Raw genomic sequence first — 230,686 nt, 5'->3', positions numbered from 1 at the left:
CCGTCGACGACGAGCCCCTGCACCGGTCCGAGATGCGTTTCGACGACGGCGCTCGGCTCGATGCGCTCGCCGTGAGGTCCGGTGAAGACGTAAGTGCCTGACATGTGCTGCTCCGATTCTTCGGGGTGGATGGAGGGGGTTGTGCGGACCGGGCAACGCGGATGCCGTCACGGGTCGATCGAGCGGCGCGTCAATCGTCGCGCCCCGGGACAGGAAGGAGGCGCGTGAAGCGCGCGAAGATCGCGGCGGCGAGGTGAGCGGCAGCGAGCGCGCCGAAGACGGCGAGGGCGGTCGACGTCGCGTTCCCTGGCGATGCGGCGCCCGCCGCCGTCTGACTCGAGGCGCCGACCGCCGCCATCATGCCGGCGGCGGCGGCGATGCCCGCCACCCCGGACAGCTGCCTCGTCGACTGCAACAGGCTCGACGCATCCCCGAGGTTGCGTTGCGGGATCGAGGAGAAGCCGACCGTCTGCGAGGTGAGGGTCGACACGAAACCGCCCGCACCGTAGACGGCCGTCGCGACGGCGACCAGCCACACCATCCCACCCGCGAACCCGGCGACGACGCCGGCGAGGCACACCACCATGGCCAGTTGCGAGCCGCAGAACATCGCGTTGGCGCCGACCCGCATCAGCAGGCGCTGCCCGATGCGTCCGCCGATCACCGGACCGGCCGCCTGGCACGTCGTGACGATCCCGGCGGCGAGGGCCGCAAGCCCGAGCTGGGTCTGCAGGAGGAGTGGCAGCGCGAAGCTGAAGCCCTGGAACGCGAGGAAGCTGAGGGCGAGGATCAGCACGCACCTCGCGTACACCGGCGAGCGAAGGAGCGAAACGTCGAGGAAGGCGCGCTCCCCCAGCCTGAGCTCGAGGGCAACGAGCGCGGCGATGACGAGGGCCGATCCGCCCAGCGTGCCGAGCGTCATGGCACTTGCATCGCCCCGCGAGAGGCTGTTGAGGGCGTATGCGAGGCCGCCGAAGCCGACGATCGTCATCGCGGCGCCCGCGAGATCGATGCGCCGCTCCTGCCGCTCGTCGGGCTCGCGGGCGAACCGCCAGGCGATGACCATCGCGAGCAGGCACATGGGCAGATTCAGCAGAAAAATGCCGCGCCAGTTGAAGAACTCGACGAACATCCCGCCGACGACGGGCCCGAGTGCGGGTGCGAAGGCGATGGGGATGCTCGTGAGGACGCCGATGCGAAGGCGTTCGGTTCGCGGGAAATTGCGATAGAGCAGCCCCATCGCGAGCGGCGCGAGACCACCACCGCCGATGCCCTGCACGACGCGGCCGGCCGTGAGCCACGTGAGATCCTGTGCCGTCGCGCTGACGACCGCGCCGCACACGAACACGGCAAGACTGAACTGGATGACGCGGATCGTTCCGTAGCGCTCCCCCAGCCATCCCGACATGGGGATCAGAACGGCGACCGTCACGAGATAGCCGAGGTTGATGACCGAGGTGTGCGAGGCCGGCACCTCGAACGAGCGGCCGATCGCCACCAGGGCGACGTTGATGCTCGACGTGTCGAGCAGGTTCAGGAACATGCAGAGCATGTACACGGCGACGGACGCCCGCTTCGGCGTGAACCAGCCCGCGCCGCGCCAGGCCGAACTGGAATCGCCCGTCACGCGTTCGCTTCACGCGCTGCGTCCGCGCCCTCGGTCTGCCCCTCCCCGCGCGCAGGCTCCTCCGCGTCGGCGCCGGTGCGCGAGCGAAGGGCCGCGCTCAGGTGCGAAAGCGTCGCTTCGTACCGTGCCGAGAACTCGGCGGACTGCGGCTCGGCGCCGGTCGCGGTCCGAGCGAGGCCGGGGAACGCGAGCGGCGCGCGCATGAGGGCGTGCAGCGCGAACGACAGCATCCGCGCGTCCAGGTCTGCGGGCAGCCGCCCCTCGGCCTGCGCCGAACGGATGAGCTCGGTGCGTTTCTCGGCGTGCTCGGCGCGGTAGGCCTCGTTAACGACCGGCTCACCGGTGCCGGCGGTCTCGAGCTCCTCCCACTGGATCAGCCGGAGAAAGTCCGAATCGACCCGGCGGCGCCCGAACAGTGCAGCCAACGGGTTCGCCGCGACGTCCGTTGCCGTCACCCCGTCGAGGTTCGCATCGCTGCCGCGGACGCCGTGCGTGCTCACGGCCTCGTGCAGGCCGCGCTTGCTGCCGAAGTAGTAGTAGATCATTCGCACGCTCACCCGCGCCCGATCGGCGATCGCCTGCACCCGCACCCCGGCGACGCCGCGCGCGGCGAACTCCTCGAGCGCGACGTCGAGAATGCGTTCTCGCGTGTCGGTGTTCCCGCGCCCGGCATCCGGTGCCTCGCCCATCGCTCCCCCCTCTGACATCACCGTTGATCGAATGGTCTGCGCGTGAAGGCGCCGGTGCGCGGGCCGAATGCCACGCGCACCGACGCCGACGCGCGGGCGCGCTAGTGACCGGCCGGCACCCACTCAAACACGGGCGGAAAGCCGACCGACGTTGCGGGCAGCGTGATCTTCGCCGGGTCGGAGAGGATCGACGGGTGGCCGTGACCCCATACGTTCGACCACGCCTGCTCAGTCATGTACGCGTTGAGCTCCTGCCCGATCGCCGGGCGGTCGGCCTCGTCGGCATACTGATACTCCGTCATCAGCTCCATCGCCGTCGCGTCCTCGACCGAGAAGGGGTTGTACGCCCCGTCCGGGTCGACCTGCTGCGTCATCGTCATCCAGCTCGACGACAGCCCGAACGACTGGAGCGCCGCTGCGTACTTGCCCGAGTTGATCGAGGGGCCGATCTCCTCCGGCGGCAGTTGGTCGTACTCGACGGTGATGCCGACCTCGGCAAGTTGCGTCTGGATCGCATCGGGAACCCCCGGACCCCATATCAGGACGTAGGGCATCGTGAGCGTGAACCCGTCCGGATACCCGGCCTCGGTGAGCAGCTCGCGTGCGCGCTGAGGGTCGAAGGGATAGGCGTCGTCGAGAGAAGCATCGAAGGCGTCTGAGGACGCCCCGAAGAGCTGTCGGCCCGGCGTGCCGACCTCGGTGCCCCCGAGGAAGGCGTTGATGAGCGCTTCGGCGTCGATCGCGTGATTGATCGCCTGCCGGACGCGGACGTCGGCGACTTCCGGCGCGATCGTCCCGTCGCGGTCAAAGAACGCGATGCCGAGGGAGCTCGGCGCGAACAGCGAGCGATCGTACCCGCTGTCTTCGGCCTCCTCGGCGGCCTGCAGGTCGAGCAGCATCGCGAGATCGGCCTGCCCGCCCTTCAGCGCGTTCAGCGCGGCGGTCGCGTCCATGATGGACGCGACGAGCGTCGCGTACGGCGGCTCCGTCCAGGTCTCGGGGTTCGCGTTGAAGGTCCACGTCGACCCGCTGGTCGAGTTCGCCGCGTCGAGCACGTACGGGCCCGAGCCGACCGGATCGGTCTCCAACGTGCCGGATTCGATCGCCGCTGGGGACGCGACGAAGCCGATGTACGACGAGAGGTCTTCGACGAATGACGGGTCGGGGGCTGTGAATCCGACCTCCACCGTGTCGCCGTCGACGGCTTCGATGCGCTCGACGAGCGCGAGCTCGGCCGTCCCCGGCCCGTTGGCGTCTCGGTAGTGTTCAAGATTGGCCACGATCGCGTCGGCATCCACGGGCGTGCCGTCGGTGAACGCCACGCCCTGCCGGAGCTCGAGCGTCAGCGTCGTCTGGTCGTCGTCGTAGGTCCACGACTCGGCAAGCCCAGGCTCGAGCTCTCCGGCGGCCGTGCGTGCGACCACGGTGTCGTACACGAGCCCGTAGTAGAAGGCGTTTCCCATGAAGTCCCCGATGGCCGGGTCCCACGACGACGGCTGGAACAGGGTCGCGAACGTGACCGTGCCGGTCGGGCCATCGCCCTCAGCGGCATCCGTCTCACCTCCCCCGCCGCAGGCGGTCAGCGTGAGCGTGACGGCGAGGCCGAGGCCGAGGGTTTTCGACGTGCGTCTCATCATTTCTCTCCATCGATCGGGGGGTTACGGAGTTCGTGCACGCATTCGCCGGCGACGTAGGTGCGCCACGCTCGCGTCGCCGCGATGTCGATCGGGTCGATCGCGAACGGGTCGCGGTCCAGCACCGCGAAGTTCGCCGCCTTGCCGACTTCGATCGAGCCCACGACGTCGTCCATCCGCGCCGCTTTGGCGCCGTTGATCGTGAAAATGCGGAGCGCTTCCTCGAGCGTCACCGCCTGCTCCGGCCACAGCGAGCCCTCGAACGCACCATTGGGGTCGCGGCGTGTGACGAGCCCTGCGATGCCCTCCCATGCGTTCGGCATCGGCACGACCGACCAGTCGGAGCCCCCGGCGACGAGCACACCGAGATCGAGAAGATCGCGATTCGGCTGCATGCGCGACGCGACGTCATCGGGAAGCACGGCGGCGATCGAATAGGGAATGGGACCCGGGTACCAGATGTACGGCGAGATCTCGGCGACGACGTCGAACTCAGCCATGCGCTTGCGATCCTCGGGCGCGACGAACTGGCCGTGCGCGATGTGGTAGCTCAGGTCCGAGCCCTCGGCGCGAAGCATGGCGAACGCGTCGATCGCCACGCGCACCGCCCAGTCGCCCGCGCAGTGGATCTTCGTCGAGCGGCCTGCAGCGCGATACCCCCGCAGCACGTCGGCGAGCTCGTCGGCGGTTCGATACACGATGCCGTGGTAGTCGTGGCCGTGCTCGTCATCGGGGAGATAGGGGCACAACATGCCCGCCGTCCGCGTTGTCGGCACGCCATCGAGCGCGAGCTTCGTGAAGTCGGTGCGGATGCGCTCAGCGGCGACCGTGCGCGCGAAATCGTCGAGCGCGGCGGGGTCGAAGTCGGGCCCGGCCATGATGCCCTCCATGCTGAGGCACGTCGAGACCCAGCCGGGCAGCCGCCCCTCGTCGGCGAGCTGCGCGTAGGCCTGGAGTTCGGGGAGACCCGTCATGGCATCTTGAATCGCCGTGATACCGAACGTGTGGAAGAGGCCCCACGCCGCGAGAAGGTACTCCTTGAGGTCGTCGACCGTGTCTGGCGACGCCGCGTTCGCCGCCTGCCGGACCGGGTCGAGCGCGCGCTCCATCAGCACGCCGGTCGGAGCGCCCGTGTCGGCATCGCGGCCGAATCCGGCGTCTGATTCGCTGCCGTCCACGGCATATCCGGCGGCCGCGAGGGCCGCGCTGTTCACCCAGCCGTTGTGGCCGCTCTCATCGCCGAGCATCACCGGGTGCCCGAAGGAGACGGCGTCAAGCCGTTCACGCGCCGCGGCCGTGAGCTGCGGCGTCAGCGTCGCGTTCCACTTCCCACCGGTTATCCACGCGCCGTCCGGCGCCTCGCGAGCCCGGGTCTCGACGGCCGCAAGGATCTCGTCGAGGCCGGCGACGGGTTGCAGCGCCAGGGATGGGCGGAGCATCTTCTTGCCACCGAAGAACGGATGCACGTGCGCATCGAAGAGGCCCGGGACGACGACGGCTCCGTCGAGGTCGAGCACGTCGGCCCCTGCCGACACCGTGGCGGGTTCATCGCCCGGCGACACCCAGACGTCGGTGAAGACGCCATTGCTGATGCGAAAGCCCGATGCCCACGCCGGCCCGTTCTCGTCGGCGGTGTAGACGCGCCCACCGCGAACGATGACCTCGTTTCCATTCTGATTTGCCATATGCGCTCCGCTCGAAAAAGCCCGCACGCGCAGACGGCGATGCACCCACCTGGAACGACGTCGTTCGCCAGAATGCTCGGGGTACCGATCGCGAATGCTGCGAGGAATTGTTGGCAGCATCCTGGCACTTCTTTCGAATGAAGTAAACCTTTACATTGCACGGTGCGCACCGCCGCGCGAGACCCGTGCACGCAGCGTCAACGCGCGGATGCCGAGCGCCGCCGTTCGAGAGCGAGCGGCGCTAAGGAGCGTCGGGCGCAGTCGCGAGATCGATGCGGGCGATCACGGTGGGCAGCTCGTTGGCCGCGGTCTCGACGGTCTCGACCGACGTGTCCTCGCCGCGGAGGCGCTTGATCGCCGCCCTGAACTGCGCGTCGAGCGCCCACCGCGCGGCAGGCTCGTCGCCGGCACGAAGGGCGGCCAGCAGGTCTCCGTAGCTCGACGAGACGGAGCGTCGCACCGAATAGCCACCGGGGAGGCTGAACGTCGCGATGCGCGTCTCGAGGGCGAGCGTGGCCATGGCGCGGCTCAGGCGATAGCTGCCCGAGGCATCCACCAGGGTCTGATGAAAGGCAAGGTCGGCGTCACCGATCTCGATGGCCGTCTCTCGCCGCATCGCCTGACGGAGGTCGTCGAGTGCGCGCTCGATCGCATCGACGGCCGACGTGCGGCCGTCACGGATGATGCGGGCGGCCGCATGACCCTCGACCGCGAGGCGGGCCTCGTAGACATCGACGACCTCGTCGGCGGTGATCTCACTCACCTTCATGCCGCGGCCTGGCACCGAGGTCAGCACCCCCTCCTGCACCAGCCGCTGCGCCGCCTCGCGCAGCGGACCCCGGCTGACCCCGAGCTGCGCGGCCAGCTCAACCTCCCCGAGCGGAGACCCGACGGGGAGCGCCCCGGTGAAGATCGCCGTGCGCAATTCGGTGGCGATGAGGTGCACCGTCGACGTGCGCGTGAGCCGCAGAACCGGCGGCGGCACACCGGGTCGCGGAACATCGCGTGCCATTCATGCCGCCTTTCCTGGGCCACTGCGTCCGTACCGCCACTGGACCCGCCAAGACCGCGGCTCCACGCCAGCGCCAACCTCGAGTCCCAGGCGTAACGATCAGGTATCGCTGTCAACAATCTGTTCGTGCAAATGTACTTGATTCGGCAGAGTCCGTAGGGTGACGACGGTCCACGCTCGAACCTGACCGTCCAGCCCCGCAGACTTGGGCGACGGAGAACTCACCCACGAAAGAGGACGACGATGACTTCGACACGCACTGCGACCCGCGCTGGAATCGCACTCATGGGAGCGGCGGTGCTCGCGCTCGTCGGCTGCGCTTCGGACGGCGACCCCGGCGGCGGCGATGACGCGTCCGGTGAGGGCTCGACGCTCCAGCAGGCGCAGGAAAGCGGCACGATCACGCTGGCGATCGCCTCCGAGCGGCCCTACTCGTGGGTCGACGAGTCGGGGCAGCCGACCGGCGCCACGATCGCGATGCACGAGCACATCTTCAGCGCCCTCGGCATCGACAACATCGAGGTCGAAGAGGTCGCCTGGGACTCGCTCATTCCGGGGCTCAACGCGGGGCGCTGGGACGTGATCAGCGCCGGCATGTCGATCCTCCCCGAGCGCTGCGCGGAGGCCGCATTCAGCGACCCCGAGATCATGTACACCACGACGCTCGCCGTGCCTGCCGGGAACCCCAACGGCCTCACCGACCTCGACTCCGTCGCCGCGACGGACGGCGAGGTCACGCTCGCCGTGCAGTCGGGCGCGATCGAGGCCGGCTACGCCCAGGAGCTCGGCATCGCCAACACGATCGAGGTCGACACGGCGCAGGCCGGCATCGAGGCCGTGCAGTCCGGACGAGCCGACGCCTTCGCCCTCACCGCGGTCTCGCTGAACTGGATGACGGAGGACCTCGACAACGTCGAAACCACGGAAGCCTTCGTTCAGGTCATCGACGGTGTCGAGCAGATCGGCGCAGGTGCCACGGTCTTCCGCCAGGGCGACACCGACCTGCTCGAGGCGTACAACGCCGAGCTCGCGAACATCACGAGCGACGAGCAGACCTACCTCGGCCTCGTCGAGCCCTTCGGTTTCACGGCCGAGAACTTGCCGCCCGAAGACCTCACGACCGAGCAGCTCTGCTCCGGTGAGCTCGAGTAGCACAACCGCCACTCGCTCGTGATCGAGAACTTCGAGGCGCTCGGGAGGGCGCTGCCGCGGATCCTCGAGGGCGTCCTGATGACCGTCCAGCTGACCGCGGGCGGCGCCCTCCTGGCATTCGCCATCGCCATCGCCCTCGGCCTGCTCGCGAGGGCGACCAATGTCGTCCCGCGCAGCATCGCACGCGTCATCATCGAGCTCTTCCGTGGCACCTCGCTGCTCGTGCAGCTGTTCTTCCTCTTCTTCGTGCTGCCACTGCCGCCCTTCAATGTGGAGCTCCCTCCCGTGCTCGTCGGCATCGTCGGGCTGGGCCTCAACTACGGCGCCTACGGCGCGGAGGTCGTGCGCGGATCGATCAACTCGGTGCCGCGCGGACAGTGGGAGGCCACGACCGCGCTCAGCATGTCGCCGATGGGCCGGATGGTTCGGGTCATCTTCCCGCAGGCGTGGGCGCTGATGCTCCCGTCGCTGTGCAATCTGCTCATCCACCTGCTCAAGGGCACGGCCGTCGTGTACCTCATCACGATCGTCGACCTGACGGCCGAGCTGAACCGCCTTCGCGTCGACACCGACGTGTTCTTCGCCTACACCTTCGGACTGCTCATCTACTTCGGGCTGGCGTACCTGTTGACGCTCGGCATGAACGCCCTCGAGGCCCGCGCGAAGCGACGGCTGGGGCAGGGGAAACCGTCGCTCACCGCCGCACCCGCCGCTGACACCGAGGGAGTGAGCCGATGAACGAAGAACAATCACTCTGGAGCTGGAGTCACGCGTGGGCCGCGCTGCCCCAGCTCATCGAGGGCTTCCTCACGGTCACGCTCATCGTCACGGTGCTCGGCAGCGCGATCGCCGCAGTGCTCGGCCTGGTCATCGCGCTCGTGCGGCGGACGGCGCCGAGGCCGGTTGCCGGCATCGTGACGTTCGTCATGAACTTCGTCCGCATGACGCCGATCGTCGTGCAGCTGCTCTTCGTGTACTACGCGTTCACGAGCGTGCCTCCGCTGACCCTCGGCATCATCATCTTCGGCATCCACTACGCCACGTACATGGCGGAGGTCTACCGCGCCGGCATCGAAGCGGTTCCGCGGGGGCAGTGGGAGGCGACGACCGCGCTCAGCATGTCGCGCCGACGCACGTGGACCGCCGTCGTCATCCCGCAGGCGATCCGATCGACGTTGCCCGCACTCGGCAACTACGTCGTCTCGATGTTCAAGGACACCCCGTTCCTCGCGGTCATCACCGTGACGGACATGGTGCGCGCCGCCCAGCTCTACGGCGGCAGCAACTTCCGCTACATCGAGGCGATCACGCTGGCCGGCATCTTCTTCCTCATCGCCAGCTACCCGACATCCCTGCTCATCCGGCGATTGGAGAAGCGCGTTGCCTACGCCTCCTGAACCCCACACCGGTGCGATCACCCTCGCAGACGGTGACGTGCCCGCGATCCAATTCGACAATGTCGAGAAGCGGTTCGGTGATCACGTCGTCCTGCAGGGCCTCAACATCACGGTGCGACGGGGCGACCGCGTCACGCTCATCGGTCCGAGCGGCTCGGGAAAGACCACGATCCTGCGCCTCATCATGACGCTCGAGGAGGCGAACGGCGGTTTCATCCTCATCGACGGAAGGCCCCTCACGCACGAGCTGCGGGACGGCAAGCGGGTCGCGTTGAAGGAGAAGCACCGCAACGAGATGCGCAAGCGCATCGGCATGGTGTTCCAGCAGTTCAACCTGTTCCCGAACATGACGGTGATGGAGAACATCATCGAGGCGCCCGTTCACGTGCTCGGAATGCGCAAGGACGACGCGATCGCCCGTGGCCGCGAGCTGCTCGAGAAGGTGGGGCTCCCCGAGAAGGCGAACGAGCATCCGGCCTCGCTCTCCGGCGGTCAGCAGCAGCGCGTCGCCATCGCGCGGGCGCTCGCCATGGAGCCCGAGATCCTCCTGCTCGACGAGGTCACGAGCGCGCTCGACCCCGAGGTGGTCGGCGAAGTGCTGAACATCCTGCGCAACGTCGCCGAAACCACGAACGTGACGATGTTGATCGTGACCCACGAGATGCAGTTCGCGCGCGACGTCTCGAACCGCGTGCTCATGTTCGACGGCGGTCGCATCGTCGAAGAGGGCCCGCCGGACGAGATCTTCAGCCACCCGAAGGAGCAGCGCACGAAGGACTTCCTCTCGGCCGTGCTGTAGGGAGCACTTCCGACGACGCGCAATAGGCAAGCATTCACTTGCCTATTGCGCGGGGGCCTACTCGACGAGCTTGCCCGTGGTCGACACCTCGCGCATGAGGGCCGCGATCTCGTCGGGGATCGGAGGGATCGACTCGCGCGTGACGCCCTCGGCCGGCGACCACACGAGGTTGACCTGCAGCGATGGATCGAGGTCGGGATAGTCGCTGCGGTTGTGGGAGCCGCGGGTCTCGCGTCGCTCGCGCGCCGACTCAAGCGTCGCCCGCGCCGCGAGCGCCGACGACTTCAGGTCGAAGGCGTGCGCAAGATCCTGGTACCCCGCGATATCGGGATGGATGCCGACATCGCCCATGCGACCCTCGATCGCCGAGAGTTCGTCGAGCCCGCGAGTGAGCCCCTGCTCGTCGCGCACGACGCCCGCGTGCTCGGACATCGTGTTCCGGATCGACCGCTGCAGGGCCCGCACGTTCTCCTGGCCGTCGGCCGCGAGGAGATCGTCGATCTCGGCGCGCGCCTCGGCCACCGCGTCGACCGACCGCGCGTGCGACTCGAGGCCGGCCGAGTGCGCCATGGCGGCCTGACCGACGATGCGGCCGAACACCAGCAACTCGATCAGCGAATTGCCGCCCAGCCGGTTGGCGCCGTGCAGACCGCTCGAGGCCTCGCCGATCGCGAAGAGCCCCTCGACGTCGGTCGCGTGGTCGTCGGGGCGCACCCAGACGCCGCCCATCGAGTAGTGCGCGGTGGGCGCGATCTCGATCGGCTCTGCCGTGATGTCGCGCATCTGCAGTTCGAGCAGCGTCTGGTACACGCGCGGCAGTCGCTCCATGATCTGCTGGCGAGGCAGGTGCGACACGTCGAGCCACACGCCGCCGCGCTCGGTGCCGCGCCCCTCACGGATCTCGGTGAACGCCGCGAGCGCCACGCGATCGCGGGTCGAGAGCTCCATGCGCTCCGGGTCGTACCGCTCCATGAACCGCTCGCCGAGCGCATTGCGCAGAATGCCGCCCTCACCCCTCGCGGCCTCCGAAACCAGCGTTCCGGCGGCGTCGGCCGGCTCGAGAATGCCCGATGGGTGGAACTGCACGAGCTCGGCGTCGCGCAGTCGCCCACCCGCTTCGACGGCGAGGCGGAACGAGTCGCCGGTGTTTTCGTCGCGCCGCGATGAGGTTCGCCGCCAGATGCGGTTGTGCCCGCCGGCGGCGAGGATCACGGCGTCGGCGTGGATGCGATAGCGCGTGCCGTCGTGGAGGTCGAACCCGTAGGCGCCGAACACCCGGTTGTCGTGGACGAGGAGTCGAGTGATGTAGACGCGATCGAGGATCGGCACCTCGAGCTGTTCGGCGCGCGCGACGAGCGTGCGCTGCATCTCGAGACCGGTGTAGTCGCCCGCGAACGCGGTGCGCCGGAACGTGTGGGCTCCGAAGTACCGCTGCGAGATGCGCCCGTCCGCCTCGCGCGCGAAGCTCATGCCGTACCGCTCGAGGTCACGGATGCCGTGCTCTGCCCCCTTGGCGACGATCTCGACCGTGTGCGGGTTGGCGAGCAAGTAGCTTTCGGTGATCGTGTCGGCGGCGTGCTGCTGCCAGGTGTCCTCCTCGTCCAAGGTGCCGAGGGCGGCGTTGATTCCGCCCGCGGCGAGCGAGGTGTGCGCGTCGTGGCGCGGCCGCTTGCCGACGGCCACGACGTCGACGCCGGCCTCGGCGACCTCGATCGCGGCGCGCAGGCCGGACCCGCCGGTGCCGATGACGAGCACGGTTGTTGAGCGCTGTCGTTCGTCGAGCTTCGGAATTGCCATGTCGTCCACGCTAACCGCCGTCCCGACATGCGGCTAATGCATAGTTTCTGTCAGCTTTATACGCATAGGCTATGCGAGTGAATCTCGAGCAGCTGCGCGGTTTCCTCGCGATCGTCGAGCATGGCACGTTCACGAACGCGGCCGACGCGCTCCATCTGACGCAGCCGTCGCTGAGCCGCCAGATCTCGGCGCTCGAGACCGACCTCACCGCGCGCCTCTTCGATCGCACGCGCGCGGGCACGTCCATCACGGCGGCGGGCACCGCGCTCCTCCCCCACGCCCGCCGTCTGCTCGCCGACGCCGACGCCGCCCGTCGCGAGCTCGCCGAGCTGGAGGGGCTTCGGCGCGGCCGGGTGCGGCTCGGAGCGACGCCGACGCTGTGCGTCAGCCTCGTCGCCGACGCCCTCACGGCGTACCGCGCCGAGCATCCCGGGATCGAACTGCACCTGTCGGCCCGAGGGTCGCGCGATCTCGTGGAGGAGCTCTCGCACGGCGGGCTCGACCTGGCGCTCGTCACGACCTCTGACGAGCGCCTCGTCTCGGCCGCCGGACTCGCCCGCACGCCGCTCCTCGACGAAGAACTCGTCGTCGTGACGTCGGCCGAGACGCCGCCGTCCGGTTCGGGGCTCGGCCCGCGCCGCACCTCCCTCACGCTCGACGAGCTGGCCTCGCTGCCACTCATCGTGCTCAGCGAGAGCTACGACCTGCGGGTCGCGACGGACGCGGCCTTCGCCGCCGCCGGCGTCACCCCGAGCGTGGCGCTCGAGGGCGCCGAGATGGATGCCGCCCTGCGGTTCGTCGAGCGAGGGCTCGGCGTCGCCGTCGTGCCGGCGATGGTCCTGGCCGGGCACGAGGGCCTCCGTGCACTTCGCCTCGCCGGGCCGCAGCTGCAGCGAACGGTGAGTCTCGCGCACCGACGCGGCACCACCCAGAGCCGGGCCGCGTTGGCCATGCGCCGCCGAATCATCGCCAGTGCGGACGCCCTCGCCACGGCGCTGCCGACCACGATTCGCCGCACCGATTCCGACGACGCCTGAGACCGACCGCCTGGAGGACTGGATCACCGTGCCCACCCATGCCGAAACGTCGCGCGACACCGCCACCGACCGGCCGAACGCCTGGCCGGGCGACGCCGTCACGGTGGAACGCTGGCTTCGCGGACGACTTCGCCGCGAGCCGGGCGTCTCCGCAGCCCTCGACGACGTGCACATCGACGTCGAGCTCGACGGCGACGACCTCGCGCGCTGCCACGTCGACGCAAGCGGGGTGGAAATTCCCCTCGCCGCCCTCATCGCGAGCGGCGCCGGTGACGCAGATGCGGCCGGTGACGCCGGTGCGGCCGGTGACGGGACGAGGGGCGAGACCGGGGGCGAGATCGGCGACCGGCATGAACCGCCGGTGCTCGAGGCTCGGCGGGGCGTGGCCAGAGACGTGCGCGTCGCCGCCGACCCGCTGCGCGTCGCCGGGCGGCCGGTGTGGTTCGACGCACGCGTGTCGGCGCTCCCCGTCGTGTGGCGGTTGCACGACGCGCCGGTCGACCCCGAGCATCCCGAATCCGACCGCGGCATCGACGTGGTCGACGACGGAGCGGGCGCCACCGTGACGGCGGAGGTTTCGGTGCAGCGCAGCGACCTCGAACCGCTCGTGCGATCGATCATCGAGGCGACGCTGGCCGAGGGTGACGGCTCGATACGGCTCGCACGGTTCTCGCTGGAGCTGCGCGGCTCCGATCAGCGCGACCTCGAGGCCGTCGTCCACCTCGGCGTGCGGTGGGGACTCGTGCGCGGCCGGCTGCCGCTCCTCGGCGTGACGGCGCGCGCGACGGCACGCTTCGGCGTCGACCCGGACGGCACGCTCCACGTGCGCGAGGTGCAGGTGCGCAGCCGGAACCCGCTCGTCGCGATCCCCCTCGCGATGCCACCTGTACGTCGCCGCCTCAACGAGGTCGCGCCACGCACGATCGTTCTCGGCGACGCGCTCGGACCCGACGAGGGGACGGGCTACAGGCTTCATGACGTGCGCCTGGAGCTCGGACCGCGCATCCGCGTCTCGGCCCGCCTCGAGTAAGCACCGCAGTGATCGACGAGCCGACGCCCGCCAGCCGCTCGGACCGGGAGCGTCGCAGCAACGGCCAAGCGCAACCTCAGTCTGCGGGCGTACCATGCCCGGCACAGAAGCCAGATTGACTGGCCGGCCTCCACGTTCCGCCGCGCGCCGACCACCGCTCAGTTCGCGCGCTGCGCGCGCGGGAGGAGGCATGATGAACGCCACGAAGCAGCGGACCACCCCGTGGATCATGCTGATCGTCATTCACGCGATCGGCGTCGCCGTCACGGCGATCCTGTTCACCCTCGCTGCCATCGTCGAGGGCGAGGGCGGTCGCGCGGCCATGGAGGCGGCAGCCGCCTGGGCGATGGCCGGCGTCGTGCTCGCCCCCCTCATCACGCTCGTGACGGCGCTCTGGTGGTACTGGGACGGAGGGCGCGAGCCGCTGCCCTCGCGGGAGCAGAAGCCCTACGGCGACCTGCCCGTGCGACTGTCGTCGCTGCAGCGCAGAGCAGCGTAGGGCAGCGATCGGCCGGATCGCCGACGAGCTGCCCGGAATCGAGCCGCCGACGGGCGATACCGAGGGGACGCGACGAGAGGAGAACATGTTCGAGCAACGGGAAGTCCCACGCGACGGACGGGTTTGGGCCGCATTCGAGGCCGTCCCCAGGCTCGGCTTCCTGCCGGAAGACGTGCGCCCGCAGGCCGAGATGGACGCCCCGCTCCCGATCGGGCACGGCCAGACCAACTCGCAGCCCTCGACGGTCGCGGGCATGCTCGAACTGCTCGATGTCCCGGCGGGAGCCCGCGTGCTCGATGTCGGCACCGGGAGCGGCTGGACGACGGCGCTGCTCGCGCACCTCGTCGGCCCCTCCGGCCGTGTGATTGGCACCGAGCTTGTCCAAGAGCTCCGCGACCGGGGCGCCGCCAACCTTGAGCGGGCACTGCAACGATCGGGCGAGTTCGCGAGCGCCGAGATCCGCCATGCGCAACCGGGCGTACTCGGCGCGCCCGAAGACGCGCCCTTCGACCGCATTCTCGTGTCGGCCGAACCGAACGTGCTGCCCGAGGAGCTCGTAACGCAGCTCGCCCCGGGCGGAATCATGGTGATCCCGGTCGCGGGCACGATGCTGCGCGTCGTACGCGACGCCGAGGGCGACGTCGCGACGACGCGACATGGGAACTACCGGTTCGTGCCGCTGCGCTGAGCGCTGCTCCGACCGCCTCGGCGCGAGCCCCGCCGACCCGAACCCGGCGTCGGTGCACCCTCGGTGCGGCCCGCGCCGTCGCGTCGTCCGGTCCCGCCGCCGGCTCGGGCGGCCCCGCCCTCGCCTCGCGCGGCTCCGCCGCCAGTGTGCGCGGCCCGCTTCCGGCGCGCGTTCGCGCCCTGCGAGGTGCCGCTGCCGCGCTGCTCGAGCGGGGCATTGCCGGCGCCCGGGCCGCCGGGCCGCGGCGCCACGCGCTCCGCGACGTCGCCGACCAGGGCGAGCACGGCATCCGACGTCGCCGTCACTACCTGCGGTGTCACACGGATCTTCGCCTGACGCAGCAGCTGCTGCGTGTCACGGCGCTGGCTCGGCAGCATGATCGTCGCCACGTCGCCCGCGCTGCCCGCGCGGGCCGTGCGCCCCGACCGGTGCAGGTACGCCTTGTGCTCGGCCGGCGGGTCGACGTGCACGACGAGCTCGATGTCGTCGACGTGCACACCGCGGGCCGCGACATCGGTCGCGACGAGCACGCGAACGCCGCCGCTCGAGAAGTCGGCGAGATTGCGATCCCGGGCGTTCTGCGAAAGGTTTCCATGCAGATCGACGGCGGGAATGCCCGTCGCCGTGAGCTGCTTGGCCAGTTTCTTCGCCTGGTGCTTCGTACGCGTGAACAGAAGGCGGCGCCCGACCCCGGAGGCGAGCGTGCGGATGACCTCGGTCTTCGCCTCGGCCGAGTCGACCTCGAACACGTGGTGGGTCATGGCGGCGACCGGCGACGACGCTTCGTCGACCGAGTGCCGAATCGGGTCGTTCAAGAAGCGGGTGACGAGCTTGTCGACGCCGTTATCCAGCGTCGCCGAGAAGAGCAGACGCTGCCCACGGCCTGGCGTTGCGCTCAGGATGCGCGTGACGATCGGGAGGAACCCCAGGTCTGCCATGTGATCGGCCTCGTCGAGCACACTGATCTCAACCGCGTCGAGGTTCACGATGCGCTGCTTCATGAGGTCGTCGAGGCGCCCGGGGCAGGCGACGACGATATCGACGCCGGCCTTGAACGCGCGCTCCTGCGGGCCCTGCTTGACCCCGCCGAAGACGGTCGTGACACGGAGGTTCGCGGCCTCGGCGAGCGGCGTCACAACCGCCGCGATCTGGGTCGCCAGCTCGCGCGTCGGCGCGAGGATGAGCCCGGAGGGGCGGCCCGCGCGGCTGCGGTGCCCGGCGAGGCGGGCCACGACGGGGATCGCGAACGCGAGCGTCTTGCCGGAGCCCGTCTTGCCGCGGCCGAGGACATCGCGGCCGTCGAGGGTCGATGGCAGCGTGGCCTGCTGAATCGGGAAGGCGTCGGTCTTGCCGGCCGCGGCGAGCACCGCGGTCAGCGCGCGGGGCACGCCGAGCTCGGCGAACGTGCTGGCGCCGCTGTTCGTGGGACGTGCGATGGATTCAGCGACCGCGGGGGTCGCTCGGACCGTGGTAGCGGTCTCCGCACTGGTGAACGAGATGGTGTTGGTCATGTTGGCCCCAATCGAGGCGTGGGCGCGACGCGGACGTCTGGCCGTGTTCGGCCTGCGTCAGGCGGTGGAGCGCCGCAGGCATGCGGTCGCTCGGGCATCGAGACGCGTCGTGCGAAGTGGCGAATTCGGCGGATGCCGAGATCGTTCGCCGCGGCAAGCGTCTTGCGGCCGAGTTCGCGGGCGGAGTTCGCCAGGAAACCGGGGCGCGCGTTCAAGACACGACGACGCGCGGGGTTCGATGCCCCCGCGCAGCATCCACCATAGCATCCGTCGTGGCGCCATGGCGGGCGGCCCGGGCAGTTGGTCTTCGCGAGCGTCCCAGAGGTCGGAGTACCGCGCTGGAACATCGAGGACATGGATCTCGAGGACATCGATCTCTTCAACGACGGCCTCCGCGCGTACACCGGGCGGGCATCATCCGCGCGGGCCAATCACACCGGCCTACACTTCCCGCGTGCCCGACAGCAGCCTGTCCCCCCTGCCCGTGATCGTGATCGACGTCGCCAACGTCCTCGGCGCGCGGGGCGACGGATGGTGGAAGGACATTCCCGGCGCGTCCGCCCGACTGCTGCGCCTCGCGGCCGAGCTCGCCGATCGTGGTGTGCCCGGATCGCTGTTCGGGGGCGGTGACGAGCTCGTGCCCGTCGAGCTCGTCGCGGTGCTCGAAGGCAGGGCTCGGCGGGCCCGGCCACAGCCAGGCGCTTCCGACGGCGAGGCGGACGGCACTGCGGGACCACGGTCCAGGCTGACGACGCCGCACGCCCCGGGTCTCGGTGACGACGAGATCGTCGAACAGGCGCGGCGGCTCATCGAGGGGGATCCGAGCAGGCCGGTGCTGGTCGCCACGAGCGATCGCCAGCTGCGCAACCGCGTCGCCGAGCTCGGCGTCGGGGCGATCGGCGGCGGCAGGATGCGCGACCTACTCGAGCCCGCGGAGCACGGAAGGTAGGTTCCTGCGGGGCCCAGGAATACACCACGACCCCGCCCGCAGCTGGCCCCCGCCTTCCTGTGCCCCGAAGGGACGCCCCCTGACCGACGCGGCGGACGTTCGCAGGCCCTTCCGCGTAAACTTGCACCGGCGCGACGTGCCCCCGGGCGCGCTGCGCAACGACACCGAGACAGCACTGGAGCGCGGTATGGCGGCAGCATTGATCGACCGGGTCGGCGAAGGGTTTCGCGAGGCCTTCGGCCGCGATCCGAACGGAATCTGGTCGGCGCCAGGGCGGGTGAGCGTCGCGGGCGACCACACCGACACGCAGGACGGCCTGTCGTTCGGTTTCGCGACCGCCGAGCGCACGGCGGTCGCCGTCGCCCGCCGCGATGACGGCACGATCACCGTCGCGACCGACCTGACCGACGAGCGCGCAACCGCCGATCTCGCCACGCTGCGACCTGATGCCGAGCCGCGCAGCTGGAAGGCGTACCCGCTCGGAATGATCTGGGCCGTGGTCGAGTACGCGCGCCAACGCGACCGCGACGAGGCCGGCCACGACCCCAACCACGTCGCCACCGACGCGCTGGCCATCTGCACGGGGCTCGATGTCTTCATCTCGACCGACCTGCCCGTGGGGGGCGGGCTCGCGTCGTCGGCATCGGCGTGCGCCGCCGTCGGCATCGCACTGTCGGACATGTGGCACCTCGACTGCTCCGACGAGACCCTCGCCGATCTCGGCCTGCGCGCCGAAGTAGCCGCCGCCGGGGCCGCTGGTGGGGTCGCCGACCACTTCACCGTCCTCGCGGCGACGGCCGGGCACGACGTGTTCTTCGACGTGCGCGGCCGCGATGTCTCACTCATTGAGACGCCCGACCTCGCCGGCGCCGGGCTCGTCACGCTCACGGTCGGCACCAACGAGCTGCATCGCAACTGGTCCGACCCGTTCCGCGAGCGGCAGGAGGCGTGCCAGCGCGTCGCTGAAGCCCTGGGAGTGCAGTCGCTGCGAGAGGTGCGGCTCCAGCAACTCGAGGCGATCGAAGCGCAGCTCGATCCGACCGACCTGCGCCGCGCCCGCTACGTCATCACCGAGATTCAGCGCACCCTCGACCTCACGCGCATCCTCCGCACGGAAGGTCCAGAACACTCGGGGCCGACGCTTCGCGCCTCGCAGGCGTCGCTACGCGACGACTTCGAGGTGTCGACCGAGCGCATCGACGCAGTGTGCGAGCTCGCCGACCGTGCGGGCGCGATCGGCGCGCGCATGAGCGGCAGTGGTCTCGGCGGCTCGGTGTTCATCGTGATCCCGGCCGACGCCGTCGACCGGTTCACCGAGGCCTGCGTCGCCCACTTCGACGAGCGAGGCTGGGGAACGCCCGACGTGCGCGAGGTCACGCCGTGCGACGGCCCCCGCCGCGACGTGTAGCGACGTCACGGCCGCGGCGCGGCAAACGCACGACGCGGGCGAGCATCCGGGGAAACGGATGCTCGCCCGCGTGGCCGTGCAAGGCTGCGGAGGCGACCGCGCCGCCGATCGGAACCGCTACTCGGCGGCGCCTGCGGCGCGCTCGGCCGCCTCGATCACGTTCGTCATGAGCAGCGCCACGGTCATGGGGCCCACGCCGCCGGGGTTCGGCGAGAGGTAGCCGGCGACCTCGGCCGCGTCGGGGTGCACGTCACCGTAGATCTTGTCCTTGCCCGTCTCCGGGTCGGTCTCGCGGGTGACGCCCACGTCGAGGATCGCGGCGCCCGGCTTGACGTCCTCAGCCGTGATCAGGTGCTTCACGCCGGCGGATGCGACGATCACGTCGGCCTGACGAAGGTACTGGCCCATGTCGACCGTGCCCGTGTGCACCTGCGTGACGGTGGCATTGATCTCGCGGCGGGTCAGGATCAGGCCGATTGAACGGCCGATCGTGACGCCGCGGCCGACGACGACGACGTGCTTGCCCTTGAGGTCGTAGTCGTTGCGCAGCAGGAGCTCGATGACGCCGCGCGGAGTGCAGGGCAGCGGCGTGTCGATCGGGCCGTTGACGTTGAGGACGAGGCGACCGAGGTTGGTGGGGTGCAGGCCATCGGCGTCTTTGGCCGGGTCGATGCGCTCGAGCACGCGATCGGTGTCGAGGTGCTTCGGCAGCGGCAACTGCACGATGTAGCCGTGGCAGGCCGGGTCGGCGTTGAGTTCGTCGATGAGGGCCTCGACGTCCTCCTGCGTCGCGTCGGCCGGCAGCTCCCGTTGAATCGAGTTCATGCCGATCGCCTCGGACTGCTTGTGCTTCATGCCGACGTACAGCTGCGAGGCCGGGTCGGCGCCGACGAGCACGGTCGCGATGCCCGGCGTCACACCCTTTTCTCCGAGCGCCTTCACCCGCTCGCTCAGTTCGCGCTTGATCTCAGCCGACGCGGCCTTGCCGTCGAGCACCTTTGCTGTCATGTGTTGTCTCCTCGTCAAGCAACTCGTCGCGCGCGATCGGCGCGACACTCAAGAATATCTATCAGCATAGGGATGGTGAGTGTTCGCATCCCGCCCGCGACGCAGTCGGCCGTCGGGGCGACGCGACCGCTGCTGCGGCGAGGGTTGCGGCGGCCGGGAGCCGTCGGGGATGCTCAGGCGGAGACCCGCTCCGTCGTCGCTGCGCCGAGACCCGGGTACAGCGGGAACGCGTTCGTCAGCGTTCGCACCCGGCCGCGGAGCGAGTCCAGGTCGGGGTCGGGCTGCAGGGCGAGCGCGATGATGTCGGCGACCTCCGTGAACTCGGCGTCACCGAAGCCGCGCGTCGCGAGCGCAGGCGTGCCGATGCGCAGCCCCGACGTGACCATCGGCGGGCGGGGATCGCCCGGAACGGCGTTGCGGTTGACGGTGATGCCGACGTCGTGCAGCCGGTCCTCCGCCTCCTTGCCGTTGATCGCGGCGTCGCGCAGATCGACGAGCACGAGGTGCACGTCGGTACCGCCCGATCGCAGCGTGATGCCGGCGCCCGCCACGTCCGGCTGCAGGAGGCGCTCGGCGAGGAGCTTCGCGCCGCGCACCGTACGCTCTTGCCGGTCGCGGAACTCGGGGGTCGCCGCGAGCTTGAACGCCGTGGCCTTCGCCGCGATCACGTGCATGAGCGGGCCGCCCTGCTGGCCGGGGAAGACGCCCGTGTCGAGCTTCTTCGCGGTATCGGCGTCGTTCGTGAGGATGAACCCCGAGCGCGGGCCGCCGATCGTCTTGTGGACGGTCGAGCTCACGACGTGCGCATGCGGCACCGGGTTGGGGTGCAGGCCCGCGGCGACGAGGCCGGCGAAATGCGCCATGTCGACCCACAGCTTGGCGTCGACTTCGTCGGCGATCTCGCGCCAGGCGGCGAAGTCGAGCTGCCGCGGATACGCCGACCAGCCGGCGATGATGACCTTGGGCCGGTGCTCGCGCGCGAGCCGGCGCACCTCGTCGAGGTCGATGCGGCTCGTTTCGGGGTCGACCCCGTAGGCCACGATGTTGTACAGCCGGCCCGAGAAGTTGAGCTTCATGCCGTGCGTCAGATGGCCGCCGTGGTCGAGCGACAGGCCGAGCAGCGTGTCGCCGGGCCGCGCGATGGCGTGCAGGACGGCGGCGTTGGCACTCGCGCCAGAGTGCGGCTGCACGTTGGCGTACTCGGCGCCGAAGAGCGATTTGGCGCGTTCGATGGCGAGCGACTCGGCCACGTCGACGACCTCGCAGCCACCGTAGTAGCGGCGGCCGGGGTATCCCTCGGCGTACTTGTTGGTGAGCACCGAGCCGACCGCCTCGAGCACGGCGCGCGGCACGAAGTTCTCGCTCGCGATCATCTCGAGGAAGTCGCGCTGGCGCGCGAGCTCCCCGTCGAGCACCGCCTGGATCTCGGGGTCGATCTCAGCCAGCGGGGCGTTGAAGGCCAGGGGGGCGTTGAACGAATCAGTCACGGATGCTCCTTCGAGGCACGACGATCGAGCGGGTACGGCGAGCCCAGGCGAGCGGCTCGTGACCCTGAGTGTCGCTCCCCCGTGGTGGTCCACGCGAACGCCAGTTGCGACCCGTCACATTTTAGGGCAATCGCGCACCGCGTGGCGGCCAGGCGTTCACTTCTGCGGGGCATCACCCGGAAGCACGGACCAGGCGTCGGCGTTGCGCGTGCCGAAGCGGTGCGCCGTGATCGAGATCGACTGTTCGCGGAGGAACGGCAGCAGCTCGATCCGCCCCGCCTCGGTGACCGGCTGCCCGTAGACGGCGATGTCGCCTCGCGGCCCGATCGCGCGGGCGAGCGCGCCCGCATCACCGCCGACGAGCCGGATGCTCCCGCCCGGCAGGTGGGACGCGTTCGCCTCGAAGGCCTCTGCGAGATCAACCTGCACCGACACGCCCGAGGCGGCGATCGCCGCTCGCGCCGCCCGCGGGATGTGCGCTGCCACCGACACGCGCATCCGGCCTCCGGCGCGGACACCGGCGGCGACGACGCGCAGCAGGTCCGCAACCCGCCCGCCGGGCGCGAGCCTGATCAAGACGGGTGCGACAACGGGGACGTACCGGAAGACGTTGCGCTCGGCCGCGAGCGCCTGCACGTCCCGCGCAACACCGAACTCGTGCTCCCACGCGCGCTGATCGCTCGCGAGCGCTCGAGCCAGGAAGTCGGCTTCACCCGGCGTCACGGCCGCCGAACCGGGGCACGCGTCGTCGTCGGCGGTGGCCGCGAGCGCCCGAGCGGCAGACCGCAGTCCCCGCACGGCTGGGAGTTCGCCGGCGAACGCACCCGGGTCGCCGCTTGGGCCGCCGCCGGCCGGGCCGCCGCCGGCCGGCGCGTCACCGGGCGGTGCGACGGCCTCGCGGGCCACCGCACGGGTCCAGTCCACGAGCGGCACCAGGGTGTTCGGCCCGCCGACCTTGGTCGTCGGCCCGACCGCCGATCGCTTCCACCCGCCGAAGGGCTGCCGCTGCACGATGGCGCCCGTGATGCCGCGGTTGACGTAGAGGTTTCCCGCCTGAACTCGGTCGCACCACTGCGTGATCTCGTCGGGGTCGAGCGAGTGCAACCCGCTCGTAAGGCCGTACTCGACCTCATTGACCAGCTCGATCGCGGCATCCAGGGTCTCGGCCGTCATGATGCCGAGCACCGGCCCGAAGTACTCGGTGCGATGCATGGCGCTGCCCCTGCGCACCCCGACCCGGATGCCGGGGCGCCACAGCCTTCCCGCCTCGTCAAGCCGCCGGGGCTGCACGAACCAGCGTTCGTCGCCGTCGAGCTCGGTGAGCGCTCGCAGCAGCTTGCCCTCCGCGGGCGCGATGACGGGACCGATTTGGCTCGACGCGTCGGTCACCGGCCCGACCCGGAGCGACGAGACGGCATCACGCAGCTGATCGCGAAGCCGCCGCGATCGGGCCATCGAGCCGACCAGCACCACGAGCGACGCCGCCGAGCACTTCTGGCCGGCATGGCCGAAGGCGCTCGCCACGATGTCGCGCACTGCGAGGTCGAGGTCGGCGCTCGGCGTCACGATGATCGCGTTCTTGCCGCTCGTCTCGGCGAGCAACGGCAGATCGGGACGAACTCTGAGCATCGCCTCGGCGGTGTCGTACCCACCGGTCAGCACGACCCGCTCAACGGCCGGTGACGCGATCAACCGCTGCTGCAGGGACCGGTCGGCGAAGCGCACGAACTGCAGGGCCGCTCGCGGCACGCCCGCCTCCCACAGCGCCTCGACCACGACGGCCGCACACCTCGCCGTCGCGCGTGCGGGTTTCACGATGACGGCCGAGCCGGCGGCGAGGCTCGCGAGCGTCGAGCCGGCGGGGATGGCGACCGGGAAGTTCCAGGGCGGCGTCACCGCGATGAGCCGCGCGGGCCGTGCGATCGCGCCGTCGACGGTGCCGAGGTCGCTGGCGAGCTCGGCGTAGCGACGCGCGAAGTCGGCGGCCTCGCTCACCTCCGGGTCGGCCTGGTCGAAGGTCTTGCCGGCCTCGGCGATCATGATCTCGATCAGCTCGGCTCGGCGGCGCTCGATTGCGTCGCCAGCCCGGCGCAGCACGTCCGCCCGGTCGCCCCAGTCGAGCTCGCGCCACTCGCCGCCGGCGTCACGCGCGGTGCGGATGCGCTCCTCGAGTTCCTCGCGGGTGGTCACGGTGTTCGCCGCGACCGTCTCAGCGCCCGGCGCGACTCGACGCGGCGCTTCCCCGTCCGAGTCGAGCTCTCCGAGTTCTCGGGCCCGTTCGCGGATCGTCGCGGCCCATGCCTGGTTCGCGACGAGCGACGGGTCGGAGTCGGGAGCCGGCACGAACGTCGAGGCCGGGAGCGGGTCGGCCCCCTGGGCGCGGTCCTGCATGCGACCGGCACCCGCGGGTGCGTCGGCGAGGCTGTCGATCGAGGCCTCGAACCGCCGCAGCTCGCGCTCGAACAGCGACTCGTCGCGGCCGAGGTCGTCGGCGACGGACAGCACGTTGTCAGCGCCAGAGGCCTCATCGAGGCGACGCACAAGGTAGGCGATCGCCGCGTCGAACTCGTCGGGCGCCACGACGGGCGTGTAGAGCAGCAGGCCACCGACGTCTCGGCGCACGACCTCCGCCTGACGCTGCGCCATGCCGAGCAACATCTCGAACTCGACGGCGTCGTCGACGCCGCGTCGACGGGCGAGGTGCCAGGCGAGGGCCACGTCGAACAGATTGTGGCTCGCGACTCCGATGCGCACGTTGCGCGTCCGGTCCGGCGTCAGCGACCAGGCGAGGATCCGCCGGAAGCTCGCGTCGGTCTCGGCCTTGGTGCCGAACGTCGCGAGCGGCCACCCGTGCACCTCGGCGTCGACACGTTCCATTGGGAGATTCGCGCCTTTGACGAGGCGCACGCGAACGGGCGCGCCCCCGCGCTCGACGCGAGCGGCCGCCCAGGCCTGCAGGCGCGCCATGGCGCCCGCGGCATCCGGCACGTACGCCTGCAGCGCGATTCCCGCCGTCAGCTGCGCGAACTCGGGGCGGTCGAGCAGCCGAGTGAACACGGCGATCGTCAACTCGAGGTCCCGGTACGACTCCATGTCGAGGTTGACGAGTTTGGCCGGCGAGCTCGCGGCCGCGACCCGGTAGAGCGGCAGCAGCCGGTCGACGATGCGCTCCACGGCATCCTCGAATCCCCACGGCTGGTGCGGCGCGATGACGGCGGAGACCTTGATGGAGACGCAGTCGACGTCGTCGCGGCGCAGCAGCTCGATCGTGCCGTCGCGGCGGCGCTGCGCCCAGCGGTCGCCGAGCACGTCCTCGCCCAGCAGATGGAGGTTGAGGCGAGCGCCGTCGCGCGTGAGGCCGCCGATTGCGCGACCGAGCCGCCTCGGGGTCGCCTCGACGACGAGGTGGCCGACGAGGGCGCGCAGCACACGGCGCGCCGCGGGGACGACGACTCCCGGCGCCGCGGAGGACACGCGGCCGCCGACACCGGCGAGCCCGCGCACGACGCGCGGCAGGAACTGCGGTGTGCCCTTCACGAGCGCATGCAGGTTGCGGGCGGCGACCGCCTGGTCGTCGGGCCTGATGACGCCGTCGACGAAGCGCACGGCGAAGTCGAGGCCGCCGGGCTCCCGCAGCAGTTCACCGAGGCGCTGCGCGGCGGCCTCTGGCTGCTCGTCCTCGGCGCGCCGCAGCCAGTCACGCACCTGCTCGGCGACGTCGGGAATGAGGGCGTGCAGCTCGGCGGCGTCGACTGGCGCGGCGTTCGCTCGCTCATCGTGTCGCATCGACCCTCGCTCTCGTGATTCCGGCCCCGCGGCCCGGCGGTCCGAACTCGGCCGCGGTCGCGGTCGCCTGCAGCCAAGTCTGTCGTGTCACGCCGGGGTTCAACAGGAGGTCAACCCGAGCGTCCGCGGAAGCTGTGACCAATCAGGGTGACAGATACCCATCCGGCGCGCTCTGCGGACCGAGTCGGCGCATCTCGATCGGATCGCTCAGCCGATCGCGGTACCGCGCGCGACGGCCCGCCGACGGCGCACCATCACCGACGCCCACCCGGCGAAGCCGATCGCGATGACGACGAGGAAGAACGGCATGATGTAGCCGAGGCCGAGCCCCTCGAGGATCCAGCCGCCGACGAGCGCACCGCTGCCGATGCCGAGGTTGAAGCCCGACGTGTAGAGGGCCGACGACACGTCGCGGAGGCGTCGCGGCGCGACGAGCAGGAGGGTCGTCTGCAGGAGAGGCGGCATGAATCCCATGCCGATCCCCCACACCACGAGCGCCGCGATCGCGAGCCACGTCGGCGGCGCGAAGGCCAGGATCGCGACACCGCCGAACATGAGCGCGAAGGTGATGAGGAACCCGGTCGTGCGCCGCTCCTGAAACAGCATGCCCGTCAAGAGTGTGCCGAGAGCGCTCGCGATGCCGTAGCCGAACAGCACGAACGCGAGCACGCCTGCGCCGATGCCGATCTCGTCGATCACAAAGGGCGAGATGTATGAGTAGGCCGCGTACTGCGCGAGCATGATCGTGAACGTGAGCACGCAGATCATCGCGACGCGAGCCAGCGACTGGGCCGGTTCGGCACGGGCGCCGGATGCCGGCGACGGCTCGACAGTCCCGGTGCCGTACTCCGTCTGAATCGCGATGGGGCCCGTCGGCGCGGGCTGCAACTCGAGCTCGATCGCGGGTTGTTGCACCTGCTGCGGCGCGGTGCGGGCCTGCTGGAGCGCGAGGTGGTCGACGCGGGGCAGCAGCAGCCAGAGCGTCACGGCGACGAGCAGCGCGAGCACCGCGAGCCCGCCGAACGCCATGCGCCAGCCGAGCGCGTCGCCGAGGAACGTGCCGATCGGCACGCCGAGCACGTACGCGGCCGAGCCGCCGCCGAGGGTGATCGAGATGGCCTTCGTCAGCTGCTCCCGCGGCGCGATGAGCGACGTATAGCTCGCGACCACGGCCCAGAACACCCCGTGGGCCAGGCCCGTGAGGATGCGCGTCACCACGACGAGCTCGTAGGTCGGTGCGAGTGCGGTGCCGATCGAGCCGATCGCGAAGATCGTGAGCACGACGACGAGCACCGTGTGCCGCGGCAGGCGGCGTGTCAGATGGGTGATGGGCGTCGACGAGATGACGACAGTGAAGGCGAACACGGTCATGAGCATGCCGATGGCGGCGTTCGAGACGCCGAGGTCGGGTGCCATGCGGTGCATGAGGCCGGTCGGCAGCATCTCGATCGTCACGGAGATGAATGTCGAGCAGGCGAGCGCGACGAGCGCCGCCATTGGCAGGCGTCCGTGCGGAGCCGCGGCGCCGGCCGGGGCGAGGTGCGAGCGAGCGTTCATGGAGCGCGTTCCTGGAACGGCGCGCCGAGGTGGCCCGTGGCTCGTGGCGGCCCGCACACGCGAAACGGCGCCGTGGCGATATCCGTTCACGCGAGGCGGCCGCCGGCCGCGGGCGCCATGACCTGGCGCGACTTCGTGCGTACCGGCACGCCGGGGGCAGAGCGAGACGCCCGGCCGCCGCCCAGCGTACTCGCTGCCGGCCCGCACGCAAGCTCGGCGGCCGAGCAGTGCGGGTCCACCCGGCAACCGTCACCGGCTGCTCGGGAGGCGTCCCGCGGACTCGGCTCAGTCGGTGCGGCGGGTGCGGTGGTCGGTGCTGTTCCAGCGCGGCTTGCGTCCGTTCGGCCCGTCGCCGCCGCCCTGATCGCTGCGCGAGTCCCGGTCGCGGTCGCCGCCGCGGTCGCCCTCGTCACGGCGGGGGCCCCGATCATCGCGGTTGCGGTAGCCGCCGCGGTCGTCCCCGTCGCGACGCTGACCCTGGTGCTCGCGGTCGCGGTAGCCGCGGTTGTCCCGGTCGTCGCCACGTCCCCGGTAGCCGCCACGATCGTCGCGGTCACCGCCGCGCCCACCGCGATCGTCGCGGTAGCCGCCGCGATCGTCGCGGTAGCCGCCGCGGCCGCCGCGGTCGTCGCGAGCCCCGCCGCGGCCGCCGCGGTCGTCCTGCGATCCACTGCGGCCGCCGCGCCGATCGGGCTTCAGATCGATCTCGCGACCCGCGATGCGCGTGCTCGCGAGGCGGTCGGTGACCCCCCTCGGAAGGTCGGCCGGCAGCTCGACGATGGAGAACGCCGGGAACACGCGGATCGCCCCGAACTGCTCGCGCGTCAGCCCGCCCTCGTTCGCGAGCGCGCCGACGATCTGGCCCGGTCCGATGTGGTCGCGCTTGCCGACCTCGATGCGGTACGGGGCAAGGCCCTGCGGGGTGTCGCGCTGCCCGCGCTCACGACCGCCTCGAGCATCCCGAGCATCCCGGTCGCCACGGGCACCGTCGCGATCGCGCGACGGAGCGTTGCGGATCTCGTCTTCCGGCCCGAGCAGCAGCGGCTGGTCGCCCTGCGCCATGACGGCGATGGCCGCCGCCACGTCGCCCTCCGGCACGTCGTGGTGTCGCACGTAGTGGTTGATGATGTCGCGGAACTCGTCGATTCGGCCCTGCTGCGACAGCGCCGCCGTGATCGCGTCGTCGAAGCGCGTCAGGCGCGTCACATTGACGTCCTCGATCGTCGGCAGCTGCATCTGCGTCATCGATTGCTTCGTCGTGCGCTCGATCGTCGCGAGGTGGCGGCGCTCGCGCGGCGTCACGAAGCTGATCGAGTCGCCGCTGCGTCCCGCCCGGCCCGTGCGGCCGATGCGGTGCACGTACGACTCGGGGTCGCCGGGGATGTCGAAGTTGATGACGTGGCTGACGCGCTCGACGTCGAGACCGCGGGCGGCGACGTCCGTGGCGACGAGAATGTCGATGTCGCCCGACTTCAGCTGCCCGACCGTGCGCTCGCGCTGCGCCTGCTGCACGTCGCCGTTGATGGCCTGCGCGGCGAATCCACGGGCCCTCAGGCGCTCGGCGAGCTGCTCGGTCTCGTTCTTCGTGCGAACGAACACGATCATGCCGTCGAAGGTCTCGACCTCGAGGATGCGGGTGAGCGCGTCGACCTTCTGCGCGTACGACACGAGCAGGTAGCGCTGCGCGATGTTCGTGGCGGTCTTCGTTTTCGACTTGACGACGATCTCCGCCGGGTCGTTGAGGTACTGCTGCGACACGCGGCGGATGAACGACGGCATGGTCGCCGAGAAAAGGGCGACCTGTTTCGTGTCGGGCGTCGAGGCGAGGATCTGCTCGACATCCTCGGCGAAGCCCATCTTGAGCATCTCGTCGGCCTCGTCGAGCACGAGGTGCGTGATGCCCGACAGGTCGAGCGTGCCCTTCTCGATGTGGTCGATCACGCGGCCGGGCGTGCCGACGACGACGTGGACGCCGCGCCGGAGCGCCTGCAGCTGCGGGCCATAGCCCTGACCGCCGTAGACGGGCAGCACATGCACGCCGCCGAGGTGCGAGGCGTATCGCTCGAAGGCCTCGCACACCTGCAGCGCGAGCTCGCGGGTCGGCGAGAGCACGAGCGCCTGCGGCGTGGCTCCGCGCACGTCGATGCGATCGAGTACGGGCAGCGCGAACGCGGCGGTCTTGCCCGTTCCCGTCTGGGCGAGGCCGACGACATCTCGACCCGCGAGGAGCGTCGGGATCGTGGCGGCCTGGATCTGCGAAGGCGTCTCGTAGCCGATCTCGGTGAGGGCCGCCACGATGGGCGCCGAGAGGCCGAGGTCGGCGAACGTCGGCCCCGTCGGCGTCTCATCGAGCGCCTCCGCGGGGACCTCGTCCGGGCCGTCGCTCGGTGCTTCGGCGACCTCGTTCGTTCCGGTCGCGGCGGGTTCGGATGCGGTCAATGGGTTATCTGACCCGGCGGCCGGAGTCGCGGCCGAGTGGTCCTGGGCGTCGGCGTCGGCGGATTGCGCCTCGCTCGGACGGCCCTCTTCAGGAAGCGTCATAGACACCACCGTACGCGGTCTTGGACGGCCGCCAGAACCAGAGTCGGTGTTCGTTCGCTGATCGCTCCCTGAACGAACGCTCCCGAGCACTACCGCGGGAGGCGCTCGAGCACCGCCTCGATGATGCGCTTGCCCGCTGAATCCCGCAGCGTCATGAGGCTCTCGGGGTGGAACTGCACCGCGAAGATCGGCTTCGTGCGGTGCTGAATCGCCATGGGGATGCCGTCGTCATCGCTCGCGATGAGAACGAGGTCGTCGGGAAACTCCTGCGGGTCGATGTACAGCGAGTGATAGCGGCCGGTCACGAATTCCTCGGGCAATCCGTCGAGGAAGCCACGCTCGACGACGCGAACCGTGCGTTCCTGCCCGTGCAGGGGGTAGCCGAGCTGCCCGAGCGATCCGCCGAAGTACTCGCCGATCGCCTGGTGACCGAGGCAGACGCCGAAGACGGGAAGGTCGCGGCCGACGACCTCGTCGAGCAGGTCGCCCGACCGGAAGTCGGTCGGCGAGCCTGGCCCGGGCGACATGACCACGAGGGTCGGCGCGAAGTCGTCGAGCTCGGCCCGCAGTGCCTCTGGGGCGACGCCGCCGAGCGGCACGCGCACCGTGCGCACCTCGGCGCCCGTCTCCTGCATGTAGCCCGCGAGCGTGTGCACGAACGAGTCCTCGTGGTCGAGGAAGAGGATGCGGTGGCCCGACCCGGTCGGGGCGGGTTCCGCCTGCATCCCGGCAGGCTCGTGGCGGCGCGGGCCCGCGACATCGCGCCCCGGAGCCTCCGCCGCGGCTGCCCGGCCCGTCTCCTCGATCGCCTCGAGCAGCGCAGAGGCCTTCATCTCGGTCTCCCGCTCCTCGTCCTCTGGCACCGAGTCGATGAGCAGCGTGCCGCCCGCGCGGACCTCGGCGACCCCGTCGCGGATCATGGCGGTGCGGATCGTCAGCCCCGTGTTGACGTCGCCGTTCGCGAGCAGCACGCCGAGCGCGCCGCCGTACCAGGCGCGCGGCGAGCGCTCGTGCTCGTCGATGAAGCGCATGGCCCAGATCTTGGGCGCGCCCGTGACCGTCACCGCCCACATGTGCGTGGCGAACGCGTCGAGGCCGTCCATGTCGTGGCGCAACTCGCCCTCGACGTGGTCGACCGTGTGGATCACCTTCGAGTAGAGCTCGACCTGGCGGCGGCCGATGATGCGCACCGACCCCGGCACGCACACGCGCGACTTGTCGTTGCGGTCGACGTCGGTGCACATCGTGAGCTCCGAGGCGTCCTTCTTGCTGTTGAGCAGCTCGAGGATGCGGTCGGCGTCTTCGATCGCATCCTTGCCACGGGCGATCGTGCCGGAGATCGGCACGGTCTCGACGCGCTTCCCGTTGACGCGCACGAACATCTCGGGGCTGGCCGAGACGAGGAACTCGTTGCCGCCGAGATTCATGAACGCGCCGTACGGGGCGGGGTTGACGCGCTTGAGGTGTGCGAAGAGGGCGGCCGGTGTCGCACGGAGGGGCCGCCGGAACGCCTGGCCCGGCACGACCTCGAACAGATCGCCGCGGGCGAACGAGGCCTTGGCCGCGCGAACGAGCGCCGCGTACTCGCCCGGCTCGTGATCGCGCCACGGCGCGATGCCGGATGCCGGGGGTGCGTACGGCGCGCGCGTCTCGGTGCGCGCTGCACCCGTCGTCGTCGCCACCCCGCCGATGCCGTCGTCGACGCTGAAGTCGAAGTCGTACCTGCGGGCATCCCCACGCTGCCGGTCGACCGCCAGCACCGAATCGGGCAGGTACACGGTGAGGTCGCGCTGGCCGAGCGCCTGGGTCGCGGTGTCGTGCGCGTGCGTTGCGGCCTCCGGCTCGCGCAGGGCCTCGATCTGCCGCACGAGGTCGTAGCCGAACGCCCCGTACAGGCCGAGATGGGGCGCGTCGTCGGGCAGCACGTCGATGAGCGCGCGCAGCACCGAGAAGGTCGAGCGCCGGCGTGTGCGCTGCTCCTCTGGGAGCAGCTCGTCGCGCTGCGAGGCGACCTCGATGGCGACCTCCGGCAACTCCGCGCCGTCGATGTGCTCGGTCTCGGTGACCGTCACGCCCTCGAGCGCCTCGAGCGCACGCCGGAAGGCCACGAACGGCACCACGCCCCGAGGGGTGAGCGCGCGCATCCGCATGCGGAAACCGCGCCCCTCGAGCATGAGCGGCGGGTCGACGAAGCCAATGTCCCATCGCGTGTACCGCCCCGGGTACTCGACGCCCGATGCGAGCACGACACCGTGGCGCGCGTCGAGCGCGGCCTGGATGTCGTCCATCTCGGCGGGGTCGGCGTCACGGGCTGATGCGGCGATCGTGAGCACGGCGGCGGCCTTCCTGGTGTGCGGGTTGCCTGCGCGGCGCGCCCCGGCGGGCGTACCGGATGCGCGCGGATGCCGGGCGCATCCGATCAAGGCTACCCGCCTCGCCGCATCCGGGGCCGACGCCCGCCGTTTCCCTCCAGGCCCTGGGTCCCTACAGGCCCTGGGCGATGACGGCCGCCGCGTGCCGCCACGCATCGCGCGTCTCAGGGCGCAGTTGTTCGACGTGGAGCTCACCGCCGCCGACGAACTCCTCGTCATAGGGCACCTCGACGACGGCGCGGGTGAGCTGCGTGAAGTGGTCGCGCAGCCGCGCCTGCAGCTGCGGATCCTCCTTGCTCGATGGGCTCGAGAGGATCGTGACGGCGTCCGCGAGCTTGTCCGCGTAGCCGCGTTCGCGCAGGCCGTCAGCCAGCCAGGCGGCCGACGCAGCCGTGTCCTCGCGTGCGGTCGACACGATCACGAGCTGGTCGGCGAGCTCGAGGGCCGCCTCCCAGTTGCTCGCGCGCATGTTGTTCCCCGTGTCGATCACGACGACGCGATAGAAGCGGCTGAGCGTGCGGTGCAGGCGCCAGAATGCGTCGGCGTCGATGATCGCGGCGCTCGCGGCATCGTCGTCGGACGCGAGCACGTCGAACTTCGCGGTGCCCTGATTGCGCACGAAGCGGTCGATATCGGCGATCGTCGCGCCGCCCGAGATCTCGAAGTGCGAGAGCTGCCGGAGCAGGTCGACCGCCGTGCGCTGGTGATTCGCGCGGTGGGAGCGCCACCCGAGCGTGCCGCGCGTCTCGTTGTTGTCCCACGCGAGCGTGTAGCCGCCACGGTGCATGCCGAACATGGCCGCGATCATGAGCGTCGTCGTGGTCTTGTGCGCACCGCCCTTCGGATTGACCACCACGACCGTCTTCGGCCCGTCGAGCGGCTTCTGGATCGTCGCGATCTCTTCCCGTTCGGCCCGCTCGCGCGCACCGGGGCCGAGTTTCAGCAGTCCGCCGGTGCCGCGGCGCAGGCCGGCGCGCCAACCACGCGAGGCCAGCGGATCCTTGCGCGTGGTGTTCTCCGCGAGGAAGTCGCCGAGGGTCGGTCCAGCCTCCGTCGTCGAGGACGTGGCTGTTGACCCCGCCGGCGCCGCCGACACGCCTCGCGCGTCGGCGGCGTGGCCGGTTGGCGCCCGGTCAGCGCCCGCCTGGCCGTGCTGCTGCGGCCAACCCGCGCCGGGGGCCTGCACCGGCCCGGGTGCCTGCGGGCCTGCCGGTGCGAGCCACGGCCCCACGCCGGCCGGGGACTGATCGCCGGCGGAGGTCCGATCGGCGGGCGAAGTCTGATCGACGGGCGCCTGCGGTGCGGCAGCGGCGCGCGGAAATCGGGGCGTCCACTCGGGTGTCGAACGGCCCCCGTCACCGTAGGCGTCCTCTCCCGTGAGCGCGGCGGGCACCGGCGTTTCGTCGCCGGCGTCGGATGCCCGCTCGCCGGGAGCTTCCGCCTCCCCGGCGCCGGCCCAGGTGCGCGGCGTCGCGATCGCGCCGGTCACGATGTCGAGTCCGCCGGTGCCCCAGTCGGCGACGACCCTGTCGTCGCCCGCCGATTCGCCGGGTCCGGCTTCGTCGAAGGCGTCGTCGACGCCGTCTTCGGGAGTTCGACCGTCGGTTTCGGCATCGTCGTGGACGTCCTCGTCTTCGAGCTCGACCGCGAGGAGGTCATCGCCGTCGAGCCCGTCGCCGCCGTCGAGACCGTCGTCCCCGTCGTCGGCCCCGCCACCCGCGCCCGAGGGCGGCACGATCGGCTGCAGGCCCGTCACGGCCGGCGGCTCCTCACGCATCATTCCAGGGCGCGGCAGCTGGATCGTCTCGTGTACGTCGGCGGCGTTCGCAGCGGTGCCATCGCCATCGGTTCGGCCGAAGAGTGCCGAGTATCCGCCATCCGGCTCCGGCTCCGGCTCCGGCCATGCGGGCCGGCTGACGTCGGGCGACGCCCCGGATGCGGACGCCCCGGCGTGGCGTCCCCCGTGAGCCGCGGCCGGACGGTCGCTGACAGGGACCTCGAAGTCGCCGTCGACGGGCTCGTCCCCCAGCCCACCGAAGTCGCTATCGAGGCCCTCGTCGTGAAACCCCCCGTCGTCACCGGCGACGTCGTCAACGTCCGCCGCGGCACCGGTGTGTGCGCCCCCGCCGCCCGACCACAGCACGTCGTCACCCGGACCCAGCGGTTCGAAGCCGCCCTCCTCCGTGATCGCCCCGCCGGGGTGCACGACGAGCCGGTAGACGCCGTCGACGTCGGCGACGCGAAGATTCACCGGCGCGCCGACGTCGGTCGCGAACTCGATGATGCGCTGCATGACGACGGCGCGCAGCTCGTCGGCGTCGGCCGCCGTGACGGCCTCAGCGCCCTCGGCGTCGCGGACCTCTCCCCTGCCGTCGTGCCTGATGACGGCTTCGCGTGCATAGTGGACCGTCTCGTCGCTCATGACCGTCCTCGATCGGGCGCACGGGCGTGCGCGATGGTGGTGGTGGTGGTTGGATGCTTCGGGCTGGCCCGAGTAGACCGAGCGTAGCGAGCGTGCCGCACGCATGCTGCAGATCCCCCGCCGTGGCGCCGATCCCTCGGCGCGATTGACGCCCTGACCCGAGCATCCACTGCCCGTTCGTCGGGCGGGGACCGATGGCGACTCGTCACCCAATCTCTCTGGCGGGACCGCTACCCTGCACGCATGAGCGAGCTCCGAATCGAAGAACTCTCGGCGAGCAACGTGGTGGCCGCCAACAACCTCAGCATGCGGCCCGGACAGGAAGCGTTCGTGGCGCCCGTCTCGCACTCAATCGCCGAGGCCTTCGTGAGCCAGCAGACGTCATGGCCGCGCGTCATCGTCATGGATGATGCGGTCGTTGCCTTCGTCCTAGCCAACTTCGACGAAGAGACCGACAGCGACCTGTACCGCTCCGCGATCCTCCGCATCAACGTCGACGCCGGCTATCAGCGCCAGGGCGTCGGATCGTTCGCGGTGCGCGCCGTGCTCGACGAGGCCCGCAACCGCGGTTTCGAGACCGTGACCGCCGTCTGGGAGGAGGGCGAGCTCGGCCCCGGCAAGTTCTTTCGGGCGATGGGCTTCGTCGCCGTCGGCGAGACCGAGTACGGCGAGGTCATCGGCCACTGCCCGCTGTCATCCAACGGCCTCACCGGCTGACGCCTGACCCGCGGCGCCCGACTCCGGCGAGAGCTCGACGCGACGGCGCTACCCGAACGATCGAGCCGACAGGCAGGTCACGCCACCCTCGAGCTTCTCGAACTCCGAGATGTCGAGCCGCTCGACCGTGTAGCCGAGCCGCTCGATGAGCCTCGCCGTCTTGGGCGCCGCCTTCGAAACGAGCACGGTGTCACCGTCGAGCGGCAGCACCGACGCCCCGAGCCGTTCGGGCGCCGCGACGATCCGGCCGAGCAGCTCGGGCCGCTCGAACGCGTCGAGCCAGGCGACGATCGTCCCATCGGGAAGCGCCGTCGCGACGCTCCGCAGGTGGAGCGCGTCGCGGATCGGCACGGCGACGACGCGATAGCCGAGGCCCGTCGCGATGTCGCGAAGGGCACGGATGCCCGCCGCGTTCGTGCGTCGCGAGGCACCGACGTAGACGGTGTCGCCATTCACGAGCACGTCGCCGCCGTCGAGCGTCGCCGGCTTCTCGAGCTCCTCGAGCACGAAACCGGCCTGCTCTATCGCGGCGCGGACGCCCGGCAGCTCGGGCCGGCGAGAAGGGGCGCCAGGCCGAGCGATGATGGCGACGTCGTCAATGATCACGACCGGATCCTCTGTGAACACCGAGTCGGGAAGCGTCTCGGCCGCGGCGACCTCCCGCGTCTCCCAGCCGTACTCCTCGAGCAGCTCGACGTAGGCCTCCCACTGCTCCGCGGCCAGGTCGGCCTCGACGGTCGCACGCTCGGCTCCGGACACCTCGGCCTCGTCGAGGTTGCCTGCCGGCACCCGCACGAAGGCGAGCTTCTCGGCCGCCTCGCTGAATCGCCTGGGGTCGCCGAGCCCGCCACCCTGCGCGAGCCGGGCATCCTGCGCCTCGCGTCGCTCGACGGCGCGAACCATGAGGGGCGCCGCGACGCCGGCCACGAGCGTCGCGATCGCGACGAACGGGAAGTTGTTGCCGAAGAACTCGAGGAAGATCGCCGACCACGCCTCCCCGTCGAGCGGAAGGCCTACCGCGAGGATCTGCTGCACGTACCCGACCACGCCGCCGACGATCGCACCGAGGAGCCCAGCGAGGCCCGCGAAGAACCAGTGTCGGAACGCGCCGAGCATGCCTCCGACGATGAGCAGCAGCATGAGCACCGTCGCGGGCAGCACGTAGATGCCGAGCGCCTGCATGAACGTGTCGACGGGCGAGAGCGTGAACGTGAGATCGCGCTCGTTCATGCGGATCATGGTGATCGCGAGCGTCAGCAGCGCGGTCGCGACCGAGGCGGTGAGCACGCTGTTGAGGCGGTCGCGCCACTCGCCCGGCTGCGCGGGTACCGTCGTGGCGTTGCCGTGGCGTGTGTCGCTCGTCATGGCGTGCGGGGTCTCGTTTCGTTCGTTGTGGACAGGCCGGACCCGCCATCAGCGGGGATGACGGGCCCGCGGATCAGTGGAAGAAGTGACGCTCGCCCGTGAAGTACATCGTGACGCCCGCCGTCGATGCCGCCTCGATGACATCGTCGTCACGCATCGAACCGCCCGGCTGCACGATCGCCCGCACGTCGGCGTCGATGAGCAACTGGGGGCCGTCGGCGAAGGGGAAGAAGGCGTCCGACGCGGCGACCGAGCCCTCGGCGCGGTCACCGGCGCGGCGGATCGCGAGGTCGCACGAGTCGACGCGATTGACCTGCCCCATGCCGACGCCGACGGCCGCGCCGTCGCGGGCGAGCAGGATGGCGTTCGACTTGACCGATCGGCAGGCGACCCACGCGAACTCGAGGTCGCGCAGCGTCTGCTCGTCGGCCGGTTCGCCCGCCGCGAGGGTCCAGCCGTCGCTGATGCGGCCGTCGCGCGAGAAGGCATCGGTCGACTGCAGCAACGCCCCTCCGGAGATCTGCCGCAGCTCGTTCTGCTCGCGCTCGTAGCCGGCCGGCAGCTCGAGGAGGCGCACGTTCTTCTTCGCGGTCAGGATCTCGATGGCGGCGGGCTCGAAGCCGGGCGCGACGATGACCTCCGTGAAGATCTCGGCCACGGTCTCGGCCATATCGGCTGACACGGTGCGGTTGGCGGCGATGACGCCGCCGAAGGCGCTGAGCGGGTCGGTCGCATGAGCACGACGGTGGGCCTCGGCGATCGCGGCGGCTTCGTCGTCGAGCAGGTCTGCGGGCGCGATGGCGACGCCGCACGGGTTGGCGTGCTTGATGACGGCCACGGCCGGCACGTCGAAGTCGTAGGCGGCGCGCAGTGCCGCGTCGGCGTCGACGTAGTTGTTGTACGACATGGCCTTGCCGTGCAGCTGGGTCGCCTGCGCGATGCCGACGCCGCCCGGCGTGGCGTAGAGCGCGGCCCGCTGGTGGCTGTTCTCGCCGTAGCGCAGGGTCGCGACGCGGTCGAAGTCGAGCACCAGATCGTCGGCGAAGTCCTCTTCGTCGCTCTCGGCCGCCTCGACGACCTCGGCGAGCTCGTCCGTCAGCAGCTGCTCGCGGAACCACGCCGACACGGCGGCGTCATAGTCCGCCGTGTGCGTGAAGGCGGCTGCGGCGAGCTCCCGCCGCTGCGCGAGCGTCGTGCCGCCTTCGGCGATCGCGGCGGCGAGGTCGCCGTACTTCGCCGGGTCGACGACGATGGCCACGTTCGCGTGGTTCTTCGCCGACGCGCGCACGAGTGCGGGACCCCCGATGTCGATCTGCTCGATCACGTCTGGGGCGTCAGCGCCCGACGCGACCGTCTGCATGAACGGGTAGAGGTTGACGACGACGAGCTCGAACGGCCTGATGCCGAGGTCGTCGAGCTGCTTCGCATGGTCGTCGAAGCGCAGGTCGGCGAGCACGCCGGCGTGCACGCCGGGGTGGAGCGTCTTGACGCGGCCGTCGAGGGATTCGGGAAAGCCCGTGACCGACGAGACGTCGGTGACCTCGTAGCCGGCGTCGCGCATCCGTGCGGCGGTCGACCCGGTCGAGACGATCTCGACCCCGGCAGTCGCGAGCGCCTCGGCGAGCTCGAGTAGGCCCGTCTTGTCGCTCACCGAGACGAGCGCTCGGCGAATCGCGACGCGGTCGCGCTCGTGGTCGGGGATTCGTGCGGCGGGTGCGCTCATGACGGTGGGGACTCCTTCTTGGCGTGCGCGGTCTGGTGGTCTTCGGGCCTGGATGCCATCGCGTCACTGTGGGCAGCGGCCGTGAGCGACACGAGGTCGACCCGGCCGTGCGCGATTCCTCGAACGGTCTCGATGAGGAGGCGCCGCTCGGCGGTCTTGATGCGCTCGTGCAGCGCCGAAACGGTGTCGCCCGGCTCGATGGCGATGCGCACCTGATCGATCACGGGGCCGGTGTCGACGCCGTCGTCGACGATCATGATCGTCGCCCCCGTGCGGGTCGCGCCGGCCGTGAGGGCATCTCGGACGGCGTTGGCGCCCGGGAACTCGGGCAGGTACGACGGGTGGGTGTTGAGCAGGGCCGGCGCGAGACCTCGCACGACGGACGGCGGCACGAGGCGCATGAATCCGGAGAGCACCGTGAGATCGGGCCCGTACTCGCGGATGCGCGCGAGGAGCGCGTCGCCCCACGTCGTCCGATCGGGGTACTCGGCCGGCGGCACGACGAACGTGGGGATGCCGAACTCGTCACCGAGCGCGAGGTTCGCGGCCTCGGTGTCGGCGCCGATCGCGACGACGCGCGCCCCGAGGTCGTCGGGCGTTCCCGCCGCGTCGTCGATGGCGCGCAGGAGGGCACGAAGGTTCGAGCCCGTCCCCGAGATCAAGACGACGAGTTTGCGCACCGGACAAGCGTACTCGGCCGCGCTGATGCCCCGGATCCGCTCCCCGAGTCCCTCGTCGGCGCCGCCGTACCGGTCCGAGCGGTGGCGGTCGCCGGCGGGCGGCGGCGAGCGCCGCTACTCGTCGGCGAGGGGGTCGATGCCCGCGTAGATGTCCGGCTCGGTGTCATCGCGCGGTGTGCGCGGGGTCGTCGCGGCCGAGGCTCGCCGCGGGGTCGTCGGCCCGTCGTCGCCGCGCCCGTCGCGGGCCGGGGCGAGACGTGAGCGGGCGGCCCGGGCCTTCTCGACGAGGCGGCCACGGCTCTTCGGACCGTCGTCGTCCGGCCCGTCTTGGCCGTCCTCGTCCTCGTCCCCGTCGATGTCGTCGTCCCAGTCGTCGTCCTCGTCGTCCTCGTCCCAGTCGTCGTCGTCCCAATCGCCCTCGTCGTCGTCCCAGTCTTCCTCGTCGCGCGAGTCGTCGTCGAGGGCGGAGGTGTCGGCCGCGCGGCCGCCCGCGGCGGCACGGCTCGTACTCGTGCCGGCGCGATCGGCGCGGCCGGCCGCCGGCTCCACGGCGTCGGCGAGGGGCACGTAGGCACCCGTCAGCGCGCCGACGGCGAGCGTCGCGATCGCGGCCAAGAGCATCCACCCCACCTCGGGCCCGGTCGTCGCGAGCCGCCCCGGGCCGACGGCACCGCCGGAGAAGAGGCCGAGCAGGGCGATTGCGAGCGACGCGACGACGGCGGCAACGATCGGCGTGGCGAGGCGGCGCCACCCGACGTTCCAGTCGTCGGCGCCCGGGGCGAGGCGCATCGCCAGACCCGCGAGCACCCCGATCGCGACGGGGAGCACGACGAGCACGATCGCGAACGGCGGGATGCCCTCCGGCACGGCGCCGAGGAGCGGCACGAGCGGCAGCGGGCCCACGTTCGTCGCGATCGGCGCGATCGACGAACCGTCGCCGATGGCGAACCCGGGCCCGAGCATCCATGAAACGGCCCAGAGGATGGCATTGGGCAGGATCGCCAGCTGGCCGAGCCCGAACGCGACGGCTCCGACGACGTCGAGGTGCAGCGCCTCGAAGGCGGCGAGAATGCGTCCGAAGCCGAGCAGCATGCCGACGGTCACGAGCAGCGCGCCGCCGGCGACGAGCCCCGCGAGCATGATGCCGACGCCGCGGACCATCGCGCCGATGCCCCCGCGGCCCCACCCCGCCGTACGGAGCTCCACGACCTCGTCGGGAACGCGCTCCCAGACGCGGGCGCCCACGGCAAGGGCGGCGAGGTAGATCACTCCGCCGAGGAGGGCCGTGCCGAGGGAGTCGATCGCGACGTTGGCGTGCGACGCGGCGGCGCCGAGGCCCCAGGCCGCCGCCGCAAAGGCGATGGGCCCGAGCGCGGCGAGCGCGAGCGGGCTCTCGTCGAGCCTGAACCGTGCGCCGCTCCGAAGCGCGGGGATGACGGTCGCGAGGGTGAGCGCGAGGGGGGCGAATCCGATCTCGAAGGCGACGGGTTCGCTGAGACCGAGCGGCGCGAGCATCGTGTCGTCGTGGGTGACGACGAGGTCGCCGCCGAGCGAAAGCGCCCAGGCGCCGACGGCCGCGGCGAACGACAGGGTCCAGTCGCCGGACATGCCGGCAGCGACCCAGATCGCCGTCGTGCACAGCAGCGGAATGACGACGCCGAGCACCACCGCCAACAGGGCGTCGGCGACGGTGATCACGGGAACGAGAAGGCGCTGGGACATGCGCCTCCGAGCGTAACCCCGGCGCGAGACGAGCGACTCTCGCCGCTCCGTGCGTTGACCACTCGCGGGCGCGGCGCATCGCGACAGATTCGAGTGGCTATTGCACAGCCGAGCCGCATGGCGAGTCGGCTGTGCAATAGCCACTGAGAGCGGTCACCCGGCATCGCACGAGGCGGGCGGGCGGCCGGGTGCGGAAATGGCCGCGGCGGGCTAGAGCCCCGCGACGATCTCCTTCATGATGTTGGCCGTCTCGGTCGGCGTCGTGCCCACGCGAACGCCGGCGGCCTCGAGGGCCTCCTTCTTTGCGGCGGCGGTGCCGGCCGAGCCGGTGACGATGGCGCCCGCGTGCCCCATCGTCTTCCCCTCGGGCGCCGTGAAGCCGGCGACATAGCCGACGACGGGCTTCGTCACGTTGGCCTTGATGAACTCGGCCGCACGCTCCTCGGCGTCGCCGCCGATCTCGCCGATCATGACGATCGCCTTGGTCGCAGGGTCGGCCTCGAACGCCTCGAGCGCGTCGATGTGGGTCGTGCCGATGACCGGGTCGCCGCCGATGCCGATCGCCGTCGAGATGCCGATCTCGCGCAGCTCGTACATCATCTGGTAGGTCAGCGTGCCCGACTTCGACACGAGGCCGATGGGCCCGGAGCCCGTGATGTTGGCGGGCGTGATACCGGCGAGCGAAACGTCGGGCGTGATGATGCCGGGGCAGTTCGGGCCGATGATGCGGGTGCCGCCGATCTTCTGGGCATGCGCCCACGCCTCGGAGCTGTCCTTGACCGGGATGCCCTCGGTGATGACGACGGCGAGCTCGATGCCCGCGTCGACGGCCTCGATGATCGCGCCCTTCGCGAATGCCGGAGGCACGAAGATGACCGTGACGTTGGCGCTAGTGGCCTCCATGGCCTCGGCGACGGTGCCGAAGATCGGCAGCTCGGTGTCGTTCAGCGTGACGGTCTGGCCGGCCTTGCGCGGGTTGGTGCCACCGACGACGTTGGCGCCCGCCGCGAGCATGCGCGTCGCGTGCTTCGAACCCTCGGAGCCCGTGATGCCCTGAACGATGATCGTGGAATTCTCGTCGAGGAAGATCGACATGGTTTCGTCCTGTGCTTTCTCTTGTCGTTCCGGGCTGACTACTCGGCGGCCGCGAGCTCGGCGGCCTTGTCGGCGGCCTCGTCCATCGTCGGCACGACCGTCACGAGGGGATGGTTGTACTCGGCGAGGATGCGGCGGCCCTCGTCGACGTTGTTGCCGTCGATGCGCACCACGAGCGGCTTGGTCGCCGTGTCGCCGAGCGTCGTGAGTGCGCCGACGATGCCGTTGGCGACGGCGTCGCACGCCGTGATGCCGCCGAAGACGTTGACGAAGACGCTCTTGACCTGCTCGTCGCCCAGGATGACGTCGAGGCCGGCGGCCATGACCTCCGCCGAGGCGCCGCCGCCGATGTCGAGGAAGTTGGCGGGCTTCTGGCCGCCGTGCTTCTCGCCCGCCCCGGCGACGACGTCAAGCGTCGACATAACGAGGCCGGCGCCGTTGCCGATGATGCCGACCGAGCCGTCGAGCTTCACGTAGTTGAGGTCGTTCTCCTTGGCCTTGACCTCGAGAGGGTCGAGGCCACCAGCCGCCTCGGCGAGGGCCTGGCGATTCTCGTGACGGAACTCCGCGTTGTCGTCGAGCGTGACCTTGCCGTCGAGCGCGATGATGTCGCCCTGCTCGGTCAGGACGAGCGGGTTCACCTCGACGAGCGTGGCGTCTTCGTCGCGGTACACGTCGAAGAGCTTCTGCAGCACGGGCACGACCTTCTCGCCGATCTCGGCGGGGAAGTTCGCCGCGGCGACGATCTCGCTCGCCGCGGCCTCGTCGATGCCAATGAGGGGGTCGACCTCGACCCGAGCGAGCGCCTCCGGCTTCTCGACGGCGAGCTGCTCGATCTCGACGCCGCCCTCGACCGAGCACATGGCCAGGTACGAGCGGTTCGCGCGGTCGAGCAGCACCGAGAAGTAGTACTCCTGGGCGATGCTCGCACCCTGCGCGATCATCACCTTCTCGACAGTGTGGCCCTTGATGTCCATGCCGAGGATCGCCGACGCCGCCTCGAAGGCCTCATCCGGCGACTTGACGACCTTCACGCCGCCGGCCTTGCCGCGGCCGCCAACCTTCACCTGCGCCTTGACGACCGTCACGCCGCCGATCTTCTCGGCGGCCGCGCGGGCCTCCTCGGGCGTCGTTGCGACGAGTCCCTGCAGGACCGGAACACCGTGCGCTTCGAACATGTCGCGCGCCTGGTACTCAAAGAGATCCACGTTTCATCCCATCCACGGCCCGACAGGCCGCGTTCGTTTGCCCGGTCGATGCAACGCCGACCGAACACTGCTGTTGTTCGGGCACGGAGCATCGGCACCTGCGCGCGAGCGCGCACGTGGGCAGCGCGACGCATCCAATCGCAAAGCCTAGCCCGCCGCGGTAGCCCGCTCGCGTCGGGTCAATCCTGGCGCGGATCGACGCCGGGAATGTCGTTCAACGGCGAGGGCTCCGGGGGCGACGCCTCGTCGTCGGGGTCGACCTCCACGGTTTCCGCGGAGCTAGCGTCGGCGCCCGCGCCACCGGCCGGGACCTCTTCGACCTGCTCGTCGTCGGCGCGATGCTCAGCGTCGTCCTGGCCAGTGCTTCTGCGGTCGGCAGCCCTCATCAACGCGGTCCCGGGCTGAGGGAGCGGCTCCGGGTACGGCGACAAGCGCGTTCTCAGCGTCACCCCCCGGAAGAGTGGCATTCTGAGTGCATCAGACGCGCGACGCGCCGTGGAAATTTCCCGGCCGCGGCACCAGCCGCACTCCGTCTGCCGCGCCCGTGCTGGGGGCGGGTCGGAGACGACGCTCGACGATGAAGTGAGGGCACCGTCATGACCGTCAACGCCCCCGAGCAGACATCACTCACGCGCGAGGTCGCGGCCGTGCCGGCCAAACGAGGAGTGACGACGTGACGTCGCTCTGGCTCGCGGATCGGGCGCCGATCGAGACCGATCCCCTCCCCCTCGGCTCGCACGTGGACACGGTCGTGGTCGGGGCGGGCGTCACGGGGATCGCGACCGCGGCGCGCCTCGTCGAGGCCGGCCAGCGCGTCGTCCTCATCGACGCCGGCCGGCCCGGTGGTCTCACGACGGGGCTGTCGACGGCGAAAGTCACCGTGCTGCAGCAGACCGCCGTCTCACGCATCGAGGGCAGCTGCTCAGCCGAGGTCGCCGACGCCTATCTCGCCGCCAACGTGGCCGGCATGACGTGGCTCCTCGATCGTTGCCGCCGCCTCGGCGTCCCGTTCGACGAGCGACCCGCGTGCACCTACGCGACGACCTCGGCCGGCGCCGAGCGGCTCGGCGCGGAGCTCGCCGCGTTGCGCCGCTCCGGGCTCACGGTGGTCGACGGCGAATCGACCGACCTCCCGTTCCCGACCTCTCGCGTCATTCGTCTCGACCGGCAGGCGCAACTCGATCCGACGGCATTCTGCGACGCGGCCGTGGCGGCGCTGCGCCGGGATGGCGCCACGGTGGTCGCCGACTGTCGCGTGCGCGATGTTCGCAACGCGGCCGGTGACGACCCGCTCGAGGTGGTGACGGACGCCGGATCGGTCTGGGCGGGGCACGTGGTGCTGGCGACGGGTGCGCCGATTCTCGACCGCGGTCTGCACTTCAGTCGGATCGAGCCGAGTCGTTCGCACGCGGCGGCGTACGCCATGCGCACGCCCCCGCAGACGCTCTCGATTTCCGTCGAACACCCCGTGCGCTCGTCTCGCGCCGCTCGCGTGGGCGACGAGGAGCTTCTTGTGGTGAGTGGATTCGGTCACGTGACCGGTCGGGGCCGCCCGCCGCACGAGTACGCAGATCGCCTGGATGCCTGGGTTCGACGCACCTTCGACGTGACGCGCCGTGTACACCGATGGGCGGCGCAGGACTACCGCTCCACCGACGGGGCACCCATCGTCGGGCCGATCCGACCCGACCTGCCGCGTCTGCTCGTCGCAACGGGATTCAACAAGTGGGGGCTCACCAATGGGCCCGCTGCGGCGATGGCGCTGAGCGCCGCAGTGCTCGGCAGCGAGCCGCCGTCGTGGGCGCCTCCGCTGTACGACCGCCGGACGACGACGAGTGCGGTCGCGGGATTGACGCGACTCGCCGCCTCGACCGGCGGCCATACGATCGGTGGTTACTCACGGGCACTCTCGCGCCCCGCCCCGGAGCCACGCGACGAGGGAGCGGGCGATGTCGGTCGTCGCGGCGGCGCGATCGTCGGCGTCTGTCGTGTCGACGGCGAGCTCCATCGTGTTTCTGCCGTCTGTCCTCACCTCGGCGGTGCCCTCGCGTGGAACGACGCAGAGCGGAGCTGGGATTGCCCGCTGCACGGGTCGCGTTTCCGCTTCGACGGACGGCGCATCGAAGGGCCGGCGGTCAACGACCTTCGCAGTCAGGAGTGACGGGCCGCGTCAGCGCGCCCCTCGCGTCGGCCACCGCGGTGTGCGTCGCTCAGCCGTTCAGCATCGCCGCCATGACCGCGTCGGGGTCGATCGGGTACGCAGAGTCGACCGTCAGGTGCGGCGTCGTGAACGGTTCGTAGCGCCGGTTCACGACGTCGAGCCACGTCGGCTCGCGGTACCCCTCGAGGTCGCGCACCCGCGTCTCGAGGCGGTAGCGATGGAGCTCGGGATCGGAGCAGATGACCTCGATGAAGCGCAGCGCCACGCCCTTGCGCGCCGCGAGGTCGACCCATTGCTGGCGGGCGACATTCGAGTCGTTGACGGCGTCGACGATGACCCCGATCCCGAGGCGCAGCACGTCGCTCGCGATCGCCTCCGCGATGACGAAGCTCGAGACCCCCGTCGGCACGTCGGCTCGTCCGGGGCCGCCGACGCCCGAACGCCACATGGCGGCCTCGATCGAGTCGACGGCGACGACCGGATACTTGAGCCGATCCGAGAGGGCGTACGCAAGCGAGCTCTTCCCCGTAGCTGGCAGCCCGGCCATCGCGATCAGCATGCTCGACATCTAAGCAGAGGCCGGCTGGAGCCCGCGGCGGGCGCGTCAGACCTTCTCGATCGGCGCGAGCTTGATCAGGAGCTTCTTACGCCCGGCCGAGTCGAAGTCGACCTCGGCGATGCGCTTTGCCTCGCTGCCGAGGATGGCCCGAACCGTGCCCTCACCGAAGTCGGTGTGGCGGATGCGGTCGCCGCGCTCGAGCACGAGGCCCGAGTTGTCGCGCACCGCCCCGGTGATGGCGTTGCCCCACGACCGCTTCGGCGCACCCCTCGCCGCGCCCGAGGTCGGGGTGGCGGATGCCGCACCGCCGGACGCCTCCGACGGTCGCATCGTCACGCGCGAGTAGCCCCCGGCGGTTCCGTAGCCCTCCGAGCCGACCGGCCGGCGGCCACCGCCGTCACCCCCCTGCCAAGCGCCAGTCGCGTTCAGCGCCCGTGGCCGCGAGCCTCCGCGCGACGTGACATCGCCGGGCGACTGCCGCCACTCGATCAGCTCGCCGGGGATCTCTTGCAGGAACCGGCTCGGCATGGCGACGGCCGTCTCGCCGAATTGCGCACGCGACATGGCGAGCGTGAGGTAGAGGCGCTTGCGCGCCCGAGTGATGCCGACGTAAAACAGCCGGCGTTCCTCGGCCGGCCCGCCGGGCTCGCCCGCAGAGATGCGGTGCGGCAGCAGGTCCTCTTCGACGCCCGTGATGAACACGGCGTCGTATTCGAGGCCCTTCGCGGTGTGGAGCGTCATGAGTGAAACGGCGCCCGACTCGTCGTCGATCTCGTCGGCGGCGGCCACGAGCGCGACCTCGGTGAGAAACTCGACGAGCGAGCCATCGGGATGCGTCTTGTCGTACTCCTTCGCGACGTTCACGAACTCCTCGACGTTCTCTGCCCGCGCTTCGTCTTGCGGGTTGCCCGTCTTCATGAGCGCCTCGAGGTACGCGGAGCCCTGCACGAGCCGCTGCACGGTCTCGCCGACCGTCGCGCCGGGCCCGCCACCCGGCTGCGGCTGCAGCGCAGCCGAAGCCTCGTCGAGCAGTTTCGCCAGCTCGGTGATCGACCGCGTCGCCTTCGGACCGAACCCGAGCTCGGAGGCACGGCGCATCGCCTCACGAAAGGTCACGTCGTGCTTCTGCGCGTAGTCCCACAGCGCCGTTTCGGTCGCCGGCCCCAGGCCGCGCTTCGGCGAGTTGAGGATGCGCCGCGTCGAGAGCTCGTCTGCGGGATTCGCGGTGGTCATGAGGTACGCGAGCAGGTCTTTGATCTCGGCGCGCTCGTAGAACTTCGTGCCGCCGATGAGCCGGTACGGAACGGCCGAGCGGATCAGGATCTCTTCGAGCGCGCGCGTCTGCGCGTTCGTGCGGTAGAACACGGCCATGTCGCGGAAGCTCACGCCGCTGTCGTGCAGGGCGTGGATCTCGTCGGCGACGAACTGCGCCTCGTCGTGGCCCGAGTACCCCGTGAAGCCCGTGATCTTCGTGCCAGGCCCGTCGGCCGACCAGAGCTTCTTGTCGTGCCGGTCGAAGTTGTTGCGGATGACCGCGTTCGCGGCATCGAGGATGTTGCCGGTCGAGCGGTAGTTCTGCTCGAGCATGATCACCCTCGCGCTCGGGAAATCGCGCTCGAACTCGGTGATATTCCGGATGTCGGCGCCGCGGAAGGCATAGATCGACTGATCAGAGTCGCCGACGACCGTCAGGGATGCCCCGGGAATGCCTCCGGTCGCATCGACCTCCATACGCGTGTCGGCTGGGACGTGCTGGGGCTCGACCCCGCGCGTCAGCTCGCGGATGAGCGCGTATTGCGCGTGGTTCGTGTCTTGATACTCGTCGACCAGGACGTGCCGGAACCGCCGCTGGTACTTCGCCGCGATGTCGGGGAAAGCTCGGAAGAGCCACACCGTCTGCCCAATGAGGTCGTCGAAGTCGAACGCGTTGGCGCGCTGCAGCTCGCGCACATAGCGCCGGTACATCTCGAGGAACATGGCGTCGCGCGGATCTGACGCGTTCGACTGACGCGCGAAGCCGTCAGGGTCGATGAGCTCGTTCTTGAGCTTCGAGATGCGCGACTGCACGCCCCCGACCGTGAACCCGAGCACATCGGCCTCGGACTGCTTGACGATGCGCCTGACGAGGGCCTTCGAGTCGGCCGAGTCGTAGATCGTGAAGCTCGAGGTGAAGCCGAACGCCTCGGCCTCGCGGCGGAGGATGCGCACGCACGCGGAGTGGAAGGTCGACACCCACATGCCGTCGGAGGCCTGGCCCACGATGCCGGCGATGCGTTCGCGCATCTCGGCCGCCGCCTTGTTCGTGAAGGTGATCGCGAGGATCTGGCTCGGCCACGCCTCGCGTGCCGCCAGCAGCCCGGCGATGCGGTGCGTGAGCACGCGGGTTTTGCCCGAACCGGCACCGGCGAGGATCAGCAGCGCAGGCCCCCGGTAGGTCACCGCCTCGCGCTGCTGGGGGTTGAGCCCGTCGAGCAGGCTCGAGCGCTCCCCGAACGGTTCGGCCGACGGGTCGCCCATCGGGCGCGTCGCGCCGATCGGCGGGCGGGCGGTGTCGGCATCGAATCCGGGGACAGGCGGCAGCAGCGTCATCGTCCGTCGATTGTAGGTGCGGCCTCCGACACGATGGACGGACCCGGACCAGCCCGACGCCCGCCACCGTCGTTGAGGAGCGTGGCAACGCGTGGCGTCTACACTTCCATGCGGCGCGCGTTCGCCGTGGCGCCGGTCGTGCATCCGTTGAAAGGCGCCTGATCGTATGAAGTCCTCGCTCGATACCTCTGCAACCGGCAACGGCCATCCGCGCCGTTCGCTCGGCGGCGCGCTCGACGTGTTCCCCGTCGCGCTCGGCACCAACCCGTTCGGGTGGACGAGCAGCGACGACGAGGCCGCCGAGGTGCTCGACGCCTACACCGCGGGCGGAGGCAACTTCATCGACACCGCAGACTCTTACCCGCACTGGGCAGAGGGACGATCGGGCGGCGAGTCGGAGCAGGCGATCGGCAGGTGGCTTGCCGGCGGCCGTGCGCCCGACGACCTCATCATCGCGACGAAGGTGGCACAGCACCCCGAATTCCTCGGGCTCTCCCCCGACAACGTTCGCGCCGCGGCAGACGCCTCGCTGCGCCGGCTCGGCGTCGAGCGGATCGACGTGTACTACGCGCACTTCGACGACGAGGCGACGCCGCTCACCGAGACCGTGCGCGTGTTCAGCTCCCTCGTCGACGAAGGCCTCGTGGGTCACGTCGCCATTTCGAACTACTCCCCGCAGCGACTTCGCGAGTGGATGGAGATCACCGAGCGCGAGGGATTCCACCGTCCGATCGCGCACCAGCCCCACTACAGCCTCATGGAGCGCGGCATCGAGGCCGACCTGCTGCCGCTCGACCGCGAGCTCGGGCTCAGCGTCGTGCCGTACTTCTCGCTCGCGAAGGGGTTCTTGACGGGCAAGTACCGTCCCGGCGTGCAGATCGACTCGCCCCGCGCCCCGCAGGCCTCCGCGTACCTCGAAACACCCCGCGGCGAGCGCGTGCTCGCCGCGCTCGACGGCATCTCGGGTCGCCTCAAGGTCGAGCCGGGCGCCGTTGCGCTCGCCTGGTTGCTCGCCCAGCCCGGCGTGGTCGCGCCGATCGCGTCGGCGCGGAACGCGTCGCAGGTGCCGATGCTGCTCGACGCGGCACGCATCTCGCTCGATCCGAGCGAGGTCGAAGAGCTCACGCGCGCGGCGGCCGCGTAACGCGGGCGCGGCGAGGCCGCCCGGACGTGCTGACCGGGCGGCCTCGCCGCTGTGTTCGGGCAGTGGCAATCAATTCGAGCGGCCGGCGCGCGCGGCGCGGTGGCGTAGCGCGAGCAGCGCGCCGCCCCCGGCGAGCGCGAGCAGCGCCACCGCCAGGGTGGGCCACACGATGCCGCCGTCGGTCGGCGTGAGACCGCCGGCCTCGCCGTCCCGGCCCCCGTCATTGCCGTTGCCGGGCAGTGGCACCTGTGTGGCGGTCGGCGCGGGGCTGGCCGTGTCGCTCGGCTCGGGCTCGCTCGTCGTCGGCGCCGGCTCGCCACTCATCGCGACGCGGATCGTCACCTCGACGGCCTCGCTTCGACGCTCGCCGAAGCCCTGCGTGAGCGCCAGCTGGTTGGCGCCCTCCGTGAGCAGCGTGGTCGGAACCTCGAGCGTCCACGTGCCGTCATCGGTGACCACGGCGCTGACGTCGAGGCCGTCGATCGTCACGTTCGCACGCGGCGTGCCCGTGCCGGCCAGCAGCGCAACGGCGTCGGCCGCGGGGAGCTCATCGGCGGGTGATGCGGTGACGCCGAAGGCCGAGAGATCGGGACGCGCCGTCAGCCACTCGCCGGGGCCGATCGGGTGGTCGACGATGCGCGTCTCGCCGACGCAACCGTGCCAGCCGTTCGTCGCCGCGTCATCCACCCAGTCGCTGCCGATGATCCACGGCATCCCCTCGTTGAACGACATGCCGATCGTGTCCTGCGCCGTGCGCAGAACGGGAGCGCCGTTCACGTACATCGTCGTCTCGGCGGTCTCCGGGTCGTTGACGATCGCGACGTGGCTCCACGTGTCGACCATGATTTCGCCCGACCAGTTCGTCTTGTCGCCCTTGGTCGCGTCGACGCCGACCTCGGTCCACTGGAACTCGCGCAGGTTCGAGATACCGAGCGCCGCGGGCGAGGCGGTGTAATCCCACTGCGACCACGGCATGCCCTCGATCTGCGAGCGGTTGCCCGAGCGCACGAGGGCCTTGCTCCACGAGTTCACGTCGACGTCCCAATCGGCGTCGAGCTTCACGAACGTCTCGATCGTGTAGCCGTTCGATAGATCGGCGTCGTTCACCGCCGCGTCCGGCGCCGTCGTGAGATACGAGAACCGCCCGGCCTGGTTGTCGCTGTTGTCAAAGCACACCGACTGAGCGCTCGGCGAGTACGGGTAGGCGTCATCCTCGATCGTGACGTCTTCCGGCTGCGCGGCAGCCGAGCCCGACTCGGCGATCGTCGCGCGTACGAGATCGCTGTCACCCGCGATGTCCTCGATGCGCCCGCCCTCGTCGAGCACGCCGGTCTCACCGGAGATCTGCCAGTGCGCGAGGGTGCCCTCGACATCGACGTAATCATCGGGGTTGCCCGCCGCGACGTCCTGCGCGGGCGGCACCCCGTCAAAGCCCTCAGAAACCAGATCGATCGCCCGCTCGCTGAGCGAGGGCAGCGCGCCGGTGCCCGGGCCGAAGTCAGGAGCGAAGCCGTCAAAGCGGCCCGCGAGGTCGAACGAGAAGCGCTGCGACGGGCCGTCGAGCACGGGCACGTCGTACGACGTGAGCCGGTCGGCGGGTTTGGCCGCGACCCAGGGCGAGACCGTCGCGACGTCGATGACCTCGTTCGTGAGGTCGAACTCGAAGATGCTCAGGTATCCGTTGCCGCCCTCGTAGGCCATCTGGTAGTCGATGAGCACCTGCGTGACGGTGTTGCCCGCCGAGTTGGTGCGCTGCAGCACGCTGGACCCGTGGAAGTGTCCGTTGAGCGTGAGGAAGATCTGGTCGTTGTCGGCGATCAGCCCGTTCCACAGCCGCTCGCCGTAGCCGCTGGTCACGGCGCTGACGCCGTCGCTCCCGGGGGCGACGATGTCGTGGCTCGTGAGGATCACCGGCAACGTCGGATGCTCCTCGATCACCTGGTTCGCCCACGCGAGCGTGGCATCCGACGCACGCCAGGAAAGCGCGAGCACGAGGAACTGCTGCCCCTCGGCCTCGAAGACGTGGTAGCGGTTCATGCCGGTGGGGTCGGCGCCGCCGAACGTCCCCTGCTGGCTGTCGCGCTCGGGGCCGAAGTACCGCAGGAAGGGTTCGTTCTCGAGGTCGTACTCGTCGTCGTAGCGCGTGGAGGTCGAATCGCGCACGTCGTGGTTGCCGGCGAGGATCGAGTACGACGAGCCCGCGTCCTCGAGCACCGACATCGCCTCATCGGCCACCTGCCACTGGCGGTCGACGCCGACCTGGTCCACGACATCGCCGAGGTGTGTCGTGAACGCGAGGTTGAGCTCATCGGCGTTCTCGGCGAGCCACTGCGTCTGCACCTTGAAGGGATTGGTGCCGTAGTCGGGCTCGAAGTTCGAATCGGCGTATCGCGAGTAAAACTGCGTGTCGGGCAGCACCGCGAGCGTGAATCGCGAGGCCGGCTCGTCGACCGTGGCGGCGCTCGCCGGGGCGGACGGCGCGCCGGTGAGCAGCGTGCCCGCGACCGCGGCGGCGAGCGCGAGGGCGATGGGCGCCGCATGGCGCGTTCCCGCGCGGCGAGTGGGAGTCTGTCGCATGTTCGGCTTTCTGTCGGTGTGGCTATCGGAGGCCTGCCCTCCGGTTCCTCGGCGTGTGGCGACCTGTTCGGCCTCACCCGGAGGACGCAGCAGATCCAACCGGGCGACCGTAGGACGATCAGGCGACGCCGCGACGCCGTGCGCGCGAACCGAGCGTGTCGGACAGGTGAACGACGGCCCGCGCACCCAGCGCTGCCCGCCCCGTCAGAACTCCGCGTCGATCAGCGCCCGCACCCGGTCGGGGGCGTCAGCGAAGACTGCGTCGACGCCGGTGCGAAGGATCCCGCGCCAGTGCTCCTCGGGCCGGCCCGCGAGTGCGTCCGGCAGGAACCGGTCTTCGGGACGCAGCGTGTAGGTCGCGACCTGCAAGCCACGCTCGTGCGCGGTCCCGACGAGTGCTCGCCCCTCCACGGGGTCGGCCGCGGTCGACGCATCGCGCACGCCGAGCAGCGGCGTCGAAACGCTGATGCCGTCTGCCCAACCCGCGAGCGCGTCGAGCCCCGCCGGTGTGAGCTCGTCGGCGTAGGTACTGCCCGGCACGTCGTGCGGCCCGCCCCGCTCGGCCATGAGTGCCACAACGGCGCCGGGCGCGGCGCCGGCGCGAAGCCGACGCAGCGCATCCCGTTCGAAGCTCTCCCAGACGACGCCTTCGAGCGCCGGGCTCTCCCACAGTCCGTCGAGCTCGCGCTCGAGCAGGTCGATGAGGTCGAGGCCGGCCGCGGCGAACACGTCGGTGTGCTTCAGCTCGATGACGAGTCGGCACACGCGGGCGCCGTCGCCCGCGGCTTCGCGGGCCTCTCCGACGAGCTCGACGAGATCGCGGAGGCGCAGGACGCCCTGTTGGCGGTCATGCGCCGCGCTCGCCGCGCGCAGGCCCGGCATCGGCTCGATGGCGCGCAACCGCCGCAGCTCGGCCCAGTCGAAGTCGGGTGTGAAGAGCCCCTCCGCGCGGAACCCGCCGAGGTCGACGGTTCGGCGACGACTCGCGAACTCGTCGAAGCGCAGCACGTCGGTCGTGTGGTCGAGGAGCGGCTCGTGCCGCACCATCAGCACGCCGTCGCGGGTGGGCACAATGTCGGGCTCGACGTAGTCCGCTCCCTGCGCGATCGCGAGCCGGTAGGCGGCTTCCGTGTGCTCCGGCCGGTAGGCGGGCGCCCCCCGGTGCCCGATCAGGGCCGGATGCTCCCCCGGGAATGCCGTGCGCCCGTGGGGATTCGCTGTCGGTTGCATCGCAGTGCTCACGGGCACACCCTGCAGTGATGACTCGACGCGTGGGTGAACGACCGCGGGTACCGTTGACGGCGTGACCCGGCTGTCCTCCACCTATTCCTCGAATCGCTGGTGGGCCATCGCCGTCGACGTCGTGCTGGTCGTCGTGTTCGCGACGACGGGCCGCGCCAGCCACGGCGAGACGCTCACGCCGTGGGGCATCGCCGACACGGCGTGGCCGTTCGTCGTCGCGTGCCTCGCCGCCTGGGTGCTCGTCACCGTGGCCCGGTGGCCGCATGCCCGTGTCTTCCCGAGCGGGCTCGTCGTGTGGGCCGCGACCCTCGCCGGCGGCATGGGCCTACGCGTGTTGGCCGGGGACACCGCGGCCACCGCGTTCATCGTCGTCGCGGCCATCACCCTCGCCGTGCTCCTGCTGCTGCCCCGCCTGCTCCTGGGCCGGCGCCGCTTCGAGCGGGGCGGCGCGGCGGCCGAGCGCACCGCCCCGGATCGTTCGCGTTCAGCGTGACACGCCCCCAACTTGGACTCACGGGGGCGCGATACCCTACACCCAGCGTCAATCGTGTGCACCTCCGCGCCGAACGCAGCTCGTGACTCGCAGAAACGGACCTCAACGCATGGCGAATTCCGCGCTCAAGCGCAACCCCTACTTCAACGGCTCGGCCGCCCCCCAGCAGCAGCCGCAGTATGCCGCGCCCGGCCAGCAGTTCGGCCGTGGCGCCCAGTTCCAGCCGGGCCAGCCCGGGAACAACCCCTACGCGCAGGGCAATAATGTCCAGCTCGGTTCCGGGCAGACGAGCGCTCCCCGGCAGCAGCCGATGCACCCGGGCATGCCGTCGCCCGAGGCGCTCGATCACCAGTACGACCGGCCCGCCGCGACGCCCGACCAGATGGATCGCATGTCGTACAACGACACGATCGCGAAGACGGCCGGCCTCTTCGTCATGGTGCTCGCCACGGCGGCCGTCGCGTGGTTCCTGCCGTTCCTGGCGTTCGTCGGCATGATCGGCGCTCTCGTGCTCGGTATCGTGCTCGCGTTCAAGCGCGAGCCCGCGCCCGTGCTCGTGTGGCTCTTCGCCGCTGCAGAGGGCCTCCTCGTCGGCGGGCTGTCGAGCATCCTTGAGTCGATCTTCCCCGGCATCGCGATGCAGGCCCTGCTCGCGACGCTCGCCGTTGTCGCGACCGTGCTCGTGCTGTTCCGCTTCGGCAAGGTGCGCACCTCGCCGCGGCTCACGAAGATCGTCATGGTCGCGATGATCGGCTACGCGGTCTTCTCGCTCGTCAACCTGGGCGGGATGTTCCTGTCGCCCGACAGCGGCATGTTCGGCTGGCGCTCGGATGTCAACATCATGGGCATCCCCCTCGGCGTCATCCTCGGCGTCTTCGCCGTGCTCATGGGCTCGTACATGCTCGTGATGGACTTCGAGTTCATCGAGAACGGCGTCAAGGCCGGCGCACCCCGAGCCTACGGCTGGATCGCCGCCTACTCGCTCGTGTCGACCGTGGTGTTCATCTACATCGAGATCCTGCGAGTCATCGCGATCCTGCGCGGCAGCGACTAGTCCGCCGCACACGCGTGAGGGCCGCCACCCCGTTCGGGTGGCGGCCCTCATGCGTTTCCGCGGCCGTTGTTGTCGTGAGCGACGCTCGTTCCTGCGCCGCCCTCAGCGACGCTCCCCCGTCCCCTCGTTGCAGGCAGCACCGGACGACTCGGAGCCGGACGATTCGGCGGCCGACGATTCGGCGCCCGCCCCGTCGCCGAACGCCTGGCCCGCGATGACGGGGGCCTGCACGATGGGGATGAGCTGCACCACGGGATGCGGGTCGTCGCCGAACTCGACGTCGCGCACGCGCGGCAGGCTGAGGTCGTCGCCCGGCTCGCCGCCGGTCTCGGCCTGAGCGGTGCCGAAGAGCGCCTCGCCGACGGCGGCGAGGGCCTCGACGTGGCCGGCGATGAGGCTGCCCGTCGTGGTCGGGACCGCCTCGGCAGCCTCGTCGACCACCGGGGCCGCGTCGCCCGAGCGGGCACCGTGGATCGGCACCGGCTCGGCGCCCGGCTCCCCTCCGCCGTCGGCATCCGCGGCGGGGTCGTGCTCAGCCGGATCGTCGTCGAGCGCGGCGAGCTCGACCGGACCGGCCAGCGGATACGCCGCGATGAGCTGGGCGAGCGTCGGCACCTCGGAGGTCTCGATCTCGTCGTTCGACGCCGCGTCGGCGACGGCCGCCGCGTCCACGGTGGGCAGTGCGATGACGCCTGTCGCGATCGCGAGACCGTCGGCGCGCGTGGCCAGCTCGATGGTGCCCGTCGCGACGGCCACCTCCTCGCGCTGGCTCGGCACCGGGATGACGCCCGTGACCGGGCCGACGATGTCGGTGACGCCGCCCTCGACGGCCGGCTTGGCGTGGTCTGGCGCGAGGCGCACGGCGATGACCCCGCCGAGAATCAGCACGCCGCCGGTGATCTGCATGATGGTGGGGATCTCGCCGAGCATGACCGCGGCGACGGCGACCGTTGCGACGACCTCGAGCAGGGCGACGAACGACGCGAGGCGCGAACCCAGCAGCTTGGCCCCGATCGTGCCGAAGACGTATGCGGTGGCGGTGCCGACGAGCACGACGACCGCCATCGGCACCCACCACGGCACGGAGCTGCCGAGGAGCACGGCGGTTCCCGCGAGGTCGACCGCGATGGGGACGAGCCCGGCGACACCGAGCGCACCGGTCGCCACGGCGGCGACCGCGAACCCGCCGCCGATGAGGGCGACGGGCGGCAGGTCGGCCGGTGCGTTGGCGCCGATGAGGAAGTACGCGCACATGGTCAGTGCGGCAAGGCCCGCGAAGGCGACGCCGAGCGGATCGAGTGTCGCTCCGCCCGCGAGGTCGAGCACACACAGGAGACCCATGATGGCGAGACCGGTTCCGACGAGCGACAGCGTGGCCGGCCGCACGCGGGTGCGCAGCCACACGGTCAGGAGCAGAATGATCGGCGCCATGTACTGGATCAGCATCGACACCCCGATCGGCATGCGCTCGATCGAGTGGAAGGCAAGCAGCTGCACCCCGGCGACGCCGAGCAGCCCGTAGGCCACGATCCATCCCCAGCGACGCAGCAGGGCACCCGGATCTCTCCGCACCGCCAGCGCCACGAGCGGCGCCAGCACGAGCGTCGCGAGCGCGACGCGCATGAACACCGCGCCGCCGGGCGACCAGCCGGCCTCGAGCAGCGGTTTGACGAACGGCGCCGCCCCCGCGAACGCGATCGCGGCGCCGACGGCGGCGAAGAGCCCGATCGAGCCTGCGCGGCTCGAGACCTGTGTCGTCGACAATGCATGACCTTTCTCGGGCACACGCGGGCGCGCCCGAAAACCGGGGTGGAACGTTGAAAGAATGGGGTGGCTCGAAGGCCGTCACCGTGCGTGGGAAACCCGATCGCCGCATACTGGGATCCAGCATGAAGTGTCACGAGCCACGCCGGTGACGCTCGTGACACTACGACCCATGAAGTCAGGAGTCAAGATGCTCTTTACCAGTGACGTCGAGGCGTCGCTGCGGCAGGCGACGGTGCTCGTGAACACGCTGCCCGTGCATGACCCGGACGGGGTGGATTCGCTTTCGACGACGGACGACCTGGACGTGTTCCTCGCCGAGTTCCCGACGCAGGGATCTCGCGACGATCCCGACCGAGAACTGGTGCGGATGCGTTCGCTTCGCCGCCACCTCCGGCGGTTGTGGGAGGTTGAGAGCGAGGACGAAGCCGTCGAAATCGTCAACGAGATGCTCCGCCGCGGGCGGGCCCTGCCGCAGCTCCAGCGCCACGACGACTACGGCTGGCACATCCACGCGGCCTCGGACGACGATCCGCTGTGGTCACGCACCGAGGTCGACGTGGCGATGGCGTTCGTCGAGCTCTTGCGCGCCGACGAGTTCGAGCGCGTCAAGCGCTGCGTCGCCGAGGACTGCGAGGCCGTGCTGATCGACCTGTCTCGCAACCGATCGAAGCAGTACTGCGACACCGGCAACTGCGGCAATCGCACCAACGTGCGGGCGTACCGCGCCCGCCAGGCCGAGACTCAGGCGATCGACCTGCCCGGGTGACGGTCGCGCCCCTCGGGACGCCTCCTTCGTCAGCTCCTCGAGGAGCGCGAGGCGGTGCGGATCCGCGGGGAGCCCGAGGCGGCGCCCCGCTACTCCCACTCGATGGTGCCAGGGGGCTTCGAGGTCACATCGAGCACGACGCGGTTCACGCCGTCGACCTCGTTGGTGATGCGGTTCGAGATGCGTGCGAGCACCTCGTACGGCACGCGCGTCCAGTCGGCCGTCATCGCATCCTCGCTCGAAACGGGCCGGAGCACGATCGGGTGCCCGTACGTGCGGCCGTCGCCCTGCACGCCGACCGAACGCACGTCGGCGAGCAGCACGACCGGACACTGCCAGATCTCGTCGTCGAGGCCGGCGGCGGTGAGTTCGTCGCGCACGATGGCGTCGGCGCGGCGCAGCAGCTCGAGCCGCGCCTCGGTCACCTCGCCGACAATGCGGATGCCGAGGCCGGGACCGGGGAACGGCTGGCGGGCCACGATCACCTCTGGCACGCCCAGCTCGCGACCCACCTGCCGCACCTCGTCCTTGAAGAGGGTGCGCAGGGGCTCGACGAGCTCGAACTCGAGGTCTTCCGGCAGCCCACCGACGTTGTGGTGGCTCTTGATGTTCGCGGTTCCCGTGCCGCCGCCCGACTCGACCACGTCGGGATAGAGCGTGCCCTGCACGAGGAAGCCGATGCGCTCGCCCTCGCCCGCCTTCTCGGCGATGAGGTCGCGCTCGGCCTGCTCGAACGTGCGGATGAACTCGCGGCCGATGATCTTGCGCTTCTGCTCGGGGTCGCTCACCCCGGCGAGGGCGGTCAGGAACTGCTCGCGGGCATCGACTGTCACGAGCCGCACGCCCGTGGCCGAGACGAAATCTCGCTCGACCTGCGCCCGCTCGTCCTGCCGGAGCAGGCCGTGATCGACGAACACGCACGTGAGCTGGTCGCCGACCGCGCGCTGCACGAGGGCCGCGGCGACCGCCGAGTCGACGCCGCCCGAGAGACCGCAGATGACCTGCCCGTCGCCGACCTGCTCCCGGATGCGCGCGACCTGTTCGGCGATGATCTCGCCCGGCGTCCAGTCGCCCGGCAGACGGGCCGCGTCGTGCAGGAACGCCTCGAGTGCCGCCTGGCCGTGCTCCGAGTGCCGCACCTCCGGGTGCCACTGCAGGCCGTAGAGCCGGCGACGCTCGTCGGCGAACGCGGCGACCGGCGTGTCCTCGGTCGCCGCCAGGACGGAGAAGCCGTCGGGGGCTCGCACGACGGCGTCACCGTGGCTCATCCACACGACCTGCGACGACGGCTGGCCGTCGAGCAGCGATGAGTCGTCTCCCGTGAGCGTGACCTGCGTCGAGCCGTACTCGCGCCTGCCCGTGCGGGCGACCTCACCGCCGAGCTGCGAGGCCATGACCTGGAAGCCGTAGCAGATGCCGAGCGTCGGCACCCCGAGCTGCAGGATTCCCTCGTCGAGGGCGGGAGCCCCCGCGGTGTACACGCTCGATGGGCCGCCGGAGAGGATGATCGCGGCGGGCTGCTTCGTGCGCACCTCGTCCGCCGTGATCGAGTGGGGCACGATCTCGGAGTACACGTTTGCCTCGCGCACCCGGCGCGCAATGAGCTGGGCGTACTGCGCGCCGAAATCGACGACGAGCACGGGTCGATGCTCGGTGCCGGGGCCCTCGCCCGCGTCCGCGCTTACTGCGCCCGTCGCTGGCTCGGCCCCTGGGGCGCCGCTCATTGAGGTGGTCATGGTCGCCCTTCGCTCGCGTCTGCGGTCGGTGTTCCGGTGCGTCGTTCGGCGAGCTCACGCTCGACCTCGGCGTCGATGCGGGCGCGCTCCTCGTCGCTGAGGGTCGCCTCGAAGTCCGAGAGCTCGGCCCGTTCGCGCTCGCGCTCCGCGTCATGGCGTTGATAGCCCCGCAGCTCGGTGCGCACTTTGCGAGCCATGAACATCTCGGTGATGAACGACATGAACGGCACGACGCCGCCGGCCGCCATGGCGAGAAGCCACAGGAGCGGCCAGCGCATGAGCTGCCACAGCACGAAACAGGCGATGAGGTACACGACGTAGAACCAACCGTGCACGATGAGCACCCAGAGGCTCAGGTTGACGCCGGACGTCGTGCCCTCTGGAACGAGCGCGAGCACCCCGAACGCGCCGAAGGCGTCGAACTCGAGGTGGAAGCCGTACTTGAAGATCATCTCGACGACGAGCAGCAGCAGCAGCACGCCCGTGATGTACGACGTGATCTGGTAGCAGCGCAGGGCAAGGTTGATCCGGGGAAACGACTCGGGTCGCGGTCGGTCGATGTTCCGGATCAGCGCAGGCATGGCAGCCATTCTACGAGCCGTCGAGCGTGCCGCGTGCACGGCCTCGGCAGCACCGATCTCTGCTCGCGACCCGCCGCCATCCCGTCATCACTCGCTGCCCGTCTGAGTGCATCGAACGCGCGACACGCCGACAGGTCTACGCGCCGTGGCACCAGCCGCACTCAGACGGCCAGGCCCGTCACCGGCCGCTCCCGGCGCCCCCGGTACCCCCGGCTCGCTCGTCGCGCAGTCGCCGCAGCACACGCATCCGGACCTCCTCCTCGACGCGCTCATCTGGGTTTCGCATCGCCAGCGCGGTCTCGCGCTCCCGCTCGTACTCGGCCCGCACGAGGCGCCACCACACGTAGAAGGCGAACAGCGCGAAGACGACCCACTCGATGGCGTAGAACACGTTGAGCATGTTCAGGCTCGTGCCGTCCTGCGCCGCCGTCACGACCGTGATCGGCTCAAGGCCGGCGCGATCGGCCTCGCCGAGGTCGAGCACCACGTACGACCCGTACGCCAGCGGCCCCGGCTCGGCCCAGCGGTTGAGCAGGTACGCCGGCGCCATCTGACCGATGGTGTGCGGATCGTCGCCGGCCGCCGGCGGACTCGGCGCCTGCCCGTACTCGAGTCGCCCCTGGAACTCGGCCGGCTCGGCGTCGGCCGCCGGCGAGATCGACGCACGCAGCTCGTCGGCGGACCGCTGAGCCTCGTCGAGCGTCGCCGCCCATCCGAATGCCACGGCCAGGCTCGGTGCGTGCCCGGAGCGGGGCCGGCCGTCCCAATCGGTGACACCGTCGTCGGTGACGTAGACGTGGCCGATCACCCAGTACCCGAGGTCGGTGCCCTGCAGCCTGTCGGTCACGATGTCGATATCGCGGGGATCGACGACGCCCTCGAACGACACCGTGCGGCCGACCGAGGAGTCAAACAGCCCCTCCTGCGGCGTCGCCGCAACGCCGAGCGTGGTCGGTCCAAGCGCCGGCTGCGACGCCTGCTGGGCCGACCGCACGGCCTGGTCGATCTGCCACTGGGCAAGCCCGGCGAACGCCGCGGCGACCGCGAAGACCAGCACGAGCATCGCCAGCCATTTCGGCCGGGTCATGACGCGGATCATCGAGCAGAGTCCGCCGCTTCCGTGCTGTCGGCGGCGGATGCTGCGCTCGCGTCGACCGGGGCCGTCCCGATCGGCGTGTTGTCGCCCGCCCTTTCGAGCACCGAGCCAATGTCGGGCGCCTGCAACCGCACGCGATCGGCCGACTCGTCGTCCGGCTCCTGCTGGCTTGCGATCTCGGCCGCGACGCGCGAGCGATATGCCGAGGTCTCGCGCTCGCGACGCGCGGCATCCCAGCCGAGCACGTCGCCCATGAGCTCGGCCGCGACCGGTGCGGCCGACACACCCCGGTCCCACGCCTCGATCGAGATGCGGGTGCGCCGCGCCAGCACGTCGTCGAGGTGCAGCGCCCCCTCGTGCGACGCGGCGTACACGATCTCCGCGAGGATGTAGTCGTCGGCGCCCGGCACCGGCTCCACGAGCTCGGGGCGCGCCCGGATGAGGTCGAGCAGCTCGTCGGTCAGCGTGCCGTAGCGGCGAAGCAGATGCTCGATGCGCACCCGGTGCACGCCGAACGCGCGGGCGATCTTCGCGCGGCGGTTCCAAGCGGCTCGGAAACCCGTGGCTCCGAGCAGGGGCACGTCCTCCGTCGTCGACGGCGGTACCCGCACATCGAACGCGTCGACGGCGGCATCGATCGCATCCTTCGCCATCACCCGGTACGTCGTGAACTTTCCGCCGGCGACGAGGACGAGCCCGGGGGCTGAATGCGCCACGAGATGCTCGCGAGACAGCTTCGAGGTCTCGTCGCTCTCACCGGCGAGCAGCGGACGAAGCCCCGCGAACACGCCCTCGACGTCGTCGCGCGTGAGCTTGACCGCGAGCACCTCGTTGACGTGCGTGAGCAGGTAGTCGATGTCGGCGGCCGTCGCGGCTGGATGCGCCTTGTCGAGGGTCCAGTCGGTGTCGGTGGTGCCGATGATCCAGTGCCGTCCCCAGGGGATCACGAACAGGACGCTCTTCTCGGTGCGCAGCAGCAACCCGACGCGCGACTGGAAGCGGTCGCGTGGCACCACGAGGTGAATGCCCTTCGACGCCCGCACCCGGAAGCTCGCGCGCTCGCCGACCATCGTGTTGGTGTCGTCGGTCCACACGCCCGTCGCGTTGACGACCTGCTTGGCGCGGATCTCGAAGCGCTCGCCGCTCTCGACGTCCACCGCCTGTGCACCGACGACGCGCTCGCCGACCTTGAGGAACCCCTCGACGCGCACGCGCGGGGCGACGTGGGCGCCGTAGAAGGAGGCGGTGCGCGCGAGCATCGCGACGTAGCGGGCGTCGTCCATCTGCGCATCCGAGTACACGATGCCGCCGAGGTAGGCGCGGCGCGAGAGGCCGGGTGCGAGCCGGGCGATCTGTCCGCGGGTGAGGTGCCGGTGCATGGGCACGCCGGGGCTGCCCACGCCGGTGCGACTGAACAGGTCGTACAGCAGCATGCCTGCGCCGATGTAGGCGCGCTCGATGAGGGGCTTCCGCAGCGGATACAGGAACCGAACCGGCGACACGAGGTGCGGCGCGATGCGCTGCATCAGGAGGCCGCGCTCGACGAGCGCCTCGCGCACGAGGCCGAAGTCGAGCTGCTCGAGGTACCGGATGCCACCGTGGATGAGTTTCGACGACCGCGACGACGTGCCAGAGCCGAAGTCGCGCGCCTCGACGAGGCCGACGCTCAAGCCGCGCGTGACCGCGTCGAGGGCTGCGCCGGTGCCGACGACGCCGCCGCCGATGACGAGCACGTCGAGATCTTTCGCGCGCAGCGCTTCGATCGCTTGGCGACGCTCGGCCGGCCCGAGGCGCTCGGAACGCTTCGTCGTCGAGTTGGTCGAGGGCGAGTTGCTGGGGATCGAGTTCACGGCTGCGCGGCCTGCCCGTCTACGCGTGCGTCGTGGGCGAGACGATCATCTCGGCCCGCTGGAATTCTTTCAGGTCAACATAGCCGGTCGTCGCCATCGCGTGACGGAGCGCGCCGATGAGGTTCGACGTGCCGTCGGCGTGACGGGCCGGCCCGAAGAGGATCTCCTCCATCGACCCGACCGTTCCCACCTCGACCCGGTTGCCGCGGGGCAGGCGGTCATGTCGCGCCTCGGCGCCCCAGTGCCGGCCCCGACCGGGCGCGTCGGTCGCGCGCGCGAGCGCCGCGCCGAGCATGACGGCGTCTGCCCCCGAGGCGATCGCCTTGACGATCTCGCCCGAGTTGCCGAGGCCGCCGTCGGCGATGACGTGCACGTAGCGGCCCCCCGACTCGTCGAGGTAGTCGCGACGGGCACCGGCCACGTCGGCGACCGCGGTCGCCATGGGGGCATGAATGCCGAGTACGCGGCGCGTCGTCGAGGCGGCGCCGCCGCCGAAGCCGACGAGTACCCCGGCGGCGCCCGTGCGCATGAGGTGGAGCGCGGCCGTGTACGTCGCGGCGCCCCCCACGATGACCGGCACGTCGAGCTCGTAGATGAACTGCTTGAGGTTGAGCGGCTCAGCGGTGCGGGAGACGTGTTCGGCCGAGACGGTCGTGCCCCGAATCACGAACAGGTCGACGCCCGCCGTGATGACGTCGTTGTAGAACTCCTGCGTGCGCTGGGGCGAGAGCGCGCCGGCGACCGGTACTCCGGCCGCGCGGATCTCGCCGAGGCGGGCCGCGATCAGCTCGCTTCGGATCGGCGCCTCATAGATCGCCTGCATGCGCGCGGTCGCCTCGTGCGGCGGCAGGTCGACGATCTCGTCGATCAGGCTTGCCGGATCGTCGTACCGCGTCCACAGCCCCTCCAGGTCGAGGACGCCGAGCCCGCCGAACCTGCCGAACGCGATGGCCGTCGCGGGCGACATGACCGAGTCCATGGGCGCCGCGAGGAACGGCAGTTCGAACGTGAACGCGTCGATCCGCCACTGCGTCGACACGTCCTCCCGGTCTCGCGTGCGCCGCGAGGGCACGATCGCGACGTCGTCGAAGCTGTACACGCGGCGGGCCCGTTTGGCCCGGCCGATCTCGAGATGTTCCACCGGGCCAGCCTACTGCCGAGCGCCGACGCCGTCAGCGGTGGTAGTTCGGCGCTTCGACCACCATCTGCACGTCATGCGGGTGCGACTCCTTGAGGCCGGCCGGCGTGATGCGCACGAACTTGCCCCGCTCGACGAGCTGGGGCACCGTGCGGGCGCCCACGTAGAACATCGACTGTCGCAGGCCGCCGGTAAGCTGGAAGACCGTCTGCTTCACCGTGCCGCGGTAGGCGACACGCCCCTCGATGCCCTCGGCGATGAGCTCGTCGTCGCTCGGCACGTCGGACTGGAAGTAGCGGTCCTTCGAGTACGACGTGTTCTTGCCCCGCGACTGCAGCGCGCCGAGCGAGCCCATGCCGCGATAGGTCTTGTACTGCTTTCCGTTCACGAAAACGAGGTCGCCTGGCGACTCGTCGGTGCCGGCGAGCAGCGAGCCCAGCATGACGCTCGAGGCTCCGGCGACGAGGGCCTTGGCGATGTCACCCGAGTGCTGCAGGCCGCCGTCGGCAATGACCGGCACGCCGGCGGGCTTCGCGGCGAGCGATGCCTGGTGCACGGCCGTGATCTGCGGAACCCCGACCCCCGCAACGATACGTGTGGTGCAGATGGAACCGGGGCCCACCCCGACCTTGATGGCGTCCGCGCCCGCGTCGACGAGCGCCTGCGCGCCCTCGCGCGTCGCGACATTGCCGCCGACGATGTCGACGTTCTTCGCGAGCGGCTCCGACTTGAGCCGGCGGATCATGTCGAGCACGCCCTTCGACTGCCCGTTCGCGGTGTCGACCACGAGCACGTCGGCCCCCGCCTCGACGAGTCCCATCGCGCGCTCCCACCCGTCACCGAAGAAACCGATGGCGGCGCCGACGCGGAGGCGGCCGTCGGCATCCTTGGTCGCGAGCGGGTACTTGTCGCTCTTCTCGAAGTCTTTGACCGTGATCAAGCCCGTGAGCTTGCCCGCGTCGTCCACGAGCGGCAGCTTCTCGATGCGGTGCCGCCCCAGGAGCGCGAAGGCCTCGTCACCCGAGATGCCGACGTGGCCCGTGACGAGCCCCTCGCTCGTCATGATGTCGCGCACCCTGGTCGTGGCGTATTCGCGCTCGTCGACGAAACGCATGTCGCGGTTGGAGACGATGCCGATGAGCGTACCGTCGGCCTCGACGACCGGCAGGCCGGAGATGCGGAAGCGGGCGCAGACCGCCTCGACCTCGGCGAGCGTCGCGTCGGGGCCCGTCGTGACCGGGTTCGTGACCATGCCCGATTCGCTGCGCTTGACGCGGTCGACCATCGAGACCTGGTCTTCGATCGAGAGGTTGCGGTGCAGGACTCCGAGCCCGCCCTGGCGGGCCATCGCAATCGCCATGCGCGATTCCGTGACGGTGTCCATCGCCGCCGAGATGAGCGGGACGTTGATGGCCACGTTGCGTGTGAGCCGAGTCGCCGTATCGGCCTCGGAGGGGATCACGTCGGTGTGCCCTGGCAGCAGCAGCACGTCGTCGTAGGTCAGCCCGGTGAGGGCAAACGGGTCGTGGTCGGTCATGGTGCCCCACTTCGCTTCTCGGTCATCCGGCCATCGGCCGACGCCACGAGTGCAACGCTCCACGCGGCTCACGTGTTCCGAACGGCTGCGGGCTCGATCGGGTGAGCAGTGCGGCGCTCACCATCGGGCCGACCTCGCTGACACCCGGTCCGCCTCACCCGCACCGGCGGAGCCGGATGCTCGGTGGCGGATGCCGTGCGCCACGTGGGTGTCATGGTAACGCCGTGCGGCGCTCGCGCGAAACACGCCCGAGACGCGCGGCGCGCCGAACGATTCCGCGAGGCGTCGACAACCGCTTACGCGGGTCCGGCCGGGCCGCGCCCTCCGGGGCGGCCGGGAGCATCCGCCGGGGATCGCGGCATGGGCGCTCCCGTGGCGGCTGAGCGCCTGCGCCCCGCGATGACGAGGTCGATCGCGAAGCACGCCAGCGCGACCCACACGATCGCGAACCCCGCCCAGCGCTCGGGCGGCATCGACTCGCCGAACACGAAGACGCCGATGAGGAACTGGGTGATGGGGGCGATGAACTGCATCATGCCCACTTCGACGAGCGTGAGCCGCTTGGCGGCCGCGGCGAACGCCAGGAGGGGCAGCGAGGTCACAACACCGGCCAGCAGCAGCGCCGCCGTGTGGTCGGTCGAGACGCTGCCGAGCGTGATGCCGCCGCCGGCCAGGAGCGCCCACGCGAGGCAGCCGAGACCGATCGGGGCGATGAGCGTCGTTTCGACGAAGAACCCGGGAATCGCCCCGGCGCGCGCGCCCACGCGCTTCTTGATGAGGCCGTAGAACCCGAACGAGCACGCGAGCACGAGCGCGATCCAGGGAAACGAGCCGTACCCGATCGCGAGCACCAGCACGGCGACGACCGCGACGCCGGCGGCAGCCCACTGGAGGGGCCGGAGCCGCTCCTTCAGCACCACGAGTCCAAGCACGACCGACACGATCGGGTTGAGGAAGTACCCGAGCGACGCCTCGACCGTGTGCCCCGACATCACGGCGAACACGTAGACGAACCAGTTCACGGCGACGACGGTGCCGGCGAGCGCGAGCGTGCCGACCACCCGCCGATCGCGAAACAGTCGCCCGGTCGCGCGCCACCCGCGCATGACGGCAAGCAGGATGGCGCAGAATAGGGCACTGAGGAGGATGCGCCAGCCGATGAACTCGACGCTCGACGTTGGTGTCGTCAACGCGATGTACAGCGGCAGGAACCCCCACAGTCCGTAAGCGAGTGCCGCGTAGGCGACGCCGGCGCGGGACGAGGTGTTCACGTCGAGGATCGTACGCCCACGGGGGCGAAGCCGAAGACCGTCGCACGAAACGACGGCGGCGACCCGGCCTGAGCCGAGTCGCCGCCGCTTCTCGCGGGCTGATGCCTAGGAGATCTTCGCGAGCACGTCGCGGGCCGAGAGCACGAGGTACTCGCCGCCGCCGTACTTGACCTCCGTGCCGCCGTACTTCGAGTAGATGACCTTGTCACCGACCGCGACGTCGAGCGGAATGCGGTTGCCGTTGTCGTCGATACGACCGGGCCCGACGGCCACGACCTCGCCTTCCTGGGGCTTCTCCTTCGCGGTGTCCGGGATCACGAGACCCGACGCCGTGGTCTGCTCCGCCTCGAGCTGCTGAACGACGATTCGATCCTCGAGCGGCTGAATGTTCACCGACACGGTTGACCTCTTTCTCGGTAATGCAAGTGTGGAAGTTTGCGGGATTAGCACCCGACAGGTGCGAGTGCTAATGGCAGTGTATGGCCCCGCGGTGCCGGATGCCAACGCGAGGTCGTGCCGCGCGTCCGCCGCTAGCGTAGAGGGATGCACCGAGACGAGTTGCTGGCCCTGCTGACCCCCGAGGCGATGCGCCTGCTCGACGGGGTCGGCGAGGTGGACGACCGCTCGGACGTGCTCGGGCTCGTGAGCCGGATGCGCGGTGATGGCCACGATCCTCGCACGGTCGCCGCGGTGCTCACCCAGGCGAAACTGCGGCGGCGGGCCACCGCGAAATTCGGTCGGTTCGCCGACCGAATGCTCTTCACGGAGGACGGCCTGCAGCAGGCCACACGCTTGAGCGTCGCAGCGCACCACGCCGCGCGGTTCCGCGCGGCCGGGTGCGAGCGCGTCGCCGACCTCGGCTGCGGCATCGGCGCCGACGCGATGGCGTTGGCCAGCCTCGGGTTCCAGCTCACAGCGGTCGACGCCGATGAGGTCACGGCCGCCGTGGCGACGCACAACCTGGCGATGTTCGACAACGTGACGGTGCGACACGCGCGCGCCGAGTCCATCGACCTGTCGGCGTTCGACGGCCTCTGGTTCGATCCGGCGCGCCGGGAACATCGGGATGCTCCGGCACAGGGCAACGAAGCGGTCGGCAGCGGCGCAACCGGCGGGGCGACGAAGCCCGGCCGCGGTGCTCGGCGGCTCGGCGACCCGGCGGACTGGTCGCCCGCGCTCGACCTGGTCTTCGGAACGGCCGCGACGCATCGCCTCGGCGTCAAACTGGCCCCGGGCATCGACCACGATCTGCTGCCGGCGGGCGTCGAGACGCAGTGGGTCTCGGTCGGCGGCGAGCTCGTCGAGGCCACCGTGTGGGCGGGCGGCCTCGAGCGCGACGGCGTCGGCCGGTCGGCGCTCGTGCTCGGCGAGCGCGCCGCTGAGCGCACGGCGGCGGGCCCCGCCGAGGACGAGCCCGTCGGCGAGCTCGGCGAGTTCGTGTTCGAACCGGATCCCGCGATCATCCGCGCCCGGCTGATCGGCGACGTGGCTCGCGAGCTCGGTGGCAGGATGCTCGCCCGCGACATCGCCTGGATCACGGGCGACGAGGCGGTCGGCACCCCCTTCGCGACCGCGTTTCGCGTACGCGAGGTGTTGCCCCTGCAGACCGCGAAGCTCAAGCGGGAGCTTCGCGCGCGCGGCATCGGCCGCCTCGAGATCAAGAAGCGCGGGGTCGATCTCGACCCCGCGGCGCTCCGTGCCCAGCTGTCGCTCAAGGGCTCCGAATCGGCAACGCTCATCTGCACCCGCGTGGGTGGCGCGCGGAAGGCGCTCTTGGCCGACCGCGTGTGAGACGCCGGAACGGCCTCGCGCCGGCACCGGCCACGACTCCCGCGACCGCGGGGTACGGGGCCGGCCCGGCGCGAATGCCAGAGCCGGGGTCGCTCGTTAGACGACCAGCACGACGATGAGTGTGATGATCGCGAGCAGCAGCACGATGCCGCCGAGCGCGAGGCCGACGATGCTGAGCATCTTGCCGAGCCCCTGCTTGCGCATGCCCGGAATACCGACGCCGATCGCCGCGATGCCGAGAATGGCGGAGATGATCCAACCCGGAGCGGGAACCAGCATCAGGATGAGGGCGATGACGCCGAGCGCGGCAGAAATGACGCCCATGATGGGTGACGGCTTCGCCCCCTGGGCGCCGAGGCCCGTCTGGCCGTACGGCTGCTGACCGAACTGCTGGCCCGGCGCGGGCTGCCCGGGATACGGCTGACCCGGCATCGGCTGGCCGAAGCCCTGCTGACCAGGTCCCGGGTGACCGGGCGCCTGCTGGCCCGGTGCCTGCTGGCCGTAGCTCGGCTGGGCGGTGGGCTGCTGGCCGTAGGGCTGCTGCTGTGCGGGCGCGCCGAACGACGACTGGTCCGGCTGGCCGAAGCCGCCGTGACCGGTGCCACCCGGCTGGGGCGGCTGCCCGTAGACGCCCGGCTGCTCGGGCTGCGCCGGCTGCCCGTAACTGCTCTGACCGTAGGCGCCGGACTGCCCCGGCTGGCCGTAGGCGCTCTGCCCGTAGCCACCTGGCTGCCCGGACTCCTGCGATGCCGGCTGACCGTAGCTGCTCTGCCCGTAACTCCCTGGCTGCCCGGACTCCCGCGACGCCGGCTGCCCAGAGCTGCTCTGCCCGTAGCCGCCGGGCTGCCCCGGCTGGCCGTAGCTGCTCTGACCGTACCCACCTGGCTGCTCACGCTGCTGCGACGCCGGCTGCCCGAAACTGCTCTGCCCGTAGCCCCCGGGCTGTCCGGAGTCTTGCTGCGACGCCCGCCCGTAGTCGCCCTCGACGTACGAGCCGGACTGCTCAGGCTGCTGCTGCGGCGCTGGCTGCCCGAAGCTGCTCTGCCCGAACCCACCGGGTCGTCCGGAGTCCTGCTGCGACGCCGTTCCGTAGTCACCCTCGACGTACGTGTCGGGCTGTCCAGGCGTCGACGGGTTGCCGCTGGGCTGGCCGAAGGACCCGCCCGGCTGCTGACCGGCTTCCTGCCCCCCACCAGGCTGCGCCTGCCCGCCCTGGCCCCAGGCGGGAGCCGGATCGGACTGGCGAGCCGCGGGAGCTTCCGCGCCGGTGCCAGGTGCCTGGTCAAACGAGCCGTACGACGTTTGCCCCGACGCGGAACCGCCGCCGGACGAATCGGCGGCATCCGACGACCCGGACGGCGGTGCGCCGAAGGAGCCGTACGACGACTGGCCAGGCGCCGGGGCGCCGGGGGCGCCGAAGTCGGTCTGCGGTGCCGGCGCGCCCGCGCTCGTCTGCTCGCCCCAGGGGGACGAGCTCGTCGCCCCGCCGTCGGCCTGCTGCCCGGCAGGGGGCCGGCCGAACGACGACTGATACCCGCCGGGAGCTCCCTCACCGGCCTGGCCGCTCCACGGCGACGGCTCGGCCTGCGGAGCCTGGCCGAACGGCGGCTGACCCGGCTGGCCCTGGCTCTGCTGCCCCTGCGGCGGCTGGCCGAACGGGTCGGACGGCTGCTGCGGGGCGCCGGAGCCCTGCGCCGGGAAGTTCGGGTTCTGCTGATCGCTCATGGAGTTCCTTTCCCTTGCGGCGCGGACGACGCCGGCCACTGGATCTCGGTCGGGCGCCGCACCACGTTTCGGGCTGAGCGGAACGCGAACGCCATCACTGCATCGTAGTGGTCGCCTCTCGGACAGCACATGCGGCTCGGGGTGGATCCGGGCGGCGGGGCTGCGGCGGCGCCGCGACGATCCACCGGTAGCCGCGTCATGGCCCGCGATGCTAGCGCTCGATGATGAACCCGAGAATCACCTGCACGAACGCGACGACGAGCCCGGCGAATCCAGCGACGAGCCCCGTGACGGCGAACCCCTTGGCCGTCGGCTCCTTCGCGATCGACGCGAACCCGAACACCACGCCGATCGCCGCGATCACCGCGCCGAGGATGGAGATGAGAGCGACGAACGTGAGCACGAACCCGACGAGCCCCAGGGCGATGGCGATCAGCCCGAAGAGCCGGTTCTCGTTCTCGGGCTCACCCGGCGCGCCCGGCCCGTACTGGCCGTATGGTGCGGGTTGCTGGCCGTGGTCATTGCCCTGCCCGCCGTAGCCCTGCCCGCCGTAGCCCTGCGCAAACGGCTGGCCGTTCCCGGGCGCGCCGTTGCCGGGGCCGACCCCGGCGAAGGGGTCGTTGCCGCCAGGGCCGTAACCGCCGTAGCTCATGCGTGGTCCCCTCGGTCGGTGCTGGGTTCGGTGCCCGGTGTCGCGGCATGCCGCGGCGCACCTGCGAACAGGCGTCGCTCCGATGGTACGGCGTGGGGACGAACGGCGGCGGTCGTGGGCGCGCTCAGCCGCCGAGGACGCCGAAGCCGCCGGCCAGGCCGAACCACGTCGCCGCCGCAGCGAGCACGACCGCGACGCCGAGGGTGATCCAGAGGGTACGGGCGCGGCGGCGGGTACCGGATGCTTCGGTCGGGTCGTCGCCCCCGTCGGCCGGTGCCGGCGGTGCGCCCTCGGCGCCCTGTGCTGCAGCATCCGCCTCGGGTGCTGCGTCACCCGCACCGGGCGCGGCGCGACCGGCTTGGGGTGCTTCGCCGCCGTCCTCGGGCGCTGGGCCGGCCGATCCCCCGGCGGGCGCCTCCCGGCCGGCCGGCGCGTCGGCGAACCCCGGCGTGGCTGCGAGGTAGCCCGCAGTCGTGCGATCGGCCGGCGCCCGGTTGATCGGCGGCAGCTCGACGTTCGGGAGCGCGGGAATCCCTGGGGTGGCCGGCGCGGTCTCGGCGCCGGCCTCGGGGTCACGGCCGTGGCGGTCGGTCACGCGGTCGTCTCCTTCGTCGTCAGATCGTGCTCGGGGCGTCGGTCGTGGTGGCCTGTGCGCTCGTGATGGGCAGCGTCGAGTCGGCGCCGAACGCGCGCGGCGACGGCGCTCGCCCCGCTTCCACCAGCAGTGCTCCGGCCGCCGCGATCATCGCGCCATTGTCGGTGCAGAGACGCAGCGGCGGCACGCGCAGTTCGATGCCGGCCTCTGCGCAGCGCTCCTCGGCGAGCTCGCGTACGCGTGCGTTCGCGGCGACGCCACCCCCCAGCACGAGGCGCGGCACGTCGCTGTCAACGCAGGCCGCGATCGCCTTGCGCGTGAGCACGTCGGCCACCGCCTCGCGAAAGCTGGCCGCGAGGTCGGCGACCGGCAGCGCCTCGCCGGCGTCGCCGAAGGCTTCGACCTGGCGCGCGACCGCGGTCTTGAGGCCGGAGAACGAGAAGTCGTAGCGATGCTTCGCAAGGTCTTTCGGCAGGGAAAGGCCGCGCGGGAATCGGAACGCGCCGGGGTCGCCCTCGGCGGCGGCCGCGTCGATCGCGGGCCCGCCCGGATAGCCGAGTCCGAGGAGACGCGCGACCTTGTCGAACGCCTCGCCGGCCGCGTCGTCGATGGTCTCGCCGAGCAGCGAGACATCGTCCACGAGGTCGCGCACGAGGATGAGCGACGTGTGCCCGCCTGACACGAGCAGGCCGATGCAGGGGGCCTCGAGCGGTCGGCGGCCGCTCGTGAGCAGCTCGGCCGCGATGTGCCCGACGAGGTGGTTGACGCCATAGAGCGGCAGACCGGTCGCCTCGGCCAGGCCCTTGGCGGCCCCGACGCCGACCATGAGCGCGCCGGCGAGGCCGGGCCCCGCCGTGACCGCGATCGCGTCGATGTCGTCGAGGGTCAGGCGCGCCTCGTCGAGCGCTGAGCGCAGCGTGGGTACGAACGCATCGACGTGCGCGCGCGCCGCCACCTCGGGCACGACGCCGCCGAAGATCGCGTGCTCGTCCATCGACGAGGCGACAGCGTTCGCGAGCAGCGTCCGCCCGCGCACGATACCGACACCGGTTTCGTCGCAGGAGGTCTCGATGCCGAGCACCGTGGCCTCGCGCGCCGCGCCGCCGGCCTCGGAGGCGCCCGCGGTCGCCGGTACGCCGGCAGGATCGGCGTCCCCGGCATCCGACCGCTCCCCCAGCACCTCGCGCGGATCGACCGCCGATCGCTCCGCCGTTGCCCGGGCGGTCGCCGCGACCGCCCGCGCGTCGCCCCGCATGACGACCGCCGCGACGCCTTCGCCACGGTAGTAGCCGGGGCGGTAGCCGATCTCGACGAACCCGAGGCCCTCGTAGAGCCTGCGCGCCGCCTCGCTCGTCTCGCGCACCTCGAGGAACAGCAGGTGCGCTCCGCGCTCGACCGCCCACTGCGCGAGGCCCCCGAGCATGCGGGTCGCCCAACCGCCGCGACGGACCGACGGCGCGACGGCGATGGTCTGCACATCGCCCTCGCCCGACCCGCGCGCCGCCATGACGCCGGCGAAGCCGACGACTTCACCGGCGCGCTCGAGCACGACATACCGCGTGTGCTCGCTGAGCAGCTCCGCCTTCATGGAGCCGGGCGACCAGGGGTCGAGGGGGAAGCTCTCCCGGTCGAGCCGAACGATGGCGTCGAGGTCGCTCGGCTCGGCGTCGCGGATGCTCAGTCGCTCGGTCATCGCGTCACCCGCTTCGGTGCCCCCGAGGGGACGGCGTCAGGCGCGCGCAGGTAGATGAGCCGGTCCTCGTCGGGCTCCAGGCCGAGCGCGGCCCGGTCGAGCCAGGCGAGCGCGAGGTGCGCCGCCGACACCTCGGTGCCGTCGACCCGGTGCGAGACGTCGGTGAAGTGGCCGTCGACCTCGTCGGGGCTCAGCAGCACTGGCCCCTCGGCGGCGATGACCCAGCCGGCCGGGTAGATGGAGCACGCGAGCTCGCGCCGCCGAGCATCGGTCGTGACGAGCAGGGTGCCCGCCGCTTCCAGGTGCTGCGAGCGCCACTCGTGCGCGATCGCGTCGTGGCTCGCGACGGGCACGACGCCGATCCCGCGGGCCGCCGCGAATGCCCGAGCGGCCGCCACCCCGACGCGCAAGCCGGTGAACGGGCCGGGCCCCATGCCTGCGACAACGGCCGTGATGTGCTGTGCGGCGAGGCCGGAGGCGTCGAGGGCGTCGCGGATCGCGCCGCCGATCGACTCGGCGTGGTGCCGACCGTCGGCGATGCGTGCCTGGCCCAGGATCCGGCCGTGCGCCGAAACCACCGCGGCGTCGGTTCCGACCGAGGTGTCGAGCGCGAGAAGCATGCCGCCGAGTTTACGCGCGAGGCTCGTCTGGTCGCGCGGCCGACCCATCGGCGGCCGCCCCGTCTCCGCGCGTGCCGCCGGTCTCCGCCTGCGCGCCGCCCCCGATGAGCGCGTCGAGCGCGGCCAGTGCCCCGCGCGTCGACCACCGCGGCCCGACCGGGGTCAAGCGGACCGTGCGCGGCACGTCGGGATCGCCTGAGGCATCCGGCACCTCGCCGCCACCGGCTGCTCCGCCGGCCGATTCCGTGGCGCGCGGCCGCTCGAGCTCGACGTCGAGCCACTCGTCGGCGATCGCGTCGACGAGGCCACGCCCCCACTCGACGACGGTCACCGAGGCGTCGAGGTCGAGGTCGAGGTCGTCGAGATCGAGGGCGTCGCGCAGGCGATACGCGTCGACGTGCACGAGCGGCGGGCCGTCCCCGAGCGAGGGATGCGTGCGCGCGAGCACGAAGGTCGGGCTCGAGACGGGTCCCCGCACGCCCAACCCCTCGCCGAGTCCACGGGTGAGGGTCGTCTTCCCCGCGCCGAGGGGCCCCGTCAGCACCACGACATCACCGGGGCCGAGGAGCGCCGCGAGCCTGCCGCCGAAGTCGGCCATGCCGTCGGCCGTAGCGATCGTGGTGACGAGACCGGCCGCCGCTCCCCGGCACGATGCCGCGGTCGTGTGCTCGCGCTCGGTCACGGCGTTCCCCCGATCACGACGCGCTCGACGCGGGGCCCGATGGCGGCGACGAAGGCCGCCGGCGACACTCCCGCCCACGCAGCGACCTCGGCCAGCGGCGGATCGGCGGCGTCGGTGCCGAACACGACGACGGGCGACCCGACCCACGCCTCGGTGTCGCCGAGGTCGACGACGACCTGGTCCATGGCCACGCGACCGACGATGGGAACGCGGTCGGACGGGCTTAGCTGACCTCGCCGAAACGGGGCTTCACCGATCACCCGCACGGAAGCCGCCCCCGCCACGCGCCGGGGCAGCGCGTCGGCGTAGCCGATCGGCACGAGGCCGAGCGCCGTGGGCGCGGCCGTGACGAACTCGTGGCCGTACGAGACGCCGGTCCCCGGCTCGACCCACTTCACGTGTACGAGCTCGCTCGTGAGGCGCAGACATCCGGATGCTCCCCCGCGAAAGCCGTAGGCGGCGCGCGCGACATCGGGAGCATCGGGGTCGTGACGGACCGCGTGCCCGCCGGCGGCTGCGCGCTCCGCGTCCGCGGCGGTACGGACAACGAGGTCGACCCCCTCGTCCGCCGCAATCGCGGCGATCGTCTCGAGGCCGATTCCGTAGGCGTCGGCGCTCACGTCGAGCGTGCGCACCCCCGCGTCCGCGAGCTCGGCGATGCTCGCCCGCAGCTGCACCGCGTCGATCGTGAGGGTGCGCCGGGGGGCGACGAGACCGCGGGTGGTTCGCCGTGGCTCGCAGGGCGCCGTCTCGAGCGTCCCCCCGGTCGCGGCGTCGCGGCGCTCGAGGCGCGGCGACAGGCGCGTGACGATCTCATAACCGATCGTGCCGGCCGCGAGCGCCCACTCATCGGCCGAGGTGGTGCGTCGCGATGCATCGGGCGCACCGAACAGGGTGATGGACCCGGCGGGCGCGATCTCCGCGTCCGCCCCCGGCACTGGCTCCACGCGGGTCGTCACGTCGCCGACCGACAGCAGTCGCCACGACCGCCCGTCACCGCCCTCCAGCCGCAGCGGCGCGGCCGCGCCGGCGTCGAGCGGCGGCAGTCCGTCGGCCGCGCCCACCTCGACGAACCAGCCCGCGGCATCGCGCGCGAGCGGTGCGACGAGGCGCAGACCAGGTCGCAGGCCGAGCCCGCTCGGTGTGTCAGGGGCATGCGGCGTCAGCCCGTACATCGAGATGCCGAGGCGCACGAGGTCGTACCTGGCCTCGGGCAGGTCGAGCCCGCCCGCGGTCGCGCCGAGGTGGTAGCGCTCGGGCTCGACACCCTGGGCGCGCGCGATCGCGCGGGCGCGCTCGAAGGCCTCGACCTGCCGCAGGTCGGCGTCGCGCGATGCACCGGAGAGGTGGCTGAAAAGGCCCGCGAACCGGGCGACGCCGGCTATCTCGAGCTCGCGGACGTGGGCGAGGATCGCACCCCAGTCGCGCTCGTTCGCCCCGTTGCGGCCGAGGCCGGTGTCGAGCTTCACCTGCACGCGCGCGGGGCGACCGGCTCGTTCGGCGACGGCGGCGAACAGCTGCAGCTGCTCGATCGACGACACCGCGACGTCGACGTCGGCCTCGATCGCGGCGAGCCAGTCGGTCGAGGGCCCGTGCAACCAGGCCAGCATCGGGGCGTCGATGCCGGCGTTTCGCAACGAGAGCGCCTCGGCGATGTCGGCGACACCGAGCGCCTCGGCGCCGCCGTCGAGCGCGGCCCGGGCGACCGCGAGTGCGCCGTGCCCGTAGCCGCCGGCTTTCACGACGGCCATGATGGGGGTCGCGACGGTGCGCTTCACCGTCGCCACGTTGTGCCGCACGGCGGCGAGGTCAACCTCGATACGAGGCACGGTCACGTCGGCTCCTCCGGGCGGTGTGGGTGGATGCTCGCGGTCAGGGAATCTGCGGCGGGGAGGGCGGGGCGACGGCGCCCTCGGCGACGACGAACGCCGTTGCGAGGCCGGCGTCGTGCGTGAGAGACAGGTGGAGCGTCGCGACGCCGAGCTGGGCGAGACGGGCCGTCGTGGCCGGGCTCAGGTCGAACTCGGGTGATCCACCGGCCTCACGCCGCACGGGGAAGTCCCGAAGGGCGAGTCCGTGCAGGCCGCCGAGGGCCTTCACGGCCGCCTCGCGGGCGGCGAACCTGGCCGCGAGCGAGGTGACGGAAAGGGCTCGCTCGTCACTCGTGAACAGCCGCTCCGCGAGCGCGGGTGCACGCTCGAGCGCCCGCACGAAACGGGCGTGGTCGACCGTATCGACGCCGATTCCGACGATCACGCGCCCGGCCTATTCGACGGTGACCGACTTCGCGAGGTTGCGGGGCTGATCGACGTCGAGCCCCTTGGCGGTCGCGAGCTCGATCGCGAACACCTGCAGCGGCACGACCGCGAGCAGGGGCTCGAAGAACGGCTCGGTCGGTGGCACGCCGATGACCTCGTCGGCGTAGGGGAGCACCGCGGCGTCGCCCGCCTCGCAGATCGCGAGCACCCGGGCGCCGCGCGCCCGGATCTCCTGGATGTTCGAGACGATCTTCGGGTGCAACGTGTCGTCGTGGCGCGGTGAGGGCACGATCACGAAAACCGGCTGGCCCGGTTCGATAAGCGCGATCGGCCCGTGCTTGAGCTCACCCGCCGCGAAGCCCTCCGCGTGGATGTAGGCGATCTCCTTGAGCTTCAGCGCGCCCTCGAGGGCGATGGGGTAGCCCACGTTGCGCCCGAGGTAGAGCACGGATCGGGTGTCGGCCATCCAGTTGGCGAGCTCCCGGATGCGCGGGCGTACGTCGAGCACGGTGCGCACCTTCTCGGGAATTGTCTGGAACTCCGTCAGCAGCTCGGCGCGACGCTCGGCGTCGAGCGTCCCGCGCACCTGCGCCGCGTAGAGGCCGAGGAGGTAGAGGGCCGTGATCTGCGCGAGGAACGCCTTCGTCGACGCGACGGCGACCTCGGGGCCCGCGTGCGTGTACACGACGGCATCGGACTCTCGCGGGATTGTGGCGCCCTGCGTATTGCAGATCGAGAGCGTCTTGGCCCCTCGCTCCTTCGCGTAGCGCACCGCCATGAGCGTGTCCATCGTCTCGCCCGACTGGCTCATCGAAACGACGAGCGTGCGCTCGGTCAGCACGGGGTTGCGGTACCGGAACTCGTGGGCGAGCTCGACGACGCTCGGGATGCGCGACCACTCCTCGATCGCGTAGACACCGACCTGGGCGGAGTAGGCGGCGGTGCCGCAGGCGACGATGACGACGCGGTCGATGCCCGTGAAGTAGTCGTCACCGAGCGCGTCGAGGTCGGGCAGCACGACCGTGTCGTGCTGCACGCGGCCGCGGAGCGTGTTGGCGACGGCTTCGGGGTCTTCGTCGATCTCTTTCGCCATGAACGACGGCCAACCGCCCTTCTCCGCTGCCGAAGCATCCCACGACACCTCGAACGGTTCGCCCTCGGCCGGGGCGCCGTCGAACGTCGTCACCTCGACGCCCTCGGGGCGCGCCACGACGACCTGCGCCTGCCCGACGGCGATGGCGTTGCGGGTGTGCTCGACGAAGGCGGCGACGTCGGAACCGAGGAACGTCTCGCCATCACCGAGTCCGATCACAAGCGGCGAGTTGAGGCGGGCGCCCACGATGACGCCGGGCTCGTCGGCGTGCACGGCCAGCAGCGTGAAGGCGCCGTCGAGACGCGAGACGACCGCACGGAAGGCGCGCTCGAGGCTGCCCGTCGCGGTGTACTCGCGGCCGATGAGCGCGGCTGCCACCTCGGTGTCGGTCTCCGACGTGAACTCGATGCCCTCCGCGATGAGCTCGCTCTTGAGCTCCGCGAAGTTCTCGATGATGCCGTTGTGAATGACGGCCAGTTTGCCGCCGTGCGAGAGGTGGGGATGCGCGTTGCCGTCGGTCGGTCCACCGTGCGTCGCCCAGCGGGTGTGTCCGATCCCCGTCGTGCCATCCGACATCGGCATGCGCTCCAGGTCGTCGCTGAGCACGGCGAGCTTGCCGGCGCGCTTGCGCGAGTGCAGCGTGCCCGCATCGTCGATCACGGCGATGCCCGCCGAGTCGTAGCCACGGTATTCGAGGCGGCGGAGGCCCCCGAGGAGGACCTCCTGGCTCGGGCGGGGCCCGACGTATCCAACGATTCCACACATGGCGTGCAGTCTACGGTTTCACCGGACGGTCTTCGTTGTCGCCCCCGGCCCGCCGCTCTCCAGCCCGTAGGCTTGGCTCCGCTGCCGAGAGAGAGCGAGGCCCCGTGCCCGGCGTCGTCGAACCCCGCCCCGCGCTCCTGCTCCGCGGCGAGGTGCTCGACCTCTCGCGGCGGGTGCTCGTCATGGCGATCGTGAACCGCACGCCCGACTCGTTCTACGACGGTGGCACCACGTTCGCGCTCGATGACGCCGTTGGTGCCGCCCTCGCGGCGGAGCGCGCGGGCGCCGACCTCGTCGACATCGGGGGGCAGCCGTTCGCGGCCGGCGACGAGCTCTCGGTTGCCGACGAGATCGAGCGGGTCGTGCCGGTCATCGAGGCGATCCGGCGCCGTTCGCAGCTTCCCGTCTCGGCCGAGACGTACCGGCCCGAGGTCGCGGCCGCCTGCCTCGACGCGGGCGCGGATGTCATCAACGACACGAGCGGCCTGCGCGACCGCCGACTGGCCGATATCGCGGCCGATCGCGGTGCGAGCCTCATCATCACGCACAGCCTGGCAACGCCCCGAACGGCGTTCCCGCATCCCACCTACGCCGACGTCGCGGGAGAGGTGCGCGATTTCCTCGCCGACCGCGCGGCCGCCGCGCTCGAGCACGGCCTCACGCGGGAACAGATCGTCGTCGACCCGGGCCACGACCTCAACAAGACGACCCTGCACACGCTCGAACTGTCGCGTCGACTCGGCATGATCACCGCGCTCGGCTACTCCACACTGGCGGCCGTCTCGAATAAGGACTTCATCGGCGAGTCGCTCGGCCGGCCCAAGCCGGAGCGCCTCGCTGGCTCGGTCGCCGCCGCCGTCGCGTCGATCATGCTCGGCGCCCGGATCGTGCGCATGCACAACGTGCGGGAAGCCGTCGACGCGACTCGGATGACCGAGGCGATTCTCGGATACCGTGAGCCGCACCATGCCCTTCACAACGTTTGACACCGCAGCCGACGACGACGTCGTCCGCGAGCCCGGCGGCAGGCGTGCGCTCTCCGACGACGAACTGATCGAGCGCTACTCGTGGCCCCAGCATCCCTCTGCCGACGGCGTCACCATCCGCGGCAACGTCGTCACGAGCATCGACGGCAGCGCGGTCGGGCCCGACGCGCGCGCCGGCTCGATCGGCACGGCCGGCGACCGCCGTCTCTTCGAGCTGCTGCGGCGCACGAGCGACGCCGTCATGGTGGGCGCGGGAACGCTGCTCGACGAGCAGTACGTGGGCCTGCGCGTCAGCGACGACTCCGTCGCGTGGCGCGTCTCACGGGGCCTCGCGCAGCATCCCACGCTCGTCGTGGTGTCGTCAGACCTGTCGATCCCCGCTGACCACGCCGTGTTCGCGGATGCTCCCGTACGGCCGGTCCTGGTGACCAACTCGGGCGATGACGGTCGCCTCGCCGCATATGAGCCAGTGGCGACGATCGTGCGGGTCGCCGACGCCCGGTTCGACGACGACGAGCGGGAGGAGGGGCTCGCCGGCGGCAGCGGCACCGACCCAGCAGAGCTGCGCCGAGCGCTCGCGAGGCTCGGCCTGCACCGGGTGCTGTGCGAGGGCGGGCCGACCCTGTTCAGCGCGCTCCTCGACCGGGGTGCGCTCGACGAGTGGTGCATCACCCTCTCCTCGGTCGTCGTGACCGGCGCCGGCCCCCGCCCGGCGCACTCGGCGGCCGGCGCGACGCATGGCTTCGCTCGCGCGAGCATGCTCGAGGGGTGTGGCGCGCTGTTCTTCCGCTGGGAGCGCGCAACGTAGACTCAGTGACCATGTCCGTCACGGGTGCCGTCACGATCCCGAGCGGCACCACCCCGTTCGTCGATATCGCGCGATCGGATTGGGCCGAGCTCGCACCGTCGGCATCGATGACGCTGGACGACTCCGACATCGCCCGCCTGCGCGGCCTCGGCACCGCACTCGACCTCGCAGAGGTGCGCGACGTGTACGTGCCGCTCAGCCGGCTGCTCAACCTGTACGCGACCAATTCTCGCCGCCTGCACGGCCAGGTCGCCGGCTTTCTTGGCGAGCGCTCCGTGACGACGCCGTTCGTGATCGGCGTCGCCGGGTCAGTCGCCGTCGGCAAGTCGACGGTCGCGCGCCTGCTTCGCGAGCTGCTCAGCCGCTGGGAGAATCTGCCGCGGGTCGAGCTCGTCACGACCGACGGGTTCCTCCTCCCGAACGCCGAGCTCGAACGCCGCGGCATCATGCGCCGCAAGGGGTTTCCCGAGTCGTACGACCAACGGGCCCTGCTCCGCTTCATCACGCAGGTGAAGTCTGGCGTCGAGGAGGTTCGAGCGCCCTTCTACTCGCACCTGAGCTACGACATCGTGCCCGACGCCGAGATCGTCGTGAACCGCCCTGACATCCTCATCGTCGAGGGCCTCAACGTGCTGCAGCCGCCGCGCCAGGGACGTTCGCTCGCGGTGAGCGACATGTTCGACTTTTCGATCTACGTCGATGCCCGCACCGCCGACATCGAGCGCTGGTACGTGGACCGGTTCCTCACGCTGCAGCGCGGTGCATTCACCAACCCCCGCTCCTACTTCCACCGCTACATCGACCTCAGCGAGCCCGAGGCCCGCGAGCGCGCCCGCAGCATCTGGAACGAGATCAACGGCCCCAACCTGCGCGAGAACGTGCTGCCGACGCGCTCACGTGCGCGGCTCGTGCTGAAGAAGGACGCCGATCACTCCGTGCACCACGTACTGCTGCGCAAGACCTGAGCTGCGGACGCCCCGCGCCCGGCGGTCGTGGGCGGCGCTCAGCCGCTGGACTCGGCCTGTCGGCGCTCGACCTCCCGGACGACGGCGGGGAACAACGGGTGCGACGCCTCGAGCCCCGTGACCTCGGTCGTGAAGGCCGCTGCGTCGAGCGTGCGCAGCTTTTGCCGCAGGTCGATCGCCTCAGGGTCGTCGGCGACGTCGAAGCGCAGCGCAGCGCCGATCGCGCGCACGAGCGCGTCGTGGGGCAGTCCTCGCTCCGCCGCCTCCGCGGCGGGCTGCACGAAGCGCTCGTGCCGACCCAGCTTGCGCAGCGGCTGGCGACCGACGCGCGTCGGAGTGTCGGGCAGCGCAGGATTGGCGAACCTCGCGATCGTCGTCGCGACGTAGCCCGCGTGCTCCTCGGCGTCGAACCCGAACTTCTCGACGAGCAGGCCGCTCGTCTCGGCGAGCACGGCATCCAGTTCTGTGCGGATGCTCGGGCTCGCGAGCGCGTCGGCCAGCGACGACGCATTCGCAACCGCCCCGTGGTACGCGATCGTGGCGTGGCCCGTGTTGACGGTGAACAGCTTTCGCTCGATGTACGGCGTGAGGTCGTCGACGAAGTGGGCGCCGGGGATCACCGGCTCGGAGCCCCCGAACGGGGTGCGGTCGATCGACCACTCCGAGAACGGCTCGACCTCGACATCGAGCCCCTCGCCCGACTGCGCCGGGATGATGCGGTCGACCGCGGTGTTGGCGAAGACGGCGCGTGACGCCAGACCGGCGGCCCCGTCCAGCACGTGGGCGGCGAGCGTGTCGGTGGCCCCGATCGCGTTCTCGCAGGCCATGACGCTCAGCCGGCCGGCGCCGTCGGGGCGCGAGCGCAGGCCTTCCCTGATGACGGGCGCGATGTGGCGCAGGATGCCGGGGCCGACCGCACAGGTGACCACGTCGGCCGCCGCGACGGCCCGCACGGCGGCGGCCTCGTCGGCCTTCGAGTCGATGCCGTCGATCCCGTCCACCGTGTGCGTTCGCGGCCGCTCGCCAACCTCATGCACCTGGTACGACTCCGCCGCGCGCAGTGCGCCGATGAGCTCGCCGTTCGTGTCGATGAACGTGACACGGTAGCCGGCCTGGTGCAGCACGAGTCCGATGAACCCCCGCCCGATGTTGCCGGCGCCGAAGTGCACGGCGCGAAGCGCGCTCCCGCCGCTCACCGCCGCTCCTGCCGCATCCGCCGTTCCGACCACGCCGTCCCCGCTTTCGTGTCCGCTCGTCATGCTCTCAGTCTCGCTCGTTGACCGATTCGAGCAGTGCCAGCAGCGCGACCTCATCGGGCGCGTCAAGCAGCTCCTGCACCTTCGACTCGTCGCTGAAGATGATCGCGATCCTCTGCAGGATCGCGAGGTGCCCGCCATCCTTCCCGGCGATGCCCACGACGAAGCGCACCTCGTCACCGGCCCAGTCGATCGGCTGGTCGTATCGCACGAAGCTCAACGCCGACGCGTGGATGCTGTCCTTCGCCTCGTTCGTGCCGTGCGGGATCGCGAGCAGGTTGCCCATGTAGGTGGAGACGCTCGCCTCGCGATCGCGCATCGCCTGCTCGTACGACGGGTCGACGGCACCGGCCTCGATGAGGAACTGAGCCGCCTCGCCGATGGCGTCGTCCATGCTGGCCGCCACGCCGTCGGCCCGGATCCGGTCGGGCGTGAGGATCGGTCCGCCGGCGGTGGCCTGCGACGGGCCGGCAGCGCCCGGCTCCACGGCAGCCCGGGCCTCCGCGGCCGCCTCGGGCTCCGCGGCCACTGGCACGGGGACCGCGCTCCTGCCTGACTCCGCGTCCTGGCCCGACTCCGCGTCTTGGCCGGACTCCGCGTCAAGGCCGGGCTCCGCTCCCCCGCCCTCGCGCCGGCGCCGTACGATCTCGACGACCTCGTCGTACACCGGGGCCGACATGAAGTTGTCGACCGAGACGTGAACGGGGCTGGAGGCCCGCTGGCGGGCCCTGTCGGTGAGGTCCTTGTGCGTGAAGACGATGTCGGGGGTCTCGTCGAGGTTCGCGATCGCGACGTTCGTCACGTCGATGTCGCCGAGCCCCGCCTTCCGGAACTTCGTGCGCAGCACGTTGGCGCCCATCGCGCTCGAACCCATGCCGGCATCACAGGCGAAGATCACGCTGCTGACGTCGCGGGAGCCGATGACCTCCTCGAGCGAGCCGCCGTCCGTGGCCACGTCGACGGCCCCGGCTCCCGCCGCGCCGCCCGCGAGCCCCGACAGCGCCTCCGACCTGCGGCCCTTGTTCGACTCGGTCTTCGCGATCGCCGCCGACAGCGCGTCGCCGTTCTCGGCTGCCAAGTCGGCCTTGCGCGTCGCCCGGAGGATGAGCGCGGCCACGGCGAATGTGACGGCGGCCGAGAGGACGACTGAGAGGATCACGCCGACGTACGAGTCGGAGGCGGTCTGAGCCAACACCGAGATGATCGAACCGGGTGCAGCCGGGGCGCGGAGGCCGGAGTCGAAGAGCATGTTCGTCGTGACCCCGGTGGCGCCGCCGAGGATCACCGCGATGAGCAGCGCGGGCTTCATGAGCACGTACGGGAAGTAGATCTCGTGGATGCCGCCGAAGAAGTGGATGATCGCGGCGCCTGGCGCCGTAGCCCGCGCCGCGCCGACGCCGAACACCGTAAAGGCCACGAGGATGCCGAGGCCCGGGCCCGGGTTCGCCTCGATGAGGAACAGGATCGACTTGCCCTGATCGGCGGCCATCTGCGTGCCGAGCGGCGTGAGCACGCCGTGGTTGATGGCATTGTTGAGGAAGAACACCTTCGCGGGTTCGACGAGGATGCTCACGAGCGGCAGCAGCCCCGTGTTGATGAGCCATTCGACCGCGGTGCCGAGCACGTCCATGAGCCAGTTCACGGCGGGTGCGAGAAGGAAGAAGCCCGCGACGGCGAGCCCGAAGCCGGCGATGCCCGCCGAGAACATGTTGACGAGCATCTCGAAGCCCGCGCGGATCTTGCCGTCCCAGAGCTTGTCGAGCTGCTTCATGATCCAGGCCGCGAGCGGGCCCATGATCATGGCGCCGATGAACATGTGCACCTGGCCGAGCTCGTCCTCGCCCGCAGGCAATGTCGCGTTGAACTGGTCGACGAGGAAGTCGGAGCCGGCGATGACGCCCATCGTGGCGATCGTGCCGACGACGCCGCCACGGACGCCGTGCACCATCCGCCCGCCCGTGTTGGCGATGAGCAGCGGGAGCAAGTAATGGATGGTCGGGTCGACGAGGGTCGCGAGCCCCTCGTTCGGCGTCCAGCCTTCCGGGATGAAGAAGGCCGTGATGATGCCCCACGCGATGAGCGCGGGGATGTTCGGCATGATCATCCCGCTGAGGAACGTACCGAACTTCTGGACGGCGACGCGCGCGCCGCTCCTCGGCTCTCTGGTCGCGGCGTCTGTGGTCACGGTCATGAGTCCTCCCGGTGCCGGGGCCGCGTGGTGGGGCGGCGGTCACGGACTGGACGTCGTCGTGCGTGACCGGGAGCGAACACCGTCGGCCGATGCGGAAGCCACCATGGCTTCATGGCATCAGCGTAGGCCCACGACGACGGTCGTGAACAGACCGCACTCTTCATCGTTGCGACGCGGGCGACGCGCTCGCGCGTCCGGCCCTCTACAGTGCGAGCCGCTCCCGCACGACGCCCGCGAGGTGCTCGGCATAGTCCTGCGCCAGCAGCTCGTCCGGGGCCTCGACCATGACGCGCACGACCGGCTCGGTTCCGCTCGGCCGCAGCAGAACCCGCCCGCGCTCGCCGAGCTTCCCCTCGACGTCGGCAACGGCGCGCTGCACGGCCTCGTCTTCCTTGCAGTCGTCTTTGCGCACGCCGCGCACGTTCACGAGCACCTGCGGATACACGCGCATGACCGTGGCGAGCTCGTGCAGCGGCTTTCCGGTCGCCGCGACGACCGAGGCCAGGTGCAGCCCGGTAAGGATGCCGTCGCCGGTGGTGCCGTGGCTCGTCATGATCACGTGGCCCGACTGCTCGCCGCCGAGGGCGAGGCCCCGCGTGTTGAGCTCTGCCAGCACGTACCGGTCGCCGACCGCGGTCTCGATCATCGAGATGCCGGCCTTGCGCATCGCGAGCTTCAGCCCCAGGTTGGACATGACCGTTGCGACGAGCTTGTTGTCGGTGAGCTGGCCGCGCCGCTGCATCGACAGCGCGAGGATCGCCATGATCTGGTCCCCGTCGACGGTCTGGCCGTTCGCGTCGACCGCGAGGCAGCGATCGGCATCGCCGTCATGGGCGATGCCGAGGTCGGCGCCTTCCGCCACGACGACGCTTCGGAGATGGTCGAGGTGGGTCGACCCGACGCCATCGTTGATGTTCAAGCCGTCGGGCGCGTTGCCGATGACCGTCACGCGAGCACCGGCATCCGTGAACACCTGGGGCGAGACACCGGCCGCCGCGCCGTGCGCGCAGTCGAGCACGATGCTGAGCCCCTCGAGCGGCGCTTTGCCGTCGGGGCGCTGCTGCAGGGTCTGGAGCAGGTGCAGCGCGTAGCGGTCCTCCGCGTCGGCGAACCGGGTGATGCGCCCGACGCATGAGCCGGTCGGACGCAGCATCTCACCGTCGAGCTCGGCGGTGATCTCGTCCTCGAGCTCGTCGCGCAGCTTGTGGCCGCCGCGCGCGAAGAACTTGATGCCGTTGTCCGGGGCCGCGTTGTGCGACGCCGAGATCATCACCCCGAAGTCGGCCTGGATGTCGGCCGTCAGGAAGGCCGCGGCGGGCGTGGGGATGACGCCAGCGTCGAGCACGTCGACGCCGGACGACGCCAGCCCCGCGGCCACCGCGGCGCTGAGGAACTCGCCGGAGACACGTGGATCGCGAGCGAGAACGGCTCGAGGCCGCAGCTTGCGCTCGCGCGTATCGCGCGCGAGCACTATCGCTGCGGCCTGAGCAAGACTCACCGCGAGCTCTACGCTGAGAAGCCCGTTGGCGAGACCTCGAACACCGTCCGTTCCGAACAGTCGAGCCATGCTGACCGGTTCCCCGATTAGCGCTTCGAGTACTGAGGTGCCTTGCGGGCCTTCTTGAGACCAGCCTTCTTGCGCTCCTTCACGCGGGCGTCGCGCGACAGGAACCCGGCCTTCTTGAGCTCGGGGCGGTTGTGCTCGCGGTCGATCTGATTGAGCGCACGCGCGATGCCGAGGCGCAGCGCGCCGGCCTGGCCCGAAGGGCCACCACCGTGGATCAGCGCGATGACGTCGTACGCGTCACCGAGCTCGAGGACCGTGAACGGGTCGTTGATGAGCTGCTGGTGCAGCTTGTTGGGGAAGTACTCCTCGAGCGTGCGGCCGTTCACCGTGTAGGTGCCGGTGCCGGGCACGAGGCGAACGCGCGCGATTGCCTGCTTGCGCCGGCCGACGGCCGCGCCGGGAACGTTGAGCGCGGGCCGAGGGGTCTCGGTCTCGCCCTGTTCGGCGGCACCCGCGGGCGTCGCAGTGGAGTAGCTCGTAAGCTGCTCGTCGGTCTCAGTGGTCTGGGTTTCTGCCATGTCGATGCTCCTTCGTCGCTGCCGCTACTGGGCGACCTGGTCGAAGACGTAGGCCTTGGGCTGCTGCGCGGCGTGCGGATGCTCGGCGCCGGCGTACACCTTCAGCTTCTTGAACTGGGCGCGGCCGAGCGAGTTCTTCGGCAGCATGCCGCGGATCGCCTTTTCGACGGCGCGGGTGGGGTGCTTCTCGAGCATTTCGGAGTAGTTCTCCGAGCGCAGACCGCCCGGATACCCCGAGTGACGGTAAGCGAGCTTCTGCACGAGCTTCTGCCCCGTGAGCGCGACCTTGTCGGCGTTGACGACGATGACGAAGTCGCCCATGTCGAGGTGCTGCGCGAACGTGGGCTTGTGCTTGCCTCGCAGGATGGCGGCGGCGTGGGTGGCCAGGCGGCCGAGCACGACGTCGGTGGCGTCGATGACGACCCAGTCGCGCGTGATCTCGCCCTTGGGCGTGTAGGTACGCATGCGTGTACTGCTTTCGATCGGAGTGAGAGGTTCGTGAATCCCGCTCGGTCGCACGATTCGTTCCAACGTGTCGAGGTCGGAATCGCGCAGTCGAGGGCTCAACTTCGCGGTCGCACGCACGGATGCATGCAGACAACCCCGCGAGTCTAGCTCAGCCGCCCACGACGCGCAACGCCGGGCGTTTTGCGCGCGTCGCCTCCTGTCGCGCCGCGAGATCCGGGTCATCGGGATAGCCCACCGCAGTCAGCGTGAGACCCCGGGCGGGCAGGACCGCGAAGGCGTTCGATCGCTCGCTGACCTCCAGCAACTCAGACACGCGGTCGACCGCGAGCCTGCCCTGCCCGACTGCCGCGCACATCCCGACGAGCGAGCGCACCATCGAGTGACAGAACGCGTCGGCCTGGACGTCGGCAATGAACGTTCCGCGCTCGCTGCGCCGCCACTCGAACCGCTGCAGGGTGCGCACGGTGGTCGCTCCCGCGCGGGGGCGGCAGAAGCCCGCGAAGTCGTGGAGCCCGACGAGCATGCGTGCCGCCTCGTTCATGCGGTCGACGTCGAGGTGCCCGCGGACCAACGCGGTGCGGTGGCGCTCCAGGGGGTTCGGCGGCGTCGCGAGGTCGGCGAGGCGGTATTCGTAACGCCGCCAGGTCGCCGAGAACCGCGCATCGAAGCCGGCCGGAGCGATCGCGGCCTTCGTCACTACGACATCCGCGTCATTGCCGATGATGCCGGCCATACGTCGCACGAACGCGTCCGGAGGCTCGGTCTTCGCCGCGCGCCTCGTGGTCGCAGCCCACTGATCGGCGCGCAGGTCGAGGTGCGCGACCTGGCCGAGCGCGTGCACGCCCGCGTCAGTGCGGCCCGCCACCGTGAGCAGGGCGCCGTCCTCCGGCAGATCGCGATACAGGATGCGCAAGGCGTCTTCGAGCGTTCCCTGCACCGTCCGCAAGCCCGGTTGCACCGCCCAACCGCTGAACGCCGTGCCGTCGTAGGCGATGTCGAGTCGGATGCGAACCGGCGAATCCATGCGGCCATCTTCCTCTCGTTCGCGTTCGGTGTCGCACCGTGATGTCCCAGTGTGGACACATCGCCATCGCACGCGGAAGGGGCCCGCACGAATGCGAGCCCCTTCACGGCGTTGTCGACCGGTCGGGTCTACTTGTCCTCGGCCTCGGCGTCGGCTTCGGCGTCCTCAGCCTCGTCGTCCTCGGCGGCGTCGGCCTCGTCCTCTGCGCTCTCAGCCGACTCGGCGCTCTCAGCCGACTCTGCGCTCTCAGCCGAATCGGCACTCTCAGCCGATTCCGCGCTCTCGGCAGACTCGGCGCTCTCGAGGTCCTCGTCCTCGTCTTCCGCGGTGGCGGGAGCCGGGACGGACGACTTCGGCGCGACCGGTTCGAGCACGAGCTCGATCACGGCCATCGGCGCGTTGTCGCCCTTGCGGAAGCCAGTCTTGACGATACGGGTGTACCCGCCCTCGCGGCCTTCCATGAGCGGCGCGATCTCGGTGAAGAGCTCGTGCACGATGCCCTTGTCGCCGATCTGCTGCAGCACGCGACGGCGAGCGTGCAGGTCGCCGCGCTTCGCGAACGTGATGAAGCGCTCGGCGAGCGGCTGCACGCGCTTCGCCTTTGTCTCGGTGGTCTGGATCCGCTTGTGCTCGAAGAGCTGAGCAGCGAGGTTCGCGAGGATCTTCCGCTGGTGGGCGGGGCTGCCACCGATGCGGGGTCCCTTGGTGGGCTGAGGCATGACTACTGTTCTCTCTCGGGTGGATTCGGGCTGCGCGGCCCGGGTTTAGATGTACTCGCCGCTATCGTCGCCGGCGCCGTAGAAGTGCGCGCCCTCGAACCCGGGCACGCTGTCCTTCAGCGACAGGCCCATTTCGGTGAGCTTGTCCCGCACCTCGTCGACCGACTTCTGGCCGAAGTTGCGGATGTTCATGAGCTGCGTCTCGCTCAGCGCGACCAGCTCGGCCACCGTGTCGATGCCCTCGCGCTTGAGGCAGTTGTACGAGCGAACCGACAGGTCGAGATCCTCGATCGGCATCGCGAGCTCGGTCGAGTCGCCGGTTTCGATCGGGGTCGGGCCGAGCTCGATGCCCTCCGACTCCTCGTTCAGCTCGCGCGCGAGGCTGAAGAGCTCGACGAGCGTGCGGCCCGCCGAGGCGATGGCATCGCGGGGCGAGATGGCCGGCTTCGTCTCGACGTCGACCACGAGGCGGTCGAAGTCGGTGCGCTCACCGGCACGCGTGGCCTCGACGCGGTACGTGACCTTCAGCACGGGCGAGTAGATCGAGTCGACCGGAATCTGCCCGGCCTCCGAGTACTCGTTCCGGTTCTGCACGGCAGAGACGTAGCCCCGGCCGCGCTCGATCGTGAGCTCGAGCTCGAACTTCGCATCTTCACCGAGCGTGGCGATCACGAGTTCCGGGTTGTGCACCTCGACGCCGGCGGGCACCGAGATGTCGGCGGCCGTGGCCTCGCCCGCGCCCGTCTTGCGCAGGTACGCCGTGATCGGCTCGTCGTGCTCCGACGAGACAACCAGCTGCTTGATAGCCAGGATGATCTCGGTCACGTCCTCCTTGATCTCGGGGATCGTGGAGAACTCGTGCAGCACGCCGTCAACGCGGATCGACGTGACTGCGGCACCGGGGATCGAGCTCAGGAGGGTACGGCGAAGCGAGTTGCCGAGGGTGTAGCCGAAGCCGGGCTCGAGGGGCTCGATGATGAATCGCGAGCGATTCTCTGCGATGTTCTCTTCGGTGAGGGTGGGGCGCTGTGCGATAAGCACGATTGGTTCCTTTCGGCGAGTCGTCCGCTATATGACGATTCACGAGGGCGCGGTGCGGGAGACGAGGCGCGGCGGGGCAGAGGACGACGGGAGGTCCGGGAACCACCGCAGGGCTCCCCCGAAAGGAAGCCCGTGGTGGAAGGTGTTAGACGCGGCGGCGCTTCGGCGGACGGCAGCCGTTGTGCGCCTGCGGCGTCACGTCATTGATCGAACCGACCTCGAGGCCGGTGGCCTGCAGCGACCGGATGGCGGTCTCTCGGCCCGAACCAGGACCCTTCACGAAAACGTCCACCTTCTTCATGCCGTGCTCCTGCGCCTGGCGCGCGGCCGACTCGGCGGCGAGCTGCGCGGCGAACGGCGTCGACTTGCGCGAGCCCTTGAACCCGACCCCGCCCGAGGAGGCCCAGGTCACGACGGCACCAGTCGGGTCGGTGATCGAGATGATCGTGTTGTTGAACGTCGACTTGATGTGGGCCTGGCCCACGGCGATGTTCTTCTTGTCCTTGCGGCGCGGCTTGCGTGCGGCCGACTTTGGGGTAGCCAATGTGTTCTCCTACAGATCGTTCGGCGATGCGCAGCCCGTCGGCTAGCGCGCCTTCTTCTTGCCGGCGACGGTACGCTTCGGACCCTTGCGGGTGCGGGCGTTCGTCTTGGTGCGCTGACCGCGGACGGGAAGGCCGCGACGGTGGCGCAGGCCCTCGTAGCTACCGATCTCGACCTTGCGGCGGATGTCGGCGGCGACCTCACGGCGGAGGTCACCCTCGACCTTGAAGCTGCCCTCGATGTAGTCACGGAGGGCGACGAGCTGCTCGTCGCTGAGGTCCTTCACGCGGGTGTTGCCGTTGATCTCGGTGTCGGCGAGGGTCTTGAGCGCGCGCGTACGGCCGACGCCGTAGATGTAGGTGAGTGCGATCTCCACGCGCTTTTCGCGCGGGAGGTCGACGCCTGCGAGACGTGCCATGGGATATCTCCTGGTGGTGCGGGGTGTGGGGCAGCGTCTGGGCCTCGGCCCCGGTCCGAGGGTGTCCCCGCCACGTGACGCGGCATCCGTGAATCCCTTCGATGGATGCTGCGGCCGGCGGTTCTCGACGCTGCTGTTCGATATTGAGTTGTCCCGTGCCGCCAGCGACAGACGCGGCGGCGCGGGGTGCGGGCGGACCCGCTGCGAGCTAACCCTGGCGCTGCTTGTGGCGCGGGTTCTCGCAAATGACCATGACGCGGCCGTGGCGACGAATCACCTTGCACTTGTCACAGATTTTCTTGACGCTGGGCTTGACCTTCATCGTCGTGGATTCCTTTTGATCGCTGGCCTCGTGCCAGGCATCGCCTGGCCGTTCCTTACAGCGAGCGGTTACTTGTAGCGGTAAACGATGCGGCCGCGGGTCAGGTCGTACGGGCTCAGCTCGACGATCACGCGGTCCTCCGGGAGGATGCGGATGTAGTGCTGTCGCATCTTGCCCGAGATGTGGGCAAGAACCTTGTGTCCGTTGGAGAGCTCGACACGGAACATCGCGTTTGGCAATGCTTCGATGACCGAGCCCTCGATCTCGATGACGCCGTCCTTTTTCGCCATAGCCTCACTGTCGCTTGCTACTGAACCGCACGCTGGTCGTGCGGATGAGAGCGGTGGGGCTGGGCACGCAAAGAAGCGCGCACGAAGCGCACACCGACTGTCAACTTTAGACCGCAGATGGGATTCAGGCAAGACGGCGTGTCGAGTTGATGCGGGCGCCTCAGCCGGCCGGGCGCACCGGACCTCACCTCACCGCACCTCACCAGCCGACGAAGCACACCGCTACCGCAGCGGACCGCACCGCCGACGAGCACACCGCTACCGCACCGGACATCCACGACCCGAGGTCCGGTAGCGAATGTCCGATCGGGGAGCGATTCCCTCGCAGCCGCCAGTCTGTGCACTCGCCGGCGACGTTTCGGCCTCAGCCGGCCGGACGCGTCGGCACGATGCCGTGCGGCGCGAGGCCGGCCGCTCCCCCATCCGGCGCCGTCGACGCCCACACACCGCCTGCGTGCACGAGCACCGTGTGCTCCCAGTGCGCGGCGAGCGAACCGTCGGCCGTTCGCACCGTCCATCCGTCGTCGTCGATCGTCACCTCGCTGCCGCCCGCCGTGATCATCGGCTCGACGCACACCGCCAGCCCCGGCTTGATCACCGGCCCCCGGGAGCGGGTCGCGATGTTGAACAGTGTCGGTTCCTCGTGCATGCTGCGGCCGATGCCGTGGCCCGTGTAGTCCTCGAGGATGCCGTAGTCGCCTTCCGCGTTGATCGCCGCCTCGATGTCGGCGCCGACCTCCCCGAGGTGGCGCCTCCTCGCGAGGCTTGCGATCCCCGCCCACATGGCGATGCGGCAGGCCTCGCTCATGCGCCGCGCGATCGCCGTTCCGGCCGGCTCGTCGCCGACATCACCCGGGACGATGAGCGTGCGCGCGCTGTCGCCGTTCCAGCCGTCGAGCAGCGCGCCGCAGTCGACCGAGACGACATCGCCCGCCCGCAGCGGCCTGTCGTTCGGGATGCCGTGCACGACCGCGTCGCCCACCGACGCGCAGATGGTGTGCCGATAGCCGGGCACGAGCGCGAAGTTGGGCTCGCCACCCCCTTCACGGATCGTACGCTCGGCGACGGCGTCGAGCTCGAGCGTCGTGACGCCGGGGCGGATCGCGGCCTCGACGGCGTCCAGCGCCGTGCACGTGAGCTCCCCGGCCGGCAACATCGCGGCGATCTCAGCCGCCCGCTTGTAGATGGATCGGCGCATCCCACCAGCCTAGAACGAGGAGCGCCGCCACCGGCTCACACGAAGGCGCGGCGCCAGACGTTGGCGTCGGCGAGGTCGAGCAACTCGTCCCCAAGCCCCGACATGACCGCGCGAAGCGCCGAGCGCCCTGCGCATGGCGTTCGCCATCGAGCCGTGGTTGAACGAGCGGATGACGCGCCGTCCCCGCGTCGCCCGTACCTACCTGACCGCCCAGACGACGGGCGATCCGACGTCGACCGTGGACTCCGCGTCGCTACTCGCGAGCGCTCAGAGAGCCGGACTCAGGGAGCGGTGCTGCCCGCACCGACCGAGGTCATGAGAACGCCGTGGCGACCTCGTCGATACCGGCGTCGTCGTAGTCTCGCGACTCGGCCGTTACGAGCCGATTGCCGTTCGACGCAAGTTTCACGACGATCTGGTCACCGTCCTTGACGGCGATGACCCAGATGCTCTCGCCGCCCCCGAACACGCGGTCCTCGACCTCGCAGCCGGCGGCGGCGAGCGCGGCGTGGGCCTCGGCGGCCTGTGCCATGACACGGTCGGCGCCGGGCTCGCACCGGCACGAGCGCGAGAGGGAGAAGTGGTAACCGCGGCCGCTCGGGTCGGCCCGCGGCGCGGCCGTTCCCCCATGCGCACCGGCGAGCCACGCCTCAGCGCCGAGCGCCGCCTGCGCCGCCTCGGCGAGCACCTCGAGCGCCCTCGCGCGACCGTGCAGCGTCTCGCGATCGATCACGTTGCCCACCCTCCGCATCCGGATGCCGTGCGTGCGTCTCGGCCGCGCGCGGCGACGGTCATCGGCCCGGGTCGACGGCGCCGTACTGGCCGGTCAAGATCTGGCCGATGTTGTAGAGGCTATTAGATCCGGGCCCCAGGTAGCCGACGTCGCTGCCGCTGCTGCCGTGCCCGTGTCCGGTCGTGCCGGGGCGACCGTCGGCGGCGTCCGCCGAGAACTCGGTGAACCCGTGGTCGCGAGGGTCGAGGCGACCGGAGACGAAGCGGCCGATATCGGCCGTGTGATCGGGCGACGCCTCGGTGACGTAGACCTCGGTCGAGCCGAAGTCGGAGCGCGAGATCTCCTTGCCTCCCGGCCACCAGCCGTTCGTGTCCCGCGCCTCGACGAAGCCCGCCGATCCCATCGAGACGAAGCGGTCGACGCCGTGCTGCGAGCCATCGGAGAGCGCGAGGCCGGCGGCGGTCGAGCCGTACGAGTGCCCGACCACGCCGAGGTCGACCGTGTCATCGGGGCGGGCGGCAGTGAACCCGTCGAGCGTTGCGCTGAGTCGCTCAGCGCCCGCGACGGCGAGGCCGTCGGACCGCACCGAGAGCATGCCGCCCGAGTCGTAGCCCATCCACGCCACGGTCGCGACGTCGCGCACGTCGCCCGTCCCCGCGAGCGCGATCTGGTCGCGAAGGTTCATCGCCGACTCCACCTGGGCCGGCAGTTGCCCCTCGACCGAGTTGTTGATGCCGTGCACGAGGTAGGTGACGTTCCCGGCCGCGTCAAGATCGCCGACGCCGACGGCCGCGTACACCCTGCCTCGATCGGTGAGGTCGAGGTGCGGCAGTGTCGCGTCCGGAGTGGTGTCGAGGACGCGGCGCACCTGCTCGAGGCCGTCGAGCTGACCGCCACCATGCTCGCGAGCGGACTGCAGCGCCTCGTCGAGACGCTCCTGGTTGGCGAGATCGCGCGCCCAGTACGGGGCGCCTTCGAGCGGGCCGAGCAGGTCCGGCCTCGTGAACGCGAGGCGCTCGAGCGCCTGGTCGCTCACGCCGTCGAGAAAGTTGGCGACGGCGTCGGGATCTCCCGCGATCCGCTGCAGGTGGTCGACGTCGATGCTCTCGCTCGGCACAGGCCCCTCCGTGCCCGGCGCGGCGGCCGAGTCGCCGTGGCCGTCGATCGGGAGCGCGGTGCCCGGCCCACGCGCCGAGCTGGCCTCGTCTTGGGCTGCGGCCTGGCGCACGAGCTCTGCGTCGCGATCGCGCAGCAGGGCGCCGAGGTGGTCAAGGCCGGCTCGCACGGCTTCGACGGGGCCCGAGCGGAAGTCGTCGGCGTCGCGGCCGACCCATTCGACCCGCGCGACCTGCCCAGTGGTGAGTAGGCTCGCCCGCTCGACGGCGTCGGCGGTGATGCCGAATCGGCGTGCGACCCGGCGCAGACCGTCGGTCTCGGCCCCGTGCATCCCCGCCATGATCACGCCCTCCACGCCGGTCGTGTCACACCCGAACGCCGCTGCCTCACAGTGGCGAGGCTAGCCAACCCGGCGGGCGCGCCGACATGGGGAGTCATGCCCATCCCGGCGCGCCGCGGGGCCGGCGGAATCTCAGCCGCGCGTGCGCCGGACGAGCTTCTTGTTGGCGAACTCGTCGATGCCGAATCGGCCGAGCTCACGGCCGATGCCCGACATCTTCACGCCGCCGAACGGCAGGTCCGGCGCGGTGCCGCCTGTGCCGTTGATGGCGATCATGCCGGCATCGAGGCGGTCTGCGACATCGTCGGCGAGCTGCTCGTCGCCCGTGAACACGGCAGCGCCGAGGCCGAAGGGCGAATCATTGGCGAGCTCGACTGCGGCGTCGACGTCGGGGACGCGGTAGACGGTGGCGACCGGCCCGAACGCTTCCTCGCGGTAGAGGCGCATGTCGGGCGTGATGTCGGTGACGACCGTGGGCTGCATCCACGAGCCCTCACGGTCGTAGCGCTCCCCGCCGGCTCGGATGGTCGCCCCCTTCTCACGCGCGTCGTCGATGAGCTCGAGGAGATCGCTGACGGCGCGCTCCGAAGAGAGCGGGCCGAAGCGCGTGTTCGCGTCGATGGGGTCACCCGGCTCGACGCGCTGGAACTTCGCCGTGACCTTCTCGACGAACTCGTCGTAGAGCTCGTCGACCACGATGAAGCGCTTCGGCGAGTTGCAGGCCTGACCGGCGTTCGACAGGCGGCCGGCGACCGACTGCGACACGACCCCGTCGAGGTTGTCGGTGTCAAGCACGAGCAGGGGGTCGGAGCCGCCGAGCTCGAGAACGGCCTTCTTCAGGTGGCGGCCCGCGATCTCGCCGACGGAGCGGCCGGCGCGCTCCGAGCCCGTGAGCGAGACGCCTTGCACGCGCGGATCGGCGATGATGTCTGCCACCTGCGGAACCGAGGCGAAGATGTTGATGTAGGCGTCGGCCGGCAGGCCCGCGTCACGGAAGATCCCCTCGATGGCCAGCGCCGACTCGGGGCAGTTCGGGGCGTGCTTGAGGAGGATCGTGTTGCCGAGCGCCAGGTTCGGTGCCGCGAAGCGCGCGACCTGGTAGTAGGGGTAGTTCCACGGCATGATGCCGAGCAGCGCGCCGAGCGGCGCCGTTCGCACGACGGCCGAGCCGCCCGACGCCACCGAGAGCTCCTCGTCCTTCAGGAACTCGGCGGCGTTGTCGGCGTAGTAGGTGTAGATGTCGGCCGAAAGGGCGATCTCGCCGAGTCCCTGCCGCACGGGCTTGCCCATCTCGCGAGCGATGATCTCGGCGAGCCGGTCCGCACGGTCGCGGTAGAGCTCGCCGACCCGTGCGAGCGCGGCGACACGCTCGTCGAGGGGCGTGGTCCGCCACGATCGGTAGGCCGAGTCGGCGCGCCCGATGGCGTCGATGATCTGCTCGTCGGTGAACGCGTCGTAGGTGGCTTCGGTCTGCCCCGTCGCGGGGTTGCGGAGCTGGTACTCACTCATGGCGAAAGGGTATCGGTGGGCACGGACGCAGGCCATGGCGACGGCGGCGTCCGTGCCATGACTGTGCAGCGGTCGCGATCGAGCCGGGGCGGCGGTGCGTCCGCCTAGTCGCCGACGGCATCGATGCCGCGCTTGACGATCGACGGGTCGGGCAGGCCGACGATCTCGTCGTCCTTGTCGTCGTAATCGACCGTTGAGAGGAAGTGGCGCATGGCGTTCAGGCGTGCGCGCTTCTTGTCATTGCTCTTCACGGTCGTCCAGGGCGCGAACTCCGTGTCGGTGCCACGGAACATGGCCTCCTTGGCGGCCGTGTAGGCGTCCCACTTGTCGAGCGACTCCAGGTCCATGGGCGACAGCTTCCATTGCCGCACCGGATCGACCTGGCGGATGATGAAGCGCGTGCGCTGCTCGGACTGGGTGACCGAGAACCAGAACTTCGTGAGGCGAATGCCCGACGACACCAGCATCCGCTCGAACAGGGGCACATCGGTCATGAACTCCCGGTACTGCGCGTCGGTGCAGAAGCCCATGACCCGCTCGACGCCGGCCCGGTTGTACCAGCTGCGGTCGAACATGACCGTCTCGCCGGCCGCGGGCAGGTGGGCGACGTAGCGCTGGAAGTACCACTGCGTCGACTCGCGCTCCGTGGGCTTCACGAGGGCGACCACCTTCGCGTGGCGCGGGTTGAGGTGCTCCATGAAGCGCTTGATCGTGCCGCCTTTCCCCGCGGCATCTCGCCCCTCGAAGATGAGCAGGTGGCGCTCGCCCGTGCGCTGCTGCCACCGTTGGAACTTCAGCAGTTCGACTTGCAGGCGGTATTTCTCAGCCTCGTAGACGTCGCGGTCGATGCGCTCGTCGAAGGGATAGTTCTCGCGCCACGTGTCGACGGCCCGGCCCGCCGGGTCGATCAGGACGGGGTCGTCGTCGTGGTCCTCGCCGACGGTGTGGCCATCGGCCTGGAGGCGATCGATGTACTCGCGGATCTGCGTCGTCACGCGGGCAACGCTATGCGCGACCGGTGAACGGTCGAGGAACGAGGGATGCTCCCCGACATCGTGGGCCTGGAAATGCATCCGTTTTCTTATCGCCTGCTCACGCGTTCACCGATGCGTCGGAGACCGACCCGCAGAATACGGTCTGCAGTGGAGCACTAGACACGGGCCTCAGGGTCACCTACCGTGAAGATGGCTCACCTATCCCCCGTGGGCTTTCGCCCCTCGGGAAACGGTGAGCAATGAAGAATGTTGGACGACAACAGGCCATGCGCGCTGTCACCGATAAGTCGGAAGCGCTCGGATCGGGCATAGCATGGCGACGATTCCGCACTCCGGCCGCTGCGGTCGGCGTGATCGGTCTGACACTTGCGACCATCAACATGTGGATGCCGAGTGCTCAGGCCGCCACCGCGATCGATCTCGGCACCGCGGAGTCGTACGTCGTTCTGGGTGGCTCGACGGTCACGAACACCGGCCCCACCGTGCTCCACGGCGACCTCGGCGTCGCGCCGGGATCGGCGATCACGGGGTTTCCGCCCGGGATCGTGGTGGGAGGGACCATCAGCGAGAACGACGCAGTCGCGCTGCAGGCGCAGGACGACCTCACCACGGCCTATAACGCTGCAGCGGGTCAAGCAAGTGACTTCGGCATCACTGCTGACCTCGGCGGGCAAACACTGGTTCCGGGGGTGTACACGGCCGACACTGCCGCCGAGCTCACGGGAGAGCTCACCCTCGATGCGCAGAACGACCCCTCCGCCGTATGGATCTTCCAGGTCGGATCCACTCTCACGACGGCGACGGACAGCTCCGTGACGCTGATCGGCGGGGCGCAGGCCTGCAACGTGTTCTGGCAGGTGGGCACCTCGGCGACGCTCGGCACGAGTACCGACTTTGTCGGGACGATCATGGCGCTGACGTCCGTCACGCTCGTCACCGGGACCACCATCGAAGGTCGAGCGCTCGCCCGCAACGGAGCGGTAACGCTTGACAGCAATGTCATCACCAATCCGGAATGTGACGACGACGACACGGATTCCGACGCGGACTCAACCGCAGATGTTGATTCCACGGCGGATGTGGATTCCACGGCAGATGTCGATTCGACCGCCGATGTGGATTCCACGGCCGACGTCGAGGGCACCCCCGATGCGGACTCAACCGCCGACGTCGAGGGCACCCCCGACACGGACTCAACCACCGACGACGAAGCCACCACCGACGCGGACTCCACCGCCGACGCCGAGGCCACCCCCGACGCGGACTCCACCGCAGACGTGGACTCCACCACCGACGACGAGGCCACCACCGACGCGGACTCCACCGCCGACGCCGAGGCCACCCCTGACGCGGACTCAACGACCGACGACGAAGCCACCACTGACGCGGACTCAACGACCGACGACGAAGCCACCACCGACGCGGACTCAACGACCGACGACGAAGCCACCACCGACGCAGACTCCACCACCGACGACGAAGCCACCACCGACGCAGACTCCACCGCAGACGTCACGGCGAACGCCAGTGCCGCCGTCGACGTGGACGCCACCACCGACGCGGAAGCTGCCGCCCGGGTGGAGGCGAACGCCGATGCGAATGCGGGGGTGGAGGCCGCCGCCAACACGAATGGGACCCCTTACAAGCCGGGCGATCTGTCCCCCACCGGCTCGGATAACTTCTGGGGAGTTCCCATCGCAGCTGCGCTGTTGCTCGCCGGAGGTGCCCTGCTGATGGCACGCCGACTGCGCTCGCGGGGCTGACCGTCCCCGAAGGTGCCCCACGCCAGGCCTGAACGTCAGACGAACGTCGACGGCTCGGTCGGCGTGGGGCAACGGTCGTCCGACGCCCGCCAGTGGTCGGGATCGGTGCTTTACCCCACGCTCACGCGGATCTCGCCGTAACCGAGGTCGCGCCTCTCACGTTGGACCGGCGCCTGACCGCGTCATCGCGATCGCTGGCAGCGCGGGCAAAAGTGACTCGAGCGGTTCTGGAACGGCTCGCGGCGCATCGGCGTCTCGCACCGCGGGCACGGCAGTCCGTCGCGTCCGTAGGCATTGAGCGAGTGCGCGAAGTACCCGGCCTGACCGTTCACGTTGACGTACTGCGCGTCGAACGAGGTGCCGCCCTCGAGCAGCGCCTGCGCGAACACATCGCGCACGTGGCCGAGCAGCTCGCGCGCCCGCCGCGCCGTGAGCGTCGCGGTCGGCCGTGCCGGGTGGATGCGCGCCCGCCACAGCGCCTCATCGGCGTAGATGTTGCCGATCCCGGCGACAAGCGTCTGGTCGAGCAGCGCCGACTTGATCGGCGACCGGCGTCGCCGGAGCCGCGCCACGAAGGCCTCGTCGTCGAACGCCGGGTCGAGCGGGTCGCGAGCGATGTGGGCGACCTGGGAGGGAAGCAGCTCGGAATGGGATGCCCCGATCGCGTCGTCCGCGCCGGCGCCCGGTCCGTGCCCAACGCCGCGTATGGGGGCTGTCGACGCACAGGCGGTCGGCACGAGGGCGTCGAGGGCGAGCGACCCGAACGTGCGCTGATCGACGAACACGATGTCGTATCGTCCCCGCGGACCGTCGAGCCGCATCCGGATCCGCGCGTGGCGATCATCACCCGCTGCGGCGTCGCGGACGAGGAGCTGGCCGCTCATCCCCAGGTGGGCGAGGAGCGCCGACGAAGGCTCGGACTCACACCGACCGCCCGGCCCGGCATGCCGAGGCACGGGCGGGCGCGAGATGGGCGCCCAGAGGAACTTGCCGCGTCGGCGCGGTTCGGCGAGCGTTGCACCCTCGAGCCGCGCGACGAAATCGGCCGCGTCGCCCGGATGCCGCGTGAGCGCGCGTTCGTCGAGCACGTCAACGCCGAGGACAACCGCTGCTGACACCACGGGGGCAAGCCCGAGGCGCACGACCTCGACCTCAGGCAGCTCGGGCACGCCTACGCGTCGGCGTCGGCGTCGGCGTCGGCGTCGGCTTCGGCTTCGGCTTCGGCGTCCGCGCCCTGCGCGGCCGCGTCCCCCGGCGCATCTCGCGCGCTCGACAGTTCGTTCCAGGCGGCGAGGGCGGCGGCCATCTCGGCCTGCCGCTTGCTGCGCCCCTCACCCTCGGCCCGAATGAGCGGCGCGGCGGCGCGGCCCGTGCCGCTGGCCGAGGCGACCGTCACCTGGGCGCGGTAGACGCGGTCGTGCTGCGGCCCCTCCCCCTCGACGCGGTAGGCGGGCGCCTCTCCGCCGAGCGTGTCGACGAGCTCCTGCAGGGCCGTCTTCGGGTCCATGGCGACGCCGAAGCGCTCGGTTTGCCCGCGCAGCGGCTCAACGAGTCGCCGGACGAGGTCGCTCGCGACCTCGTGGCCGCACGAGAGATAGGCGGCGCCGATGACGGCCTCCATCGTGTCGGCGAGGATCGAGTCCTTGTCGCGTCCGCCGGTCAGCTGCTCGCCTCGCCCGAGGTGGATGTACGCGCCGAGTCCGATGCCGCGGGCGATCTCGGCGAGGGACACCGTCGAGACGAGGGCGATGCGCCGTCGCCCGAGCTGCCCCTCGTTGAGCTCGGGGTGCGCCAGATAGAGCATGACCGTCACGGCCTCGCCGAGGATCGCGTCGCCGAGCCATTCGAGGCGCTCGTTATGCGGCAGGCCGCCCTGCTCGAAGGCGTACGAGCGGTGCGTGAGGGCGAGTTCGAGGAGGTCCGGCACGACGTCGACCCCGAGCGCCTGCGCCAGCTGGGCTGACGGCGCGGCGTCGGGGTCGATCGTGTGCGCGTCGGGATCGACGGGCACGTGGTTACGCGTCGGCGACCTTGCGGCCCTTGTACTCGTAGTACAGGGGCGTGCCGGCCTGGTCTTCGACGAGCTTCGCGCGGTGCGGAAGGCTGTAGGTGACCTTGCCGTTCTCAACGGTCTTGACGAGCGTGGGAACCTGAGCCTTCCACTGCGAACGACGCGAACGCGTGTTCGAGCGGCTCATCTTGCGCTTGGGGAGAGCCATTCTCTCGTACCTCTCTTGTCATGAATGCTTGCGGTGCGGCCGCATCGCGGCGCACGCCGTCACGGCCCGGGTTACTCGCTGGCTGGAGTCTGACCCGGCTCAGAAGCGTCGAAATCGAGCAGGGACGCCCAGCGAGGATCAACCTCGCTCGCCCGCTCAGGGCGAGGCTGGGTGAGCTTCTCACCAGTCTCGGGGTCGAGGCCCAGGCAGTCCGGCTGACACACCGGTTGAAACGGCAGTGCGAGCACTACCGCGTCGCGAATCGGGGGTTCCAAGTCGACGCAATCGTCGCTTACCTCGTATTCGAGCGCTTCGTCTCGAGCATACGCGAAGAGTTCCGTGAATTCGACTTGGAGGTCTTCGTCGATCGTGGTGAGGCACCTGCTGCACTCTCCGGCGGTGGGCACCACGACATTCGCGGTGGCCAGGATGCCGTCGTGCAGGCTCTCAAGACGCACGTCGAGGTCGAGCGCTGAGCCGGCTGGAACCTTCAGCAAGCCCTCACCGATTTGCTCGGGCGTCATGACCTCGCGCTCGAGCTCGCGCATCTCGCCCGGCTTCCCGATCAGGGTGCGGACATTGAATTGGAATGGCGACACAGACACCCTGTGAGTCTACGGGCGGCGGGCTGGCGAGACCTTCTCCGGCGGTGCATCCGGATGCGCGCAGCGCGAACGCCGCGGGCTCAGCTCGTGATCGTGGTGTCCATGCCACCCTGCAAGAACGTCTTCACGTTCGCAGGCACGTAGGGCGAGACGTCGCCGCCGAGCCCCGCCACCTGCCGAACGAGGGAACTCGACACATGCGCGTTGCGCGGGTCGGGGAGCATGAAGATGGTCTCGATGTTCGCGAGGTCGCGATTGACGATCGCCATGGGCGTCTCATACGCCACGTCGTTCTGGCCGCGCAGCCCCTTGATGATGAGGTTGGCCCGCACATCGGTGCAGTAGTCGACGAGGAGCCCCATGCTCCAACTGGCGACGCGCACGTCGCCACGCACCCTGGCGTCGGCGAGGGCCTCCTCGATGAGCTCGACCCGACGCGAGATCGGGATGAGCGCCGTCTTTCCCGGGTTGTGCACGACGAGCACGTGCACCTCGTCGAACAGGTTCGCGGCGCGAACGATCACGTCGAGGTGGCCAAGGGTAATCGGGTCGAACGACCCCGGTACGACGGCGACTGTGCTCATGCGGTTAAGCCTAGAGCCGGGCGCGCGCACGCCTGGACGACGAGCGGCGAGCGTGTCGCACGTCGCACGGAAACGCCGCGGTTCGCAGATTCCATGCGCTAGTCGGCACGGCGGCCAGTGCCGTCGGCGCCAGGACCGCCTCCGTGATCGCCGGGCTCGGCAACCCCGCGCTGCGGGGGCACGTCGTCGCCTGGCACCTCGTCGCGAGGAGGAAGGGGATCGCCGGGCGCGTTCGCGGCATCACCCGGCACGTTGGCGTCCTGGTGACCCCCGCGCTCCTGGATGATGGGGCCGGGCAGGGGCGCCTCCGCCACGCCGGGCGCCGGCCCGGCAACAGGGTCGGACGACCCGCTGTGCGGGCCCGCCACCCGATCGCGCATCTCGCGGTTGCGGCGAGCGACCGCCATGAAGGCGATGATGGCGGCGACGATCACGATGACGCCGACGAGTCCCACGACGATCATCAGCCAGGCGGGAGCGCCGCCGGCCGCCGCGGCCGAATCGTCCGGCTGCTGGGGCGCCTGCGTCGCGGTCCCACCCCCGAATCCGGCCGACGACGAGGGCCCCGCGGCTTCGGCCGGTGCCGCCGTCACGGCGGACGGCGCGGCGATGAACGCCAGCGCGAAGGCGAGCACGAACGCGGCCAACACGACCAGCGCGGCCAGCGCGGCGGGACGTTGGAGCGGCCCCGTGGTGGGGTGGGCGGGTACGACGGCGGCAGAACGGTTCGGCACAGTCAACCTCTCGTGATGGGTGGCGCGGCCATGCTAGCCGCCGCGCCTCACGCCGCCCTGGTGCCCGGGCGTGGCGCTACGACTTCTCCAGGAACGCGCGCTGCTCATCACGGATACGCGCCAGAGCGGCCAGCAGTGGCTCGTGCTCGACGCTCTCGAGCGCCGGGTCGGCCTCGAGCACCTCTCCCGCGGCCGATCGCGCGAGATCGATGAGGTCGCCGTCGCGCGCGACGCGCAGCAACCGCAGCGACGAGGTCGCGCCCGACTGCGCGGAGCCGAGCACGTCGCCCTCGCGTCGCAGTTCCAGGTCGCGCTGGGCGAGCTCGAACCCGTCGAGCGTCGACGCGACGGCCTCGACACGTTCCCGCCCCGTCGACTCCGCTTCGGCCTCGGTCACGAGCAGGCAGAGGCCGGCGTGCTCGCCGCGACCGACCCGTCCACGAAGCTGGTGCAGCTGCGAAACGCCGAAACGCTCGGCCCCCATCACCATCATGACGCTCGCGTTCGGCACGTTCACGCCGACCTCGATGACCGTCGTGGCGACGAGCACGTCGATCCCGCCCTCGGCGAATCGGCGCATGATCGCGTCCTTCTCATCGCTCGGCATGCGGCCGTGCAGCTCGGCGACCGTGCGGCCGGCGAGCTCGGGCCGCTCCCGCGCGAGCGCGGCGACGGCCTCGACCGAGACGGGCAATGCCGACGCCCCCGCCGCATCCCCCTCGTCCTCGTCGCCGAGAGGCTCGGTGCCGTCGTCACCGACCTCGATGGCCGGGCAGACGATGAACGCCTGACGCCCCCGTCCGAGTTCCTCGCCGGTGCGCGCCCAGGCCCGGTCGAGCCAGCCCGGGCGCTCGCCCGCCGGCACGACGTGGGTCGTGATGCCGGCGCGCCCGCCCGGCAACTCGGCGATCGTCGACACATCGAGGTCGCCGAAGACCGTCATCGCGACCGTGCGGGGAATCGGCGTCGCGGTGAGCACGAGCAGGTGCGGCGGGGCGTCGGACTTGGCGCGCAATCGCTCACGCTGCTCGACGCCGAAGCGGTGCTGCTCATCGACGACGACGAGGCCGAGGTCGAAGAACGACACGGCATCGCCGAGCAGCGCGTGCGTGCCGACAACGATGCGCGCATCGCCGGACGCGATGCGCAGCAGCGCGCGCCGACGCTCCGACTGCGGCATGCCTCCCGTCAGCAACGTCGGCTGCACCTCGCCCATGAGCTCGGGCCCGAGCTGCGCGGCGATCGAGCGCACGTGCTGCGTCGCGAGCACCTCGGTCGGCGCGAGCAGGGCCGACTGTCCCGCCGCATCGGCGACCTGAAGCATGGCCCGCACCGCGACGACGGTCTTGCCGGAGCCGACCTCGCCCTGCACGAGCCGCTGCATTGGCGCCGTGTCGCCGAGCTCGCGCGCGATCTCGTCGCCGACGGCCCGTTGGTCGCCCGTGAGCTCGAACGACAGCGCTGCGTCGAACCGCGCGAGCAGGCTGCCCTGCCCGGTCGTCCGGGGCGATGACGCGACCGCCCGCGCCGCGCGGCGCTGCTGCAGCAGCGCGGTCTGCAACACGAACGCCTCGGTGAGGCGAAGCGCACGACGCGCCGTGGAGACCTGCGACATCGTCGCGGGCGCATGCATTGCGCGAAGCGCGGCGTCGTAGCCCATGGATGCCGCTTCCGCGCGGACGAACTCGGGCACCGGGTCGGGCAGTGGACCGAGCGCCGTCAGCGCTTCCGCGATGAGCTGGGCGATGCGCCAGCTCGGCATCGCCGCGGACGCCGGGTAGATGGGCAGGAGCTCCGACGCCCACCTCTCGACGTCCGTCTCGCCGGCGATGCCGACCTGCTGATCCTCCTCCTCGAACAGCTCGAAATCGGGGTGCGCGAGCTGGATCCCGCCCCGATAGAGCGTCGCCTTACCCGAGAACGTGCCGCGGTCGCCGGGTCGGAGGTCCCTGACGCGCCACGGCTGGTTGAAGAACGTGAGCGTCGCCGTCGCGCGCCCGTCGAAGATCGTGACCTCCGTGATCGAGCCGCTCCGCTGCCGCATCTTGCGCTCCTGCACGCTTCGGACCTCGGCCACGAGCGTCACGTGCTCACCGATCGGGGTCTCGGCGATCGCCGTCAGTTGCCCGCGTGTCGCGTACCGCCGCGGATAGTGGTGCAGCAGATCGTCGACGCGCCGGATACCGAAGTCGCGATCGAGCGCCTTCGCGTTGGCGGCACCCATGAACTCGGCGAGCAGCGAATCGAGGTCGAACGGATCAGCGCCGACGAGCCGTAGGATCGGCGCGTCTCCCGTGGCGTCCGGCCGCTTGCGGGGACTCATCGGCCGCGCCCCGCGGGCATCCGGGCCCGGGCGCGTCGTGCTCGAGCGCCGCGCGTCAGCGAGGCGGGGGCGAGGACGGCGCGAGCCCTGCCGCGGCGCGTCGACCCGTCGCGGATGCCGCGCTCGACGCGCTCGACGTCCGACCAGTCCGGCCACTCGCCTCCCGCATCGGGCCGCGCGAACGCCGCCCGTTCGACCGCGACGCGCAGCCGTTCGAGCGCGGTTCGGATCTCGTCGGCGGCGGGGCTCCCCGCGGGCGCAGCCGCCGGCGCTGCCGTCGCGAGCTCTGCGAGGCGATCCTCCTGTGCGCGGACGTCAGCACCCATCGGCACGCCCGCGCGGTGGTCGCGGGCCTCCGCGAGCAGCTCCCGCCACGCGATGGCCGCGGCGCCCGGCGCTCCGCCGGTGACCAGGGCTCGTCGCCGCCGGCGCTGCAGCGTGCGCGCGAGCGCCGGGATCGCGAGCACGAACAGCAGCGCGAGCAGGACGAGTGCCGCGACGCCCACGGCGGGTCCGAGCCAGGCGAGAGCATCCCCCTCGGAGCCGATCGGGGCGGATTCCGGGTCGACGGTGTCGCTCGTCGGGCTCGCCTCCGGCAACGCCGTCTGCTCGACCTCCTCGTCCGCCTGCGGTGCCTCTTCGGTCGCTTCCGGGGACTCGGGCAGATCCAGACCGGTCTCCGTCACATCGGGCACGACCGTGTTCCCCACCCCGGCGGCCGGCGTCGCCTCGAATGGCACCCATCCGTAGCCCTCGACCCACAGTTCGGCCCAGGAGTGCAGGTCACGACTCGTGACCTGATAGACGAGCTGGTCCTGCGAGTTGATCGAGACGGGCGTGCCCGGCGTGAATCCGACCTGGACCCGAGACGGGATGCCGAGCATGCGAGCCATGATCGCCATGGCGCTCGAGAAGTGCACGCAGTATCCGGACTTGACGTCGAGGAACTGTGCGGTCACGTCGAGGTTGGTGCCGTCGTAGCCCTCGGCGACGGGCGAGACCTCCGAGTACGTGAACGCATCGCTCGTCAGGTAGGCCTGTACCTGCTGCGCCTGCACGTAGTGCGACGAGTTCGGGTCGACGATGCCCTCGAGCTCACTACGGATGCGCGCGGCCGCCGCCCCGTCGGGCACCGCGGTGAGGCCCGCCAGCTCATCGGGCACGAGGTACGGCGCCGAGGCGATGAGGTCGGGCGAGGCGTCGAGGCGCAGACCCGAGTACTCGAAATGCTGGCCGAGCGCCTCCCCGGCCAGTTCGCGCAGGTCACCCGTCGACGCCTGGAGCCCGTACTCCGTCGTGAGGTTCTGCACCTGGAGGGGTACCCCCGGATGCGGCAGATAGGGGCTCACGCCCTGTTCGACGACAATGTTCGCGCCGAACGAGGTGGTCGGTGCCTCGGCGGACACGCCCGCGGGTTCCGGCAGTCGCGCGCCGCCGTCCGTCGTCGCGTCGGCCGCGAACTCGCCAGGTGACCACTCGCTCGCGCCGTCGAGCTGGGTGAGCGTCACGAGCGCCAGATACGGCAGCGGGCCCGACGAAATCGAAGTGGCGTACTGCAGCACGTCGACCGGATCGCTCCGCCGCAGGTCGTCGCCGAGATCGAGGATGGGGTTCGCCCGGTTCGTCGATAGCGATGCGCCGGTCCCCTGCGTCAGCCAGGCCACGCCCGCGGGCGTCGGCACCACGATTGACGCGACCAACGCGATGACGAGCCCGGCCGCGGCCATCCCGACGGCACCGAACCAGCCGCTCACGCCGCGACTGTCGACGAGGTACCCCGCATCGGCGAGCCGCTCGTCGGCGATCCGCTGGTGCCACCAGGTGGTCGCGAAGAGGTAGATCACGAACGCGCCGGCGAGCCACATGGTCGGCCACAGGTCGATCTCGGGCACGCCGAGCGCGACGGGCAGGATCGGGAACACGATCAGCGGCAGCACCGCCGATACGCGGCCGCGCAGCCCGAACACGAAGAGATCGCAGAGCGCCGCGACGACGCCGACGACCGCGACGAGCGCGGTCACCGCCGCATGCGTCTCGCGCAGCGGCGGAGCATCCGACGCCAACTGCTCGATGAGCAGCATGCCTTCGCGCCCCCACACGGCGAAGAAGTCGACGACCGAGTCGGGTTGCAGGCGCAGCGAGAGCACGACGATGAACGCCGCGACCGACGCAAGGGCCGGCCACAGGACGCCGCCGGTGAATGTGCGCACGAGTGCCGCCCCGCCGATGACCGACACCGCCATCACGATGGCGTCGACGGCCCAGCCCGTCGTCGTGAACAGGGGAAGGGCGAGCAGCGATGCCGCTGAGATCACGAGAAGCAGCGACACCGAGACGAACCATGAGCCCGTCGAGCCGGGGTCGCGCACCGGAAGCCGGGTGCCGCTCGCGCGCGCAGCGGGGCGGTGGCCTGCCGAGCCGCCCCCTCGCGCACGTGCGCCAAGCCCGGTCGCGCGTTCTCGGGACGACGGCGCGGGAGGGCGACGGCCGCGCTGCGTCTGCGTCATGCGTGTGCCCCCTTCGCCGCCGGCCGCGCCCCGCCGCGCGGGGCGCCCACGCGCGATGCGCTCGCCCACGGGTCGGCGTGCGCGGTCGACATGACGACGACCTCCCAGCCCTCGCGCGCGAAGTCTCGCTGGACGCCGGCCACGCGCTTGCCGCTGGGCGTCGCGGGGCCCGCGTGATCGCCGACGATCACCGCGATGGCGGGGGTGCCGACCCGGCCGAGGTCGCGAATCGCAGCGAGATCGTCGCCCGCCAGCTCCCGATGCACGTACACGATCGGGGCGCGACCGATGCGCAGGGCCCGCTGCGCGATGTGACCCACCGTGCTCGGGCGCTCGGGGGTGTCGCCGAGGGCGTTCGGCTGCGTATGCATGAGGTGGCGCATGAGCGAGCTCATCGAGTCCTTGCTGGCGACGCGCAGCCCGCCGAGGCGGGGATCGTCTGCGCCGTCGAGGAACTCGTTGGTCTCGAACAGCTCGGTCTCGTAGCCGAGCTCGTGCAACCGGACCGCCACCGAGGCCGCAACCGAAACGCAGTGCTCGAACACCGGGTCGATACGGGCGCCCCTGGCCTGCTCCGGCGCATCCATCATGTCGAAGATCGTGACGGGCTCAGCGTCGGCGTCGTCGTCGATGGGAGACCGCGTGGTGTCGAGGATGATGAGCGACGAGACCTCGGCGTGATGCTCCTCCTGCCGCACCCGCAGGTCGTCGGCGCGGGCGGTCGCGCGCCAGTGCACCCGTCGCATGGCGTCTCCCCGCCGGTACTCGCGCGTCAGCACGTCGTCGCTGTCGCCCGCCGCGGCGATGCCCGCCTCTACCTCACCCCCATGACGCGTCGCCGGCACATCGAGCGAATCGATGTCGTGCACGTGCGGCCACACCTCGACGGACTCGGGGTCGCCGACCCGGATCACGCGGCGCGTGAGACCGAGCCCGTCGATGTTCTCGAGGAGCAGCGGACCGATGTCGTGCACCCCGCGGCGCATGGTCGTGAGCGTGTAGGCGACGCGACGACGACGGTGTCGCTCGCTCCGCCGAAGCCGCGAACCGACTTGCGGCATGACCCCACCGATGCTCGAGACGGCGGCGCCGGGGGTCAAGTCAACATAGGTCGCCGGCTCGAGCGCCACGATCGAGCGGTTTCGCACCTCCGCAATCACGCGAAGCCGGTCGCCGACCGCGATCGTGCTCGGAAAGATCTGCCGCTCGAGCTCGAGGCGCGGCTTGAACAGCGCCCGGAGGGCGTAGGTGCAGGCCGGCAGCGCCACGAGAAACGCGCCGAGCGCGATGAACTCCGCGCGGCCGAACAGAACGGCGGCGACCACGAAGAGCATGCCGACCACGAGCATCCCCACCGCACGCCGCGTCGGCCGCAGGCGCTTCGCGACGGCGACCTCTCCGCCGGTGCGATTCGACGCTGAGCGGCTCGGGGGCGCGAGGGGCGTTGTCATGCCCGTTGCCGCGCTCACACGCCCGTCGGTGCAACGACGCGCTGCTGGACCTGCTCGATCACTCGCGCCGCTTCGCCCGTGCCGATGCCGCCCCGGGCACCGCGCGTGTTCAGCATGAGGCGGTGCGCGAAGACGGGCGCGACGAGCGCCGCGACATCGGATGGCACCACGTAGTCGCGGCCGGAGATCGCCGCCGAGGCCCTCGCGGCGCGGATGAGGTGGAGCGTCGCGCGGGGGCTGACGCCGACGCGGACGTCCGCATGATCCCGCGTGGCGCGGGCGAGGTCGACCACGTAGCTCTTGATGGGCGGCGCCACGTAGACCTCGCTGCACGCATTGATCATGGCGCGCACCGTCTCGGCGGTGACGACAGGCCTGACGCGGGTGAGCGGGTCACCGCCCTCGCGCGCATCCACCATGCCGAGCTCGGCGTCGCGGTCGGGGTAGCCCATCGACATCCGCGCGAGGAAGCGATCGCGCTGCGCCTCCGGCAGGGCATAGGTGCCCTCCATCTCGCTCGGGTTCTGCGTGGCGAACACGGTAAACGGGTCGGGCAGCCGGTGCGTGTCGCCGTCGATCGACACCTGCCGCTCCTCCATGCACTCGAGCAGCGCCGACTGGGTCTTCGGCGAGGCGCGGTTGATCTCGTCGCCGATCAGGACGTTCGCGAACACGGGGCCCGGCTGGAACTCGAATCGGCGATCGGCCTGGTCGAAGACCGCGACGCCCGTGACGTCGCTCGGCAACAGGTCGGGCGTGAACTGGATGCGGTTGACGGTCGCGCTCATCGACGCCGCGAGCGTTTTCGCGAGCACAGTCTTGCCGACGCCAGGAACGTCCTCGACGAGGAGGTGCCCCTCGGCCAGCAGCACGACGAGGGCGAGCTCGATCTGCTCATCCTTGCCCGTGATGACCTGGCGCACGTTCTCGCGGATCCGCTCGATGGCGCCTCGGAGCTGCTCGGCCGTCAGCCGGGGCACCGACTGCCCTGCGATGGGGTCGGCAACGCGCCCCGCATCGGTCGATGGCGGGGTTGCGCTCGTCACGTCGGTCATCGTTCCTCCAAACCTCTATCTTCTCACAGGCGCGATGCAGGTCACATTCCTGTAACGGTGACTCAGGGGCATCCTGCCCCTTCCGCCGCCCCGTCAATCGCCGCACCACCCTGCCGCCCGTGGGTACCGTGGCACCATGACCCGCATCATCGCCGGCGACGCCAAGGGCGTTTCGCTCACCGTGCCGAAATCGGGCACGCGCCCCACGAGCGACCGCGTGCGCGAGGCGATGTTCTCGTCACTCGACGCAAGCGGCGTGCTCGACGGCGCGACCGTGCTCGACCTCTACGCGGGCACGGGCGCGCTCGGCCTCGAGGCACTCAGCCGAGGCGCTGCCGAGGCGCTGTTCGTGGAGCGCGGGGCCAAAGCCGCGAACCTGCTCAAGCGCAACGCACGACAGGTGCAGGATGCCATCGCCGCCCGGTCGCGGCGCGTGCGGACGCAGGTGGTCACCGGTTCGGCCCTCGGGTTCGCCGAACGCGATGGAGGGCGGTTCGACGTGGTGTTCGCCGACCCGCCCTACGAGGTGGCGGACACGGAACTCGAGGCCCTGCTCGCGGGGCTCGCGCCCAGACTGGCGGCGGGAGGCGTCATCGTCCTCGAGCGCGGGGCCCGCTCGGGCGAACCCGCGACGCCCGCCGCGCTCAAACGCACGCACGCCCGCCGCTACGGCGACACGGCCCTTCTGACGTACGAGCTGACCGTCTGACCGAGCGGTCCCGCAGCTCGGTCGCCGACGCGCCGGCCGCTCGCCGGCGTTCACCGGCCGGCGTACGGATCCCACCCGCGGGCCGCGCGCGGGACGCCATCGACCCGCACGGGCGACGTCGTGCCATCAGCGGCGGCGTCGGCGCCCGTCGCACCGCGGGCGACAGCGCCGATGCGCCGGAACGGCGGAGGGAGCGCGGCGCCGGGCGGAAACGTCGCGAGGAGCGCATGATCCTCGCCGCCCGCGAGGCATCGCTCAAGCGCCGCTGACGCCCCGATCGGCTCGCCGTCGGGCCCGGGCACCGCGGCGAGCCACTCGACGTCGCCCGCCAGCGCCGCCGACTCGAGTTCGACCGTCACGCCGCTCGCACGCGCGAGCCTCGTGGCGTCGAGGAGCAGGCCGTCCGAGACATCCATCATCGCGGTCGCGCCGGCCACGGCCGCGGTCGCCCCCGCAGCAATCGGCGGCGAGGGGGCGAACTGTGCGCGCAACACGGCCGCGAACCGTTCGGCAACGATCCGACCGGCGGCGCCCGTGCCGGCGGGCTCCGCCTGCCGCTGTCCGCCACCGATGGGGGGCGTCGCCTCGCGCACGCGCGGCCACGGGGCGCCGGCGCCCACGCGCTCGCCGTCCGCCGTCGAGCATCCGGCCACCTGTCCCGCGAACAGTGCCGCGAGCCCCGAAGCGCTGCGCCCCGCGTCACCCGCCAGCGCCACGACATCGCCCGGGCGCGCGCCGGAACGCAGCACTGCCGGGCGCCCCTCGAGGTCTCCGAACGCGGTCACCGACACGAGCACCTGCCCCGCGGTCGACAGGTCGCCGCCGACGACGCCGGCGTCGGGGGCAAGAGATTCGAGGCAGGCGCCGACCCCGGCCCCGAACGCCTCGATCCACGGCATGGGCGTCTCGTCGGGCAGCGCGAGGGCGACCACGAGCGCGGTCGGCCGGGCACCCATGGCGGCGATGTCGGCGAGATTCGACGCGCACGCCTTCCAACCGAGGTCGTGCGGCTCGTGCCATGCGCGGCGGAAGTCGGGGCCTTCGACCATGAGGTCGGTCGTGACGACGTAGCGGCCTTCGGGCGCCGCCAGGACGGCGGCGTCGTCACCCGTCGGCACGATCGCGGCGGCGGAGGGGCGGGCGCTCGGCAGGATGCGGGCGAGCACGCCAGCTTCGCCGGCCTCACCGGCCGTCTCGGCGGCGCGTCGGGCGTCGCCCGCGGGGCCCCAGGCGTGAGTGGCCGGATGCTGCGGTGACGCCTCGGGGTCCGTTGCCATCCCTCAACGCTAGAGCACGGGCTCGCTCGGTCACCGGCTCGTCAGAGGCACCGGATGCCCGGTCGAGCGGGACTAGTCTGGGCGACGATGTCTCGCTCGCTCCGTCGCCTCCCCCTCGTCACGATCGCCGCCGTGGCGCTCGCGCTCGCCGGCTGCAGCGGCCCCTCCGTGCCAATGCAGCCCGCGGCGAACGCGAACGCCCCCGAGTGCGCCGACGTGACGGTGCGGCTGCCCGAGACGGTCGATGGCCTGGAACTGCGAACCACGAACGCGCAGGCGACGGGAGCGTGGGGGTCGCCCGCGACGGTGCTGCTGCACTGCGGCGTCGCGACGCCCGAACCGACGACCGACCGCTGCATCAGTCTCAACGGCATCGACTGGGTCGAGGACGACGCGGACGCGCCCACCTACGTGTACACGACCTACGGGCGCTCGCCGGCCGCGCAGGTGACGATCGACGCGTCGGGCGGCACGGTTTCGGGGACCAACGTGCTCATGGATCTCGGTGGGGCGATCGGGTACCTGCCAGCCGTGGGCGGCTGCGTCGGCCCCGACGACGTGATCGACATGGACGACACGAAACCGCCGGCGACCACCCCGCTCCCCGAGGAACCGACGAAGGAGACGTCACGAGTGGCGCGAAACGACAGCGCCGTTCGCTAGCCGAGGCGGGCGCGACGGGAGCGACGGGCGTGCGCGCTCGCCAGCGCGACCTCCACGAGCTCCGTGATGAGCTGCGAGTACGTGAGCCCGCTGGCCTCCCAGCACTTGGGGAACATCGAGATCGGCGTGAATCCGGGCAGGGTGTTGACCTCGTTGATGACGAAGCCGTCGTCGCCGAGGAAGAAGTCGACGCGCGCGAGCCCCTCACAGCCGAGGGCTTCGAAGGCGCGCACGCTGATGGACTGCATCTCCGCGAGCTCTGCCTCGGTGAGGGGGGCAGGGCACACGAGTTCGACGCCGGGAGCATCGAGGTACTTCGCGGCGAAGTCGTAGAACGGAATGTCGGTCATGACGATCTCGCCCGCGACCGAGACGCGGGGAGGCTCCCCTGGTCGCGACTCGAGCACGGCGACCTCCACCTCGCGCCCGTCGATCCCGGCCTCGATGAGCACGTGGTCGTCTTCGGCGAAGGCGGTGCGCATGGCGTCGTCGAACGTTTCGGGCGACTCGACCTTCGAGACGCCGACGCTCGAGCCGGCGCGGGCCGGCTTCACGAACAGCGGGAAGCCGATATCGCTGGCGGCTCGATCGCGCACCCGCACGGCCGATGCATCGTCGCCGTCGCCCCAGTCGCGGTCGTACACGGTGAAGCCGCCTGCGACCCGCAGTCCCGCGTCGCGCAGCACGATCTTCGTGTAGTGCTTGTCCATCGCGACGGCCGACGCGAGCACCGACGAGCCGACGAACGGCAGGTCGAGCATCTCGAGCGTCCCCTGCAGAGTTCCGTCTTCGCCGAACGGGCCGTGCAAGAGCGGCAGCACCACGTCGATGACGCCGAGCGACCGCCGGGTCGACAGGTCGGCGCGCGCCTCGGTCGCCGTCGTCTCGGCAGATGACGGGCGCCGCGAGGTCGACTGCGCCGGCGCCCCCGAGAGGTACGAGACCGTGAGCTCATGGTGCAGGGCGGAGCTCGGCAGATGCACGCGCGTGCCGTTGTCGACGACCTCCGGAAGCTTGGCGCGGTTGAGCGCGAACTTGGCCGGGTCGTCCTCCTCGAGCACCCACGCTCCATCGCGCGTGATGCCGATCGGCACGACCTCGAACCGCTCCCGGTCGATGGCCGTCAGCACGCCACCGGCCGTCGCGCATGAGACGGTGTGCTCGCTCGAGCGCCCGCCAAACAGGACGGCGACCCGGGTGCGCTGTTCGTTCGTGGCCATGCCACGCTCCTCCCCCGCCGACGGCGGTCTTCGTACTGTTCAGTCCGCCGGCAGCTTGGCCTACTCGCCTGCCGGTTGCTCGGTCCCGTCCGTCGCGAGGTGGGGCGCAAGCTCAGCCGGGTCCATCTGCCCGTGAAGCACGGCCTGAATCTGCTGCGAGATCGGCATCTGGACGCCATGCTGCTCCGCGAGTGTCAGGATCGCCCCGACCGAGCGTAACCCCTCGGCCGTCTGCTCCATGCGCGCCACGACCTCGCTGAAATTGAACCCCTGCCCGAGCAGCCGGCCCGCGGTGAAGTTCCGCGAGAGCGTGGACTGGCACGTCGCGATGAGGTCGCCGAGCCCCGCCAGCCCCGTCATGGTGTCCGCGCGGGCGCCCATGGCGACCGCGAAGTCGGTGATCTCGCTGAGCCCCCGCGTCATGACCGACGCCTTCGTGTTCTCGCCGTATCCGACGCCGTCGACGATGCCGACGGCGATCGCGATGAGGTTCTTGAGCACGCCACCGAACTCGGTGCCGACGACGTCGAGGTTGACGAACGAGCGCAGATAGCGGTTGCGGGCGAGACGCGCGACGCGCACCGCGGTCGGCTGCGCGGTCGAGGCGACGACGATCGCCGTCGGCTGCTCGCGCGCGATCTCGAGCGAGATGTTGGGGCCGGATGCCACGGCGATTCGGGCGCGCTCGACGCGGCCGACCTCGTGGACGAGCTCCGACATGCGGGCGCCCGTCGCGCGCTCGACCCCCTTCATGAGCGAGACGACCGTCACCTCGTCGCCGAGCAGGGGCCCGAGCTCGGAGAGCGCGTCCCTCGCCGACTGCGCCGGTACCGAGAGGAACACGGTGGAAGCGCCGTCGACCGCCTGGCGCAGCTCACACGTGGCCCGCAACCCGAGCGGGAGGTTGATGCCGGGAAGATACGCCGTGTTGCGGTGGGTCTCGTTGATCTCGGCGGCCACCTCGGGCCGGCGCACGACGAGGGCCACGTCGTGACCGGCATCGGCCAGCACCTTCGCGAAGGTCGTGCCCCAGCTGCCGCCGCCGACGACCGTGAGCCGCTGCCGCGGGGGCGACGCATCGTCGCACGCCGTACCTCCCTCGACCGGGGCGACCAGGTTGATCGGCGTGGTCGAGGGGTACCACTCGCTCATGCCGTGCGCCCGTGCTCGCTTTGGCCGTGCTCGAGCGGGTTGTAGCTCGTGGCCGGCGGCGTCGCGCCGCGCAGCTCGCCGAGCAACCCGTTGATGCGCTGCATGAGCAGCTCGGTCGCCTCGGCGAGGGCGGACGCGCTCGTACGGCGATCCTGATACGGGGTGAGGTCGAGGGGCTCGCCGACGACCATGCGGATGCGCGCGCGGAACGTGGGGCGGATCCGGCCGTACCGCGGCATCACCTGCTGCGCGCCCCATTGGGCGCACGGATAGACGGGGATGCCGGTGGCGAGCGCGAGCCGGATCGCGCCGCTCTTCCCGCGCATGGCCCACAGGTCGGGCTCACGCGTGAGCGAGCCCTCGGGGTAGACGATGACGCCGCCGCCCGTTTTCGCGAGCACGTCAGCGGCATCGAGCGCAGATCGGTTGCCCTTGCCCGGACCCCGCGACACGGGGATCTGCCCGCTCGCGCGCAGGAGCCGGCCGAAGAGGGGAATGCGGAAAAGCGATTCCTTCGCCATGAACCGCGGAGCCCGCCCGAGCTTCCACGTGCCGATGCCCACGATGACGGGATCGACCTCGCTGTTGTGGTTCGGGGCCAGGATGAACGGGCCGTCCTTCGGGAGCTCGCCCTCGACCTCGATGTTCCACAGCACCCCGGCTGGCGGCAGGACCAACCCCGCCAAGATCCAGAAGATGCTCGGCGATCGCGTTTCGTCGGTCATCGGCGCTCAGTCCTCGACCGTGAAGTCGGCCCCCAGCTGCTGCAGCTTCGAGATGAAGTTCTCGTAGCCGCGCGAAATGATACCGACGTTGCTGACGACGCTTTCGCCGTCGGCCGCAAGAGCGGCGATGAGGTGGCTGAAGCCGCCCCGCAGGTCAGGCACCTCGATGTCGGCGGCGTGGAGCTTCGTCGGCCCCGAGATGACGGCCGAGTGCAGAAAGTTGCGCTGCCCGAAACGGCAGTACTGCCCGCCGAGGCACTCGCGGTGCAGTTGGATGTTGGCGCCCATCTGGTTGAGCGCATCCGTGAACCCGAACCGCTGCTCGTACACCGTCTCGTGCACGATCGAGACGCCCTCGGCCTGCGTGAGCGCTACCACGAGCGGCTGCTGCCAGTCGGTCATGAAACCGGGGTGCACGTCGGTCTCGATGACGACGGGGGAGAGCTCGCCGCCCGGGTGCCAGAACCGGATGCCGTCGTCGTGGATGTCAAAGGCGCCGCCCGCCTTGCGGAACACGTTGAGGAACGTCAGCATCTCGGGCTGGCTCGCTCCGCCGACGAAGATGTCGCCCTTGGTGACGAGCGCCGCGCTCGCCCAGCTCGCGGCCTCGTTGCGGTCGAAGAGCGAGCGGTGCCGGAAGCCGACGAGCCGGTCGACGCCCTCGATGCGGATGACGCGATCGGCGTCGACCGAGATGATGGCGCCCATCTTCTGCAGGATGTTGATGAGATCCATGATCTCGGGTTCGATCGCCGCGTTGCGCAGCTCGGTGCGGCCATTCGCGCGCACGGCCGTGAGCAGCACCTGCTCGGTCGCGCCGACCGATGGGTACGGCAGCGTGATCTTGGCGCCCACGAGCCCGCGGGGCGCGTGCATGCGGATGCCGTCTGGCAGCTTCTGCACATCGGCGCCGAAGTTGCGCAGCACTTCGAGGTGGAAGTCGATCGGCCGGTCGCCGATGCGGCACCCGCCGAGATCAGGGATGAACGCTTCGCCGAGACGGTGCAGGAGTGGGCCGCAGAAGAGGATCGGGATGCGGCTCGAGCCGGCGTGCGCGTTGATCTCTGCCATGTGCGCGCGTTCGACGTTCGACGGATCGAGGTGCAGGTCGCCCGACTCGTTGTCGCGCTCGATCTTGACCCCGTGGATCTCGAGCAGGCCTCGAACGACATTGACGTCGGAGATGTCGGGCACCTGGCGCAGGAGGCTCGGCGACTCGCCGAGGAGGGCGGCGACCATGGCCTTGGTCACGAGGTTCTTGGCACCCCGCACCTCGACGTGGCCGTTCAGGGGCTGGCCCCCGCGGAAGGTGATGCGATCTGCCGCGAGGCCGACGTACTGTCCGGCGCGCAGGGCGAAATCCGACGTTGTGCTCACGAGCTGCGGTTTCCCTTCGGTTGTCGGCGGGCGCAGGTCAGCGCGTGCCGTGTTGAATCGGCAGCGTTGTGGGCCGCCAGGATGCCCGCCGCTGTTCGAAGGCGGTGATGTCGCCTTCGTGCTGCAGGGTCAAACCGATGTCGTCGAGGCCCTCGAGCAGGCGCCAGCGGGTGTAGTCGTCGATCTCGAACGGTCGCGTGACATCGCCGACGGTGACGACGCGTTCGACGAGGTCGACCACGCCGGATGCCGGGTCGGCGTCTGCCTGGGCCCAGAGCTGCTCGATGTCCGCCTCGCTGACGACGCCGACGAGCAGGCCCTGCTTGCCCGCGTTGCCACGGAAGATCTCGCCGAAGCGGGGACCGATCACGGCGCGGAACCCGAAGTCGCGAAGCGCCCACACGGCGTGCTCGCGGCTCGATCCGGTCCCGAAGTCAGCGCCGGCGAGCAGGATGCGCGGGTTCGCGAACTGCGGCTGGTTGAGCTCGAAGTCCGGGCGCGTCCGCCAGGCGGCGAATAGGGCGTCGTCGTAGCCCGTCTTCGTGACGCGCTTGAGGTATTCGGCCGGGATGATCTGGTCGGTGTCGACGTTTGAGCGCCGCAAGGGAACGGCGACGCCCTCGACCCGCGTGAGCTTCTCCATCAGGCAACCGCCTCGGTGATCGTGTCGGCGACCGGTCCATCGACGACGGCCTCGTCGATGGGGTCGAGGTCGGACGGGCTCGAGAGCGTTCCGCGCACGGCCGTCGCCGCCGCGACGAGCGGCGAGACGAGGTGCGTGCGCCCGCCCTTCCCCTGGCGCCCCTCGAAGTTGCGGTTCGAGGTCGAGGCGCAGCGCTCGCCGGGCGAGAGCTGGTCGGGGTTCATGCCGAGGCACATCGAGCAGCCGGCGAACCGCCACTCGGCACCGAAGTCGGTGACGATCTTGTCGAGGCCCTCGGCCTCGGCCTCGAGGCGCACGCGCGCCGAGCCGGGCACGACCATGACGCGCACGTCGTCGGCCTTCGTGCGTCCCTTGATGATCGAGGTGAACGCGCGCAGATCTTCGATGCGTGAATTCGTGCAGGATCCCATGAACACCGTGTCGACCGCGATCTGCTTCATGGGCGTTCCAGCCTCGAGGTCCATGTACTGCAGGGCGCGCTCGGCGGCCGCCCGGTCGTTCGGGTCGGCGTAGTGGCCCGGGTCCGGAATGACGTCGTTCAGCGAGACGCCCTGGCCCGGGTTGGTGCCCCACGTGACGAAGGGCTCGAGCGTGTCGGCATCGAGGTCGACCTCGGCATCGAAGACCGCACCGTCGTCGGTGCGCAGCGTGCGCCAGTACTCGACCGCCGCATCCCAGTCATCGCCCTTCGGCGCGTGATCGCGACCCCGCAGGTACTCGAAGGTCTTGTCGTCGGGCGCGACCATCCCGGCGCGCGCACCGGCTTCGATCGACATGTTGCAGATCGTCATGCGGCCCTCCATCGAGAGCTGCTCGATCGCCGAACCGCGGTACTCGACCACGTAGCCCGCGCCACCGCCGGTGCCGATCTTCGCGATGATCGCCAGGATGATGTCCTTGGCCGTCACCCCTTCGCGCAACGTGCCGTTGACGTTGATCGCCATCGTCTTGAAGGGCTTCAACGGGAGAGTCTGCGTGGCCAGGACGTGCTCCACCTCGCTCGTGCCGATGCCGAAGGCCATGGCGCCGAACGCGCCGTGCGTCGACGTGTGGGAGTCGCCGCAGACGACGGTGATGCCCGGCTGCGTGAGGCCCAGCTGGGGACCGACGACGTGCACGATGCCCTGCTCTGCGTCGCCGAGGGAGTGCAGGCGGATGCCGAACTCCTCGACGTTCTTCCGCAGCGTCTCGATCTGCGTGCGGCTGATGGGGTCTTCGATGCGGTTCAGGATGTTGATGGTCGGCGTGTTGTGGTCTTCCGTCGCGATCGTGAGGTCGGGGCGGCGCACCATGCGCCCCGCCTGGCGCAGCCCGTCGAAGGCCTGCGGGCTCGTCACCTCGTGCATGATGTGCAGGTCGATGTAGAGGAGGTCGGGCGCGCCGTCGACGCCCTTCGTGACCAGGTGTGTCTCCCACACTTTCTCGGCCAGGGTCTTGGGAACGGCTGTCGCCTCGGTCTCAGCCGACTCGCGTGCAGTTGCAGTCATCAGTTACGTACTCCTTGGAAAGCGGATCGGGCACGGCTTCAGCCGCAGCAGGGCGTGCCTTGACGCTAGGACCCGCTGCGGCAGCCAAGAAGGAGACCCGCAAACATGGCGACAATGCTAACACCGGCCCCGCGAGCCCTATTCCCCGGCAAATCGGAGGCGACTCGTTTGCTGGGCCGTATCGGCTCGGGATCGAACGCGCGTCAGTTGCGACGCACCGTGATCTCGTACTCCCCCAGTTGCACGATGTCGCCCGAGCGCACCTCGGCGGGAGCCCCTGGTTCGACCGCCATGGCCCCCTGCGTGTTGCCACCGGGGAAAAGGGCGATGCCGTTCGTCGAGCCGAGGTCGTCGACCATGGGGACGCCATCATCGAGGTAGAAGCGCGCGTGGGTCTTCGACATCGTGCGCGTGTTGTCGGGGACGGCCGCGAGGGTGGCTCCGGGGAACCGATCCGCGGAGGGGTTGCGGCCGACGACCACGGGCCCGTACAGGGGTACGGCGACGCCGTCGGCGAGGACGAGGCTCCACTCGGGGAGTGACGCGTCGTGCGGCGCCCGAGCCGACGCGCCGGCGACCCCGTACCGGGGCGCGCCCGGTGCAGGAGGCGTCCCTTCGCTCCCTGTCGACGGGGCGTACGGGGAAGCGGGGGGCTGCTGCGGCGCGGGCGGGGCGGGGCGGGGCTGCGGCGGAGCGAGCCTGGGGAACGGCGGGAGCGGCTGCCCCGTGCCGTCGGGGACGCGCTTCGCGACCCACGATGGGCGGGCCTGCTGCGCGTCGCCCTGGGGTGCGATCGCCTGCTGCGTGGCGGGCTGCGGCGCCGCGGCCGCGTGCGGGGCGAGGCGAGGAACCTCGGGCACCGGTGGTTCACCGTCGGTGCGGATCGTGAATCGCGGAGCGGCCGGCGGGGTCTCCGACTGCTGCGCGGTCGGCTCCTGGTGCGATGCCGGAGGCTGCGGCTCGTCGGTCCGGCGACCGGTGCCGGAGGGCGTGGATGCCGGGGCGAAGGGCGAGCCACCGGTCCGCGCCGCCGAGTCCGAGCGGCGCCCGGACGATGCGCTGACACCGAGCAGGCCGGGTGGCGGCTCGATGAATCCTTGTGACCCCACCCGGCCATCCTAGAGCGAGCGCGGGTGGTGATGCACCGAGTCGAGCCGTCTGCGCCCTCGGCGCTCCAGCAACAACGCGAGAGGGGTGTGCCCGCGGACACACCCCTCTCGATGATTTGTCTCGTCGACCTCGTCAGGACGCGGACGTCATGCGCTGCTCTTCCGCGTTGCGGCCGAGCTCGTTGGCCGCCGTCTCCATGTCCTGGAGGACCGCCTCGAAGCGCGACACGACGTCGCCGTTGAATTCGGCCACGAACGCATCGGCGTCCGGGCCGTTCCAGATGTCGGGGATCAGCGAATCAACCTGCGCCTGGAGCGCACGCATCGCCTGCTCGACCTCGCCGCGCTCGGTCTCGATGACGGTCTTGACCCGCTCCATGTCTTCCGGGTTGCCACCCTGCATCATGCGGGGTTCCTCCTGTTCGCCTCAATTGGGCACCGCGCGGCGCCCAAGTGCTGGTGAGACCTGGTGCTGAATAGCCCTGGTGGGTGCCGGCCTGCCGGCGACGGTGGCCGGGCAGCGGCAAGGCCGCCCCCGAATGCGCGTGCGCGTTCCGGAGACGGCCTCGCTCGCATGCGACGAACTAGCTGGCCGAGGCGTCTTCCTGCTGCTGCGCCTGTGCCTGCGTGTCGATACCGAGCTGCTGGAGCATCTCGGCGAGCTGCGAGTAGAGCGGGTCGACCTCACCCATCCATGCGTCGAGGTACATGTCGGCGTCGGGGCCCCACCAGGAGTCCGCCACGAGGTTGTGGATCGTGTCGTTCGCGTCGCCGCGCGACTCGGTCGTCGCGTTCGACTCCTGGGACGTCAGGTCTGCCTGCTGGCGTACGTCTTCAACGTTCATTCCGTGCGTGAAAGCCATGATTTTCCACCTTTACTTTTTGTCGTCGTGACATGCGGCGCCGGGAGCTCGTTACCTCGGGGCCGGTGTGCCCGCGCCCATGTCGGATGGGGGCGTGCGCGAGAGTTCTTGGTGCGCGCCGTGGGGCGCGAGCGGCGGTGGCGTCCTGCCGTCGTCCGCCGAGGATCGCTCGTACCGAGCGGGCGATTAGGAGGACGAAGTGGCTTCCTGCTCCTGGATGTCCTTCTGGAGCTGAGCCTTCTTGCCCTCGAGCACCTGGATCAGCTGCTGGTCGAGCTGAACGGCCTGCTCGAGACGCTCGATCATCATCTGCGAGTCGGGGCCGTGCCACGAGGCCTGCAGCGCCGCGATGATCGCCTGGAGCGCCGTGATACGGGTCTCCTCCATGTTGATGCGGACACCGATCTGCTGGACGACGCGCTCGCCCTCTTCGATGACCATACCCTTCATGCCGTTACCAGCCATGAGTCGCTCCCCTGTTCTGTCGTTGTTGACGTCCCACTCCCTGTAGGAACGCCTCTACCGTACGAAGGGCCAGGTGGCCCCTCAATGGGGAGGACTCCCCATTGGACGCGTGTCGTTGCCGGCCAGAAACGGCGCACGGGCCGGGAACTCAGGGCACGGCGTACGGCGGTCCGGAAGGTTCAGTGCTCGACGCGGGCGGCTTGGAACTTCGTGGCCTTCGCGAACTCGACGAGGAAGCCGCGACCGACGGGGAGCGAGCCTCGCTTGATGCGCCCCAGCGGCGTCGAGAGCAGGTTGTCGGCCTCGCCCTCTGCGGGCTGCATGATGATGCCCCGGCGCTTGGAGCGAATCACCCCGCTGAGGCCGTGCACCTGGTTCCACGTGGCCAGGTCGTTCTCGGCGACGACGAACTGCTCCTGCTTGAGCAGCGCCTTCACGACCGCTTCGAGCGGGCGCTCGACGGGCGTGCCGCCGAAGTCCGAGAGGTACTCGACGACGAGCGTCACTTCGCCCGGTTCGAGCGCACCCGCTTCGAGGTCATCACGCAGGTCCTCGAGCAGTTCGACGATCTCGTCCTGGTCGTGCGTCGCCTGCGACCAGACCGGCTCGGCCGCGATCGCCGACCTGCGACCAGAGATGAGGTAGATCCGGGCACGGGGCTTGAGCTTGCGCAGCGACGTGGCGACCGTGACCAGCATCGTGGTTTTTCCGCTGCCGGGCGGGCCGGTCACGGCGAGGGCGCCGACGGGCTCGATGTCCAGCGGTCCCAGGTCTTCGTCGGCGATGCCGATGCGCACCCGGTCTGGCGATGCACCGATCGACGACAACACGATGTCGTCGGGCAGCGTGAGCACGGGCTGCGCGTCCGCGACGCCGAGCTTGCGCATCGACGCGGCGAGCCCCTCGACGCGCTTCGCCTGTACGGCGACATTGCTGTCGCCGCCGAGCACGGCGGCCTGCAGCTCGAGGCCGTCGAGCACGCCACGTCCCGGCGGCGAGGTGGGCTGGATCACGTCGCGCGGGACGCCGGCTGAGACGTAGTCGTCGCGCGACGTGAGCCGCAGGATGAGGCGGCGCTGAATCGACGAGTTCAGGGCCATCGGGATCGCGTTGAGGCGGTCGGCCGTGACGATCACGTGCACGCCGACCTGTCGCCCGTCGCTCGCGATCTGCATGAACAGGTCCCAGAACGGCATGCGCAGGTTGCCCTCGAAGGCGTCGCGGAACGCGCCGATCCCGTCGAGCATGAGCAGGATGCGCGGCTCGTTCGGCCGGTTCGCGAGGACGCGGTACTCGCTCACGGTCGACGCCCGAATCTCGGCGTAGGCCTGCGACCTGCGGTCGATCTCGGAGCGCAGCGTGCGCAGGAGCCTGCCGACGCGGTCTTCGTCCTCCGAGTTCACGATGCCGCCGACGTGGGGAAGCGGTTCGAGCATGGCGAGACCGCCGCCGGCGAAGTCGAGGCCGTACACGTGGACGGGGCCGCCTCGCACCGTGATCGCGGCGCTCGCGGCGATCGTCCGCAGGGTTCCCGTCTTGCCGGAACCACCCGTCCCGATCACCGCGAAATTGCCGTCCCGGTCGGGGAAGAACGACATCGTCGGCTGCGTCTGGTCCTGCGGCCGGTCGCACACGCCGAGGAGCAGCTCCGTGTCGGTCCGGGAGTTCGGCAGACGCGAGAGGTCGTAGGTGTCCTGCAGGTTCGGCAGCCACGGCTTGCGAAGCTCAGGGAGCTCGGCGAGGTCGGCGGCCGTGCGCACCGTGTCGACGACGCGGCGGATATCGCTCGGCCGGTTGGCTGCCTCCTCGCGCTTGCGGTCGCGCTCGGGATCGGGCAGCGAGTCCCAGGCCACCGGCGACCCGAAGCGCAGCTCCTCGAGTTCCACGCGGCTCGGCTCGGCCTCGTCGCTCGTCCAGCCGCCCGCGTAGCCCGATTGGAAGGGGCGTACGCGGCCGGGGCCCGTCTTGGCGGCGCCGCGCCCTGGCGTCGACGAGTCGAAGTGCGCCGCCATCTTGAGACCGAGGATGTCTTGCGAGTCGGCCTCATCGGCCATGCGCAGCGCGATGCGGAGGTTGGTGTTCGCGCGCAGGTTGTCGCGGATCACGCCTGCCGGACGCTGCGTCGCGAGCACCATGTGGAGGCCGAGCGAACGACCGCGCTGAGCGATGTCGACCATGCCGTCCACGAACTCCGGCACCTCGTTCACGAGCGCCGCGAACTCGTCGACGATGATGATGAGGCTCGGCGGCACCTCCGGGTCGCCCGTGCGCTCGAGCTCGATGAGGTCCTTGACCTTCTTGCGGTTGAAGAGGTGTTCGCGGTAGTGCAGCTCGGCGCGCAGCGACGTGAGCGCGCGGTACACCATGTGCTGGCTGAGGTCGGTGACGATGCCGATGCAGTGCGGCAGCTCGATGCAGTCGGCGAACGCCGAGCCGCCCTTGTAGTCGACGAAGAGGAAGGAGACGCGCTGCGGCGAGTGCGCCGTGGCCATGCCGAGCACCCACGCCTGCAGGAACTCCGACTTCCCCGAACCCGTCGTGCCGCCGACGAGGGCGTGCGGACCGTCGGCGCGCAGATCGATGGCGAAGGGCTCGGCGGCCGCCATGCCGAAGACCGCTCGGAGCGACGACTTCTGTTTGCCGACCTGGCCGGATGCTCGCGGTCCCGTGAGGATCGAGTGCGTCTCCCCCCAGCGTTCGAGGATCGCCTCCGGCTCCTTCGCGAGCTCCGTGCCGACGATGCTGAGGAAGTTGACCGAGCGCGGGAGGTCGCTCGCGTCGTCGAGCGCGACGGAAGCATCCTCGACGGGAGCGAGGGCGCGCGAGAACGCCTCCGCTCCGGCGCGGTCGACCATGTCGCAGACGACGGGCGTCACGCCGAGGCCGCCGGCCTTCACGAATCCGGCGACGGCGTCGCCCGTCGCGGGGCTCAGCTCGAGGTAGGTGCGGCATGCGGCGGGGATGCGAGCGAGGGAGTTCGCGACCCACACCGTGTGGATGCCGACCTCGGGGCCGTGCTCGAGGATGCGGATGAGACGGTGGCGCTCGATCGGCGTGTCGTCTTCGACGACGAAGACGACGATGGGCATCGTGCCGATGTCGTCCTCGCCCTGCGCCGTTGCCTCGGTCGCCGCGAGCCGCTTGTCGAGCAGATCGCCGACCTCGCTCACGAGCCGCGTGACGGGCTCGGTGCCGGCGGCCAGCGCCTCGGCGCCGATCGGCGAGTGCCCACCGCCGACGTGCGGCAACCACTTCAGCCACTCCCAGTCGCCCGCTGACTCGGTCGACGCGACGGCGTGCACGACGACCTCCGCGGGCGAATGCATGCCGACGACCTGCATCACGATGGCGCGCGCGACGCCCGCTGCGACGTTCCGCTGGCCTCCAACGCCGATGTTGCCCGACTCGCGGAAGCTCTCGACGACGGGCACGTCGCGCACGATCGACGTGTGCAACTCGAGGCGGCGCAGGTCCTTCCACATCTCCGGGACGCCCTGCTTGTTGCCCGGCATCTTGATCGTCACGCGGCTCGGCATGTCGCCGATGCCGAGCCGGACCTTGAGGAATTCGTGGTGCTCCGGCCGCCGCGTCCACAGCAGCGGGCCGTGGGTGAAGGCGTCGTCGATCACCTCCGCGACCGACGGCGCCTCGCGCAGTCGCCCAATTCGCTCGACCTTGTGCTCGTCGTCGATCTCGTCGGCGGTTGCGTCGACGGCGGCCGCGAACTCGATGCGCGCCTCTTTCCACATCTTCTTCGCGAAGCGGCGGTTGTCGATGAACATCGCCGTCATCATGAGCGGCATCATGAGCATGAACACCATGGAGTACGGGCTGCGGCCCATCGCGAGCATGAGCGGGCCCATGATGAACGGCACGAAGAACATGATCCACGGCAGCCGCTGGGGTCGCGGCTTCGACGGCGGATCGGGGGCGATGAGCTCGCGCCCCTCGTATTGCGGGTCGAGACGCGGTGAGCGGTTGAGCTTGACGACCCCGCCCGCGTCCGTGCCGGCCCCGAGCGCCGCGACCTCGACCATGAAGGTCGTCTGACCGACGGTGATCACGTCGTTGCGCGTGAAGTTGGCGCGCGTGATCGGCTCGCTGTTGACGCGGGTGCCGTTGGCCGAGCCGAGGTCGATGACTTCGGCGACATCGGTCACGTTCAGCCGCGCGTGCTGCTTCGACACGAGCGGGTCTTTCAGCACGACGTCGTTCGACGAGTCGCGTCCGATCGTCGACGAGCCCGCGGCGACGAGGTACTCGGCGCCCTCGTCGGGGCCCCGCAGCACGGTGATCTTGGCCGCCGCCTGCCGTTTCGCGCCGCCTTCGGCCGCGGCCTCGCTCGCGCCCGCGAGCGAGACGAACGCGCCGGAGGCGATCGATGTCTCCGCGATCGGGGTCTGGGCGTCGAGGATTTTCGACGTCGAGCGGCCCTGCGCGTCAGGAACGGAGTGCAGGCGCAGGCTGATGCGGTCGTGCGGGCCGAGCGGGTCGGTCTGCCGCTTGGGGTCGGTGTTGTAGATCTCGCGGGCGAGGTCGGCGATCGGGGTCGTCGGCTCGGCGGTCGCGGTCAGATCGACGGCCTGCCCACCCGGACGCACGAGCGTCAGTTTGAGCTTCACCGGCGGCGACCGTCCTCGCCGCCCGCGGGCGGCTTGGCGATCGCGATTCCGGTGCCGGATGCCGTGGGGGCGCCCGGCAGGTCCGATCCGTCGACCGCGTGACCGGTGGCCTCGATCTGCGCGATTGTCTCGGCGCTCGGAAGGGCCTCGCCGTGCGACCGCAGCGCCCGGTTGCGGAGGTCGGCGCGGGCGAGTGTCATCTCGCCACGCACGCGCGACGACGCATCCTTCGCCGTGCGGCGCCGATGCTGGCTCACGCGGAACCGTGCGGCAAGGCGACGGGCGAAGGTGGATTCGCGACGGGCGGCGCGCACGACCCGGTCGGCGTCGTCCCAGACGCCCTCGATAACGGCATCGCTGGGTTCGGCGATGCCGAAGACGGCCGCGTCGGCTCGCGACGCGATGGGCGCCAATTCGGGATGCATGGCCCTGGCCGTGCGGGGACGGGTCTCGCGGACGGGCACCGCGTAGCCGAGTTCGGCGAGGCGGTCGACGGCCTCGTCCCAGGCGCCCGCGAGCCGGGCATCCGGATCACCCCGTTGCCGTCGGCGGCGGCGAATCGCGCGGATGAGCACGAATACGAGGAGAGGGAGCAGATAGAGCACGAGGGGGATGGCGACGGCCGTGATGATGGCGATCACCCACCACGGCAAGCCGCTCTCGTCGACCTTGTCCTCGTCGTCCTCGGGCCGGTCGGCGGCCGTGATGAGGTCGTCGGGGCGCTCCTCCGTCTGCGGGGGCTGGCGCACCTGGGCGCGCGGCTTCGATTGCGGCTCGGAGACCGTGTTGACGGGCACGTCGGTCTGCTCGGGCGTCGGGTCGAACCGCACCCATCCGAATCCCTCGAACGCGACCTCGACCCACGCGGTGACATCGCTGCCGCGCACGTCGACGAGTCCGCCGCCCTGTGGCACCGACTCCGGCGCGTACCCCATGACGACGCGCGACGGGTACCCCAGCTCGCGCGCCATGAGCGCCATCGCCGACGCGTATTGCTCGGAGTCGCCGATCATGTACCGCAGGTCGAAGAGCTCCTGCATGCGATCGAGCCCGTGGCCGGCCCGAGACGGCGCCTGATCGCTTGCCGTGCCGTGACTGAGGTAGCCCTGCGACGTGAACGCCTGCTCGATCGCGCGCAGCTGCAGGTACGGCGAGGTCTCGCCCTGAATGAACGTCTGCATGCGCTCGACGAGCACCGCAGGAGCGGGGGCCGACGGCGGCAGCTCGATGTTCGCGACCGGAATGTTGTCGAGTTGCCCCTCGAGCGGGTAGTCCTGCAGGTCGGCGGTCACGGCGTAGACGTCGTTCGCGCCGAGTCCGCTCATCACGAGGCCCGTGCCCGTCTCGGCGTTGAAGCGCAGGTCGCTGCGGCGGTCGGTCACCGAGCCCGCGATGAGGTCGACGCGCGTCGGGGCGCCGATGGTCGGCAGCCAGATGTCGTCGTAGTTCTCGACGTGCACCTCGATCTGGCGCATGGTCGATGACGTGAGGAAGTCGGTCTGGGGCACATCGCGGCCGACGAGGTTGTACGTGCCGGCACCCTCGATGCCGAGGTCGGGGTCGACGATCTCCCATTTCTTGCCCGTGTACGAGTCGAGCACGGCGAGACGGAGCGAGTCGCCCGGCTCGAGGCCGGCGATCTTGAGCAGCACCGTGTCGCGCAGATCTTTCGTGTACATGCGGAACCCTGCGAGCGGGCTTTCGTAGAGGAACGGCTCGAACGGCGGCGTCACCTCGTCGCGCAGGACGAACCGCTCGCTGTCGACGACGGGCTGCACGATTGCGCCCGAGCCGCCCGCGACGACGCCCGCGGCGACCGCGATGACCGCCGTGCCCGCCAGACGGCGGCGCCACAATCCCTTGCGGGCCTCGTCGCCTGCCACGTTCGGCAGCCCGCGCCGCCAGCCGAGCCACACGACGGCGATGAGGCCGATGGCGAGCCCCCGCAGCACGCCGAGGAACGGTTCGGAGGTGCCCGTGATCGTCGTGAGGATGAAGAGGGCCAACGGGCCCACCAGCACGACCGCAGCCTTGCCGACCGACCGGTCGTGTCGCTGCAGCCACCGCAGCACGACGATCGAGCCGGCGAGTGTGACGGCGAAGGTCGCGATGTACGGGAGCACGAGCGTGTGGTCGGGGCCCTCGACCGGTGGCTGCAGCGTGATGATGTCGCGCCACGACTGCACGGCGCCGATCGCGAGTGCCGCGAGGGTCTGGAACGTCGGCAGCACCGCGAGGAATCCGGAGAACGGGAGGGCGAACGCGGTGCCGAGCAGGAAGTAGCCGGCGACGCCGACGAGCACCGTGTTGAGCACGTTCAGGCGCCACAGGCTGCCGAGGAGCGCGGCGCCAACGCCGACGATAAGGCCTCCGGCCGTTGCGAGCAGGAACCACCACCCGCTGTACGGCGACTGGAACCCGAGCATGGCGATGAGCACGAGCGCGGCGAACACGCCGAGGTCGATCCATCCGCGCGCGGTGAAGCGCCGTGCCGCGGCATTCGTCGTGTTCACACCAGGCCCTTTCCACGGAGCAGCCGAGGCAGATCGCCCAGCTTGGAGACGGTGCCGATCGTGAGCTGGCCGAGCTGCCGGCGACTGACGCGAGCCTCGGTGTCGCAGCGGAACGCGGTCACGCTGACCTCGTGGGGAAAGAGCGAGCGTGCCCGGTGCAGGTCGCTCGGGCTGAGCCCGCTGCCGCCCACGAAGATGACGACGGTCGGCGGCGAGAGCCGGCGGGTGGCCTCCGACACGTACGAACGGAACGACGGGTGTTCGGGCTCGACCACGTCGAAGCGGCTCGTCGCGTCGAGCATCGCCACGATGGAACGTGTGGGCAGCGCGCCGAGCTCATTCACCGCCTCGATGTCGAGGTCTTCGCGCAGCACCTGCTGCACGATCGACGCGAACACCGAGATGCTGAGCTCGAACTCCTCCTCGCTGCGGTAACGCGACCGGTCGAGCGTGTGCACGATGGTGATCTGCGAGCGGCGCGTCTCTTCGAACTGCCGCACCATGAGCGTGCCCGTGCGGGCCGTCGTCTTCCAGTGCACGTGGCGCAGGTCGTCGCCGGGCTCGTACGGTCGCAGTGCATGGAACGCGAGATCGTGGTCGGTGATCTTCGTCGTGGTGACGCCCTCGAGGTCGCGCAGGAGGCCGGCGGCGGACGATTCGAGACGCACCGTGCGCGGATGCACGAACAGATCGATGACACCGGTCCATTTGACCGTGCGGCGCAGGATGCCGAGCTCGTCGCCACGGATCGACCGAGCCGGACCCGCCGGAATGACGGCCCGGCGCGTCGTCGGCACGGAGAACAGCTCCTCGTGCGACTGCCCCGGACGCAGGAGCGGAATGCCGAACTCGGCGCGGCCCTTCCCGACTGGGAACTCCATGCGCGTCGGCAGCGCGCGGCGTTCGCCCGCGTTGCGCACGGTGAGGCGGCCGAGGGCACGGTCGCCCACCGTCACGCGGCGCGGGTTGAGCTCGATCTCGACCTCATAGACGGCGCGGCCGAAGGCGAAGGGCACGGCGACGAGCACCATGACGAGGGCGACCCCGCCGAGCACGAGCAGCTCGATCCAGCCGAGCCAGGCGCCCGCCACGAGCAGCACCGCTCCTGCGCCGATGAGGACCCATGCGAGGGTCGTGATGACGCGGATGACCGGCGAGATGCGCTCCCACAGGGTGCGGCCGTGCTCGCGCATCCACGCCCAGGCGACGCGTGCGACGGTGACGAGTCCCTCGAAACGATCACGTTCGACCCGAAGCGCCTCGGCGGCGCCGCCCGTCTCGGTCGCGCGGGCCGGGGCGTCGGCGCTCACCGGGGCGACGCCCGGCTCCGCCGCGGCGCGCGGGGCCTCCGCGTCGCTCGGCGTCTGCTGGGCGACCCGGTGTGGGGCTGGAGCTGGTGCGGTCATGGTGCGGCCGTGATTCTCGATGGAGCTGCGGTTCGGTGGGGCGCCCGCGCTAGGCGGTGCGGTACTGCGGCGGGGCGATGTCGATGAGAATGCGGCCGATGATGTCGCCGGCGCTCGTTCCGGCGAACTCCGACTCGGGGTCGACGATGAGCCGGTGAGCCAGTACGGGCTCGGCGAGCTCGCGCACGTCGTCGGGGGTGACATAGCCGCGGCCCTGCGAGATCGCCCAGGTGCGCGCGGCGCGGGTGAGCGCGAGCGCGCCGCGCATCGAGACCCCGAGGGTGACGTCGCGGTCGACGCGCGTCGCCGTGACGAGCTGGGAGACGTACTCGAGGATCGAGTCGTCGACGTGCACCTTGGCCGCGAGCTGCTGCATGGCGATGACGGTGTCTGGGCGCAGGATCGGGTCGACGGCGTCGGCGCGCGCGCGGTTCGCCGAGTCTTTCAGCAGGGCCACCGTCGTCTGGTGATCGGGGTAGCCGAGGCCGGTCTTCATGAGGAAGCGATCGAGCTGGGCCTCCGGCAGCTTGTACGTGCCGGCCTGCTCGACCGGGTTCTGCGTCGCGATCACGATGAAGGGCGACTCGACGTCGTGGCGCGTGCCGTCGACCGTGATGTGCTGCTCCTCCATCACTTCGAGCAGCGCGGACTGAGTCTTCGGGGAGGCGCGGTTGATCTCGTCGGCGAGCACGACCGAGGCGAAGATCGGGCCGGGGTGGAAGTCGAACTTGCCCGCGGCCTGGTCGAAGATCATCGTTCCGGTGACGTCGCTCGGCAGCAGGTCGGGCGTGAACTGGATGCGGGAGTTGCGGCCGTCGATCGTGCGCGCGAGCGCTTTCGCGAGCACGGTCTTCCCCGTGCCCGGAAAGTCCTCGAGCAGCACGTGCCCCTGGCTGAACAGCGTGGTGAGCACGAGCTTGATGACGTGCTGCTTGCCGACGATGGCCCGGTCGAGATTGCTGACGACCTGGCCGAACGCCTCGGCGAACCACGTCGCCTGTTCCTGATTAACGGTCACGTGTTTCCGATCGCTTTCGTGTGAGTTGGGCCATGAGGACGTGCGGTGCGCTAGTGCATGCGTTGATCGAAGGTGAAGAGCGTGGCGCCGTCGAGCGTGACCTCTGCCTTGATGCGCGCCCCGTGCTCGGCCTGGCAGTTCGGCGGTTCATGTCCGCCCGCGTTCAGCTGGGCGCCGCTCACCTGGCTCGTGCCGAGATCCACCCATTGTCCGGTGAGCCCCAGGAGCGCGGGCTCGTAGCGCGAGCATGAGATCACGTACGTGGCATTCCCGAGGAAGTCCTTGCCGTTGAACTTGAACGCGTGGACGAAGGTGCCCGTGGACTCGTCGTGCTCGCGCAATCCGCCCTTCTTCAGCTCCAGCTTCGGGTCGGGCTGGTAGATCAGCTGCCCGGTCGCGACGTTCGAGGTCTGCCGCCCCTCGCTGTTGATCGCCGTGACCGTGACGCCATAGTCCCGCGCGCTGCCCGGGCTCTTCGAAACCGTGAGGCCCGTGATGGTGAGACTTCGCGTGTCGGGACTGATGTTCGCGATCTGCTGCGCCGAGTCGGCCGGCGTCACGACGTTGACGACGTACTGCGTGATCTCTCCGCCGGTGTCGACCGGCGGCTGCCATGTAACGACGAGCTCGCCGACGGTCTTCCCCTTATCCGTGTACTGGGTCGACAGCGCCACGTTCTGCGGCGCGGTCGGCTTGTCGATCGGGGTCACCGAACTGCTCGGCGCCGAGAGGTTGCCCCAGCCCAGCACGTTCTTCGCCCGCACCTTGAGGGTGTACGCAACGCCGGCGACCACCCCGTCCGACCTCGAGAACGTATAGCTCGACCCGACACCGAGCGTCACGACGATCGGCTTCTGCCCGGTACCCGTCGGCTCGAGCACCGCTTCGTAGCCATCGATCGGCTCGCCGTTCGACTGGGCCAGCTCCCATGTCCCCGTGAGCTTTCCCGGACCGGTTCGTTCCAGCGTGACGGATGCGGGGGCACCTGGCACGTCGCGGACCCGCAGGGTCGCGTACCCGTAGGTCTCGCGCATGGGGTCTTTCGTGCCGTCGCCGATCTTGTAGCGCACAGTGATGCTGCCGATGAACGAGGCCGATGGCTCGATGCGCACCTGGTTGCCGACGACCGAGACCTTCGCTCCGGTCGTCGAGCTCGACTCCTCGACCGCCTCGATGAGGCGCAGCGGCGCCTCCGGGTACGGGTTGAAGTCGTTCGACGTCACGTCGATCATGACGGTCTCGCCGCGCAGGCTCGCGTGCTCATCGTTCGTGGCGCGCGGCGGCGGCAGCGACGACGAGACGACCGTCACGTTGATCACGCCCGTCTGCGTGAACTCGCCGAGGGAGTAGGTGACCTCCATCGGCACGACCGTTCCGACCTTCGTGTCGAGCGCCGCCGTCACCGAGAGGGTCGACCCTGAGAGCGATGAGCTGACGCCCGGTCCCGATCCCGTGAGACCGGAGTAGCGCACCTCGGGGATGAGTGCCTGGTTGGGATGCCCCGTCGCGGTCCGCAGGTCGAAGGTCTTCGTGGATCCGACCTCGACCGAGATCTGCGGGGTGACGAACGTGGGTGCGACGTCGCGGAATTCCGGGTCGCCGACTGTGAGCCGCACCCTGATGGTCGCGATGCCCGCGTTGGTGTCGTCGGGTCCCGTGGCATCCGACACCATGAAGGTGATCGACGCGGGCCCGCGGAAGCCGGGCTTCGGCACGAACTGCACCGAGCGCTCGTCCTTGACGACGGGTGTGCCATCGCCCTGCTCCGCCCAGGCGCTCGCCGCGTCGATGACCGTCACTGGGTTTCCGGAAGGGGCGATCACGAGGTCGTTCACGTTCCACGAGATCGGCTGGTCGACACGCGTGTTCTGCTCGGGCAGCTCGGGGTCGAGGTAGGGCGACTGCCGCTTCGACTCTTCCGTTACGACACCGGGAACCATGATGAACGCGGCGCCCTCGAGACCGGTATCGGGGTTCGTGAGCGTGTAGGCGATCACCTGGCGCCGGTCGGTCGGGGCGACGCGGATACTGCCGTCGGGGAGCACCTCCGCTGATCCCGCGTTCGTGCCGGCGAGGGCGACCTCGAGCTCGGCGAGGCGCCCTGTCGGGTTGTGCGCGCCGGCCCGGGGGTCGACGTCGTACCAGTCGTCCACCTCGAACGCATCGTTCGGCACGACCTGATCGACCGCGGTCGGCGGCACGTCGGGCGCCTCGTCCGTGAGGGTGATGTTGATCCAGGCGGTCGCGGTACCGCCCTGGTCGTTGGTGATCGTGTACGGCACCGTGAGGAAGTCGCCCTCGTCCGGCATGGTCAGCAGGATCGCCTCGCCATCGATCTCGGGCGCGAGCGCCGGGTCGACCTCGGAGAAGTCGTCGACGATCGAAACCGTGTAGCCGTTCGGGTCGGAGTCGTTCTTGAGCACCGGCACGGCGATCGTCGTGCCCGGCCGCGCGTACACGGGGTCGTCGACGGCCACGGGCGGCTGGGTCTGACCGCTGCGCGGGACGACGCCGATCTTGATCACGCCCTCCGCGCGCTGGCCGTAGGTGTCGACCACCTCGTACCGCACCGTGTCGGTTCCCGCCGCACCCGGGAAGGCCTCGTAGACGAACGAGGTCTGGTTGGTCTCGCGGATCGACCCGAGCGACGGCGAGCCGATGACGCCGTTGAAGGTCACCGAGTCGCCATCGGGGTCGACGCCGGTGATCGGCACCTCCACGCGGATGGACGCCCCCTCGAAGACGCGCGCCGTCTCCGTCGGCGGTGCCGGCGGCCGATTCGACGCCTCGTCGTCGGCGACGACCTGGAAGGTCACGCGTGCCCCGCCCTGCTCCCCGTAGTCGTCGGTGACCATGTACGTGAGGCTGTAGGTGCCCGGTTCGTTCGGCGCCTGGTAGCGAACCTGGTTGTTCGTCACGAACGCGACGCCGCCGCCGAGATCGAGGTCGCTGAGTTCCTGCGAAACCGTCATCGACGCGTCATCCGGATGATCATCGTTGGCGAGCACGTCCACCGACGTGAAGTCGCCGACCCGCACGCGCCTGGTGTCGTCGACGGCGATCGGCGGCTGGCGATTCACGATCGGCTCGACGGGAACCAGCACGATCACGCCGTCGGCCGTCTGTCGTCCGTCGGTGATGCGGTACGTGATCTCGATCGGCTCGAGCAACGCGACCTGCGAGGTCACGCGCACGACCGTGTTGTCGATGAGCTCGATGGCGAGGCCCGCCACCCGAGCCTCGTCGCTCGCGATGACCTCTTGCACCGACAGCACGGCGTCGCCCATCGACATGTCGTTCGTGAGCACGTCGATCGACGTCGGCACGCCGGGGCGGATGTAGCCGACATCGCGGACCGCGGTGATCTCGTCCGACACCTCTTCGGGGTCGAGCACGTCGAAGCGGATGAGACCGATCGAGTCGTGCGTGCCCGATGTCACCGTGTACTGCACGTAGTAGGTGCCGGGCTTCGAACTGCGATACGAGACGGTGCCGAGGTCGGGGTTGAAGGTGGCACCGCCGCCTGCACCGTCGAGCTCGGTGATTTCGACGACCGACAGCGGCGCCCCCGACGGCGAGAGATCGTTCACGAGCGGGGATGCCGTGACGGTCGTGCCTGCGACGCCGCGGGCATAGTCGGGGGTACCGACGGGAGAGAGCGATCCGGGCTGCGCGACTTCGACCGTGAGCTCGCCCGTCGCCGTCGCCGTGCCGTCCGATACCACGTACGAGACGGTACGGGTGCCGAGCTCCGCGCCGATGGCCGTGACCGTGATGGTGCCGTCCGGCGTCGACGAGGCCGACATGCCCCCTGGTGCGCTGGCCGACAGCAGATAGATCGGGTCGCCGTCCGGGTCGATCCAGTCGCTCAGCACGTTGTACGAGAGCGTCTGGCCGGCCTCGACGGTGACGGTGGGCTTGTGCTTCGACTCCGGCGCTCGGTTCTCGACCGTTCCCGGCACGACCTCGATCGTGAGGTTCGCCTCGGCGATGCCGCCCTCGCGACCGTCCGATCCGATGTAGCTGACCGTGTACTCGCCGGCGGCATCCGGGGCCGCATCGAACTGCAGTGCGCGCCCCTCGTCGATGATGCTCAGCGTGCCGAGCGACTCGGGCACCTCGCCCTTGATGCCGACGATCGTGATGAGGTCGCCGTCGGGATCGGTGTCATTGTCGAGCACGGGCATGTAGGCGACCGACCCCGGCCGGACCCCGAACACGTCGTCATTGAGCTCGGGCGGATGGTTCTCCTCCGTGCGCTCCGCGAGCGTGTCCTCGAACGACTCCTCCGTCGCCTCATTGTCGCCGTCGGCGCCCTCGACGTCTTCCGGGGGCACCGTGTCCTGCCAGTTCTCGACGAAGCGCATGTGGTCCTGCGGCAGCCAGATGTTGCCGCTGCGCAGATCGTTGAGCACGATCACGTTGCGGTTGACGCGGAACGTGACCTCGCCCTCGATCGTCTGCTCGATATCGTTCGAGACGGGCGCCTCGCCCTCGCACAGCGTCGTGAGCAGCTTGGGCGCCGCCCAGGCTCCGAACGAGCAGCCGCCGAGGCTTACCGGCTGGGCGATCGAGCTCGGATCGGAGCCGCCGGCGACGACCTGCGGCTCGAGGGCGATGGCCTCACCCGAGAATGGCACGCGGAAGAGACCGGTCGACGCGGCGACGAGCACGCCGTCCGCCTCGGCGCCGCGCTGCTGAATGCGCACGCCGAACTCGGGGAGGGCGACCGAGCCGCCGCCCTCGAACAGCACCAGATTGTTGGTCCGGTCGAGCACGGCCGCGCGCTCGCCGACGGCCGTGAGCTCGTAGTCGTCGAGCTCGCCGATCTCGGCCTTGACGGGTTCCTGCCCGCGCTCGGTGATGCGATAGATCGCGTTGTCGCTCGCCGATGCGGCGATGATCGTGCCCTGGTCGGTGACGACGATCTGCGCATCCGGCCCGAGCTCGAGAGTGGGGTCGGTCGATGAGGTGTCGAGGACGAGGGCCTGCTGCGTGTCGAGCGCCCACACCTCGCCCGTCTCCGGGTTGAGGACGGCCAGCACGTGGTCGCCGTAGGCCGACACGCTGCCCTTCGGCGTGACGATCGACTCGCGAAGGTCGGTGTATGCCGGGTCGACGCGCCCGAGCAGGCCCGAGTCGACGTCGTGCAGGAAGACGTCGTCGCCGTCCTGGTGCACCATGACGTTCTCACTGGTGAGGCTGACGCTGCCGTCGAGCTCGTGGATCTGCGCGTTGAGGCGCCCGGCCTTGACCTCGTCGGCGTTCGTCACCCAGACGTCGCGCGACTCCATCTCGACCTCGGCGCTCGGGAAGCCCTTGTGCAGGAGTGCGATGGCGACAGGAACCGCGACGATGATCACGAGGATGATCGACATGACGATCTGGCCCTTCGGCCACAGCCGCTTCGCGGTGTCTGCCACAGCGTCGCTCCCCCTGATCGTGTTGTTCCCCGCCACGCGCACGACGACGCGTTAACCGGACGGCGCGCACACCGTCCCATATTGTCTCGATTCAGTGACGGCGCGGTAAACGATCAGTCACGGCGGCAGTCAGATCCGCGGGAGGGGGGACACGACGATGAATCCGACGGTGGATGCGCCCGTCGCCGGACTTGTGACGCGGTACGGGATCACGAGTCGTTCGTCCCCCGCCTGCACGCGGACGACGCCGCCGTCGATCGTCGCCGGCGCGTCGGAGTCGACGAGCTCGACCATGAGGTCCGCGACCGCGCCGGCCGGGTTCTCGGCGCCGTCGCGGACGGCGACGTCGACGACCGTCGTCCCCCTGAGCGCATCCGGACCGATGACGTGATTCGCGGCGCTCGGAGCAGGGAGCGACGCGTCGTCGCGCACCGAGACGTGCACGCTGGCGGTCGACGTCGCGCCGGCGGCGTTCGTCACCGTGTAGCCGACGGAGAAGTCGGCGACGCCCTCCGGCGGAGCGATCACGAGTGCGTCGCCGTCGACGGTGACGGACGCCCCGACGTCGTTCTCCGGCACATCGGAAGCGAGTGAGAGCTCGAGCCCGGCCGGGTCGCTGTCGTTGTCGAGCACGGGCACCGAGAACGCCATGCCGGGCGGCACCGTGACGACGTCGTCGACGGCCACCGGCGCCGACGACGCCGCCGGGGCCGGCACGACGCCGATTCGTATCGGCAGCATCGACGACGCCCCGAACGCGTCGCTGACGGTGATCGGCAGCGTCTCGGTGCCGTGCGCGTCAGCATGGGGCACGAAGGTGAATCCCGTCGCGTCGACCTCGACGATCACCCCGAGATCGCTCGATTCCGGGATGCCGGTGACCGTGACGAAGTCGCCGTCTGGATCGGCGCCGGCAAGCGGCACGTCGATCCGCACCGGCGTTCCCTGCGACGCGCGCACGTCGGCGCCAACGGGCTCGGGCGGCCGGTTCGAGGCCGCGTCGACCTCGGTGACGGTCACCGTGATCTCGTCGGTCGCGCTGCCGCCGAGCGGATCGATGACGCGGTAGCCGAGCGTGTAGGTGCCCGGTTCGGTCGGCGCCTGGAGTCGCACGACGTCGCCGTCGACGTGGGCGATGCCATCGCCGAACGTCATCTCCCCGTCGGCCGTCTCGTCACCTGTTGCCGTGCCGTCGTCCGACGACGCGGTCGTGCCGGTCAGATCGTCGTCGAGTCGCAGGTCAAGTCGATCAGGATGCGTGTCATTGGCGAGGGGCGCCACCACCGCGATGTCCCCAGCTCGCACCGTGACGGCGTCAGGCTCCGTCACGGGAGGGCGCGGCTGCTCGATTGCCGAGCCCGGCGTCACGACGATCGTGCCGACATCGGTCGCTTGGCCGTCGGACAGCACGTACGACAGCTCAATCGGCCCGGAGAGCGCACGGGTCGGCGTGACGCGCAGGATCGCATGGTCGATGAGCTCAACCTGCAGACCGGCCGCCCGGGCCTCGACCGTGTCGTCGAGGCCGATGACGGCCAGCACCCGCGAGGGGTCGCCGCTGTCATTGTTCAGCAGGTCGACCGTGCCCGGCTGCATGCCCTGCAGGTGCACGGCGTCGGGCACGGCGATCGGCGCGAGCGTCCCGAGGGTGCTCGCGTCGGCGATATCCACCCGGAGGATGCCCTTGGCGGTGCGCTCCCCCACCTGCACGGTGTAGACGACCGAGTAGACGCCCGCGAGGGGCGCGTCGAGGGTGACGGTGCCGCGCTCCTCATCGAACGAGATACCGGGGCGCCCCTGCGTCTCGACGGCGTCGACGAGCACGGGCGGATCGCCCCCGACCCCGACGTCGTTGGCCGTCACCTCGACCGTCACCGGGGCATCCGTCGTCCCGGTCGCGAAGTTGGCGGCGGTGTCGGGATTCAGGGTGCCGGGCGCCGCGATCTCGAGCTCGAGCACCCCCGACGACTGGTCGGCGCCGTCCGATGCGACGAGGTTCACCGTGGAGTGGCCGGGCTCGGCTCCCGCGGCCACCGTGACCTCGCCGTCGGGGGTGAAGCGCACGTCGAGGTCGTCGTCTCCGCTCGCCGCCACGAGGTGCACGGGGTCGCCCTCGGCGTCGACCCAGCCCTCGAGCACGTCGAGACTGCCGGTCTTCCCCTGCTCGAGTCGCAGGCGTGCCGGCGCGAGTTGCTGCGGCGCCGAGTTCGAGCCGTCGTCGACGATGCGGATGCGCACGATCGCGTCGGCGGTGCCGCCGGAACGTCCGTCGCTCACGTGATAGGCGAAGGCGAGAGACCCGCTCACCCCCTCGTCGGCCGTGAAGCGGAGCGCGCGGCCATCGTCGATGAGGTCGACCTTGCCGGCGGCCGTCCCTACGGGCGCGCCGACCGGCTCGACACCGGTGATGCGCAGCACATCGCCGTCCGGGTCGGTGTCATTGGCGAGCACGGGGATCACCACGGTCGACCCGGGCCGGACACCCGCGAGATCGTCCTCGAGCACGGGGGGCCGGTTGACGTCCGTGCGCCCGTCGAGGGTCTCGCTCAGCGGCACGTCGATCTCGGGTTCGGCGAGCTGGTCCTCGGGGCGCCGGTCCTCCGGCAGCACCTCGTCCCAGTTGTCGACCGCGCGCATGTCGTGCATCGGCAGGTACGTGACGCCCGTGCGCGTGTTGTTGAGGGCGAGCTCGCCGCCGCCGACACGGAATTCGAGCGTGCCACCCTCGAGCGGATCGACGATCTCGACCTCGAGGTCGGCCTGGCCGGGGCAGCCGCCGACGACGACCGCGAGCGCGCCCCAGGCGCCGAAATGGCAGCCATTGAAGACGACGGGCCGCGCCACGGCATCCGGGTCGTTCGAGGCGTCCTGGGCTCCGCCGCCCGCGCCGATCGAGTCGGGGCGGCCGTCGGCCTCGAACGGGATGAGGGAGAGCCCGGTCGGCGTCGCGAGCGCGACGACGTCGCCCGCCTCGGAGACCTCCTGCACGTGCAGGGCGCTTTCCGCGAGCGGCAGCACGCGCCCGTTGTCGAAGTACAGCTCCTGACGGTTCACGTCGAAGAGGACCACCTCGTCGCCGACCGCAGTGATCTCGAAGTCCGTGAGCTCGAGTCCGAGGGGCACGCGCTGCGGGAACGTCCGGGTTCCGGAGACGCGGTAGATCGACTGATCGCCGACGGCCGCGGCGACGACCTCGCCGCGCACCGTGACCACGAGCTGCGCGGAGGGGCCGAGTTCGAGCACCGGCTGCGACGTGCGGGGGTCGAAGTCGAGCGGCCCGCGCGTGCTCGCGACCCACACGCTGCCCGTCGCGCGCTCGAGCACGGCGAGCATCCCCGCCCTGATCTCGACGTCGCTGCCGCCCGGCACCGAGACCGTCTCGGTGGCGACGCCCGTCGCGGGGTCGAGGCGCGAAAGCGTGCCGAGCGCACCGTCGTGCACGAACACCTCGTCACCGTCCTGCAGCACCTCGAAGTCGTCGGTCGCAGCGCCGAACGAGCCGGTCAGCTCCTGGATCTGCGTGTCGAGACGGCCCGCGAGACGCTGGTCGTGATTGACGACCCACACGTCGCGGCCGCTCGTCACGACATCGGTTCCGGCGTAGCCGCGGTGCATGACCGCGGCAACGACGGGCACGGCGATCGCGACGGCGAGCACGACGCTGAGCACCCACTGCCACCAGCGCCACCGCCGCCCATCACGCTTCGCCACGAGTCCCCCTCCGAACGCGGCGGTCAGTCTAAGGCGCGCGCGTGACGCCCGTGCGACTCGGCCCGTCCGCCCCCGGGCCGGTCAGGCGCCGCCGCGCGACGGGGCGCGATCGGCCGCCGGGGCCGCCGGGGCCGCCGCCCGCTGCTTCGTCCGCTCGGCATCGACATCGTCGAGCAACACGAGATCATCCGCCGAGACGAGCCTCGTCGAGATCGCGTACTCGACGAGGCGGGCGCGCCGGTTGGTGGCGAGCTTGCCGCGGCCCCCGCGCAGGCCCGTGACGCCCATCTTGTCGAGCTTCTCGCACACGTTGTCGAGCTTGCGGTTGAACGTGGTCATGCTCCAGCCGAGGCGCTCGGCGGCGTCGTTCGACGCGGGAATCTCGCCGCGGCCGGGCACGGCCTGCCGAAGCACGTCCTCGCACAGCGCCACGATCAGCTGCCGCTGGCTGGTCGTCAGATGCACTGCGTCGCGCGTCGTGTTGCCGTCGGGGCTCGTGTTGACGTGCGAGGTATTGAAGTAGTCGGTCTTGGCGTGGATCGTGAAGTCGTAGGTCGTCGACCCGGCGCTGAACATCACGTTGAGGTTCTGGAAGACGATCGGCAGCTTCGCGCCCGGTGCGAGCCACGACTGGACCTGCCCCGACTCGTCGGTCACGGTGGCGGACAGCACCGAACCGACGTTCATGAGCCACCACATGCCGAACTCGAACCGCAGCAGCAGGAACTTGCGGTGGAGGTAGGGGTTCTCGTCGATGATGAGATCGGCGTCGCGCCCGATCGTGAAGTCGTCGCCCGGCTCGATCTCGTAGAGCTCGCCGACGAACTCGACCTCGATGGGGGCGTCCGCGACGCCGGCGCCCTCGGCGCCCACAGTGCCCGCTTCGCCGTCGACCTCGTCCATTGCATCCACCGTGCCAGGTGCGGCATCCACGGCCGGCGGGGCGTCGACGACAGGCTCGAACGCGAGCGGTGCGGCCTCTTCGTTCATGCTCGGGGGTCCTTCGAGGTCGGGGGCGGCTCGGCCGGCGCTACTGCGGCCAGCAGGTCTGAAGTTTCTCGGGGCTGACGAGGCCGGCCCGGCGCGTCTCGACCTCGATGCACACGTTCGCCTCGTACGGGTAGGGCCCGATGGTCGCCTCGGGTTCCGTGGTCGTCTGTCCCGGCTGGTCGCTCCCGCTGATGCGCCAGAAGAACACGTCGCCGTCTTGCGGGTCCGGGTTCGTCCACGAGAACGTGATCATGCCGTTGTCCGATCGCACGACGTTGCCGCCCTGCGGTTTCGCCGGGTAGTCGCCCGGCAGGACCGGCTGTGCCGCCGATCCGCCGTCTCCTCCCGCCTCAGCGTCGCCGCGGGGAAACAGCACCCACCCGACGATCGAGAGGGCGACGAGGAGGAGGACCACCACGCCGGCGAGGATGCCGATGAGCAGGTTGTGGTTCTTCGGCTTCTTGGCCTCCGCATACGGGTCGTGCTGCTCGCCCCGCGCGCGGTCGCGCTTGGGCGCGGGGCTCTGTGCCACACCGTCGGCCGCGCGCTGGACGGGAACGTCGCCCGTGTCATCCGGCACCTCGATCCGGTCGCTGCGCTGCCGCTCGAAAACGGGCGCGAACGCCGAGCGCTGCTCACCGCCGAGCGGGGGCAGGCTCGGCTCCTCGAAGTCGGTCATCACCCGCGAGGCCATCGTGGCGCCACCCGTCGTGCCAACGGCCGCGGCGCGGTCGCCGGCCCCGACCCCGGCCGCTTTCCGCCCTCCCGGGTCGATCGGCTGCGGCCCCCGGCCACGCGAGGCGGTCTCGTCGCCGTGCTGGGCGGCGACGCGCTGGATTCCCCGGGTCTCGGTGCGCTCGGCGGAACCGGCGCGCGCGCCGGCGTGCACGGTCGCCGGGAACGCGCCGGCGTCCCTCGCCGAGACGCGCTGCGGCACCGCGGGCCCCTGGGCGTCGATGATCGGCACGCTGCGGAGGTTCGTCGACTCCTCGTCGGCGTCGCCTGCTGGTCGGACCGGGGCTTCGACGTTGAGATTGGGCACCACGATGTTCGTGGCCGAGTAGCCGAGCTCCAGCTCGACGCGCTGCAGCGCGCGGGCGAACTCGACGGCGGTCGCGTAGCGGTGCTCGGGGCGGCGCGACATCGCCTTGTGCAGCACGCTCACGAGGGCGCGTGGCGCGTCGCGGCGTGACACGGGCGTGACATCGCCGCGCTCGATGCGACGGATGAGGTCGATCGTGCCGTTCTTTCCGCCTGGAACCTCGAACGGGGTGTGCCCCGCCACGAGCGTGTAGACCGTGGCACCGAGCGAGAACACCTCGCTGCGCACGTCCGGCTGCGGGTTGTCGTCGAACATCTCGGGCGATGACCACGGCACCGACATGCCGGCGCCGGCGCCCGAGGTCATCCCCTCGGCCGCATCCGCGAGCTCGTCGCTGACCGCCGACGAGATGCCGAAGTCGGTGAGCGCGGGCGCGCCGTAGGCGTTCGTGAGCACGTTCGCGGGCTTGATGTCGCGGTGCAGCACACCGGCCGCGTGGGCGGTGGCGACGGCGCTCGCGATGTTGACGCCCGTGCGCAGCACCTCGTCGATGGGGATGCGCTCGGTTCGGTAGCGCGAGGAAAGGCTGCGCCCCGGCGCGTACTCCATCACGAAGAAGGGGCGGCCATCGCTCGCGACGTCGGCGTGGAAGATCGTGAGGATGTAGGGGTGCGAGCTCATCTGCGCCATCACGTTGGCCTCGCCGATGAAGGCCTTTCGTGAGCTCTCACCCAGGGCATCGCCGCCGAGGAGCACCTTGACGGCGACGTGGCGCCGCGGCAGATGCTGCTCGTAGAGGTAGACGTCGGAGAAGCCGCCGGAGCCCAGGTGGCGCTCGAAGGTGAAGCCGGGCAATTCCGGGGGCTCGGCGGGGGGACGCCTGGCATTCGCCACTGCTACCTCCTCACGGTGAACGCGATTCCGCTGCCGAGATCGATCACGGTCCCCGGTACCACGGCCGTCGGCTCGCCGGGCCGCAACCGTTGACGAGGCCGCCCCGGCATGACCACTTCGGTGCCATTGCGCGAGTGCAGGTCCGTCACGACCGTGACGCCGCCCGACAGCTCGATGCGGACGTGATTGCGCGATATGTCTTTGACGCCGTCGATGGTAACCAGTTGAGGTGACGTGTCGCCCGCCCGTTCGGCGGTCGCGCTCGGCGCCCGTCCGATCACGACGGGGCCGATCGCTGCGACCTCGCCGCTCGAGCCGAAATCGACCACGAAGGAGTCCTCAGCCGGCGGCGCGGCGAACGGCGGTGCGGCTGCGGCGGACGGGGACGCGGCGGCCGGCGGCTGGGGCGACGGCGCGGATGCCGCCTGGTGGTGGCGACCCGCGTTCTCCGCCCGCAACTGTTGCGCCGCGCCGCCGAACAGCGTGTCGCCGCCGTGGTCCCCCGGGTGCGCGTCCGGCACGTTCGCGACCGACGCGGGACGGAGGCCGGTTCGCGGTCCCTCATTCGGCTGGACCGTCTGCGCCTGCCGACGCAACTCGTGGGCCTGGCCCCCGATGACGGTGGAATCGATGTCGGGCTGGGCCGGCGCAGAGGGCGATCCGACCCGCGGCGAGTCCGGGGGCGTGTGCACGATGGCGGCGTCGTGGAGCGGCGGCCGGGCCGCCGCCTCGACCGCATTCACCGGCGCACCGGCCGCTGCTGCGGCGTCGCCCGCGTCATCCGGCTCATCACCGCGCGCCGCCTCGCGCGCCTCGGCGAGTTCGGCCAGCACCTCGTTGATCTGCTCGGTGCCACCGAAGAGGAAGTCGTAGCTGACGAGCTCGTCCTCGCCCTCCTCGTCTGCCGCCTCGGAGCCGGTCTCGGCTGTGGCAGGCCGATACTGGAACACGGACGGGGCCGCGCCCTCGCCGGCAGCGTGCAGTGTCGGCGCGTGTCCGCCATTCGGCGGAAGCACGGACACTGCCGCGTGGTCGACGGCCTGCGAGGGGGAAACGTACTGACCCGGTGCCGCCACGCCGGTGTGCGGCTGCGCCAGGGGCGGCTGCAGCGTGGGCGGCTGCTGCGCCGCGTAGCCGGGATACGAGTGATTCGCGGGAGCGCGCACGACGGGCTGCGCGTACGGCTGCGGCGGTGCCTGTTGGGATGGCGCCGCATACGGCGGGGCGACTGGCGGCGCGGGAGCCGGTGCCTCCTGGGCCGCGGCGGTCGCCCGGGCCGCGTTCGGCGCGGCGTCGCCCGCCGGGTCGGGCGCGCCGCCGGGCGCAGCGAAAGGGCGGGCGACGCTCTGCTCCGGGTGCCCGGCAGCCTGCGCAGGATGCATGCCGGCCGCGGGAGGCGAGGCCGACGTCGCCGGCGCCTGGGTGGCGTCTGTCTTGGCTCGGCGCGCCGCCCGGCGAGCCGAGAAGCGGGACCGCCGCGTCGGAGCGGCGCCCGCCGCTGGACCCCCGGGCGCCGACGCTTCGGGCGCGGCCGCTTCGGGCGTTGCCGCGTCCGGCGCCGACGCTTCGAGCGCCGACGGTGACGGGGTCGTCGTTTCCGGGCGCGCAGGTTCCCGGGGGGCGGCTGCCGGCGAGGGCGAGTGGGCCGCCGCGGGCGGCGGGGCGGTCGCGGCCCTGTCCGCCGAGGGGACATCCGCCGACGGGACATCCGGCGTGGCAGTCTCGCCCGCGGCGGCGGCCGCGAACGCCTCGGCGCGCGCCGCCTCCCGTGCTCGCCGCTCCGCCCGACGACGCTCGCGTTCGGCGCGCGCGTCGTCGTCGAGCGGTTCTTCCCTGGGCAACGGCCCGCCCGACCCGATCGGTCCGCCGCGATCGCGAAGCAGCGTCGCGAACCGTTCAGAGGTCGCGCTGTCGGTTGCGGCGAGCTTCTCGGCGGCCTCTTTTGCCCGGGCGGCGCTCTCGGCCTCGCGCTGCTTTCGCAGTTCCTCCTGCCGGTGCTTCGCCTCGGCCAGCGCCTTCTCGTGAGCGGCACGCCGCTCCGCGGCCGCTTTCTCGCGCTCCTGCAGCGCCTTCTCCATGCGCTGCAGTGCCGGCGATTTCAGCCCCGGCGGACGACCGGAGTAGGTCTTGTCGGGATCGATGCCCGCCGCAAGCGCGGCTTCACGGGCCTGCTCCTCCGCGGCCTTCCGCTTGGCCTCCGCATCGCTGTCGTCGCTCCCCCTCGGGTCGTCGTCCGCGGCTCCGTCCCCCGCGGAGTCCTCCTGGGAAGCCGTCTCGTCCGCACCCGCGTCGTCCGCATCCGCGTCCGCATCGTCAGCATCCCCGTCGTCGGCACGGTCTCTAACGCCGGGCTTGTCGTCGGCACCTTCGTCAATAACCCCCACGTCCGTCTCGGCGGAGTCGGGTTCGGCCTCGTCGCGCGTGCCGCCGTCGTCACCGTTCACCCGCGTGTCGGTCTCGGCGGCCGCCCCCGCGTCGGCGGCCACGGCGACCGACGCCACGTCGTCTCGATGTCCAGCATCCGGCCCCTGCGCGCCGCGACCGGAGACGGCGGCGCGCAGCGGCTCGACCACCACGTCGCCTCCGGCCACCACGAGCGCGATGCTGAGCTCGCCCGCGAGTGCTCCCTCGCGGACGACGACGGCATCGGCGCCGTCGATACGGCCGTGGGCATCCGTCGCATTTCCATCGCCCCCGAGCACGGACAACGGGCCCCGCACGACGACCCGGGCCTCGCCCCGATCGTCTTCGGACGTGCCGACTGCGGCGAACCGCGGAAGCTGCGGCAGCGGCGCCACCCCGAGAAGGGCCTCCAGGATCAACTCGAACGAGGCATCCGCAGCGACGCGGTCGACGGCCCGCTCGGCCGCCGCGGCCGCGATGCTCCCGTCGTCCTCGACGATGAGCTCGGCGCCGCCAATGGTCCACACCAGCCACGTGCCGTCACCGAGCGAACGCCGCCTCGCCGTCACGACGCGTCCTTGGACTCCTCGGCCGGCAGGTGCACCCGGTCGCCGGCGCGAGCGACCGCCTCGGAATCGTCATTGGCGAGCTCCGACTCAACGACGACGACCGTGATGTTGTCGCGGCCCCCGCGTTCGACGGCGTTCTGCACCAGATGCTCGGCGAGCGACAGGCCGGGCTCGGGGTCTGCCCCGTACGCCAGGATCAGCTCGGCGATCTGCGCGTCGTCGAGTTCCTTCGTGAGCCCGTCGGAGCAGACGAGGAACACCTGGTGACCCCGCGTCGGCATCAGCCAAATGTCGGCCTCAACCTGGGCCTCCGAGCCGACCGCGCGCGTGATGACGTTGCGATCAGGATGCACGAGGGCCTCTTCTGCGGTGATCAGGCCCATCGAGACCATCTCCTGCACCGCCGAGTGGTCGACCGTGATCTGCACGAGCGAACGACCGTTCCACCCGTACACCCGCGAATCGCCGATGTTGAAGATCATCCAGTGCAGCCCCTGCGGGCCCATCTCGTCGGCTTCGACGAGCGCGACCCCGGCGAGGGTGGTGCCTGCGACGGCGCCAGGACCATCGGCCGCCGACACGAGGTTCTGCACGCCCGCGTTCGAGCGGTCGATGACCTCGAGCACGACGTGCGGTGTCGTCGGCTCGAAGGTGCCGGCCTCGTAGGTCTCATTGAACTCGGCCGCGACCGTCTGGCTCGCGCGGTCGCCGTAGCTGTGCCCGCCCATGCCGTCGGCGACGAGGAACACTGGCGCATTCGCGAAGTAGCTGTCCTCGTTGACCTGCCTGATCGACCCGACATCGCTCGCGGCCGAGATGTGCACCGTGACCTGCTCATGCTCGCGCGCGAATGATGTCGAGAACTCAGCACTCACGAATGACTCTCCCGCACGGATATCGGCCAACTCGTGGCACTTTACGGCATCCGCGTGGCGCGGGAACCGACACGCGCCCTGGCGGGTTGCCGGGTCGCCCGTCGACGCTCACGCCACGTGGTCGGCGATGGCTCTGAACAGGCTCGTGACGTCAATGTCCATGTTGACGCTCGGGTCGGGCGACGAGCCGAACAGCCGGGTGGCCGAGTTCATGACGATCGTCGTCTGCGTACCCGGGTCGACGTACACGTACTGGTTGTAAACGCCGATTGCCGAGAAGTCACCGCGACCACCCGGATGAACCCACCACTGGTAGCCGTAGCCGACCGGCAACCTCGTCCCACCGACCGTGACCTCGCCCGGCTGCGTGTGCGGCTCGTTCGCGCGCGTACTCGCCCGCACCCAGTCCGCGGAGACCACCCGCGTGCCGTCGAACACGCCACCGTTGCGGTACAGCTCGCCGATTCGTGCGTAGTCGCGGGCGACCAGGTTGAGTCCCGCGAAGCCGGCGTCGACGCCCTCCGCGTCGATGATCCAAGCGCCCGGGCTCGTGAACCCGAGCGGCTCGCACACCTTTGCCTGCAGGTAATCGGCAAGGGTCTGTCCTGTCGCGGCACGGACGAGCGCGGCGAGCGCCTGCGTGTCGCACGAGTTGTAGCGGCACAGGGTGTCGGCGGGCAGGTCGCGCGGGAGCGTCGCGACGAGCCGGTCGAGCCCCCCGGGGGTGCCCGCGACCGCCTGTGCCGTGCGAAGGGGGTCGGCCTCGGGGTCGCTGTAGTCCTCGTTCCAGCGGGCGCCCGACGACATCTGCAGCACGCTTTGGATTGCCACGCCGTCGTACGCCGTTCCCGGCTCGACGGCGATGTACTCGCTGATGGCATCGTCGATCGAGGCGATGTGCCCCGCCTCGACGGCGATGCCGACGAGCAGCGAGACGAAGCTCTTGGCGACCGACATGGAGAGCCACGGCACGTCCGGTCCCGACGTGGGCCCGTACCACTCGTGCCGGATCTCGCCGTTCTTGAGCACAAGCAGGCCTGCAACATCCGCATCGACGAGGTACCGGCGGGTCGAACGCTGCTCACCGAGGAAGTCGTAGGTCTCGGGCAGATCCGTCGGCTCACCGACAGGCCACTCGAGGGGCGCGGACGACGGGGCCATCGTCCTCGTCGGCATGAGTTCGACGATTCGACCGAAGTTCTCGAGCTGCGGTGCTCCCGTAAAGAGGTGGAGGTCTGTGAACGTGCCCATAGCCAGGGAACCTACCGCTTCCGTGAACCACGGCCCGGGACTGAGCGCTGGGCTTCACGCGGCGCACAGCACTCGGCACGGGTTGTCAATCCGGCCGATTCCCCGGGGCGGACAGCACGGGGCTCAACGATCCCCGCAGACGCGACGCGCGGCACCGCGGGACCCCCGGTCGGGGCATCGCTCAGAAAATGAAGAACGGCCCGGGAAGCGTGGGCTTTCCGAGCCGTTTCGTTGGTGACCCCAGCGGGATTTGAACCCGCGCTACCGCCGTGAGAGGGCGGCGTCCTAGGCCGCTAAACGATGGGGCCGATCAGCAACCCGTAGATATAACCACAGCTCACCCCTCGATGCAAAATCGCACCGCTGCGACGCACCGGCCCGATGGACCAGGCCACACGCCACACCGCTCACAGGCATGCCCGTCAGTCTCGTCCCTCGAAAAGCCCACGCCCCGCCCGGGACCCACTCCCGCGCACGAACGCTCCCCTGCCCACCGCGCCCCACCTCGGCGCCACCTCGGCGCCACCTCGGCGCTGTCGTACCCAAGTACCCTGGCGGCATGTCGGTTTCGGAGCTCTCGGCGAGCAGCCAGAACTACCTGAAGTCGGTCTGGAGCCTGCAGGAGTGGTCCGACGAGCCCGTGACGCCCTCGCGGCTCGCGGCGAAGGTCGGCGTCAAGATGCCCACCGCGTCGGATGCGGTCCGCAAACTCACGGAACAGGGCTTGCTGGAGCATGCGCCGTACGGTGCGGTGACCCTGACGCCGACGGGACGAACGCACGCCGTTGCAATGATTCGGCGGCACCGGCTGATCGAGACCTTCCTCGTGCAGGTGCTCGGTTACCGGTGGGACCAGGTCCACGACGAGGCCGAGACCCTTGAGCACGCCGTGTCGGACTTCATGGTCGACCGCATCGACGCGCTGCTCGAGCACCCCGACCGCGACCCTCACGGCGACCCCATCCCGGCGGCGGACGGCGCCGTCGTGCGGCCCGATGCGGCTCGTCTCACCGACCTGGCGCCGGGCACGACCGCCGTCGTCGAGCGCATCGCCGACGACGACGCGGGCCTGCTGCAGTTCTTCACCGAGCGCGGAATCGGGGTCGGCTCATCGATCTCGGTGCGAGCCGGAGCCCCCTATTCCGGGGCCATCGACGTGCTCGTCGGCGAGGACGATGCGCCGGTGGCGCTCGGCGACGGCGCGACCGATGCCGTCTGGGTCCGGCCGGCGCCGGGGCTGACGATCGCGTCGCCGGAGGCCGATGGCGCGGCCCCCGCGCCCGCCGCCGCGGAGCCACCGGGCACCGAGCCCGCCGGGCCCGCCGGGCCCGGATCCACGGGCACGGCTCGCCGCCGGCGTCCGAGTCGCGACAGCCCGAGCGCGGCCGCGAAGACGAGGCCGTAGAACACGGCCATGCCCGCGCTCGTCGCGGCGTCGAGCCAGTAGGCGATCCAGAACCCGGCGACCGCGCCAGCGGATGCGACCAGCGCCGTGATGCCGATCGTCACGGGAAGCCTCGTGCTCAGCAGGTGCGCCGTCGCGGCGGGCACGATCACGAGGGCGACCACGAGGATCGCTCCGGCGGCGTTGAATGCGGCCGTGACGGTGACGGCGACGAGGAACATGAGCGTGGCGTTGACGGCCCCGGGGCGCATCCCGAGCGTGGCCGCGTAGTCGGGGTCGAACGTCGAGACTTTGAGGCGCGGATACAGCAGGGCGAGCACGGCCACGTTCACGCCGAGCACCGCGAGCATGAGCAGGAGGTACGCGGGACCGACGGCGGCGCCGCCGACCGTGAACTGCTCGAAGGCCGCGAGGTTGAGGTCGCCGACCAGAACGGTGTGCGTATCGAGGTGCACGTTGGCGAAGTTCATCGAGACGAGGATGACGCCGATGCTGAACAGGGCGGGGAAGATCAGCCCCTGGGGCGCGTCGCCAGTGAGGAGGCCCGTCTGCGAGAGCCACTCGCTGCCGAGCACGACCACGAGCCCCGCGATGGCGGCCCCGATGATGAGCCAGGGCGACTCGAAGTCGCGCGTGAAGAAGTAGCCGACGACGATGCCGGGCAGCACCGCGTGCCCGATCGCGTCGACGAGCATCGAATTGCGGCGGAGCACGACGAAGGCGCCCGGGAGCGCACAGGCGAGCGCCGTGACGATGGCGAGCAGCGTGGTGCCGAGGACGAAGCTCACGATGCCCCTCCCCGAGACGCGCCGGCGGCGGGCGCCCTGGCGACCTCGCGCAGGGAACGTCGGGCGTTGGCCCGCGCGAGCGCGTGCGTGATGATGCTGCGGCGGGGCGAGCACACGAGCGAGATGACGAGGATCGCGAACAGCGCAAGGACGATGAGCGGCCCCGTCGGCACGTTGCCGAGTGAGATCGAGAGGTATGCACCGACGCCGCTCCCGATCGCGCCGAAGGCGGCGGAGAGGGCGACGGTCGAGGGCAGCGTGCGCGTCCACTGCCGGGCGGCGGCCGGCGGCGTCACGACGAATGCGACCATCAGGACGAGGCCCACCGCCTTCAGCCCGATGACGGTAGCGATAACGATCGTCGTGAACATGAGGGTGTCGACGACGCGGCCGCCGACGCCGAGCACGGCCGCGTGGTCGGGGTCGAAGGTGCGGAGCGCGAACTCCTTCCAGCACGCGACCATGATCGCGATCGCGACGGCGCCCACCGTGACGCTCGTGACGAGGTCGGCGACCGTGATGACCGAGGCGTTGCCGAAGAGGGAGTCCTGAATGCCGCCCTTGCCCGGGAACGCGCCGTTCGCGATGACGCGCAGCAGGAGCATCCCGGCACCGAAGAAGATCGTGAGCACGACCGCCATGGCCGTGTCGATGCGGATCTTCGACGTCCGCGCGATGCCGTTCGCCGCGAGTGCCGCGAGCGTGCCCGTGACGGCCGCGCCGACGACGAGGCCCAGCATGCTGCGGCCGTCGGCGCCGAGGATCGCGACGCCCGCCAGAAACGCCACGAGCATGCCGGGAAGCGCGGCGTGCGACACGACGTCGCTGATGAGCGACTGCTTGCGCAGGTAGGCGAACGACCCGAGCGCCCCCGCGACCAGGCCGATCACGGCGGTGCCGAAGAACACCATGCGAAAGGTGTGGTCGGCGAAGAACTCGACCGGGTTCATCGCCCGCACCCGCCCGTGCGCGCGGACATCACGACAGCGCCGCCAGAAATCCGTCGGCCCCCTCGCCGACGTCGTACGCTTCGCGGATCGCGTCGAGCGTGAAGGCCTCGTCGACGGGGCCGGATGCGACGACGCGGCCGGCCAGGAGCGTCACGTGGTCGCAGTACTTGCGAACCGTCACCAGGTCGTGGTGAACGATGATGACGGTCGCGTCGTCGGCCCGCAGCCCGTGCAGCACGTCGACGATCGCCTGCTGGCTGCGCGCGTCGACGCCCTGGAACGGCTCGTCCATGATGTAGAGGTCGGGGGCCTGCGCCAGGGCTCGCGCGAGGAACACGCGCTGGCGCTGTCCACCCGAGAGCTCGCCGATCTGCCGATTCGCGAAGGCGGCCATGCCCGTCTGCTCGAGCGCCTCGTGCGCGCGCTGTCGTTCGGCGCGGCCCGCGCGGCGAAACCAGCCGAGTCGCCCGTACGTGCCCATCGTGACGACGTCGAGGGCGGTCGTCGGGAAATCCCAGTCGACGCTCGTTGACTGGGGCACGTAGCCGACGCGCTGACGGACGCGCGCGAGCGGCCGGCCGAAGAACTCGACGCGCCCGGCCAGCGGGGCGACGAGGCCGAGCGCCGCCTTGATGAGGGTCGACTTGCCGGCACCGTTCGGGCCGACCACGCCCATGACGACGCCCGTCGGCACGTCGAGGTCGACGCGACGGAGCACGGGTGCGTCGCGGTATGCGACCGTGAGGTCGCGGATGCTGCAGGCGGGCGGGCCTTCGGCGTCCGGTCGCCCGGGCGGTGTCGCGGGCGACGTCGCGGGTGACGTCGCCTCCGGCGACCGGGGCGGTTGCGGCGGTGGCGGCTGGCTCATGCGGGTTCCTCTCCGAGCGCGTCGGCGATTGCGGCGGCGTTGTGCGCGAGCACGCCGAGGTAGGTATCGACGCCCGGCTCGGCGCCGAGCGAGTCGGCGTACAGCTCTGCGTCGGCGACCGCGACCTGCCACCCCCGGGCCTGCACGGCTTCCTGCAGGCTCGTGATGGCCTGCGGATTCGCCTGGTTGTCCATGAAGATCACCGGCACCTGGTGCTCTGCGATGAGGCCGGCCAGGCCGCTGAGCTCCTGCGGGCTCAATGCCGCGTCGCTCGACACGAAGTCGGTCGCGTACACGTCGAGGTCGTAGGTCGCGCCGAAGTAGTTGAAGGCATCATGACCGGTGATCAGGATGCGCGGCTCGGGAACCGTCGCGAGCATCCGCTCGGCGTTTTCTGCGGCGCTCGCGATCTCGGCGACGTAGGCATCGGCGTTGGCGGCGTATGTTGCGGCGTCGGAGGGATCGAGCGCGCTGAGCTTGTCGGCGATGAGCCCGACGACGAGCGACCAGGCCGTCGGGCTATTCCAGACGTGGGGATCGTGCAGCGCGTTGCCATCGGCGTCGGTGTCGGGCCAGTCGAGCAGGACGCCGTCCGGCAGCCGGTCGCCCACGGCCAGCTGGCGGTCGCCGAGACTCGTGAGCTGGTCGACCATCTGCGCCTCGAGGTGCAGGCCGTTCCAAAAGACGACGTCGGCGTCGAGGATCGCCTCGATGTCGCGCGTCGACGGCTGGTGGGTGTGGGGATCGCCGCCCGGCCCGACCATGGTGGTGACGGTGGCCCCTGGCGCGATGTTGGCGATGGCGTCGGCGAGGTAGCCGGTCGTCGCGTAGACGTCGAGGCCGGCCCCGGCGCCGCCCGTGTCGGCCGCCGCGGTGCCGGGGGCGGCGTCCGCCCCGTCGGCAGCGCCCGCGCCGGCGGGGTTCGCGTGCGAACAGCCGGCGAGTGCGACCGCGAGCGCGACGAGGCACGCGATCGCAGGGCCGAGCCGGGTCATCCTCGATCCGACCGCGGGCCCTCCGCCATGAGCCCACCGGTGCCGCTTCACTGCCGAAGCACCCCCGAATTTCAAAGTTCGTCGTGCCTAACTTTTTTTAGCGTACCCCTTCCGGCCTCATCCCGCAGGCGAGGCGGTGCAGCATCCACTCCGACGCAACGGTGCCCTCGGCCGCGCCCGCCGTCACGACAGCAGCCGGCGCAGCGCCGTCTCGTCGCTCACCCCGTCTTCGACCACGCGCCCCCGGCGGAACCGCGCAAACACGCGCGGATCGATGTACGCGTCGCGCGCGACCGCCGGGGTGTTGCCGAGCGCGCCGGCGGCCGCTCGGACGGCGTCGCGCTCGGCGGCCGCGAGTTTGCGCCGGGAGGGCCGACGCCCGTCGAAGCCGCGCTTCGCATCGGCGAGCGCTCTCGCCGCGACGGTGGTGCCCCGCAGCGTGCGGAAGTCCTTGGCCGAGAATTCGCTTCCCGCGGTCTCGGTGATGTAGGCGTTGACGTCGCGCGGCCGCAACGGCACCCGACGGCGGCCTCGCCGGAATGCGAAGAGCCGGCGACGAGGCTCGCCGCGCGCGAGCTCGCCGATGACCTCGGCGAGCGCCGCGTCGTCGATGACCAGGCGCTGCCACTTCCCGCCCTTGCCGGGAAACGACAGCGTCACGCGGTCGCCCTCGACGGTCGCGTCGCCGCGCAGCAGCGTCGTGACCCCCCTGCCCGCGAGCGCGCGCGTCGAGCCCACCCGCGGCGCTGCACGATCGAGCAGACGGAAGGCGGCCGCGAGCACCCGCTCCCGGCCGATCCCGTCACCGCTCAGGGCCGCGGTGACCTTCGCGCGCGCCGCCGGAAGCGCCTCGGCCAGTCGCAGCGCGCGCGCGTACTTGCCGCGGCCCCGCCGCTCCGCCCAGGCCGGGTGGTACAGGTATTGCCGCCGCCCCATCTCGTCGGTGCCGACGGCCTGGATGTGGCCGCGCGGGTTGGCGCAGATCCACACGTCTCGCCAGGCCGGCGGGATCACGAGTGCCTCGATGCGCGCCCGCTCGCGCGGCGAGACGCGCGCGCCGCTCGGGCGCAGGTAGCTGAACCCGCTCCCCCGACGCACGCGCGTGCACCCCGGGTCGCGATCCGGGTTGACGCGCTTCAGCCTCGCCATGCTTCGCCCTCCGACCGTGGTGCCACTGTCAGGCCCCGTGCTCCGCGAGCCAATCGGTCGCGATCGTCGCTGCCGGCAGCTCCTCGTTCACGCTGCGGGCGTTGAGGGCGATGAGCTCGTCGGCCGTGAGCTGCGCGCTGAGGGCGTTGATCACTTCGGCCGCTTCATCGTCGACGCGTTCGCTCGCGAGCGGCACGATGTGCGATGCGAGAAACAGGCCCTCGGGATCCTCCAGCACGACGAGATCGTTCTCGGCGATCGACGGGTCGGAGGTATACACGATCGCGAGCTGGATGTCGCCATCCTCGAGCGCCTTCACGGTGAGCGGGCCGCCCCCGTCCTCGATCGGCGCGAAGCCGGCCTCGACCCCGTAGGCGGAGGCGAGCCCCTGCGGCCCGTTCGGCCGGCTCTCCGCCTCGCTGTTGGCGCCGAGCGTGAGGGGAACCGTCACGTTCGCGAGGTCGGCGATCGTGGTCAGGTTCCACTCCTCCGCGAACGCTCGCGTCACGGCGTACGCGTCTTGATCGGTCGCCGGGGCCTGGTCGAGCGGCCGCAGCCCCTCGGGCATGGCCCCGACGAGCGAGTGATAGACGTCATCCGGGAGCCGCGCCTCGGTGTCGGGCTCCCAGTACTGCAGCACGGGTCCCGAGTACTCGGGGAACAGGTCGATCGACCCGGCCTCGATCTCGGGCAGGTAGACCTCGCGCTGCCCGATGCGGAAGTCGCGCTGCACCTCGTAGCCGACTGCCTCGAGCGCCTGGGCGTAGATCTCGGCGACGATCTCGTTCGAGTAGTAGTCCTGCGAGCCGATGACGATGGCGCCACCGTCGTCGCCGTCGTCAGCGCCCTCACCGCCGGCGAGCGGGTCGGCGGAGGCGCAGCCGGCAAGCGCGAGCGCCGCGACGGCGATGCCAGCGATGGGAACGAGGGGGCTCCGGAGTTTCATGTCAGGGTCCTTTCGATGGCGGGACGATCGGCGATGGCGCCGATCCGGTCGTGACGACGGAATGCCGCTGCCGGGTTCGCGACGCGCGTGACGGCGAGGCGCTGCGCGAGCGCGAGGATGAGTTCGAGCGCGAGCGCGATCACGATGACAACGATCGCACCGCCGAGCATCCGGCCGTAGTCGGCGAGTTTGAGGCCGGCGAAGATGTACCGGCCGACACCGAGGTCCGAGATGTACGCGGCGAGGGTCGCCGTGGCGACCACCTGCAGGGTCGCGGCCCGCAGGCCGCCGATGATGACGGGAAGGGCGAGGGGCAGCTCGACGCGTGCGACAACCTGCAGCGGCGTCATGCCGATGGCGCTGGCCGCTGCGGGAATGTCGGGAGCGATCGCGTGCATCCCGGCGTACGTGCCCGCCAGCAGCGACGGGATCGCGAGCACGACGAGCGCGATCAGGGGCGCCCCGAGGCCGATGCCGAGCCACAGCCCGAACAGCGTCAGCAGGCCGAGCGTTGGGATCGCGCGGGCCGCGCCGGTGACGGCCGCGACCGCCGCGGCGCCACGGCGCGCGTGACCCACGAACGCGCCGAGGGGCCACGCGACGGCTCCCGCGAGCGCGATCGTGGCGAGCACGATCAGCAGGTGTTCGCCGACGCGGGCGGGAATACCCGATGCCCCGCTCCAGTTTGCGGGGTCCACCAGCCAGGCGAGGGCGTCGAGGAGGATGCTCATCGCGCCACCGCCCAGGGCGTCATCAGCCGGCCGGCGAGCAGCAACAGGCCGTCGAGGACGAGGGCAAGCACGACCACCGACACGACGCCCGTCACGACCTCGCCCGCGATGCCCCGCTGGAACCCGTCGGTGAGCATCGACCCGAGGCCGGGGACGCCGATCAGCGCGCCGATCGTGACGAGCCCGATCGTCGAGACCATCATGACCCGGATGCCGGAGAGCAGCACGGGGACCGCGAGCGGCAGGTCGACCCGCCAGAAGACCGTGCGGGGCGACTCGCCGGTGGCGAGGGCGGCGTCGCGGACGCGGGCGTCGACGGCGCCGAAGGCGTCGGCCGCCGTGCGGACGAGCAGCGCGACCCCGTAAGCGGTCAGGGCGATGATCAGCGTCGCGTTCGACCGCAGCGGCGTGCCGAAGACGACGGGCACGAGGATGAGCAGCGGCAGCGCCGGAATCGCGAACAGCAGGGTCGCGGCGCTCAGGATCGGGCCGCCGACCTTGGGCAGGCGGTAGGCGAGCCGCCCGATCGGCACGGCGATGACGACGCTGAGCAGCACGGCCGCGGCCGTGATGAACAGGTGTGCACCCGCGAGCTCGACCACCCACGGCCAGTTGAGCGTGAACCAGGTCATGGCTCAACGACCCCGACGGGCGCGCCGGCGCCGTCGACCGCGATGGTGCGCCCGTCGATCTCGCGGAGCGAGAGCCTGCGGTCGGCGCGGCCTGCCCCGATGAAGTCGCGTGTGAATTCGTCGGCTGGGTGCGCGAGCAGTTCGGCCGGCACCCCGCGCTGGGCGATGCGCGCGCCCTCGCGCAGCACGATGACCTCGTCGCCGATCCGAAACGCCTCGTCGACGTCGTGCGTGACGAAGACGATGGTCTTGCCAAGCTCGCCCTGCAGCCGCAGCAGCTCGTGCTGGAGCTCGAGCCGAACGATGGGGTCGACCGCTCCGAACGGCTCGTCCATGAGCAGAATGTTCGGGTCAGCGGCGAGCGCTCGCGCGACGCCGACGCGCTGCTGCTGGCCACCGGACAGCTGCACCGGATAGCGATTGCCGAATGACGCGTCGAGGCCGACCCGTTCGAGCAGCTCGAGCGCGGCGGCCCGGGCCGCGCGCTTCGGCCGGCCGTTGAGGATCGGCACGGTGGCCACGTTGTCGACGACCGTGCGGTGCGGCATCAGGCCGCCGTGCTGCAGGACGTATCCGATCGAGCGCCGCAGCTTCACGGCATCCATGCGCTGCACGTCGTCGCCGTCGATGAGCACGCGACCGCTCGTCGGCGAGGTCATGCGGTTGACCATGCGCAGCAGCGTGGTCTTGCCGCAGCCCGACGATCCGACGAGCACGACCGCGCGGTGCGACGGGATCACTGCGGAGAAGTCGTCGACGGCGAGCACGCCGCCGAAGTTCTTGGAAACGCGCTCGAACTCGATCACGCGACCACTTTATGCACGACCCCGCCGACGAAATCGGGAGGTTCGGGGGGCGGTGTGCGCGATCGTGCGGCCCGGACGCGGGTTATCGCGCCAGCCCGGCCGTTCCGAGTGACGATCGCGCAGCAGGCGCCCGATGCGGCCCACCGGGGCGATACGCAGTGTGAATGCTCATGCGCGGCCGAGCACCAACCAGCAGCAGCGCGACGATCCAGGCCGTGGCCCCGATCGCCCACGCCAGCAGCGAGCCCGAGCCCACCAGCACCGCGAGGGTGCCGGCAGCGGCGACGGCACCACCGAACCAGACCCGCCGCATCGAGGCGACTGCCGAGGCGGCCGACGCGCCGTTCGACGGCGGCCGCCGCCCCTTGGCCTCGAACCTGCCCGCAAGCGCGACGACGACCGTGACGACTGCGACCACGGCGACCAGCCACAGCGGCCGCGTGGCCCACCAGTCGGTGCTGAGCGGCGCCGGCAGCGGCCACCCGGTCACGAGTAGGCCGCCCGCGAGCCCGATGAGCACGAGCATGTGCCATGAGTAGATGGTCATGGCGCGCGCGTTGATCCAGCCCACGACCGCCGCGACGCCGCCCCGGGCGTGCACGGCCTGGAGCCACGGACGCGCCGCCTCGAACAGGAGCAGCTGACCGACGCCGAGCATGATGAGCACGGCCGACGGAGGGTTCAGCGCCTCGAGCAGGTCGAACGGCGCGACGCCGACCCCGCACAGCAGCGCGAGCCCCGCGAACGCCGCCGCCGCGAGGGGAACGAGCCACCGCCGAGGCAGCCGCGCCGAGGTGCCGTCGGCGACGAAGAAGCCGAGCTGCTGCACCGCCAGCCACACGAAGAGCAGGTTCGCGAAGCCGATCGCCTCGACGCCGGTGAGGTGACGAAGCGCGTCGACGCCGACGGCCGCGCCGATGAGCGCTCCGAGCGTCCATCCCGGCGCCCGACGGTGGGCGGTCGCGAGGAACGGCACCGCCGCGCTGCACAGCACGTAGACGCCGAGGAACCACAGGGGCTGGCTCATGCGGAACCCGGCCTCGGCGACGAGATCGCCCGGCACGCCCAGGAGCAGCAGCGCCGTCAGGGCCGCAACGACCGCGATACCCGCGACGAGCGCGGGCACGACGAGCCGCGGCACGCGCGTGGCCACGTACCGCGTCGCCGCTCCCGCGTCGACGCCGCCACCATCGCGCCCCGGAGCATCCTGCCCGCGCCGCAGCTTGCGCCAGTGCAGCATCGCCGATGCGCCGCCGAGCACGAAGAACAGCGGCATCACCTGCACGAACCACGTGGCCGCGGCAAAACCGCCCCAGCCTTCCATGGCGTTCTCGAGCAGGGGCGCGCCGCCGACGACGCTCACGCCGACCATCATCGCGTGCAGCGCGACGACCACGACGAGACACCAGGCGCGGGCGACGTCGATGGTCGAGTCGCGCCGCGATGGCGTGGACGCTGTGGCCGCGCTGCCGGAGCGTTCGGCTCGTAGGGCCTGCGCTGCGTGGGGCTCGCGAGAGACGAGGGTCATGTGCCGCTCCGTTCGGGTCACTGGGTCGTGCCGGCCTGGTGCGCCTCCTGGGGCACGGTGCCGGCCGATGTCGCAAGCGTCGCGGCGGCGGCCGCTCGCCCGCATCACGCGCGGGAGCCGCGCCCGCCCGACCCCGGTACGGCCCCCGACCCCCTACGCCCGTACTGGCCGCGCCGGAACCGGAGCGCGATGCCCGTCAGCCCCGTGACACCTACGCTGGCGACACGACGAGAAGGGACCCCCGCGTGACCCCCACGAATGCCGACCGGCCAGCGCAGCTACCGGGCGCCGGGCCGGAACGAGGCCGGCGGCGCGCACCCCGGACCGACGCCGACGGCGCGGACCGGCCCGGTCGCTTCGGACGCCTGATCGATGCCGTCATCGAGCGCGAGGCCGACCGGCCGCACTGGATCGTGTGGGTCGCGGCGTCGATCGCCGCGGTCGTGATCATCTGCGTCGGCGTACCGGTGCACCTCGTCGTCTACGAGATCACCGGGCCGGCGATCGCGATCGCGACGATCCTGTCGATCCTGCAGGGAGCGACGCTCGTGCTGCTGTTCGTGATGCCGCGTCTCGCGACGGCCCTGCACGTCGGGTCGACCCTCGGCATGGCCCTCGTCACCGTGCCCGCGTTCACCTGGGCGGGGGCCGCAGCGGGCCTCCCCTGGCCATTGAGCGTCGTGAGCCTAATCGCCTTCATGCTCCTGCTGGTCGGCCTCGCCGCCCGCCGTCGCCCGGTGCTCGCGATGTGGGCGTCGCTCGGCGTCCTGCTGCCGCTCTCGGCCTTCGCGATCGCGCTCGCCTTCGCCGGGATGGCCCCCGGATCCTCACTCCCCATGCTCGCGGTCGCGGCCGGCCTCGTCACGGTCGTCAACGTGCTCGCCACCGTGGTGGCACAGCTCGTCACGGCGCGAAAGGACGTGCGGACGGCTCGGTACGAGACCGAGCTCGCCGACGAGCGGCGCCGCGGGGCGCTCGAGCGCGCCCGTATCGCCCGCGAGATGCACGACGTGGTCGCGCACAGCATGTCCATCGTGCACATGCGCGCGACCTCGGCCCGCTACCGCTACGAGGGCATCCCCGACGACGTGGTCGTCGAGCTCGATGGCATCGCCGAGCAGGCAAGGGCCGCGCTGCGCGAGATGCGCGGGTTGCTGAGCGTGCTGCGCGACGAGGGCGAGCAGCTCGACGCGCCGCAGCCGGGCCTCGGCGACCTCCCAGCCCTGTTCGAGGCGACTCGCGCCGCGGGCGTCCACGTGAACGTGTCGGTCCCGGACTCCCTGCCGCAGCCGCCTGCCGCGGTGCAACTGGCGCTGTTTCGCGTCACACAGGAGTCGCTGAGCAACGTCGCCCGCCACGCGGGCGGGGCGGGCGCGCAAGTGCGGCTCGAGGCGGTCGGCGACACGCTCGTGCTCTCCGTGCGGAATGATCCGCCGCCCGGCCGTTCGGATCCCGGCCCCGCGCCCGCGCCCGGTGCGACGATCATTGCGGGCGGTGGCTACGGCATCCGGGGCATGATTGAGCGCATGACCTCAGTCGGCGGCACCCTCGAGCACGGCCCAACGGCCGATGGCGGCTACGCCGTGCTCGCGCGGGCGCCGTTCGTCGCGGAGCCGCGCGCATGAGCGTTCGCGTGCTGGTGGCGGACGACCAGGAGATGTTCCGCGTGGGGCTCGTCGCGATCCTCGGCGCGCAGCCCGACATCGAGGTCGTGGCGCAGGCGTCCGACGGCGCCGAGGCGCTCGCTCGCGTGCGCAGCCACACGCCCGACGTGGTGCTCATGGACGTGCGGATGCCGAACCTGAACGGCATCGAGGCGACCGCGGCGATCATGGCAGACGAGCGGTCGCAGCATCGGCCCCGCATCGTCATGCTCACGACCTTCGACGTGGACGACTACGTCTTCGCGGCGCTGCGGGCCGGCGCGAGCGGCTTTCTCGTGAAAGATGCGGCGCCCGACGAGCTGATCGCGGCCGTGCGCACCGCAGCGGCGGGCGACGCGATCCTCTCGCCCCGCGTGACCACCCGCCTCGTCGAGACGTTCGCGGGCGCCCCCGAGCCACGCATCCCCGCCGCCAAGGTGCTCGGCGAGCTCACCGATCGCGAGCGTGAGGTGTTCGTGCGCATGGCGGCCGGCCGCTCCAACAGCGAGATCGCCACCGAGCTCTTCATCGCTGAGCAGACGACGAAGTCGCACGTGAGCCGCATCCTCACGAAGCTCGGCCTGCGCGACCGCGTGCACGCCGTCGTGCTCGCCTACGAGGCGGGCATCGTGGTGCCGGGGCGCGGCTGAGCCGCGGGCCAGCGGCGATTCAGTTGTCGACTATCGCTGCGGCCGCACCCGCCGCTGCATCGACCTCCTCGAGAAACGCGCGCACCTCGGTCTCGAATCGCTCGGGTGACTCGAGCTGCGCCCAGTGGCCCGTTTCGGGCACGAGCACGAGACGACCGTTCGGCATCCGCTCGGCCGCTCGCCGCGAGCCGTCCGGACTGACGAGCGGATCCTCCGCCCCGTGGAAGAACAGCGCGGGCGCCGAAATGCGGTGCACGAAGGGGAGCAGGTTGTTCCGCATACCGACGCGACCGAGCGTCGCCTGGTTGTACCGGCCGTACCCCATGCCCGCACCGGGTGCCCGCGCCTCGCGAAGGAACTCGTCGGCGACCTCCCGCGGAAACGCGTCGGGGTCGTGCATCATGGCGCGCATCGCGGGGCCCGTGAAACGGTTCATCAGCCGGGCCAAGGCGCCGAGCAGCGGGTCGGGCAGCGCGGCGGCGGCCCCGTAGACAAACTGCCGCCCCGGCGGGCCCGCCCTGCCGGTCAGTCCCCCGGGGGCCACCAGGACCAACGCCTGGGCGACGTCGGGGTGCCTGAGCGCAACGTTGAGCGCGACGTCGCCGCCCATCGAGACACCAGCGACCACGGCCCGCTGCAGCCCGAGTTGCCGAGCGGCCCGCACGACGACGTCGGCCATGCGATCGGGACCGCCCACGGGTTCGACGCCGAGGCTGCCGCCGAACCCGGGTAGGTCGACGCCGACCACGCGCCGCTCGCCACCGAACGCCTCGAAGGCGGAGAACCACGAGATACCGGCGTTGTCGACCCCGCCGCCGTGCACGAGCACGAGCGGAGGGCGGTCACTCGCCGTGCCGCCGACCAAGACCCGAATCTCTCCTTCATCGAGGGTGACGTACTGCTCGGTTGCTCCAGCCGGAATCAGGCGCTTCATGCCTCCCGATTCTGGCGGGCGATGATGAACGCGGGCGAGCGGGCACGTTCAACGCCCTCACGTAGTCTCGGTGCGGTGATCCGGTGACGAATGTGGGGAGCGGCGATGACCTTCATTCTGGGGATCACGATCGGGCCCGCGGTAGTGGGCATGGCCATCGCGTTCGCCGTGTGGTTTCTGCGGAGGCGCACCTCGATCTGGCTCGAGGATGCCGCGGCCGGATTCAGCGTCGCCGCCGCCCTCACGTGTCTCCTGGGGGCCCTGGCACTGCGCCTCATCGACGTCATGCCGCTGTTCGGGGTGTCGGTCGCGCCGGTCGTGCAGCTCTGGGAGCCCTACGACCGATTCACGATTCCGCTCGTGCTCACCCTCGCCGCGCTCGTCTTCGCCATTTTCCCGGTGCGGCGCGGCGGCAGCATCGCGGGGATGTCCGGCTCGGCGCCCGGCGCAGCCGCGTCCGGGAGCGCTGGTCCCTCCCCCTTCCGCCGGGTGTTCGCAGACGCCTCGACGCGAGCGGTCGCGGCGCCGCTCGTCGTGCTCGTCATCGTCGTGGCGATCACGATCGCCGCGGGAGCCGCATCCGACCCCGAGACGGGTTTCACCCAGTTCACCGTCTCGGTCGGTGACGACATGTCGATTGGCGCACCGATCTATGGGTGGCGCTCCTCGCTCCCCGCACTCGCCGTGATCGCGCTCGTGCTCGCGACGGCATTCACGGCGCTCATCACGATGTCACGGCCGTCCCCGGGCCATGACTACCTTGCGGAGGCCCGGGTGCGCCGTCGCCGCACCGGCAACATCAGTCTCCTGGTGACCGGCGGCCTGCTGGCGCACCTCGCCATGGTGCTGTTCTCGTTGTCGCGGACGGCGTCGCTGGGGGGATCATTCACGACTCCTGAAGGCCTCGTGTCGGCACGGGCCGACTTCGCGGAGCTCGCCCCCGCGCTGCAGTGGATCGCGCTGGGGGTCGATGCGGCCGCGTTCGCGTGCTGGGCATCGGTGGCGCTCACGGCAGTTCCCGGTAGCTCGTCCACGACGACGTCGACACGGAACTCGTACTCGTGAACGGCTGCCTCGAGTCGCCGCCCAACCGCTGAACGACGATCAGCGGCGCCTCGCCTACGCCTCGACGCGCTCGGCCTCTTCGACCGGGAGTTCGGGCGGCTGTCGGCGGAACCCGCGCGTGACGATCGCGAGGATCACGACGCCCACCGCGAGCCAGATCGAGCCGAGCGTGATGGCGTGCATGTCGAGTTGCGTCAGCAGGAACGCGATGACGGCCACGCCGACGGTCGGGCACACGAGGTACAGCAGCGGGTTCAGCCGCTCCCCGTCGCGGCGGCGCTTCGCCCAGTAGACGATGACCGACACGTTCACCATGATGAAGGCGATGAAGGCGCCGAAGTTGATGAACGAGGTCGACGTCGCGACGTCCATGAACATGGCGATGAGGCCGACCGCCGCAATGACCAGGATGCTGAGCATCGGCGTGCGGAAGCGCGGGCTGAGTGCGCCGAAGACGCGGCGCGGCAGGACGCCGTCGCGCCCCATCGCGTAGAGCAAGCGGCTGCCGGCGGCCTGCGCCGCGATCCCCGAGGTGAACTGCGCCACGACGAGTGCGGCGAGGAAGACGGCGCCGAAGAACGCCCCACCGATTCGGGTCGCGATCTCGAACGCCGCAGCATCCGCGTTGTCGAACACCCCGCCCGGGTGCACGAGCTGCACCGCGTACGACACGACCACGAAGATGCCGCCGCCGATGAGCGCGACGAGCATGATCGCCTTCGGCACCGTCTTGCGGGGCTCAATGGTCTCCTCCGTGAGCGTCGTGACGGCGTCGAATCCGAGGAACGAGTAGGCCGCGATGGCGGCACCGCCCGCGATGCCCAGCAGCCCGACGTCGACCCCCGTGAACGGGGTCGCGCTCACGAGTGCGCCGGCGCCGTCCGCTCCCGCGACATCGGCGAGTGCGAGCACGACGAAGAAGACGATCACGAGGATCTGGAACGACATGAGCACGAGGTTCACGCGGTCGGCGACCTTGATGCCGACGAGGTTGAGCACGGTCGTGAGCACGATGAAGGCGAGGATCCACACGGCCATGGGCACGCCGGGGAACTGCGCCTGCAGATACGACCCGCCGATGAGCCAGATCACCATGGGCAGGAACAGGTAGTCGAGCAGCGTCGCCCACCCCACCAGGAACCCGACGCGGCCGTCGATCGTCCGACGCACGTACGTGTAGGCCGAGCCGGCGACCGGGTAGGCGGCGGCCATTCGCCCGTAGCTGTTCGCGGTGAACAGCATCGCTGCGAGCGCCAGCAGATAGGCGCTCGCGCTCGCGCCGCCGGTCTGCGACGCGATCACGCCGAAGATGCCGAGCACGATGAGGGGCGTGAGGTACGCGAGCCCGAAGATGACGAGCGACGGCAGCCGCAGGGTGCGGGTGAGCGTCGTGGTGGTGTCGGTCATGATGCTCCAGTCGTGTCGGCGTCGGCCCTCAGCCGCGCGCGGAAGTGTCGTTTCGGTGTCCGCGCGGCGCCCACGTTGCGGGGTCGATGCGGCCGTCGTACATGGGCAGAGGAATGGGGGCGTCGCCGGGGCCGAACTGCGACCAGACGCGGTTGCTGCCGGCCGTGCCGTCGCGGCGCACGTGCGCGACCCGTTGCGGGTCAACCGGCACGACGAGCGTCGTCTCGGCGAGCCCGGCCTCGCCGATGATGAGCCCCTCCGGATCGACGGCGATGCTCCGGCCCCGCCCGACGGGGGCGGCGCAGTTCACGCTCAGCACGTAGTTTTGGTTCGTGATCGCGTTGGCGCGGGCAAGCACGAGCTCCTGCTCGCGGTCGGGCGTCGTGGTCTTGACGATGTTCAGCACGACGTCGGCCCCGAGCCAGGCGAGCTGCCGCGAGTGCTCGGGGAACCAGGCGTCGTAGCAGATCGAGAGGCCCGCGCGCAGCGCGGCGGGATGCTCGGCCGCGTCGTCGGCGGCCGGTGCGTCGGCGGCCGGCGCTTCGGTCGCCGGCGCGTCGGCGGCATCCCCCTCGATCGGCGCGACGACGAATTCGGCGCCCGGCACGTGCGGCTCGAACGGCCGCCAGGGGAACATCTTCCGGTAGCGGGCACGCAGCCCGCCGTCGGGCGCGAACAGCAGCTGCGTGTTGAAGAACTCGCCGCCCGGCCCCCGCTCGCCGATGCTGCCCGGCACGAGCCAGATCCCGTGCTGCTTCGCGATCGCGCCGAGCGCGCGCACCTCATCGGCGTCGAGCGCGACGGCTGCCGCCTCGAGCGCGGCCGGCCGCTCTGCCTCGGGCAGGTGCTCGGTGCCGTGCAGGTGCAGCTCGGGGTACACGAGCACGTCCAGCTCCGCGTGCTCCTTCATCGTCGCGTCGACATCGTCCGCGAACATCTCAAGCGGGGCGTCGACCGCGAGCGGTATGCGCTGCGCGAGTCCGACGGCGAATGGTGCGCTGCGCATCCTTGCCTCTCGTCACCGAGTTAACTGATCACTTTGAGCACTATAGGTTGGCGCACGGCTACGATCAAGACATGGCGCAGCGAGGGATTCCGGCAGCCGCCGCCGCGACCGGCCCGACCTCGGCCGACGCGCTCTTCTCCCCGCCGGGAGCCGCCGCGCTGACGCGACTGTCGGCGGTCGAGACGGTGCGAGCACGCATCCTGCTCTCGATCGAGCACGGGCTGCTGCCGACGGGCAGCCGACTGCCGAAGCTCGCCACCATCGCCGAGGGCCTCGAGGTGAGTCAGATCAGCGCCAGGCGGGCTCTCGAGAGCCTCGTGGTCGACGGGGTGCTCGTGCGCCGGCGCGGCCGCGGCGGGGGCACGTTCGTCGCGGATGCTCCCCCGCGGCTCGAGGACACCTCCGTGGGCGCGTATCGCGCAGACGAACGGGCGATTCGCCGACTCATCGATCAGCGCCTGCTCATGGAGTGCGCGCTGAACTACGAGTCGGCGCTCGTCGCGACGCCCGAGCAGTGCGATGAGCTCGAGTCGCTCCTCGTGGAGTCGGAGTCAGCTGAGAACTGGCTCGAGCATCACGGGCCGGACAGCCGGTTCCATCGTCTGAGCGTCGAGATCAGCGGGCGGCCCGAGGCGGCGACGTATCTCGTGACGTACGAGGCGCTGCTGAAGTACTTCGTGCCGTATCCGATGCACGAGCTCGAGACGTCGTGGCGCGAGCATCGCGCGCTCATCGACGCGTTTCGGCGGCATGATGGCGCGGCCGCGATCGCGATCACGCGCACGCACGTCTCGGCGCTGCACCGCGAGATGTTCGTCGCCCTCCCCCGCTGAGGTCGCGGGTGGGCCCGAGGTGCCGCGCCGCGCTCACCCGGCGGACCCGCCGCGCTCCCGCTGGCGGCCCTACAGGGGCACGAGCCGCGTGAGCTGCGTGACGTGTCGCGGCTCGAGCTCCTCGATGCTCGACACCCCGAGCAGCGACATCGTGCGCACGAGTTCGCTGCGCAGGATCTCGATGGTCCGATCAACACCCGCCCGCCCGCCCGCCATGAGCCCGTACAGGTAGGCGCGGCCGATCAGCGTGAACTTCGCCCCGAGCGCCATCGAGGCGACGATGTCGGCGCCGTTCATGATGCCCGTGTCGATCATGACCGTCGCGTCGCGGCCGACTTCGCGCACGACCTTCGGTAACAGGTGGAAGGGGATCGGGGCCCGGTCGAGCTGCCGCCCGCCGTGGTTCGAGAGCACGATGCCGTCGACGCCGAGGTCGACGAGCTTCTTCGCGTCTTCCACCGTCTGCACACCCTTGACGACGACGTTGCCCGGCCAGATCCCACGGATCACGTCGAGGTCGTCGTAGCTGATCGTCGGGTCCATCGCGGCGGTCACGAGTTCGGGAATCGTCATGCCGCTCGTCGTGGTCAGCGACGCGAACTCGAGTTTCGGGGTCGTCAGCAGGTCGAACCACCACCACGGCCGCGGCAGGGCGTCGAGCACCGTGGCGAGCGTGAGCTGCGGCGGCAGCGAGAAGCCGTTCCGTGCATCCCGCAACCTCGCCCCCGAGATGGGCGTGTCGACCGTGAAGTGCAGCGTGTCGAACCCCGCTTCGGCAGCGCGCGTGGCGAGCTCGAACGACAGGTCGCGATTGCGCATCACATACAGCTGGAACCAGTTGCGGCCGTGCGGGTTGGCCTTCACGACATCTTCGATGGAGGTCGTACCGAGGGTCGAGAGGGTGAAGGGAATGCCGGCCGCGCCCGCCGCGCCCGCACCCGCGTGCTCGCCCTCGGTCTGCATGAGTCGCGTAAACCCGGTCGGCGCGATGCCGAACGGCAGGGCCGAGGTGCCGCCGAGGATCTCGGTGGTGGTGTCGACGTGCTCGGCGGGCTTCAGGATGTCGGGGTGGAACTCGATGTCCCGGAACGCGCGCCGCGCCCGCGCGAGCGACAGCTCGGCTTCGGCAGCGCCGTCGGTGTAGTCGAATGCCGCCTTGGGCGTGCGCCGCTTCGCGATGCGACGCAGGTCACCGATCGTCATGGCGGATGCGAGTCGCCGCTTCTTGGCGTTGAGCTCCGGTCTTTTGAGCTGCACGAGCTCGAAGAGCTCGGCGGGGCGCGGGAAGTGGCGCGTGACCATTGAACCCCCATTGGTAGTGGATGCGGCCAGCGTAGCGACGCGTTGATGCCCGCACGCCATGAAACCTTCGCCGGCTCGGGCATCCTCACGAGCGGGCGAGGCTCCTCCGGCTCCGGGGGAGCGAAGTGAGCGCCAGACGCCGCGCTACCCGCAGGTGTCGCAGACGCCGGTCGCGGGCAGCGCCATGAAGCAGCTGTCGCAGACCCCGTGGTCGCGGGGCTCCGCCGCTCGTGACGGGCGCGCCGAGGGTCCGGACGCTGCCGCGGGCGCCGACGCTCCGGCGCCTCGGCCGCGCGCGCCCGACGCTCCGGGCCCCGCCGCGCGCGGCGCGGGGCCAGAGCCCCGCGCCGGGTGCGTCACGCCCCAGAGGCCGCCCCGCTCGGACTGCCACCGCTCAGCGTCCTCGCCGATCGTGAGCAGGATCTCGATCTCGGCGCGGAAGCCCGTGGTGTAGCCGGGGTGAATCTGCAGCGCCGGGCCGTGCGACCTGCGCACGACCTTGATGTAGCCGCTTCGCTGGTAGAACCCGATGGCATCGATCGAGTCGAGGAACGAGTGGATGAACTCGTGGTTCTCCGCAGGGATGTTCGCGCCCGCGAGCGCCTCGTCGAGCGAGGCGTACCGGGTGCCGTCGGCGCTCGATGCCGTTCGCCCGCCTGGCGCGCTCACGACGGGTCCCCTGACGACGACTTCACTTCCCGCTCCACTCGTCCGAGTCTACGCGCGGCCAGCCTCAGGCGCGTCGCCAGGGCCGGGGGCATGGACGGCATCGGGCCCCCGCAGCCAATCGTCGATGGCGGCCATGGGAATCGGCTCGTACTCGTGCGCATCGACGCCGACGTGATACATGTGCTCGTGCGCCTTCGTCGCGGCGTCGTGGGTATGACCGTGGAGCAGCGGGATGCCCTCGTCGACGGGGCGAGCATCCACGTGCCGATCGTCACCGTGGGAATCGCCGTAGTACGGGTAGTGGGCCGCGATCAGGCGGCGCCCGCCCCGTGTGCCGCCGACGATCTCGGGCAGCACCGTCCATCCGCAGGCCTCGAGCAATTCGAGGGTGCGCTGCTTGTTCTTCGCCGAGGCGCGGTACACCGTCGAGATCGAGTCGTGATTGCCGGGCACGAGCAGTTTGCGCCCGTTGAGCGATTCGGTGAGCCGGATCATCTCCTCGCGCTTGCCGAGGGCGAGGTCCCCGAGGTGCAGCACGGTGTCGTCGGGCCCCACGACACCGTTCCAGGCGGCAACGAGCTCTGTGTCCATCTGCGCGACCGAGGCGAACGGCCGATCGCACAGCTCGATGATGCGCGCGTGACCGAAATGGTGGTCGCTCGTCACGAAGTCGACGGCGTCGAAGTCGATCTCCGGCAGTGCCGCAAAGACGCGCGGCTCGCCATCCATGTCGCGGTTTTCCATGCATGCCAGAGTACGGGCCCGCGCGCGATCGATCAGACTTGGGGCATGCCTTCGATCAGTGTCGTCCACGGAGACATCACCGAGCAGCGAGTCGACGCCATCGTCAACGCCGCGAGCAGGGCCATGCGTGGCGGGGGCGGCGTCGACGGCGCGATCCACCGCTCGGGCGGGCCGCGCGTGCTCCACGACTGCATCGCGCGCTTCCCGGACGGCCTCGCTCCGGGCGACGCCGGGTGGACGACCGCGGGCGACCTGCCCGCGACGTGGGTGATCCACACCGTCGGCCCCAACTTCGCGGCCGGAGAGCGCGACCGCGGGCTGCTGGTGAGCTGCTACCGACGCTCGCTCGAGGTCGCCGACGAGCTCGGTGCGGCATCGGTCGCCTTCCCGCTCATCAGCGCCGGTATCTACGGCTGGCCGCTCGACGACGCGATCGCGGCGGCCGTCGACACGATCTCGGGCGCGACGACGAGCGTCCGGGATGCCCGCATCGTCGCGTTCTCGGCGACAACCTCTGAGCACGTGCGGCGTGCCATCGAGGCGGCGACGCGTCGCCACTGACCGGCGGTCAGGGAGTTACGAACGGCTCCAGCAACATTCGGTCTGCGGCAGGGCATCGAGTGAGCGGATGCGCTGCCAGTTGCGCCCGCCGCGCGCGAAGATAGCCGTGACGGCGGCCGGCACACGGCGCGGGTCGATCGGCTCGCCGAGCCACTCGCAGTCGCGCACGTGCACAAGGTCAGCCTCGACCGCGCCCCAGCGGTCGTCGTACCGCCAGGGTCCCCTGATGCGACCGAGCCAGACATTCGCGTCGAGGTCCCGCGTCCACACGTAGGCGCCGTTCGGGGCGTCGGCGAACCGTGCGATGCGTCGGGCGAGGCGTTCGCCGTGCTCCGACGCCGCAGCCTCGACCGCAGCGTCGAGCGAGTCAGGTGCGACCGCCAGGCGACCGCCCAATCCGACGAGGCCAATGGCCAGCCCCCGCTCCACGCCGGAGCCCTCGGGCACGACGTCGTCCCGTGATCGCATCGGCGCCCGGAAGACGGGCGCATCGGCATCCGAAACCACGTGCATCCTCTCGCAGGTGTTTCCTCACGCGGCCGGCCCGGGTGGCGCGGCCGGCGCGTGTCGCTCGAGCGCCGCGACCGCGTGCCGCAGCGTCTCGACCGCGTCGGCGCGCGCGCCGTCGGGCCACACGATGCGCATGCGCTGCACGGTCCCGGCGTTGTAGAGCGACACCATGTAGTCGGCTTCGCTGAGGGCCTGCGGGTCGGCGCCGTCGGCCGGCACGGTCTCGGTCGCGAGCCGCGGCCCGTGCTCGCGCATCGCGGCGACCTCCATGGCCGTGGCGAGCGCGGGCTCCTTCGCCGCGACGACGCGGCGGTGCGCGAGGAGGTCGCCCGTCGCACGGCGGTCGACCTCGGCGTCGACGAGCATGGCGAGCAGCATCGCCCGCTTGCGCGAGAGCGGCGCGGCATCGAGGCCGGCGAGCGCGACGCGGACACCGTCACGGCCACCGGGGGCCGCGGCGGCGCCGAGGCTGGTCACGGCCGTGGCGGACCCGGCGCCCTCGGTGACGGCGGCGCTAGCCGACATGCGTGCGGAAGAACGCCAGCGATCGTGCGCTCGCGGCCTCGCAGGCATCCCGGTCGAACCTCGGCGCATCGGAGTTGCAGAAGCCGTGGTCGGCGTCGTACGTGTAGATGTCGACGTCGGGGTGCGCCTGCGCGAGTTCTTCGACCTGTTCCATCGGGATGCCCTGGTCGCGACTGCCGAAGTGCATCTCGGTGGGCACGCGCGGCGTCAGGCCGATGTAGTTGGGCACGCCGCCCCCGTAGTACCCCGAGGCGGCGGCGACGCCGTCGACCTGCGCGGCCGCGCGCCACGAATTGGCGCCGCCGAAGCAGTAGCCGGTCACGCCGACCCTGCCGCCCTCGCTCGCCGCCTCAACCGCAGCGGCCATGTCGAGCAGCGCGGTCTCTTGGCTGTAGGACGCGAAGAAGTCGAGGGGCATCCGCGAGTAGTCCTCGCTCTCGTAGCCGTACTCGACCCGGTCAAACATGGCGGGAGAGATCGCGAGGTAACCGTGCTCGGCCCAGCGATCGGTCACCGAACGCACCCAGGTGTTGAGGCCCCACACCTCGCCGAAGAGTACAACGCCGCCGCGCGGAGCTCCGTCGGGTTCGGCTCGGTAGGCGTTCAGCGTGAAGCCGTCGGATGCGGTCAGGGTGGTTCGTGTGCCCATTGCGGAGACTCCTTCGTCGGTGGATGCCGTCAGGCTAGTTCGCGTGGTGTTCGGGATGCTCACCGGCCGCCGGGTGCGCGATCACGGCAATACCGGCTCCTGCGCAATTCCACAGAGCGGGGGGCGGCCTATTGCGCCCGTTGGGCCGGAGTGTTTTGGTGGAGGTCCCACATGGAGAGGAGCGACCCATGGGTGTTGTCGAGGCGGACGTCGATGTCGATGTCCCGGCGCGAATCGCGTACGACCAATGGACGCAGTTCGAGAGCTTCCCCCGGTTCAGCTCCCTCGTGAAGAGGGTCGAGCAGGTGCAGCCCGCGGTCACGCGGTGGCTGGTCGGGATCGGGCCCGTGCGGCGCGAGTTCCACGTCGAGGTCCGCGAGCAGCATCCGCACTCGCTGGTGGCGTGGCGGAACCTGGGTCGACACCTCCGGCACGACGGCGAGGCGTCGTTCGTTCCCCGCTCCGAGGATCACGCGACCGTGCGCGTCACGGTGCGCCTCGAATCGAGTGAGCGGCTGCTCGGTCGGCTGGTCCACGCGGTCGCCCGCCGCGTGATTCGCGCGGAGCTCGCACGGTTCAAATCATTCGTTGAGGGCGTGGGGGGTGCCGTTGAGATGCCTCGCGGCACGATCCGGAACGGTCGCGTACTGAGCTCCGAGACGCAATCTTCGACCCATCCGGGATGGGTGCACGGCTGAGACTGACCGGAACAGACGGCGAGGCGAGAGGACGATCACATGCGAAACGCGCCGAACGAAGAGGACGCCAGCGACCTGTCGGTGAGCCCGCCCAAGGACTGGGCGACCGGCGTGCCCGCGGTCGCCCACGCGATCGGCTACTCCCTTGAGCAGACGTCCCCCAGGCGTACGGCGCTGACGCTGCTGAACATGAACCAAATCAGCGGGATCGATTGCCCGGGTTGCGCGTGGCCCGACCCCGCGCCGGGGCATCGAGCGAAAAACGAGTACTGCGAGAACGGCGCCAAGCACATCAATGATGAGGCGACGTCGAGGCGGATCACCCCCGACTTCTTCCGGCGTCACTCCGTCTCTGAGCTGGCCGAGCGTTCCGACCTTTGGCTGAACCAGCAGGGTCGATTGACCGAACCGATGGTGAAGCGCGCCGGGTCCGATTATTACGAGTCGATCAGCTGGCGCGACGCGCTCGAGCTGCTCGCGACGGAGTTGAATTCGCTCGATTCGCCCGACGAGGCGGCGTTTTACACCTCCGGCCGAGTCAGCAACGAGGCGGCCTTCACGCTGCAGCTGTTCGCTCGGGCGTTCGGCACCAACAACCTCCCCGACTGCAGCAATCTGTGCCACGAGTCCAGCGGGTTCGCGCTGCACGAGACCATCGGCACTGGGAAGGGCACGGTGAGTCTGCTCGACATCGAACACGCCGACCTGATCTTCGTCGTGGGCCAGAACCCCGGCAGCAACCATCCCCGCCAGCTGACCGCGTTGGAGCGGGCCAAGCTCAACGGTGCTCGTATCGTCGCGGTCAATCCGTTGCCGGAGGCGGGGCTGCGCAGGTTCAAGAACCCGCAGAAAGTCCGCGGCGTCCTCGGCCCGGGTGTCGAGATCGCCGACCGGCTCCTGCAGATCCGCCCGAGCGGCGACCTTGCGCTGTTCCGGGCGCTCAATCGGCTGCTCCTCGAATCGGAGGAATCGCGCCCCGGAACGGTCTTGGACTGGGACTTCATCCGTTCCAGCACGAGCGGGTTCGAAGCGTTCGCCGAGCACGTGGCCGCGACGGACTGGGATGAGGTCCTCGCTCAGACGGGGCTCACGCGCGAGGAGATCACCGCGGTCCGCGATGAGGTGCTCCACAGCGACCGGGTCATCGTCTGCTGGGCGATGGGGCTCACCCAGCACCGCTACGCCGTGCCGACGATCCGCGAGATCGTCAACTTCCTGCTGCTGCGGGGCAATCTCGGCCGCACCGGCACCGGGGCCTGTCCGGTGCGCGGGCACAGCAACGTGCAGGGAGACCGCACGATGGGGATCTGGGAGCAGATGCCCGACGAGTTCCTCGATGCCCTGCAACGCGAGTTCGGCTTCGACCCGCCGCGCGAACACGGTCTGGACTCGGTGAATACGATCCGCGCGATGCGCGAGGGCCGCATCAAGGTGTTCCTCGGGGTCGCGGGCAACTTCGTCCGCGCCACGCCGGACAGCGATGTGACCGAGGCTGCGCTTCGCAGGTGCCGGCTGACCGCCCAGATTTCGACGAAGCTGAACCGGTCACACGTCGTGTGCGGGGAGACCGCACTCATTCTGCCGACGCTCGGACGCACGGAGCGCGATATCCAGGACCGCGGTGAGCAGTTCGTGACGGTGGAGGACTCGATGAGCGAGGTCCATCGGTCTCGAGGTCGGCTGGAGCCGGCCTCCCCGCTGCTGTTGAGCGAGGTATCCATCCTGTCCCGGCTGGCCCGCAAGACCCTCGGCGACCGGGGTGAGATCCCGTGGGAGTCGTTCGAAGCCGACTATGGGACCATCCGCGACCGCGTCTCGCGCGTCGTCCCTGGCTTCCACGACTACAACCGTCGCGTCGAAGAGCCCGGGGGTTTCCGGCTGACCAATCCGGTGAACGAGGGCATCTTCCCGACCTCGACCGGCACCGCGCACTTCACCGTGAACCACGGTGCCGCCCCCGACGTGCCCAACGGCCACCTCATGCTGCAGACGCTGCGATCGCACGACCAGTGGAACACGATCCCGTACACCAACGACGACCGCTACCGGGGCATCCACGGCGACCGCCGAGTGGTCATGGTCAACCAGGACGACCTCACCGAGCTCGGACTGTCCGAGGGCGACCGCGTGGACCTCGTGGGCGTCTGGTCGGACGACATCGACCGCCGGGCCCCCGGCTTCCGGGTGGTTCCCTACCCGACGCCGAAGGGGTGCGCGGCGGCGTACTATCCCGAGACGAACGTGCTCGTGCCGCTCGACAGCGTCGCAGAGATCAGCAATCAACCGGCATTCAAGAGCGTCGTGATCCGGATGGAGAAGGCGCAGGTCGCACACCCTTCACGAACGTAATCCTCGCGCGGACGTGCCGTTCGGCCGGTTGCGGTCGCCGAGCGTGCCGCGGCTTTCAGGTCGTTCCGCGGCGAAACCCCGTATCGTGGCATGCATGTGGACAGTTCTTATTATTTTGCTCGTGGCATGGCTCATACTCTCAGTCGTCGGATTTGTTTTCGAGGGTCTGATGTGGCTGGCCATCATCGGAATCGTGCTCTTCGTCGGCACGCTCATCTTCGGGATGATCCGTCGACGGGCCGGGGGGCCGAAGGTCTAACGCCGGATTGAGGCGCGGGTGGCCCGGGTTGATTGACCCGGGCCACCTCAGGCCGGCGCCGGTCGCCTCAGGCCGGCGCCGCGCCACTTCTCGCCTGCGCTGCGTCACCTCTCGCCGGTAAACGTGTCGCGTCGTCGTGGACGCAGACGCGCAGCGCGCTCGGCCGGACGGTGATCCGTGCCCGCACCACCTGCCCGAACCCATCGCCATCGAGTTCGATGTGGTGCGGGATCTCGAAGCGGGCCTCGAAGCTGCGGCCCTGTGCGTAACTCAGCGCCCGGAACTCGGGTGCGAGCCGGAGCATGCTCCGGCCGAATCTCGAGCGGTTCGCGACCCCCTGTGCCGTAAGGCGGGTGCCGATCCTCGCCCACCCCCATCTGCCCTTCGGGCGCAGCATGACGACGTCGAGCATCCCGTCGTCGACGATCGCGGCGGGGATGAGGAGCATGTTCCCGGTGAGCGTGCCGCAGTTGCCCACGATGACCGTGTGGGCGTGAGCCGGCCGCGCGCGACCGCCGTCGATGCGGTAATCGAGGTGGAAGAGGCGGTTCGCGATGACCGACCGCGCAATCGGAGGCACGTAGGCGAGCCAACCGAGGCGCTTCTTCGCGAGGGCGCTCGTGTGCTGTGCCATCTCGGCATCCAGTCCGATGCCCGCCATCACCACGAACACTCGCGTGCGTCGATGCCCGTCGGGATCCTCGAGCTCGGCCACCGCGACATCGACCGCGCGCGCGGTGCCGGCGAACGCGGTCGCGACGGACCCCTCGACATTGGTCAGAGGCACGCCGAGGTTGCGCGCGAGCAGATTTCCAGTGCCGGCGGGCACGAGCGCCAGCGGTGTCTCGCTCTCGTACACCGCCTCGGTTACTGCCCGCACGGTCCCGTCGCCACCTGCGACGATGACGACGGCGGGATCGCCCGCGAGCGCCTCTTCGGCCGCACGCCGCCCCGAGTCGTCGCTGTCCGTCTCGAACCAGCTGGACTCGCCCCAGCCATGCTCGCGCTCCTGCTCGAGAACGGCGCGGCGTAGCCGGTCAAGCGGAACTTTGATCGGGTTGTAGACGATCGCCGCATGCCGTTTCTGCACCCTCCGAGCCTATGCGATCGGTGAGACCGCACGCACAGGACTCCCCCCGAGCGATCGGCGTTGGGGACCGCCGCAAGCGCCTCGCCCACGGGCCGAGGGCCTGGCGACCCCGAGATCGCGGTGGCATTTCACGCCGTGGTGACATGGGATGAACCCGACGGCCCCGTCGCCGACGATCACCGCACAACTTCGAGTTCGCAGCAACTAGTGCGAATCCGTAGCACCACGTAGAGTCCCGAGCATGGACACAGAACCGTCGATGACGCCCACGCAGCTGGGGGCGTATTCCGCGCTGATCGAGACCAGCAGCCTGCTGCGCCACTCGGTGGAGCAGCAGCTGCGCGAGGTCGGAAGTCTCAGCTACGTGCAATTCCAGCTCTTGGCCCGCCTGGGAGAAGCGACCTCGGGCAGTCATCGGATGACCGATCTGGCCGACGGGGTGGTCTACAGTCGCAGCGGTCTGACGTATCAGGCGCAGTTGCTCGAGCAACGCGGTTTGGTGGCTCGCTCCCCCGCCGAGGACGACGACCGGGGCGTGACGGTGTCGATCACTGCTGCCGGCCGCGAAGTCCTCGCGCAGGTGTTCCCGGGTCATGTCCAAGTGCTGAACGATCTGCTGTTCGCGTCCTTGTCGGAGACGGACGTAGCGCAGCTCGCCGATGTGCTCGGGCGCCTGCGCGACCACATGCGGGCGGCGCCGCCCCGCTCCGCCGCCCCCCGACGCCGCAAACCCGCGTCGACGACCGACTGAACGCATCCGGATCATCGTGCCGCGCCGACTCGTCGCCTTCCCCTGCGCTCAGCCCAGCAGTCGCGAACGGCGGGTTCGGAGCTGGTGACGGTTGATGTCGTCGGTGTTCTGGGACGACCTGGGCGCCCTATTCGACGCGCAGGTTCGCGGAAGCGGGTCGGGGCGCGCCTCCACTCACCACGAGAATGCTGGTGATCAGCGCGGTCAGGAGGGCGCAGACGAGCAAGGCCACCGGGAGCGCGGTCAGCGCGATCCACGGCAGGTCCGGCCATCCGGAGAGCAGCGAGAAGCCGGCGGTGACGGCTGCGGGGATCGCCGCGACCGTTCCAGCCGCCACGGCGAGCACGGTCGCGATGAGCGATTCGGTGACGACGGTGCGAACAAGTGTCGGTCGCGTGGCGCCGATCCGGATCAGCAGGACGAGCTCTTCGCGGCGCCCGCGGATGAGGGTGATCAGGGTGTTGATGGCCCCCAGCAGCGCGAACAGCAGCAGTGAGAACAGCAGCACGCTCGAGGTGGTGCTCTCCCCGCCCGCGGGCGCCCCGGCGGCATACACGTCGGGGGGCTGAAGCGGTATCCCCAGGGCGGCCGCGTGGTCGCGGACGGCGTCCGCGCGACCGTCGTCCGTGTCGACAAGCATGGTGCCGCCGCCGGGCGCCGTATCGGCGGTGACGAGGAGGTAGTCACCGAACCCGAGCGACGCCGCATAGATCGCCACGATCGTCCGGGCCTGCGTGACGCCGCCGATTCGCACGGTGAGCGTATCGCCCACCCCGGTGGTGGATCCGATCAGCGCATCCGCCGACACCGCAATCGTGCCGGCCGCGGCGAGCTCGCCCAGCGACCCCGCGGTGACATCGGGATCGACGGCGGCGTCGATGTTCCCGGTGGTCGTGAGGGTACCGGCCGTGCCGGGCTCCCAGACCTCGAACGGCAGGTCGTCGTCCTGATCGGCGAGCACCTCCATCGACTGGCTGGCGAGGACGGTCACCGCGTTCACCCCGTCGAGGCCCTCGATCGCGGCGAAGTCTCCGTCGGCGGGGCCGACGAGGTCGGTGAGGATGCCGGAGGCGAGCTGGTCGCGGGCGGCCGCGGCGACGATGGCGTTCGTGCTCAGCTGTACGGCGCCGAGCGCGGCCACGAGCGCGAACGGGACGATCACGGCGGTGAGCCGATGCGAGAACCCGCGGATGTTCGCGACCGCGAGTCGCGAGCTCGATCGTGCCGGCAGCAGTCGCTGCGCACGGCCAGCGGCCCAGGCGACCGCGATGGGGCCGATGAGCGCGATCGCGGTCATGAGCAAGAACGTCGACATCGTGCCGAACGCGACCCCCAGCATCCCGGGAAGCACCAGCGGCATCCCGGCGGCGACCACCCCGAGGGCGGCGACCACGACCGCCGTCGCGCGGCGGCCGGCGCCCACGCGCGCAGGTTCCACTCCGGAGGTGCGGAGCGCTTCGGCCGCGTTCACCCGAAACGTGCGCCGCGACGCCGTCCACGCCGAGATCAGGGCAACCGCTATCGTGACCGCGACGACCCCGATGACCGGGACGACCGTCAGCGGCAGCCCGTACCCACCGGGGGCCAGCCCGGCGTCTTGCAACAGTGGCACGGTCGCCGCCCCGAGCGCGAAACCGATCAATGCCCCCACGGGCGCGGCGACCACGAACAGCGACAGGGTTTCGGCGACGACCATCCGTCGCAGCCGGCTCGACGTCGCTCCTACGGCTGCCAGCAGCGCGAACTGCGGACGTCGCTCTCGCAGGCCGGTCGCGATCGTGGATGCCACCGTCAGGCCGGCGATGAGGGAGGCGACGCCGATGAACGAGGAGGCGACCGTGACGAGCTCCCCTGCCGTCGCCGACAGCGCCGGGTCCCTGAGCCCCGCGTCCAACCAGAACGCGGCCGCGGTGAGCATGCCGATCGCGGCGGTGAGAGCGATGGCGGCGCCAGCGACCGCGGACCGGTTGACGCGGGCGCTGCGGCGGATCAGCGTCCACATCAGCGTGCCTCGTTGATGATCGTCAGCTGTCTGGACACGGCCGCGGCCGTCGAGGACGGCAGGTCTGCCGTGACGACCCCGCCGTCCAGGAACAGCACCCGATCCGCGGCCGCGGCGACCGCCGGGTCGTGAGTGACCATGACGAGGGTCTGCTGCAACTGCGCGGCGGTGCGTTGCAGGACCTCGAGCACGTGGAGGGCGGTGTGCGGGTCGAGCGAGCCCGTGGGCTCGTCGGCGAACACCACCGCCGGGCGGGTAATAAGGGCGCGGGCGATCGCGACGCGCTGCGCCTGCCCGCCCGAGAGCTCGCCCGGCAGCCGGTCGGCCTTGTCTGCCAGCCCGATCAGGTCCAAGACGGTGCGCTGCCACTGCGGTTCGACGCTCGGGGCACCGAGCAACTCGGGGAGAGCGACGTTCTCGGCGACGGTCAGGTGCGGGAGGAGGTTATAGGACTGGAAGACGAACCCGATCCGGTCACGGCGGAACGTCGTGACCGCGTCACCGCGCAGCGTGGACAGATCCTGCCCGCCCACGACGACGCTCCCCGAGGTCGGGGAGTCCAGGCCCGCGGCGCAGTTCAGGAACGTCGACTTGCCCGACCCGGAGGACCCCATCACCGCGGTGAACGATCCCTCCGCGATGCTCACAGAGATGCCGCGGAGGACCTCCACCGTGTGCGCGCCGTCGCGGAAGCTCTTGCGCACGTTCGTGAACTGCACCGCGGCGAGCGGCGAGGTGGGGTACTGCACCGCGGCGGGCGGGGTGGGAAAAGACAACGGGACTCCGATCGTGGAAGAGGCGTGCTTCCACGGTAGGAATGGGGTCGCCGCCGACCTAGATGCGTCGGGATGCACTGGCGCGGTTGCATCCTTCGGTGCAGACCGCCCGATGGCGAGAGGGCGACTGACGGTGCGCGTGTCAGCGGGGCGCGTCGCCGACGGTCACGACGCGGTTCTGATATGCCCATACCGCGGCTTGCAGGCGCGACTGAACGCCGAGCTTCGGGAGCAGCCGCGCGAGGTGGGACTTCACGGTCGCGACCTCGACGAACAGCTGCGCGGCGATCTGTTCGTTCGACATCCCTTGCGCCAGCAACAAGAGGATGTCGCGTTCGCGGGCCGTAAGCGCCTCGATCGCGCGGGTCGCGGTCACCGGACGCAGCGCGCGACGTTGCACGTACTCGGTCACGATGCGACGGGTGAGGGTGTGATCGAGCATGCCGTGCCCGTCGGAGATGCGTGTGATGGCACGGATGATGTCGTCCGGCTCGGAGTCCTTCAGCAGGAACCCGGAAACTCCCACCTCGAGAGCACGGAAGACGTAGTCATCCAGGTCGAAAGTGGTCAGGATGAGCACCGGGATACCGAGTTCCGAGTCCGGACCGCACAGGACATCGGCGACCTCGATGCCGTCTCGGCCGGGCATCCGGATGTCGAGGCACGCAACATCGGGGCGCAGCTCTCGCGCCAACCGGATCGCTTCGTTCCCGTCGGCGGCGGCGGCGACCACGTCGATGTCGTCCTCGCCGTTGAGCAGCGCGGTGAGGCCGGCGCGGACGAGGTGCTGATCGTCGGCGATGAGGACACGGATCATGTGTGCTGCTCCGTGCGGTGCCGGCGCGATTCACGCGGGATGCTCATGCGAGTCTCCCATCCGTCGTCGCCACTGGGCCCGGCCGAGAACGACGCACCGATGAGGGCCGCACGTTCCCGCATCCCGATGATCCCGAACCCCGACCCGGACGGGCGCGTGAGGGAGCCAGCCGGGGGCGGGGCATTCCGCACGCTCACCCGGAACCGGGCGGGATCGGTGTCGTCGAGGACGACCGTGCAGGCCGCCCCCGGGGCGTGCCGGGACGCGTTGGCGAGCGACTCCTGCACCATGCGGTACACCGCGAGTTGTGCCAGGGGGCCGATGCCCTCCCCCACATCGTCGGACGCTGGACCGCGGACGTCGACGCGGACGTCGACACCGGTGGCAGCGACGTCGTCGACGAGTGCGGGAACCGTGTCGAGGGTCTTCACCGACTCGTCGCCACCGTCGGTGTCGCGCAGCATCCCCACCAGGCGGCGCAGGTCGTCCAGGGTGGCGCGGCTCTGCGCTCGCACCGCCGCCGCTCCGGCCCGGGCGGCCTCCGGATCAGTGTGCACCTGACGCTCCACCGCTCCGGCCATGAGGGAGATCCCTGACAGGTGGTGGGCGGCGATGTCGTGCAATTCGCGGGCCATCGCCGCGCGTTCCCCCGCGATGACTTCACCGATGTGCGCGTCGCGTTCGCGGGCCATCGCGTCAAGGGTCTCCTGTTGCGCGTGCCGGATGGCCCGCTGCCCGGCGATCACGGTCGCCGGCAGCAACGGCAGCCCGATCACGAGCGCGGCCTGCAGCGCCGATTCCACCGCCATGCCGGCGTAATCGGTGCGTCCGATGAAGGCCGCGTTCAGCAGCTGTCCGACCGCGACCAGCACGCCCGCGGCCGGCCCGGTCCACCGCACACGCCGCACCGGCTCCTGCAATCCGGTCAGGAACGCGAGTACCAGGATGGGGAACGCGCTAACGCTGAAGAGCGGTCCCGGCACCACCGACGCCAGCACCAGCGGCAGCGCCGCGGCGACCAGCAGGCCGGCGCTCCGAGGGCCCGGGATCAGCTGCGCCGCGGCCTGCAGCACGACGACGACACCCGTCACCCACCACGACCACGGCGTGGCCACACCGTGCTCGGCAGGGTCTGCGGCCGAAAGCGACCCGATGATGAACAGCAGCAGCACCGCCGCCACGGCGGTGCCGACCGCAGTCAGCACCGCCATCGCAGATCGCCCCGGGAGCACCTCACGATCGTACGCGCCGGTCATCGACGCACGTCTCGCTCCGCTCGGTCGACGGTGACGCCGGATGTGGTGGCCGACGAGGGGGCGTATCCGAGGCGTCCGCGGGTGGCGACCACGATCACCAGGGCGGCGACGGCGGCACCGGTGGCCATCGCCACGAGTGGCATCTCGCCGTCGAGCGTCGGGAACACCTCTACCCACAGCACCGATGCGAACGTATTCACCCCAACGTGCATCAGCATCGACAGTGGCAGCGACTGGCCGGTCCGGTTGAAGACCCACGACATCACGATGTTGAACGCGACGCAGAACGTCAGGAACACCAGCGGGCGCGTCCACGACGCCTCGGGAAACCCGCCCCAGTCCGTGAGGAAGAGCGGGAGATGCCAGGCTCCCCACAGCGGGCCGAGGACGAACGCGGCGCGCAGGGGCGAGAATCGCTCCTGCAGCCGCGGCAGGGCGAAATCCCGCCACCCCGGCTCCTCTGCCAGCCCCGTCGTGACCATCTGGAACAGCAGGATCGGCACGTACGCGATCAGCGCCGCGAGAGACGGGGCGGCGATCTCGCCGCCCGAGAATGCCAGCCCGGTGAGCAGCATCCCGGCCGGGACGCCCAGCAGCGTGATCGCGTACCAGCGGGGTGCGACCTTCCACCGCCACAGTCGCCGGCCCCACGCGCGCAACCCCGCCCGGCCCGACACGAGCGCCGTCACCAGGAACGCGGAGAAGATCGGCCCGAGATACGCCCCCGGGAGGACGCCGAGTATCTGGCCGCTGCCCAGCACATCCGGGAATCGGAACGCCCACACGCCGAGACCGTTTTGCGAGAACACGTACGGCAGCCACGCCGCCCAGCTGAGCAGGTTCGCCAGTGTGAAGAACGCGGTCAGTGGATGCGCGCGAACCGCCCGCACGATTCCATTGACGTTCGCGTCGCCGGCCGGAGCGGCAAGCGTCGACGCCGAGTTTTCTTGATTGATGACCATGCTTTGACGCTAGGAACGACCGGGCGGCGGCCGCTACGAACCAAAGCGGGCAAGCTCAGGACTCAACCGAAAGGTGCACCTCGCAGATCATGCTGCACCTGCCGCCGGCTCGCGTCGAGCGAAGTCGAGTACGGGGTCACCGAGTCAGGGCGTCCAGCACAGGCAGAACGGGTGACCGGCAGGGCTGCGGTAGACGTTGAACGGTTCTCCGCCGGGAGTGCGTTGAAGGAGGACGGCCCCGAGGTCGAGCACCTCCTGGTGCGCCGTGGCGATGTCGTCGACCACCACGTCGAGGTGCGCTCGCACCGATTCGCTCGGCCAGTCCAAGGGGGTGAGGCCGGGCGCGTGCTGCACACCGACCGGGCGGCTGCCGTCAGGCGCAGTGATCTCGCAATACTCGCCATACCTGACGATCTCGCCGCCGAAGACGGCGGCCCAGAAGGCGCTCTCCGCCGCGACGTCGTCGGCGTCGAAGGTCACGGTCGTGCTTTCGATCTTCATGCGTCCCACGGTAGGGGTCTCGAGTTGACGCCGACACTTCTCTGGACCAAGTCGTAGGCGCCGATCAGTTCGCGCACGTCGGGAGGAGGCGTGTCACTTCACCTGAAGTACCTGCGGGGTGCACGGCGCTGTGCTCTGCCGTGAAAACACAAGTGCCCCGAGCGCGACAATCGCTCGGGGCTTGATGGCTGGGGTACCTGGACTCGAACCAAGAACGACAGTACCAGAAACTGCTGTGTTGCCAATTACACCATACCCCAAGGAGCGCTGAGCGCCTGGGATAGCGTAGACGACGAGGGTCGGCGGAGCAAATCTTGGCGCGTCGTTGTACGACCACGTGACGCCCGTCGTGAAGGGCCTGGCGCCTCTCGGGGGCGTCGGCAGAGCATCCCCTCAGCGCAGCTGGGCGAACGCCTCGACCCGCTTCGTGGGCCCGACCACGAGCACCGTGTCGCCGGTACGGAGCACGGTCTCACGCTCGGCGTAGTGCCACGAGCCGTTGCCGCCCTTCCACGCGGCGACGGTCACCCCGTGCCGCCGGCGCACCTCGCTCTCGCCCAAGGTCACGCCGTGCAGCTCGGCCGGCACGGCCGCCTTCACGAGCGCGTACCCGGCGTCGATCTCGAGGTAGTCCTTCGCGGCACCGCGCACCAGGTGGGCGACGCGCCGCCCCATGTCCGACTCGGGATAGACGACGTGATGCACGCCGAGTTGTTCAAGGATGCGCCCATGCTGTTCGTCGGTCGCCTTGGCCCAGATGACCGGGTTGCCGAGCTGCAGCACGAGCGACGCGCAGAGGATCGACACCTTGATGTCGCCGGTGACCGCGATGACCACCCGGTCGAACTCGTGCACGGCGAGCTGCTTGAGCGACTCCTCCTTGGTGGCGTCGGCGCGCACCACCTGCGTGAGCTGACCGTTGAGGTCTTGCACGACATCCTCGCGCCCGTCGATGCCGAGCACCTCGGTGCCGGAAGCCATCAACTCCAGGGCAACGGCCCGGCCGAACCTGCCGAGCCCGATGACCGCGACCGAGTCGGCCTCGGCAATCCGCTTGGCGTTCTCACCGAACGAGAGAAACGATCCCATGATGTGCATCCTTTCCGCGCCGTCAACCGATGACGGGGCGTTCTTTCGGGAGTTCGTAGGCGATACGTCGCTCACGCAGCGCGAGGGCCGAACCGAGGGTGAGCGGGCCGAGGCGGCCCAAGAACATGAGCATCGCGAGGATGATCTGGCCCGCCTCGGGCACATCGGCGGTGATGCCGATCGACAGCCCGACCGTCGCGAACGCCGAAACGGACTCGAACAGCACCTGATCGAGCGTGAACTCGGTCATCGCCAGCAGGGCGAGGGTTGCGGCCGCGACGGCCGCGAACGAGAGCAGCACGACCGAGATCGCCTCGCGGTGCACCGAGCGGGAAAGCCGCTTGCCGAAGATGTTGACGGCCGCTCCCCCGCGCAGCTCGGTCCACACGATGAACCAGAGCACTGCGACCGTCGTGAGCTTGATCCCGCCAGCCGTACCGGCGGGCCCACCGCCGATGAACATCATGATGTCGGTGAACAGCAGCGTCTGGTCGTGCATCGCTCCGACGTCGACCGAGTTGAAGCCCGCCGTGCGCATCTGCACCGCCGAGAACACGCCGGCGAGCACGCGCGTCGCGGGATCGAGCTCACCGAGCGTGTCGGGGTTGTTCCACTCCGTCACGGTCACGACGGCGATGCTGAGCGCGAGGAGCGCGATCGTGCCGGGCAGCACGATGCGCGTGTTCATCGACCAGTGCAGCGGTCGGCGCCACTCGCGCGCGAGCTCACGCAGCACGGGGAAACCGATGCCGCCGAGCACGATCGCCGCACACATCGGCAGGCCTAGCCACGGGTCGTCGACGAACCCCATCATGCTGTCGGAGTACAGCGCGAAACCGGCGTTGTTGAAGGCCGAAACCGCATGAAACACGCCGTGCCAGATCGCTTGGCCCAGCTCGTACCCGTACCCGACCATGAAGCGCACGATGAGGATAAGCGCGACGACCGCCTCGATGCAGATCGAGGTGAAGAAGATGTTCCGAGCGAGCCGCCGAACATTCGGCTCCCCGAAGGCCTTCGCCTCTGCCGTCGCGTTGAGACGCGCGCGCACCGACATGCGCCGAGCCAGCGCGATGCCAACGAGCGCCGCGAACATCATGATGCCGAGCCCGCCGAGCTGAATGAGCGCAGCGATGACGGCGATGCCGAACGGGCTCCAGAACGCCGCGGTGTCGACGACGACGAGCCCGGTGACACACAGGGCCGACGTCGCCGTGAAGAGCGCCTCCACGGGCGTGGCCGGCGTGCCCGTCGCCGCGATCGGCAGGAGGAGGAGCGTCGTGCCGATCAACAGGACCACGCCGAATCCGGTGACGATCGACTGCGCGGGGGCGAGCCGGTGGTGCATGAAACGCTGCACCCACGTGAACCGCGCCCGAACGGGCGCTCGAAGCATCACGATCGCCGAGTGTACGCGGGCGCCGGCCGGACACAAGCGTGGGCACTCGGAGGCGGAATGGAGCGCGCGATCGGGCGGCGCAAACGCGAACAGGTGTGCGCATCTCGAACAGCCGTGGCCGTTGTGGTACCGCCAGGCATACCGTGAGACGGTGCCCCGAGAGGCCCCGGTGCACCGCCCGAGCCGCGCATTCGCGCGGTGCAGCCGGGCGCCGCAACGAATCCGTTGTTCGCAGGGCCATGTGAAGGAGTCACCATGACTGAGGCATTTCTCGTCGGAGGCGCACGCACCGCGGTCGGCCGCTACGGCGGCGCCCTCGCCACGGTCCGCCCCGACGACCTCGCCGCGATCGTCGTCAAGGCCGCGGTCAGGCGCGCAGGTATTGACCCCGCGCTCGTCGACGAGGTCATTCTCGGCAACGCCAACGGCGCGGGCGAAGAGAATCGCAACGTCGCCCGGATGTCGTGGCTGCTCGCCGGGTATCCCGACTCCGTGCCGGGCATCACCGTGAACCGACTCTGCGCGTCGGGCATGTCGGCCATCACCATCGCCTCGCAGATGATCCGCGCCGGCGACGCCGACGTCGTCGTCGCGGGCGGCGTCGAGTCGATGACGCGCGCACCCTGGGTCATGGAGAAGCCCGGCACCGCCTGGGCCAAGCCCGGCGCCGCCTTCGACACATCGATCGGCTGGCGCTTCCCCAACCCCACGTTCGTGTCGGGCGAGCTCTCGCGCGACGGCAAGACGACCTACTCGATGCCCGAGACGGGCGAAGAGGTCGCCGAGCGGTTCAACATCAGCCGCGAAGACGCCGACGCGTTCGCCGTTCGCTCGCAGACCCGCGCCATCGCGGCCATCGCCGACGGCAAGTTCGCCGACGAGATTGTTCCCGTCGAGGTCAAGGGGCGCAAGGGCGCCGTGACGGTGTTCGACACCGACGAGGGGCCGCGCGAGTCGACCCTCGAGACGCTCGCGAAGCTCCGCCCCGTCGTCAAGCCCGGCGGCGTCGTAACGGCCGGCAACTCCTCCTCGCTCAACGACGGCGCCTCGGCCATCATCGTCGCCTCGGACCGCTTCATCGAACAGCACGGCCTCACCCCCCGCGCGCGCGTCGTCGCCGGCGCCACGGCCGGCGTCGAACCCGAGATCATGGGCATCGGCCCCGTGCCCGCAACGCGCAAGGTGCTCGACCGCACCGGGTGGAGCATCGATGACCTGGGGGCCGTCGAGCTCAACGAGGCCTTCGCCACCCAGTCGATCGCGACGGTTCGCGAGCTCGGTCTCGACCCCGAGATCGTGAACAACGACGGCGGCGCCATCGCCCTCGGCCACCCCCTCGGCTCGTCGGGCTCGCGCATCACGATCACGCTGCTCGGCCGCATGGAACGCGAGGGCGTCACGCGCGGCCTCGCGACCATGTGCGTCGGCGTCGGTCAGGGCGCCGCCCTGCTGGTCGAGCGCGTCTAGGGGCCGCCCGTTGGACATGCCCGTCCCCGCACCGCTACTCGACGCGTCCGGTTTCGAGCGGCTCACGGTCGAGGTTCGTGACGACCGAGTCGTCGCGAGCCTCGACCACCCGCCCACCCGCAACGCGATCGACCAGACGATGGTCGACGAGTTCCACGCCATCTGCGCAGCCCTCGAGCGCGACCCGCGCATCCTCATCATCCGCGGCGAGGGCGGCATCTTCGCGTCGGGCGCCGACATCGCTCAGCTGCGCGAACGGCGCCGCGACGACGCCCTCGCCGGCATCAACTCGACGGTCTTCGACCGCATCGCCAAGCTGCCGATGCCCGTCATCGCCGCGATCGAGGGATACGCCCTCGGCGGCGGCGCCGAGCTCGCGTTCGCCGCCGACTTCCGCATCGCCACCCCCTCGCTGAAGATCGGCAACCCCGAGACCGGCCTCGGCATTCTCGCCGCGGCCGGCGCAACATGGCGGCTCAAGGAGCTCGTCGGCGAGCCGCTCGCGAAAGCGATCCTGCTCGCCGGGCGGGTGCTCTCAGCCGACGAGGCGCTCGCGGTGCACCTCGTCACCGAGCTGCACGAGCCCGGCGAACTCCTCGGCGCGGCGCACGCCCTCGCCGATCGCATCGCCCGGCACGACCCCCTCGCCACGCGCCTGACGAAAACGGTCTTCCACCTCCCGCGGGAGGCGCATCCCGCCATCGACAACATCGCGCAGAGCGTGCTGTTCGAGTCGCAGGCCAAGTTCGACCGGATGCAGGCGTTCCTCGACCGGCGCGAGGCGAAGGCGCAAGCGAAGGCCGACGCGGCCGACGCGGCCGAGGTCGCCCCCGCGCACGACAACCACGACACGAAGGAGAGCACCGCATGACCACTCCCCTACCGACACGCGTCGGCGTCATCGGCGGCGGCCGCATGGGCGGCGGCATCGCCCACGCATTCCTCCTGGGCGGCAGTGATGTCGTCGTGATCGAGCGCGACGACCAGTCGGCGGAAGCTGCCGGCGAGCGGATCATCTCGTCGGTCGAGAAATCGATCGCGCGCGGCGCGTCCGTCACGATCGAGGATGCGACCGACCGGCTCCGGGTCGTCACCGACCTGGCGGCGCTCGCCGACCGCGACCTCGTCGTCGAGGCCGTCTTCGAAGACCCGGAAGTGAAGCGTCGGGCGCTGCAGGGCGCCGAGGCCGAGATTCGGACCGACGCCGTGCTCGCCTCGAACACGTCGTCGATGAGCATCAACGGGCTCGCGACGCTCGTAACGCGCCCCGCGCAGTTCCTCGGCCTGCACTTCTTCAACCCCGTCCCAGCGTCGACGCTCATCGAGGTGGTCATCGGCACCGAGACCAACTCGCGGCTGGCATCCGACGCCGCCGACTGGGTGCGCGCGCTCGGCAAGACTCCGGTCGTCGTGAACGACTCCCCCGGCTTCGCGTCGAGTCGCCTCGGCGTGGCCATCGCGCTCGAGGCGATGCGCATGGTCGAAGAGGGCGTCGCCTCGCCGCAAGACATCGACTTCGCGATGGAGCTCGGGTACAAGCACCCGTCCGGGCCGCTCAAGACGACCGACATCGTGGGGCTCGACGTCCGCCTCGGCATCGCCGAATACCTGCACGAGCACCTCGGGGAACGCTTCGCGCCGCCGCAGATTCTGCGCGACAAGGTCGCCAGGGGCGAGCTCGGCCGCAAGTCGGGCAAGGGCTTCTACGACTGGAGCGAGACGGCCGGGTAGGCGCCCGGGTCGGGAGCGCCCGGGGCCGGCGGTGCCGGCGCCGCGCTTGCCCTACCCGATCCCGAGCAGGTCGCGGTTGACGGCGAGCGCCGCCTGCGCGCCCTTCCCGGCCGCGACCACCAGCATCTGCGGGCCAGGAGCCGTCAGCTCGCCCGTCGCGTAGACGCCCGGGACACTCGCCCGTCCGCACTCGTCCGAGACCACGAGGCCGCGCTCGTCCAGGTCGAGCGCCAGCTCCGAGGCGAAGGCGAGCGAGGGCTCGTAGGCGGGCTCGACGAACGCCCGCTCGCACGCGAACGAGGTCTCGTCGTCGAGCGCGAGCGCCGCGAGGCCGCCGCGATCGCCCAGCACGTCGACGACGGCGCGGCGATCGACGCGCACTCCGCGCTCGTGCAGCATGCCCACATCCGTTGGGCCGATGTCGCTCTCGGGGGCGAAGACGGTGACCTCGTCGCTAAACCGCGTGAGCATGAGCGCTCGGTCTCGCAGGTCGTGCGCGCCGGGCACGCCGAACACGGCCACTTTCGAGCCCGTCGCGTTCCAGCCGTCACACTCGACGCACGAGTGGATGCTCGTGCCGTAGAAGGCGCGGAGCATCGGCAGCTGCGGCAGGCGTTCCGCGACGCCCGTGGCGAGCACGACCGCGCGGGTGGCGACGTCGCGCGCCGGCGTGCCGCGCACGCCGCTCGCCTCGACGCGGAACCACCCGCCATCGCGCGTGATGCGCTCGATGGCCGCGAACTGCACCTCGGCATCCGGATACGCCTCGACGCTCTCACGCCCGAGCCGTCGCAGCTCATTCGGCGCGATGTTGTCGCGGGTGAGGAACCCGTGCGCCTCCAGCGTGGCGGCGTGCCTCGGGCGATTCGCATCGAGCACGAGCGTGCGCCAGCGGAACCGGGCGAGCGTCAGGGCGGCCTGCAGCCCCGCCGGCCCTCCCCCGGCCACGACCACGTCGTACTCGGCGCCGAGTGGGGCGGTCACCCTACGCCTCGAGCGAGGCCCGCAGCGACCGAAGTCGCGCGATCGACTCGTCGCGGCCGAGCAGCTCCATCGACTCGAAGAGCGGCGGCGACACCTTCCGGCCCGAGATCGCGACGCGGAGCGGCCCGAACGCCACCCGCGGTTTCAGGCCGAGCCCGTCGATCAGCGCGGCCCGCAGGTCGGCTTCGATGAAGGCGGCCTCGAAGTCGGGCGCGTCCGACGAGGGGTCGCCCTCGCCGGAACCGCCGAGCGCGGCGAGGGCCGCGTCGAGCACCTGCGTCGCGTCGTCCTTGAGGCTCGCCCGGGCCTCATCGTCGACGACGAGTTCGTCGCCCGTCGTGAACAGGAAGGCGAGCATGCCAGGCGCCTCGCCGAACAGGTTCATGCGCTCCTGCACGAGCGGGGCGGCCTGCCCGACGAGGTTCAGCTGCTCGGCCGACGGCTGCTCGGGCAGCACGCCACCGCGCTGGAGCGCGTCGACGAGGCGGCCCGCGAAGTCGAGAGGGGCGAGGCGTCGTAGGTGGTCACCGTTGATCGCCTCGGCCTTCTTCACGTCGAACCGCGCGGGGTTGGGGTTGACGTCGACCACGTCGAACGCGGCCGTGAACTCCTCGAGCGAGAAGATGTCGCGGTCGGGCCCAATCGACCAGCCGAGCAGGGCCAGGTAATTGAGCAGCCCCTCCGGGATGAAGCCGCGGTCGCGGTGGTGGAACAGGTTCGACTCTGGGTCGCGCTTCGAGAGCTTCTTGTTGCCGTCGCCCATCACGTAGGGCAGGTGGCCGAAGCGCGGAAGGAACTCGGCGACCCCCACGTCGATCAGCGCGTGGTACAGCGCGATCTGGCGCGGGGTCGAGCTCAGCAGGTCTTCACCGCGCAGCACGTGCGTGATGCCCATGAGCGCATCGTCGACCGGGTTCACGAGCGTGTAGAGCGGCTTGCCTCCGGGTCGCACGACCACGAAGTCCGGGAACGAGCCGGCCTTGAACGTGATCTCGCCGCGCACGAGGTCGTCGAACGACAGGTCTTCGTCCGGCACCCGCAGCCGCAACGCGGGCTCGCGCCCCTGGGCCCGGAAGGCGTCGCGCTCAGCGTCGGTCAGATCGCGCTCGAAATTGTCGTAGCCCATCTTGGGGTCCCGGCCGTTCGCCACGTTCCGGGCTTCGATCTCGTCGCCCGTCGCGTACGACTCGTAGAGGTGTCCCGCTGCGAGCAGGCGATCGATGACCTCCTGATAGATGTCGCTGCGCTGCGACTGCCGGTACGGCGCGTGCGGCCCGCCAGCGTCGACGCCCTCGTTCCAGTCGAGGCCGAGCCACCGCATGGCATCCAGGATCTGCGCATAGCTCTCCTCCGTGTCGCGCTGCGCGTCGGTGTCTTCGATGCGGAACACGAATGTGCCGCCCGTGTGCTTCGCATAGGCCCAGTTGAATAGGGCCGTGCGAATGAGGCCGACGTGCGGCGTGCCGGTCGGCGACGGGCAGAAGCGAACGCGTACGTCGCTCCCCGTCGCCCGGGTCACGGGGTGAGCGGTAGCAGTCATCAGCGCCGATTGTACCGACCCGGATGCTGCGCGCCCGCCGAGGGGGCGACCGAGGCATCCACCTCGGCTAGCGTTGGCCGCCAAGGCCGACGTTCCCGGGGAAAGGACACCGCCCATGTCGAACCCAACGCTCCTCTTCGTCCACGGCGCCTGGCACGGCTCGTGGTGCTGGGAGCCCGTCACGAGCCGGCTCACCGAGCGCGGCTGGCGAGTGCAGACCATCGACCTGCCGACCGTGCACGCCGACAACAAGGCCGACCTCGGGATGTTCGACGACGCGAACGCCGTGAGTGACGCCATCGAGGCGATCGAGGGACCCGTCGTGGTGGTCGCCCACTCCTACGGGGGTGTGCCGACGACGCAGGGTGCCGACCTGCCGAACGTGCAGCACATCGTCTACGTCGCCGCGTTCGCACTCGGCGAGGGCCAGTCGCTGTTCGGGGCCGTCGGCGGCGTCGAGCCCGACTGGTGGAACGTCGACGGCCCACTCGTCACGCCCGGTAACGACGAGCAGCCACCGAGGGCGCTGTTCTTCCACGACGCGCCGGACGATGTCGCGGCCGACGCGGAGAGCCGGCTCACATCGATGGCGACGCAGGCCGTGCACGACGAGCTCACGACCGCCGCGTGGCGGAACCGGCCGACGACCTTCGTCATCGCCGAGAACGACGCGATCTTCCCGCTCGCCGCGCAGCAGGGCCTCGCGTCAGCGATCGGAGCGAACCCGATCACCCTCACGACGAGCCATTCGCCGTTCCTGTCACAACCCAAGCGCCTGGCCGAGATCATTGTCGAGGCGGCGACCGGCGTGGATCGCTGAGCACCGTCGCTGCCGGCTGGGCCGCGCCGCAGACGACCACCGGACCCGGCGCCCTTGACGGACTCCGGCGGCCGCATCGACGACCATAGCGCCGAGTCCTCTCGGGGTCGAGAGGGAGCCGCCCCCATTCGCGGGCGAGTTATGCAACTGTTGCCCGCGGCCGCACCTGCACGGTAGGTGGCCGGATGATCGGGGCGCTTACAGCACGGTCGTCGTCTTCGGCGTCCGCAGTACCTCGAGCCCCATCCGCTCGCGAAGCGTGTCCCCGCGGTACTCGTGTTGCGCGTAGCCCCGCTCCTGCAATTCAGGGACGAGGAGGTCGAGCATCCGGTGCATGCCGACGGGAACGTCTGGCGGATTGAGGTTGAAGCCGTCGCATGCGCCCGATTCGAACCAGTCGATCATCCGGTCGGCGACCTGCGGCGCCGTGCCGACAACCCACTGGTGCCCCGCGGCCCGCGAGAGCTCGACCATGAGCTCGCGAATCGTCATCCGCTCGGCCATCGGTCGATGCAGGCTTCGCCAGCGCTCGTGGCGATCGGGGTGGTCGACGAGGCGCTCCGGCGGGATCATGTCGTCGAGGTCGAGGTCGCTCGTGTCGACATCGAGCACGCGCTCGACCTGCCACCGCCCCTGGGCCGGATTGATGAGGTCGGCGAGCTGCTGGGCGAGGTCGCGGGCCTCCGCCTCGGTCTCGCCGATGATCGGCATGATGCCCGGCAGGATCTTGATGAGGCGGGGATCGCGACCGAGCTTGGCCGCGCGCCGGTGAAAGTCTTCTCGAAATGCGATGGCCCGCGACAGCTCGGGCTGCGCGGTGTACACCACATCGGCAACCGAGCTGCCGAAGCTCACGCCGGTCTCTGACTGGCCGGCCTGCACCAGTGCCGGGTGCATCTGCGGCGGCGACGCCATGTTCAGCGCGCCCTGAACGTTGAAGAACTCGCCGACGTGATCGATGTCACGGATCTTGTCCGCGTCAACCCACCACCCCGCCTCGCGGTCGGCGATGACGGCGTCGCCATCCCAGCTCTCCCAGAGCTTCTTGACCACCTCGACGAACTCCGCGGCGCGCCGGTACCGCACATCCGGCGACGGCATCTTGCTCATGCCGAAGTTGTGGTTGCCCATGATCGAGGTGACGATGTTCCACCCGATCCGCCCGTCGCTGAGGGTGTCGAGCCCCGCGAGCTGGCGGGCCACGTTGTACGGTTCCGTGAACGTCGTGGAGATCGTGCCCATGAGGCCGATCTCTTGCGTCACCGGGATCATCGCCCCCATCGACGACACCGGCTCGTTGAGGCCCGTCGCTCGATTGCCGCCGTTGCGCACCGAGTCGACGTCGAGGCTGTCGGCGAAAAAGACGGCGTCGATCTTCGCTCGTTCGGCCGCCTGCACCATGTCACGCGTCAGCGAGAGATGGCCGACCTCCTCAGCCCGGCTCCCCGGCAGGCGCCACGCATCGGTGTGGTAGCCGAATTCGAGGATGAACAGCGTGAGCGCCATGCGGCGGTCGGGTCGAGTCACGGGTTTCCGTCCTTTCAGGCGCCAACGCGACGGTGCGTGGCGCGATGCGACTATCGAAGTCGTAACAAACGATACTACTTCTCGAGTGGCTCATCCTCGAGGGATTCGGCGTGGTCGATGAGCCGACCGAGCATCCCCCGCATGAACACCAGCTCATCGGGGGTCAGTACCTCGAACGTGCGCTGGATGTCGACGACCGCGACGGACTCGATGCGCGCGAAGATCTCGTGCCCGCGGTCGGTCAGCCACAGGTTGTTGCGGCGCGAGTCGTTGTCGTCCCGCTCGGCGCGCACGAGCTCCTTCTCTCGCAGCTCGGCGAGGGCGCGGCTGACGTTCATGGGCGTCATGCCCGTGCGCTGCGAGACCGTCTGTGCCGTCGTGCCCGGTTCGCGGTCGATCCAGGTCATGACGCGCCACTCGGCGAGCGAGATGCCGTACTTCGAGATGAATTTGCGGTGGAAGGGGCGGCTCAGCAGCAAGCCGATCTTGGTGACCATACCCATGACCTGCAGCTCGAGGGGTCGGTCCGGACCCGTCACCGCGGGGCGCGGCGCACCATGACGAAGCGCGTCGGCCCGCGACTGGTCGCCCGGGTTCTCGCGACCCTGCTTCACGTCATCCCGCGTGGTGTCGCCCTGCGTCGTGTTGCCCTGCGTCATGTCGCCCTGCGTCATGTGGGTCACCTTCCATTCGGTCGCCGAGCGCCGTCCGGGCGACCGATTCACTGCCGCGGCGCGCGGAGGACCGCCTCAGAACTGATCACAAATGCTACCGTTCCGCGCGCACGACTCCGCGCTGGTCTTTCGCCGACCGCGACGACGTCTCGGTGGCCCCGTTGCGACCGATCCGCGGCAGTGCGCGGCGGCGGACCTTCGGCGGCGCCGCCTGGCCGGCTTCGGACCAGCGGCGGGCGGGAAGCGCGGGGTGCACAGGTGCGACTCGAGGCCGTCACGGGAAACGAGCAGCCTCGGCGCCCGTTGCGCCCCTATCGCCGCACGATCACGGGGTTCGACAGCTCGCCGATGCCCTCGATCGAGCACGTGACCGTGTCGCCCTCGGCGAGGGGGCCGACGCCGGCCGGCGTGCCCGTGAGGATCACGTCGCCCGGCAGGAGGGTGAACACGGAAGAGGCGAACTCAACGAGGGTCTCGACCGACCGCTCCTGGTGGCTGAGGTCGCTCGACTGGCGCACCTCGCCGCCGACCGAGCACGAGATGGCACCCTTCGTCGCATCGAACTCGGTTTCGATCCACGGCCCGAGCGGGCAGAACGAGTCGAAGCCCTTCGCGCGGCTCCACTGGCCGTCCCGCTGCTGCAGATCGCGGGCCGAGACGTCATTGGCGACGGTGTAGCCGAAGATCACCTGCTTCGCCTCGTTCCTCGGCACGTTGCGGGCCACGTGTCCGATGACGACGGCGAGCTCGACCTCGTGGTCCACGCGCTCCGACTGCGGCGGCAACGTGATGGCGTGCCCCGGTCCCACGACGGAGGTGTTGGGCTTGAGGAACATGATCGGCTCGTCGGGCACCTCGTTGCCGAACTCGCGCGCGTGCTCACCGTAGTTGCGGCCGAACGCGACGACCTTCGACCTCGGGATGACCGGCGCGAGGAGCTCGACCTCGTCGAGCTTGAAGCGCTCGTCCTTCGTCTCGAGACCCGTGTAGAGGGGGTCGCCGAAGAGGACGACGAGCTCACTCGCCTCCTCGTCGAGGATGCCGAAGCGGAGCTGGCCCTGGTGCTCAAAGCGCGCGATCTTCATGGTGACGATCCTAGGCGCCGCCCGCTCCGGCTCTCCGGCATCCCCGCTCCCCCGCATCCCCGCTCCCCCACATCCCCGCTCCCCGCTCCCCGCATCCCCGCATCCCCGCATCCCCGCATCCTGAGTGCATCAACGTCGCGACACGCCGCGAGATCTTTCCGGTCGCGGCACCAGCTGCACGTCGTCTGCCACGCATTCACACCACCGCTGCCGCGGCCTCTGCGAGCCGTCGCGTCGACGATGTCCACAGGTGGACGCGCTCACACAGCAGCCGCTCAAAGGAGTTCCAGGTGCGCGGCCACAGGTCGACGACGTCGGCGTGCGTCAAGCGGACGGGATGGTACCCCCGCTCCGCCGCCGCGAGATCACGGTGGCGGTCTCTCACATACGCTGCGACGTCCGTGTGGTGCGCCCGAGAATCGCACTCGATGATGAGTCGATCACCGACGAGCAGATCGACGAACCCGATGCCGGGAATGAACGCCTGAGTGCGCACCCTGACGCCCCGGCGCTGAAACGCAGCGCGGACGATCGTCTCTGTGCCGGACTGGCTCCTCCCGTCGACGAGGCGCAAAGCTCGCCGGACGGCTCGCGGAGCCCCCTGAGACGCGACACAGACCTCTTCTTCGGTCGCGAGCCGCAGGTTCAGCATCGAATCCGCCACGACCAGCGCGTCGAGTGGCTCGAGACACTGCAGCGCGCACCGCAACGCCACGAGCGGGGCATCGACCGGTGAGTCACCGAGTGGACAGTCACGCAGCCGGTGGGTGATCGCGTGCATGAGCCGGGGAGTGAGCGCTCCAGCAGCGACGCGGATGTGCAACGGCGGCGTGACCCGTACCCACACCCCGTGCCGCTTCAGCGCGCCGGCACAGGTCACTCGGCCCCGCACGCGAAGCGCATTCGCCGCCTCCACGTCGTGCCCGGGCCAGGCATACCAGCCATGGCAGGGGCGGGTGAGCTGGCCGCTCGCGAGCAGGCGCCGACGCACCCGTCGGTCGATGCCGCGGTCATCGAGCTGTCGGGCAGTCTCAAGGCCGAAGCTTCGGCGATGAGCAGCGGCGCGGGTGGTCATCTGCGCTTCCAGGGCGCTCGTCAAGGCGTACATGCGGCGATTGGACCGGACGGTCGCCGACGACGCTCGATCAGCCGCCGCAGATGTGGAAGAGCGCCAGCTCGCCGGTTGCCCACATCCCGCCGGCGACGAGGTCATCCGTGACGAAACGAGTGCGGCTGGTGACGTGGCAGGGGAGATCAGGCGGCGCGTCGCGCATCCTGTGCACTCAGAATGCGCGCCGGAAGAGGGAGGAGGAGGCGCAGGAGGCCGGAGGAGGTGCAGGGCGGGCGCAGGAGGAGCCGCGGCGCGCAGGCGCAGGCGCAGCGCGCAGGCCGCGGCGGGCAGGCGCAGGCGCAGCGCGCAGGCCGCGGCGAGCAGGCGCAGGCGCGGCGCGCAGGCGGAGGCGCGCAGCGGGCCCGGAGGGCCTTGACGCCCCGGCGCGCGCGGAATTGCGCCGGGGCGTCAAGCGTGGGGGCGCGATCGTGTCGCGCCAGTCTTGGGCGAGGGCGGGATGCCGCGCCTCGTCAGACCTGCTTGCGAATCAGGTCGGCGAGGATGCCGAGGCCCTCGTCGAACAGCTCGTCGGGCATCGTGAGCGGCGGCAGCAGGCGGATGACGTTGCCGAACGTGCCGGCCGTGAGGAACACGGCGCCCTCTGCGATGGCGGCCGACGCGATCGCCTTGGCCGCGGCGGGATTGGGGGTCTTGGCACCCGAGCCCGTACCGGCCTCGATGAACTCGATCGCGAGCATGGCCCCGCGGCCGCGCACATCGCCGACGATGCCGTCGCCGAGCTCGTCGCGCAGCGCCTCGAAGGTCGCGAAGAAGCGGTCGCCGAAGGCACGCGCCGTGGCCTGCAGCCCCTCGTCCTCCATAACGGCGATGGTCGCGAGCGCCGAGGCGCAGGCCACCGGGTTGCCGGCGTACGTGCCGCCGACGCCCCCGGCGTGCACCTGGTCGAGCACCTCGGCGCGACCGACGACGGCCGAGATCGGCATGCCACCGCCGACGCCCTTCGCGACCGTGACCAGGTCGGGCACGACGCCCTCGTGGTCGACGCAGAACCACTCGCCCGTGCGGCTCATGCCCGCCTGGATCTCGTCGGAGACGAACAGGGCGCCGTTCTGCTTCGCGTAGTCGGCGAGGGCGCCGAGGTAGCCCTCGGCTGGAACGATGAACCCGCCCTCGCCCTGCAGGGGCTCGATGATGATGGCCGCGACGTTCTTGCCACCCACCTGCCCCTCGACCTGGGCGATCGCGCGCTCGGCTGCCTGCGCACCGGTGAAGCCCTCGGGATCGCGGTAGGGGTAGCTCGTCTGGATGCGGTAGATCTCGGGGGCGAACGGCCCGAAGCCGTCCTTGTACGGCATGTTCTTCGCCGTGAGCCCCATCGTGAGGTTGGTGCGGCCGTGGAAGGCGTGGTCGAACACGACGATCGCGTCGCGACCGGTGACGTACCGCGAGATCTTGATGGCGTTCTCGACGGCCTCCGCGCCGGAGTTGAAGAACACGGTCTTCTTCGCGTGGTCGCCCGGCGTGATCGCGTTGAGCTTCTCGGCGAGCGCGATGTACCCCTCGTAGGGCGTCACGTTGATGCTCGTGTGCGTGAAGTGCGACGCCGCCTCCTGGATCGCCGCGACGACCTTCGGGTGCGAGGCGCCGACGGTCGTCACGCCAATACCGGTGGCGAAGTCGAGGAACTGGTTGCCGTCGACGTCGCGGATGACGCCGCCGTCGGCGTCGGCAGCGTAGAACGGCGACGACGAGGCGACCCCGTTCGGCAGGGCGGTCGCCCGTCGGGCGGCGAGCTCCTGCGAACGCGGCCCGGGAATGGCGCCGTCGAGAATGCGGCGCTGTTCGAGGCGGTACTGGCTCATGTGCCCACCCTTCGGTGTCGAGCCCGACAAGTCTGGCGGCGCGGCAACGTGGCTGCGCGGCACCTCGCGGGCGATGCGGTCGGTGTGAAGTGCCCCAACGGTAACGCGTGACGGGCATCCATGGCATGGATGCTCGCACGACCAAAGCGGGTTCCAATTGTGCGCATGCACATCGAGGCAGCGCTAGGCTCATGGCGTGCACGCCACGATCACGTCTCTGCTCGATCAGCCGCAGCTCGGGCTGCGCCTCGTGTCGGGCTCCGGCGGGGCCCTCCGGCGCCCGATCGAGTGGGCGACGGCGACCGAGGTGCTCGATCCGACGCCGTTCCTCACGGGCGAGCAGCTCGTGCTCACGACCGGACTCCGGGCCAGGAGCGTCCGCGGGCAGCGGGCGTTCGTGGCGGCGATCGTCGAGGCGGGCTCGGTCGGCCTCGCCTTCGGCGTCGGCTTCACGCACGACCATGTGCCGGCCGCGCTCGTCTCGGCCGCACAGGCCGCCGACCTGCCCGTGCTCGAGGTGCCGTACGCGACGAGCTTCGAGGCGGTCACGAGGTTCGTGTCGGATGCCAGGGCCAGCGAGCGTTTCGCTCACCTCGAGACCCGCCAGCGCCAGCAGCAGCAACTCTTCGCGTCGATGATCGGCGGCGACGGGCAGCACGGGCTGCAGGGACTGACGGCCGAGCTGGCCAAGCTCACGGGCGCGCACGTCGCCGTCTCACGATACGGCGAGGTGCTCGCCGGGTCGCTCGACGTGGACGACGACGCCGTCGAGGGGTGGGACGTGCTCCCCGTCGCCGCGACCCCGACGACGCAGGCGACGCTCCACGTCTCGCAACCGCGCCGCAACGACGACCTGCTCATGGTCGCCCGGTCGCTCGTCGGCCTCTCGCTCTCGCAGGAGGCAAGGCGCATCCGCCAGTCCCGCACGATCGCGGGGCAGGTGGTCGACGACCTCATTCACGGGCGGCTCGAGGCCGAGGAGGCGGCGATCCGCCTCGGCTCGATCGGCCACCCGGAGGGCGGGCGCACGCGCGTGCTCGTGGTCGAGGGCGCCGGCGCGCGTGCCGGCGAGGTGCTCGACCTGCCGCTGCCGCCGCGCCTCGACCGCGTCGCCGGCGCCATCGTCGACGACCGGCTCGTGGTGCTGCTGCCCGCGCGGGAGTCGCCGCGCGATTCGGCCGAGGCGATTCTCGCGGTGGCTCGCGCAGCGGGCGTCGCGGTGCGCGTGGGCATCGGCGATGCCTATCCGGGCCCGCGCAATCTCCGCTGGAGCTACTTCGAGGCGCTCGACTCGATCGCCACCCTCGCCGAGGGCGCCGACATCGGCGAGCGTTCCCGCCTCTCGATGTCGGCGCTGATTCTCGCGAGCCGGGATGCGCCCGTGCACGAGCTCGCTGACGAGATCCTCGGGCCCCTCGACCGCAGCGATCGCGAATCCGGCACGTCGCTCGTCGCGACGCTCGACGCGTTCCTGCGCCGGTCGGGTGCCGTCGCCGAGGTGGCGGACGAGCTCGGCACGCACCGCAACACGGTGCGATACCGCATCGAGCAGATCGCTGCGCTCACGGGCTTCGACCCGCGCGTGACCGCCGACGCCGTGCAGCTGTGGCTGTCGCTGGCCGCGCGGCGCATCGGCCGGTAGCTCCAGTCGCGACCGGGCTGTGGCGGGCACCGGCCCCGGCCGGCAGCCCTGCCGACCCCTAGGCGACGCCCGCCCGGGCCGGCACGAGCTGGCGCAACCAGCCGTGCGCGTCGGGCTCGACGCCGTTCTGGATGCCGGTGAGCTGCGCGCGGATGCGCATGCTCAGCGACGCTTCGGTCACGGTGGGGTTCGTGAGCGTAAACGAGGGGGCCTTGAGCGTGCCGATCGGCGTGATGACGGCGGCGGTGCCGCAGGCGAACGCCTCGACGATCTCGCCCGAGGCTGCGCCGTCGCGCCACTCCTGCAGCGAGATACGGCGCTGCTCGACGCGGTGCCCGGCAGCCGTCATGAGCTCGAGCACGCTGTTGCGCGTCACGCCCGACAGGATCGAGTCGCTCTCGGGCGTCACGACCGTGCCGTCCTTGTAGACGAGCACGATGTTCATACCGCCGAGCTCCTCGAGGTACGTCTGTTCCTGCGCGTCGAGGAACAGCACCTGCTCGCAGCCGTTGGCGTAGGCCTCCTGTGTCGGCAGGAGCGAGGCCGCGTAGTTGCCGCCGCACTTCGCGGCGCCAGTCCCGCCGGCGCCGGCGCGCGAGTACTGCTCGCTGAGCCAGATGTCGACGGGCCGCGTCGGGTCGGCGAAGTACGAGCCGACCGGGCTCGCGATCACCATGTACCGCACCGTCTTCGCGGGCCGCACGCCGAGGAAGTTCTCGTGCGCGATCATGAACGGCCGCAGGTAGAGCGCCTTCCCTTCGCCTGCCGCGGGCACCCAGGCCTCGTCGATCTCGACGAGTTCCCGGATCGACGCGAGGAAGAGGTCTTCGGGCAGTTCGGGCAACGCGAGGCGACGCGCCGACGCCTGCATGCGGCGCGCATTCTGCTCGGGCCGGAAGGTGTGCACCGAGCCGTCGGCGTGGCGGTAGGCCTTCAGCCCCTCGAACACCTCCTGCGCGTAGTGCAGCACCGCGCTCGCCGGATCGAGCGTCAGCGGGCCGTACGGCTCGACGCGCGCGTCGTGCCACCCGCGCTCGACGGTCCAGTCGATGGTGACCATGTGGTCGGTGAAGTGCTGTCCGAACGTCGAGGCCGCGAGGACCTCGCGACGCACGGCGTCACTCGCCGGGGCGGGGTTGCGGGTGATGGTGAAGGCCGGTTCGGTCATGGTCGGTTCCTCGTGCGGTGTGGATGCGGCGGGCTTCGCCGGTGCGGAACTCTGGACGCCGTGCGGTGGCGTTCCGTCGTGGTGGTGTGGTGACGTCGTCGACGGTTGCAGCGACGATGTCGGACGCGCCCGCCCCGTGCTCGGCCCTTAGGTGCTGAGCCTCGCGATGATGGCATCGCCGATCTCGCTCGTCGAACGCGCGACGTCGCCGCGCGCGTCGAGATCGGCGCGCACGGCGGCGCGGACTCGGTCGGCGGCGTCGCGGTGGCCGGACTGCTCGAGGAGCAGCGCGACCGACCCGATCGCCGCCGTTGGATCGGCCTTGCCCTGACCCGCGATGTCGGGCGCAGAGCCGTGGACCGGTTCGAACATGCTGGGGAACTCGCCCGCGGGATTGATGTTGCCGGAGGCGGCCAGCCCGATGCCGCCAGCGATCGCTGCGGCCAGATCGGTGATGATGTCGCCGAACAGGTTATCAGTCACGATGACGTCGAATCGCGACGGGTCGGTGACCATGAAGATCGTGGCGGCGTCGACGTGCAGGTAGTCGACCACGACGTCCGGGTACTCGGCCGCGATCCGGTCGACGACGCGCTGCCACATGAACCCGGCGAAGACGAGCACGTTCTTCTTGTGCACGAGCGTGAGCTTCTTGCGCGGGCGCCGCTGCGCCAACTCGAATGCGAAGCGAACGACGCGTTCGACCCCGTACTCGGTGTTGACCGATACCTCGGTCGCGATCGCGTGGGGCGTTCCGTCGCGGAGCACGCCGCCGTTGCCCGCGTAGGGCCCCTCGGTGCCCTCACGCACGACGACGAAGTCGACGTCTCCCGGCTGCGCGAGCGGGCTCGCGACGCCCGGCACGATCTCGGCCGGGCGCAAGTTGACGTAGTGGTCGAGGGCGAAGCGGAGCTTGAGCAGCAGGCCGCGCTCGACGATGCCGCCCGCGAGCCGCGGATCGGCCGGGTCGCCCCCGACGGCGCCGAGCAGGATCGCGTCGTGCTGCTTGAGCGCGGCGAGCGACTCGTCGCTCAGCACCTCGCCGGTGGCGAGATAGTGCCCCGCGCCGAACGGGTACTCGGTCGAGGTGTAGTCCACGCCGCTCGGCAGCACCGCCTCGAGCACCCGAACCGCTTGCCCGATGACCTCCGGCCCGATCCCGTCTCCGGCGATGATGGCGAGATGCAGGCGGTCGGTCACAGGTGTTCCCCTTCGGTCGGCGGTCGCAACAGTCTACGCTCGCGCAGGCGCCGCATCCGGCCCGTCGCTTCGCGTCCGTCGACCATCGAGTGCTGGGAGATATGCGTTCTCGGGGCGGATTCCGGAGAGCTGCCAGCACTCGGCTGGTGACGATCGCCGTGCTCAGCCGTGACGTTCGTGGCCCACCATGATCTCGTCGACCTCCTCCGCCGTCGCCCGCAGCGTGGGGTCGTGCTGCAGGTAGTGCTTGGTCTCGCGCGCGATGAAGCCCGAAAGCACCAGCAGCCCGATGAGGTTCGGCACGGCCATGAGCCCGTTCATGACGTCGGAGAAGAGCCACACCACGTTGAGCGGCACCGTGCAACCGATGAAGATGACGAGCGTGAAGACGATGCGATAGACGAAGATGCCCCGCACCCCGAAGAGCCGCTCGCAGCACCGTTCACCGTAGTAGGCCCACCCGAGGATCGTCGAGAACGCGAAGAACGCGATCGAGAGCGCCACCACGATGCCGCCGAGGTTGCCCGGCAGGGCGGTCGAGAACGCGAGAGAGGTCATCGTGCCCGCCGCCGCTTCGCCCGCAGTCCAGGCGCCAGACGAGATGATGATGAGGCCGGTGAAGGTCACGACGATGATGGTGTCGATGAACGTCTGCGTCATCGACACGAGTCCCTGGCGAACAGGATGCGTCGTGCGGGCCGCGGCCGCGGCGATCGCGGCCGAGCCCATGCCCGACTCGTTCGAGAAGATGCCGCGGGCCACGCCCATCTGGAGCGCGATCATGAACACGGAGCCGGTGAAGCCGCCAGCCGCCGCCGTGCCGGTGAACGCCTCGCTGAAGACCATGCCGAGCGCTGCCGGCAGGCCCGGCCCGTTGGCGATGAGCACCCAGAGGCCGACGACGAGGTAGACGACGATCATGAACGGCACGAACGCCGCCGTCACGCGGCCGATCGACTTGATCCCGCCGATGAGCACGAGTCCCGCGAGGACCGTGAGCACGATGCCGGTGACGACCGGCAAGACCCCGAACGTGTCCTCGAGCTGCGTCGCGACCGCGTTCCCCTGGGTCATGTTGCCGATGCCGAATGACGCCAGCACGGCGAAGACCGCGAACCACAGCGCCAGGAATTTTCCGAGCGGCCCCTTGATCGCGCGCTCGAGGTAGTACTGGGGCCCGCCGCTCTTCTCGCCCCGAGCATCCGTCTTGCGGAACCGGACGCCGAGAAACGACTCGCTGTACTTCGATGCCATTCCGACGAGGCCGGTGATCCACATCCAGAACAGGGCGCCGGGGCCCCCGATCGCGATGGCCGTGGCGACGCCGACGATGTTGCCGACGCCGACGGTCGCCGCGAGGGCCGTCGTCAGTGCCTGAAAGTGGGTGATATCACCATCGACGGTGTCGTCTTTCCTCCGTATGAGCGCGAGATTCAGCGCCGGGCCGAGCGACCGGAATTGCAGAAACCGCAGGCGAATCGTCAAGAACAGGCCGGTGCCGAGCAGCAGCGGGATCAGGAACCATGGCCCCCAAACGGCCGAGCTGATGGCGCCGAGGACGGCTTCGATCGTCTCCATTCGGCGATGCTACTGTGGCGCGTCCTCAGCGGGGAAGGACGGATTCCGCCCGTCGGTGGACGGCGCCGTCGAGCTCGCCGATGTCGAGACGCGAGCGGTCGCGGCCGGTGAGCAACCCGACAAGGCTGATGAGCGCGAAGCCCATCCAAAGTAGCGCGACGAGCCAGAGCCGCCCGCCGCCGGCACTCGCGAGCGCGGTCGCAATCATGGGCGTGAACCCGGCTCCGGCCGTCGCGGCGAACTGGTAGGCGACCGAGGCGCCCGAGTTGCGCACCGCCGTGGGGAACTGCTCGCCGGCGTAGGCGCCGTACGGGCCGGCCGAGAAGCCCTGCACGACCGAGAGGCCGAGGAAGATCGCGAAGAAGAACAGCACGACGCTGTCGGTCTCGAGCATCCACATGATGGGGAAGGCGAGGGCGATGCCGAGCACGTTGCCGAACACGAGCACGCGGCGGCGGCCGATGCGGTCGGACAGGCGCGAGGCGATGATGATGAACAGGATCGTCGTCACGGCCGCCGACGACTTCAGCAGCAACACGAGACTCTGCTCGTGGGCAGCCTGCGCCACGACGTAGGCGACGGCCCACGCACCCATGAGGCCCTGGGCGGCCTGCCCCGAGATCCCGACGGTGAAGGCGCGCAGCAGCGGCCGCCAGTGGTGCACGACGAGCTCGCGCAGCGGCGTCTTCGGACGACTGGGGGCCTGCTCGACGGTCTCGAGGAACACCCTGGACTCGGTGACGCGGCGGCGGATGAAGACGACGATGAGCATGAAGAACGCCGACAGGATGAATGGCACGCGCCACCCCCACGAGAGGAAGTCCTCCTGTGGCATCGTCGCCATCCAGGCGAGGATCAGCGTGCCGACGAGCGTGCCGGTCGGCGCGCCCATGTAGGCGAAGGCCGCGGCGAACCCCCGCGAGCGCTTTTTCGCGTTCTCGAAACCGACGAGCGTCGCGCCGCCCCACTCGCCGCCAACGGCGATGCCCTGTACGACGCGCAGCGTGACGAGCAGGATCGGCGCCATCAGCCCGATCTGGTCGGTCGTCGGCAGCAGGCCGATGAGGGTGGAGGTGACGCCCATGATGAGCACCGTGAGCATGAGGATGGTCTTGCGGCCGATCCTGTCGCCGATGCTCCCGAAAATGATGCCGCCGAGCGGTCGGGCGACGTAGCCCGCGGCGAGGGTGCCGAACGAGACGACCAGCGCCGCCGTCGGGTCGAGCCCCGTGAAGAAGATGTGGTTGAAGACGATGCCGGCGGCCGTGGCGTAGAGGATGAAGTCGTAGTACTCGAGCGCCGTGCCGGCGAGGCTCGACAACAGGATTCGCCGCATGTCGCGGTCGGACGCCGCGTAGGCCGTGTCAGTGGCGGCGGTCGTCGTGGATTCGGTCATCGTTGACTCCTGGGATTGGGCGAATGCAATAGCCCGGACGCGGCGGGCGCGTCGCGGAGTGTGCGGGGCACGAGCGCGAGGACGCGCCGCGCACGGCAGCCGGTCAGCCCTCGATCGCGGACGCTGCGCTGCGCGAGAAGCTGATGGTGTCGAGGTCGTTTGGGATGAACAGCGGCCCGTCGAAGGTCGTGCGCGCGTCTTGCCAGACCTTCGGGTGCGTGTGCGTTGGCACGAGATGGTGGAACGCGAGTCGCTTCGCGCCCGCCCGGGCTGCGATGCGGCCGGCATCCGCCGGCGCCGTGTGCGAGCGGCGGTGGTGGTCCATCGTGGCGCGCAGCATTTCCGTGTCGGTGTACTGGCTCGCCAGGCGGTCGAGGTCGATCGCCTCGTGCAGCAGCAGATCGGTGTCGCGGGCGAGGCGCACCAGGTTGTCGCACGGCGCCGTGTCGCCGGAGATCGTGACGGAGCCATCTTCGGTGTCGAAGCGGTACGCGAACGCCGGTGCCATGGGGTGGTGCGACACGAGCGTCGCGGTGACGCTGACGAGGTCGTCGCTGAACACCTCGATCGGCTCCATGTCGGGAGACACCGTCGTGTCCGGATCGAAGCCGGTGACGCCGCCGAGGTCAATCTCGCGGGGTGAGAACATGTCGCGCGGGTCACTCGCGAGCGAATCGAAGATCCGGTCGTTGATGTCGGTCGCGTAGGCCGCGAGCAGGCCGTCGAGCAGGCCGTCGACGCCGGGGGTCGGACGCTGCGGCGCGACGGGCTCCGGAACGGACGTCGCCCTCGGCGACAGCGGCGTGAGCTTGCCACGGTCACCGGGCCCGACGAGCGCGATGGCCGGCAATGCGCGGCTCTTCATCTCGAACAGGCCGAAGAGGATGAGGCTCGGTAGGTCGACGACGTGATCCGAGTGCAGATGGGTCACGAAGATCCCACCGAGGTTCGCCATGTCGAGGCCGGCGGCCCTGGCTTGATGGCCTGCGCCGTCGCCGCAGTCGACGAGGTACCAGCGGTCGCCCACGACGATGGCCGTCGCGATGCCGAAGAGCGGGCGGCCCAGTTCATCCGCCCACCAGCGGGGACCGCCGGCCGTGCCGAGTGCGATGATGCGCGGCGAGCTCGCGTCGCTCGCGCCGTCGGTGGGCTGTTCGTGTGTGGGGGTGCTCACGTCGGTGTGATCCTTCCGTTCGTTGAGCAATGTTGCGCCGAGCGGCTTCCCAAGGCAAACGAAATGTCCTAGCGAGTGGTATGAATTGCGCTTATGAGCGAGATCACGCTGCGCCAGCTCGAGTACTTCGTGGCGATCGCCGACGCCGGGTCGATCACGGGCGCCGCCGAGGCGTGCCGGGTCACGCAGGCCGCAGTCAGCGTGGCCCTCGGGCAGCTCGAGCAGCGCGTCGGCACGCGGCTCGTCATCCGCCGCCCCGGCCACGGCGTGACGCTCACGAGCGAGGGGGTCGCCGTCGCCGCCCACTCCCGCACGGTGCTCGACGAGGTCGGCAAGGTGTCATCGATCGTCGCCGAGGTGAGGGGACGGCTGAGCGGCCCCCTGTCGATCGGCGTGTATCGGACGCTGGCGCAACACACGATCCCCGCGCTCATCGGGTGGTTCAGTGATCGCCACCCCGACGTGTCGCTGCAGTTCTCCGAGGGGTCCGGCGGCGACGTGCAGCACGACCTCCTCGCGGGGCGCGTGCAGCTCGCCGTCATCTACCGGGCGCAGCTCATCGCCGGATGCTCCCCGACCATCCTGCGCGAAGGGCGCCGCATGGCGGCGTTCAGCCCGGAACACCCCCTCGCGACGAGAGCGCGCTTGACCATGCGCGACCTGGCTGAGCATCCCGCGATCTTTCTCGACGAGGAGCCGGCGCTCCAGCGCACGCTCGCGGCCTTCGCGTCGGAGGGGGTCGAGCCGCTCGTGCCGTGGCGAGGCCGCAGCATCGAGGCGATCCTCAACGTGGTCGGGCGCGGACTCGCGTACTCGATCGTGATGCAGACGCGCTCGCACAGCCCCGAGGGCCGTCCGCTGCATTTCCGCCCGTTCGAGGGGCCGGACCTCGACAACCCCGTGGCCGCCGCGCTTCCGGACGGCGTGCGACCGAGCGCCCTCGTGAGCGAGGCGCTCACCGCGATCCGCGAGTACTGGGTCGCGACCGACGCGGCCCTCGCCGGGGCGTGACTCCCCGCCCCGCGAGCTACGCGCGTATGCCGATCTCGGTCAGCCGGGTGCGCGAGCCCGTGTGGCCCGCCGACCCCGATTCTTGCAGCGTGAGCAGCTCGTCGTAGAGGCCGCCCGAGATGGCGAGCTCGTCGGGGGCGCCGACCTCGTCAACGCGGCCATCGCGCAGCGTCACGATCCGGTCGACCGTTGCGATGGTCGACAGCCGATGCGCGACGATGAGGCTCGAGCGGCCGAGCATGAGCTCGTCGAGGCCGGCCTGCACGAGCCGCTCCGACTTCGTGTCGAGGGCGCTCGTGGCCTCGTCGAGCACGAGGATCGGGGCGTCCTTGAGCGCGGCGCGGGCGACGGCGACGCGCTGACGCTGCCCGCCCGAGAGCTTCAGGCCTCGCTCGCCGATGACGGTGTCGTACCCGTTGGGCAGACGTTCGACGAACTCGTCGACGTTGGCTCGGCGCGCTGCCTCGGCGACGGTCGCGTCGTCCGCGTCGGGCCGTGCGTACGCGATGTTCTCGCGAACCGTCCCGGAGAACAGCTCGGCGTCCTGGAAGACGACACCGACCGCGCCGCGCAAGGCCGCCCGCGACAGGCGTTCGACAGGGTGGCCGAAGACGCGGATGCTGCCCCCGCGCGGCGCAGAGAAGCCGAGCAGCAACGACAGGATCGTGGTCTTGCCCCCGCCCGACTCGCTCACGAGGGCGACCCGCTCCCCCGGCGCGACCGCGAAGCTGACGTCGTGAACGGCATCGCGGCGCGAGTCGTCACCGCCCGCACCGGCGTCGGCACCGGTCTCCGCGTCGGCGTAGGAGAAGGTCACGCCCTCGAACTCGATCGCGGGCGCACCGGGAACGGGCACGAGCTCATCGACGGGTCCCGCGGCACCCTGCTCGTCTCCCGCGGCTCGGATGTCGCGCTCCCGCGCCGGGTCGGGCGGGGTTTGCATGACCGTGAAGAAGTCGACCGACCCGGCGATGGCGCGCTGAGAGATGTCGATGAACCACGACATCATCGTGATCGGCTGGCGGGCCATGATGAGCAGCTGCACGAGCACGACCATGTCGCCGACGCTCAGGTCGCCGCGCGCAGTCATGACGAACACGATCGCGAGCGTCGCGCAGAACACGAGCGCGAGGACGACGCTGCGCAGCGCGTCCATCCCGTGCCACCAGCGGCTCTGGCGCCCGGTCGTGCGCACGACCTCGGCGAAGTGGCCGCGGAAGTCGTTCAGCTCGCGACGCTCCTGTCCGAACGAGGCGACGACCCGCAGCTGGGCGATGACCTCGTTGAAGCGGCCCCGCGCGGCGTCGACGTGCTCGTTCTTGCGCCCCTCATAGCGCTGCCAACGACCGGAGGTGAGCGCTGTGAGCCACACGTAGAGCGGGAGCATAATCGCGAGCAGCACGGCGATCGGCCAGGCGTAGATGGCGGTGATGACGAGGATGCCGGCCATCGTCAGCATCGTCGAGAGGAAGTTGTTGGCGAGCGACTGCGCGAAGGTCGAGATCGTGGCGATCGAACGATCGAGGCGCGAGACGATCGTGCCGGTTCGCTCATCGTCGAAGTACCGCTGCGGCAGGCGCAGGAGGTGCGTGAAGTACCGGGTCGACAGGATCGCCCGCATGCGCTCGCCCATCATGTCGCCGAGCGTTCCGCCGATCGACTGCGCCCCGATGGCGATGAGCTCGATGAGCGCGAAGAGGGCGATGAGCCACAGCACGCCCGCCACGACCTGGCCGACCACGTCGTCGCCGCCCTGCCCCTGGCCGATGGCGTCGACGATGAGGGTGGTCGCCGCGCCGGTGATGAACGGCGTCGTGAGGCCTGCCGCCGCACCGATGACGGTGCACGCGATGATCGCCACGTAGAACGGCGTGAGCGTCTTGGTGAACGACAGGATGCGCCACATGGCTCGCATGAGGTCTCCTTCCACGACGGCGAGTACGGCGTCTGGCGTGCCCTCGCACGCCCCGCGTGCCGCGAGCCGTTATCGCGCTGCTGCTGACTGCAACCGCGGCGGCCGGGGATCTGTTCCACACGCAATCGTGCCCGGTGTGACGAGTCACACCGGGCACGATTGCACGGGATCTTGCCGCTCCGGCCGAGGCGGGCCTGGCCGGCGAGACGGGATCGGCGCTGAGCGCTAGCGAGCAGCCGAGCCGTCGACGTAGTCGTCGTCGGCCTTGGCCCAGGCGAACAGCTTGCGCAGCTCCTGGCCCGTCTTTTCGACGGGGTGGTTCTCGCCCTTCTCGCGCAAGGCGTTGAACTCGGGCCCACCAGCATCCTGGTCGTCGATGAAGCGCTTGGCGAAGGCACCCGACTGGATGTCGGCCAGCACCGCCTTCATGTTCTCCTTCACGTGGGAGTCGATGACCCGCGGACCCGACACGTAGTCGCCGAACTCGGCGGTGTCGCTGATCGACCAGCGCTGCTTGGCGAGACCGCCCTCCCACATGAGGTCGACGATGAGCTTGAGCTCGTGGAGCACCTCGAAGTAGGCGATCTGCGGCTGATAGCCCGCCTCGGTGAGCACCTCGAAGCCGTACTGCACGAGCTGCGAGGTGCCGCCGCAGAGCACCGCCTGCTCGCCAAACAGGTCGGTCTCGGTCTCTTCCGTGAACGTGGTCTTGATGCCACCGGCGCGCAGGCCACCGATCGCCTTCGAGTACGACCACGCGAGGTCCCAGGCACTGCCCGACGGGTCCTTCTCGACTGCGACGATGACGGGAACACCACGCCCGGCCTCGTACTCGCGGCGAACGGTGTGGCCGGGGCCCTTGGGCGCGACCAGGATCACGTCGACGCCCTCCGGGGCTTCGATGTAGCCGAAGCGGATGTTGAAGCCGTGGCCGAAGACGAGCGTGTTGCCCGGCTCGAGGTTGTCCCTCACGCTGTCGGCGTAGAGGCCGCGCTGGTGCTGGTCGGGCGCGAGGATGACGATGACGTCGCCCCACGCGGCCGCCTCGGCCGTCGACTTGACCGTGAACCCGGCCTCCTCGGCCTTCGCGATCGACTTCGAGCCCTCCTTGAGGCCGACGACGACCTCGACGCCCGAGTCGCGAAGGTTCTGCGCGTGCGCGTGACCCTGCGACCCGTATCCGATGACGGCGACCTTCTTGGCCTGAATGAGCGAGAGGTCTGCGTCGTTGTCGTAAACGATTTCGGTCACTGCGGTGTTCTCCTTGACTGTCGTGACGCGGGATGTGCTGGATGGTATGGGTGCCGCTCGACGGAGGGCGCTACTTGGCGACCCGCTCGGTCATCGACCGCGGGCCGCGACCGATGGCGATGAGCCCCGACCGCACGGTCTCGCGGATGCCGAAGGGCTCGAGCATGCGCATGAGCGCCTGCACCTTGCCCGAGTCGCCGGTCGCCTCGATGACGAGCGAGTCGGGGGCGACGTCGACGATGCGAGCGCGGAACAGGTTGACGGCCTCGATGACCTGCGAACGGGTCTGGCCGTCGACGCGCACCTTGATGAGCATGTGCTCACGCTGGACCGAGCTGTCAGCCTCGAGCTCGACGATCTTGACCACGTTCACGAGCTTGTTGAGCTGCTTCGTCACCTGCTCGAGCGGGAAGTCGTCGATCTCGACGACGACGGTGATCCGCGAGAGACCGGGGACCTCGCTCGTGCCGACGGCGAGCGAATCGATGTTGAAGCCGCGGCGGGCGAACAGCCCCGCGACGCGCGTGAGCAGGCCCGGCTTGTCTTCGACGAGCAGCGAGAGGACGTGCTTCGACATGCTTACTCCTCTCCCCACGTTGGGCTGTGATCGCGCGCGTACTGCACGAAGCTGTTGGAAACGCCCTGCGGCACCATCGGCCACACCATCGCATCGCGCGACACGATGAAGTCGATGACGACGCTGCGGTCGTTCGTCTCGAGCGCGAGCTTGATCGCCGCGTCGACCTCCTCCGGCCGCGTCACGCGAATTCCGAGGGCGCCGTAGGCGTCAGCCATCTTCACGAAGTCCGGGATCATCCTCGTCTCGTGGCCCGTGTCGAGGTCAGTGTTCGAGTAGCGGCCGTCGTAGAAGAGGGTCTGCCACTGCCGCACCATGCCGAGCGACGAGTTGTTGATGATGGCGACCTTGATCGGAATCTTGTTGATCGCGCAGGTGGCGAGCTCCTGATTCGTCATCTGGAAGCATCCGTCGCCGTCGATCGCCCACACGACTCGGTCGGGCTCGCCGACCTTCGCGCCCATCGCGGCCGGCACCGAGTAGCCCATGGTCCCGGCGCCACCCGAGTTGAGCCACTGGTTGGGGCGCTCGAAGTCGATGAACTGGGCCGCCCACATCTGGTGCTGGCCGACCCCGGCCGCGTAGACCGCCTCGGGCCCGCTGAGGGCGCTGATGCGCCCGATGATGTACTGCGGGGCGAGCAGCCCGTCACTCGTCTCGGTGTAGCCGCGCGGGTATTCATTGCGCAGGCCGTCGAGGTAGTTCCACCAGTCGGTGAGGTCGGCCTCGCCGTTCGCCTCGTTCTGCGCGCGGACGACCTCGATGAGGTCGAGCGCGACCGACTTCGCGTCGCCGACGATCGGCACGTCGGCGGCCCGGATCTTGCCGATCTCGGCCGGGTCGACATCGACGTGCACGATCTTGGCGCCCGGCGCGAACTCGCCGGCCTTCCCCGTCACGCGGTCGTCGAAGCGCGCACCGATCGTGAACAGCAGATCGGCCTCCTGCAGCGCCAGCACCGCGGGAACGGTGCCGTGCATGCCGGGCATCCCGAGGTTCTGCCGGTGCGAGTCGGGGAACGCGCCGCGGGCCATGAGCGTCGTCACGACCGGGGCGCCCGACAACTCGGCGAGCCGGCGCACCTCTTCGGCGGCACCGGCGCGGATCACACCACCGCCGATGTAGAAGACGGGCTTCTTCGACTCGCGCAGCAGTTCGGCCGCTGCCGCGATCTGCTTGCCGTGGGCCTTCGTGACGGGCCGGTAGCCGGGCAGGTCGATCTTCGGCGGCCACGAGAACTCGAGCTCGTTCTGCTGCGCGTCCTTCGTGATGTCGACGAGCACCGGGCCCGGGCGACCCGTGCCGGCCAGGTGGTAGGCGGCGGCGATGGCGCCGGGGATCTCCTCCGCCGTGCGCACGAGGATCGAGTGCTTCGTGATCGGCATCGTGATGCCGACGATGTCGGCCTCCTGGAACGCGTCGGTGCCCATGAGGTGCGAGAACACCTGGCCCGTGATCGCGAGCATCGGCACTGAGTCCATGTAGGCATCGGCGATCGCGGTCACGAGGTTCGTGGCCCCTGGGCCGGACGTCGCGATGCAGACGCCGACCTTGCCGGTGGCCGACGCGTATCCCTCGGCGGCGTGCCCGGCCCCCTGCTCGTGGCGCACGAGCACGTGATTGATGTCCTTCGCGTCGAGGAGCGGGTCGTAGACCGGCAGGATCGCGCCGCCGGGCAGACCGAAGACATCGGTGACGCCGAGCAGCTCGAGCGAGCGTACGACGGCCTGCGCGCCCGTCATCGTCTCAGTGGTGGTGGCTGGCGCCGGTGCGCCGGATGCTGTGGCGGCGGTGCGCGGCACGGCTTCCTGTGTCATTGCGTGGTGATTCCTTGTGGTCGAAATGCGACAGACGGGAGCGCGGCGGCGCTACCCGGTGATGGCACCCTCTGACGCGGACCGCACGAGCTTGGCGTATTTCGCGAGCACGCCGCGGGTGAACGTCGGGGGGAGCGGGGCCCAGCCTTCACGGCGGGCGGCGAGCTCGGCTTCGTCGACGAGTAAGTCGATCGAGCGAGCCGCGATGTCGACCCGAATGAGATCTCCACTGCGGATGAAGGCGATGGGACCTGCGTCGACCGCCTCCGGTGCAATGTGGCCGATGCACAGGCCGGTTGTGCCGCCTGAGAATCGTCCGTCCGTCAACAGTAGTACATCTTTCCCGAGTCCAGCCCCCTTGATGGCGGCCGTGATGGCGAGCATCTCGCGCATGCCGGGGCCGCCCTTGGGGCCTTCGTAGCGGATGACGACAACATCGCCGTGCCGGATCTCACCGCGGGTCAGCGCATCCATCGCCTCGCGCTCGCGCTCGAACACGCGCGCCGGCCCCTCGAAGACCTCGGCGTCGAACCCCGCCGTCTTGACGACGGCGCCCTCGGGTGCGAGCGAGCCGCTGAGGATCGTGAGCCCGCCGGTTGCGTGGATGGGGTCGTCGAGTCGGCGCACGACGGTGCCGTCGAGCGGCTCGGGCGCGAGCTCCGCGAGGTTCTCGGCCATCGTGCGGCCGGTGACCGTGAGCGCGTCGCCGTGCAGCAGGCCCTCGTCGAGCAAGGCCTTCATGACGACGGGCATACCGCCGACCCGGTCGAAGTCTTCCGCAACGAAACGGCCGAAGGGCTTGACGTCTGCGAGGTGCGGCGACCGCTGGCCGATGCGGGTGAAGTCGTCGAGCGTGAGCTCGACCTCGGCCTCGCGCGCGATCGCAAGCAGGTGCAGCACCGCGTTGGTCGATCCGCCGAGCACCATGGCGATCGTGACCGCATTCTCGAACGCCTCGCGCGTCAGGATCTCCTTCGTCGTGATGCCCTGTCGAAGCAGGTTGGCGACGGCCTCACCCGATCGGTGGGCGTACATGTCGCGGCGCCGGTCGTAGGAGAGCGGCGCGGCCGAGCCGGGCAGGCTCATGCCGAGCGCCTCGGCGATGCACGCCATCGTGTTGGCGGTGTACATGCCGCCGCAGGCGCCCTCGCCGGGGGCGAAGCCGCACTCGATGCGCTTCAGGTCCTCTTCGCTCATGGTCCCGGCCTTGCAGGCGCCCACGGCCTCGAACGAGTCGATGATGGTGAGCTGCCGCTCGGTGCCGTCCGAGAGGCGGACGAAGCCGGGCGCGATCGAGCCGGCATAGAGGAAGGCGCTCGCGAGCCCCAGGCGGGCCGATGCCATCAGCATCCCGGGAATCGACTTGTCGCAGCCGGCGAGCAGCACCGTGCCGTCGAGTCGCTCGGCCATGACGACGGTCTCAACAGAGTCGGCGATCACCTCACGCGACGCGAGCGAGAAGTGCATACCCTCATGCCCCATCGAGATGCCGTCCGACACCGAAACGGTGCCGAACTGCAGCGGGTACCCGCCGCCCGCATGGACACCCTCCTTGGCGCCCTGCGCGAGGCGGTTCAGCGACAGGTTGCACGGCGTGATCTCGTTCCAGGAGCTCGCGATGCCGATCTGCGGCTTGTCCCAGTCGTCATCGCCCATGCCGACGGCCCGGAGCATGCCTCGCGAGGTGGTGGCCTCGATGCCATCTGTGACTGCGCGGCTGCGGGGCTTGATATCGATATCGGCACTGGCCGATGCGTCATGTTGAGCCATGACCGCAAGTCTACGACTCGGGATGCGCCCGCCCGACCGCGCGGCCCGCGGCCCCGCCGTCGTTCGCGTCGGCCGCAGCGGCGTCGTCCATCCCCGCTTCCGGCTGCTCGACGCCGGCGGCGTCGGCCTCGAGTTCGCCAGCGTCGACCTGCTCGCCCTCGGCACGCTCCCGCTCGGCGAGCTCGATCGCCGAGGCGAGTGCGTCGACGTGCAGTTCGTCCTTCGGGAAGTGCCAGTTGCGGTAGCCGCCGCGAGCGAGCGTCGCCGCCGCGACCGGGGTCGTGAGCATCTGGAAGAACATGATCGGTACCAGGAACAGCACGGTCCCGGCATTGGTCTGCTGGATCGCGATGCCGAGCAGGATGCACAGCAGCCCGAAGATCTGGGGCTTCGTCTGCGCGTGCATGCGCATGATGAGGTCGCTGAAGCGCAGCAGGCCGAGCCCCGCGGCGAACGACAGGAACGCGCCGATGAGCACGAGCACGGCGCTCGCGAGATCGAGGACGTCGTCGAAGCTCATCGCCCACTCCCCCCGCTGAACGTCGATTGGTCTGCGGCCCCGGTGTCGTCGGGAACCCGGCCCTGGCCGGTGTCACCGAGGGCCTCGACCGCCTCGCCGCTCGAGTCATCGGCGAGCGAGGCCGCCTCGGCCGGGTCGGGCGACGTGTCCTGCCGCGAGACGTACCGCGCGACTGCGACCGACGCGATGAACGCCGTCATTCCGAGGATGAGCATGAGCGGGAGCGAATCCGTGTGCCGGCGGGCGACCATGTCGGCACCGAGCACGCAGATGATGATCGTGAGGATCGTGTCGGACGCGACCATGCGGTCGACGATCGTCGGCCCCATCACCATCCGCCACAGGGCGAGGAGCGACCCCGCGGCGAAGGCAACGCCGATGGCCCACCACAGGGCGTTGAGCAGGGCGTCGAGTGCGATCATGCCCCGGCCCCTTCCGTGTCGGTGGTGCCGCGTCTCGCGGTCTCGGCCTCGTCGAGGAGCTCGGCCTCGAGTTGCTCATCGGTCAGGCGCGCCCCCTCCGACTCCTTCGCGGCGCGGCGGTCGGCGAGCTGCTGCTCGCGCAACCGTTCGTGGGCGCGCTGCATCGGCGTCTGGCCGACGGGCTTCAGCCCGTGCGCGATGCGATCGCGGTTGATGCGCCAGATGTCATCGCGCGAGCCCAGCGCGAGGGCGATGCCCTGCTCGGAGCGCAGCGCCGCGATTCGTGCGCGCTCGACCTTCTCGTCCGTGTCGCTCCCGAGCGAGTGCAGATACAGCACCGAACGCATCCGGTCGGCCTCGACGACGACCGAGCCGGGGATGAGAATGCTCACCTCGGCGGTCAGCGTGAGAATGAAGTCGCTTCGGCTGCGCAGTTGCACCGCGATGATCGAGTTGCGCGGCAGCGGCCCCGGACGCACGGCGAGCCACGCCATCTGGAACGAGGCGACCGTGAGCTCCCACACGAACCGCACGAAGAACTGGAGTGTCCGGAGCACGTTGAACCGCCCGGACAGCGGCACCGCCGGCAGGTAGAACAAGCGCACGACGACGATGCTGAACACGATGCCCGTCACGACGCTGATGACGTCGACGTGTCCCCACAGCACGAGCCAGAACGCGAGGAGTGCGACGAGCAGCGGCAGCTGGGTGCGGAAGTTGTGCCGGCGCACCTGCCGGTCAGTCGGGCGTTCGAGCCCGTCGAAGTCGTTGGTCTTGGCGCTCATCCGTGATCACCGTCGTCGTCGTGCAGATCGTCGATCGCATCCTGCGGCGTCTGCGGGTCGACCGCGTCAATGTACCCGGACCCGCCGTGCAGGTTCTCGGCGGCCGACTGCGCGAGCTCGTAGATCGGCCCCGCGAAGACCGTGAGCGCCACCGTCACCGCTACGAGCGTCGCCGTCGCGCCCGTCATGAGCCGCGACGAGTCGCGGGTCTCGGTCATCCGCGCCGATTCCGGTGTGTCGACGACCCTGCCGGTCAGCGCAGACTCGAAGTCCTCGACCTCGTCCTGCGGCCGCCAGAATCCAAGGTTCCACACGCGGATCAGCGCGTAGAGCGTGAGCAGACTCGTGAGCGCCCCGACGCCGATACCCGCCCAGATGAGCGGCGTGGCGACCTCGCCGCCGGCCGTGAAGAGGCCGACCTTGCCGATGAACCCAGAGAACGGTGGAATGCCCCCGAGGTTCAGCATCGGGACGAAGAACAGCAGCGCGACGAGGGGCGCACGTTTCAGCATGCCGCCCAGGTGCGTGATGGAGGACGTTCCGGCGACGCGCTCGATCAGCCCCGTCACCAGGAAGAGGGTGGTCTGCACGATGATGTGATGCGCGATGTAGTACACCGTCGCCGACCAGCCGGCAGCCGAGCCGAGCGAGATGCCGAAGATCATGTAGCCGATGTGGCTCACGAGCGTGAACGACAGCATCCTCCGGATGCCCGCCTGCGCGACGGCGCCGAGGATGCCGACGATCATCGTGAGCATGGCGATGATCAGCAGCATGGTGTTGATGTCGTTCGACGCGAACAGGAGGCTCTCGGTGCGGAGGATCGCGTAGACGCCGACCTTCGTGAGCAGGCCAGCGAACACGGCGGTGACCGGCGCGGGCGCCGACGGATACGAGTCGGGGAGCCAGAACGACAGCGGGAACAGGGCCGCCTTGATGCCGAACGCGATGAGCAACGACATGTGCAGCACCGTCTGGGTCTCGTGCGGCAGTTCGGCGACCCGCACCGCGATCTCGGCCATGTTGACCGTGCCGACCGCGCCGTAGATGAGGGCGACCGCCGCGAGGAAGAGGATCGACGAGACGAGGCTGACGATGATGTACGTCACGCCGGCCTTGATCCGCGCGGCCGTGCCGCCGAGGGTGATGAGCACGAAGCTCGCGACGAGCAAGATCTCGAAGCCCACGTAGAGGTTGAAGAGGTCGCCAGCGATGAAGGCGTTGTAGACCCCGGCGGCCAGCACGAGGTACGTGGGGTAGAAGATCGAGACGGGCGTCTCATCGTCGCCGTCGGTATTGCCCTGGCCGATCGAGAACGCCATGACGCACAGCAGCACGATGCTCGAGACGACGACCATGATGGCGCTCAGCCGGTCGACGACGATCGAGATGCCGAATGGCGCGAGCCAGCCGCCGCCCTGCATGACGAGGGTCTCGCCGCCGATGTGCACGGCGACGAGGAGGCCGATGCTCACAGCGAGCGCGATGAGCATCGTGGCCGACGCGATGGCGACCTGCAACCGCTGCTTGCGCGCGGCCGTGAGCGTGATAGCGGCGCCGATGAGCGGCACCAGCACGATGAGGGGGACGAGCCAGGTCACGGGCGGCTCCCCTCGTCGGTCGGGTCGTCGGTGGTCGCCGAGGCGTCGCTCGAGGGCGTGTCGTCGTGCTCGGCGTCGGGGGTCGCCCTCGTTGGGCTGCTGGCGTCGCCGGCGTCGAACTCGCCGGCGTGGTCGTCGGCGGTCGCAACTTCGTTGAGGTCGACCGGTCCGGTCGCCGTCGCGACGGCGGCCTCGGCGGCCGACCCGAACTCGGTGTCGCCGGCATCCGCCTCGACGAAGGTCTCGTCGTCGGCCGTGACGTCGACGGTGCGCATGGCGATGTCCTCTTCGTCGTCCTCCACGGTGTCGGCCTGCGCCAGGCGCCACGACCGGTAGACCAGGGCGAGGAGAAATGCCGTGACACCGAAGGTGATGACGATTGCCGTCAGGATGAACGCCTGCGGCAGCGGGTCGCTGTAGTCGCCGGGCTCGAGGTCCGGGTTGAACAGCGGGGCGGCGCCGAAGCTCCCCGACATAAAGAAGACGAGCAGGTTGGTCGCGTTGCCGAGCAGCAGGAATCCCAGCACCATGCGGGTGAGGCTCCGTTCGAGGAGCATGGCGACGCCCGCGGCGAAGCAGACGACCATGCCGACGAGCAGGAGGATCGAGATGGTCATTCGCGCCCACCCCCTTCGTGCGGGCCGCCCGAGTTGTCGCCGTCGCCGCCATCGGCGCCGTCGGCCGCTGTCGATGTCGGCGCCAGCACGGGGTGATCATGCACGTTCCCGACCGGCATGACCTGCAGTTCGCCGTCGTCGCTGCGAGCGCCCTCGTCGCGATCCGTCGCTTCGGCCTGGATGTCGACCTCGCTGCCGAGCGAGCGGAGGATGTCGATCGCGAGGGCGATGCAGATGAGGTACACGCCGATGTCGAACAGGGTCGAGGTGACGAACACGAACTCGCCGATGAAGGGCACCTCGGTGTCGATGTAGGTACTGGTGAGCGGGCCGAACCCGAGGATCACGGGCACGAGGGCGGTCACGGTGGCGAACAACAGACCGATGCCGAGCAGGCGCCCTGCGTCGATGCGCATGGCGAGGTCGAGTTCGTGCCGCCCGCCCGCGAGATACCGCGTGGCGAGCGCGAGGCCGGCGACGATGCCACCGGCAAAGCCGCCTCCTGGCGCGTTGTGGCCTGAGAACAGCAGGAAGAGCGACGCGATGAAGAGGGCGTGGAAGACGAGGCGCACGACGACCTCGAGCAGGATCGAGCGGTTCTCGGGAGCGAGCGACTTGCCGGCCAAGAGCCACACCTTCTGGTGGTCCCGCGCCTGCCGCGCCGGCCTCTCGGGATTCTGCGTGGTGCGGCCGGGCACCTGGATCACGTCGGTGATCGGCGACGCGGTCAGCGTGAACCGCGGCGGCCGCACGAGCTGCTTCGGCGACCCCCGGTTCGCGTACCGCGTGTTCAGGTAGATGAGGCTCGCGATGCCCGTCGCCGCGGCGATGAGCACGCTCAGCTCGCCCATCGTGTCCCAGCCGCGAAGGTCGACGAGCGTCACGTTCACGATGTTCTGCCCGTGACCGCCCTCGGATGCGAGCACGGGGAAGGCCACGGAGTCAGGCGTGACGGTCCGCGAGGCGATCGCGAACAGGGCGACGGCGCCGAGCGCGATTCCCACCGCAAGACCGATGCCCCACCGCACCCACGCGGGAAGGTTCTCTTTCCGTTCGAGGTGCGTTGCCGGCAGTCGGCGCAGCACGAGCACGAACACGACGAGCGTGATCGTCTCGATGAGGGTCTGCGTGATCGCGAGGTCGGGGGCGCCGTGCAGCGCGAAGATGACGGCCATCGCGTAGCCCGTGACGCCGACGAGCACGACGCCCTGGAACCGCTTGCGCGACCTGGTCGCCGCGATCGCGGCGATGCTCATGACGACGACGACGACGAGCTGCACCCAGCTCCACTCGATCGGCGGCAGCTGCGGCCAGTCGGCCATGAGGAGCGTGATGCCCATGGTGGCGGCGAAGACGACGACGATCGTGCCGATGTAGAACGGCAGCGATCCCCGCTGCGTCGCCGCGGTGACGCGGGCCGAGATGAGGTCGACGACGTTGATGGCCGTCCAGTAGCCGCGGGCGCTCTCGATGATCGATGGCACCTTCGCCTGCAGATTCGCGACGGTCCTGCGGCCCGCGAACATGAGCGATCCGAGCACGATCGTGCCGAGCGAGATGAACAGTGGCGGCTCGAATCCGTGCCAGAGCGCAAGATACGCCGGATGTTCGGGGTCGAGCGACGGCAGGGTGCCGGCGTAGAGGCCCGCCGGCACGTTGACGAGCGGGGCGGCAAGGCCGAACACGACCGACACGATGGCGAGGATCGCGGGCGACACCATGAAATCGAGGTGCTCCGGGACGTACTGCACCGATTCGACACCGGGCTTGCGCGAGAACGCCCCCCACAGGAACCTCAGGCTGTACGCGACGGTGAAGGCGCTGCCGAGCGCGACGCCGATGAGCGCCACCCAGCCCCAGGCGTTGCCGTGCTCCCCCGCCTGCAGGAACGCGCCGAGCAGACCCTCTTTCGCCACGAATCCGATCAAGGGGGGAAGGCCGGACATCGATGCGAGCGCCAAGGTCGTCACGACCACGAGCATGGGCGCCGACCGGCCGAGCCCCGAGAGCTTCCGGATGTCTCGCGTACCCGTTCGGTGGTCGATCATGCCGACGATGAGGAAGAGCGCCGCCTTGAAGCAGGCGTGCGCGACGACGAGGGTGATACCCGCGAGCGCCGCGTCGTGCGTGCCGAACGCGACGACGGTGGTCATGAACCCGAGCTGGCTGACGGTGCCGTAGGCGAGGATCAGCTTCAGGTCGTGCTGCCGGAGCGACCGCCATCCGCCGACGAGCATGGTGAAGACGCCGAAGACGACGAGCACCTCGCGCCAGCCCGGCATCTCGGCGAAGCCGGGCGCGAGGCGCGCGACGAGGTAGACGCCGGCCTTGACCATGGCCGCGGCGTGGAGGTAGGCGCTGACGGGCGTTGGCGCCGCCATGGCCCCTGGCAGCCAGAAGTGGAAGGGCACGAGGGCCGATTTCGTCGCGACGCCGACGAGCACGAGCATGATCGCGGTGATCACCAAGGCGTCGAACTCTGGCGGGTCGGCGATGAGCTCGCCGAGCAAGGCCGTGCCGCTCTGCGCGTGCAGCATGACGAAGCCCACGAACATGGTGAGCCCGCCGAAGACGGTCACCATGAGCGCCTGCATCGCGGCACCACGGCTCGCGCGCCGCCCGGTGTAGTGGCCGACGAGCAGGTACGAGAAGACGCTCGTGAGCTCCCAGAAGATGAACAGCAGGTACAGGTTGTCGGCGATCACGAGCCCGTACATGACCCCGGCGAAGGCCAGGAGGATGGCGGCGAACCGGCCGAGGTCGGCTTCGTCTCGCTTGAAGTACCGCGCGCAGTAGAGGAGCACGAGCGCACCGACGCCCGTGACGATGAGTGCGAGCACCCAGCTCAGCGCATCGACGCGAAGGTCGAGGTTCATCGAGACCTGCGGCAGCCACTCGAGCGTTTCCCGCACCTCGCCGCCCGCGAGCACGGCCGGGCCCTGCAGGATCGTCACGACGAAGGCAGCGGCCGAAACCAGCGCGGCCACGATGAACATGCCGTTGTGCAGCCACCTCCGAACGAGCGGCAGAGCACAGGCGACGATGCCGAACGCGAGGAGGAGTAGCAGCATCCACACTCCGTTCCGTACCGACTGCGCGGCGGACTCGCGCTTTCGGGATTCTAGCAACTGGCTGAGACGCCGCCGCGCCGGGGCGACAACGGCATCCCGGTCGCGCGCCGTGCGGCCGCTCGTCACCAACCGGTGACGTCGCAGGAGTAAGGTCGCGGCCATGATTTCCGTGGGCATGAGTACGTCGTGCACGTTTCCCAAGCCGGTGGCCTCGGCGTTCCGCATCGCGCGAGAGGTCGGCTTCGACGGGATCGAGATCATGGTCGCAACCGAGCAGGCCAGCCGGTCGGCCGATCTGCTGAAGGCTCAGATCGACAAGCACCAGCTGCCCGTGCTGTCGATCCACGCGCCCGTGCTCTTCTACACGCAGTTCGTGTGGGGCACCGACCCCGAGCAGAAGCTCGTGCGCACGGCGCAGCTCGCGCGCGACGTCGGCGCGTCGACGGTCGTGGTGCATCCGCCGTTCCGATGGCAGCGGGGTTACGCCGAACGGTTCCTCGACATCGTTCGCCGCATCCAGGGCGAGACCGGCATCGAGATGGCCGTCGAGAACATGTTCCCGTGGAAGGTCTCGGGGCGCGCGCTTCGCGCCTACCTGCCAGGGACGAACCCGGTCGAGATGGACTGCGACGCCCTCACCATCGACTTCTCGCACGCCGCGCTCTCGGGCGATGACGCCCTGCAGATGGCGATCGACGCGGGCGACCGGTTGCGCCACGTGCACCTGTGCGACGGCCAGGCGCCCGCCGCCAACGAGAAGGTGTTCGATGAGCACCTGCTGCCCGGCGAGGGCGGCCAGCCCGTCGCCGAGACGCTGCAGTACCTCGCCGACATCAACTGGCAGGGGCACGTCGTGGCCGAGGTCAAGACGGGAACGGCGAAGTACGAGGCGCAGCGCATCGAGAAGCTGCGTCGGACGCTCGCGTTCGCACGCGAGCACCTGCGCCTCGATGTGGGCGCCGACGCCGAGCAACGCGAGCGCTCCGACCCCTCGGCCGCGTAACGCTCGCCGCGCGGGGCGCGCCCCGGCATCCCGCCTCTCGACGCGCCGCTAGGCTCGGGGCATGAACGCACGCTCGCGACGGGCAGCGACGCCCGTCGGGCTTCTGCGACTCGCCCTCGCGGCCGCCATCATCATCGCGATCGCCGCGACCCATCTCGACACTGCCAGCCGCACCACGGTCGTGCTCGTCAACATGTACGGCTACTTCACGGTGCAGTCGAACCTGATCGGCGCCGCGGCCCTGATCGTGTCGGCGGCGCTCACGCTCACCCGCCGCGAACCGTCCACGCTCTCGACCCTGTTGCGTGCGCTCGCGACAACCTGTCTCGTGATCGTCGGACTCGTCTACGCCGTCCTCCTCGCGCCGCTCGGGGCCGCGGGCGGCGTGCCGCTGCCGTGGGCCAACGTCGTCATGCACGTGGTCTCGCCGATCGCGATCGCGATCGACTGGTTGCTCGTTGGCGACCGCAGGCGCGTCGCCGTCTCGCGGTTCTGGGTGCCGCTGATCTACCCGGTCGCGTGGACCATCGTCGTGCTCATCCGCGGCGCCACCGACGGCTGGGTGCCGTACCCGTTCCTCAACCCCGCCCAGGGGTACGACGTCGTCGCGCTGTACGCGGTCGCGATCGCCGTGTTGTTCGGCGTCGCGAGTGCACTGGCGCTCTGGGTCACCCGCTTGCCCGGTCTGCTCCTTCGCCGGCCCTGACGAGCTTCGTCGACGATCGTGTGCGGGCAGATGCTCGGACGCTCTCCGGGGGGCGCGCAGTTCCCAGCACGAGGTCTCCCGCGACCGAGGCCGCGCGGCGCCGGCCGAGGCCTCGGACGCCGCGCGGCGTCCGCCTACACGTCGCTGGGTTGCAGCGGCCTGCCGATGGATCGCAGGTTGACGAGATGGTCGAGGCTCGTTCGTCGTTTCCGCTCGTAGATGAGCCACGCCGCCGCACCCGAGAGCAGTGCGATGAGCAGCAGCGCGATGTACGACATGACCACGGCCCCGGCGCTGCCGCCAGCGTAGATCAGCTGCAGGCCGGCCGACGCGTGCGAGAGGGGCGCGAACGTCGCGAGCAGCTCGGCCCAGCCGGTGCGCAACTCGGTCGGCAGGATGATGCGCAGCGTCGCGAGCTGCAGCCCGAGGCCCACGAGCGAGGCGATGGCACCGCCGCGGCGCCCGAACAGCGAGACGAACAGCAGGTGCATGGCCGTGACCGCGAGCGCGAGAAGCGCGCCGAGCGTGATGGTGCCGAGGATGCCACCCCACGGTGCGCCGACGATGTGGGCGATGACCGCGACGCCGAGGGTCGCGCCGAGTACCGGCACGCCGAGACGCAGGAAGGCCTGCCGGACGAGGCGTGACGTCGACGCGGTCGACTCCAGCGCTTCTGGCGTGATGAGCCTGCGGGCGAGCATCGTGACGAATGCCGCGAGCCAGGCGGCGATGGGCACCGAGAGCGCCGCGAGCATGCCCCCGAAGCGGGGGTCGTGCTGCGAGATCACGTCGGCCCTCACCGGGTGAGCGAGGACGTCGGCGTAGCTCTCGGAGTCACCGAATCCGCCCGCCTGCTCCGCTCCCGACTGCAGACCCGTTTCGAGGTCGGACGCGCCGTCGACGAGGCCCAGCAGGCCGTCGGCCAGCGCGGGGTTCGCCTCGGCGAGCTGGCTCTGCCCCTCGGCGAGCTGGCCGATACCCGCGGACAGCTCACTCGTTCCCGACGTCACCTCGGCGCCGGCGGCCTGCAGCTGCGACGCGCCCGAGGAGATCTGCTCGCTCCCGGCGGTGAGCTGGTCGGCGCCCGCGAGCAGCGGGTCGGCGTTCTCGGCGAGGCCCTGCGCGCCGTCGGCGAGGTCGGCGCTCGACGCGTTCACGGTCTGCGCCGTGCCGTTCGCGCTCGCGACGAGCGATGCGACCTCGCCCGCCTTCGACGTGAGCGCGTCCGTCTGGCTCACGGCCGCGGATGCGCCAGAGAGGTCCTCCGCGAAGATGCTGTCGAACAGCGCGGTCGCGTTGCCGGCGGACGAGGAGATGGCGCCAGTGCGTTCGTGGCAATCGGCCTGCTGCTCCTCGGGAAGCTGCGGGCACATGGCCTGCAGCGCCGCCGCGTTGTCGGCGGTGCTCGCCAGCTCGTCCGCGACGCCGCCCTGATAGCTCGACTCGGCGGCCGAGAGCGCACCTGCCGCCGATTCGAGGCCGCTCGTGGCGTTCGCGACCGCTGCGGCCGACGCCGCGAGCTCCGACGCGGCGGTGTTCGCGGCGCCGAGCTGCGCTGTCACGCCGCCGACACCCTGCGTGTACGGCCCGATGCCGGCCGCGAGCGCCTGTGCGCCCGAGATGTACTGGCTCGCGCCCGAGGCGAACTCCCCGGCCCCGGCCGCGTACTCCGACGCGCCGACCGCGAACGCGTCGACGCCGGCGACGTACTGTGAGGTCCCAGTCGCGAGCTGCTCGGCGCCGCTTGCCGCCTCGTTCAGGCCCGCGGTGATCTCCGCCTGGCCCTGCGTGTAGCTCGTGAAGCCGTCTTCGAGCTGGTCGGCACCGCTCGCGAGCTGGCCGGCCCCGTGCGCCGCGTCCTGGAAACCCTCGCCCGTCGCGTCGAATCCCTGCACGAGCCCGATGGCGATCATCTCGGTGACGCTCTGCCCGAACTGCGCGACCACCGCATCCGCGAGCACTGAGGCCGCCTGCGCCGACAGGTAGTCGTGCGCCTGATCGGTCGTGATCTGCAGGCGGGCGGGCTGTGGGTCGTCGGTACCGAGGGAGACCACGCTCGCCGAGAAGTTTGACGGGATCGATATGACGACGTACGCGTCGCCCCGCGCGAGCGAATCGACCGCGGTCTGCGCGTCGGCGAGCTGCCAGTCGAATCCGTAGGAGTTCTCGGGCGACATGAGGTGCGAGACGAGCAGACGCCCCGCGACGACCTGCGAGGTGCTGCCGTCGGCCGCGGTCTGCTCAACCATCTCGTCTTCGTTCACGATGAGCGCGGGAATCGCGCTGCTGCGCGCATCGGCCGCCGACATGCCCGCGAGATAGGCGATGGCGAGCACGATCGGCAACACGATCGCGAGGAGGATGTTGCGGCGCTTCCGCGCCCGCTCGTCTGGCGAGACTGCGGTGGTGGTGTCGGTGGAGCCCGTGCGGCCGGTCATCGGAGCACGTCCTTTCCATGCGAGTCAGTCAGCGGTGCGGTGCGATCGGGTTCGGCGGATGCCGTGGCCACCTCCGTGCCGATGGGAACGGAGCGGTCGGTCAGTGCGAAGTCATCTGGTGTCCACGCGCTGTCGGCGTTCGCGTCGGTGTCGGTCGCCGGCTCGGCGTCCCCAGGCCTCGGCAGCGGGTCGGCGCGGCGGATGAACCCGGCCGTCGCGCCCGGTTCCAGCTCGAGCCACGCGACGGGGCGGGCCGTGTTCGAAATTCGATGGGTCGCCGCGACGACGTCGAGGCCGAGCGACGTGCCGGCAACGATCGTGACGTCCCCGGGCGCGATACGGGTGAGCCCGTCGATGAGCCTGCCCACCGTCTCGGTCGCGTCGGTGCCGGTCGAGAGCGTGCCGAGGTCGGCCACGAAAACGCTCGGGTACTCGGCGAGGGCGAGCTGTGCGATGACGAGGCTCCGGGCAAGCGGGTCGAGGTCGGCGAGCCTCGAGTCGAGGGACATGGTGGGGTCGGATGCCCCGATCACGTGCATCGCGGCCGTCACGTCGTCGACCAGGGCGCGCACCGCATCCGGCGTCGCCGGTTCGCCGACGCGCACGAGCCGTTCGCGCAGCAGCTCGGCAACCGAGGCGCCCTCCGCGCGCTCCGGCACCGCGTCGAGCGTTGCCGTGGCGACGAGCCCGCGCACCTGTACGGCGTCGCCCGGCAGCGGCCGGCCCAGTACGTGCAGGCGGCCGCGGGCCGGCGAGAGCCGGCCCGCGAGCGTCGCGGCGAACACGCGCCGGTCTTCGTCGATGCCCTGAACGATGAGCACCGAGCTGTGGGGCACCTCGAAGCTCACGGGGCCGAGGGCGAACCGCGCGTCTCCGCACACGACCTTCTCGGCGCCGATCGCCGCGTACTCGACCGACGAGAGCGCCCAGCCCGCGTCGTCGCGGTGGTGCCGCAGGTGCTCGCCCTCGATGTCGAGCTCGGGCAGCAGACGGTCGAGCCACCGGGGCAGCCACCACGCCCACTTGCCCATGATGGCCATGAGCGCGGGCACGAGCGTCATGCGCACGAGGAACGCGTCGAAGGCGATGCCGACCGCCAGGCCGAGGGCGATGGCCTTGATCACGCCGGCGCCCTCCGGGACGAATGCGGCGAAGACGAAGAACATGATGAGTGCGGCGGCCGTCACGACGCGCGCGCCCTGTGCGAAGCCGTGCTCGATCGCCGCGCGGGGCTTCTCGCCTCGGACGTGTGCCTCGCGCATGCCCGACACGAGGAACACCTCGTAGTCCATCGCGAGTCCAAAGATGATCGCCATGAGCAGCACGGGCATGAACGAGATGATCGGCCCCGGCACGACGTGCATGGCGTCGGCGAACCAGCCCCACTGGAAGATGGCGACGACGACGCCGAATGCCGCGAAGATGCTCAGCAGGAAGCTCAGGGCCGCCTTGAGCGGCACGAGCACCGAACGGAACACCATCATGAGCAGCAGGAAGGCCAGGCCGACGACCACGAGTGCGAACGGCACCAGCGCCTGGTCGAGCCGGTCGGAGATGTCGATCGCGACGGCCGTGTAGCCGGTGACGCTCAGGCCGATGCCGTACTCGTCTTCGACCTGCGGCGCGAGTTCCCGAAGCGCGTTGACGACATCGAGCGTCGCGGGGTCGGCGGGTCCACTCGTCGGGATCACCTGGATGATCGCCGAGTCGACCGTCGGGTTCGGCAGCGCGTCCCCCGCGGTCTTCACACCCGAGACGGCGGCGACCTCGCTCGAGACGGCCGCCAGATCGTCCATCAGGGTGTCGTTGTCGGCGCGCGTGATGTCGAGCATCACGAGGAGCGGGCCGTTGGCGCCCTCCCCGAAGTGCTCGGCGACGGCGTCGTAGCCGTCGCGGGCAACCGATCCCTGCTGCTCTCCCGCTGCCGACGGGAGCGCGAGACGCAGGTCGAGCGCGGGCAGGGCGACCGCGCCGAGGACGCCGACCACGAGCACGACGAACACCCAGGGCGCCCGCAGCACGATGCGCACCCAGCGGCGGCCCATCGTCGGCTTGGCGTCGGCTCCGCTCTCGCGGCGGTGGGCGCGCGAGCCCGCCTTCGGGCGCAGGCGCTCCCCCGCGAGCCCGAACAGCGAGGGCAGCAGGGTCACGGCGGCCGTCATGGCGAGGAACACGGCGATCGCGGCCGCGACTCCCATGACGCCGAGGAAGGGGATGCCGACGATGAGCAGGCCAACGAGGGCGATCATGACCGTCACGCCGGCGAAGATGACGGCGTTGCCCGCGGTTCCGACGGCCGTCGCGGCGGATTCATCGGGGTCGAGCCCGTTCGCCAGCTGGTGACGATGCCGCGAGAGGACGAAGAGCGCGTAGTCGATGCCGACGGCGATGCCGATCATCACGGCGAGCAGCGGCGTCGCGCTCGAGACGCTCGTCATGGCGGCGACGACGAGGATGCCGCCTATCGTCGTGCCGACGGCGACGAGCGCCGAGGCGAGGGGCAGCCCCGCGGCGAGCACCGAACCGAACGCCACCACGAGCACGAAGGCGGCGAACAGTACGCCGATCGCCTCCGTCACGGTCAGCCCGTACTCGAGGTCCTCGAAGATGGAGCCGCTGTAGGCGGCCGACGCTCCCCCTGCGACGCTCTGCTCGGTGGCCGCGATCAGCGCATCCTTCTGGTCCTCCGTGATCTCGGAGACCTGGCCCTCGAACTGCACCGTGATGATGGCGGCCTGCGCGTCGGGGCTGACCGCATCGGTCGCGAACTCCGAGAATGGCGAGACGACCTGCGCGACCCCGTCGATGTCGCCGATCGCGACGACGGCCGCGGCGATCGCCTCGGTCGTCACGGGTCCCTCGACCGATTCCCCCGCGGGGGCGGCGATGACGACGCTCGCGCTCGCGCCCGCGACCTCGGGGAAGACGTTGTTCAGGCGGTCGAGCGCCTCTTGGGACTCGGTGCCGGGAATGTCGAATGATTCGCGCATCTCGCCGCCGAGGACGATACCGGCCCCGAGTGCGGCGCCGAGCAGCACGAGCCAGGTGACGATGACCCGCCACGGGTGATGAAAGGAGAAACGGCCGATGCGGTAGAGGAAGAGGGCCAAGGGTTATCGACTTTCCTGGATCGGCGCGGCGGGTTCGTGCGGAGCAGTCGCGGGAGGGGCGCCCGTCGTGCCGGACGAGACAATGCTCAGCACGGCCTCGCGCACGCGCGCCCCGAACTCCTCGTCGTCGAGGCCGTCGGTCGAGGTCGCCAGCGCGGCGTTCGTCCGCTGCGCGATGAGGTAGGCGGCGCCGGCGATCGCGAGCTGCCGCCGCAGGTGCTGGCGCTCCGTCGCGCTCGACACCGCGTTGCCGACGGGCGCGGCGCTGTCGACCGCGAACAGGATGCTGTTGACACGGCTGACCGCCGGCTGATCGCGCAGCGAGGTCACCTGGTTGATGAAGATCGACACGGCGTGCTCGTGCGTCAGCATGAACAGGACCATCCGGTCGGTCCATTCGACCCAGTCGCGCTCGTCGCCCATCGCGAGGTCGCGGACGAGGGTGTCGAACTCCTCGATGATCGGTGCGACGGCTGCCTCGAAGAGCGCCTGCTTCGAACCGAAGTGATACAGAACGTTCGCCTTCGTGTAACCCACGCGGTCGGCGATGTCTTGCAGCGAGGTGGCATCGTAGCCGTCGCGCGCGAAGAGCTCGAGCGCAGCGCGGCGCAGTTCAACACTCGGGTCAGTGCGCGGTTCCGTCACGAACCGAGCCTAGCTGACCGAACGGAAAGTTTCCAACCGATCGGTCAGGCACGAGGCCGGGCACGGAGCGGCTCGCGCGGCAGCCTCGGCCGATACTCCGCTCCGTGGCCTAGCCTTTGCACTGCCGATCCGTGTTCGTCAGGGCCGCCCGGCATGGCAGGTCCGCCCACGACCCTGGAGGTCCAATGCGCAAGTTCATCACCAACGGTGCCGTCCTCTCGTCCGTCTTCGCGATCGTGCCGCTCCTTCGACAGACAGCGACGCAGCGCCGCAAATGGAAGGTCGCCCTCATGTGGCTCGCCTGGGGAGTCGGCGTCGCCGTGGCGGTGGCGTCCGTCCTCGACGACATCGACGAAGCCCGCGAGGCCGAACTCGAAAACGACTAGCGCATCCCGTTCCCTTCTTCCGACCGACGGCGTGTCTGCGGGAGCCCCGGGCGGTGCCAGGGAACACTGAACGACAGCACCCCGCTCCCACGAAAGGGGAATCCGTGTTCGGATGGTTCCGCAAGCGCAAGCGAAACGACGAGACGGCGGTCGACACTGCCGCCGAGC

The 230,686-nt window shown here is 70.4% G+C and carries 189 protein-coding genes, 2 tRNA genes, 1 pseudogene and 1 riboswitch (2 of these 193 running past the window's edge); of the genes and pseudogenes, 43 read left to right on the top strand and 149 right to left on the bottom strand.

Annotation, left to right across the window (positions count from 1 at the left end; all coding sequences use genetic code 11):
• The 6 genes from F8O04_RS03645 to F8O04_RS03620 all read right to left on the bottom strand — a co-directional run.
• Positions 1–104: the beginning of a carboxylesterase/lipase family protein gene (locus tag F8O04_RS03645; protein ID WP_158027963.1), read on the bottom strand. The gene continues 1,534 nt to the left of window position 1, outside the view; 104 of the gene's 1,638 nt are visible here — the first part of the coding sequence; it begins with the start codon at positions 102–104; its stop codon lies beyond the left edge, outside the window.
• Between the two features lie 86 nt (positions 105–190).
• Entirely contained in the window at positions 191–1,627 is a 1,437-nt protein-coding gene (locus F8O04_RS03640; RefSeq protein WP_158027962.1) for an MFS transporter, read from the bottom strand.
• Complete coding sequence (locus tag F8O04_RS03635) at positions 1,624–2,334, bottom strand: TetR/AcrR family transcriptional regulator (RefSeq protein ID WP_158027961.1); 711 nt, start codon at positions 2,332–2,334, stop codon at positions 1,624–1,626. Before F8O04_RS03635 ends, F8O04_RS03640 begins: the two co-directional genes overlap by 4 nt.
• Before the next feature lie 83 nt (positions 2,335–2,417).
• Positions 2,418–3,950: an ABC transporter substrate-binding protein gene (locus tag F8O04_RS03630; protein ID WP_188726294.1), complete on the bottom strand. Its 1,533-nt coding sequence runs from the start codon at positions 3,948–3,950 to the stop codon at positions 2,418–2,420.
• Positions 3,950–5,635 carry an amidohydrolase gene (locus F8O04_RS03625; protein WP_188726295.1) on the bottom strand — a complete coding sequence of 562 codons (1,686 nt, stop codon included), beginning with the start codon at positions 5,633–5,635 and terminating at the stop codon, positions 3,950–3,952. Before F8O04_RS03625 ends, F8O04_RS03630 begins: the two co-directional genes overlap by 1 nt.
• Before the next feature lie 241 nt (positions 5,636–5,876).
• On the bottom strand, positions 5,877–6,647 hold the full coding sequence (locus tag F8O04_RS03620; protein ID WP_158027958.1) for a GntR family transcriptional regulator: 771 nt from the start codon (positions 6,645–6,647) through the stop codon (positions 5,877–5,879).
• Positions 6,648–6,890: 243 nt separating this feature from the next.
• On the opposite strand from F8O04_RS03620, the gene F8O04_RS03615 reads away from it, so the two are divergent.
• Genes F8O04_RS03615 through ehuA form a run of 4 tightly spaced genes read left to right on the top strand, consistent with a single transcriptional unit; the run spans position 6,891 to position 9,995 of the window.
• The gene (locus F8O04_RS03615; RefSeq protein ID WP_158027957.1) at positions 6,891–7,799 is read left to right on the top strand and encodes a transporter substrate-binding domain-containing protein; all 909 of its coding nucleotides are present in this window, start codon (positions 6,891–6,893) and stop codon (positions 7,797–7,799) included.
• Between the two features lie 18 nt (positions 7,800–7,817).
• Positions 7,818–8,537, top strand: a complete 720-nt coding sequence (ehuC, locus tag F8O04_RS03610; protein ID WP_158027956.1) for an ectoine/hydroxyectoine ABC transporter permease subunit EhuC — start codon at positions 7,818–7,820, stop codon at positions 8,535–8,537.
• Positions 8,534–9,196: an ectoine/hydroxyectoine ABC transporter permease subunit EhuD gene (gene ehuD / locus F8O04_RS03605; protein WP_158027955.1), complete on the top strand. Its 663-nt coding sequence runs from the start codon at positions 8,534–8,536 to the stop codon at positions 9,194–9,196. The genes ehuC and ehuD overlap by 4 nt, the downstream gene beginning before the upstream one ends.
• Positions 9,197–9,233: 37 nt before the next feature.
• Positions 9,234–9,995, top strand: a complete 762-nt coding sequence (gene ehuA / locus F8O04_RS03600; RefSeq protein ID WP_188726296.1) for an ectoine/hydroxyectoine ABC transporter ATP-binding protein EhuA — start codon at positions 9,234–9,236, stop codon at positions 9,993–9,995.
• 57 nt (positions 9,996–10,052) lie between these two features.
• On the opposite strand, the gene F8O04_RS03595 is transcribed toward ehuA, so the two are convergent.
• Positions 10,053–11,792: an FAD-binding protein gene (locus tag F8O04_RS03595; RefSeq protein ID WP_158027953.1), complete on the bottom strand. Its 1,740-nt coding sequence runs from the start codon at positions 11,790–11,792 to the stop codon at positions 10,053–10,055.
• A gap of 71 nt (positions 11,793–11,863) precedes the next feature.
• Here F8O04_RS03595 and F8O04_RS03590 point away from each other — a divergent pair, with 71 nt between their 5' ends.
• The 4 genes from F8O04_RS03590 to F8O04_RS03575 all read left to right on the top strand — a co-directional run bounded on the left by F8O04_RS03590 (position 11,864) and on the right by F8O04_RS03575 (position 15,046).
• A complete protein-coding gene (locus F8O04_RS03590) occupies positions 11,864–12,829 on the top strand; it encodes a LysR substrate-binding domain-containing protein (RefSeq protein ID WP_158027952.1) in 966 nt (321 codons plus the stop codon).
• A 28-nt stretch (positions 12,830–12,857) separates the two neighbouring features.
• Complete coding sequence (locus tag F8O04_RS03585; RefSeq protein WP_158027951.1) at positions 12,858–13,859, top strand: hypothetical protein; 1,002 nt, start codon at positions 12,858–12,860, stop codon at positions 13,857–13,859.
• A gap of 193 nt (positions 13,860–14,052) precedes the next feature.
• Positions 14,053–14,358 (top strand): hypothetical protein, encoded by a 306-nt coding sequence (locus F8O04_RS03580; protein ID WP_188726297.1) that lies wholly within the window; start codon positions 14,053–14,055, stop codon positions 14,356–14,358.
• 85 nt (positions 14,359–14,443) lie between these two features.
• Entirely contained in the window at positions 14,444–15,046 is a 603-nt protein-coding gene (locus F8O04_RS03575; protein ID WP_158027949.1) for a protein-L-isoaspartate O-methyltransferase family protein, read from the top strand.
• Here F8O04_RS03575 and F8O04_RS03570 read toward each other — a convergent pair.
• Positions 15,022–16,557, bottom strand: coding sequence for a DEAD/DEAH box helicase (locus F8O04_RS03570; protein WP_158027948.1), 1,536 nt, complete (start codon positions 16,555–16,557; stop codon positions 15,022–15,024). The genes F8O04_RS03575 and F8O04_RS03570 overlap by 25 nt on opposite strands.
• A gap of 454 nt (positions 16,558–17,011) precedes the next feature.
• Between F8O04_RS03570 and F8O04_RS03565 the strand changes: the two genes are divergently transcribed.
• Together F8O04_RS03565 and F8O04_RS03560 are read left to right on the top strand one after the other, a co-directional pair.
• Positions 17,012–17,506: a hypothetical protein gene (locus tag F8O04_RS03565; RefSeq protein ID WP_188726298.1), complete on the top strand. Its 495-nt coding sequence runs from the start codon at positions 17,012–17,014 to the stop codon at positions 17,504–17,506.
• Between the two features lie 187 nt (positions 17,507–17,693).
• Complete coding sequence (locus tag F8O04_RS03560) at positions 17,694–18,914, top strand: galactokinase (protein ID WP_158027947.1); 1,221 nt, start codon at positions 17,694–17,696, stop codon at positions 18,912–18,914.
• 117 nt (positions 18,915–19,031) lie between these two features.
• Here the strand turns inward: F8O04_RS03560 and F8O04_RS03555 are convergent, their stop codons facing one another.
• The 7 genes from F8O04_RS03555 to F8O04_RS03525 all read right to left on the bottom strand — a co-directional run bounded on the left by F8O04_RS03555 (position 19,032) and on the right by F8O04_RS03525 (position 34,087).
• Positions 19,032–19,922, bottom strand: a complete 891-nt coding sequence (locus tag F8O04_RS03555) for a bifunctional methylenetetrahydrofolate dehydrogenase/methenyltetrahydrofolate cyclohydrolase (RefSeq protein WP_158027946.1) — start codon at positions 19,920–19,922, stop codon at positions 19,032–19,034.
• Between the two features lie 173 nt (positions 19,923–20,095).
• Entirely contained in the window at positions 20,096–21,409 is a 1,314-nt protein-coding gene (gene glyA / locus F8O04_RS03550) for a serine hydroxymethyltransferase (RefSeq protein WP_225734849.1), read from the bottom strand.
• Positions 21,410–21,443: 34 nt separating this feature from the next.
• Positions 21,444–21,527, bottom strand: a riboswitch (ZMP/ZTP riboswitch).
• A gap of 38 nt (positions 21,528–21,565) precedes the next feature.
• Complete coding sequence (locus tag F8O04_RS03545; RefSeq protein WP_158027945.1) at positions 21,566–25,195, bottom strand: proline dehydrogenase family protein; 3,630 nt, start codon at positions 25,193–25,195, stop codon at positions 21,566–21,568.
• Between the two features lie 207 nt (positions 25,196–25,402).
• On the bottom strand, positions 25,403–26,752 hold the full coding sequence (locus F8O04_RS03540; RefSeq protein WP_158027944.1) for an MFS transporter: 1,350 nt from the start codon (positions 26,750–26,752) through the stop codon (positions 25,403–25,405).
• A 285-nt stretch (positions 26,753–27,037) separates the two neighbouring features.
• Positions 27,038–29,293, bottom strand: coding sequence for a DEAD/DEAH box helicase (locus F8O04_RS03535; RefSeq protein ID WP_158027943.1), 2,256 nt, complete (start codon positions 29,291–29,293; stop codon positions 27,038–27,040).
• A gap of 89 nt (positions 29,294–29,382) precedes the next feature.
• The gene (locus F8O04_RS03530) at positions 29,383–31,626 is read right to left on the bottom strand and encodes an anthranilate synthase component I (RefSeq protein WP_158027942.1); all 2,244 of its coding nucleotides are present in this window, start codon (positions 31,624–31,626) and stop codon (positions 29,383–29,385) included.
• 151 nt (positions 31,627–31,777) lie between these two features.
• Entirely contained in the window at positions 31,778–34,087 is a 2,310-nt protein-coding gene (locus F8O04_RS03525; RefSeq protein ID WP_158027941.1) for a hypothetical protein, read from the bottom strand.
• Positions 34,088–34,330: 243 nt separating this feature from the next.
• Between F8O04_RS03525 and F8O04_RS03520 the strand changes: the two genes are divergently transcribed.
• Positions 34,331–34,804 carry a GNAT family N-acetyltransferase gene (locus F8O04_RS03520; protein ID WP_158027940.1) on the top strand — a complete coding sequence of 158 codons (474 nt, stop codon included), beginning with the start codon at positions 34,331–34,333 and terminating at the stop codon, positions 34,802–34,804.
• Between the two features lie 48 nt (positions 34,805–34,852).
• Here F8O04_RS03520 and F8O04_RS14980 read toward each other — a convergent pair whose 3' ends face one another.
• The 7 genes from F8O04_RS14980 to F8O04_RS03485 all read right to left on the bottom strand — a co-directional run bounded on the left by F8O04_RS14980 (position 34,853) and on the right by F8O04_RS03485 (position 42,983).
• Positions 34,853–36,169 (bottom strand): dimethylarginine dimethylaminohydrolase family protein, encoded by a 1,317-nt coding sequence (locus tag F8O04_RS14980; RefSeq protein WP_225734848.1) that lies wholly within the window; start codon positions 36,167–36,169, stop codon positions 34,853–34,855.
• Positions 36,170–36,242: 73 nt separating this feature from the next.
• A complete protein-coding gene (purH, locus tag F8O04_RS03510) occupies positions 36,243–37,892 on the bottom strand; it encodes a bifunctional phosphoribosylaminoimidazolecarboxamide formyltransferase/IMP cyclohydrolase (protein ID WP_158027939.1) in 1,650 nt (549 codons plus the stop codon).
• Positions 37,889–38,572, bottom strand: a complete 684-nt coding sequence (gene purN, locus F8O04_RS03505) for a phosphoribosylglycinamide formyltransferase (RefSeq protein WP_158027938.1) — start codon at positions 38,570–38,572, stop codon at positions 37,889–37,891. The genes purH and purN overlap by 4 nt, the downstream gene beginning before the upstream one ends.
• Positions 38,573–38,686: 114 nt before the next feature.
• The gene (locus F8O04_RS03500; protein WP_158027937.1) at positions 38,687–40,294 is read right to left on the bottom strand and encodes a cell division protein PerM; all 1,608 of its coding nucleotides are present in this window, start codon (positions 40,292–40,294) and stop codon (positions 38,687–38,689) included.
• A 210-nt stretch (positions 40,295–40,504) separates the two neighbouring features.
• A complete protein-coding gene (gene sucD, locus F8O04_RS03495; protein ID WP_158027936.1) occupies positions 40,505–41,389 on the bottom strand; it encodes a succinate--CoA ligase subunit alpha in 885 nt (294 codons plus the stop codon).
• Between the two features lie 38 nt (positions 41,390–41,427).
• Positions 41,428–42,597, bottom strand: a complete 1,170-nt coding sequence (sucC, locus tag F8O04_RS03490; RefSeq protein WP_158027935.1) for an ADP-forming succinate--CoA ligase subunit beta — start codon at positions 42,595–42,597, stop codon at positions 41,428–41,430.
• Positions 42,598–42,776: 179 nt separating this feature from the next.
• On the bottom strand, positions 42,777–42,983 hold the full coding sequence (locus tag F8O04_RS03485; protein ID WP_158027934.1) for a hypothetical protein: 207 nt from the start codon (positions 42,981–42,983) through the stop codon (positions 42,777–42,779).
• 287 nt (positions 42,984–43,270) lie between these two features.
• Between F8O04_RS03485 and F8O04_RS03480 the strand changes: the two genes are divergently transcribed.
• Positions 43,271–44,758 carry an FAD-dependent oxidoreductase gene (locus tag F8O04_RS03480; RefSeq protein WP_158027933.1) on the top strand — a complete coding sequence of 496 codons (1,488 nt, stop codon included), beginning with the start codon at positions 43,271–43,273 and terminating at the stop codon, positions 44,756–44,758.
• Positions 44,759–44,807: 49 nt separating this feature from the next.
• Here the strand turns inward: F8O04_RS03480 and F8O04_RS03475 are convergent, their stop codons facing one another.
• Both F8O04_RS03475 and F8O04_RS03470 read right to left on the bottom strand, forming a co-directional pair.
• Positions 44,808–45,317 carry an AAA family ATPase gene (locus F8O04_RS03475; RefSeq protein ID WP_188726299.1) on the bottom strand — a complete coding sequence of 170 codons (510 nt, stop codon included), beginning with the start codon at positions 45,315–45,317 and terminating at the stop codon, positions 44,808–44,810.
• Positions 45,318–45,362: 45 nt separating this feature from the next.
• On the bottom strand, positions 45,363–47,834 hold the full coding sequence (locus F8O04_RS03470) for an ATP-dependent helicase (RefSeq protein ID WP_188726457.1): 2,472 nt from the start codon (positions 47,832–47,834) through the stop codon (positions 45,363–45,365).
• A gap of 238 nt (positions 47,835–48,072) precedes the next feature.
• On the opposite strand from F8O04_RS03470, the gene F8O04_RS03465 reads away from it, so the two are divergent.
• Complete coding sequence (locus F8O04_RS03465) at positions 48,073–49,050, top strand: aldo/keto reductase (protein ID WP_158027930.1); 978 nt, start codon at positions 48,073–48,075, stop codon at positions 49,048–49,050.
• A 69-nt stretch (positions 49,051–49,119) separates the two neighbouring features.
• On the opposite strand, the gene F8O04_RS03460 is transcribed toward F8O04_RS03465, so the two are convergent.
• Both F8O04_RS03460 and F8O04_RS03455 read right to left on the bottom strand, forming a co-directional pair.
• On the bottom strand, positions 49,120–51,627 hold the full coding sequence (locus F8O04_RS03460; protein ID WP_158027929.1) for a LamG-like jellyroll fold domain-containing protein: 2,508 nt from the start codon (positions 51,625–51,627) through the stop codon (positions 49,120–49,122).
• Positions 51,628–51,831: 204 nt separating this feature from the next.
• The gene (locus F8O04_RS03455; RefSeq protein WP_158027928.1) at positions 51,832–52,869 is read right to left on the bottom strand and encodes a glycerophosphodiester phosphodiesterase family protein; all 1,038 of its coding nucleotides are present in this window, start codon (positions 52,867–52,869) and stop codon (positions 51,832–51,834) included.
• 61 nt (positions 52,870–52,930) lie between these two features.
• On the opposite strand from F8O04_RS03455, the gene F8O04_RS03450 reads away from it, so the two are divergent.
• Both F8O04_RS03450 and F8O04_RS03445 read left to right on the top strand, forming a co-directional pair.
• Positions 52,931–53,362 (top strand): DUF3054 domain-containing protein, encoded by a 432-nt coding sequence (locus F8O04_RS03450; protein ID WP_158027927.1) that lies wholly within the window; start codon positions 52,931–52,933, stop codon positions 53,360–53,362.
• 109 nt (positions 53,363–53,471) lie between these two features.
• Positions 53,472–54,416, top strand: coding sequence for a Bax inhibitor-1/YccA family protein (locus tag F8O04_RS03445; protein WP_158027926.1), 945 nt, complete (start codon positions 53,472–53,474; stop codon positions 54,414–54,416).
• A 102-nt stretch (positions 54,417–54,518) separates the two neighbouring features.
• On the opposite strand, the gene F8O04_RS03440 is transcribed toward F8O04_RS03445, so the two are convergent.
• On the bottom strand, positions 54,519–56,180 hold the full coding sequence (locus F8O04_RS03440) for an EamA family transporter (protein ID WP_158027925.1): 1,662 nt from the start codon (positions 56,178–56,180) through the stop codon (positions 54,519–54,521).
• 172 nt (positions 56,181–56,352) lie between these two features.
• Here F8O04_RS03440 and F8O04_RS03435 point away from each other — a divergent pair, with 172 nt between their 5' ends.
• Entirely contained in the window at positions 56,353–56,949 is a 597-nt protein-coding gene (locus tag F8O04_RS03435; RefSeq protein WP_225734847.1) for a CGNR zinc finger domain-containing protein, read from the top strand.
• A gap of 89 nt (positions 56,950–57,038) precedes the next feature.
• On the opposite strand, the gene guaA is transcribed toward F8O04_RS03435, so the two are convergent.
• The 8 genes from guaA to groES form a co-directional block, all read right to left on the bottom strand.
• The gene (guaA, locus tag F8O04_RS03430) at positions 57,039–58,685 is read right to left on the bottom strand and encodes a glutamine-hydrolyzing GMP synthase (RefSeq protein WP_225734846.1); all 1,647 of its coding nucleotides are present in this window, start codon (positions 58,683–58,685) and stop codon (positions 57,039–57,041) included.
• Positions 58,682–59,266 carry a DUF3817 domain-containing protein gene (locus F8O04_RS03425; RefSeq protein ID WP_225734845.1) on the bottom strand — a complete coding sequence of 195 codons (585 nt, stop codon included), beginning with the start codon at positions 59,264–59,266 and terminating at the stop codon, positions 58,682–58,684. The genes guaA and F8O04_RS03425 overlap by 4 nt, the downstream gene beginning before the upstream one ends.
• Positions 59,267–59,444: 178 nt before the next feature.
• On the bottom strand, positions 59,445–60,353 hold the full coding sequence (locus F8O04_RS03420; protein ID WP_188726300.1) for an SURF1 family cytochrome oxidase biogenesis protein: 909 nt from the start codon (positions 60,351–60,353) through the stop codon (positions 59,445–59,447).
• 8 nt (positions 60,354–60,361) lie between these two features.
• Positions 60,362–62,212, bottom strand: coding sequence for a glycerol-3-phosphate dehydrogenase/oxidase (locus F8O04_RS03415; RefSeq protein ID WP_225734844.1), 1,851 nt, complete (start codon positions 62,210–62,212; stop codon positions 60,362–60,364).
• Positions 62,213–62,231: 19 nt separating this feature from the next.
• On the bottom strand, positions 62,232–63,353 hold the full coding sequence (locus tag F8O04_RS03410; protein ID WP_158027923.1) for a GuaB3 family IMP dehydrogenase-related protein: 1,122 nt from the start codon (positions 63,351–63,353) through the stop codon (positions 62,232–62,234).
• 31 nt (positions 63,354–63,384) lie between these two features.
• A complete protein-coding gene (gene guaB, locus F8O04_RS03405) occupies positions 63,385–64,887 on the bottom strand; it encodes an IMP dehydrogenase (RefSeq protein ID WP_158027922.1) in 1,503 nt (500 codons plus the stop codon).
• 296 nt (positions 64,888–65,183) lie between these two features.
• Positions 65,184–66,158, bottom strand: a complete 975-nt coding sequence (rarD, locus tag F8O04_RS03400; protein WP_225734843.1) for an EamA family transporter RarD — start codon at positions 66,156–66,158, stop codon at positions 65,184–65,186.
• Between the two features lie 105 nt (positions 66,159–66,263).
• Positions 66,264–66,557: a co-chaperone GroES gene (gene groES, locus F8O04_RS03395; protein ID WP_158027920.1), complete on the bottom strand. Its 294-nt coding sequence runs from the start codon at positions 66,555–66,557 to the stop codon at positions 66,264–66,266.
• A gap of 144 nt (positions 66,558–66,701) precedes the next feature.
• Here groES and F8O04_RS03390 point away from each other — a divergent pair, with 144 nt between their 5' ends.
• Complete coding sequence (locus F8O04_RS03390) at positions 66,702–67,949, top strand: class I SAM-dependent methyltransferase (protein WP_158027919.1); 1,248 nt, start codon at positions 66,702–66,704, stop codon at positions 67,947–67,949.
• Between the two features lie 96 nt (positions 67,950–68,045).
• On the opposite strand, the gene F8O04_RS03385 is transcribed toward F8O04_RS03390, so the two are convergent.
• From F8O04_RS03385 to glmS, 9 genes are all read right to left on the bottom strand, one after another.
• Positions 68,046–69,674, bottom strand: coding sequence for a hypothetical protein (locus F8O04_RS03385; protein ID WP_158027918.1), 1,629 nt, complete (start codon positions 69,672–69,674; stop codon positions 68,046–68,048).
• Between the two features lie 211 nt (positions 69,675–69,885).
• Positions 69,886–70,326, bottom strand: a complete 441-nt coding sequence (locus F8O04_RS03380) for a hypothetical protein (protein WP_158027917.1) — start codon at positions 70,324–70,326, stop codon at positions 69,886–69,888.
• 124 nt (positions 70,327–70,450) lie between these two features.
• On the bottom strand, positions 70,451–70,921 hold the full coding sequence (locus F8O04_RS03375) for a hypothetical protein (RefSeq protein ID WP_158027916.1): 471 nt from the start codon (positions 70,919–70,921) through the stop codon (positions 70,451–70,453).
• A gap of 19 nt (positions 70,922–70,940) precedes the next feature.
• On the bottom strand, positions 70,941–72,614 hold the full coding sequence (gene tsaD, locus F8O04_RS03370) for a tRNA (adenosine(37)-N6)-threonylcarbamoyltransferase complex transferase subunit TsaD (protein ID WP_158027915.1): 1,674 nt from the start codon (positions 72,612–72,614) through the stop codon (positions 70,941–70,943).
• Positions 72,611–73,234 (bottom strand): tRNA (adenosine(37)-N6)-threonylcarbamoyltransferase complex dimerization subunit type 1 TsaB, encoded by a 624-nt coding sequence (gene tsaB / locus F8O04_RS03365; protein ID WP_158027914.1) that lies wholly within the window; start codon positions 73,232–73,234, stop codon positions 72,611–72,613. The genes tsaD and tsaB overlap by 4 nt, the downstream gene beginning before the upstream one ends.
• Before the next feature lie 10 nt (positions 73,235–73,244).
• Positions 73,245–73,916 (bottom strand): tRNA (adenosine(37)-N6)-threonylcarbamoyltransferase complex ATPase subunit type 1 TsaE, encoded by a 672-nt coding sequence (gene tsaE / locus F8O04_RS03360; protein WP_373285865.1) that lies wholly within the window; start codon positions 73,914–73,916, stop codon positions 73,245–73,247.
• Complete coding sequence (locus F8O04_RS03355; protein WP_158027913.1) at positions 73,913–75,751, bottom strand: alanine racemase; 1,839 nt, start codon at positions 75,749–75,751, stop codon at positions 73,913–73,915. Before F8O04_RS03355 ends, tsaE begins: the two co-directional genes overlap by 4 nt.
• Before the next feature lie 37 nt (positions 75,752–75,788).
• Positions 75,789–76,172 carry a holo-ACP synthase gene (locus tag F8O04_RS03350; RefSeq protein ID WP_158027912.1) on the bottom strand — a complete coding sequence of 128 codons (384 nt, stop codon included), beginning with the start codon at positions 76,170–76,172 and terminating at the stop codon, positions 75,789–75,791.
• Between the two features lie 9 nt (positions 76,173–76,181).
• A complete protein-coding gene (gene glmS / locus F8O04_RS03345) occupies positions 76,182–78,032 on the bottom strand; it encodes a glutamine--fructose-6-phosphate transaminase (isomerizing) (RefSeq protein WP_158027911.1) in 1,851 nt (616 codons plus the stop codon).
• 104 nt (positions 78,033–78,136) lie between these two features.
• Between glmS and folP the strand changes: the two genes are divergently transcribed.
• From folP to coaA, 3 genes are read left to right on the top strand one after another with little or no spacing between them, the layout of a single operon-like run.
• Positions 78,137–79,018, top strand: a complete 882-nt coding sequence (gene folP / locus F8O04_RS03340) for a dihydropteroate synthase (RefSeq protein WP_225734842.1) — start codon at positions 78,137–78,139, stop codon at positions 79,016–79,018.
• Positions 78,999–79,826, top strand: coding sequence for a dihydrofolate reductase family protein (locus F8O04_RS03335; RefSeq protein WP_158027910.1), 828 nt, complete (start codon positions 78,999–79,001; stop codon positions 79,824–79,826). The genes folP and F8O04_RS03335 overlap by 20 nt, the downstream gene beginning before the upstream one ends.
• 11 nt (positions 79,827–79,837) lie before the next feature.
• Positions 79,838–80,791, top strand: coding sequence for a type I pantothenate kinase (gene coaA, locus F8O04_RS03330; RefSeq protein WP_158027909.1), 954 nt, complete (start codon positions 79,838–79,840; stop codon positions 80,789–80,791).
• A 38-nt stretch (positions 80,792–80,829) separates the two neighbouring features.
• Here coaA and F8O04_RS03325 read toward each other — a convergent pair whose 3' ends face one another.
• From F8O04_RS03325 to ppk2, 17 genes are all read right to left on the bottom strand, one after another.
• Complete coding sequence (locus tag F8O04_RS03325; RefSeq protein WP_158027908.1) at positions 80,830–82,050, bottom strand: mannitol-1-phosphate 5-dehydrogenase; 1,221 nt, start codon at positions 82,048–82,050, stop codon at positions 80,830–80,832.
• Positions 82,051–82,054: 4 nt separating this feature from the next.
• Positions 82,055–84,238 (bottom strand): PTS sugar transporter subunit IIA, encoded by a 2,184-nt coding sequence (locus F8O04_RS03320; RefSeq protein ID WP_158027907.1) that lies wholly within the window; start codon positions 84,236–84,238, stop codon positions 82,055–82,057.
• A gap of 202 nt (positions 84,239–84,440) precedes the next feature.
• A complete protein-coding gene (gene glmM, locus F8O04_RS03315; RefSeq protein WP_158027906.1) occupies positions 84,441–85,805 on the bottom strand; it encodes a phosphoglucosamine mutase in 1,365 nt (454 codons plus the stop codon).
• Positions 85,806–85,822: 17 nt separating this feature from the next.
• Positions 85,823–86,323: a 30S ribosomal protein S9 gene (rpsI, locus tag F8O04_RS03310; protein WP_158027905.1), complete on the bottom strand. Its 501-nt coding sequence runs from the start codon at positions 86,321–86,323 to the stop codon at positions 85,823–85,825.
• Positions 86,324–86,347: 24 nt separating this feature from the next.
• Positions 86,348–86,788 carry a 50S ribosomal protein L13 gene (gene rplM / locus F8O04_RS03305; protein WP_158027904.1) on the bottom strand — a complete coding sequence of 147 codons (441 nt, stop codon included), beginning with the start codon at positions 86,786–86,788 and terminating at the stop codon, positions 86,348–86,350.
• Between the two features lie 151 nt (positions 86,789–86,939).
• Positions 86,940–87,815, bottom strand: coding sequence for a tRNA pseudouridine(38-40) synthase TruA (gene truA / locus F8O04_RS03300; protein ID WP_158027903.1), 876 nt, complete (start codon positions 87,813–87,815; stop codon positions 86,940–86,942).
• A gap of 128 nt (positions 87,816–87,943) precedes the next feature.
• A complete protein-coding gene (rplQ, locus tag F8O04_RS03295; RefSeq protein ID WP_158027902.1) occupies positions 87,944–88,534 on the bottom strand; it encodes a 50S ribosomal protein L17 in 591 nt (196 codons plus the stop codon).
• Positions 88,535–88,579: 45 nt separating this feature from the next.
• Positions 88,580–89,575: a DNA-directed RNA polymerase subunit alpha gene (locus F8O04_RS03290; protein WP_158027901.1), complete on the bottom strand. Its 996-nt coding sequence runs from the start codon at positions 89,573–89,575 to the stop codon at positions 88,580–88,582.
• A gap of 145 nt (positions 89,576–89,720) precedes the next feature.
• Positions 89,721–90,119 (bottom strand): 30S ribosomal protein S11, encoded by a 399-nt coding sequence (rpsK, locus tag F8O04_RS03285; RefSeq protein WP_158027900.1) that lies wholly within the window; start codon positions 90,117–90,119, stop codon positions 89,721–89,723.
• Between the two features lie 42 nt (positions 90,120–90,161).
• Positions 90,162–90,536, bottom strand: a complete 375-nt coding sequence (gene rpsM, locus F8O04_RS03280) for a 30S ribosomal protein S13 (protein ID WP_158027899.1) — start codon at positions 90,534–90,536, stop codon at positions 90,162–90,164.
• A gap of 208 nt (positions 90,537–90,744) precedes the next feature.
• Positions 90,745–90,858, bottom strand: coding sequence for a 50S ribosomal protein L36 (gene rpmJ / locus F8O04_RS03275; RefSeq protein WP_009199219.1), 114 nt, complete (start codon positions 90,856–90,858; stop codon positions 90,745–90,747).
• Positions 90,859–90,926: 68 nt separating this feature from the next.
• Complete coding sequence (gene infA / locus F8O04_RS03270) at positions 90,927–91,148, bottom strand: translation initiation factor IF-1 (RefSeq protein ID WP_087004899.1); 222 nt, start codon at positions 91,146–91,148, stop codon at positions 90,927–90,929.
• A gap of 364 nt (positions 91,149–91,512) precedes the next feature.
• Positions 91,513–92,346, bottom strand: coding sequence for a type I methionyl aminopeptidase (gene map, locus F8O04_RS03265; RefSeq protein ID WP_158027898.1), 834 nt, complete (start codon positions 92,344–92,346; stop codon positions 91,513–91,515).
• 313 nt (positions 92,347–92,659) lie between these two features.
• Positions 92,660–93,079 (bottom strand): hypothetical protein, encoded by a 420-nt coding sequence (locus F8O04_RS03260; RefSeq protein WP_158027897.1) that lies wholly within the window; start codon positions 93,077–93,079, stop codon positions 92,660–92,662.
• Between the two features lie 58 nt (positions 93,080–93,137).
• Positions 93,138–94,535, bottom strand: a complete 1,398-nt coding sequence (locus F8O04_RS03255; protein WP_158027896.1) for an alpha/beta hydrolase — start codon at positions 94,533–94,535, stop codon at positions 93,138–93,140.
• 132 nt (positions 94,536–94,667) lie between these two features.
• Positions 94,668–96,044, bottom strand: a complete 1,377-nt coding sequence (locus tag F8O04_RS03250) for an NAD-dependent succinate-semialdehyde dehydrogenase (RefSeq protein WP_158027895.1) — start codon at positions 96,042–96,044, stop codon at positions 94,668–94,670.
• A gap of 104 nt (positions 96,045–96,148) precedes the next feature.
• The gene (gene ppk2 / locus F8O04_RS03245) at positions 96,149–97,039 is read right to left on the bottom strand and encodes a polyphosphate kinase 2 (protein ID WP_225734841.1); all 891 of its coding nucleotides are present in this window, start codon (positions 97,037–97,039) and stop codon (positions 96,149–96,151) included.
• Positions 97,040–97,305: 266 nt separating this feature from the next.
• Here ppk2 and F8O04_RS14975 point away from each other — a divergent pair, with 266 nt between their 5' ends.
• The gene (locus tag F8O04_RS14975; protein ID WP_225734840.1) at positions 97,306–98,802 is read left to right on the top strand and encodes an ice-binding family protein; all 1,497 of its coding nucleotides are present in this window, start codon (positions 97,306–97,308) and stop codon (positions 98,800–98,802) included.
• A 182-nt stretch (positions 98,803–98,984) separates the two neighbouring features.
• Here the strand turns inward: F8O04_RS14975 and mutM are convergent, their stop codons facing one another.
• The 10 genes from mutM to F8O04_RS03190 form a co-directional block, all read right to left on the bottom strand.
• Complete coding sequence (mutM, locus tag F8O04_RS03235; RefSeq protein WP_158027893.1) at positions 98,985–99,971, bottom strand: bifunctional DNA-formamidopyrimidine glycosylase/DNA-(apurinic or apyrimidinic site) lyase; 987 nt, start codon at positions 99,969–99,971, stop codon at positions 98,985–98,987.
• Between the two features lie 2 nt (positions 99,972–99,973).
• Positions 99,974–100,813 (bottom strand): ribonuclease III, encoded by an 840-nt coding sequence (gene rnc / locus F8O04_RS03230; protein ID WP_373285866.1) that lies wholly within the window; start codon positions 100,811–100,813, stop codon positions 99,974–99,976.
• A 4-nt stretch (positions 100,814–100,817) separates the two neighbouring features.
• Positions 100,818–101,021, bottom strand: coding sequence for a 50S ribosomal protein L32 (gene rpmF / locus F8O04_RS03225; RefSeq protein ID WP_158027892.1), 204 nt, complete (start codon positions 101,019–101,021; stop codon positions 100,818–100,820).
• A 71-nt stretch (positions 101,022–101,092) separates the two neighbouring features.
• A complete protein-coding gene (locus F8O04_RS03220) occupies positions 101,093–101,569 on the bottom strand; it encodes a YceD family protein (RefSeq protein WP_158027891.1) in 477 nt (158 codons plus the stop codon).
• Between the two features lie 137 nt (positions 101,570–101,706).
• Positions 101,707–102,210 carry a pantetheine-phosphate adenylyltransferase gene (coaD, locus tag F8O04_RS03215; protein WP_158027890.1) on the bottom strand — a complete coding sequence of 168 codons (504 nt, stop codon included), beginning with the start codon at positions 102,208–102,210 and terminating at the stop codon, positions 101,707–101,709.
• Positions 102,211–102,308: 98 nt separating this feature from the next.
• Positions 102,309–102,944: a hypothetical protein gene (locus tag F8O04_RS03210; RefSeq protein ID WP_158027889.1), complete on the bottom strand. Its 636-nt coding sequence runs from the start codon at positions 102,942–102,944 to the stop codon at positions 102,309–102,311.
• 76 nt (positions 102,945–103,020) lie between these two features.
• Positions 103,021–105,168, bottom strand: a complete 2,148-nt coding sequence (locus tag F8O04_RS03205) for an ATP-dependent DNA helicase RecG (RefSeq protein WP_188726458.1) — start codon at positions 105,166–105,168, stop codon at positions 103,021–103,023.
• Between the two features lie 95 nt (positions 105,169–105,263).
• Complete coding sequence (locus F8O04_RS03200; protein WP_158027887.1) at positions 105,264–107,774, bottom strand: transglutaminase family protein; 2,511 nt, start codon at positions 107,772–107,774, stop codon at positions 105,264–105,266.
• Positions 107,771–109,225: a DUF58 domain-containing protein gene (locus F8O04_RS03195; protein ID WP_158027886.1), complete on the bottom strand. Its 1,455-nt coding sequence runs from the start codon at positions 109,223–109,225 to the stop codon at positions 107,771–107,773. Before F8O04_RS03195 ends, F8O04_RS03200 begins: the two co-directional genes overlap by 4 nt.
• A 14-nt stretch (positions 109,226–109,239) precedes the next feature.
• Positions 109,240–110,271: an AAA family ATPase gene (locus F8O04_RS03190; protein WP_373285867.1), complete on the bottom strand. Its 1,032-nt coding sequence runs from the start codon at positions 110,269–110,271 to the stop codon at positions 109,240–109,242.
• Between the two features lie 145 nt (positions 110,272–110,416).
• Between F8O04_RS03190 and rsmD the strand changes: the two genes are divergently transcribed.
• Positions 110,417–110,989 (top strand): 16S rRNA (guanine(966)-N(2))-methyltransferase RsmD, encoded by a 573-nt coding sequence (gene rsmD / locus F8O04_RS03185; RefSeq protein ID WP_158027884.1) that lies wholly within the window; start codon positions 110,417–110,419, stop codon positions 110,987–110,989.
• A gap of 50 nt (positions 110,990–111,039) precedes the next feature.
• On the opposite strand, the gene F8O04_RS03180 is transcribed toward rsmD, so the two are convergent.
• On the bottom strand, positions 111,040–112,266 hold the full coding sequence (locus F8O04_RS03180; protein WP_158027883.1) for a thiamine-phosphate kinase: 1,227 nt from the start codon (positions 112,264–112,266) through the stop codon (positions 111,040–111,042).
• Between the two features lie 87 nt (positions 112,267–112,353).
• Here F8O04_RS03180 and F8O04_RS03175 point away from each other — a divergent pair, with 87 nt between their 5' ends.
• The gene (locus F8O04_RS03175; RefSeq protein ID WP_158027882.1) at positions 112,354–112,929 is read left to right on the top strand and encodes a DUF3515 family protein; all 576 of its coding nucleotides are present in this window, start codon (positions 112,354–112,356) and stop codon (positions 112,927–112,929) included.
• Here the strand turns inward: F8O04_RS03175 and F8O04_RS03170 are convergent.
• From F8O04_RS03170 to F8O04_RS03060, 22 genes are all read right to left on the bottom strand, one after another.
• On the bottom strand, positions 112,926–114,149 hold the full coding sequence (locus tag F8O04_RS03170; RefSeq protein ID WP_158027881.1) for a D-alanine--D-alanine ligase family protein: 1,224 nt from the start codon (positions 114,147–114,149) through the stop codon (positions 112,926–112,928). The two genes, F8O04_RS03175 and F8O04_RS03170, sit on opposite strands and share 4 nt — an antisense overlap.
• Positions 114,150–114,209: 60 nt before the next feature.
• Positions 114,210–115,301: an NAD(P)H-dependent glycerol-3-phosphate dehydrogenase gene (locus F8O04_RS03165; protein WP_158027880.1), complete on the bottom strand. Its 1,092-nt coding sequence runs from the start codon at positions 115,299–115,301 to the stop codon at positions 114,210–114,212.
• Entirely contained in the window at positions 115,298–116,026 is a 729-nt protein-coding gene (locus F8O04_RS03160; RefSeq protein WP_158027879.1) for a lysophospholipid acyltransferase family protein, read from the bottom strand. The genes F8O04_RS03165 and F8O04_RS03160 overlap by 4 nt, the downstream gene beginning before the upstream one ends.
• A 6-nt stretch (positions 116,027–116,032) precedes the next feature.
• Positions 116,033–117,403: a UDP-N-acetylglucosamine 1-carboxyvinyltransferase gene (gene murA, locus F8O04_RS03155; protein WP_158027878.1), complete on the bottom strand. Its 1,371-nt coding sequence runs from the start codon at positions 117,401–117,403 to the stop codon at positions 116,033–116,035.
• 37 nt (positions 117,404–117,440) lie between these two features.
• A complete protein-coding gene (gene leuD / locus F8O04_RS03150) occupies positions 117,441–118,046 on the bottom strand; it encodes a 3-isopropylmalate dehydratase small subunit (RefSeq protein WP_158027877.1) in 606 nt (201 codons plus the stop codon).
• Positions 118,046–119,554 (bottom strand): 3-isopropylmalate dehydratase large subunit, encoded by a 1,509-nt coding sequence (gene leuC, locus F8O04_RS03145; RefSeq protein ID WP_158027876.1) that lies wholly within the window; start codon positions 119,552–119,554, stop codon positions 118,046–118,048. Before leuC ends, leuD begins: the two co-directional genes overlap by 1 nt.
• Before the next feature lie 203 nt (positions 119,555–119,757).
• Complete coding sequence (locus tag F8O04_RS03140) at positions 119,758–120,663, bottom strand: FHA domain-containing protein (RefSeq protein ID WP_158027875.1); 906 nt, start codon at positions 120,661–120,663, stop codon at positions 119,758–119,760.
• A gap of 133 nt (positions 120,664–120,796) precedes the next feature.
• Positions 120,797–121,069 carry a WXG100 family type VII secretion target gene (locus F8O04_RS03135; protein ID WP_158027874.1) on the bottom strand — a complete coding sequence of 91 codons (273 nt, stop codon included), beginning with the start codon at positions 121,067–121,069 and terminating at the stop codon, positions 120,797–120,799.
• 178 nt (positions 121,070–121,247) lie between these two features.
• Complete coding sequence (locus F8O04_RS03130) at positions 121,248–121,526, bottom strand: hypothetical protein (RefSeq protein WP_158027873.1); 279 nt, start codon at positions 121,524–121,526, stop codon at positions 121,248–121,250.
• A gap of 186 nt (positions 121,527–121,712) precedes the next feature.
• Complete coding sequence (locus tag F8O04_RS03125) at positions 121,713–121,991, bottom strand: hypothetical protein (protein ID WP_158027872.1); 279 nt, start codon at positions 121,989–121,991, stop codon at positions 121,713–121,715.
• Between the two features lie 179 nt (positions 121,992–122,170).
• Positions 122,171–126,613, bottom strand: coding sequence for an FtsK/SpoIIIE domain-containing protein (locus F8O04_RS03120; RefSeq protein ID WP_158027871.1), 4,443 nt, complete (start codon positions 126,611–126,613; stop codon positions 122,171–122,173).
• Positions 126,610–129,126 carry a transglutaminase-like domain-containing protein gene (locus F8O04_RS03115; RefSeq protein WP_158027870.1) on the bottom strand — a complete coding sequence of 839 codons (2,517 nt, stop codon included), beginning with the start codon at positions 129,124–129,126 and terminating at the stop codon, positions 126,610–126,612. Before F8O04_RS03115 ends, F8O04_RS03120 begins: the two co-directional genes overlap by 4 nt.
• Positions 129,123–130,532, bottom strand: a complete 1,410-nt coding sequence (locus F8O04_RS03110) for a DUF58 domain-containing protein (RefSeq protein WP_158027869.1) — start codon at positions 130,530–130,532, stop codon at positions 129,123–129,125. Before F8O04_RS03110 ends, F8O04_RS03115 begins: the two co-directional genes overlap by 4 nt.
• Before the next feature lie 49 nt (positions 130,533–130,581).
• Complete coding sequence (locus tag F8O04_RS03105) at positions 130,582–131,550, bottom strand: AAA family ATPase (protein WP_158027868.1); 969 nt, start codon at positions 131,548–131,550, stop codon at positions 130,582–130,584.
• A gap of 50 nt (positions 131,551–131,600) precedes the next feature.
• A complete protein-coding gene (locus tag F8O04_RS03100) occupies positions 131,601–136,973 on the bottom strand; it encodes an Ig-like domain-containing protein (protein ID WP_158027867.1) in 5,373 nt (1,790 codons plus the stop codon).
• 129 nt (positions 136,974–137,102) lie between these two features.
• On the bottom strand, positions 137,103–140,684 hold the full coding sequence (locus F8O04_RS03095) for an Ig-like domain-containing protein (protein WP_158027866.1): 3,582 nt from the start codon (positions 140,682–140,684) through the stop codon (positions 137,103–137,105).
• 81 nt (positions 140,685–140,765) lie between these two features.
• Positions 140,766–141,587, bottom strand: a complete 822-nt coding sequence (locus F8O04_RS03090; protein WP_373285876.1) for an FHA domain-containing protein — start codon at positions 141,585–141,587, stop codon at positions 140,766–140,768.
• 127 nt (positions 141,588–141,714) lie between these two features.
• On the bottom strand, positions 141,715–143,610 hold the full coding sequence (locus tag F8O04_RS14735; protein ID WP_188726301.1) for a serine/threonine protein kinase: 1,896 nt from the start codon (positions 143,608–143,610) through the stop codon (positions 141,715–141,717).
• A gap of 2 nt (positions 143,611–143,612) precedes the next feature.
• Positions 143,613–146,582 carry an FHA domain-containing protein gene (locus F8O04_RS14970; RefSeq protein WP_225734838.1) on the bottom strand — a complete coding sequence of 990 codons (2,970 nt, stop codon included), beginning with the start codon at positions 146,580–146,582 and terminating at the stop codon, positions 143,613–143,615.
• Complete coding sequence (locus tag F8O04_RS03070; protein WP_158027865.1) at positions 146,579–147,457, bottom strand: PP2C family protein-serine/threonine phosphatase; 879 nt, start codon at positions 147,455–147,457, stop codon at positions 146,579–146,581. The genes F8O04_RS14970 and F8O04_RS03070 overlap by 4 nt, the downstream gene beginning before the upstream one ends.
• A 108-nt stretch (positions 147,458–147,565) precedes the next feature.
• Positions 147,566–148,708 carry a serine hydrolase domain-containing protein gene (locus F8O04_RS03065; RefSeq protein ID WP_158027864.1) on the bottom strand — a complete coding sequence of 381 codons (1,143 nt, stop codon included), beginning with the start codon at positions 148,706–148,708 and terminating at the stop codon, positions 147,566–147,568.
• Between the two features lie 232 nt (positions 148,709–148,940).
• A tRNA-Glu gene (locus F8O04_RS03060) sits at positions 148,941–149,016 on the bottom strand.
• Positions 149,017–149,267: 251 nt separating this feature from the next.
• On the opposite strand from F8O04_RS03060, the gene F8O04_RS14965 reads away from it, so the two are divergent.
• On the top strand, positions 149,268–150,113 hold the full coding sequence (locus F8O04_RS14965) for a metal-dependent transcriptional regulator (protein ID WP_158027863.1): 846 nt from the start codon (positions 149,268–149,270) through the stop codon (positions 150,111–150,113).
• A gap of 32 nt (positions 150,114–150,145) precedes the next feature.
• Here F8O04_RS14965 and F8O04_RS03050 read toward each other — a convergent pair.
• The 10 genes and pseudogenes from F8O04_RS03050 to F8O04_RS03005 form a co-directional block, all read right to left on the bottom strand.
• A pseudogene (locus tag F8O04_RS03050) lies at positions 150,146–150,901 on the bottom strand (metal ABC transporter permease); the annotation flags it as partial.
• Positions 150,898–151,851: a metal ABC transporter permease gene (locus tag F8O04_RS03045; protein WP_158027861.1), complete on the bottom strand. Its 954-nt coding sequence runs from the start codon at positions 151,849–151,851 to the stop codon at positions 150,898–150,900. The pseudogene F8O04_RS03050 and the gene F8O04_RS03045, both read right to left, overlap by 4 nt.
• Positions 151,852–151,879: 28 nt before the next feature.
• Positions 151,880–152,719: a metal ABC transporter ATP-binding protein gene (locus tag F8O04_RS03040; RefSeq protein ID WP_158027860.1), complete on the bottom strand. Its 840-nt coding sequence runs from the start codon at positions 152,717–152,719 to the stop codon at positions 151,880–151,882.
• Entirely contained in the window at positions 152,716–153,714 is a 999-nt protein-coding gene (locus tag F8O04_RS03035) for a metal ABC transporter solute-binding protein, Zn/Mn family (protein WP_158027859.1), read from the bottom strand. The genes F8O04_RS03040 and F8O04_RS03035 overlap by 4 nt, the downstream gene beginning before the upstream one ends.
• A 183-nt stretch (positions 153,715–153,897) precedes the next feature.
• Positions 153,898–154,863: a DNA topoisomerase IB gene (locus F8O04_RS03030; protein ID WP_158027858.1), complete on the bottom strand. Its 966-nt coding sequence runs from the start codon at positions 154,861–154,863 to the stop codon at positions 153,898–153,900.
• Positions 154,864–154,891: 28 nt separating this feature from the next.
• The gene (locus F8O04_RS03025; protein WP_158027857.1) at positions 154,892–155,809 is read right to left on the bottom strand and encodes an ABC transporter substrate-binding protein; all 918 of its coding nucleotides are present in this window, start codon (positions 155,807–155,809) and stop codon (positions 154,892–154,894) included.
• Positions 155,806–156,540 (bottom strand): ABC transporter permease, encoded by a 735-nt coding sequence (locus F8O04_RS03020; RefSeq protein WP_158027856.1) that lies wholly within the window; start codon positions 156,538–156,540, stop codon positions 155,806–155,808. The genes F8O04_RS03025 and F8O04_RS03020 overlap by 4 nt, the downstream gene beginning before the upstream one ends.
• The gene (locus tag F8O04_RS03015; protein ID WP_158027855.1) at positions 156,537–157,172 is read right to left on the bottom strand and encodes an ABC transporter permease; all 636 of its coding nucleotides are present in this window, start codon (positions 157,170–157,172) and stop codon (positions 156,537–156,539) included. Before F8O04_RS03015 ends, F8O04_RS03020 begins: the two co-directional genes overlap by 4 nt.
• Positions 157,169–157,978 carry an ABC transporter ATP-binding protein gene (locus tag F8O04_RS03010; RefSeq protein ID WP_158027854.1) on the bottom strand — a complete coding sequence of 270 codons (810 nt, stop codon included), beginning with the start codon at positions 157,976–157,978 and terminating at the stop codon, positions 157,169–157,171. The genes F8O04_RS03015 and F8O04_RS03010 overlap by 4 nt, the downstream gene beginning before the upstream one ends.
• A gap of 82 nt (positions 157,979–158,060) precedes the next feature.
• The gene (locus F8O04_RS03005; RefSeq protein WP_188726302.1) at positions 158,061–159,506 is read right to left on the bottom strand and encodes an acyltransferase family protein; all 1,446 of its coding nucleotides are present in this window, start codon (positions 159,504–159,506) and stop codon (positions 158,061–158,063) included.
• Between the two features lie 245 nt (positions 159,507–159,751).
• Between F8O04_RS03005 and F8O04_RS03000 the strand changes: the two genes are divergently transcribed.
• Together F8O04_RS03000 and F8O04_RS02995 are read left to right on the top strand one after the other, a co-directional pair.
• Positions 159,752–161,131 (top strand): sensor histidine kinase, encoded by a 1,380-nt coding sequence (locus F8O04_RS03000; RefSeq protein ID WP_188726303.1) that lies wholly within the window; start codon positions 159,752–159,754, stop codon positions 161,129–161,131.
• Positions 161,128–161,799 carry a response regulator gene (locus F8O04_RS02995; protein WP_158027851.1) on the top strand — a complete coding sequence of 224 codons (672 nt, stop codon included), beginning with the start codon at positions 161,128–161,130 and terminating at the stop codon, positions 161,797–161,799. Before F8O04_RS03000 ends, F8O04_RS02995 begins: the two co-directional genes overlap by 4 nt.
• 19 nt (positions 161,800–161,818) lie before the next feature.
• Here the strand turns inward: F8O04_RS02995 and F8O04_RS02990 are convergent, their stop codons facing one another.
• On the bottom strand, positions 161,819–162,733 hold the full coding sequence (locus tag F8O04_RS02990; RefSeq protein WP_158027850.1) for an alpha/beta fold hydrolase: 915 nt from the start codon (positions 162,731–162,733) through the stop codon (positions 161,819–161,821).
• A 105-nt stretch (positions 162,734–162,838) separates the two neighbouring features.
• On the opposite strand from F8O04_RS02990, the gene F8O04_RS02985 reads away from it, so the two are divergent.
• The gene (locus F8O04_RS02985) at positions 162,839–163,798 is read left to right on the top strand and encodes a hypothetical protein (protein ID WP_158027849.1); all 960 of its coding nucleotides are present in this window, start codon (positions 162,839–162,841) and stop codon (positions 163,796–163,798) included.
• Positions 163,799–163,852: 54 nt separating this feature from the next.
• Here the strand turns inward: F8O04_RS02985 and F8O04_RS02980 are convergent, their stop codons facing one another.
• On the bottom strand, positions 163,853–165,205 hold the full coding sequence (locus F8O04_RS02980) for an APC family permease (RefSeq protein WP_158027848.1): 1,353 nt from the start codon (positions 165,203–165,205) through the stop codon (positions 163,853–163,855).
• A gap of 28 nt (positions 165,206–165,233) precedes the next feature.
• Positions 165,234–166,211 carry a carbon-nitrogen hydrolase family protein gene (locus F8O04_RS02975; protein ID WP_158027847.1) on the bottom strand — a complete coding sequence of 326 codons (978 nt, stop codon included), beginning with the start codon at positions 166,209–166,211 and terminating at the stop codon, positions 165,234–165,236.
• Positions 166,212–166,282: 71 nt separating this feature from the next.
• Here F8O04_RS02975 and F8O04_RS02970 point away from each other — a divergent pair, with 71 nt between their 5' ends.
• Positions 166,283–167,044 carry a FadR/GntR family transcriptional regulator gene (locus F8O04_RS02970; protein ID WP_188726304.1) on the top strand — a complete coding sequence of 254 codons (762 nt, stop codon included), beginning with the start codon at positions 166,283–166,285 and terminating at the stop codon, positions 167,042–167,044.
• Positions 167,045–167,113: 69 nt separating this feature from the next.
• Here F8O04_RS02970 and F8O04_RS02965 read toward each other — a convergent pair whose 3' ends face one another.
• The 3 genes from F8O04_RS02965 to F8O04_RS02955 form a co-directional block, all read right to left on the bottom strand.
• Positions 167,114–168,346, bottom strand: coding sequence for an alpha-hydroxy acid oxidase (locus F8O04_RS02965; protein WP_158027845.1), 1,233 nt, complete (start codon positions 168,344–168,346; stop codon positions 167,114–167,116).
• Between the two features lie 144 nt (positions 168,347–168,490).
• A complete protein-coding gene (locus F8O04_RS02960) occupies positions 168,491–169,015 on the bottom strand; it encodes a hypothetical protein (RefSeq protein WP_158027844.1) in 525 nt (174 codons plus the stop codon).
• A gap of 48 nt (positions 169,016–169,063) precedes the next feature.
• Positions 169,064–169,759, bottom strand: coding sequence for a metallophosphoesterase family protein (locus F8O04_RS02955; RefSeq protein ID WP_158027843.1), 696 nt, complete (start codon positions 169,757–169,759; stop codon positions 169,064–169,066).
• Between the two features lie 45 nt (positions 169,760–169,804).
• Between F8O04_RS02955 and F8O04_RS02950 the strand changes: the two genes are divergently transcribed.
• Entirely contained in the window at positions 169,805–170,320 is a 516-nt protein-coding gene (locus tag F8O04_RS02950) for an O-acetyl-ADP-ribose deacetylase (protein ID WP_158027842.1), read from the top strand.
• Positions 170,321–170,335: 15 nt separating this feature from the next.
• On the opposite strand, the gene F8O04_RS02945 is transcribed toward F8O04_RS02950, so the two are convergent.
• The 3 genes from F8O04_RS02945 to F8O04_RS02935 are packed head-to-tail and all read right to left on the bottom strand — an operon-like array spanning position 170,336 to position 172,004.
• The gene (locus tag F8O04_RS02945; protein ID WP_225734837.1) at positions 170,336–170,827 is read right to left on the bottom strand and encodes a GAF domain-containing protein; all 492 of its coding nucleotides are present in this window, start codon (positions 170,825–170,827) and stop codon (positions 170,336–170,338) included.
• A 24-nt stretch (positions 170,828–170,851) separates the two neighbouring features.
• Positions 170,852–171,355: a hypothetical protein gene (locus F8O04_RS02940; RefSeq protein ID WP_158027840.1), complete on the bottom strand. Its 504-nt coding sequence runs from the start codon at positions 171,353–171,355 to the stop codon at positions 170,852–170,854.
• Complete coding sequence (locus F8O04_RS02935; protein ID WP_158027839.1) at positions 171,345–172,004, bottom strand: dienelactone hydrolase family protein; 660 nt, start codon at positions 172,002–172,004, stop codon at positions 171,345–171,347. The genes F8O04_RS02940 and F8O04_RS02935 overlap by 11 nt, the downstream gene beginning before the upstream one ends.
• 188 nt (positions 172,005–172,192) lie before the next feature.
• Between F8O04_RS02935 and F8O04_RS02930 the strand changes: the two genes are divergently transcribed.
• The 3 genes from F8O04_RS02930 (at position 172,193) to F8O04_RS14730 (ending at position 175,310) form a co-directional block, all read left to right on the top strand.
• Positions 172,193–172,702 (top strand): SRPBCC family protein, encoded by a 510-nt coding sequence (locus F8O04_RS02930; RefSeq protein ID WP_158027838.1) that lies wholly within the window; start codon positions 172,193–172,195, stop codon positions 172,700–172,702.
• A 39-nt stretch (positions 172,703–172,741) separates the two neighbouring features.
• Positions 172,742–175,051, top strand: a complete 2,310-nt coding sequence (locus F8O04_RS02925) for an FdhF/YdeP family oxidoreductase (protein ID WP_158027837.1) — start codon at positions 172,742–172,744, stop codon at positions 175,049–175,051.
• 121 nt (positions 175,052–175,172) lie between these two features.
• Positions 175,173–175,310, top strand: a complete 138-nt coding sequence (locus tag F8O04_RS14730; protein WP_188726478.1) for a hypothetical protein — start codon at positions 175,173–175,175, stop codon at positions 175,308–175,310.
• Positions 175,311–175,377: 67 nt separating this feature from the next.
• Here F8O04_RS14730 and F8O04_RS02920 read toward each other — a convergent pair whose 3' ends face one another.
• The gene (locus F8O04_RS02920) at positions 175,378–176,400 is read right to left on the bottom strand and encodes a diacylglycerol/lipid kinase family protein (RefSeq protein WP_188726305.1); all 1,023 of its coding nucleotides are present in this window, start codon (positions 176,398–176,400) and stop codon (positions 175,378–175,380) included.
• Positions 176,401–176,659: 259 nt separating this feature from the next.
• On the opposite strand from F8O04_RS02920, the gene F8O04_RS02915 reads away from it, so the two are divergent.
• Positions 176,660–177,151, top strand: coding sequence for a MarR family winged helix-turn-helix transcriptional regulator (locus F8O04_RS02915; RefSeq protein ID WP_225734836.1), 492 nt, complete (start codon positions 176,660–176,662; stop codon positions 177,149–177,151).
• A 127-nt stretch (positions 177,152–177,278) separates the two neighbouring features.
• On the opposite strand, the gene F8O04_RS02910 is transcribed toward F8O04_RS02915, so the two are convergent.
• From F8O04_RS02910 to F8O04_RS02870, 9 genes are all read right to left on the bottom strand, one after another.
• The gene (locus F8O04_RS02910) at positions 177,279–179,153 is read right to left on the bottom strand and encodes an FtsX-like permease family protein (RefSeq protein ID WP_158027835.1); all 1,875 of its coding nucleotides are present in this window, start codon (positions 179,151–179,153) and stop codon (positions 177,279–177,281) included.
• Entirely contained in the window at positions 179,153–179,929 is a 777-nt protein-coding gene (locus F8O04_RS02905; RefSeq protein WP_158027834.1) for an ABC transporter ATP-binding protein, read from the bottom strand. Before F8O04_RS02905 ends, F8O04_RS02910 begins: the two co-directional genes overlap by 1 nt.
• A 142-nt stretch (positions 179,930–180,071) precedes the next feature.
• Positions 180,072–180,746: a response regulator gene (locus tag F8O04_RS02900; protein WP_158027833.1), complete on the bottom strand. Its 675-nt coding sequence runs from the start codon at positions 180,744–180,746 to the stop codon at positions 180,072–180,074.
• Positions 180,743–182,002, bottom strand: a complete 1,260-nt coding sequence (locus F8O04_RS02895; RefSeq protein WP_225734835.1) for a sensor histidine kinase — start codon at positions 182,000–182,002, stop codon at positions 180,743–180,745. The genes F8O04_RS02900 and F8O04_RS02895 overlap by 4 nt, the downstream gene beginning before the upstream one ends.
• Positions 181,999–182,964 carry a CPBP family intramembrane glutamic endopeptidase gene (locus F8O04_RS02890; protein WP_158027832.1) on the bottom strand — a complete coding sequence of 322 codons (966 nt, stop codon included), beginning with the start codon at positions 182,962–182,964 and terminating at the stop codon, positions 181,999–182,001. The genes F8O04_RS02895 and F8O04_RS02890 overlap by 4 nt, the downstream gene beginning before the upstream one ends.
• A 144-nt stretch (positions 182,965–183,108) precedes the next feature.
• Positions 183,109–183,465: a VOC family protein gene (locus F8O04_RS02885; RefSeq protein WP_158027831.1), complete on the bottom strand. Its 357-nt coding sequence runs from the start codon at positions 183,463–183,465 to the stop codon at positions 183,109–183,111.
• Between the two features lie 185 nt (positions 183,466–183,650).
• Positions 183,651–183,725, bottom strand: a tRNA-Gln gene (locus F8O04_RS02880).
• A 133-nt stretch (positions 183,726–183,858) separates the two neighbouring features.
• Entirely contained in the window at positions 183,859–184,554 is a 696-nt protein-coding gene (locus tag F8O04_RS02875) for a potassium channel family protein (protein ID WP_188726306.1), read from the bottom strand.
• Between the two features lie 22 nt (positions 184,555–184,576).
• Positions 184,577–185,950 (bottom strand): TrkH family potassium uptake protein, encoded by a 1,374-nt coding sequence (locus F8O04_RS02870; protein ID WP_308420212.1) that lies wholly within the window; start codon positions 185,948–185,950, stop codon positions 184,577–184,579.
• 258 nt (positions 185,951–186,208) lie between these two features.
• Here F8O04_RS02870 and F8O04_RS02865 point away from each other — a divergent pair, with 258 nt between their 5' ends.
• Genes F8O04_RS02865 through F8O04_RS02855 form a run of 3 tightly spaced genes read left to right on the top strand, consistent with a single transcriptional unit; the run spans position 186,209 to position 189,151 of the window.
• Positions 186,209–187,420 carry a thiolase family protein gene (locus tag F8O04_RS02865; RefSeq protein ID WP_158027830.1) on the top strand — a complete coding sequence of 404 codons (1,212 nt, stop codon included), beginning with the start codon at positions 186,209–186,211 and terminating at the stop codon, positions 187,418–187,420.
• 16 nt (positions 187,421–187,436) lie between these two features.
• Positions 187,437–188,291 carry an enoyl-CoA hydratase/isomerase family protein gene (locus F8O04_RS02860; protein WP_158027829.1) on the top strand — a complete coding sequence of 285 codons (855 nt, stop codon included), beginning with the start codon at positions 187,437–187,439 and terminating at the stop codon, positions 188,289–188,291.
• Positions 188,288–189,151, top strand: coding sequence for a 3-hydroxyacyl-CoA dehydrogenase family protein (locus F8O04_RS02855; RefSeq protein WP_158027828.1), 864 nt, complete (start codon positions 188,288–188,290; stop codon positions 189,149–189,151). The genes F8O04_RS02860 and F8O04_RS02855 overlap by 4 nt, the downstream gene beginning before the upstream one ends.
• A 51-nt stretch (positions 189,152–189,202) precedes the next feature.
• On the opposite strand, the gene F8O04_RS02850 is transcribed toward F8O04_RS02855, so the two are convergent.
• Together F8O04_RS02850 and gltX are read right to left on the bottom strand one after the other, a co-directional pair.
• Positions 189,203–190,135, bottom strand: coding sequence for an NAD(P)/FAD-dependent oxidoreductase (locus F8O04_RS02850; RefSeq protein WP_158027827.1), 933 nt, complete (start codon positions 190,133–190,135; stop codon positions 189,203–189,205).
• 1 nt (position 190,136) lies between these two features.
• Complete coding sequence (gene gltX, locus F8O04_RS02845; protein ID WP_188726307.1) at positions 190,137–191,675, bottom strand: glutamate--tRNA ligase; 1,539 nt, start codon at positions 191,673–191,675, stop codon at positions 190,137–190,139.
• Between the two features lie 115 nt (positions 191,676–191,790).
• Here gltX and F8O04_RS02840 point away from each other — a divergent pair, with 115 nt between their 5' ends.
• Complete coding sequence (locus F8O04_RS02840) at positions 191,791–192,495, top strand: alpha/beta hydrolase (protein ID WP_158027826.1); 705 nt, start codon at positions 191,791–191,793, stop codon at positions 192,493–192,495.
• Positions 192,496–192,693: 198 nt separating this feature from the next.
• Here the strand turns inward: F8O04_RS02840 and F8O04_RS02835 are convergent, their stop codons facing one another.
• The 5 genes from F8O04_RS02835 to gabT form a co-directional block, all read right to left on the bottom strand.
• Positions 192,694–194,022: an NtaA/DmoA family FMN-dependent monooxygenase gene (locus F8O04_RS02835; RefSeq protein ID WP_158027825.1), complete on the bottom strand. Its 1,329-nt coding sequence runs from the start codon at positions 194,020–194,022 to the stop codon at positions 192,694–192,696.
• A 74-nt stretch (positions 194,023–194,096) separates the two neighbouring features.
• Positions 194,097–194,696: a MarR family winged helix-turn-helix transcriptional regulator gene (locus F8O04_RS02830; protein ID WP_158027824.1), complete on the bottom strand. Its 600-nt coding sequence runs from the start codon at positions 194,694–194,696 to the stop codon at positions 194,097–194,099.
• A 311-nt stretch (positions 194,697–195,007) separates the two neighbouring features.
• Entirely contained in the window at positions 195,008–195,781 is a 774-nt protein-coding gene (locus F8O04_RS02825; RefSeq protein WP_158027823.1) for a fumarylacetoacetate hydrolase family protein, read from the bottom strand.
• A 196-nt stretch (positions 195,782–195,977) separates the two neighbouring features.
• Entirely contained in the window at positions 195,978–196,889 is a 912-nt protein-coding gene (locus tag F8O04_RS02820; RefSeq protein WP_158027822.1) for an endonuclease domain-containing protein, read from the bottom strand.
• Between the two features lie 473 nt (positions 196,890–197,362).
• Positions 197,363–198,715, bottom strand: a complete 1,353-nt coding sequence (gene gabT / locus F8O04_RS02815) for a 4-aminobutyrate--2-oxoglutarate transaminase (RefSeq protein WP_158027821.1) — start codon at positions 198,713–198,715, stop codon at positions 197,363–197,365.
• A gap of 196 nt (positions 198,716–198,911) precedes the next feature.
• Here gabT and F8O04_RS02810 point away from each other — a divergent pair, with 196 nt between their 5' ends.
• The gene (locus F8O04_RS02810) at positions 198,912–200,357 is read left to right on the top strand and encodes a PucR family transcriptional regulator (protein ID WP_158027820.1); all 1,446 of its coding nucleotides are present in this window, start codon (positions 198,912–198,914) and stop codon (positions 200,355–200,357) included.
• Between the two features lie 58 nt (positions 200,358–200,415).
• On the opposite strand, the gene F8O04_RS02805 is transcribed toward F8O04_RS02810, so the two are convergent.
• The 5 genes from F8O04_RS02805 to F8O04_RS02785 form a co-directional block, all read right to left on the bottom strand.
• The gene (locus F8O04_RS02805) at positions 200,416–201,525 is read right to left on the bottom strand and encodes a branched-chain amino acid aminotransferase (protein WP_158027819.1); all 1,110 of its coding nucleotides are present in this window, start codon (positions 201,523–201,525) and stop codon (positions 200,416–200,418) included.
• A 147-nt stretch (positions 201,526–201,672) separates the two neighbouring features.
• Positions 201,673–202,725: a 3-isopropylmalate dehydrogenase gene (locus F8O04_RS02800; RefSeq protein ID WP_158027818.1), complete on the bottom strand. Its 1,053-nt coding sequence runs from the start codon at positions 202,723–202,725 to the stop codon at positions 201,673–201,675.
• A gap of 162 nt (positions 202,726–202,887) precedes the next feature.
• Positions 202,888–204,303: an alanine/glycine:cation symporter family protein gene (locus F8O04_RS02795; protein ID WP_158027817.1), complete on the bottom strand. Its 1,416-nt coding sequence runs from the start codon at positions 204,301–204,303 to the stop codon at positions 202,888–202,890.
• 25 nt (positions 204,304–204,328) lie between these two features.
• Entirely contained in the window at positions 204,329–205,699 is a 1,371-nt protein-coding gene (locus F8O04_RS02790) for an MFS transporter (protein ID WP_158027816.1), read from the bottom strand.
• Between the two features lie 103 nt (positions 205,700–205,802).
• Positions 205,803–206,873 carry an MBL fold metallo-hydrolase gene (locus F8O04_RS02785; RefSeq protein WP_158027815.1) on the bottom strand — a complete coding sequence of 357 codons (1,071 nt, stop codon included), beginning with the start codon at positions 206,871–206,873 and terminating at the stop codon, positions 205,803–205,805.
• Positions 206,874–206,966: 93 nt separating this feature from the next.
• Here F8O04_RS02785 and F8O04_RS02780 point away from each other — a divergent pair, with 93 nt between their 5' ends.
• Positions 206,967–207,884, top strand: a complete 918-nt coding sequence (locus F8O04_RS02780) for a LysR family transcriptional regulator (protein ID WP_158027814.1) — start codon at positions 206,967–206,969, stop codon at positions 207,882–207,884.
• 16 nt (positions 207,885–207,900) lie between these two features.
• On the opposite strand, the gene F8O04_RS02775 is transcribed toward F8O04_RS02780, so the two are convergent.
• From F8O04_RS02775 to F8O04_RS02725, 11 genes are all read right to left on the bottom strand, one after another.
• Complete coding sequence (locus F8O04_RS02775) at positions 207,901–209,799, bottom strand: ABC transporter ATP-binding protein (RefSeq protein WP_158027813.1); 1,899 nt, start codon at positions 209,797–209,799, stop codon at positions 207,901–207,903.
• 225 nt (positions 209,800–210,024) lie between these two features.
• Positions 210,025–211,050, bottom strand: coding sequence for a ketol-acid reductoisomerase (gene ilvC, locus F8O04_RS02770; RefSeq protein WP_158027812.1), 1,026 nt, complete (start codon positions 211,048–211,050; stop codon positions 210,025–210,027).
• 70 nt (positions 211,051–211,120) lie between these two features.
• Complete coding sequence (gene ilvN / locus F8O04_RS02765; RefSeq protein WP_158027811.1) at positions 211,121–211,627, bottom strand: acetolactate synthase small subunit; 507 nt, start codon at positions 211,625–211,627, stop codon at positions 211,121–211,123.
• A gap of 2 nt (positions 211,628–211,629) precedes the next feature.
• Entirely contained in the window at positions 211,630–213,444 is a 1,815-nt protein-coding gene (locus tag F8O04_RS02760; protein WP_158027810.1) for an acetolactate synthase large subunit, read from the bottom strand.
• Between the two features lie 51 nt (positions 213,445–213,495).
• Positions 213,496–215,214 carry a dihydroxy-acid dehydratase gene (gene ilvD / locus F8O04_RS02755; RefSeq protein ID WP_158027809.1) on the bottom strand — a complete coding sequence of 573 codons (1,719 nt, stop codon included), beginning with the start codon at positions 215,212–215,214 and terminating at the stop codon, positions 213,496–213,498.
• A 10-nt stretch (positions 215,215–215,224) separates the two neighbouring features.
• Complete coding sequence (gene mnhG, locus F8O04_RS02750) at positions 215,225–215,734, bottom strand: monovalent cation/H(+) antiporter subunit G (protein ID WP_158027808.1); 510 nt, start codon at positions 215,732–215,734, stop codon at positions 215,225–215,227.
• Positions 215,731–216,156, bottom strand: coding sequence for a monovalent cation/H+ antiporter complex subunit F (locus tag F8O04_RS02745; protein ID WP_158027807.1), 426 nt, complete (start codon positions 216,154–216,156; stop codon positions 215,731–215,733). The genes mnhG and F8O04_RS02745 overlap by 4 nt, the downstream gene beginning before the upstream one ends.
• A complete protein-coding gene (locus F8O04_RS02740) occupies positions 216,153–216,941 on the bottom strand; it encodes a Na+/H+ antiporter subunit E (protein WP_158027806.1) in 789 nt (262 codons plus the stop codon). The genes F8O04_RS02745 and F8O04_RS02740 overlap by 4 nt, the downstream gene beginning before the upstream one ends.
• Positions 216,938–218,542, bottom strand: a complete 1,605-nt coding sequence (locus F8O04_RS02735) for a Na+/H+ antiporter subunit D (RefSeq protein WP_158027805.1) — start codon at positions 218,540–218,542, stop codon at positions 216,938–216,940. The genes F8O04_RS02740 and F8O04_RS02735 overlap by 4 nt, the downstream gene beginning before the upstream one ends.
• Complete coding sequence (locus F8O04_RS02730; protein ID WP_158027804.1) at positions 218,539–219,159, bottom strand: Na(+)/H(+) antiporter subunit C; 621 nt, start codon at positions 219,157–219,159, stop codon at positions 218,539–218,541. Before F8O04_RS02730 ends, F8O04_RS02735 begins: the two co-directional genes overlap by 4 nt.
• Positions 219,156–222,230, bottom strand: a complete 3,075-nt coding sequence (locus tag F8O04_RS02725; protein WP_158027803.1) for a Na+/H+ antiporter subunit A — start codon at positions 222,228–222,230, stop codon at positions 219,156–219,158. Before F8O04_RS02725 ends, F8O04_RS02730 begins: the two co-directional genes overlap by 4 nt.
• Before the next feature lie 175 nt (positions 222,231–222,405).
• Between F8O04_RS02725 and F8O04_RS02720 the strand changes: the two genes are divergently transcribed.
• Together F8O04_RS02720 and F8O04_RS02715 are read left to right on the top strand one after the other, a co-directional pair.
• Complete coding sequence (locus F8O04_RS02720; RefSeq protein WP_225734834.1) at positions 222,406–223,233, top strand: sugar phosphate isomerase/epimerase family protein; 828 nt, start codon at positions 222,406–222,408, stop codon at positions 223,231–223,233.
• A gap of 61 nt (positions 223,234–223,294) precedes the next feature.
• On the top strand, positions 223,295–223,939 hold the full coding sequence (locus F8O04_RS02715) for a Pr6Pr family membrane protein (RefSeq protein WP_158027801.1): 645 nt from the start codon (positions 223,295–223,297) through the stop codon (positions 223,937–223,939).
• 134 nt (positions 223,940–224,073) lie between these two features.
• Here F8O04_RS02715 and F8O04_RS02710 read toward each other — a convergent pair whose 3' ends face one another.
• From F8O04_RS02710 to F8O04_RS02700, 3 genes are read right to left on the bottom strand one after another with little or no spacing between them, the layout of a single operon-like run.
• A complete protein-coding gene (locus F8O04_RS02710) occupies positions 224,074–226,377 on the bottom strand; it encodes a YhgE/Pip domain-containing protein (protein ID WP_158027800.1) in 2,304 nt (767 codons plus the stop codon).
• Positions 226,374–229,487 carry an MMPL family transporter gene (locus F8O04_RS02705; protein ID WP_158027799.1) on the bottom strand — a complete coding sequence of 1,038 codons (3,114 nt, stop codon included), beginning with the start codon at positions 229,485–229,487 and terminating at the stop codon, positions 226,374–226,376. Before F8O04_RS02705 ends, F8O04_RS02710 begins: the two co-directional genes overlap by 4 nt.
• Positions 229,488–229,490: 3 nt before the next feature.
• Positions 229,491–230,132 carry a TetR/AcrR family transcriptional regulator gene (locus F8O04_RS02700; protein ID WP_158027798.1) on the bottom strand — a complete coding sequence of 214 codons (642 nt, stop codon included), beginning with the start codon at positions 230,130–230,132 and terminating at the stop codon, positions 229,491–229,493.
• Between the two features lie 185 nt (positions 230,133–230,317).
• Here F8O04_RS02700 and F8O04_RS02695 point away from each other — a divergent pair, with 185 nt between their 5' ends.
• Positions 230,318–230,518 (top strand): hypothetical protein, encoded by a 201-nt coding sequence (locus F8O04_RS02695; protein WP_158027797.1) that lies wholly within the window; start codon positions 230,318–230,320, stop codon positions 230,516–230,518.
• A 104-nt stretch (positions 230,519–230,622) separates the two neighbouring features.
• Positions 230,623–230,686, top strand: the start of a protein-coding gene (locus F8O04_RS14725; protein ID WP_188726308.1) for a hypothetical protein. 977 nt of this gene lie beyond the right edge of the window; 64 of the gene's 1,041 nt are visible here — the first part of the coding sequence; the start codon lies at positions 230,623–230,625; its stop codon lies off the right edge, out of view.

Source organism: Pseudoclavibacter endophyticus (assembly GCF_008831085.1).
Classification (GTDB): Bacteria; Actinomycetota; Actinomycetes; order Actinomycetales; family Microbacteriaceae; genus Pseudoclavibacter; species Pseudoclavibacter endophyticus.
This window is presented reverse-complemented; position numbering and strand designations above follow the sequence as displayed.

Excerpts from the sequence above, each read along its gene's own strand:
- F8O04_RS03635 (WP_158027961.1), bottom strand. The coding sequence starts at position 2,334 with ATGTCAGAGGGGGGAGCGATGGGCGAGGCACCGGATGCCGGGCGCGGG.
- F8O04_RS03630 (WP_188726294.1), bottom strand. The coding sequence starts at position 3,950 with ATGAGACGCACGTCGAAAACCCTCGGCCTCGGCCTCGCCGTCACGCTC.
- F8O04_RS03625 (WP_188726295.1), bottom strand. The coding sequence starts at position 5,635 with ATGGCAAATCAGAATGGAAACGAGGTCATCGTTCGCGGTGGGCGCGTC.
- F8O04_RS03620 (WP_158027958.1), bottom strand. The coding sequence starts at position 6,647 with ATGGCACGCGATGTTCCGCGACCCGGTGTGCCGCCGCCGGTTCTGCGG.
- F8O04_RS03615 (WP_158027957.1), top strand. The coding sequence starts at position 6,891 with ATGACTTCGACACGCACTGCGACCCGCGCTGGAATCGCACTCATGGGA.
- ehuD (WP_158027955.1), top strand. The coding sequence starts at position 8,534 with ATGAACGAAGAACAATCACTCTGGAGCTGGAGTCACGCGTGGGCCGCG.
- F8O04_RS03595 (WP_158027953.1), bottom strand. The coding sequence starts at position 11,792 with ATGGCAATTCCGAAGCTCGACGAACGACAGCGCTCAACAACCGTGCTC.
- F8O04_RS03590 (WP_158027952.1), top strand. The coding sequence starts at position 11,864 with ATGCGAGTGAATCTCGAGCAGCTGCGCGGTTTCCTCGCGATCGTCGAG.
- F8O04_RS03580 (WP_188726297.1), top strand. The coding sequence starts at position 14,053 with ATGAACGCCACGAAGCAGCGGACCACCCCGTGGATCATGCTGATCGTC.
- F8O04_RS03575 (WP_158027949.1), top strand. The coding sequence starts at position 14,444 with ATGTTCGAGCAACGGGAAGTCCCACGCGACGGACGGGTTTGGGCCGCA.
- F8O04_RS03570 (WP_158027948.1), bottom strand. The coding sequence starts at position 16,557 with ATGACCAACACCATCTCGTTCACCAGTGCGGAGACCGCTACCACGGTC.
- F8O04_RS03560 (WP_158027947.1), top strand. The coding sequence starts at position 17,694 with ATGGCGGCAGCATTGATCGACCGGGTCGGCGAAGGGTTTCGCGAGGCC.
- F8O04_RS03555 (WP_158027946.1), bottom strand. The coding sequence starts at position 19,922 with ATGACAGCAAAGGTGCTCGACGGCAAGGCCGCGTCGGCTGAGATCAAG.
- F8O04_RS03545 (WP_158027945.1), bottom strand. The coding sequence starts at position 25,195 with ATGCGACACGATGAGCGAGCGAACGCCGCGCCAGTCGACGCCGCCGAG.
- F8O04_RS03540 (WP_158027944.1), bottom strand. The coding sequence starts at position 26,752 with ATGAACGCTCGCTCGCACCTCGCCCCGGCCGGCGCCGCGGCTCCGCAC.
- F8O04_RS03535 (WP_158027943.1), bottom strand. The coding sequence starts at position 29,293 with ATGACGCTTCCTGAAGAGGGCCGTCCGAGCGAGGCGCAATCCGCCGAC.
- F8O04_RS03525 (WP_158027941.1), bottom strand. The coding sequence starts at position 34,087 with ATGAGCGACGAGACGGTCCACTATGCACGCGAAGCCGTCATCAGGCAC.
- F8O04_RS03520 (WP_158027940.1), top strand. The coding sequence starts at position 34,331 with ATGAGCGAGCTCCGAATCGAAGAACTCTCGGCGAGCAACGTGGTGGCC.
- F8O04_RS14980 (WP_225734848.1), bottom strand. The coding sequence starts at position 36,169 with ATGACGAGCGACACACGCCACGGCAACGCCACGACGGTACCCGCGCAG.
- purH (WP_158027939.1), bottom strand. The coding sequence starts at position 37,892 with ATGAGCGCACCCGCCGCACGAATCCCCGACCACGAGCGCGACCGCGTC.
- F8O04_RS03500 (WP_158027937.1), bottom strand. The coding sequence starts at position 40,294 with ATGTCCCAGCGCCTTCTCGTTCCCGTGATCACCGTCGCCGACGCCCTG.
- sucD (WP_158027936.1), bottom strand. The coding sequence starts at position 41,389 with ATGTCGATCTTCCTCGACGAGAATTCCACGATCATCGTTCAGGGCATC.
- F8O04_RS03485 (WP_158027934.1), bottom strand. The coding sequence starts at position 42,983 with ATGAGGGCTGCCGACCGCAGAAGCACTGGCCAGGACGACGCTGAGCAT.
- F8O04_RS03475 (WP_188726299.1), bottom strand. The coding sequence starts at position 45,317 with ATGCTGATCGCGATGGCCGGGCTGCCAGCTACGGGGAAGAGCTCGCTT.
- F8O04_RS03470 (WP_188726457.1), bottom strand. The coding sequence starts at position 47,834 with ATGGGCGACCCGTCGGCCGAACCGTTCGGGGAGCGCTCGAGCCTGCTC.
- F8O04_RS03465 (WP_158027930.1), top strand. The coding sequence starts at position 48,073 with ATGAAGTCCTCGCTCGATACCTCTGCAACCGGCAACGGCCATCCGCGC.
- F8O04_RS03460 (WP_158027929.1), bottom strand. The coding sequence starts at position 51,627 with ATGCGACAGACTCCCACTCGCCGCGCGGGAACGCGCCATGCGGCGCCC.
- F8O04_RS03445 (WP_158027926.1), top strand. The coding sequence starts at position 53,472 with ATGGCGAATTCCGCGCTCAAGCGCAACCCCTACTTCAACGGCTCGGCC.
- F8O04_RS03435 (WP_225734847.1), top strand. The coding sequence starts at position 56,353 with ATGAAGTCAGGAGTCAAGATGCTCTTTACCAGTGACGTCGAGGCGTCG.
- guaA (WP_225734846.1), bottom strand. The coding sequence starts at position 58,685 with ATGACCACCTCAATGAGCGGCGCCCCAGGGGCCGAGCCAGCGACGGGC.
- F8O04_RS03425 (WP_225734845.1), bottom strand. The coding sequence starts at position 59,266 with ATGCCTGCGCTGATCCGGAACATCGACCGACCGCGACCCGAGTCGTTT.
- F8O04_RS03420 (WP_188726300.1), bottom strand. The coding sequence starts at position 60,353 with ATGACCCGGCCGAAATGGCTGGCGATGCTCGTGCTGGTCTTCGCGGTC.
- guaB (WP_158027922.1), bottom strand. The coding sequence starts at position 64,887 with ATGACCGACCACGACCCGTTTGCCCTCACCGGGCTGACCTACGACGAC.
- F8O04_RS03390 (WP_158027919.1), top strand. The coding sequence starts at position 66,702 with ATGCACCGAGACGAGTTGCTGGCCCTGCTGACCCCCGAGGCGATGCGC.
- F8O04_RS03385 (WP_158027918.1), bottom strand. The coding sequence starts at position 69,674 with ATGAGCGATCAGCAGAACCCGAACTTCCCGGCGCAGGGCTCCGGCGCC.
- F8O04_RS03380 (WP_158027917.1), bottom strand. The coding sequence starts at position 70,326 with ATGAGCTACGGCGGTTACGGCCCTGGCGGCAACGACCCCTTCGCCGGG.
- tsaD (WP_158027915.1), bottom strand. The coding sequence starts at position 72,614 with ATGACCGAGCGACTGAGCATCCGCGACGCCGAGCCGAGCGACCTCGAC.
- tsaB (WP_158027914.1), bottom strand. The coding sequence starts at position 73,234 with ATGCTTCTCGCGCTCGACACCTCGGTCGGAACCGACGCCGCGGTGGTT.
- glmS (WP_158027911.1), bottom strand. The coding sequence starts at position 78,032 with ATGTGTGGAATCGTTGGATACGTCGGGCCCCGCCCGAGCCAGGAGGTC.
- F8O04_RS03335 (WP_158027910.1), top strand. The coding sequence starts at position 78,999 with ATGCCCTTCACAACGTTTGACACCGCAGCCGACGACGACGTCGTCCGC.
- coaA (WP_158027909.1), top strand. The coding sequence starts at position 79,838 with ATGTCCGTCACGGGTGCCGTCACGATCCCGAGCGGCACCACCCCGTTC.
- F8O04_RS03325 (WP_158027908.1), bottom strand. The coding sequence starts at position 82,050 with ATGACGAGCGGACACGAAAGCGGGGACGGCGTGGTCGGAACGGCGGAT.
- F8O04_RS03320 (WP_158027907.1), bottom strand. The coding sequence starts at position 84,238 with ATGACCGTGACCACAGACGCCGCGACCAGAGAGCCGAGGAGCGGCGCG.
- glmM (WP_158027906.1), bottom strand. The coding sequence starts at position 85,805 with ATGGCTCGACTGTTCGGAACGGACGGTGTTCGAGGTCTCGCCAACGGG.
- rpsI (WP_158027905.1), bottom strand. The coding sequence starts at position 86,323 with ATGGCAGAAACCCAGACCACTGAGACCGACGAGCAGCTTACGAGCTAC.
- rplM (WP_158027904.1), bottom strand. The coding sequence starts at position 86,788 with ATGCGTACCTACACGCCCAAGGGCGAGATCACGCGCGACTGGGTCGTC.
- truA (WP_158027903.1), bottom strand. The coding sequence starts at position 87,815 with ATGGATTCGCCGGTTCGCATCCGACTCGACATCGCCTACGACGGCACG.
- rplQ (WP_158027902.1), bottom strand. The coding sequence starts at position 88,534 with ATGCCTCAGCCCACCAAGGGACCCCGCATCGGTGGCAGCCCCGCCCAC.
- rpsM (WP_158027899.1), bottom strand. The coding sequence starts at position 90,536 with ATGGCACGTCTCGCAGGCGTCGACCTCCCGCGCGAAAAGCGCGTGGAG.
- rpmJ (WP_009199219.1), bottom strand. The coding sequence starts at position 90,858 with ATGAAGGTCAAGCCCAGCGTCAAGAAAATCTGTGACAAGTGCAAGGTG.
- infA (WP_087004899.1), bottom strand. The coding sequence starts at position 91,148 with ATGGCGAAAAAGGACGGCGTCATCGAGATCGAGGGCTCGGTCATCGAA.
- map (WP_158027898.1), bottom strand. The coding sequence starts at position 92,346 with ATGCGCCGATCCATCTACAAGCGGGCGGCTGAGATCGCCGCGATGTTG.
- F8O04_RS03255 (WP_158027896.1), bottom strand. The coding sequence starts at position 94,535 with ATGGCGGGGATGCACGGGGCCGAGACCGACGGTCTGCGCCGGGTCGCA.
- F8O04_RS03250 (WP_158027895.1), bottom strand. The coding sequence starts at position 96,044 with ATGAGTGAGTACCAGCTCCGCAACCCCGCGACGGGGCAGACCGAAGCC.
- F8O04_RS14975 (WP_225734840.1), top strand. The coding sequence starts at position 97,306 with ATGCGCGCTGTCACCGATAAGTCGGAAGCGCTCGGATCGGGCATAGCA.
- rpmF (WP_158027892.1), bottom strand. The coding sequence starts at position 101,021 with ATGGCTCTCCCCAAGCGCAAGATGAGCCGCTCGAACACGCGTTCGCGT.
- F8O04_RS03220 (WP_158027891.1), bottom strand. The coding sequence starts at position 101,569 with ATGCGCGAGCTCGAGCGCGAGGTCATGACGCCCGAGCAAATCGGTGAG.
- coaD (WP_158027890.1), bottom strand. The coding sequence starts at position 102,210 with ATGAGCACAGTCGCCGTCGTACCGGGGTCGTTCGACCCGATTACCCTT.
- F8O04_RS03205 (WP_188726458.1), bottom strand. The coding sequence starts at position 105,168 with ATGGGTGCCGCCAACGCGAAGGCGCTCGATCGCGACTTCGGTATCCGG.
- F8O04_RS03200 (WP_158027887.1), bottom strand. The coding sequence starts at position 107,774 with ATGACGCAGACGCAGCGCGGCCGTCGCCCTCCCGCGCCGTCGTCCCGA.
- F8O04_RS03195 (WP_158027886.1), bottom strand. The coding sequence starts at position 109,225 with ATGACAACGCCCCTCGCGCCCCCGAGCCGCTCAGCGTCGAATCGCACC.
- rsmD (WP_158027884.1), top strand. The coding sequence starts at position 110,417 with ATGACCCGCATCATCGCCGGCGACGCCAAGGGCGTTTCGCTCACCGTG.
- F8O04_RS03180 (WP_158027883.1), bottom strand. The coding sequence starts at position 112,266 with ATGGCAACGGACCCCGAGGCGTCACCGCAGCATCCGGCCACTCACGCC.
- F8O04_RS03175 (WP_158027882.1), top strand. The coding sequence starts at position 112,354 with ATGTCTCGCTCGCTCCGTCGCCTCCCCCTCGTCACGATCGCCGCCGTG.
- F8O04_RS03170 (WP_158027881.1), bottom strand. The coding sequence starts at position 114,149 with ATGGCCACGAACGAACAGCGCACCCGGGTCGCCGTCCTGTTTGGCGGG.
- F8O04_RS03165 (WP_158027880.1), bottom strand. The coding sequence starts at position 115,301 with ATGAGCGAGTGGTACCCCTCGACCACGCCGATCAACCTGGTCGCCCCG.
- F8O04_RS03160 (WP_158027879.1), bottom strand. The coding sequence starts at position 116,026 with ATGACCGACGAAACGCGATCGCCGAGCATCTTCTGGATCTTGGCGGGG.
- leuD (WP_158027877.1), bottom strand. The coding sequence starts at position 118,046 with ATGGAGAAGCTCACGCGGGTCGAGGGCGTCGCCGTTCCCTTGCGGCGC.
- leuC (WP_158027876.1), bottom strand. The coding sequence starts at position 119,554 with ATGACTGCAACTGCACGCGAGTCGGCTGAGACCGAGGCGACAGCCGTT.
- F8O04_RS03135 (WP_158027874.1), bottom strand. The coding sequence starts at position 121,069 with ATGATGCAGGGTGGCAACCCGGAAGACATGGAGCGGGTCAAGACCGTC.
- F8O04_RS03130 (WP_158027873.1), bottom strand. The coding sequence starts at position 121,526 with ATGGCTTTCACGCACGGAATGAACGTTGAAGACGTACGCCAGCAGGCA.
- F8O04_RS03125 (WP_158027872.1), bottom strand. The coding sequence starts at position 121,991 with ATGGCTGGTAACGGCATGAAGGGTATGGTCATCGAAGAGGGCGAGCGC.
- F8O04_RS03110 (WP_158027869.1), bottom strand. The coding sequence starts at position 130,532 with ATGACCGCACCAGCTCCAGCCCCACACCGGGTCGCCCAGCAGACGCCG.
- F8O04_RS03090 (WP_373285876.1), bottom strand. The coding sequence starts at position 141,587 with ATGGACGAGGTCGACGGCGAAGCGGGCACTGTGGGCGCCGAGGGCGCC.
- F8O04_RS03065 (WP_158027864.1), bottom strand. The coding sequence starts at position 148,708 with ATGGGCACGTTCACAGACCTCCACCTCTTTACGGGAGCACCGCAGCTC.
- F8O04_RS14965 (WP_158027863.1), top strand. The coding sequence starts at position 149,268 with ATGTCGGTTTCGGAGCTCTCGGCGAGCAGCCAGAACTACCTGAAGTCG.
- F8O04_RS03045 (WP_158027861.1), bottom strand. The coding sequence starts at position 151,851 with ATGAACCCGGTCGAGTTCTTCGCCGACCACACCTTTCGCATGGTGTTC.
- F8O04_RS03040 (WP_158027860.1), bottom strand. The coding sequence starts at position 152,719 with ATGAGCCAGCCGCCACCGCCGCAACCGCCCCGGTCGCCGGAGGCGACG.
- F8O04_RS03035 (WP_158027859.1), bottom strand. The coding sequence starts at position 153,714 with ATGACCCGGCTCGGCCCTGCGATCGCGTGCCTCGTCGCGCTCGCGGTC.
- F8O04_RS03030 (WP_158027858.1), bottom strand. The coding sequence starts at position 154,863 with ATGGCGAGGCTGAAGCGCGTCAACCCGGATCGCGACCCGGGGTGCACG.
- F8O04_RS03025 (WP_158027857.1), bottom strand. The coding sequence starts at position 155,809 with ATGAAACTCCGGAGCCCCCTCGTTCCCATCGCTGGCATCGCCGTCGCG.
- F8O04_RS03020 (WP_158027856.1), bottom strand. The coding sequence starts at position 156,540 with ATGAGCATCCTCCTCGACGCCCTCGCCTGGCTGGTGGACCCCGCAAAC.
- F8O04_RS03015 (WP_158027855.1), bottom strand. The coding sequence starts at position 157,172 with ATGACCTGGTTCACGCTCAACTGGCCGTGGGTGGTCGAGCTCGCGGGT.
- F8O04_RS03005 (WP_188726302.1), bottom strand. The coding sequence starts at position 159,506 with ATGACCCTCGTCTCTCGCGAGCCCCACGCAGCGCAGGCCCTACGAGCC.
- F8O04_RS02995 (WP_158027851.1), top strand. The coding sequence starts at position 161,128 with ATGAGCGTTCGCGTGCTGGTGGCGGACGACCAGGAGATGTTCCGCGTG.
- F8O04_RS02990 (WP_158027850.1), bottom strand. The coding sequence starts at position 162,733 with ATGAAGCGCCTGATTCCGGCTGGAGCAACCGAGCAGTACGTCACCCTC.
- F8O04_RS02985 (WP_158027849.1), top strand. The coding sequence starts at position 162,839 with ATGACCTTCATTCTGGGGATCACGATCGGGCCCGCGGTAGTGGGCATG.
- F8O04_RS02980 (WP_158027848.1), bottom strand. The coding sequence starts at position 165,205 with ATGACCGACACCACCACGACGCTCACCCGCACCCTGCGGCTGCCGTCG.
- F8O04_RS02975 (WP_158027847.1), bottom strand. The coding sequence starts at position 166,211 with ATGCGCAGCGCACCATTCGCCGTCGGACTCGCGCAGCGCATACCGCTC.
- F8O04_RS02970 (WP_188726304.1), top strand. The coding sequence starts at position 166,283 with ATGGCGCAGCGAGGGATTCCGGCAGCCGCCGCCGCGACCGGCCCGACC.
- F8O04_RS02965 (WP_158027845.1), bottom strand. The coding sequence starts at position 168,346 with ATGGTCACGCGCCACTTCCCGCGCCCCGCCGAGCTCTTCGAGCTCGTG.
- F8O04_RS02955 (WP_158027843.1), bottom strand. The coding sequence starts at position 169,759 with ATGGAAAACCGCGACATGGATGGCGAGCCGCGCGTCTTTGCGGCACTG.
- F8O04_RS02950 (WP_158027842.1), top strand. The coding sequence starts at position 169,805 with ATGCCTTCGATCAGTGTCGTCCACGGAGACATCACCGAGCAGCGAGTC.
- F8O04_RS02940 (WP_158027840.1), bottom strand. The coding sequence starts at position 171,355 with ATGTCGGCTAGCGCCGCCGTCACCGAGGGCGCCGGGTCCGCCACGGCC.
- F8O04_RS02935 (WP_158027839.1), bottom strand. The coding sequence starts at position 172,004 with ATGGGCACACGAACCACCCTGACCGCATCCGACGGCTTCACGCTGAAC.
- F8O04_RS02930 (WP_158027838.1), top strand. The coding sequence starts at position 172,193 with ATGGGTGTTGTCGAGGCGGACGTCGATGTCGATGTCCCGGCGCGAATC.
- F8O04_RS02925 (WP_158027837.1), top strand. The coding sequence starts at position 172,742 with ATGCGAAACGCGCCGAACGAAGAGGACGCCAGCGACCTGTCGGTGAGC.
- F8O04_RS02915 (WP_225734836.1), top strand. The coding sequence starts at position 176,660 with ATGACGCCCACGCAGCTGGGGGCGTATTCCGCGCTGATCGAGACCAGC.
- F8O04_RS02910 (WP_158027835.1), bottom strand. The coding sequence starts at position 179,153 with ATGTGGACGCTGATCCGCCGCAGCGCCCGCGTCAACCGGTCCGCGGTC.
- F8O04_RS02900 (WP_158027833.1), bottom strand. The coding sequence starts at position 180,746 with ATGATCCGTGTCCTCATCGCCGACGATCAGCACCTCGTCCGCGCCGGC.
- F8O04_RS02895 (WP_225734835.1), bottom strand. The coding sequence starts at position 182,002 with ATGACCGGCGCGTACGATCGTGAGGTGCTCCCGGGGCGATCTGCGATG.
- F8O04_RS02890 (WP_158027832.1), bottom strand. The coding sequence starts at position 182,964 with ATGGTCATCAATCAAGAAAACTCGGCGTCGACGCTTGCCGCTCCGGCC.
- F8O04_RS02885 (WP_158027831.1), bottom strand. The coding sequence starts at position 183,465 with ATGAAGATCGAAAGCACGACCGTGACCTTCGACGCCGACGACGTCGCG.
- F8O04_RS02875 (WP_188726306.1), bottom strand. The coding sequence starts at position 184,554 with ATGGGATCGTTTCTCTCGTTCGGTGAGAACGCCAAGCGGATTGCCGAG.
- F8O04_RS02870 (WP_308420212.1), bottom strand. The coding sequence starts at position 185,950 with ATGCTTCGAGCGCCCGTTCGGGCGCGGTTCACGTGGGTGCAGCGTTTC.
- F8O04_RS02865 (WP_158027830.1), top strand. The coding sequence starts at position 186,209 with ATGACTGAGGCATTTCTCGTCGGAGGCGCACGCACCGCGGTCGGCCGC.
- F8O04_RS02860 (WP_158027829.1), top strand. The coding sequence starts at position 187,437 with ATGCCCGTCCCCGCACCGCTACTCGACGCGTCCGGTTTCGAGCGGCTC.
- F8O04_RS02855 (WP_158027828.1), top strand. The coding sequence starts at position 188,288 with ATGACCACTCCCCTACCGACACGCGTCGGCGTCATCGGCGGCGGCCGC.
- gltX (WP_188726307.1), bottom strand. The coding sequence starts at position 191,675 with ATGACTGCTACCGCTCACCCCGTGACCCGGGCGACGGGGAGCGACGTA.
- F8O04_RS02840 (WP_158027826.1), top strand. The coding sequence starts at position 191,791 with ATGTCGAACCCAACGCTCCTCTTCGTCCACGGCGCCTGGCACGGCTCG.
- F8O04_RS02830 (WP_158027824.1), bottom strand. The coding sequence starts at position 194,696 with ATGACGCAGGGCGACATGACGCAGGGCAACACGACGCAGGGCGACACC.
- F8O04_RS02825 (WP_158027823.1), bottom strand. The coding sequence starts at position 195,781 with ATGAAGATCGCGCGCTTTGAGCACCAGGGCCAGCTCCGCTTCGGCATC.
- F8O04_RS02820 (WP_158027822.1), bottom strand. The coding sequence starts at position 196,889 with ATGTACGCCTTGACGAGCGCCCTGGAAGCGCAGATGACCACCCGCGCC.
- gabT (WP_158027821.1), bottom strand. The coding sequence starts at position 198,715 with ATGAGCCAGTACCGCCTCGAACAGCGCCGCATTCTCGACGGCGCCATT.
- F8O04_RS02805 (WP_158027819.1), bottom strand. The coding sequence starts at position 201,525 with ATGACCGAACCGGCCTTCACCATCACCCGCAACCCCGCCCCGGCGAGT.
- F8O04_RS02795 (WP_158027817.1), bottom strand. The coding sequence starts at position 204,303 with ATGGAGACGATCGAAGCCGTCCTCGGCGCCATCAGCTCGGCCGTTTGG.
- F8O04_RS02790 (WP_158027816.1), bottom strand. The coding sequence starts at position 205,699 with ATGACCGAATCCACGACGACCGCCGCCACTGACACGGCCTACGCGGCG.
- F8O04_RS02780 (WP_158027814.1), top strand. The coding sequence starts at position 206,967 with ATGAGCGAGATCACGCTGCGCCAGCTCGAGTACTTCGTGGCGATCGCC.
- F8O04_RS02775 (WP_158027813.1), bottom strand. The coding sequence starts at position 209,799 with ATGCGAGCCATGTGGCGCATCCTGTCGTTCACCAAGACGCTCACGCCG.
- ilvN (WP_158027811.1), bottom strand. The coding sequence starts at position 211,627 with ATGTCGAAGCACGTCCTCTCGCTGCTCGTCGAAGACAAGCCGGGCCTG.
- F8O04_RS02760 (WP_158027810.1), bottom strand. The coding sequence starts at position 213,444 with ATGACACAGGAAGCCGTGCCGCGCACCGCCGCCACAGCATCCGGCGCA.
- ilvD (WP_158027809.1), bottom strand. The coding sequence starts at position 215,214 with ATGGCTCAACATGACGCATCGGCCAGTGCCGATATCGATATCAAGCCC.
- mnhG (WP_158027808.1), bottom strand. The coding sequence starts at position 215,734 with ATGAGCTTCGACGACGTCCTCGATCTCGCGAGCGCCGTGCTCGTGCTC.
- F8O04_RS02745 (WP_158027807.1), bottom strand. The coding sequence starts at position 216,156 with ATGATCGCACTCGACGCCCTGCTCAACGCCCTGTGGTGGGCCATCGGC.
- F8O04_RS02740 (WP_158027806.1), bottom strand. The coding sequence starts at position 216,941 with ATGAGCGCCAAGACCAACGACTTCGACGGGCTCGAACGCCCGACTGAC.
- F8O04_RS02730 (WP_158027804.1), bottom strand. The coding sequence starts at position 219,159 with ATGACCATCTCGATCCTCCTGCTCGTCGGCATGGTCGTCTGCTTCGCC.
- F8O04_RS02725 (WP_158027803.1), bottom strand. The coding sequence starts at position 222,230 with ATGCTGCTACTCCTCCTCGCGTTCGGCATCGTCGCCTGTGCTCTGCCG.
- F8O04_RS02720 (WP_225734834.1), top strand. The coding sequence starts at position 222,406 with ATGAGTACGTCGTGCACGTTTCCCAAGCCGGTGGCCTCGGCGTTCCGC.
- F8O04_RS02715 (WP_158027801.1), top strand. The coding sequence starts at position 223,295 with ATGAACGCACGCTCGCGACGGGCAGCGACGCCCGTCGGGCTTCTGCGA.
- F8O04_RS02710 (WP_158027800.1), bottom strand. The coding sequence starts at position 226,377 with ATGACCGGCCGCACGGGCTCCACCGACACCACCACCGCAGTCTCGCCA.
- F8O04_RS02695 (WP_158027797.1), top strand. The coding sequence starts at position 230,318 with ATGCGCAAGTTCATCACCAACGGTGCCGTCCTCTCGTCCGTCTTCGCG.